The sequence below is a fragment of the Rhodoferax sp. GW821-FHT07G04 genome, from assembly GCF_059418585.1.
In genome coordinates, this window is the sequence record NZ_JBWKQD010000001.1 from 575,368 (window position 1) to 802,420 (window position 227,053).

At 62.8% G+C, this 227,053-nt stretch carries 210 protein-coding genes, 1 tRNA gene and 1 riboswitch (1 of these 212 cut by a window edge); of the genes, 112 read left to right on the plus strand and 99 right to left on the minus strand.

Annotated elements, in window-relative coordinates:
* Positions 1-79: 79 nt before the first annotated feature.
* Entirely contained in the window at positions 80-970 is an 891-nt protein-coding gene (locus AC07OO_RS02610) for an EamA family transporter (protein ID WP_495080493.1), read from the plus strand.
* Here the strand turns inward: AC07OO_RS02610 and argP are convergent.
* A complete protein-coding gene (gene argP, locus AC07OO_RS02615; RefSeq protein WP_495080494.1) occupies positions 959-1,870 on the minus strand; it encodes an HTH-type transcriptional regulator ArgP in 912 nt (303 codons plus the stop codon). The genes AC07OO_RS02610 and argP overlap by 12 nt on opposite strands.
* Positions 1,871-1,989: 119 nt before the next feature.
* Between argP and AC07OO_RS02620 the strand changes: the two genes are divergently transcribed.
* Positions 1,990-2,658: a LysE/ArgO family amino acid transporter gene (locus tag AC07OO_RS02620; RefSeq protein ID WP_495080495.1), complete on the plus strand. Its 669-nt coding sequence runs from the start codon at positions 1,990-1,992 to the stop codon at positions 2,656-2,658.
* Positions 2,659-2,663: 5 nt separating this feature from the next.
* Here the strand turns inward: AC07OO_RS02620 and AC07OO_RS02625 are convergent, their stop codons facing one another.
* The gene (locus AC07OO_RS02625) at positions 2,664-3,347 is read right to left on the minus strand and encodes a TetR/AcrR family transcriptional regulator (RefSeq protein WP_495080496.1); all 684 of its coding nucleotides are present in this window, start codon (positions 3,345-3,347) and stop codon (positions 2,664-2,666) included.
* A gap of 94 nt (positions 3,348-3,441) precedes the next feature.
* Here AC07OO_RS02625 and AC07OO_RS02630 point away from each other — a divergent pair, with 94 nt between their 5' ends.
* Positions 3,442-3,801, plus strand: coding sequence for a DUF1304 domain-containing protein (locus AC07OO_RS02630; RefSeq protein WP_495080497.1), 360 nt, complete (start codon positions 3,442-3,444; stop codon positions 3,799-3,801).
* 19 nt (positions 3,802-3,820) lie between these two features.
* Here the strand turns inward: AC07OO_RS02630 and AC07OO_RS02635 are convergent, their stop codons facing one another.
* Together AC07OO_RS02635 and AC07OO_RS02640 are read right to left on the minus strand one after the other, a co-directional pair.
* Positions 3,821-4,552, minus strand: coding sequence for a substrate-binding periplasmic protein (locus tag AC07OO_RS02635; RefSeq protein ID WP_495080498.1), 732 nt, complete (start codon positions 4,550-4,552; stop codon positions 3,821-3,823).
* An 88-nt stretch (positions 4,553-4,640) separates the two neighbouring features.
* On the minus strand, positions 4,641-5,504 hold the full coding sequence (locus tag AC07OO_RS02640) for a LysR family transcriptional regulator (protein WP_495080499.1): 864 nt from the start codon (positions 5,502-5,504) through the stop codon (positions 4,641-4,643).
* A gap of 101 nt (positions 5,505-5,605) precedes the next feature.
* Between AC07OO_RS02640 and bla the strand changes: the two genes are divergently transcribed.
* From bla to AC07OO_RS02655, 3 genes are read left to right on the plus strand one after another with little or no spacing between them, the layout of a single operon-like run.
* Positions 5,606-6,541 (plus strand): class A beta-lactamase, encoded by a 936-nt coding sequence (bla, locus tag AC07OO_RS02645; protein WP_495080500.1) that lies wholly within the window; start codon positions 5,606-5,608, stop codon positions 6,539-6,541.
* Between the two features lie 58 nt (positions 6,542-6,599).
* Entirely contained in the window at positions 6,600-7,013 is a 414-nt protein-coding gene (locus tag AC07OO_RS02650; protein WP_495080501.1) for a MerR family DNA-binding transcriptional regulator, read from the plus strand.
* A complete protein-coding gene (locus tag AC07OO_RS02655; RefSeq protein ID WP_495080502.1) occupies positions 7,010-7,456 on the plus strand; it encodes a PaaI family thioesterase in 447 nt (148 codons plus the stop codon). Before AC07OO_RS02650 ends, AC07OO_RS02655 begins: the two co-directional genes overlap by 4 nt.
* Before the next feature lie 82 nt (positions 7,457-7,538).
* Here AC07OO_RS02655 and AC07OO_RS02660 read toward each other — a convergent pair whose 3' ends face one another.
* Both AC07OO_RS02660 and AC07OO_RS02665 read right to left on the minus strand, forming a co-directional pair.
* Positions 7,539-9,005: a DUF3999 family protein gene (locus tag AC07OO_RS02660; protein ID WP_495080503.1), complete on the minus strand. Its 1,467-nt coding sequence runs from the start codon at positions 9,003-9,005 to the stop codon at positions 7,539-7,541.
* Positions 9,002-11,950, minus strand: a complete 2,949-nt coding sequence (locus AC07OO_RS02665) for a DUF2339 domain-containing protein (RefSeq protein WP_495080504.1) — start codon at positions 11,948-11,950, stop codon at positions 9,002-9,004. Before AC07OO_RS02665 ends, AC07OO_RS02660 begins: the two co-directional genes overlap by 4 nt.
* 151 nt (positions 11,951-12,101) lie before the next feature.
* Here AC07OO_RS02665 and AC07OO_RS02670 point away from each other — a divergent pair, with 151 nt between their 5' ends.
* The 8 genes from AC07OO_RS02670 to AC07OO_RS02705 all read left to right on the plus strand — a co-directional run bounded on the left by AC07OO_RS02670 (position 12,102) and on the right by AC07OO_RS02705 (position 20,825).
* The gene (locus tag AC07OO_RS02670) at positions 12,102-13,256 is read left to right on the plus strand and encodes an alpha-hydroxy acid oxidase (RefSeq protein WP_495080505.1); all 1,155 of its coding nucleotides are present in this window, start codon (positions 12,102-12,104) and stop codon (positions 13,254-13,256) included.
* Positions 13,257-13,364: 108 nt separating this feature from the next.
* Positions 13,365-14,297: an exopolyphosphatase gene (locus AC07OO_RS02675; protein WP_495080506.1), complete on the plus strand. Its 933-nt coding sequence runs from the start codon at positions 13,365-13,367 to the stop codon at positions 14,295-14,297.
* Positions 14,297-15,604 carry a DNA polymerase IV gene (dinB, locus tag AC07OO_RS02680; RefSeq protein ID WP_495080507.1) on the plus strand — a complete coding sequence of 436 codons (1,308 nt, stop codon included), beginning with the start codon at positions 14,297-14,299 and terminating at the stop codon, positions 15,602-15,604. The genes AC07OO_RS02675 and dinB overlap by 1 nt, the downstream gene beginning before the upstream one ends.
* A gap of 388 nt (positions 15,605-15,992) precedes the next feature.
* Positions 15,993-16,268, plus strand: a complete 276-nt coding sequence (locus AC07OO_RS02685) for a hypothetical protein (RefSeq protein WP_495080508.1) — start codon at positions 15,993-15,995, stop codon at positions 16,266-16,268.
* Positions 16,269-16,355: 87 nt separating this feature from the next.
* Positions 16,356-17,216, plus strand: coding sequence for an enoyl-CoA hydratase-related protein (locus AC07OO_RS02690; protein WP_495080509.1), 861 nt, complete (start codon positions 16,356-16,358; stop codon positions 17,214-17,216).
* Between the two features lie 117 nt (positions 17,217-17,333).
* Positions 17,334-19,190 (plus strand): putative bifunctional diguanylate cyclase/phosphodiesterase, encoded by a 1,857-nt coding sequence (locus AC07OO_RS02695; protein ID WP_495080510.1) that lies wholly within the window; start codon positions 17,334-17,336, stop codon positions 19,188-19,190.
* A gap of 6 nt (positions 19,191-19,196) precedes the next feature.
* Positions 19,197-19,934, plus strand: a complete 738-nt coding sequence (locus AC07OO_RS02700; RefSeq protein WP_495080511.1) for a hypothetical protein — start codon at positions 19,197-19,199, stop codon at positions 19,932-19,934.
* Between the two features lie 204 nt (positions 19,935-20,138).
* Complete coding sequence (locus AC07OO_RS02705) at positions 20,139-20,825, plus strand: substrate-binding periplasmic protein (RefSeq protein WP_495080512.1); 687 nt, start codon at positions 20,139-20,141, stop codon at positions 20,823-20,825.
* Between the two features lie 29 nt (positions 20,826-20,854).
* Here AC07OO_RS02705 and queF read toward each other — a convergent pair whose 3' ends face one another.
* From queF to yaaA, 3 genes are read right to left on the minus strand one after another with little or no spacing between them, the layout of a single operon-like run.
* Positions 20,855-21,739, minus strand: coding sequence for an NADPH-dependent 7-cyano-7-deazaguanine reductase QueF (gene queF / locus AC07OO_RS02710; protein ID WP_495080513.1), 885 nt, complete (start codon positions 21,737-21,739; stop codon positions 20,855-20,857).
* Entirely contained in the window at positions 21,736-22,680 is a 945-nt protein-coding gene (locus AC07OO_RS02715; protein WP_495080514.1) for an alpha/beta fold hydrolase, read from the minus strand. Before AC07OO_RS02715 ends, queF begins: the two co-directional genes overlap by 4 nt.
* Before the next feature lie 38 nt (positions 22,681-22,718).
* Positions 22,719-23,498: a peroxide stress protein YaaA gene (gene yaaA, locus AC07OO_RS02720; RefSeq protein WP_495080515.1), complete on the minus strand. Its 780-nt coding sequence runs from the start codon at positions 23,496-23,498 to the stop codon at positions 22,719-22,721.
* A 182-nt stretch (positions 23,499-23,680) separates the two neighbouring features.
* Here yaaA and AC07OO_RS02725 point away from each other — a divergent pair, with 182 nt between their 5' ends.
* Together AC07OO_RS02725 and AC07OO_RS02730 are read left to right on the plus strand one after the other, a co-directional pair.
* Positions 23,681-23,887 (plus strand): KOW motif-containing protein, encoded by a 207-nt coding sequence (locus AC07OO_RS02725; RefSeq protein ID WP_495080516.1) that lies wholly within the window; start codon positions 23,681-23,683, stop codon positions 23,885-23,887.
* Between the two features lie 9 nt (positions 23,888-23,896).
* Positions 23,897-24,148, plus strand: coding sequence for a hypothetical protein (locus tag AC07OO_RS02730; protein ID WP_495080517.1), 252 nt, complete (start codon positions 23,897-23,899; stop codon positions 24,146-24,148).
* Positions 24,149-24,654: 506 nt separating this feature from the next.
* Here the strand turns inward: AC07OO_RS02730 and AC07OO_RS02735 are convergent.
* Positions 24,655-25,233, minus strand: coding sequence for a VTT domain-containing protein (locus AC07OO_RS02735; RefSeq protein WP_495080518.1), 579 nt, complete (start codon positions 25,231-25,233; stop codon positions 24,655-24,657).
* A 141-nt stretch (positions 25,234-25,374) separates the two neighbouring features.
* Between AC07OO_RS02735 and AC07OO_RS02740 the strand changes: the two genes are divergently transcribed.
* The 5 genes from AC07OO_RS02740 (at position 25,375) to AC07OO_RS02760 (ending at position 30,042) form a co-directional block, all read left to right on the plus strand.
* Positions 25,375-25,758, plus strand: coding sequence for a thioredoxin family protein (locus AC07OO_RS02740; RefSeq protein WP_495080519.1), 384 nt, complete (start codon positions 25,375-25,377; stop codon positions 25,756-25,758).
* Between the two features lie 19 nt (positions 25,759-25,777).
* A complete protein-coding gene (locus tag AC07OO_RS02745) occupies positions 25,778-26,503 on the plus strand; it encodes a cytochrome c biogenesis CcdA family protein (protein ID WP_495080520.1) in 726 nt (241 codons plus the stop codon).
* A 204-nt stretch (positions 26,504-26,707) separates the two neighbouring features.
* A complete protein-coding gene (locus AC07OO_RS02750) occupies positions 26,708-27,070 on the plus strand; it encodes a BON domain-containing protein (RefSeq protein ID WP_495080521.1) in 363 nt (120 codons plus the stop codon).
* 49 nt (positions 27,071-27,119) lie between these two features.
* Positions 27,120-28,478 (plus strand): class I SAM-dependent methyltransferase, encoded by a 1,359-nt coding sequence (locus AC07OO_RS02755; RefSeq protein ID WP_495080522.1) that lies wholly within the window; start codon positions 27,120-27,122, stop codon positions 28,476-28,478.
* 400 nt (positions 28,479-28,878) lie between these two features.
* Entirely contained in the window at positions 28,879-30,042 is a 1,164-nt protein-coding gene (locus AC07OO_RS02760) for a zinc-binding metallopeptidase family protein (RefSeq protein WP_495081763.1), read from the plus strand.
* Positions 30,043-30,136: 94 nt separating this feature from the next.
* On the opposite strand, the gene AC07OO_RS02765 is transcribed toward AC07OO_RS02760, so the two are convergent.
* Together AC07OO_RS02765 and AC07OO_RS02770 are read right to left on the minus strand one after the other, a co-directional pair.
* Complete coding sequence (locus tag AC07OO_RS02765; protein ID WP_495080523.1) at positions 30,137-30,859, minus strand: hypothetical protein; 723 nt, start codon at positions 30,857-30,859, stop codon at positions 30,137-30,139.
* 166 nt (positions 30,860-31,025) lie between these two features.
* Positions 31,026-32,228, minus strand: coding sequence for an ABC transporter substrate-binding protein (locus tag AC07OO_RS02770; protein WP_495080524.1), 1,203 nt, complete (start codon positions 32,226-32,228; stop codon positions 31,026-31,028).
* A gap of 218 nt (positions 32,229-32,446) precedes the next feature.
* Here AC07OO_RS02770 and AC07OO_RS02775 point away from each other — a divergent pair, with 218 nt between their 5' ends.
* Complete coding sequence (locus AC07OO_RS02775) at positions 32,447-34,402, plus strand: methyl-accepting chemotaxis protein (RefSeq protein WP_495080525.1); 1,956 nt, start codon at positions 32,447-32,449, stop codon at positions 34,400-34,402.
* A gap of 81 nt (positions 34,403-34,483) precedes the next feature.
* On the opposite strand, the gene AC07OO_RS02780 is transcribed toward AC07OO_RS02775, so the two are convergent.
* Positions 34,484-35,542, minus strand: a complete 1,059-nt coding sequence (locus tag AC07OO_RS02780; protein WP_495080526.1) for a 3-deoxy-7-phosphoheptulonate synthase — start codon at positions 35,540-35,542, stop codon at positions 34,484-34,486.
* A 188-nt stretch (positions 35,543-35,730) separates the two neighbouring features.
* Between AC07OO_RS02780 and AC07OO_RS02785 the strand changes: the two genes are divergently transcribed.
* Complete coding sequence (locus AC07OO_RS02785; RefSeq protein ID WP_495080527.1) at positions 35,731-37,041, plus strand: hypothetical protein; 1,311 nt, start codon at positions 35,731-35,733, stop codon at positions 37,039-37,041.
* A gap of 73 nt (positions 37,042-37,114) precedes the next feature.
* Here AC07OO_RS02785 and AC07OO_RS02790 read toward each other — a convergent pair whose 3' ends face one another.
* The 4 genes from AC07OO_RS02790 to AC07OO_RS02805 form a co-directional block, all read right to left on the minus strand.
* Positions 37,115-39,364: a type IV pilus assembly protein FimV gene (locus tag AC07OO_RS02790; RefSeq protein WP_495080528.1), complete on the minus strand. Its 2,250-nt coding sequence runs from the start codon at positions 39,362-39,364 to the stop codon at positions 37,115-37,117.
* 153 nt (positions 39,365-39,517) lie between these two features.
* Positions 39,518-41,572: an elongation factor G gene (gene fusA / locus AC07OO_RS02795; RefSeq protein ID WP_495080529.1), complete on the minus strand. Its 2,055-nt coding sequence runs from the start codon at positions 41,570-41,572 to the stop codon at positions 39,518-39,520.
* A gap of 133 nt (positions 41,573-41,705) precedes the next feature.
* Positions 41,706-42,260, minus strand: a complete 555-nt coding sequence (msrA, locus tag AC07OO_RS02800; protein ID WP_495080530.1) for a peptide-methionine (S)-S-oxide reductase MsrA — start codon at positions 42,258-42,260, stop codon at positions 41,706-41,708.
* A gap of 93 nt (positions 42,261-42,353) precedes the next feature.
* On the minus strand, positions 42,354-44,549 hold the full coding sequence (locus AC07OO_RS02805) for a hypothetical protein (protein ID WP_495080531.1): 2,196 nt from the start codon (positions 44,547-44,549) through the stop codon (positions 42,354-42,356).
* 200 nt (positions 44,550-44,749) lie between these two features.
* Between AC07OO_RS02805 and AC07OO_RS02810 the strand changes: the two genes are divergently transcribed.
* Positions 44,750-45,070 (plus strand): hypothetical protein, encoded by a 321-nt coding sequence (locus AC07OO_RS02810; RefSeq protein WP_495080532.1) that lies wholly within the window; start codon positions 44,750-44,752, stop codon positions 45,068-45,070.
* 11 nt (positions 45,071-45,081) lie between these two features.
* On the opposite strand, the gene trhA is transcribed toward AC07OO_RS02810, so the two are convergent.
* A complete protein-coding gene (gene trhA / locus AC07OO_RS02815; protein WP_495080533.1) occupies positions 45,082-45,699 on the minus strand; it encodes a PAQR family membrane homeostasis protein TrhA in 618 nt (205 codons plus the stop codon).
* Positions 45,700-45,936: 237 nt separating this feature from the next.
* On the opposite strand from trhA, the gene AC07OO_RS02820 reads away from it, so the two are divergent.
* Genes AC07OO_RS02820 through AC07OO_RS02835 form a run of 4 tightly spaced genes read left to right on the plus strand, consistent with a single transcriptional unit; the run spans position 45,937 to position 49,115 of the window.
* Positions 45,937-46,647, plus strand: a complete 711-nt coding sequence (locus AC07OO_RS02820) for a TetR/AcrR family transcriptional regulator (RefSeq protein ID WP_495080534.1) — start codon at positions 45,937-45,939, stop codon at positions 46,645-46,647.
* A 42-nt stretch (positions 46,648-46,689) separates the two neighbouring features.
* Complete coding sequence (locus AC07OO_RS02825) at positions 46,690-47,367, plus strand: protein-L-isoaspartate O-methyltransferase family protein (RefSeq protein WP_495080535.1); 678 nt, start codon at positions 46,690-46,692, stop codon at positions 47,365-47,367.
* 17 nt (positions 47,368-47,384) lie between these two features.
* Entirely contained in the window at positions 47,385-47,726 is a 342-nt protein-coding gene (locus AC07OO_RS02830) for a rhodanese-like domain-containing protein (protein ID WP_495080536.1), read from the plus strand.
* Positions 47,727-47,762: 36 nt separating this feature from the next.
* Positions 47,763-49,115, plus strand: a complete 1,353-nt coding sequence (locus AC07OO_RS02835) for a TolC family outer membrane protein (protein ID WP_495080537.1) — start codon at positions 47,763-47,765, stop codon at positions 49,113-49,115.
* Here the strand turns inward: AC07OO_RS02835 and AC07OO_RS02840 are convergent.
* The 5 genes from AC07OO_RS02840 to AC07OO_RS02860 form a co-directional block, all read right to left on the minus strand.
* Positions 49,104-50,414: a 3-deoxy-D-manno-octulosonic acid transferase gene (locus AC07OO_RS02840; protein WP_495080538.1), complete on the minus strand. Its 1,311-nt coding sequence runs from the start codon at positions 50,412-50,414 to the stop codon at positions 49,104-49,106. The genes AC07OO_RS02835 and AC07OO_RS02840 overlap by 12 nt on opposite strands.
* A 9-nt stretch (positions 50,415-50,423) precedes the next feature.
* On the minus strand, positions 50,424-51,470 hold the full coding sequence (waaC, locus tag AC07OO_RS02845; protein WP_495080539.1) for a lipopolysaccharide heptosyltransferase I: 1,047 nt from the start codon (positions 51,468-51,470) through the stop codon (positions 50,424-50,426).
* Positions 51,467-52,849: a phosphomannomutase/phosphoglucomutase gene (locus AC07OO_RS02850; protein WP_495080540.1), complete on the minus strand. Its 1,383-nt coding sequence runs from the start codon at positions 52,847-52,849 to the stop codon at positions 51,467-51,469. The genes waaC and AC07OO_RS02850 overlap by 4 nt, the downstream gene beginning before the upstream one ends.
* A gap of 217 nt (positions 52,850-53,066) precedes the next feature.
* Complete coding sequence (locus AC07OO_RS02855; RefSeq protein ID WP_495080541.1) at positions 53,067-53,393, minus strand: hypothetical protein; 327 nt, start codon at positions 53,391-53,393, stop codon at positions 53,067-53,069.
* A 57-nt stretch (positions 53,394-53,450) separates the two neighbouring features.
* Positions 53,451-53,945 carry a hypothetical protein gene (locus AC07OO_RS02860; RefSeq protein WP_495080542.1) on the minus strand — a complete coding sequence of 165 codons (495 nt, stop codon included), beginning with the start codon at positions 53,943-53,945 and terminating at the stop codon, positions 53,451-53,453.
* Between the two features lie 155 nt (positions 53,946-54,100).
* Here AC07OO_RS02860 and AC07OO_RS02865 point away from each other — a divergent pair, with 155 nt between their 5' ends.
* The 3 genes from AC07OO_RS02865 to AC07OO_RS02875 all read left to right on the plus strand — a co-directional run bounded on the left by AC07OO_RS02865 (position 54,101) and on the right by AC07OO_RS02875 (position 57,206).
* A complete protein-coding gene (locus tag AC07OO_RS02865; RefSeq protein WP_495080543.1) occupies positions 54,101-55,693 on the plus strand; it encodes a DNA-3-methyladenine glycosylase 2 family protein in 1,593 nt (530 codons plus the stop codon).
* Between the two features lie 68 nt (positions 55,694-55,761).
* The gene (locus AC07OO_RS02870; protein WP_495080544.1) at positions 55,762-56,256 is read left to right on the plus strand and encodes a methylated-DNA--[protein]-cysteine S-methyltransferase; all 495 of its coding nucleotides are present in this window, start codon (positions 55,762-55,764) and stop codon (positions 56,254-56,256) included.
* Positions 56,253-57,206 (plus strand): DMT family transporter, encoded by a 954-nt coding sequence (locus AC07OO_RS02875; protein WP_495080545.1) that lies wholly within the window; start codon positions 56,253-56,255, stop codon positions 57,204-57,206. Before AC07OO_RS02870 ends, AC07OO_RS02875 begins: the two co-directional genes overlap by 4 nt.
* A gap of 3 nt (positions 57,207-57,209) precedes the next feature.
* Here the strand turns inward: AC07OO_RS02875 and AC07OO_RS02880 are convergent, their stop codons facing one another.
* Positions 57,210-57,869 carry a DUF1345 domain-containing protein gene (locus tag AC07OO_RS02880; RefSeq protein ID WP_495080546.1) on the minus strand — a complete coding sequence of 220 codons (660 nt, stop codon included), beginning with the start codon at positions 57,867-57,869 and terminating at the stop codon, positions 57,210-57,212.
* 109 nt (positions 57,870-57,978) lie between these two features.
* Here AC07OO_RS02880 and AC07OO_RS02885 point away from each other — a divergent pair, with 109 nt between their 5' ends.
* A complete protein-coding gene (locus tag AC07OO_RS02885; RefSeq protein ID WP_495080547.1) occupies positions 57,979-59,703 on the plus strand; it encodes an ABC transporter substrate-binding protein in 1,725 nt (574 codons plus the stop codon).
* The gene (locus tag AC07OO_RS02890; protein ID WP_495080548.1) at positions 59,700-61,982 is read left to right on the plus strand and encodes an ATP-binding protein; all 2,283 of its coding nucleotides are present in this window, start codon (positions 59,700-59,702) and stop codon (positions 61,980-61,982) included. Before AC07OO_RS02885 ends, AC07OO_RS02890 begins: the two co-directional genes overlap by 4 nt.
* A 27-nt stretch (positions 61,983-62,009) precedes the next feature.
* Here AC07OO_RS02890 and lolA read toward each other — a convergent pair whose 3' ends face one another.
* The 3 genes from lolA to AC07OO_RS02905 form a co-directional block, all read right to left on the minus strand.
* Positions 62,010-62,648, minus strand: coding sequence for an outer membrane lipoprotein periplasmic chaperone LolA (gene lolA, locus AC07OO_RS02895; protein WP_495080549.1), 639 nt, complete (start codon positions 62,646-62,648; stop codon positions 62,010-62,012).
* Between the two features lie 19 nt (positions 62,649-62,667).
* A complete protein-coding gene (locus AC07OO_RS02900) occupies positions 62,668-64,986 on the minus strand; it encodes a DNA translocase FtsK (RefSeq protein ID WP_495080550.1) in 2,319 nt (772 codons plus the stop codon).
* Positions 64,987-65,071: 85 nt separating this feature from the next.
* Positions 65,072-65,746 carry a Crp/Fnr family transcriptional regulator gene (locus AC07OO_RS02905; protein WP_495080551.1) on the minus strand — a complete coding sequence of 225 codons (675 nt, stop codon included), beginning with the start codon at positions 65,744-65,746 and terminating at the stop codon, positions 65,072-65,074.
* Positions 65,747-65,871: 125 nt separating this feature from the next.
* Between AC07OO_RS02905 and trxB the strand changes: the two genes are divergently transcribed.
* The 3 genes from trxB (at position 65,872) to rpmG (ending at position 67,466) form a co-directional block, all read left to right on the plus strand.
* The gene (gene trxB / locus AC07OO_RS02910) at positions 65,872-66,822 is read left to right on the plus strand and encodes a thioredoxin-disulfide reductase (RefSeq protein WP_495080552.1); all 951 of its coding nucleotides are present in this window, start codon (positions 65,872-65,874) and stop codon (positions 66,820-66,822) included.
* A gap of 228 nt (positions 66,823-67,050) precedes the next feature.
* Positions 67,051-67,284: a 50S ribosomal protein L28 gene (gene rpmB / locus AC07OO_RS02915; RefSeq protein ID WP_087496789.1), complete on the plus strand. Its 234-nt coding sequence runs from the start codon at positions 67,051-67,053 to the stop codon at positions 67,282-67,284.
* A gap of 11 nt (positions 67,285-67,295) precedes the next feature.
* The gene (gene rpmG / locus AC07OO_RS02920; RefSeq protein ID WP_313869141.1) at positions 67,296-67,466 is read left to right on the plus strand and encodes a 50S ribosomal protein L33; all 171 of its coding nucleotides are present in this window, start codon (positions 67,296-67,298) and stop codon (positions 67,464-67,466) included.
* A gap of 261 nt (positions 67,467-67,727) precedes the next feature.
* Here rpmG and AC07OO_RS02925 read toward each other — a convergent pair whose 3' ends face one another.
* Positions 67,728-68,942, minus strand: coding sequence for a DesA family fatty acid desaturase (locus AC07OO_RS02925; RefSeq protein WP_495080553.1), 1,215 nt, complete (start codon positions 68,940-68,942; stop codon positions 67,728-67,730).
* Positions 68,943-69,042: 100 nt separating this feature from the next.
* Positions 69,043-70,314 carry an RsmB/NOP family class I SAM-dependent RNA methyltransferase gene (locus AC07OO_RS02930; RefSeq protein WP_495080554.1) on the minus strand — a complete coding sequence of 424 codons (1,272 nt, stop codon included), beginning with the start codon at positions 70,312-70,314 and terminating at the stop codon, positions 69,043-69,045.
* 16 nt (positions 70,315-70,330) lie between these two features.
* On the opposite strand from AC07OO_RS02930, the gene AC07OO_RS02935 reads away from it, so the two are divergent.
* Together AC07OO_RS02935 and AC07OO_RS02940 are read left to right on the plus strand one after the other, a co-directional pair.
* On the plus strand, positions 70,331-70,582 hold the full coding sequence (locus tag AC07OO_RS02935) for a DUF1653 domain-containing protein (RefSeq protein ID WP_495080555.1): 252 nt from the start codon (positions 70,331-70,333) through the stop codon (positions 70,580-70,582).
* A 118-nt stretch (positions 70,583-70,700) separates the two neighbouring features.
* On the plus strand, positions 70,701-71,270 hold the full coding sequence (locus AC07OO_RS02940) for a Spy/CpxP family protein refolding chaperone (protein WP_495080556.1): 570 nt from the start codon (positions 70,701-70,703) through the stop codon (positions 71,268-71,270).
* Between the two features lie 18 nt (positions 71,271-71,288).
* Here the strand turns inward: AC07OO_RS02940 and AC07OO_RS02945 are convergent, their stop codons facing one another.
* Both AC07OO_RS02945 and AC07OO_RS02950 read right to left on the minus strand, forming a co-directional pair.
* Entirely contained in the window at positions 71,289-72,332 is a 1,044-nt protein-coding gene (locus tag AC07OO_RS02945) for an ATP-binding protein (RefSeq protein ID WP_495080557.1), read from the minus strand.
* The gene (locus tag AC07OO_RS02950) at positions 72,320-73,069 is read right to left on the minus strand and encodes a response regulator (RefSeq protein WP_495080558.1); all 750 of its coding nucleotides are present in this window, start codon (positions 73,067-73,069) and stop codon (positions 72,320-72,322) included. Before AC07OO_RS02950 ends, AC07OO_RS02945 begins: the two co-directional genes overlap by 13 nt.
* Before the next feature lie 224 nt (positions 73,070-73,293).
* Here AC07OO_RS02950 and xopAW point away from each other — a divergent pair, with 224 nt between their 5' ends.
* The 3 genes from xopAW to AC07OO_RS02965 all read left to right on the plus strand — a co-directional run bounded on the left by xopAW (position 73,294) and on the right by AC07OO_RS02965 (position 74,911).
* A complete protein-coding gene (gene xopAW, locus AC07OO_RS02955; RefSeq protein ID WP_495080559.1) occupies positions 73,294-74,019 on the plus strand; it encodes a XopAW family type III secretion system calcium-binding effector in 726 nt (241 codons plus the stop codon).
* A 91-nt stretch (positions 74,020-74,110) separates the two neighbouring features.
* Positions 74,111-74,473 carry a response regulator gene (locus AC07OO_RS02960; RefSeq protein WP_495080560.1) on the plus strand — a complete coding sequence of 121 codons (363 nt, stop codon included), beginning with the start codon at positions 74,111-74,113 and terminating at the stop codon, positions 74,471-74,473.
* A 168-nt stretch (positions 74,474-74,641) separates the two neighbouring features.
* A complete protein-coding gene (locus AC07OO_RS02965) occupies positions 74,642-74,911 on the plus strand; it encodes a hypothetical protein (RefSeq protein ID WP_495080561.1) in 270 nt (89 codons plus the stop codon).
* On the opposite strand, the gene AC07OO_RS02970 is transcribed toward AC07OO_RS02965, so the two are convergent.
* Positions 74,884-75,618, minus strand: a complete 735-nt coding sequence (locus AC07OO_RS02970; protein WP_495080562.1) for a response regulator — start codon at positions 75,616-75,618, stop codon at positions 74,884-74,886. The two genes, AC07OO_RS02965 and AC07OO_RS02970, sit on opposite strands and share 28 nt — an antisense overlap.
* A 120-nt stretch (positions 75,619-75,738) precedes the next feature.
* On the opposite strand from AC07OO_RS02970, the gene AC07OO_RS02975 reads away from it, so the two are divergent.
* On the plus strand, positions 75,739-76,134 hold the full coding sequence (locus AC07OO_RS02975) for an Hpt domain-containing protein (protein ID WP_495080563.1): 396 nt from the start codon (positions 75,739-75,741) through the stop codon (positions 76,132-76,134).
* Between the two features lie 30 nt (positions 76,135-76,164).
* Positions 76,165-76,971 (plus strand): DUF2145 domain-containing protein, encoded by an 807-nt coding sequence (locus AC07OO_RS02980; protein ID WP_495080564.1) that lies wholly within the window; start codon positions 76,165-76,167, stop codon positions 76,969-76,971.
* Positions 76,972-77,103: 132 nt separating this feature from the next.
* Here AC07OO_RS02980 and purN read toward each other — a convergent pair whose 3' ends face one another.
* Positions 77,104-77,697 carry a phosphoribosylglycinamide formyltransferase gene (purN, locus tag AC07OO_RS02985; RefSeq protein WP_495080565.1) on the minus strand — a complete coding sequence of 198 codons (594 nt, stop codon included), beginning with the start codon at positions 77,695-77,697 and terminating at the stop codon, positions 77,104-77,106.
* A gap of 144 nt (positions 77,698-77,841) precedes the next feature.
* Between purN and AC07OO_RS02990 the strand changes: the two genes are divergently transcribed.
* The 3 genes from AC07OO_RS02990 (at position 77,842) to AC07OO_RS03000 (ending at position 79,490) form a co-directional block, all read left to right on the plus strand.
* Positions 77,842-78,426, plus strand: a complete 585-nt coding sequence (locus tag AC07OO_RS02990) for a lipid-binding SYLF domain-containing protein (protein WP_495080566.1) — start codon at positions 77,842-77,844, stop codon at positions 78,424-78,426.
* A gap of 77 nt (positions 78,427-78,503) precedes the next feature.
* Complete coding sequence (locus tag AC07OO_RS02995; protein WP_495080567.1) at positions 78,504-79,208, plus strand: YceH family protein; 705 nt, start codon at positions 78,504-78,506, stop codon at positions 79,206-79,208.
* Between the two features lie 33 nt (positions 79,209-79,241).
* Positions 79,242-79,490, plus strand: coding sequence for a DUF3297 family protein (locus AC07OO_RS03000; protein ID WP_495080568.1), 249 nt, complete (start codon positions 79,242-79,244; stop codon positions 79,488-79,490).
* Positions 79,491-79,524: 34 nt separating this feature from the next.
* On the opposite strand, the gene AC07OO_RS03005 is transcribed toward AC07OO_RS03000, so the two are convergent.
* Positions 79,525-80,805 carry an MFS transporter gene (locus AC07OO_RS03005; RefSeq protein ID WP_495080569.1) on the minus strand — a complete coding sequence of 427 codons (1,281 nt, stop codon included), beginning with the start codon at positions 80,803-80,805 and terminating at the stop codon, positions 79,525-79,527.
* A 100-nt stretch (positions 80,806-80,905) separates the two neighbouring features.
* On the opposite strand from AC07OO_RS03005, the gene AC07OO_RS03010 reads away from it, so the two are divergent.
* The 3 genes from AC07OO_RS03010 to AC07OO_RS03020 all read left to right on the plus strand — a co-directional run bounded on the left by AC07OO_RS03010 (position 80,906) and on the right by AC07OO_RS03020 (position 83,870).
* Positions 80,906-82,087, plus strand: a complete 1,182-nt coding sequence (locus AC07OO_RS03010; RefSeq protein ID WP_495080570.1) for an acyl-CoA dehydrogenase family protein — start codon at positions 80,906-80,908, stop codon at positions 82,085-82,087.
* Between the two features lie 26 nt (positions 82,088-82,113).
* Positions 82,114-83,229, plus strand: coding sequence for an acyl-CoA dehydrogenase family protein (locus AC07OO_RS03015; RefSeq protein ID WP_495080571.1), 1,116 nt, complete (start codon positions 82,114-82,116; stop codon positions 83,227-83,229).
* Positions 83,230-83,312: 83 nt separating this feature from the next.
* Positions 83,313-83,870: a YdeI/OmpD-associated family protein gene (locus AC07OO_RS03020; RefSeq protein WP_495080572.1), complete on the plus strand. Its 558-nt coding sequence runs from the start codon at positions 83,313-83,315 to the stop codon at positions 83,868-83,870.
* Positions 83,871-83,879: 9 nt separating this feature from the next.
* On the opposite strand, the gene AC07OO_RS03025 is transcribed toward AC07OO_RS03020, so the two are convergent.
* The 6 genes from AC07OO_RS03025 to AC07OO_RS03050 all read right to left on the minus strand — a co-directional run bounded on the left by AC07OO_RS03025 (position 83,880) and on the right by AC07OO_RS03050 (position 92,774).
* The gene (locus tag AC07OO_RS03025; protein ID WP_495080573.1) at positions 83,880-86,516 is read right to left on the minus strand and encodes a M1 family metallopeptidase; all 2,637 of its coding nucleotides are present in this window, start codon (positions 86,514-86,516) and stop codon (positions 83,880-83,882) included.
* Positions 86,517-86,704: 188 nt separating this feature from the next.
* Positions 86,705-87,136, minus strand: coding sequence for a collagen-like protein (locus tag AC07OO_RS03030; RefSeq protein ID WP_495080574.1), 432 nt, complete (start codon positions 87,134-87,136; stop codon positions 86,705-86,707).
* Positions 87,137-87,250: 114 nt separating this feature from the next.
* Entirely contained in the window at positions 87,251-87,484 is a 234-nt protein-coding gene (locus AC07OO_RS03035) for a hypothetical protein (RefSeq protein ID WP_495080575.1), read from the minus strand.
* A 226-nt stretch (positions 87,485-87,710) separates the two neighbouring features.
* Positions 87,711-88,862, minus strand: a complete 1,152-nt coding sequence (locus AC07OO_RS03040; RefSeq protein ID WP_495080576.1) for a serine hydrolase domain-containing protein — start codon at positions 88,860-88,862, stop codon at positions 87,711-87,713.
* A gap of 49 nt (positions 88,863-88,911) precedes the next feature.
* The gene (locus tag AC07OO_RS03045) at positions 88,912-91,161 is read right to left on the minus strand and encodes a TonB-dependent receptor (protein ID WP_495080577.1); all 2,250 of its coding nucleotides are present in this window, start codon (positions 91,159-91,161) and stop codon (positions 88,912-88,914) included.
* 602 nt (positions 91,162-91,763) lie between these two features.
* Positions 91,764-92,774 carry an AraC family transcriptional regulator gene (locus tag AC07OO_RS03050; RefSeq protein WP_495080578.1) on the minus strand — a complete coding sequence of 337 codons (1,011 nt, stop codon included), beginning with the start codon at positions 92,772-92,774 and terminating at the stop codon, positions 91,764-91,766.
* Positions 92,775-92,936: 162 nt separating this feature from the next.
* Here AC07OO_RS03050 and AC07OO_RS03055 point away from each other — a divergent pair, with 162 nt between their 5' ends.
* The 3 genes from AC07OO_RS03055 (at position 92,937) to AC07OO_RS03065 (ending at position 95,612) form a co-directional block, all read left to right on the plus strand.
* Positions 92,937-93,845 carry a hypothetical protein gene (locus AC07OO_RS03055; protein WP_495080579.1) on the plus strand — a complete coding sequence of 303 codons (909 nt, stop codon included), beginning with the start codon at positions 92,937-92,939 and terminating at the stop codon, positions 93,843-93,845.
* 103 nt (positions 93,846-93,948) lie between these two features.
* Positions 93,949-94,551, plus strand: coding sequence for a sigma-70 family RNA polymerase sigma factor (locus tag AC07OO_RS03060; RefSeq protein ID WP_495080580.1), 603 nt, complete (start codon positions 93,949-93,951; stop codon positions 94,549-94,551).
* Entirely contained in the window at positions 94,548-95,612 is a 1,065-nt protein-coding gene (locus tag AC07OO_RS03065; RefSeq protein ID WP_495080581.1) for an ankyrin repeat domain-containing protein, read from the plus strand. Before AC07OO_RS03060 ends, AC07OO_RS03065 begins: the two co-directional genes overlap by 4 nt.
* 59 nt (positions 95,613-95,671) lie before the next feature.
* On the opposite strand, the gene AC07OO_RS03070 is transcribed toward AC07OO_RS03065, so the two are convergent.
* Positions 95,672-96,436 carry a substrate-binding periplasmic protein gene (locus AC07OO_RS03070; RefSeq protein WP_495080582.1) on the minus strand — a complete coding sequence of 255 codons (765 nt, stop codon included), beginning with the start codon at positions 96,434-96,436 and terminating at the stop codon, positions 95,672-95,674.
* 147 nt (positions 96,437-96,583) lie between these two features.
* Between AC07OO_RS03070 and AC07OO_RS03075 the strand changes: the two genes are divergently transcribed.
* Positions 96,584-97,801, plus strand: coding sequence for a 6-phosphofructokinase (locus AC07OO_RS03075; protein WP_495080583.1), 1,218 nt, complete (start codon positions 96,584-96,586; stop codon positions 97,799-97,801).
* A gap of 79 nt (positions 97,802-97,880) precedes the next feature.
* Here AC07OO_RS03075 and AC07OO_RS03080 read toward each other — a convergent pair whose 3' ends face one another.
* Positions 97,881-100,208, minus strand: a complete 2,328-nt coding sequence (locus tag AC07OO_RS03080) for a DUF1631 family protein (protein ID WP_495080584.1) — start codon at positions 100,206-100,208, stop codon at positions 97,881-97,883.
* A 279-nt stretch (positions 100,209-100,487) separates the two neighbouring features.
* A complete protein-coding gene (locus tag AC07OO_RS03085) occupies positions 100,488-101,045 on the minus strand; it encodes an HNH endonuclease (protein ID WP_495080585.1) in 558 nt (185 codons plus the stop codon).
* A 175-nt stretch (positions 101,046-101,220) separates the two neighbouring features.
* On the opposite strand from AC07OO_RS03085, the gene AC07OO_RS03090 reads away from it, so the two are divergent.
* The 3 genes from AC07OO_RS03090 to lspA all read left to right on the plus strand — a co-directional run bounded on the left by AC07OO_RS03090 (position 101,221) and on the right by lspA (position 105,773).
* A complete protein-coding gene (locus tag AC07OO_RS03090) occupies positions 101,221-102,195 on the plus strand; it encodes a bifunctional riboflavin kinase/FAD synthetase (RefSeq protein WP_495080586.1) in 975 nt (324 codons plus the stop codon).
* Positions 102,196-102,345: 150 nt separating this feature from the next.
* Positions 102,346-105,246 carry an isoleucine--tRNA ligase gene (gene ileS, locus AC07OO_RS03095; RefSeq protein WP_495080587.1) on the plus strand — a complete coding sequence of 967 codons (2,901 nt, stop codon included), beginning with the start codon at positions 102,346-102,348 and terminating at the stop codon, positions 105,244-105,246.
* The gene (gene lspA / locus AC07OO_RS03100; RefSeq protein ID WP_495080588.1) at positions 105,246-105,773 is read left to right on the plus strand and encodes a signal peptidase II; all 528 of its coding nucleotides are present in this window, start codon (positions 105,246-105,248) and stop codon (positions 105,771-105,773) included. Before ileS ends, lspA begins: the two co-directional genes overlap by 1 nt.
* A gap of 174 nt (positions 105,774-105,947) precedes the next feature.
* On the opposite strand, the gene AC07OO_RS03105 is transcribed toward lspA, so the two are convergent.
* Together AC07OO_RS03105 and AC07OO_RS03110 are read right to left on the minus strand one after the other, a co-directional pair.
* Positions 105,948-106,874, minus strand: a complete 927-nt coding sequence (locus AC07OO_RS03105) for a hypothetical protein (RefSeq protein ID WP_495080589.1) — start codon at positions 106,872-106,874, stop codon at positions 105,948-105,950.
* 52 nt (positions 106,875-106,926) lie between these two features.
* The gene (locus tag AC07OO_RS03110) at positions 106,927-107,925 is read right to left on the minus strand and encodes a quinone oxidoreductase family protein (RefSeq protein WP_495080590.1); all 999 of its coding nucleotides are present in this window, start codon (positions 107,923-107,925) and stop codon (positions 106,927-106,929) included.
* A gap of 124 nt (positions 107,926-108,049) precedes the next feature.
* On the opposite strand from AC07OO_RS03110, the gene AC07OO_RS03115 reads away from it, so the two are divergent.
* Positions 108,050-108,952 (plus strand): DMT family transporter, encoded by a 903-nt coding sequence (locus AC07OO_RS03115; RefSeq protein ID WP_495080591.1) that lies wholly within the window; start codon positions 108,050-108,052, stop codon positions 108,950-108,952.
* Here the strand turns inward: AC07OO_RS03115 and AC07OO_RS03120 are convergent.
* Together AC07OO_RS03120 and AC07OO_RS03125 are read right to left on the minus strand one after the other, a co-directional pair.
* A complete protein-coding gene (locus AC07OO_RS03120) occupies positions 108,941-111,586 on the minus strand; it encodes a bifunctional diguanylate cyclase/phosphodiesterase (RefSeq protein WP_495080592.1) in 2,646 nt (881 codons plus the stop codon). The genes AC07OO_RS03115 and AC07OO_RS03120 overlap by 12 nt on opposite strands.
* On the minus strand, positions 111,583-112,680 hold the full coding sequence (locus AC07OO_RS03125) for a TRAP transporter substrate-binding protein (RefSeq protein ID WP_495080593.1): 1,098 nt from the start codon (positions 112,678-112,680) through the stop codon (positions 111,583-111,585). Before AC07OO_RS03125 ends, AC07OO_RS03120 begins: the two co-directional genes overlap by 4 nt.
* Positions 112,681-112,932: 252 nt before the next feature.
* Here AC07OO_RS03125 and AC07OO_RS03130 point away from each other — a divergent pair, with 252 nt between their 5' ends.
* Positions 112,933-113,823 carry an amino acid ABC transporter substrate-binding protein gene (locus AC07OO_RS03130; protein ID WP_495081764.1) on the plus strand — a complete coding sequence of 297 codons (891 nt, stop codon included), beginning with the start codon at positions 112,933-112,935 and terminating at the stop codon, positions 113,821-113,823.
* 12 nt (positions 113,824-113,835) lie between these two features.
* On the opposite strand, the gene AC07OO_RS03135 is transcribed toward AC07OO_RS03130, so the two are convergent.
* Complete coding sequence (locus tag AC07OO_RS03135) at positions 113,836-114,630, minus strand: SDR family oxidoreductase (protein WP_495080594.1); 795 nt, start codon at positions 114,628-114,630, stop codon at positions 113,836-113,838.
* Positions 114,631-114,690: 60 nt separating this feature from the next.
* Between AC07OO_RS03135 and AC07OO_RS03140 the strand changes: the two genes are divergently transcribed.
* Together AC07OO_RS03140 and AC07OO_RS03145 are read left to right on the plus strand one after the other, a co-directional pair.
* Complete coding sequence (locus tag AC07OO_RS03140) at positions 114,691-116,559, plus strand: GNAT family N-acetyltransferase (protein WP_495080595.1); 1,869 nt, start codon at positions 114,691-114,693, stop codon at positions 116,557-116,559.
* A 221-nt stretch (positions 116,560-116,780) separates the two neighbouring features.
* Complete coding sequence (locus AC07OO_RS03145; RefSeq protein ID WP_495080596.1) at positions 116,781-117,248, plus strand: phosphohydrolase; 468 nt, start codon at positions 116,781-116,783, stop codon at positions 117,246-117,248.
* A 10-nt stretch (positions 117,249-117,258) separates the two neighbouring features.
* On the opposite strand, the gene AC07OO_RS03150 is transcribed toward AC07OO_RS03145, so the two are convergent.
* Entirely contained in the window at positions 117,259-117,585 is a 327-nt protein-coding gene (locus tag AC07OO_RS03150) for a thioredoxin family protein (protein ID WP_495080597.1), read from the minus strand.
* Between the two features lie 86 nt (positions 117,586-117,671).
* Between AC07OO_RS03150 and AC07OO_RS03155 the strand changes: the two genes are divergently transcribed.
* From AC07OO_RS03155 to AC07OO_RS03165, 3 genes are all read left to right on the plus strand, one after another.
* Positions 117,672-118,175 carry a cupin domain-containing protein gene (locus tag AC07OO_RS03155; protein WP_495080598.1) on the plus strand — a complete coding sequence of 168 codons (504 nt, stop codon included), beginning with the start codon at positions 117,672-117,674 and terminating at the stop codon, positions 118,173-118,175.
* 178 nt (positions 118,176-118,353) lie between these two features.
* Positions 118,354-119,142 (plus strand): hypothetical protein, encoded by a 789-nt coding sequence (locus tag AC07OO_RS03160; protein ID WP_495080599.1) that lies wholly within the window; start codon positions 118,354-118,356, stop codon positions 119,140-119,142.
* Between the two features lie 24 nt (positions 119,143-119,166).
* Complete coding sequence (locus tag AC07OO_RS03165) at positions 119,167-119,625, plus strand: DUF2214 family protein (protein ID WP_495080600.1); 459 nt, start codon at positions 119,167-119,169, stop codon at positions 119,623-119,625.
* An 11-nt stretch (positions 119,626-119,636) separates the two neighbouring features.
* On the opposite strand, the gene AC07OO_RS03170 is transcribed toward AC07OO_RS03165, so the two are convergent.
* Together AC07OO_RS03170 and AC07OO_RS03175 are read right to left on the minus strand one after the other, a co-directional pair.
* Positions 119,637-120,593 carry a LysR family transcriptional regulator gene (locus tag AC07OO_RS03170; protein ID WP_495080601.1) on the minus strand — a complete coding sequence of 319 codons (957 nt, stop codon included), beginning with the start codon at positions 120,591-120,593 and terminating at the stop codon, positions 119,637-119,639.
* A 70-nt stretch (positions 120,594-120,663) separates the two neighbouring features.
* Positions 120,664-121,575, minus strand: coding sequence for a LysR family transcriptional regulator (locus AC07OO_RS03175; RefSeq protein WP_495080602.1), 912 nt, complete (start codon positions 121,573-121,575; stop codon positions 120,664-120,666).
* A 140-nt stretch (positions 121,576-121,715) separates the two neighbouring features.
* Here AC07OO_RS03175 and AC07OO_RS03180 point away from each other — a divergent pair, with 140 nt between their 5' ends.
* Together AC07OO_RS03180 and AC07OO_RS03185 are read left to right on the plus strand one after the other, a co-directional pair.
* The gene (locus AC07OO_RS03180) at positions 121,716-123,173 is read left to right on the plus strand and encodes an MFS transporter (protein WP_495080603.1); all 1,458 of its coding nucleotides are present in this window, start codon (positions 121,716-121,718) and stop codon (positions 123,171-123,173) included.
* Complete coding sequence (locus tag AC07OO_RS03185; RefSeq protein WP_495080604.1) at positions 123,170-124,684, plus strand: alginate export family protein; 1,515 nt, start codon at positions 123,170-123,172, stop codon at positions 124,682-124,684. Before AC07OO_RS03180 ends, AC07OO_RS03185 begins: the two co-directional genes overlap by 4 nt.
* 10 nt (positions 124,685-124,694) lie before the next feature.
* Here AC07OO_RS03185 and AC07OO_RS03190 read toward each other — a convergent pair whose 3' ends face one another.
* On the minus strand, positions 124,695-125,501 hold the full coding sequence (locus AC07OO_RS03190) for an HDOD domain-containing protein (RefSeq protein WP_495080605.1): 807 nt from the start codon (positions 125,499-125,501) through the stop codon (positions 124,695-124,697).
* Positions 125,502-125,570: 69 nt separating this feature from the next.
* Positions 125,571-126,506, minus strand: a complete 936-nt coding sequence (locus AC07OO_RS03195) for a DMT family transporter (RefSeq protein ID WP_495080606.1) — start codon at positions 126,504-126,506, stop codon at positions 125,571-125,573.
* A gap of 143 nt (positions 126,507-126,649) precedes the next feature.
* Here AC07OO_RS03195 and AC07OO_RS03200 point away from each other — a divergent pair, with 143 nt between their 5' ends.
* Positions 126,650-129,151 (plus strand): sensor domain-containing protein, encoded by a 2,502-nt coding sequence (locus AC07OO_RS03200; RefSeq protein WP_495080607.1) that lies wholly within the window; start codon positions 126,650-126,652, stop codon positions 129,149-129,151.
* Positions 129,148-129,375, plus strand: coding sequence for a hypothetical protein (locus AC07OO_RS03205; protein WP_495080608.1), 228 nt, complete (start codon positions 129,148-129,150; stop codon positions 129,373-129,375). Before AC07OO_RS03200 ends, AC07OO_RS03205 begins: the two co-directional genes overlap by 4 nt.
* Here AC07OO_RS03205 and AC07OO_RS03210 read toward each other — a convergent pair.
* Positions 129,365-130,330 carry a DUF808 domain-containing protein gene (locus tag AC07OO_RS03210; RefSeq protein WP_495080609.1) on the minus strand — a complete coding sequence of 322 codons (966 nt, stop codon included), beginning with the start codon at positions 130,328-130,330 and terminating at the stop codon, positions 129,365-129,367. The two genes, AC07OO_RS03205 and AC07OO_RS03210, sit on opposite strands and share 11 nt — an antisense overlap.
* Positions 130,331-130,401: 71 nt before the next feature.
* On the opposite strand from AC07OO_RS03210, the gene AC07OO_RS03215 reads away from it, so the two are divergent.
* Positions 130,402-130,920, plus strand: coding sequence for a hypothetical protein (locus tag AC07OO_RS03215; protein ID WP_495080610.1), 519 nt, complete (start codon positions 130,402-130,404; stop codon positions 130,918-130,920).
* A gap of 172 nt (positions 130,921-131,092) precedes the next feature.
* On the opposite strand, the gene AC07OO_RS03220 is transcribed toward AC07OO_RS03215, so the two are convergent.
* Positions 131,093-131,338, minus strand: a complete 246-nt coding sequence (locus AC07OO_RS03220; protein WP_495080611.1) for a hypothetical protein — start codon at positions 131,336-131,338, stop codon at positions 131,093-131,095.
* Positions 131,339-131,452: 114 nt separating this feature from the next.
* On the opposite strand from AC07OO_RS03220, the gene AC07OO_RS03225 reads away from it, so the two are divergent.
* From AC07OO_RS03225 to AC07OO_RS03235, 3 genes are all read left to right on the plus strand, one after another.
* Complete coding sequence (locus AC07OO_RS03225; RefSeq protein ID WP_495080612.1) at positions 131,453-132,415, plus strand: bifunctional helix-turn-helix transcriptional regulator/GNAT family N-acetyltransferase; 963 nt, start codon at positions 131,453-131,455, stop codon at positions 132,413-132,415.
* A gap of 150 nt (positions 132,416-132,565) precedes the next feature.
* Positions 132,566-132,994 carry a cupin domain-containing protein gene (locus tag AC07OO_RS03230; RefSeq protein ID WP_495080613.1) on the plus strand — a complete coding sequence of 143 codons (429 nt, stop codon included), beginning with the start codon at positions 132,566-132,568 and terminating at the stop codon, positions 132,992-132,994.
* Between the two features lie 157 nt (positions 132,995-133,151).
* On the plus strand, positions 133,152-134,015 hold the full coding sequence (locus AC07OO_RS03235; protein WP_495080614.1) for an ATP-binding protein: 864 nt from the start codon (positions 133,152-133,154) through the stop codon (positions 134,013-134,015).
* Between the two features lie 18 nt (positions 134,016-134,033).
* Here the strand turns inward: AC07OO_RS03235 and AC07OO_RS03240 are convergent, their stop codons facing one another.
* From AC07OO_RS03240 to ahr, 3 genes are all read right to left on the minus strand, one after another.
* Positions 134,034-134,558 carry a hypothetical protein gene (locus tag AC07OO_RS03240; protein ID WP_495080615.1) on the minus strand — a complete coding sequence of 175 codons (525 nt, stop codon included), beginning with the start codon at positions 134,556-134,558 and terminating at the stop codon, positions 134,034-134,036.
* 2 nt (positions 134,559-134,560) lie between these two features.
* Entirely contained in the window at positions 134,561-135,031 is a 471-nt protein-coding gene (locus AC07OO_RS03245) for a hypothetical protein (RefSeq protein ID WP_495080616.1), read from the minus strand.
* A 92-nt stretch (positions 135,032-135,123) separates the two neighbouring features.
* Positions 135,124-136,152 carry an NADPH-dependent aldehyde reductase Ahr gene (ahr, locus tag AC07OO_RS03250; RefSeq protein WP_495080617.1) on the minus strand — a complete coding sequence of 343 codons (1,029 nt, stop codon included), beginning with the start codon at positions 136,150-136,152 and terminating at the stop codon, positions 135,124-135,126.
* 171 nt (positions 136,153-136,323) lie between these two features.
* Here ahr and AC07OO_RS03255 point away from each other — a divergent pair, with 171 nt between their 5' ends.
* A complete protein-coding gene (locus AC07OO_RS03255; protein WP_495080618.1) occupies positions 136,324-137,442 on the plus strand; it encodes a beta-ketoacyl-ACP synthase III in 1,119 nt (372 codons plus the stop codon).
* Here AC07OO_RS03255 and AC07OO_RS03260 read toward each other — a convergent pair.
* Positions 137,429-138,253, minus strand: a complete 825-nt coding sequence (locus AC07OO_RS03260) for an enoyl-CoA hydratase/isomerase family protein (protein WP_495080619.1) — start codon at positions 138,251-138,253, stop codon at positions 137,429-137,431. The two genes, AC07OO_RS03255 and AC07OO_RS03260, sit on opposite strands and share 14 nt — an antisense overlap.
* Before the next feature lie 21 nt (positions 138,254-138,274).
* Positions 138,275-138,835 carry a tautomerase family protein gene (locus AC07OO_RS03265; RefSeq protein ID WP_495080620.1) on the minus strand — a complete coding sequence of 187 codons (561 nt, stop codon included), beginning with the start codon at positions 138,833-138,835 and terminating at the stop codon, positions 138,275-138,277.
* 99 nt (positions 138,836-138,934) lie between these two features.
* On the opposite strand from AC07OO_RS03265, the gene AC07OO_RS03270 reads away from it, so the two are divergent.
* Entirely contained in the window at positions 138,935-139,462 is a 528-nt protein-coding gene (locus AC07OO_RS03270) for a winged helix-turn-helix transcriptional regulator (RefSeq protein ID WP_495080621.1), read from the plus strand.
* Between the two features lie 3 nt (positions 139,463-139,465).
* Here the strand turns inward: AC07OO_RS03270 and AC07OO_RS03275 are convergent, their stop codons facing one another.
* On the minus strand, positions 139,466-139,993 hold the full coding sequence (locus tag AC07OO_RS03275; RefSeq protein WP_495080622.1) for a GNAT family N-acetyltransferase: 528 nt from the start codon (positions 139,991-139,993) through the stop codon (positions 139,466-139,468).
* Between the two features lie 235 nt (positions 139,994-140,228).
* Between AC07OO_RS03275 and AC07OO_RS03280 the strand changes: the two genes are divergently transcribed.
* Entirely contained in the window at positions 140,229-141,917 is a 1,689-nt protein-coding gene (locus tag AC07OO_RS03280) for an AMP-binding protein (RefSeq protein ID WP_495080623.1), read from the plus strand.
* A 30-nt stretch (positions 141,918-141,947) separates the two neighbouring features.
* Here AC07OO_RS03280 and AC07OO_RS03285 read toward each other — a convergent pair whose 3' ends face one another.
* Positions 141,948-142,778: an alpha/beta hydrolase gene (locus AC07OO_RS03285; protein WP_495080624.1), complete on the minus strand. Its 831-nt coding sequence runs from the start codon at positions 142,776-142,778 to the stop codon at positions 141,948-141,950.
* 292 nt (positions 142,779-143,070) lie between these two features.
* Between AC07OO_RS03285 and AC07OO_RS03290 the strand changes: the two genes are divergently transcribed.
* The 3 genes from AC07OO_RS03290 to AC07OO_RS03300 all read left to right on the plus strand — a co-directional run bounded on the left by AC07OO_RS03290 (position 143,071) and on the right by AC07OO_RS03300 (position 146,537).
* Positions 143,071-144,735 (plus strand): phospholipase D family protein, encoded by a 1,665-nt coding sequence (locus AC07OO_RS03290; RefSeq protein ID WP_495080625.1) that lies wholly within the window; start codon positions 143,071-143,073, stop codon positions 144,733-144,735.
* 62 nt (positions 144,736-144,797) lie between these two features.
* A complete protein-coding gene (locus tag AC07OO_RS03295; RefSeq protein ID WP_495080626.1) occupies positions 144,798-145,625 on the plus strand; it encodes a substrate-binding periplasmic protein in 828 nt (275 codons plus the stop codon).
* Positions 145,626-145,688: 63 nt separating this feature from the next.
* Positions 145,689-146,537, plus strand: a complete 849-nt coding sequence (locus AC07OO_RS03300) for an alpha/beta hydrolase (RefSeq protein ID WP_495080627.1) — start codon at positions 145,689-145,691, stop codon at positions 146,535-146,537.
* Between the two features lie 15 nt (positions 146,538-146,552).
* On the opposite strand, the gene AC07OO_RS03305 is transcribed toward AC07OO_RS03300, so the two are convergent.
* Positions 146,553-146,951, minus strand: a complete 399-nt coding sequence (locus AC07OO_RS03305) for a hypothetical protein (protein WP_495080628.1) — start codon at positions 146,949-146,951, stop codon at positions 146,553-146,555.
* A 198-nt stretch (positions 146,952-147,149) separates the two neighbouring features.
* Between AC07OO_RS03305 and AC07OO_RS03310 the strand changes: the two genes are divergently transcribed.
* The 8 genes from AC07OO_RS03310 (at position 147,150) to AC07OO_RS03345 (ending at position 154,271) form a co-directional block, all read left to right on the plus strand.
* Complete coding sequence (locus tag AC07OO_RS03310) at positions 147,150-147,518, plus strand: DUF6463 family protein (protein WP_495080629.1); 369 nt, start codon at positions 147,150-147,152, stop codon at positions 147,516-147,518.
* Positions 147,519-147,550: 32 nt separating this feature from the next.
* The gene (locus AC07OO_RS03315; RefSeq protein WP_495080630.1) at positions 147,551-147,937 is read left to right on the plus strand and encodes a hypothetical protein; all 387 of its coding nucleotides are present in this window, start codon (positions 147,551-147,553) and stop codon (positions 147,935-147,937) included.
* 12 nt (positions 147,938-147,949) lie between these two features.
* Positions 147,950-148,693, plus strand: a complete 744-nt coding sequence (locus tag AC07OO_RS03320; RefSeq protein ID WP_495080631.1) for a TetR/AcrR family transcriptional regulator — start codon at positions 147,950-147,952, stop codon at positions 148,691-148,693.
* A complete protein-coding gene (locus AC07OO_RS03325; protein WP_495080632.1) occupies positions 148,690-149,205 on the plus strand; it encodes a DUF2867 domain-containing protein in 516 nt (171 codons plus the stop codon). Before AC07OO_RS03320 ends, AC07OO_RS03325 begins: the two co-directional genes overlap by 4 nt.
* Positions 149,198-150,550, plus strand: a complete 1,353-nt coding sequence (locus AC07OO_RS03330; protein WP_495080633.1) for an ABC1 kinase family protein — start codon at positions 149,198-149,200, stop codon at positions 150,548-150,550. The genes AC07OO_RS03325 and AC07OO_RS03330 overlap by 8 nt, the downstream gene beginning before the upstream one ends.
* A gap of 30 nt (positions 150,551-150,580) precedes the next feature.
* On the plus strand, positions 150,581-150,958 hold the full coding sequence (locus AC07OO_RS03335) for a DUF6463 family protein (protein WP_495080634.1): 378 nt from the start codon (positions 150,581-150,583) through the stop codon (positions 150,956-150,958).
* Between the two features lie 405 nt (positions 150,959-151,363).
* Complete coding sequence (locus AC07OO_RS03340) at positions 151,364-152,974, plus strand: methyl-accepting chemotaxis protein (RefSeq protein WP_495080635.1); 1,611 nt, start codon at positions 151,364-151,366, stop codon at positions 152,972-152,974.
* 178 nt (positions 152,975-153,152) lie between these two features.
* On the plus strand, positions 153,153-154,271 hold the full coding sequence (locus AC07OO_RS03345; RefSeq protein ID WP_495080636.1) for a hypothetical protein: 1,119 nt from the start codon (positions 153,153-153,155) through the stop codon (positions 154,269-154,271).
* Positions 154,272-154,288: 17 nt separating this feature from the next.
* On the opposite strand, the gene AC07OO_RS03350 is transcribed toward AC07OO_RS03345, so the two are convergent.
* Positions 154,289-154,711 carry a hypothetical protein gene (locus AC07OO_RS03350; RefSeq protein ID WP_495080637.1) on the minus strand — a complete coding sequence of 141 codons (423 nt, stop codon included), beginning with the start codon at positions 154,709-154,711 and terminating at the stop codon, positions 154,289-154,291.
* 139 nt (positions 154,712-154,850) lie between these two features.
* On the opposite strand from AC07OO_RS03350, the gene ushA reads away from it, so the two are divergent.
* The 8 genes from ushA to AC07OO_RS03390 all read left to right on the plus strand — a co-directional run bounded on the left by ushA (position 154,851) and on the right by AC07OO_RS03390 (position 163,391).
* Positions 154,851-156,461, plus strand: coding sequence for a bifunctional UDP-sugar hydrolase/5'-nucleotidase UshA (gene ushA / locus AC07OO_RS03355; protein WP_495080638.1), 1,611 nt, complete (start codon positions 154,851-154,853; stop codon positions 156,459-156,461).
* 145 nt (positions 156,462-156,606) lie between these two features.
* A complete protein-coding gene (locus AC07OO_RS03360; protein WP_495081765.1) occupies positions 156,607-158,700 on the plus strand; it encodes a hybrid sensor histidine kinase/response regulator in 2,094 nt (697 codons plus the stop codon).
* The gene (locus AC07OO_RS03365) at positions 158,690-159,361 is read left to right on the plus strand and encodes a pseudouridine synthase (RefSeq protein ID WP_495080639.1); all 672 of its coding nucleotides are present in this window, start codon (positions 158,690-158,692) and stop codon (positions 159,359-159,361) included. The genes AC07OO_RS03360 and AC07OO_RS03365 overlap by 11 nt, the downstream gene beginning before the upstream one ends.
* Positions 159,362-159,370: 9 nt before the next feature.
* Entirely contained in the window at positions 159,371-160,225 is an 855-nt protein-coding gene (locus AC07OO_RS03370) for a 3',5'-nucleoside bisphosphate phosphatase (protein ID WP_495080640.1), read from the plus strand.
* A gap of 12 nt (positions 160,226-160,237) precedes the next feature.
* Positions 160,238-160,861: an L-threonylcarbamoyladenylate synthase gene (locus tag AC07OO_RS03375; protein WP_495080641.1), complete on the plus strand. Its 624-nt coding sequence runs from the start codon at positions 160,238-160,240 to the stop codon at positions 160,859-160,861.
* Positions 160,862-160,887: 26 nt separating this feature from the next.
* Positions 160,888-161,556, plus strand: coding sequence for a site-2 protease family protein (locus tag AC07OO_RS03380; RefSeq protein WP_495080642.1), 669 nt, complete (start codon positions 160,888-160,890; stop codon positions 161,554-161,556).
* A 37-nt stretch (positions 161,557-161,593) separates the two neighbouring features.
* Positions 161,594-162,895 (plus strand): tryptophan--tRNA ligase, encoded by a 1,302-nt coding sequence (locus AC07OO_RS03385; RefSeq protein ID WP_495080643.1) that lies wholly within the window; start codon positions 161,594-161,596, stop codon positions 162,893-162,895.
* A gap of 79 nt (positions 162,896-162,974) precedes the next feature.
* Positions 162,975-163,391 (plus strand): FKBP-type peptidyl-prolyl cis-trans isomerase, encoded by a 417-nt coding sequence (locus AC07OO_RS03390; RefSeq protein ID WP_495080644.1) that lies wholly within the window; start codon positions 162,975-162,977, stop codon positions 163,389-163,391.
* 49 nt (positions 163,392-163,440) lie between these two features.
* Here the strand turns inward: AC07OO_RS03390 and AC07OO_RS03395 are convergent, their stop codons facing one another.
* Entirely contained in the window at positions 163,441-163,815 is a 375-nt protein-coding gene (locus AC07OO_RS03395) for a hypothetical protein (protein WP_495080645.1), read from the minus strand.
* 63 nt (positions 163,816-163,878) lie between these two features.
* A riboswitch (cyclic di-GMP riboswitch) is annotated at positions 163,879-163,965 on the minus strand.
* Between AC07OO_RS03395 and AC07OO_RS03400 the strand changes: the two genes are divergently transcribed.
* From AC07OO_RS03400 to AC07OO_RS03410, 3 genes are all read left to right on the plus strand, one after another.
* Entirely contained in the window at positions 163,935-164,090 is a 156-nt protein-coding gene (locus tag AC07OO_RS03400; RefSeq protein WP_495080646.1) for a hypothetical protein, read from the plus strand. (Overlaps the previous riboswitch by 31 nt.)
* Before the next feature lie 129 nt (positions 164,091-164,219).
* Complete coding sequence (locus tag AC07OO_RS03405; RefSeq protein WP_495080647.1) at positions 164,220-165,089, plus strand: matrixin family metalloprotease; 870 nt, start codon at positions 164,220-164,222, stop codon at positions 165,087-165,089.
* Between the two features lie 39 nt (positions 165,090-165,128).
* Positions 165,129-166,505: a M48 family metalloprotease gene (locus AC07OO_RS03410; RefSeq protein WP_495080648.1), complete on the plus strand. Its 1,377-nt coding sequence runs from the start codon at positions 165,129-165,131 to the stop codon at positions 166,503-166,505.
* Between the two features lie 69 nt (positions 166,506-166,574).
* Here AC07OO_RS03410 and AC07OO_RS03415 read toward each other — a convergent pair.
* The 4 genes from AC07OO_RS03415 to AC07OO_RS03430 all read right to left on the minus strand — a co-directional run bounded on the left by AC07OO_RS03415 (position 166,575) and on the right by AC07OO_RS03430 (position 169,551).
* Positions 166,575-166,662: transfer RNA gene (locus AC07OO_RS03415), tRNA-Ser, on the minus strand.
* 36 nt (positions 166,663-166,698) lie between these two features.
* Entirely contained in the window at positions 166,699-168,015 is a 1,317-nt protein-coding gene (gene serS, locus AC07OO_RS03420; RefSeq protein ID WP_495080649.1) for a serine--tRNA ligase, read from the minus strand.
* A gap of 82 nt (positions 168,016-168,097) precedes the next feature.
* Positions 168,098-169,096: a 4-hydroxy-3-methylbut-2-enyl diphosphate reductase gene (gene ispH, locus AC07OO_RS03425; RefSeq protein WP_495080650.1), complete on the minus strand. Its 999-nt coding sequence runs from the start codon at positions 169,094-169,096 to the stop codon at positions 168,098-168,100.
* On the minus strand, positions 169,093-169,551 hold the full coding sequence (locus tag AC07OO_RS03430) for an FKBP-type peptidyl-prolyl cis-trans isomerase (RefSeq protein ID WP_495080651.1): 459 nt from the start codon (positions 169,549-169,551) through the stop codon (positions 169,093-169,095). Before AC07OO_RS03430 ends, ispH begins: the two co-directional genes overlap by 4 nt.
* Before the next feature lie 121 nt (positions 169,552-169,672).
* Here AC07OO_RS03430 and radC point away from each other — a divergent pair, with 121 nt between their 5' ends.
* Positions 169,673-170,383 (plus strand): RadC family protein, encoded by a 711-nt coding sequence (radC, locus tag AC07OO_RS03435; protein ID WP_495080652.1) that lies wholly within the window; start codon positions 169,673-169,675, stop codon positions 170,381-170,383.
* Entirely contained in the window at positions 170,380-171,063 is a 684-nt protein-coding gene (locus AC07OO_RS03440; protein WP_495080653.1) for a Smr/MutS family protein, read from the plus strand. The genes radC and AC07OO_RS03440 overlap by 4 nt, the downstream gene beginning before the upstream one ends.
* A gap of 6 nt (positions 171,064-171,069) precedes the next feature.
* Here the strand turns inward: AC07OO_RS03440 and AC07OO_RS03445 are convergent, their stop codons facing one another.
* The 5 genes from AC07OO_RS03445 to AC07OO_RS03465 form a co-directional block, all read right to left on the minus strand.
* On the minus strand, positions 171,070-171,543 hold the full coding sequence (locus tag AC07OO_RS03445; RefSeq protein WP_495080654.1) for a CopD family protein: 474 nt from the start codon (positions 171,541-171,543) through the stop codon (positions 171,070-171,072).
* A gap of 99 nt (positions 171,544-171,642) precedes the next feature.
* Positions 171,643-172,929: a hypothetical protein gene (locus tag AC07OO_RS03450; protein WP_495080655.1), complete on the minus strand. Its 1,287-nt coding sequence runs from the start codon at positions 172,927-172,929 to the stop codon at positions 171,643-171,645.
* Positions 172,926-173,720: an outer membrane lipoprotein-sorting protein gene (locus AC07OO_RS03455; RefSeq protein ID WP_495080656.1), complete on the minus strand. Its 795-nt coding sequence runs from the start codon at positions 173,718-173,720 to the stop codon at positions 172,926-172,928. The genes AC07OO_RS03450 and AC07OO_RS03455 overlap by 4 nt, the downstream gene beginning before the upstream one ends.
* 10 nt (positions 173,721-173,730) lie before the next feature.
* Positions 173,731-175,125, minus strand: coding sequence for an ABC transporter permease (locus AC07OO_RS03460; RefSeq protein ID WP_495080657.1), 1,395 nt, complete (start codon positions 175,123-175,125; stop codon positions 173,731-173,733).
* Complete coding sequence (locus AC07OO_RS03465; RefSeq protein ID WP_495080658.1) at positions 175,122-175,829, minus strand: ABC transporter ATP-binding protein; 708 nt, start codon at positions 175,827-175,829, stop codon at positions 175,122-175,124. The genes AC07OO_RS03460 and AC07OO_RS03465 overlap by 4 nt, the downstream gene beginning before the upstream one ends.
* Before the next feature lie 102 nt (positions 175,830-175,931).
* Between AC07OO_RS03465 and AC07OO_RS03470 the strand changes: the two genes are divergently transcribed.
* Positions 175,932-176,858, plus strand: a complete 927-nt coding sequence (locus tag AC07OO_RS03470; protein ID WP_495080659.1) for a helix-turn-helix domain-containing protein — start codon at positions 175,932-175,934, stop codon at positions 176,856-176,858.
* 126 nt (positions 176,859-176,984) lie between these two features.
* Here AC07OO_RS03470 and AC07OO_RS03475 read toward each other — a convergent pair whose 3' ends face one another.
* The 5 genes from AC07OO_RS03475 to AC07OO_RS03495 all read right to left on the minus strand — a co-directional run bounded on the left by AC07OO_RS03475 (position 176,985) and on the right by AC07OO_RS03495 (position 182,623).
* Positions 176,985-179,207 (minus strand): glycoside hydrolase 64/thaumatin family protein, encoded by a 2,223-nt coding sequence (locus AC07OO_RS03475; protein WP_495080660.1) that lies wholly within the window; start codon positions 179,205-179,207, stop codon positions 176,985-176,987.
* A 33-nt stretch (positions 179,208-179,240) separates the two neighbouring features.
* A complete protein-coding gene (locus AC07OO_RS03480) occupies positions 179,241-179,870 on the minus strand; it encodes a glycoside hydrolase family 25 protein (protein ID WP_495080661.1) in 630 nt (209 codons plus the stop codon).
* 4 nt (positions 179,871-179,874) lie between these two features.
* A complete protein-coding gene (locus AC07OO_RS03485; protein WP_495080662.1) occupies positions 179,875-180,546 on the minus strand; it encodes a hypothetical protein in 672 nt (223 codons plus the stop codon).
* A gap of 110 nt (positions 180,547-180,656) precedes the next feature.
* On the minus strand, positions 180,657-181,415 hold the full coding sequence (locus AC07OO_RS03490; RefSeq protein WP_495080663.1) for a 2OG-Fe dioxygenase family protein: 759 nt from the start codon (positions 181,413-181,415) through the stop codon (positions 180,657-180,659).
* Positions 181,412-182,623, minus strand: coding sequence for an argininosuccinate synthase-related protein (locus AC07OO_RS03495; RefSeq protein WP_495080664.1), 1,212 nt, complete (start codon positions 182,621-182,623; stop codon positions 181,412-181,414). Before AC07OO_RS03495 ends, AC07OO_RS03490 begins: the two co-directional genes overlap by 4 nt.
* A gap of 243 nt (positions 182,624-182,866) precedes the next feature.
* On the opposite strand from AC07OO_RS03495, the gene AC07OO_RS03500 reads away from it, so the two are divergent.
* From AC07OO_RS03500 to AC07OO_RS03510, 3 genes are all read left to right on the plus strand, one after another.
* Positions 182,867-183,787, plus strand: coding sequence for a LysR family transcriptional regulator (locus tag AC07OO_RS03500; RefSeq protein ID WP_495080665.1), 921 nt, complete (start codon positions 182,867-182,869; stop codon positions 183,785-183,787).
* Positions 183,788-183,979: 192 nt separating this feature from the next.
* On the plus strand, positions 183,980-184,918 hold the full coding sequence (locus AC07OO_RS03505) for an FHA domain-containing protein (protein WP_495081766.1): 939 nt from the start codon (positions 183,980-183,982) through the stop codon (positions 184,916-184,918).
* A gap of 17 nt (positions 184,919-184,935) precedes the next feature.
* A complete protein-coding gene (locus AC07OO_RS03510; protein ID WP_495080666.1) occupies positions 184,936-186,435 on the plus strand; it encodes a protein kinase domain-containing protein in 1,500 nt (499 codons plus the stop codon).
* Between the two features lie 19 nt (positions 186,436-186,454).
* On the opposite strand, the gene AC07OO_RS03515 is transcribed toward AC07OO_RS03510, so the two are convergent.
* The 8 genes from AC07OO_RS03515 to AC07OO_RS03550 all read right to left on the minus strand — a co-directional run bounded on the left by AC07OO_RS03515 (position 186,455) and on the right by AC07OO_RS03550 (position 198,152).
* Positions 186,455-188,695 carry a glycosyltransferase gene (locus AC07OO_RS03515; protein ID WP_495080667.1) on the minus strand — a complete coding sequence of 747 codons (2,241 nt, stop codon included), beginning with the start codon at positions 188,693-188,695 and terminating at the stop codon, positions 186,455-186,457.
* Positions 188,696-189,553 carry an FkbM family methyltransferase gene (locus AC07OO_RS03520; RefSeq protein ID WP_495080668.1) on the minus strand — a complete coding sequence of 286 codons (858 nt, stop codon included), beginning with the start codon at positions 189,551-189,553 and terminating at the stop codon, positions 188,696-188,698.
* 19 nt (positions 189,554-189,572) lie between these two features.
* The gene (locus tag AC07OO_RS03525; RefSeq protein ID WP_495080669.1) at positions 189,573-190,949 is read right to left on the minus strand and encodes a hypothetical protein; all 1,377 of its coding nucleotides are present in this window, start codon (positions 190,947-190,949) and stop codon (positions 189,573-189,575) included.
* A gap of 40 nt (positions 190,950-190,989) precedes the next feature.
* Positions 190,990-191,634 (minus strand): tail fiber protein, encoded by a 645-nt coding sequence (locus AC07OO_RS03530; protein ID WP_495080670.1) that lies wholly within the window; start codon positions 191,632-191,634, stop codon positions 190,990-190,992.
* Positions 191,631-194,549: a hypothetical protein gene (locus tag AC07OO_RS03535; RefSeq protein ID WP_495081767.1), complete on the minus strand. Its 2,919-nt coding sequence runs from the start codon at positions 194,547-194,549 to the stop codon at positions 191,631-191,633. Before AC07OO_RS03535 ends, AC07OO_RS03530 begins: the two co-directional genes overlap by 4 nt.
* 89 nt (positions 194,550-194,638) lie before the next feature.
* The gene (locus AC07OO_RS03540) at positions 194,639-195,256 is read right to left on the minus strand and encodes a hypothetical protein (RefSeq protein WP_495080671.1); all 618 of its coding nucleotides are present in this window, start codon (positions 195,254-195,256) and stop codon (positions 194,639-194,641) included.
* 113 nt (positions 195,257-195,369) lie between these two features.
* Positions 195,370-195,990: a RhiA family protein gene (locus AC07OO_RS03545; protein WP_495080672.1), complete on the minus strand. Its 621-nt coding sequence runs from the start codon at positions 195,988-195,990 to the stop codon at positions 195,370-195,372.
* A gap of 194 nt (positions 195,991-196,184) precedes the next feature.
* Complete coding sequence (locus AC07OO_RS03550; protein WP_495080673.1) at positions 196,185-198,152, minus strand: TOL_0244 family TonB-dependent receptor; 1,968 nt, start codon at positions 198,150-198,152, stop codon at positions 196,185-196,187.
* Between the two features lie 478 nt (positions 198,153-198,630).
* On the opposite strand from AC07OO_RS03550, the gene AC07OO_RS03555 reads away from it, so the two are divergent.
* Both AC07OO_RS03555 and AC07OO_RS03560 read left to right on the plus strand, forming a co-directional pair.
* Positions 198,631-199,191 carry a TOL_0243 family YfiR-like periplasmic protein gene (locus tag AC07OO_RS03555; protein WP_495080674.1) on the plus strand — a complete coding sequence of 187 codons (561 nt, stop codon included), beginning with the start codon at positions 198,631-198,633 and terminating at the stop codon, positions 199,189-199,191.
* Positions 199,188-202,007: a sensor histidine kinase, YfiR-like protein-associated gene (locus AC07OO_RS03560; protein ID WP_495080675.1), complete on the plus strand. Its 2,820-nt coding sequence runs from the start codon at positions 199,188-199,190 to the stop codon at positions 202,005-202,007. The genes AC07OO_RS03555 and AC07OO_RS03560 overlap by 4 nt, the downstream gene beginning before the upstream one ends.
* A gap of 90 nt (positions 202,008-202,097) precedes the next feature.
* Here the strand turns inward: AC07OO_RS03560 and adh are convergent, their stop codons facing one another.
* Positions 202,098-203,618, minus strand: coding sequence for an aldehyde dehydrogenase (gene adh, locus AC07OO_RS03565; protein WP_495080676.1), 1,521 nt, complete (start codon positions 203,616-203,618; stop codon positions 202,098-202,100).
* 350 nt (positions 203,619-203,968) lie between these two features.
* Between adh and AC07OO_RS03570 the strand changes: the two genes are divergently transcribed.
* A complete protein-coding gene (locus AC07OO_RS03570; RefSeq protein WP_495080677.1) occupies positions 203,969-205,933 on the plus strand; it encodes a sigma-54-dependent Fis family transcriptional regulator in 1,965 nt (654 codons plus the stop codon).
* A 17-nt stretch (positions 205,934-205,950) separates the two neighbouring features.
* Here AC07OO_RS03570 and AC07OO_RS03575 read toward each other — a convergent pair whose 3' ends face one another.
* Positions 205,951-206,808 (minus strand): NAD(P)-dependent oxidoreductase, encoded by an 858-nt coding sequence (locus AC07OO_RS03575; RefSeq protein ID WP_495080678.1) that lies wholly within the window; start codon positions 206,806-206,808, stop codon positions 205,951-205,953.
* 147 nt (positions 206,809-206,955) lie between these two features.
* Between AC07OO_RS03575 and AC07OO_RS03580 the strand changes: the two genes are divergently transcribed.
* Positions 206,956-209,058: a TonB-dependent receptor plug domain-containing protein gene (locus AC07OO_RS03580; protein ID WP_495080679.1), complete on the plus strand. Its 2,103-nt coding sequence runs from the start codon at positions 206,956-206,958 to the stop codon at positions 209,056-209,058.
* Between the two features lie 120 nt (positions 209,059-209,178).
* The gene (locus tag AC07OO_RS03585; RefSeq protein ID WP_495080680.1) at positions 209,179-210,801 is read left to right on the plus strand and encodes an ATP-binding protein; all 1,623 of its coding nucleotides are present in this window, start codon (positions 209,179-209,181) and stop codon (positions 210,799-210,801) included.
* Between the two features lie 17 nt (positions 210,802-210,818).
* Here AC07OO_RS03585 and AC07OO_RS03590 read toward each other — a convergent pair whose 3' ends face one another.
* The 3 genes from AC07OO_RS03590 to AC07OO_RS03600 form a co-directional block, all read right to left on the minus strand.
* Complete coding sequence (locus AC07OO_RS03590; RefSeq protein ID WP_495080681.1) at positions 210,819-212,033, minus strand: ABC transporter substrate-binding protein; 1,215 nt, start codon at positions 212,031-212,033, stop codon at positions 210,819-210,821.
* A 93-nt stretch (positions 212,034-212,126) separates the two neighbouring features.
* Positions 212,127-213,785, minus strand: coding sequence for a diguanylate cyclase domain-containing protein (locus AC07OO_RS03595; protein ID WP_495080682.1), 1,659 nt, complete (start codon positions 213,783-213,785; stop codon positions 212,127-212,129).
* Positions 213,786-214,000: 215 nt separating this feature from the next.
* Entirely contained in the window at positions 214,001-216,529 is a 2,529-nt protein-coding gene (locus AC07OO_RS03600; RefSeq protein ID WP_495080683.1) for an ABC transporter permease, read from the minus strand.
* A 134-nt stretch (positions 216,530-216,663) separates the two neighbouring features.
* Between AC07OO_RS03600 and AC07OO_RS03605 the strand changes: the two genes are divergently transcribed.
* Complete coding sequence (locus tag AC07OO_RS03605) at positions 216,664-217,188, plus strand: nuclear transport factor 2 family protein (protein ID WP_495080684.1); 525 nt, start codon at positions 216,664-216,666, stop codon at positions 217,186-217,188.
* A 15-nt stretch (positions 217,189-217,203) separates the two neighbouring features.
* Here AC07OO_RS03605 and AC07OO_RS03610 read toward each other — a convergent pair whose 3' ends face one another.
* Positions 217,204-218,364, minus strand: coding sequence for a M23 family metallopeptidase (locus AC07OO_RS03610; RefSeq protein WP_495080685.1), 1,161 nt, complete (start codon positions 218,362-218,364; stop codon positions 217,204-217,206).
* A 177-nt stretch (positions 218,365-218,541) separates the two neighbouring features.
* Between AC07OO_RS03610 and AC07OO_RS03615 the strand changes: the two genes are divergently transcribed.
* Together AC07OO_RS03615 and AC07OO_RS03620 are read left to right on the plus strand one after the other, a co-directional pair.
* Positions 218,542-219,147, plus strand: a complete 606-nt coding sequence (locus AC07OO_RS03615) for a VOC family protein (protein ID WP_495080686.1) — start codon at positions 218,542-218,544, stop codon at positions 219,145-219,147.
* Positions 219,148-219,173: 26 nt separating this feature from the next.
* Positions 219,174-219,791 (plus strand): hypothetical protein, encoded by a 618-nt coding sequence (locus AC07OO_RS03620; RefSeq protein WP_495080687.1) that lies wholly within the window; start codon positions 219,174-219,176, stop codon positions 219,789-219,791.
* 31 nt (positions 219,792-219,822) lie between these two features.
* Here AC07OO_RS03620 and AC07OO_RS03625 read toward each other — a convergent pair whose 3' ends face one another.
* The 6 genes from AC07OO_RS03625 to apbC all read right to left on the minus strand — a co-directional run bounded on the left by AC07OO_RS03625 (position 219,823) and on the right by apbC (position 224,731).
* A complete protein-coding gene (locus AC07OO_RS03625; protein WP_495080688.1) occupies positions 219,823-220,113 on the minus strand; it encodes a KTSC domain-containing protein in 291 nt (96 codons plus the stop codon).
* Positions 220,114-220,345: 232 nt separating this feature from the next.
* Positions 220,346-220,663 (minus strand): hypothetical protein, encoded by a 318-nt coding sequence (locus AC07OO_RS03630; protein ID WP_495080689.1) that lies wholly within the window; start codon positions 220,661-220,663, stop codon positions 220,346-220,348.
* A gap of 194 nt (positions 220,664-220,857) precedes the next feature.
* Positions 220,858-221,721, minus strand: a complete 864-nt coding sequence (locus AC07OO_RS03635) for a hypothetical protein (RefSeq protein ID WP_495080690.1) — start codon at positions 221,719-221,721, stop codon at positions 220,858-220,860.
* 553 nt (positions 221,722-222,274) lie between these two features.
* The gene (locus tag AC07OO_RS03640) at positions 222,275-222,538 is read right to left on the minus strand and encodes a hypothetical protein (RefSeq protein ID WP_495080691.1); all 264 of its coding nucleotides are present in this window, start codon (positions 222,536-222,538) and stop codon (positions 222,275-222,277) included.
* A gap of 102 nt (positions 222,539-222,640) precedes the next feature.
* The gene (locus tag AC07OO_RS03645; protein ID WP_495080692.1) at positions 222,641-222,958 is read right to left on the minus strand and encodes a hypothetical protein; all 318 of its coding nucleotides are present in this window, start codon (positions 222,956-222,958) and stop codon (positions 222,641-222,643) included.
* Between the two features lie 675 nt (positions 222,959-223,633).
* On the minus strand, positions 223,634-224,731 hold the full coding sequence (apbC, locus tag AC07OO_RS03650) for an iron-sulfur cluster carrier protein ApbC (RefSeq protein ID WP_495080693.1): 1,098 nt from the start codon (positions 224,729-224,731) through the stop codon (positions 223,634-223,636).
* A 174-nt stretch (positions 224,732-224,905) separates the two neighbouring features.
* Between apbC and AC07OO_RS03655 the strand changes: the two genes are divergently transcribed.
* On the plus strand, positions 224,906-226,207 hold the full coding sequence (locus tag AC07OO_RS03655; protein ID WP_495080694.1) for a patatin-like phospholipase family protein: 1,302 nt from the start codon (positions 224,906-224,908) through the stop codon (positions 226,205-226,207).
* A 169-nt stretch (positions 226,208-226,376) separates the two neighbouring features.
* Positions 226,377-227,053 carry the 5' end (the start) of a methionine--tRNA ligase gene (gene metG / locus AC07OO_RS03660; protein WP_495080695.1) on the plus strand. It continues 1,408 nt past the right edge of the window, so the window shows 677 of its 2,085 coding nt (coding positions 1-677); its start codon is at positions 226,377-226,379; its stop codon lies off the right edge, out of view.

Genomic DNA, 227,053 nt, shown 5'->3' on the forward strand with positions numbered 1-227,053 from the left:
ACTTCCATCCATTCTGATTTCAAACATATGAATATTTTGCAATTTATAGAAGGCCAAACAAATACCCGTGGGGCGCACCATGCGCGCCATTGATGCAGGCCTGGCGCTGTTGATCACGGCCATCTGGGGGATCAACTTCTCCATCATCAAGTTGGGCCTGGCAACGTTGGACCCTTATTTGCTGGCCGCCATACGTTTTGCGCTGTGCGCGTTGCCAGCCATCTTTTTCATACCCCGCCCGGACGGGGATTGGCGCCACTGGGTGCTCTATGGCCTGCTGTTTGGCGTGGTGCAATGGGGCGCGGTATATGCCGGTATTTACTGCGGCTTGTCAGCAGGCCTGGCCTCGCTGGTGTTGCAGACGGCGGTGTTCTTCACGATGGCGGGCGGTGTGGTCTTCTTCCGGGAGCGGGTGAGCGCGTCTATGCTGGTGGGCACGGCCATCGCCTTTGCGGGCGTGGCCATCGTCTTCTTACGTGCCGATGGCCAGGCCACGCTGTTGGGTTTGGGCTTGGTAGTGGCTGGTGCGCTGGCTTGGGCCGCGGCCAATCTGGTCATCAAGCGTGCCCAACCCCGTCGCATGTTTGGCTTCATGGTGTGGTCCAGCCTGGTGGCACCTCTGCCCTTGCTGGTGTTGTCCTACGTCTTTGCCGGCCCCGATCGCATGGTGCAATCTCTGCGCGGCATCGATGGCATGGCCGTGTTTTCCATTCTGTTCCAGGTCTATCCTACAACCCTGTTGGGCTATGCGGTATGGAACAGCCTGTTGCGCCGCTACCCCGTCTCAAGCGTGGCGCCCATGACCTTGTTTGTTCCGGTGTTCGGCATGCTGGGCTCGGTGCTGATATTTGCAGAGCCGCTGCCTGGCTACAAGTGGTTGGCCATCGCCTGCATATTGGCCGGCCTGCTGATCCACCGCTTTGGCCATGCAGGGTGGCGTTGTCTTGTGCGCAAGCCCTTACGCACCTGACGGCGCGCGCAAAGGCCGGGCCGCAAGCTTGACGGCCTGCGTGAGACGCTGCGCCGAAGCCGGTTCATGCAACCAGTGGTGCCAGTACAGCGGCACATCTACCGCACTACCCGGTAGCATCTCCACTAGCGCTGGGCGACCGCTGCGGGCAACCAGGTGCAGGTCCGACACCATGCCCCAGCCCATGCCGCTGGCCAGTGCGCACTCAAAGGCATCGACAGCCGGTACGAAGTGGCGCGGGTACTGCGGCGCCTGCAAGCCAAAGTGTTGGCGCAAGAAGAGGTCTTGCAAACCGTCCTTGCGGTTGAAGATCACGGCCGGTGTGGCCAGCAGTCGGTGGGGCGACACCGCGCCGGCCTTGGTCTGGCATTTGCGCACCAGGGCCGGTGCGCCCACGCAGCGGTAGCGCATCACACCCAGGGGCTCGGCGACACAGCCACGCATGGCAGTCGCCTGGGTGCTGACACAGGCCACCACGTCACCGCTCTTCAAGGCCTCGTGCGTGTGCTCCTGGTCGTCTATCACCACGTCCAGCAACAGACGGTGGCGTGCCAGTGCAGCCGCCAAGCCAGGCAGCAACCAGCTCGACAACGAATCGGCGTTGACTGCCACGCTGAGGCGTTGCCATGACTCTTTGCCACCCTGCAACGCAACGCTGTCGGACAGCAAATCCGCCTCCATCAGGCGCAGTTGCTTGGTATGGGCCAACACCGCCTGACCGGCCACCGTGGCACGCACCGTCTTGCCGCGCACCAGCAGGCGCCGGCCCAGCGCGGTCTCCAGACCCTTGATGCGCAGGGAGATGGCGCCCAACGTCAGGTTCAGCGCGCTGGCAGCGGGTGCAAAGCCGCCGTGCTCCAGTACGGCAGCCAAGGCCTCCAGTTGTTTGCCGTCAAGCATGGGATTTACTGCTTTGATTAAATATTTTTAAACCAATATCAGTTTAATTTAATAACATTTTCAATAAACAGCAAGGCAGCCATAGTCGAGGCATCAACACGTCTCACGCTACGGCTTCTATGACCGCCTTCGCAACCCTCAGCCCTTTGGCACCCGCCTTCAACGCCGGCCTGGCCTTGTGCTTGTCCCTGATCATGGCCCTGGGTGCACAAAACACGCACGTGATACGCATGGGGCTGCAGGGCCAGCATGTGCTGTTGACCGTGGTGCTGTGCATTGCGTCCGACATGGTTTTGATCGCGCTGGGGGTCTTTGGTGTAGCCCAGCTCGGCGGCCTATCGGCCACGCTGAAGGCGGCGCTGATCGGTGGTGGCGCGGTGTTTCTGTTGGTCTACGGGGCACAGGCCTTTGCGCGCTTTCGCAAACCGGTTGCAGGCGCCGGCTCACTGGGCACAGCGGCCGGAGGTGCCGCAGGCGCACTGCCCATGAGCCGACGCCAGGCCATAGGGGCGGCGCTGGCCTTCGCCTGGCTCAATCCCCATGCGTGGCTGGACACGGCCGTGCTGATAGGCTCCGCATCCCTGGCTTGGGGCACGCCCGGCAACGCGGCTTTTGGAGCCGGCGCCGCGACAGGGTCGGTTATCTGGTTCGGCGGCCTGGGCTTGGCCGTTTTCTGGCTGGGTCAGCGCCTGGGCAAACCATCAATCTGGCGGGCATTGGATGGCCTGGTGGCACTCATGATGTGGGGCACCGCGCTGGTGTTGTTGTGGGGGCTGGCCTCTCCCTAACTAGGCTAGGCGGCGATGTTGGCCCGCATGCCGCCCAGCATCGCATGCACCAGTTCGCGCGTCTCGCCCAGTGCGACCTGCCCCTCATCCTCGGGCTGGTGGGCCAGGGCTTCGACGGCGCCATAGAGCAGACCCAGGATCAGCCGCGCGCGCAGGCGCACATCGCCTGCCGGCAAAAAGCCCAGCGATTGCAGCGTGCGCACGGTTTGCACCATGGCGCCCAGGCCGTGGCGTTCGCGTATCTCCAGCCAGGCTTGTGCGCCCAACACTGCCGGCGCGTCGGTCAGGCCGATGCGGCGCCCCTCGGGGTTCAGGCCGGCCTGCAGGAACACGTCAATCGCCGCCATGAAGGCCTGCCAGGCATCAGCGCCACCGGCCAGGGCCTTGACTCGGGCAGCGGCCGTCAGTTGGACCAGACCCTCGTCCAACTCTTCGGCCACTGCAGCAAACAGGCCTTTCTTGTCGCCGAAATGGTGGTACAGCGCGCCGGTGGTGACGCCGGCCTCGGCGCAGATGGTGCTCAGCGCAGTGGCCTCATAGCCCTGCTGGCCGAACAAGCGGCGACCCACGGCACGCAATGTGGCCTGGGTGGTTGCGGCGTTGACCTTGCGGCCGTCTGCCGTGCCGACGGTGGCTGCCAGCGGAGTCTCAGGCGCTTTTGACGAGACAGGCCGAGTAGAACGATTCATGTTCTGTCGCATAGGTGACTTTTAAACATAACGTAATTATGTATTCTTCAGGTTTCGCAAATCGTACTCCACTTTTCAACCAAGGACCACCACCATGTTGCTCGCCGCCCAAGTACTCACCGGCCTCGTATTCCTCATCCATGTCTACATCGTGCTGCTGGAGACCGTGCTGTTTGAGACCCGCGGCCGCAAAGTGTTTGGGCTGACGCAGGAAAAGGCCGACATCGTGCGCCCCGCCATGTCCAACCAGGGCTGCTACAACGGTTTCCTGGCTGCGGCGCTGGCCCTGGGCTTTCTGTTGCCCGATGCAGCCACCGGTCGCGCCTTCACGATCTACGGCCTGGCCTGTGTGGCGGTAGCCGGCATCTGGGGTGCGGCCACGGTGCAGATCCGCATTTTGTTTGTGCAAACGGTGCCAGCCGTGCTGGCCCTGGCCGCACTATTCCTGGCTTGACCAGCCGACGCTCAACGCATCAAAGACTCACCCCGTACTTGGCATAGATACGGGTGATGGCGCCCGAGCGCTTCATGGCGACGATGGCATCGTCGAGCTTGGGTAGCAAGGCTTTCTTGCTGGGGTGTACACGCATGGACACGTCGAACGAGCCCAGCACGTCGCCCAGGACAAGGTCGCTGTACTTGGGCGTGTCGCGGATCGTGTACTGGGCGACCGCCTTGTTGATCAGTATCTGGTCTATGCGCCCGCCGGCCAACATGGCCAAAAGCTGGATTTCGTTGATGGCGTCGGCCCGGTGCACGGTTCCGTTGTCAAACATCTCGCGCAGATCCGGATAGGCATAGCCCCGCACCAGGCCTATCGTCTTGCCGCTCAAATCTCGGGGCGCGCTCACCGGCACATGCTTGCCCGGGGCGAACACCAGCACATCCACCACCTTGCCAAACGGCACGGAAAACAGGCCCGGCACTTTTTGCTTGTTCACCCAACCGGGAAATACCCCGGGCTCCATGTCAATTTCGCCGATGTCAAACTGTCTGGCAAGCCGCGGGTAGGGAAAGTAGAGGATTTGAAAGCGATGCCCGGTGGCCTTGCTCAACTCGTCGAGGATGTCCTGGTAGATACCGGACTGTTCGCTCTCGATCATCATCGGCGGGTAGTTGTAGAAACCGACCTTGAATGTGTCGGCGTGCGCGTTGGCGAACCATCCGGCAAGCACACAGCACGCCGCGAAAACAAGCTTTTTCATCTAAGCCCCCAATGCCATGGGTTGACTCTGCAACTATTGTTCAGCGGCCTGCCAAAGTCAACCACCTCAACCAGGCTTTGGAGCCTGGCTACACCACCGCCAGCAACCAGGTCCGAAACGCCAGCATGGCGGGCGTAGGCTCCTTGGACAACAGCCGCGTAAGCCAGTAACCACCCACATCCACGGCCAGATCAAAGGGCTGGGTCAGGCGGCCCTGCTGCAGCTCCCGCGCAAACATGCAGGGCGGCGCCAGCGCAACGCCTTCGCCAAACATGGCTGCCTGCACCATGATGGCCGAGGCATCGAACAGCGGGCCGCGCGGCGTGACGCCTTTGACGCCTGCCGCGCGCAGCCAGGCCAGCCAATCCTGGCTGCGGTAAGAGCGCAGCAGGCGCAGGCTGCGCAGGTCGTCGGGCTGGCGCAACTGGTCCAGCAAATCGGGGGCACACAGCGGCGACAAGGGCGCCGCCATGATGGGATCGGCCTGCACGCTGCGCCAGGCGCCATCGCCAAACTGGATCGCATAGTCCAGGCCTTCGGCCGACAAGTCCACCTTGTTGTTGTGGGTCATCAGGCGCAGCTCGATGCGCGGATGCGCGGCCCGAAAGCGCCCCAGCCGCTCCAACAGAAACCCCAGCGCAAAGGTGCCCACCACGCCCACAGTCAGCACCTCCATCGGCCCACCCTGCTTGCAGGCATCCAGTTGGCGCTCAATGCGGGCAAAGCTGTCAGCCACCGTGGGCATCAAGGCCACGCCTTCGTCGGTCAACACCAGGCCGCGCGCCGTGCGGCGAAACAGGGGTCGGCCAATATGGTCTTCCAAGGCCTTGACCTGGTGGCTGACCGCCGCCTGGGTCACGCACAGTTCGTCGGCGGCGCGGGTGAAGTTCAGATGCCGTGCAGCCGCATCAAAGGCCCGCAAGGTGTTCAGTGACAAGTTGCCCAATGCCATTTAGATCCCCAATAAAAGTATGGACTCATGCCAAAAATCATAGCTTGTACAAATGCTGCAAGTCGGAAGAATGCGGGTCTTCTTCACCAGGAGTCCATACTATGCATATCAACCCAAACATCACCCGGCGCCACGCCCTGCAATGGGCCGCATCGGCCACCGGACTGTGGGCCGCAGGCACCACGTGCGCACAAGCCATGCAAATGCGGCCATCCACGGCCGATACCGCCCAGGCGCTGGCCAAGCTGGAGCGCAGGTCGGGGGGGCGCCTGGGTGTGGCCATCTTCGACACCGCCAGCGGCCAACTCGTGGGCCATCGCCTGGGCGAGCGCTTTGCCATGTGTTCCACCTTCAAGCTCCCGCTGGCGGGTGCCATCCTGCGTGAAATCGACCAGGGTCGGCTGCAAGGTGACCAGTGGGTGGCCTATGGCCCGGCCGACATGGTGTCACACGCACCCGTCACGTCGCAGCACCTGGCGCAAGGCGGCATGACCGTGGCAGCGTTGGCAGAGGCTGCCCAAACCACCAGCGATAACCCCGCCGCCAACTTGTTGCTCAAACTGATCGGTGGCCCGGCCGGCTTCACCGCCATCTTGCGCACAGCCGGCGACACCACTACGCGGCTAGACCGCTTCGAGCCGGAGCTCAACCTCGTCACCGGACAGGATGTGCGCGACACGACAACCCCTGCTGCGATGGCCCGCACCACGGCCCACATGCTGACCAGCGATTGGCTGTCCGGAACGTCACGCGAGACGCTGATAGCCTGGATGGTGGCCACAACCACCGGCAAACGGCGCCTGCGTGCCGGCTTGCCTGCAGACTGGCGCACGGGCGACAAGACGGGCACCGCGATGGCACCCGGCATGCGCGACAAGTACAACGATGTGGCGATCGCCTGGCCGCCGGGTAAGTCGCCGTTGGTTGTCACTGCATTCCTGGAAACCCGCAATTCGCACGCAGACATACGCAACGAAGACCAGGCCGTGCTGGCCGAAGTAGGCCGCATTGCAGCCCGTTGGAGCCACGAGCTGTAACCGGTGCGACAGGCCGCAAACCTTAGTGCAGCACCAGGCTTGCTAGTCTTGTGGCCTTATGCAGATATCCGAACTTGCCGAGCGCTGCGGCGTCACCACCCACGCGTTGCGCCACTACGAACGCCTGGGTCTGCTGCGCCCACTGCGCCACGCCAACGGTTACCGCGACTACAGCGAAGCCATGCGCCGCGAAGTGGTTTTCATCGCGATGTCGCGCAAAGTGGGCATCTCGTTGCCCGCGATTGCCGAGCAACTGCCCGCCTACCGCGCGGGGCGCCTGACCATTGCCGACATGGTGGATGCGCTGCGGGACCGCGTGAAAGACATAGACCGGCAGAAGGCCGAACTGGAGGCCCAGCGTGCAGAGGTCGTGTCCCACATCGCCTGGCTGCAAGCACAGCAAACCCAACAGAAGACACCGGCATCCCGCAAACCCTTCCCCAACCCCAACCGCAAAAGGAATACGCCATGAACACTGTCACCACCCCCTCCACGTTTGACGCGCTGGAACGCATGGTGCTGTCCATGCCCATGGCGCGCACGCTGGGTTTGCGCTTCATCCGCAATGCGCCTGGCGAGGTGGAATTGGAAATCCCGGTGCAGGAGGCCTTCACCTTCCGGCCCGGTCAGCTGCAAGCCACGCCCGTTTTTGCGATTGCCGACTTTGCCGCGGTAGCCGCGGCCGGCACCCTGTTGCCGCCGGGCTGGATCAACGCCACCGTGGACGCCACGCTCAAACTCGTGGCGCCGGCCAAGGGCCGGGCGCTGCGGGCACGGGGTCGCGTCGTGGATGCAGGCAAGCTGCTGACGGTGTGTGCCGCGAACGTCTATGCAGTGGCTGAGTCCGGGCAAGAGACGCTGTGCGCAACGCTGCTGGGCACGGCGCGCAACATCGACATGAATGCAAAATCGTGACGGTCAGCCGCGAATCGCTACCAAATCAGGAGCGGCATACGCATATTTGACGAGGGCTAGCGGCATATTTTCCAAATGTCGACTAACGCTGGGCACCTGCTTGGCGCATCAACACATACGCCACACGGCCCAACGCAAGCACCCCCACGCCCAGCACCAGCCACAGCAGTAGGGTGCGCAAAGAAACCCCCTCGGGCAGCCACGAAGCCGCTCCGCGGTTCAACCTGCCATTGGTCTGCGTCTGCACCACCGCGTTGGACACAGTAGCCAGCGGCAGCTCGGCCAGCTTGGCCGGCGTCACCGACCCCAACAAAGAGGCATCCACCGCCGCTGCGGCTGTGTGCGGCCGGCCCACTGCCAACGTAAACGGCCCGGCACCCGATGCCAAAAAGGCCACTTGCAGTGGTGCGAATTCCACCGTTGCCTGCAAGCCACCGTCGGGCAGCGTCAGCCCCTTGCCGGCCTCCACCCGCAGGCTGTAGAGCGATGCACCCCGCAGGGCCGTGGCTGGGTTGCTGCCGCTTTGCCCTACACCGTCCAGGCGGTACACCACGCTGGACGCCAAATTGCGCCAGGGCTGTGCGGCCTCGGCACGCCCCAGTATGCGCACCGGCACCAGGCTGTTGTTTTGCACGGCCTGCAGATGCAGGGCGGCGATAGGGGTTGCAAAAGGCAGCGTCCACTGCAAGGCATTGCTGCCGTCGGGCGCGCCCGGCGGCAAGGCAGCATGCAGAGACGCCGCGGCTGTTTGCGACGCGGCGACCGTGCCTATCAAAGCCCGCAGCTTCACGCCGGCTTGCCCCGGCCAGGCCAGGCGCAGATAACGCCCCTGTACCGACAGCGGTTGCAGCAGCTCCAGCGTGGTGTTGGCCGGTGCATCGGCACCGTCAAACTGAAACAGCGGCCCCTTGGTGGCCACCGGTGTCCATTCCTGCAGATCGGTGCTGGTCGCCAGGTTCATGTGCACCAAAGCGTTGTGCGGCATGTCGACCACCAGCTCCAGGGCGGACAGGTTTTGCTTCTCGGCCCGCAGATCGAACAAGGCGGCTTGCAGGGGCTGTGCGGCCGCATCGGCTGCGCTGGTTTTCATATCGGCGCGGTCCCAGCGCACCCAGGCACTGCTGCGCTGGCCGGCCGTGTCCACCTGCACCTCGACCGTACCGCGGGCAGGCTTGCCATCCGTACCGGTGGCAAACAGGGGATAGGCCTTGTAGCTGTTGGTTTGTGCCAAAGGCGCGGCGCGGTTCAGGTCCGCACCGCCCAGCAGGGCAAAGGGCACGACGGCGCCCGCGGCGTTGAACACCCGCACATCGTTGGCAGCACCACTTTGCATGTTCAACAAGGCCTGCACCGGCACATCGACCCGGGCCAGGCTGACACCCGCTGGCAGCGCCAGGTTGGCACGCCAGGCAAAGTCGCTGGCCTGTGGCGCGTCGGCCGCTTGGGCCTCTACTACGACAAAGCCACCGGCCAACACCAAAGCACAAGCAGCGACAGTCCAAACCCGCCGACGCCCCATCGCCACCACCGTCGATACCCCACCTCTCATGCTGTCTCCTGTTTGCTGTTGTTCTCTTCATCACCAGCCGCAGCCACTGCCACTGGTGGAATCGGCGCGAAGTAGCCGACCACGAGCATCAGCACGCCCACCGCAATGAAGGCCACGATGCGCTCCGAGCCGCCCCGGTTGGACAAGTCCACCAGGAAGAGCTTGGCCACGGTCAGCCCCAACAACGCAGCGCCCCCGGTCCACAGCGGCCGTGCGTGGCGGCGGTGCGCCACCAGCATCAACGCCATGGCCAACAGTGTCCACAAAATGGAATAGCCCGTCTGCACCAGGAAGGATGCAAACAGGCGGTCCGCATCCCATGGCACACCGGCCCAATGGTGCACGGCGCGCAGCCATACGGTGTTGACGGCAATGAAACCCAGACCCGCCAGCACCAAGGTCCAGCGCGGGCTCTGCATGCCCGCCGGCACGGCAAGGGCGCCAATACCACCGCCGCGCACCCGCGTCAGCCACAGTGCGCAGCCGCCCAAGGCCAGTGCCACGGTGATGTCCGTGGGATTGAGCAAAGGCACATAGGGCAAGGGCCTGGCATTGCCATCAGAATGCACGGCCACCAGCAGCGCACCCAGTGCCACCAGTGCGGCCAAGGGCGCGGCCGCGCGCCACAGGTAGGCATGGGCAAAGCGGTCCAGCGGCCAGCGGGTGCGCAGCGGCCCTTGTGGCGCATAGAAGGCGGGTTGGGCCAAGCCCAGCAGCACCAGCACACTGGCCACCAGGAAGATCACACTGGCCCAGGCCGTGCCTTGCAATTGGGCCTGTTGCACGGCCCACACCAGCAGATTGCCCACCAGCAACACCACCAGCCAGACGCCGCCGGTGTGCACCCACGACCACCAGCGCTGCGGTGCCAGGCTGTCCAAGTGCTTGAGCGTGGCGAAGTGCAGGCCCAAGGCCAGCGGCCACACCAGCCATCCCCAGGATTCCAGCACGTGGTGCAGCGTCATCACACCCTGCAAGGCCACCACCAGCATGACGGGCAGTGAGAACCAAGCCGGAGTAGCCGCAATGGTCCAGGGCCGAGGACGGCTGGGCAGTGCCCAGCGGTGGGCCAGCCAGGCAGCGCCCAACCATGCCAACATCTCCAGGTAGAACTGCAGGCTGTTGCCGAACACCGGTTCCCACATCCCGCTCGCATTGAGCGCACCGCGTTCGATCTCGTGGCCCAGTGCAAACTGCGCCCACAAAAAACCCACCCAAAACAGCACCGGTGACAAGCCATGCTCCAGCGCCACAAAGGGCGTGACCGCCGGCATGTCCGGCGCCACATCCCCCGAACGCGACCAATAGGCGATGGCCAAGGCCGACAACGACAACAACACCGCACCGATGAAGGCCGGGTTGGCAAGGGGCCACGGCGAGGCCTGCACCACCTCAAACGATTTCATGAAACTCAGGGCCGCGAACAACTGCAGGGCTAAGCCGGCTAGGCGTGCCAGCCAGCGGTCTTGGCGCTGGCCCATCCAATACACGGCGGCCCCCTCGGCGGCCCACACGGCCGATGTCCATCGGGCATCCAGCGCCAAGGGCACGGCCAGCGTGACAAAGCCCATGCCCAAAGCGACGAAACACTCGGCCAGCCATTGGCCCACACCGGTGTCCTTACGCTTCAGCGCCCAGGCGCCTAGCGCCAGGTAGATGCCACCCATTGCCAGTGATGAAAACGCAGTGGCGTACTCCACATCGTGCACCAAGCGGGCCTGCAATCCAAAGGCCACCAGCGGCAGGCCAAAGATCAGCGTGGCGTCAACCGCCTGTTTGGGCTGCAGCCCATGGCGCGTGGCGTACAGCAGACTGGCCACGAGGTAGAGCACAAAGAAAGCGATCAGAAACGGCTCCGTACTGGCCAGTTGCTCCGGCTGGTACTTCAGCACACCCCAGACCGTGGCCACGCCAAAGGTCGCAAAAAAACCCAGCAGGTTCAGCGCGCGCCAGGCCTTGAGCCAGGCCACGGCAGCAATGGCCCCACCCAGCAGCAGGTAGTAGCTGAACAGGCCGACATGGTCACCCTGGCCGGTGGAAAGCAAGATGGGCGCGGCAAAGGCGCCAGCAAAACCGATGAAGGCCATGGCCATGGCGTTCTGCAGCAGCGCAATCACCGTGGAGAAGACGCACACCAAGGCCAGCACCGCAAAGGCCGCGCCCGCAGGCAAGAACTGGTACAGCCGGAAGGCCGCAAACACCGTCAGGTATAGCACCCCAACGCCTGCGCCCTGCAGGCTCAGCGCATAGGCCAGGCGGTCGGGCTGGCGGACCCGTAACTTCCAGCCAAAGACAAACAGGCCAATGCCGGCAGCGGCGATGGTGGCCAGGCGCAACTCGGGCGGCAGCATGGCGTTGTCGATCGCGTATTTGGCCAAGAAGGCCAAACCCACAAACAGCACCAGTATCCCCATGCGCACGATGGTGTTGCCGCCCAGCAGCCAGCCCCGTGCCGCCTCGAAAGCGCGGCTCAGGTAGTCGGGTGCCAGCACTGCGGGGAAATCGGGTTCCGCTTCGGGTTTGTTGGCGTCGGTCGGCAAGGCGCCGGGGTGCGTCTGGTGGAAGTCCGAATGCACACTGGACAACTCGGCCGGCACGTCCTTGGCCACCTTGATCGGCAGGTCCACACTCCAGTCGGTTTGCGAGACGGGATGTGCCGCGGCAACAGCAGCCGGGCTTGCTGCGACAGCAGCTGCAGCGGCAGCCGCCACCGGCTCCACCACCCGCTCGGGAGGCGCGGGGGCAACGGGGGTCTGCAGCACAGTCGCCTGGTGCTCGGCCATCACATCCAGCGTGGCCTGGCGGGCCACGGTGCGCACCGCGCGGCGCAGCGTCATGCCGGCCACGGCGCCGAACACCGCGCCCAGGAACAGGCCAAAACCTTCGTCGTGCCGGTCCATGCATAGGCCCAGAATGGCGCCCCAGACTGCACCCCATAAGACCATGAGCCTGCTCCTGTGATTGAGTTTGATCGAACCTGTTGGCCCGGCGCAGTCTAGCCCATGTTGTCAAATAATTTCAAACCCGTCACGCCGGATTTCACGCCGCGGCCTACGGGAGCGGGCTACCATCTTTCCCCATACCAGGAGACCCGCCATGCCCACCATCACCAACATCGAAGACCTGCGTCAACTCGCCCAGAAACGGGTGCCCCGCATGTTCTACGACTATGCCGATTCCGGCTCCTGGACCGAGGGCACCTACCGGGCCAATGAGTCGGATTTCCAGAAAATCAAGTTCCGCCAACGCGTGGCCGTCAATGTGGACAACCGCAGTACCACCAGCACCATGGTCGGCCAGCCGGTAGCCATGCCGGTAGCGCTGGCGCCCGTGGGCCTGACCGGCATGCAGTGTGCCGATGGCGAAATCAAGGCCGCCAATGCGGCCAAGAAATTTGGCGTGCCCTTCACGCTGTCCACGATGAGCATCTGCTCAATTGAAGACGTGGCCGCCGGCACCGGCAACCACCCCTTCTGGTTCCAAGTCTATGTCACGCGCGACCGTGGCTTCATCGAACGCCTGATCGACCGAGCCAAGGCGGCCAAATGCTCGGCCCTGGTGCTGACGCTGGATCTGCAGATCCTGGGCCAGCGCCACAAGGACATCCGCAACGGCCTCTCCGCTCCGCCCAAGCTGACGCTGAAGAACATTGCCAACATCATGACCAAGCCGCAGTGGGCGCTGGGCATGCTGGGCACGCAGCGCCGCGGTTTTGGCAACATCATCGGCCACGTCAGCGGTGTGGACGACATGGGTTCGCTGTCCGAATGGACGTCCAAGCAGTTCGACCCCACGCTGAACTGGGCCGACGTGGCCTGGATCAAGGAGCGCTGGGGCGGCAAGCTGATCCTCAAGGGCATACAGGACGTGGAAGATGCGCGCCTGGCGGTGGCCACCGGTGCCGATGCCATCATCGTCTCCAACCACGGCGGGCGCCAGCTGGACGGCGCCGAGTCATCGATACAGGCCCTGCCCGCCATCGTGGACGCGGTGGGCAGCCAGATCGAAGTGCACATGGATGGCGGCATCCGCAGCGGCCAGGATGTGTTGAAGGCCGTGGCCCTGGGCGCCAAGGGCGTCTATATCGGCCGCTCCTTCATCTACGGCCTGGGCGCCATGGGTGAGGCCGGCGTCACCAAGGCGCTGGAGATCATCCACAAGGAAATGGACGTCAGCATGGCGCTGTGCGGCAAATCCAGCATCGCGCAGGTGGACAAAAGCATGCTGCTGCCGGGCAGCTACCCTGGCTGACGCAACGGGCGCGCAGATCGCAGGGGAATACCCATTTGGTCTTTTTTTTGCGTTAGGATGAACTGTTTTTCATCCACCTGAACTGCCAGCCAAGCAAAGGACCTTTCCATGACCGCAAGCAAATTCCGTCTGGTGACCCGCAGCGACTTTGATGGCCTGGTCTGCGCGGTATTGCTCAACGAGCTGGACCTGATAGACGACATCAAATTTGTCCACCCCAAGGACATGCAGGACGGCAAGATCGACATCACCAGCCGCGACATCACGACCAACCTGCCCTATGTGGCGTCGGCCCATTTGTCCTTTGACCACCACGAGTCGGAAACCATCCGCAACACCGGCGATCGGCCCAACCACATCATCTCGCCCCACGCCCCGTCGGCCGCGCGCGTGGTGTATGACTACTACGGCGGCGCCAAGGCCTTCCCCAATATCAGCCTGGACATGATGGCCGCGGTGGACAAGGCCGACTCGGCCCAGTTCACGCACGACGAAATCCTGGAACCCACCGACTGGGTGCTGCTGAACTACCTGATGGACTCGCGTACCGGCCTGGGCCGCTTCCGCGATTTCCGCGTCAGCAACTACCAGCTGATGATGGACCTGATCCAATACTGCCGCAACCACGGCATCGACGAAATCCTGCAACTGCCCGATGTCATTGAGCGCATCGACCTGTACTTCGACCACACGGCCCGCGCCCGAGAGCAGATGGAGCGTTGCGCCACCGTGCACAAGAACCTGGTGGTGCTGGACCTGCGCAACGAAGAGACCATCTTCGCTACCAACCGCTTCATGATCTACGCGATGTACCCGCAGTGCAATATCTCCATCCACGTGCTGTGGGGTGTGCAAAAGCAGAACACCGTGTTCGCCACCGGCAAGTCCATTCTGGACCGCAGCAGCAAGACCCATATCGGCGAGCTGATGCTGCAATACGGCGGCGGCGGCCACAATGCAGCCGGCACCTGCCAGGTCGATAACGAGCAGGCGGACGACGTGTTGGGCGCCTTGATCAACCAGATCAATTCCGATGGTTGATGAAGTCGGTGCGGCGCATTGCCCACCTGGACATGGACGCGTTCTACGCGTCGGTGGAGTTGTTGCGCTACCCGCAGCTCAAAGACCAGCCGGTCGTCATCGCCGCGGGGCGCAAGGCGATACAGGATGCGCTGGAGGTCTTGCGTGCGCAAGACCTGGCCAACGCAGACCCGTCGGAGCCTGAGCCCCCCTGGGACGAAGCCGCGCAACGCGCGGCGCTGAAACGCATTCCCCTGGAAGCCTTTGCCCGGCTGCACAGCTACACCGGGCGCGGCGTCATCACCACCGCCACCTACCCGGCGCGCCAGTTTGGCATAGGCTCTGCCATGGGCCTGATGAAGGCCGCCAAGCTGTGCCCACAGGCGATTCTGCTGCCGGTGGATTTTGACGAATACCGCAAGTACTCCCGCACCTTCAAACGCATCATCACCGACATCGCACCGCTGATGGAAGACCGCGGCGTGGATGAGGTGTATATCGACTTCACCGACGTGCCCGGTGGCCAGCGCGAGGGTGGCCGGGTGCTGGCCCGGTTGATCCAGAAAAGCATCTTCGAGGCCACAGGCCTGACCTGCTCGGTGGGTGTAGCGCCCAACAAGCTATTGGCCAAGATGGCCAGCGAATTCAACAAACCCAATGGCATTGCCATCGTCTACGAAAGCGATATCGAGACACAGATCTGGCCCCTGGCCTGCCGCAAGATCAACGGCATTGGCCCCAAGGCCGATGAGAAGCTGAAGAGCCACGGCATAGAGACCATAGGCCAACTGGCCGCCAAGGATCTGCAATGGCTGATGGACACCTTTGGCCAGCGCACCGGCGCGTGGATGCATGCGGCATCCCACGGCCGCGACGACCGGCCCATCGTGCTGGAGAGCGAGCCGGTCAGCATCAGCCGCGAAACGTCTTTCGAACGCGACCTGCACGCCGTGCGCGACAAGGCCGAGCTGGGAGCCATCTTCACCCGCCTGTGTGAACAGTTGGCCGCCGACCTGCAGCGCAAGGGTTATGTGGGCAAGACCATTGGCATCAAGATCAAGTTCGAGGACTTCACCGCCGTCACGCGCGACATCACGATAGAACACCACATCAACGATGCCAAGGAGATACGCCGCGTGGCGGGCCAGTGCCTTAAGCGTGCGCCGTTACAGAAGCGGCTGCGGTTGCTGGGTGTTCGGATGGGTGCATTGCTGGGTGCCGAGGAGGCTATGGCACTTAAGGAAAAACAGCCGGTAGCCCTTGTTGATACTGATAATTCAGCTATTGAATTGAGAGCATCCGAGGATACGACGGGGTGGCTTTTTTAGTTGCTTTCATCTGTACTTCTGGACCCGCGTGAGGCAGGCATAGGCCTTTTGCTACGTGTCCCCCGCCCGCTGCGCGGGCTCCTCCTTAACCTCCGCAAAAGGCCTATGCCTGCCTCCCGCTGCGAACACGGTGGTTGACATGCACACGTTGCATAAACACACCTCCTGAGGGTCAGGGTGGGTGGGTGTTTTGCGCAGGTTAAGGAGGAGCCCGCGCAGCGGGCGGGGGACACGGAGCAAAACATCCGCCCACCCTGATCCGACGCGACAGGGAGCCTACCAACACCCAAATGCCATTGCCAGGATCAAACGACGGATCAACACGCTTTCAAGCCCTTGACTTTAACTTACGCAAAACTTACAGTAATTTCTCAACCGGGAGATTGCCATGTTTGCACCCGCAGTACCCTTCTCCGAACTCCAACGCATACGGCAGTGGCACGTGGACCATGCCCAGGACCACCCCGTGGAATACCAGTTGTGGGACGCGGTGCTGACGCTGTGGTTCATGGGCTGGGTGGGGTGGCTGCCCACCTTTGTGCTGGACGCCTGGTGGGGCGGACCGCTGTGCCTTTTGGGCATGCTGGCGCCGCGCATGTACATCAGCTGGCGCGCCCGTGCGCAGACGCAGAACCGGGTGCGCTGTGATTGGCTGGAACACTGAATCCCCCGTATAGCGACTACACCGCCACCACGCCAAGGCCGCAAATCGGTGACAGTTGCAGCTGACAAACTGCCGTACAGTTTGCCCATGACTACCTCCTCGACTCCCCCTACCCTCTCCTGCTTCTCGCTGACCACCAGCAACCACGTCGCCCACCTTGTGCTGAACAAGCCCGAGGCGATGAACACCATGCACCCCACGTTCTGGCGCGAGCTGGACGCGGTGCTGACCCACCTGCACCAGGACGGTAGCGCGCGCGCCCTGGTCATCAGCAGCACCGGCAAGCACTTCAGCGCCGGCATGGCGCTGGAGACCTTTGCCGGTGCCATCCAGATGGATGACAAAAGCCCCGAAGGCCGCGCCGCCGTCTTCGACATGTTGGGCGACATGCAGGCTACCTTCACCAAGCTGGAAACCTTGCGCATACCGGTGATCGCGGCCATACAGGGCGGCTGCATTGGCGGTGCGGTGGACATGGTCACCGCCTGCTGCATCCGCTACGCCACGCCGCAGACCTTCTTCTGCATCCAGGAAATCAACATCGGCATGGTGGCCGACGTGGGCACGCTGCAGCGCCTGCCCAAGCTGATCCCACTGGCCGTGGTCAAGGAACTGGCCTACACCGGCCGGCGCTTGGGTGCCGACCGCGCGCTGCAGTACGGTCTGGTCAATGCCATCTTTGAGTCCGAAGAAGCCATGCTGGCCGCCGCGCTGCAGTGCGCCGCCGAGATCGCGTCCAAGCCCCCGGTCGCCATCTGGGGCACCAAGCAGGCCATCCACTACGCACGCGACCATTCCGTGGACGATGCGCTCAAACAAATGGGCTGGCTGCAGGGTGCCATCTGGAGCAACCGCCACGTGATGGAGTCCGTGAAAGCCATGAAGACCAAGGGCACCGGCGACTTCCCGGCACTGACCCCGCTGACCCGTTTTGCAGATTTGGGCTAAATAGTTTTTTCCTAAGCATTCGCCTGTCCCCCCACATCTCGGGGCCTGTACAAATCCCCCGAATCGTGGTTTCATGCGCGATGGTCCCGGGTACGCAACCCGGCGGGGGATACTTGCATGCAAAAAAATCCGGCCAAGCCGCCGCCGGGGCAGCAACACCTGCCCGCGTTGGCGCACGGCCTGCCTACTTTCTGCTTTGCCAAAGATGCGCAAAGCCGCTGCCTGATGCTGCACAAGGTGTGCGGCTGCGCCACCGCCGAAGCGCAAAACGCCTGCCATGCCGACCACGCTTCACTCCAGGAAGCCGCCTTGCATACGCTGAGCATTCTGGACAATATGCTGGACGGCGTGCTGACCATCGACAAGCGCGGCCAGATCGAATCCGTGAACAAGGCGGCCATCAAGCTCTTTGGCTACACCGCTGATGAGTTGCTGGGCCACAGCGTGGCCATGCTGCTGCCCGAGCCCTACAGCGGCGAGCACGACCAGCAGATGCAGCTGTTCAAAAAGACCGGCTCCAACTATCTCGTCGGCGCGCCGCGCGACATACTCGGCAAGCGCAAGGACGGTAGCCTCTTCCCCATCAGCCTGTCGGTCTCCAAGATCGCCCGGCCCGGCCGCCCCACCTTTGTCGGCGTGATACGCGACATCACACAGCGCCGCCAGCAAGAGGAAGAAATCCAGCGTCTGGCCTTTTACGACCCGCTCACCCAACTGCCCAACCGGCGCCTGCTGCTGGACCGGCTGAAGCAGGCGCTGAAGACCTCGGCCCGCTCCGGCCAGCGCGGCGCGCTGATGTTTCTGGACCTGGACCACTTCAAGCTGCTCAACGACACGCTGGGCCATGACCTGGGCGATGCCCTGCTCAAGCAGGTGGCCACGCGCCTGAAGACCTGCGTGCGCGAAGGCGACACCGTGGCCCGCCTGGGCGGGGATGAGTTCGTCGTGCTGCTCGAAGGCTTGAACCCGGCCGCTGCCGAGAGCGCCACCGATGCCGAGGTAGTGGCCAACAAAATCCTGGCCGCGTTGACCCAGCCCTATGCGCTGCGCTGGCACCACCATGAGAGCACGCCCAGCATCGGCATCGTGGTCTTCAAGGGCGACCAGGAAAGCACCGACGACCTACTGAAAAAAGCCGACCTGGCCATGTACCAGGCCAAGTCGGCCGGCCGTAACACCGCCCGCTTCTTTGACCCGGCCATGCAGGCCAGCGTCAGCGCGCACGCGCTGTTGGAACAAGACATGCGCCGCGGCCTGGCCCGCCAGGAGTTCATGCTGCTCTACCAGTTCCAGGTGGATGCACAGGGTACCGCCATCGGCGCCGAGGCTTTGCTACGCTGGAACCACAGCACGCGCGGCCTGGTGCCGCCGGCGCAGTTCATCCCCCTGGCCGAGCAAAGCAGCATGGGCCAACTGCTAGGCCAGTGGGTGCTGGAAACTGCCTGCCACCAATTGGGTCTGTGGGCCCAGCAGCCTGCCACCGCACATTGGACGTTGGCCATCAACATCGGCCCCAGCCAGTTTGGTGACGAGGGCTTTGTGACCCAGATCGCGCACACACTGCAACGCACCGGCGCCAACCCGCAACGCCTGAAGCTGGAGCTGACCGAGAGCATGCTGATGAACGACAGCGCCGAAACCCGTGAACGCATGCACGCCATCAAGGCCCTGGGCGTGGGTTTCTCGCTGGATGACTTCGGCACCGGCTATTCATCGCTGTTGCACCTGCAGCGCCTGCCACTGGACCAATTGAAGATCGACAAGTCCTTTGTGCACGACCTGCTGACCCAGCCGGGCGATGCCACCGTGGCCCGCTCGGTCGTGGCCCTGGGCCACAGCCTGGGAATGACGGTCATTGCCGAAGGCGTAGAAACCGCCGCACAGCGCAACCGCTTGGCCGAACTGGGCTGCGATGCCTTCCAGGGTTACTTCTTCGGCCACCCGGCGCCAGCCGCCGAGCTGGTGCAGATATAGTCAATCATGCTCTGGAAACTTTCGAAGATTTGTCGTCGTGCATTCATAGGGGCCGCTCTTTTGGGTGCAAGCTCTGCCATGCTGGCGCAGACGGTGGCTTTGCATTACAACTCGCGACCGCCCTATCTGATCGTGCAGGAAGGCCATTTGTCTGGGCTGACGGGGTCTCCGGCCTTTGCGGCTTTCAAAGCGGGCGGCGTACCCTTTGTGCTCAAAGAGACTCCGGCTGCGCGACAGCTCAAAGTACTAAGGGACAACGATGGTTTGGACTGTGCCATCGGCTGGTTTAAAAACGCCGAGCGTGAGGCTTTTGCGAAGTTCACCAAACCGATATACCAGGACGAACCTCAAATCGTTTTGATGGCAATCGAGAACACCAAGATCAAGGCGACGGACACCATTGAAGCGGTGTTGGCAAACAGGGAGCTCAACCTGCTCGTTAAGAACGCCTATTCCTACGGTAAGGGACTCGACGCCCTGATCCAAAAATTGGAGCCCACGCGCCAGACGGTCAGTATTGAAAACATCCAGATGTTCAAAATGGTTCAGGCGCAAAGGGCCGACTACATGTTTACCGCTCCGGAAGAAGCCTCGGTCACCATTCCACTGGCTGGCCTGCAGCCAAGCCAATTCAACCAGATCAGACTGGCAAACATGCCCAAGGGCGAGTACCGCTACATCCTGTGCAGCCACCGGGTGCCGGATGAGACCATTGCCAAGCTCAACGCTGCGATCAAGCCGTAAAGCGCCTGGTGCAGAGGCGAGTGGCCACCAGGTGAAGCAACTCCAGGGTGAAGCCGGCGTGTCTCCGTGAAACTACCGAGTGTTTATTTTTCTGGTCCGCGCCTATAGTGTGTTGCGCGTCTCAATGCTCCTAGTTCTTAACTCAAAGGGGAAACAATGCCATCACACTCCATGCGAAGCAGCTTGTCGCTGCGGATTTTCTTGATGTCGGGCCTGCTGGCCCCAGCGCTTGCATCCGCGCAGATCACACTGCATTACAACGAGCGACCGCCCTATCTGGTGGGCAAAGATGGGCAACTGTCAGGTCTGACAGGCTCACCGGCGGTTGCTGCGTTCAAGGCGGCTGGCGTGCCGTTCACGCTCCAGTCCTCCTCTTCGGCTCGGCAGTTGGCATTGATCAAAGAAAACAAAGGCACAGACTGCGGCATCGGTTGGTTCAAAAATGAAGAGCGGGAGGGCTTCGGAAAATTCACCAAGCCGATTTACCAGGACAAGGCGCAGATCGCCATGACCGCAGCAAAAAATACCAAAGTGAAGGACGGCGCAACCGTGGAGTCCGTTCTGGAAGACAAGGGCATTACGCTGCTGGTCAAACAGGGCTATTCATACGGAAAAACACTGGATGCCATGATTGCAAAACTGCAACCCAAGACCACAGCTGTTACCGTCGAAAACGTGCAGATGCTGCAAATGATCCAAGCGGCACGGGCCGACTACATGTTTGTCGCCCCCGAAGAAGCAGATGGCCTGATCACAGCAGCGGGCATCAGCCCGGCAGAGTTTCGCAAAGCCAATTTTTCCAACGCACCCAATGGGGAAAATCGCTACATCCTTTGCAGCAAGAGCGTCACTGACGAGACCATTGCCAAACTCAACAGCGCGATCAAATAGGTTTCGACCCAATCCCGCTCTGCAAACTGCTACTGCCGTGCCGTACGCACACTGCGCGGCAGCGCCTGCGGATGGCTGGTGCGAAACGGGTTGATGTCCAGCCCGCCGCGGCGGGTATAGCGCGCGTAGACAGTCAGCTGCGTGGGTTTGCAGCGCGTCCAGATGTCCATGAAGATGCGCTCCACACACTGCTCGTGGAATTCGTTATGGTTGCGAAAGCTCACGATGTACTGCAGCAGGCCGCCCTGCTCGATCTGGTCGCCGCTGTAGCGGATCTGCACGCTGCCCCAGTCGGGCTGGCCAGTCACCAGGCAATTGCTTTTGAGCAGGTTGCTGACAAACACTTCCGACACCGGCTGCTCATTGGGCGTGACCTTCAGCAGTTCGGGTGCGGGCGTGTACTGCGTGCATTCGATGTCCAGCCGGTCCAGGTTCAGGCCATCCAGCTCATGCACGGGCTCGCGGTCAAACAGGTCGGTGCCCACCAGGGTGACGCCAATCGTCGCAGGCGCGCGCACCGGCTCACCGGCCGTGCTGCGCCACACCGCCTCGGTGATGTCGGCACGCAGACGCGCCTTGACCGCATCGGCGTCGGCGAAGCGGGTGTTGTTGAAGCTATTGAGGTAAAGCTTGAAGGACTTGCTCTCGATGATATTCAGCGACTCACACGGGATGGTGAAATGCGCCAGCGCCACCTGGGGCTTGCCACGCTGGTTGAGCCAGCTCAACTCAAAGGCCGTCCACATGTCCGCGCCAAAGAAAGGCGCGGCACCGGCAATGCCAATCTCCGCGCGCTTGGCCAGGCGGGGAATGGGGAACAGCAGCGAAGCGTCGTACTGGTCGATATAGGCCGAGCTTTTGCCCAACTGAGACTGCTCGGGAGTGTTGCCGTTGCTATTGGGGGATGTGCTCATGCTGCGACCTTGGTGGCGAGGTAGGGTGCGGGGGGCTCGGCGGCTTGCAGGTGCGGCACCAGTTCGTCCAGCATCAGAGCCACGGGCTCGGGTGGCAGGTCGTGGCCCATGCCGTCAAATCCGACCAGACGCGCGCCAGGAATGCGGGCCGCCGTGTCTTCGCCATTGGCAAAGGGCACCAGCGGGTCGGCGCGGCCGTGCAGCACCAGCGTGGGGCTGGTGATGCTGGTCAGCTGCGCGGCGCGCTTGGTATCCGCCACGATGGCCAGCATCTGGCGCAGCGTGCCCTCGGGGTGGAAGCTGCGCTCCACGCCGCGCAGGATGCGCTCGCGCATATCGGGCTCGGGCACCGGGTAGCCAGGGCTGCCAATGGCCTTGAACAGGCGAACATAGTGGTCCACCACGGCCTCGGGCGCATTGCTTTCGGGGCGCTTGAGCAGCACGCGGGTCACCTCGGGCCGGGCCTGTGGCAGGCCCTTGGCGCCGCTGCTGCTCATGATGCTGGTCAGGCTCAGCACCCGCTGGGGTGCGGCAATGGCCACGCGCTGTGCGATCATGCCACCCATGCTGACGCCCACCACGTGGGCACGGCCCACGCCCAGCGCATCCAGCACACCCAGCGCGTCCTGTGCCATGTCTTCCAGCGAGTACGGTGAGCGCACCTTGCAGCCCAGTTTGTATTTCAGACCGGCCCATACGATGTTGGGCTTGCCCATGTGGTCAAAGTGTTGGCTCAGACCGATGTCGCGGTTGTCCATGCGGATGACGCGGTAGCCGGCATCCACCAGGGCTTCGATCATCTGCGGCGGCCAGGCCACCAGCTGCATGCCCAGGCCCATGATCAGCAGCACGGCCGGGCGGGTGTAGGCGTCGGTGTCCTGGGGGTTGATCTCGGCGGTGTCTTCGACTTCGATGTCGATGCCGTTTGCTTTAATTTTCATAGCAGGTTACGCAGTATTGACGAGGGCTACAGGCCAGTTTAACTAAGTGCCTTGCGGCGGAAGACCATGCGTTCGGGTGTGGACTGGGCTGCGCTCCAGGCATAGCCATCCACATCGAAGGCGCGCAACTGCTCGGGCGTGACCAGTTGGTGGGTGATGGCATAGCGGGCCATCAGCCCGCGTGCGCGCTTGGCAAAGAAGCTGATGATCTTGTACTGGCCGTTCTTCTCATCTTCAAACACGCACTCCACGACGCGGGCCTTCAAGGCCTTGGTATCCACCGCCTTGAAATACTCCTGCGACGCCAGGTTGATGACCACGGGGCTGATGTCGCTGCGCAAGCGGGTGTTGAGGTACTGCGCGATCTGCGCGCCCCAGAAATGGTAGAGGTGGTCCCCTTTGGCATTAGTCAGGCGCGTGCCCATCTCCAGACGGTAAGGCTGCATCAGGTCCAGCGGGCGCAGCACGCCATAGAGTCCGCTCAGGATGCACACATGCGCCTGCGCCCAGGCCAGATCGTCACCACCCAGGCTGCGCGCATCCAGGCCGCCATACACGTCGCCATCGAAAGCCAGCACGGCCTGCCGCGCATTCTTGACCGTGGCCCGCGACGACCAGGCCTGGTAGCGCGCCCCATTCAGCGCCGACAGCGTGTCGCTGAGCGACATCAGCTCGCCAATCTGCAGAGGCGAATACGTGCGCAACAGCGCTATCAGTTCCTTGGATTGCTTGACAAACAGCGGGGCCGTGTGGGGCTGTGGGGGATCGATGGGGGTTTCATAGTCCAGAGACTTGGCGGGCGAGAGCAAAAACAGCATACGGTGGGGATTCGATCAAACAGTCTTCAGGCAGGAGCAGGCTCCATTATCGTGAAAGTGGGGGGCCGGCTTTGGCACGGCGCGATTTACGCGACAGCTGGCACAACCCGCGGCGCCACGTCACAATCAGGGAAGAGATCTATTACTTTTTCGCCCCTTAGCTACTACCGGGAGGCTCCACCATGAACCAGCTAGCATCCGGCCCACCCCAAGACGGTGACCAGTGCACGGTCACTGCCGGCACACACACCGGCAAATCGGGCACCGTAAGGGACATCAACACCAGCAAGACGGGCCACATGACCATCACGATAGTGCAGGCCAACGGGGAGCGATTCAAGACGCTGGCCAAGAATGTGCTCGTGCAAGCTACCCACCCACGCCAATAAGGAGGCACCATGGCACACGCCGAACAAAAGTACTGGTTCCCCGCCAAGCGCTACGGTTGGGGATGGGGCATACCCAGCACATGGCAAGGCTGGGCGGTGTTGGTCGCATTTGGCGTGCTATTGGCCTTGGGCACCTTTATCTTTCCGCCCTACGCAAACGCCGCATCTTTTCTCGTCTACACCACAGGCCTGAGCGCCGTGCTGATCGCTGTGTGCTACCTCAAAGGTGAGCCGCCAAGTTGGCGCTGGGGCAAAGATTGAGGCAATGGGCACGACCTGCCTCTGCCAAATTCATATTTGCCATTTTGGCCGCTAGCCCTCGTTGAACATACGTAGTCAGCTACTAAATATATAGCAACCCATCAGACAAAAACATTCAGTAAACCGCCCGTGCGCTGAGCCGCTGCTGTGACCTGATTGGAAGGCTGATTGGACCCGGGCGCGGCACCAGCTGCATCGTCAGCACGTGCAGGTTCGGCCACCTTGTCGCTGCTCGCCATTCGGGCTTCCAAACTCCCTATCCTCGCCCGCAGGTTTTCGATGATCTTGCGGCCCTCCGGGCTTTTGCTGGACGCGCAGGCCTCCCAGTCGCCCAACTGGCGCTTGCCAGCGGGTCAGCTGGGCCTGCAGCGCGACGGAGCCGGCCTCGTCGCCCGCACTGCGGTCATAGGCCTGGGAGATTCGGCTGGATGGAATCGGCGCAACCATGGTGAAGTTTGGTCGCTGCGCCGGGCCGATTCTTACAGCGCCCCCCCAAAAAAACCCGGCTAGCCAATATTCAACCACTGCCGCAGTGTGTCAAAGAACACGCAGTACACCGCAATCGGCAGCGGCAGCCCCAGCAGCGTGGCCAGCATGTAGTGCCGGAAGGGAATGCCCGACAGGGCCAGGGTGTAGTTCAGCGCCGGCAGGGTCTGGAACAGCGTGCGCAGCAGCACCATGACGCGAATGGGGTTGGCATGCAACCCCTTCATCAAGCGCACGGCCAAGCGGTTGTTCAACTGGCGCACGGCATCACCACCCACCCAGCGCACCGCCACAAAGGTGAACGCGCACGAGGTGCTGGCCGCCACATAGGTCACCACCGCACCGCCTAGCCGCCCCAGAATCAGTACGGCGGCAGCCAGGAACAGCCAGCCCGGTATCTGCACCAGGTTGCCCACCACAAACAACAGCACAAAGACGACCAAACCTACCCACTGCTGGTCGGCCAATTCATGGCGCAGGAACGCCAGGCTGAAGTCCTCTTGCAAAGAAGTCCAATGCACCACGGCAAACAGCGTTGCCAACAGCAGTATCACCGCCAGTAAGCGGCGGTAGCGGAACCAGACCTTGGAGAGTTTCACGTGCAGGAGTACATTGCGTTGGGGGACGGCGTTGCGGCAGGGGTGTAAGAAATTGCACTGCACGGCGACCAATGCGCAACAGCAAGCGCAGCAACACACCGGCTGCGCCCTCACGGTTCACCGAATAGAAAGAGACTCTACATGAAACACACGACTTCCTGGGCGCTTGGCGTCACTCTGTTACTGGCCACGTCCTGGGCCCAGGCCCTGACAGTTGCACCCTACAGCGCCGATGCGCTGCGCAAGTTGCAAGCGGCGGGACAGCCCGTGGCCCTGCACTTCCACGCCAGTTGGTGCCCGACCTGCCGCGCGCAGGTCAAGGCGCTGGAGACGCTGAAGGAGGATACGGCGCTCGACGTCGCCGTGTTGTCAGTGGACTACGACAACTCGGCCGAGGTGCGCAAGCAGCACAAGGTCTTGGGGCAGTCGACGTTTGTGATCTACCGGGGCAAGGTCGAGAAAAAGCGCCTGATCGGCGAGACCTCGCCCGACGGCATACGCACGGCGCTGCGCGCTGCGCTGTAGTGGGCCACGGGGACGGGCCATGCTGCCGCTGACTGAACTGGGCTTGAGCGTGGTGGCAGGTAGCCTGACCACGCTGTCGCCCTGCGTATTTCCGCTGTTGCCGCTGGTCCTGGGCGGGGCCGTGCAGCGCCACCGGCTGGCGCCGTTGGCCATGGGTGTTGGCATGGCCGTTTCGTTCGCAGCCCTGGGGGTTTTGCTGGGCACGCTAAGCGCGGCGCTGGATCTGGGCCCCGATACCGTGCGCCATGGCGCGGCCTTACTGCTGGTCGCCTTTGGCTTGGCCATGCTGGTACCGGCCTTGGACAGGCGCCTGACCCAATGGATGGCACCGCTGGCCAGTGGCGCCAACCAGGCCTCCGGTGCGCTCGACCAAGGTTCGCTGAAGGGTGCGTTTTTGCTGGGCGGCTTGCTGGGGCTCGTCTGGAGCCCGTGCGCCGGCCCGCTGCTGGGGTCCGCACTAACCCTGGTCGCCACCGAAGGGGGAGCGGCCCACGGTGCGCTGGTACTGGGTTTGTTTGGCTTGGGTGCGGCCACGCCCCTGGTCGCGGCAGCCTACCTGTCGCGCGCCGCCTTTGGGCGCGTGCGCCAATGGGTATTGGCCTATGGCAGCCAGGCCAAGAAATTCTTTGGGGCGATCTTGCTGCTGGTGGGTGTGGCGATCCTGACCGGACTGGACCGTTGGATAGAAATCCAAGTAGATGACATCTTGCCTGACGCCTGGCTGGCGTTGACGATGCGCTTTTAGGCCCACCACGCGCCACGCACCGCGCGGCACACGCGGCCGCGGGGGGCGCGTACAGCCCCGCATCCAGGGCTGATCACAAATGTGTGTGACACCGTACGGACGGTCTGCCCCCGTGCAGGCATTCTGCAGGCTCGTACTTGGCGGGCATGCCCTTACAGCGCATCCTGGCAAGTGTTCTCATACTTTTTATTGAAAGCGATCCGTATGAAATACACCAGCAAACTTCTTCACAAGACAGGTCTCGTTTCGGCCACGCTCGTAGCCGCCGCTCTATTGGGCGGTGCGGTTTCCGCCTATGCGGAGGACGAAACATCCATGCCCGCCAACAGCACCGCCGACAAGGCTGAGCGTGCCGTGAGCGATAGCTGGATCACGACCAAAGTGAAGTCGGAAATACTGGCCAACAGCATCTCCAAGGCCTTCAAGGTCGGCGTTACCACCAAGCAGGGCGTCGTGGCGTTGGACGGCAAGCTGCCCAACCAGGATGCCATCGATCTGGTGAAGACGATTGCCGAGAAGGTCAAGGGCGTGCGGGGCGTGGATACCACTGCCCTGGTCATCGGCTGAAGAGACCTGCCGCTCTCGTAGTCGGCTTGCATCGCGCAACGAGCAAACCATGGCTTTGACCTATGGCGCAGGTATGGAGGAGTCGGGGCCCGCTGAAACAGCAGCGGACCCCATCCTCCGAATAGTCAAACGCCTCTTCCAGGGGTTTGGCAAAAGCGCCATGTTGCAGCTATGGAATGAACACCGCGTGCAACTCAACAGCGGCGCACCCGAGTTCACGCTGATCCTGCGTGACCCGCGTGTGCTGCAGAAATTCATTGCCAACGCCAGCCCTGTGGCCTTGGCCGATGCCTATTTTTGCGGCCAGTTGGATGTGGAGGGCGACCTCTACAGCGCGCTGTCGCTGAAAGAACACTTTGAGGGCATCGTGCTGTCGTGGCGGGAGAAGGCCGCCATGTTGCGCGATGCCTGGATGCTGGCATCGGCCAAGAACCGCCAGCCCCAGGACAAGCCCGATTTTCTGAGCCGCCTGGCGACCCATGCTGCGAACGGCTTCACCCATGGGCATACGCGTGATTCCGACCAGGCAGCCATCCGCTTCCACTACGACGTATCCAACGATTTCTACGGTCTCTGGCTGGACGCAGAACGCGTTTACTCCTGCGCCTATTTCGAGACACCGGACGATTCGCTGGACCAGGCCCAAAGACAAAAGCTGGAACACATCTGTCGCAAGCTGCGCCTGCGCCCCGGCGAGCGTTTGCTGGACATTGGCTGCGGCTGGGGCGCCCTGGTGTGCTGGGCTGCACAGCACCATGGTGTGCACGCGCATGGCATCACGCTGAGCCAGCGCCAACTCGACTACGCCCAAGCGCGTATCGCAGCCCAAGGCTTGCAAGACCGGGTCACCGTGGAATGGAGAGACTACCGCGACCTGGAAGGTGAGGCGGTGTACGACAAGGTATCCAGCGTCGGCATGTTCGAGCACGTGGGTCTGGCCAATATGCCCAGCTACCTCGGTACGGTGCACCGCGTGCTACGCCCCAACGGCCTGTTTCTGAACCACGGCATCACCCACGACGAAGAAGGGTGGAACCAGACCGTGGCAAGCGAATTCATCAACCAGTTTGTCTTCCCGGATGGTGAACTGGACTGTGTCAGCAATATCCAGCTGGGTATGGAGCGTGCCGGTTTTGAGATCCAGGATGTCGAAGCCCTGCGCCGCCACTACGCGCTGACGCTGCGGCACTGGGTCCAACGTTTGGAACAGCAACGCGCTGCCGCGCTGCGCGAGGTCGATGAACAAACCTACCGCGTATGGCGCCTGTACATGGCGGCATGCGCCCGCGAATTTGAAGCCGGGGGGACCGGCATCTACCAAATCCTGGCCAGCCACCGGGGCGCAAGCACTGCACTCCCGCTGACCCGTGCGGACCTGTATTCAACCCCTTGTTCCAGCTACGCCTAGGAGGTCACTATGCTGCCAATGCTGTTGTTCTTGTTGGGTGTTCCCCTTCCTATTCTGATTTTGATAGGACTGCTGACCCTGGTTGCGTCCACGTAGGAGCTTGTGATGGAAGACACCAAACTCTGCTCCTCATCAGTCGGCGCCTCCCATCTCGCAGCGAGCGCTTGCGTGCGTCCGCCGCCGCGGCTGTGTATGGCCTGGGAAGTAGCGAATGTCGCGCCCCCTCCACCTGTGCCCGAGGTCCCCGAGAAACCCACGCCGCTGCCGCCCGAGATGCCCGTTGCACCGAATCCTATGCAAGACCCGCCTCCGATGGAGAACCCAGTCCCCGTGCGGGAGCCGCCGGCCACACGTCCACCCGAGTCTGCGCGTGCCCTCGCCTAACGCGCCTACCCACTTGGTGCAGCCCAAACGCCGCGCACGTCCCGATGCCCTGCCACGGATACAGCGCACCGGGGTCTGCCGTTGCGGCTATCCCATTTTCTTTCGCAACCACCTGTGCCTGCATTGCGGCAGGGCCCTGGGATACGAACCCGACAGGGCCCGCATGGTGTCCCTGGACCCAGCCGATGGTGATGCCACCGATGCGCAGCAACCCACGACGACATGGCGTCTGGCAGACCGCCCACCGGCCGAGGGGCTGTACCTGCGGTGCGCCAACTTCGGTGCGGCGCCCCAGTGCAATTGGTTGCTGACGCAGGCTGAAAGCCGGCACCACACCCTGTGCCGCTGCTGCCGCCTCAACCGCCTGGTGCCCGACACAGGCATCGCCACACATGCGGCACTGTGGCACAAGGTAGAGCTGGCCAAACGCCGCTTGGTCTCTTCACTGATTGCACTGGGTTTGCCGGTGGCATCACGGGTCAGCGAGGACCCGGAGCATGGTTTGGCCTTTGATCTGGTTACCGACACAAGCTCCGAGCAGGTATCCGTTGGCCATAGCGGCGGCATCATCACACTCGATCTCAATGAGGCGGATGATGCCGCCCGCGAAGCCATTCGCACGGCCTTGCATGAACCCTACCGCACGGTCTTAGGGCACGTGCGGCACGAATCCGGGCACTACTACTGGAGTCGCCTGCTGCAAGCCAGCAACTGGCTTGCGCCCTTCCGTACCCTGTTTGGCGATGAGCGGCAAGATTACGCAGAAGCCCTGGAGCGGTACTACCAGCAGGGGCCAGCGCAGGATTGGGCAAGCACCTGTGTCAGCGCCTACGCCAGCGCCCACCCCTGGGAGGATTGGGCCGAAACCTGGGCCCACTACCTGCACATGGTGGACACGCTGGACACCGCCCGGGGTTTTGCCATGGTGAACTTGCAGTTGGGCCTGGTGAAAGACCCGTTCACCCACGAAGACCTCTATGGGCCGGACGATACACCTGACGCCGCACACGACCCCGAGTTCCTGGCACTGGTCAACACCTGGGCCGGGCTGACCAATGTGCTCAACGAATTCTCGCTGGGCATGGGACTGCCCGACTTCTACCCCTTTGTGCTGAGCAGCTCGGCGGTTGCCAAGCTGCACTTTGTGCACCGCTTCATCAAGGCGCAGCAAGCGCGATGAGCACCCCGGCGCATGCCGGTTCTTGCCAGCACGGTGCTTCCGGCACTGTGGGCAGACATTGCGTCGGGGTGCTCGATCCTATGTGCTTACTTGCCTACTTGCTTTTGGCACTGCTGCCGTGGCTGCTGCCCGACGCAGATTCCGTATCACCCGCGTCGCGTGAACCGGCGCTTTGCGACTTCTCCTTGCGGTTCTTGCGCCATTCACCAAACTCGTTGGAGAAGTGGTTGTAGCGCTCTTCGCGCCAGGCCCTGTAGTCATTGTCCAAGCCGCGGATCTTCTCCGCGCGCCATTGCCAGTAATCGGGATCGTGGGGATGGTAGCCACCACCCAAGTTGGCTTCGTGGCCAACCGGGTCATAGCCGCTGCGCTGCATATCATCCACATGGCCCATCTGGCCGCGGTAGCTTTGCGAGTGGCCATAGCCACGTGGACCGCGGCTGTTCTCGCGCAGCCAGTGGTCGGTCGCGTTTTGTTCGTATGCGTTGAAGTTCTGCTCACCGTGCATCTGGCTACTGAAATTCGGGTTGTCGCTCAGGGCGTCAATCGTGTTGTCACTGCCCGCACGACCGCTGTAGTGGTCCCCATACCCCCTGTAGCTGCCTTGTGGCTCGTAGTTGCCAAACTGCGGCGGGCCTTGGTAGTTGGTGTCTGCGCCGTAGTTGCCGCCATACTGTCCATGGTTGGCTTGGTAGGCCGACTGCTGGCCATAGCCACCACCCTGGCCTGCGCCGCCCATTTGGTTGCCGGAAGGATAGGTATTGCGACCCTGGTAGTGTTGTGGGCCACCGCGCTGTTGCTGATTCCTGTTTGCCATGTTCATTCCTCTGAGATGTGGATGTCGGTTGCAAAGGGGCCTGAACAAATGGGCGCCTGAGAGGCTGTGTTCAGACCGGATGCAACGATAGGTACCCGAGGAAAATGAATCTGTGCGATGTCCAACGTAAGCTGAACAAGACCTGCATGCGGCAGGCCTGGAGCCTTCAGCGTATGAAACGTCCGTTGCTGGACACCATGGTCAGCTCCACAAAGCGTGAGGCGTTTTGCGCCGTCTCGCTGAAGTTCACCGTGAAACCGCCCAGGTCCAGGTTCTTGGTGCTCCAGGTGCTGTCGATGAAGCCGCTGCGCGTGGGGTTGCGCCCGGCGCGGCGCAGGGCCTCGGCAAACACACGGGCGTTGATATAGCCCTCCAGCGCCAGGTGCGAGGGCTCCAGCTCCACGTGGGCGGCCTTCCATGCCGTCTGAAAATCGCGCACCAGGGGCCGCGACATATTGCTGGGCAGGGGTACGATCTGTGAGATCGTCATGCCGGTGGCGTCGGCCCCCAGCGTGCGTATCGTGGCCGCGGCCCCCATGATGGACAGCGCATACAACTGCAAGCCCTTGCGCTCCTGGCGCACGGCTTTCACAAACGCAATCGTGGGCTTGCCAGCCAGACCCACCAGCACGGCCTCGGGCGCCGCTGCCGCAATCTTCTTGGCGGCCGACTCGGCGTCGGATGCGTCGTTCTCCACCGTCACCGTGGTCAGGGCCTCCAGCTTGTAGTGGGTCATGGCCTGCTGCGTGGCGGTGAACACCTCTTTACCGAACGAGTTGTTCTGGTAGACGATGGCGATGCGCTTGATGCCCACCGTGGCCAGGTGTTGCACCAGTTGCTCGGCCTCGTCGGCATAGCTGGCGCGGATGTTGAACACATTGCGCGTGTTCTTGGGCCGGATCGACAGCGCCCCAGAGAACGGCGCGAAGAACGGCATGCCCGACTCCACGACCTTGGGCAGCATGGCCTCGATCATTGGTGTGCCCATGCAGTTGAACAGCGCGAAGTTGCTGTGGTCCTCCATGAACCCGGTGACATTGGCCAATGCTCGCTTGACGTCGTAGCCATCATCGGCCGCGTTCAATTCGATGGGCCGGCCATTGACACCACCCTTGGCATTGATGGCGGCAAAGCAGACTTTGGCGCCCTGGTGTATGGCCTGACCCAGCTCACCCAACGGGCCGGTCAGTGCGATGGATTGGGCGATCTTGATGGGGCTGGTGTCATCGGCACGGGCACTCAGGCCAGTAGCCGCCAAAGGCAGGGCTACCAACCCGCCCAGTACGCGGCGGCGGGACAGCCTGGGTTTGATCGGTGTGCAGGATTCGGTGGTGATGGATTCGGGAACAGAAGCGAATGGTTTTTTCATAGGGCTGGCACAACGACAGGGAGGTCAATGCTACGCCCCCGAAAGACGGTCAAATGTCTTTGGGACGACAATTTGCCGGGCGTTTTGCTCGGTACATTCCCTAGGCTTTGGACCCGGTGCGCGGGGCATTTTCTCGACTGAAAGCACCGGCCACTGCGCGGTGCCGCGCTGTTTTATCGCGTCTTGACGCTACCAGCCCCTGCGGCAATAGTGCGCCCATGGACGACTACAAAAACAAGATCGTTGGAACCCAATCGGTCGCACGCAAACTGACCCTGCTCGCCATGGGCATCATCGCCACCATCCTGGTGCTCTTGGCGCTGGCCATCAGCCTGGTGGCGGGGCGCAATGCGCGCCAGCAGGTGCAAGACTCGGTGGCAGACAAGGTGGAGGTCATTGCCCGGGCCATGGACGCCGCGGACGACTCCCAGCGCGACCTGGTGCAGCGCGCCGCCAAGACGTTGCAACAGTCCTTTGAAGCCACGATGTCCCAGGACGAGGCCACGGGCGAGATCAAGAGCTATGGCGCCGCCGTCAACAACAACTTTGGCGATGTGGACACCTTCACCGGCAACACCGGCAACCTGGGCACCGTGTTTGCCAAGAAAGGCGATGACTTTGTGCGCATCACCACCTCGCTCAAAAAAGCGGACGGCGAACGCGTGCTGGCCCCACCGCTGGAGCGCAGCCACCCGGCCTACAAGGCCGTGTTGGCTGGCCAGGCCCACACCGGGCGCGAGGTGCTGTTCGGCAAGCCCTATATGGCCCACTACGAGCCGCTGAAGAATGCCGAGGGCAAGCTGATCGGCATCCTGTCGGCCTCGCGCGATCTGACGCCGCTGCAGGCCGAGCTGAACCAGCAGGTAGCCCATGCCAAGTTCTTTGACACCGGTGGTGTCTACGTCATCGCCCCGGGTCGCACAGCGGGCGATGCCGTCTTCCTGGTCCACCCCACGGCCAACGGTAAAAAGCTCAGTGACGTATCACCCCAGGCCGCTGCGTTTCTGGACGCATTGGCAGTGGCGAACGATGGGCGTGTGGACGCAGCGGTCCCGCTGTTGCAAACCCAGGACACCAACCGTTGGGCCCTGATGCGCAAGGTCAAGAGCGGCGCCGCATGGGTGGTTGCCGAGGTCTCACAAAGCGAATCCACGCAAAAGCACTGGACGAATATGCTGATGATCTGGGCGCTGATGGCCGTTGCCACGGTGCTGCTGGCGGCCGCCATTTTTGTTGCGGTCCGCCGCACCGTGAGCCAGCCGCTGAGTGAGCTGACCACCGTGGTCCAAACCGTGGCCGACGGTGACCTGCGCTATGCCACTGCGTCCACGCGCAACGACGAGATCGGCGCCCTGGTGCGCGAGGTGGAGGGCATGCGCCAGCGCTACCAGACAGCCTTGTCACAGGTGCGCGCGGCGGTCGACAGCATCGCCACGGCCGGCGCCGAAATCGCCAGCGGCAACCAGGACCTGAGCGTGCGCACCGAGCAGGCCGCCAGCAACCTGCAGCGCACGGCATCGAGCATGGAGGAATTGACGGCCACCGTGCGCCAGTCGGCAGAATCCGCCCGCCAGGCCAACCAGTTGGCCGCATCGGCGGCCCAGGTGGCGGCACGCGGCGGTGCCGTGGTGGGCCAGGTGGTCAGCACCATGGAAGACATCAACCAGAGCGCCCGCAAGATCGCCGACATCATCAGCGTCATCGACGGTATTGCCTTCCAGACGAATATCCTGGCGCTGAACGCCGCGGTGGAAGCCGCCCGCGCCGGTGAGCAGGGCCGTGGTTTTGCGGTGGTGGCCAGCGAGGTGCGGTCTCTGGCGGGGCGCAGCGCCGAGGCGGCCAAGGAGATCAAGGCGCTGATTGGCGCGTCGGTGGACAAGGTCACATCGGGTACGGCACTGGTGCAAAACGCCGGCACCACCATGGACGAAATCGTGGGTTCGGTGCAACGCGTCAGCGACACCATTGGCGAGATCACATCCGCCGCGTCCGAGCAGTCCGACGGCATCGGCGAGGTCAACACCGCCGTCAACCAGCTCGACCAGATGACGCAGCAGAACGCGGCATTGGTGGAGCAATCCGCCGCTGCGGCCACCAGCCTGCAGGAGCAGGCGCAGCGGCTGGCGCAGGCCGTGTCGGTGTTCCGCCTGGGGGACGACCACCCGGGCCGTTGAAGGCCTTTCGGCGGCAACCGCTTAAGACAAACTGGGCTCTAGCCCTCGTCAGATATACATATACCGCTACCAAATTGGTAGCTATCGCGATCTGCGGCTGCGCACCGCCTGGGCCAACTCCTCCAGCACCGGCAGCGTGTCGTCAAAGGCCAGGCAGCCGTCGGTGATGCTTTGGCCATAGGTCAGCGGCTGGCCGGGCACCACGGCCTGCGTGCCCGCCACCAGGTGGCTCTCCAGCATGACGCCGATGATGGCGCGCTGGCCAGCGGCCACCTGCCCCGCCACATCGCGCGCGACCTCGGGTTGGCGGTCGAAGCGTTTGCTGCTGTTGGCGTGGCTGCAGTCCACGAGGATGCCCGTGGGTGCCCCAGCCTTCTGCAGCAAAGCAGTAGCCTCGGCAATATGGGCGGCGTCGAAATTGGGGCCGCTGCGGCTGCCGCCGCGCAGCACCAGGTGGGTGTGTTCGTTGCCCGAGGTCGTCAACACGGCCGGCGCGCCCTCGTGGGTCAGCGACGGGAAGCAATGGGGGTGGCGCGCCGACAGAATCGCGTCCACCGCCACCTGCAGGTCACCATCGGTGCGGTTCTTGAAGCCTACGGGCATCGACAGGCCGGAGGCCAGCTCGCGGTGGATCTGGCTCTCGGTGGTGCGCGCGCCAATGGCGCCCCAGGAGATCAGGTCGGCGTAGTACTGGCCCAGCGTGGTGTCCAGGAATTCGGTGGCAATGGGCAGGCCGATGTCGGTCACGTCCAGCAGCAGCTTGCGTGCCAGGCGCAAGCCGCGGTTGATCTGGAAGCTGCCGTCCAGGCCCGGATCGTTGATCAGGCCTTTCCAGCCCACCACGGTGCGGGGTTTTTCAAAGTACACCCGCATCACGACCAGCAGGTCTTGCGCCAGGCGTTGGGCCAGGGGCGCGAGCTTGCGGGCGTAGTCCAGCGCCGAGGCCGGGTCATGCACGGAGCAAGGCCCCACCAACACTAGCAGGCGGTCATCCTGCCCGGTGATCACCTTGGCGATGTCACGGCGCGCCTGGTGGATGGCCGCAGCACCAGCATCCCCCAGCGGGAGTTCGTCCTCCAAAATGGCCGGTGAAATCAGGGGGCGCACGCTGCGGATGCGGATGTCTGCGGTAGATGGCATGGCGGAATGAGCGGAATAGGCGAAATGGGCAGGGTGGTCGCTGCGCCGTGGGCAGGGCCCCGGCACGGAAAGACCGCCATTGTCCCCCCAATTCCGCCAGCCCCCCGTGGCCCATGCACTATCATTCGCCGCAGCATGGAGAGCCGCGCGCGCGTAGGACGGCCCGCTCTTCGCACGGTGAGACCAATTTGCCTTCCTCTTCGACACTGCCGGAATCCAGCACCCCGCCCCAGAACCCACCTGCGGCCGGGGGGACGCGCTTGGACCGCATGGAGACCGAGGTCAAGGCCCTGCAGCAGCAGGCTCTGGCTACGCAACAGTCCATCAAGAAGCTGCAGACCCGCGAATCCGTAGACCCTGTGACGGCCATCACGTCCGACCTGCCGGGCATGGCCTGGGTGGATGGCACGCTATTGGGCGTGGCCTCGTTTCTGTTGCTGGCTGCTGTCGTGGTCTGGTGGTATGTGTGGCATCGCCCCCGCACCCGCTGGATTGACGCGCCGCCGGCCCGCAAGACCGCGCGGGTGGTCACCCCCCCGCAGTCGGCCCCCGCTTCGGACCATGGTAGTGCCATCCTGCACGCGCCCGGCACGACACAGCCACCCAGCGTGGCCCTGCACGATGACGCTCTGGCCTGGGATCCGCATACGGTGTCTGGCGGTGACACCACGCAACCCCACGAATCGGGCCACAGCCCCTTTGCCCGCAGCGAACCCAATATGGAGTTCGATCCCGAGGCCGCTGCCAGCGAGGTGACCCGCGTACGCAAGTCGTTGGCTGAAAAGCGCGAGGCCCGTGCGCAAATACTGGAGCGCGAAGACGGCACCGCAGGCCTGGTGGAGTTGGACCTGGATCTGAGCGCGCCCTACGTAGCGCAGCCAGCGCCGCAGCCCACGGAACCCCCTCCCAGTGCGCGCGGTTGGTTGGACAGCGCACCTGCCGGCATCCACGATGCACCGTTGGCCCCACTGTCCCCCACCGCCAAGGCGCCGAACACGGTGACCTCGGACCTGGAGCTGGATCTGGACTTAGGCCCCTGGCAAGTGCCAGAGGTGGCGCAACAGCAGCCTTCGCACGCGCCGGCCGTGGATGAAGAAGCAGCTGTCAGCGCCGACGAAGGCATCAGTTTCTCGCTGGCCGAAGACACACCTGCCTCGGCACCCGAGCCCACTTCGTCCGAGCTGCCGTTCGATCCCGGAGAGTGGGAGGTGCCCGAGCCAGAAGCCGCCCTAGACGCCGACCAGGGCCTGGCTACGGCGGACGAAGACCACCACCACGACCCGGCCGCCACCAAGGACTACGACTTCACGATCACGCTGGCACTGGCCCAGGAATCGGCCGCACTGGAACTGTGGAGCGAGGCCCGCGAACTGGCCAGTGAAGTGCTGGAGTCCCAAGACCCCAAGCTGGTGTCCGAGGCGCTGGCCTTGCTGGACCAACTCAACAAATTGGAGCTGGACGCCCCGAAGGACATACCGCCCTGGAGCAATACCCGCTAAGCCGAGTGCGTGTCCAAAGCGCCGCGATGCAGCCGTCGCGCGCGGCCGGCGTTATGGCCCGATGCGCAGCGCCTTAGCGAAGGCTCAGAAAATCAAAATCCGTCGTCGGGCCCTTGCTCTCACTATCGTCCCCGGGATCCAGCGATATGGCATTCGGATCGTGCACAACCACGGGAGCAGGCGGCAAGCGCATAGGGCTCAGCGGTGCGCCCCGGGTTTCCACATCGGCCTCGGGGTCCGGCCCCTGAGAAGGCGATGGCCTGACCGGCGGCGTACGCTTCCAGGCGCCGCGGTGCTGCGGACCGGCCCGGTGGGTCACCAGGTCTGCAACCTGGGGGGCCACCGGTGCGCCAGAGGGCGCGCGCGCGGCCATGCGCACCAGACCACCGGCCTGGCTGTCGGTGTGGTCATTCGACAAGCGCACGATCTGCTTGGCAACGCCGTGCAGCAACAGCAGTTCGCGGTAGGCCAGCAGGTCGAAGTCGGGCTCGTAAACGTCGGTGGAATGGTGGTAGATGCAGTTCTCGATGTACTCCAGCACCCGGGGGTCGGGCCATAGCGCGACGATCTGGTCTATGACCTTGGGGTACTTCTCCAGCGAACGGCCTTCGTTGCCAAAGTCGTCGATGACGGGCACGCGCCCGGTGAACCAGTTGTTGAACTCCTGGCGCATGAATTCGTATTCAGACTCGCGACCCAACTTGTGGTAAATCTTCAGCAGGTCCAGACAGACCAGGGGGCTGGACTCGCCCACCTGTGCGATGCGGGTGGTCAGCACGTCGATGGCCTTTTGGTACTCACCCAGCGCCACGAAGAAATCAGCCTGCTTGCGCACATCCAGCAATTCGGCCGAATCGATGGCCCGCAGGCCGCCCGACACACTGACCGAGAAGTCGCGCCCGCCGGCGTGGGCGGCGGCCACCGGCGATGGGCGTGCGGTCGGTGCTGCCGGTTCTGGCGCGTGGGGCACAGGCATGACCTCGCCCGGCTGCGTGGGCTGCGACAGGGGCTCAAAGGCACCCAGATCCAGGTCCAGCTCCATCAACGACAAATCATCGGGTGCGACCGGCGCCGGGCCGACTGGCACGGTCGCCTTGGGTTTGGGTGCGGGCGCTTCAGCGGGCACCGGGGCTGCAACGGCCGGTTCCGGCCGAGGCGGCAAAGGCCGGCTTTCGGGTGGCGAGCGCACCAATTCGGCCATCAGGCTGTCTTGGGCCTCTATGCCCTGCATCCAGCTACCAGGGCGCGCGGTACGGCGCACATGGAGCCAGACCCAGGCCAGCCCCACCAGCAACAGCGCGCAGAGGGCCGCCAGTGTGTAGACCAATCCGTTGGCGTAGCGCTCGGACTCGGCCCGCTGCACCTTGGCCACCAAGTCCATCAAGCCCTTCTGGTTTTCCGCGGTGACGGTGTACAAGGCCTTCAGGTCTTTCTCAAAGGCCTTGGTCTTGGCCTCTTCCAGCAGGCGCTCCTCGGGTGTGGCGTTCAGTGAGCGCCACAAAGCAGCCGCCTCGGCGCGCACGGCCGCATTCTCTTGCGGCAGGCTCAATAACTCGGGCGTGGACTGCAACACCGGATCGCGCTCGATTTGCAGGTCCAACGGGTCGAGCTTGAGGCGGGACTTGCCGCTGGTCTTGGCCGCCGGTTTGGCACGGGCCACGGGTGGGTTGACGGGGGCTACTGGCGGCGGGGGCGGGGCCAGCTTGGCAGCCGGTTCGCGGGCCGCGGGCTTGCTCGCAGGCGCTGATTCGCTGGCGGGGGCCGTTGGGGGTCGGGTCTTCCTGGCAGGGCGTTCGGTTGCTGCAGGAGATGTCTTGGGCTCGGCCACCGGCGTGCTGGACCGGGCCGCCGCCGGTGGTGGGGTCACCGCCGGCAGGGTCACGTCCGGCAGTGCCCGCCGGGGTGCAGGTCGGGTGGCGGGCTCCACCACATTGGTGCTCACTTCGGGGAACAGCGTGTAGCGCTTGACAGACTTCTGCTGGCAGCCCACCCGAAAGCTCACGGTGACGATAGGCTCGTCAATCAGCACCGGGGAGGTGATGCGCACGCTAGGCCCGCCGGCCGCGCCGCCTTCGGCTGCATCGATGCTGACCGACACCCGGGTGGGGTCGACCAGGGTTTCGCCGTACAAAACTTCGGCGCCAATGCAAGCTGCCTGCAGCTCCTCGCTGGCATCGGCCTGCACTTGCACGCGCAGATCCAGCGGTTTGCCGACAAAAACGCCGCCCTGGATGCGGCCCAGTGTCAAAGCGGATGACCCCAGGGTGGTGCACAACAGAAGCACCCCACTGACGTAAGCCTTGACCCGGTTCGCCGCTTTCATATGCATCGATTCTCGCACAGGGCTTCTCGGGCCAACGGCCCAAAAGCACAGAACCGACGCGGCCGCACGACCAACGTGTCATTCACCCAACAAATGCCCAGCCCTCGCCGTATCTGCGTGGGTGGCTCTCAAATTCATAGCGGATTAGAAAATCTACTCGTCGTCCAGATTGACCGATTTGTGTGCCGCCATCAGTTGCGTTTGGGTCTGGCTGGGCACCTGGGCATAGTGCGAAAACGCGATGCTGTAGCTGCCCTTGCCGGCAGTCAGGGACTTAAGCCGGCCCTGGTAATCATCCAGTTCGGCCAAGGGAATCTGGCCGTGAATGGCAGCCGTGGCGGCCAGCCGGGGTTGGGTGCCGGTCACATGGCCGCGCTTGGCTGAAAGGTCTCCGGTCAGGTCGCCAATGGCAGTCTCGGGGGCCAGTACCTCGATGGTGACCAGTGGCTCCAGTACGATAGGACCGGCCTTGCGCACGGCCTCAATGGTGGCCTTGCGCCCGGCCAGCGTGAAGGCGATGTCTTTGCCATCCACCGCATGGGTCTTGCCGTCGAACACCGTCACACGCAAGTCGTGCACCGGGAAACCGGCCACGACGCCATCGGCCAGGGCCTGGCGCACGCCCTTCTCCACCGCGGCCATGAAGACACCGGGTATGGCGCCGCCCTTGACCACGTCGACAAACTCAAAGCCCGTGCCGCGCTCCAAGGGCTCTATGCGTAGCATGACCTCACCAAACTGACCGGCACCGCCGCTCTGCTTCTTGTGGCGGCAGTGCCCTTCGGCGCCCTGGGTGATGGTTTCGCGGTAGGCGATCTGCGGCGGCTTGGTGTCCAGCTCCAGCTTGTACTGCTGCTGCATGCGGGCCATTTTGGTACGCAGGTGCATGTCGCCCAGGCCGCGGATCACGGTCTCGTTGGTGCTGGGGTGGCGCTCCACCTTGAAACAGGGGTCTTCCAGTTCCAGCTTGTGCAGGATGTCGAACAGGCGGTGTTCGTCGCTCTTGCGCTTGGTCTGCACCGCCAGGCCCTGCATGGGCAACGGGAACTGCAAGGGCTTGAGGCGGATGTGGTCCTCGTCGTGCGAGTCGTGCAGCACGCAGTCGAATTCGATCTCATCGACCTTGGTCACGGCACCGATGTCGCCGGGCAGCAGGCTGGGCACCTCAATGTAGTCTTTGCCCTGCAACCGGTACAGGTGGGCCACCTTGAAAGCCCGCTTGCCGGAGCCCACGAACAATTGCATGTCCTTGGTGACCGTGCCTTGGTGCACGCGAAAAATCCCCATCTTGCCGATGAAGGGGTCCACGACCACCTTGAACACATGGGCCAGCACATGCAGGGCGTCATCGGCTTGCGCGGCAAAAGCTGGGGCCGGTGCACCGGCCTCGCCCCGATAGAAAGGCGGTGGATTGCCTTCGGCCGGATTGGGTGCGAGCTTGGCCAGCACATCCAGCAGCTGGGGCACGCCCGCGCCCGTCTTGGCCGAGACAAACAGGATGGGAATCAGATGGCCGGCACGCAGCGCAGCTTCAAACGGCGCATGCAGTTCACTGGGGCTGGGGTCTACGCCATCCTCCAGGTAGCGGGCCATCAGGCTGTCGTCTTCTTCGACGATCTGGTCGATCAGGGCACGGTGCGCGGCTGCCACCGAGGCGAAATCGCTATCGCCGTCGGCATGCCCCAGCAGCTCGACCACATCCTGGTTGTGGTGGGCCGGCAAGTCCAGCAGCAGGCACTCCTTGCCAAAGCGCTCACGGATTTGGGCCACCAGGCCCGGCAGGTCGGTGTTGTCGGCGTCGATCTTGTTGATGACGAGCATGCGGCACAGACCCCGTTCACCTGCCAAGTGGAACATGCGCTCGGTGGAGAGTTCAATACCCGTTTGCGCATTGACGACGACCAGGGCCGTGTCCACACCGGCCAACGCCGCGATGGCCGGGCCGGCAAAGTCCGGGTAGCCGGGTGTGTCGATCAGGTGGATGCGGGCGCCGCCCCAGGCAAAGCTGACCAGGCTGCTCTGCAGCGAGTGGCCAAACTCTTTCTCCAGGGGGTCGAAGTCACAGGTGGTGCTGCCCTTCTCTACCGCGCCGCGGCTGGTGATGGCGCCTGTGGCCGCCAGCAAGCTTTCGGCCAGCGTGGTCTTGCCAGAAGCCCCATGGCCGACCAGCGCAAGCGTACGGATATGGGAACTGGGTTCCTGGCTCATGGATGAAGACCTCCCGCAGCAAAGTGGCCGAGGGGCAATGCATGCCAAAGCGGCAGGCACTTACCGGCGGGGCCATGCGACCCATCTTACCTGCGACGCTGGGGTCTGTGTAGTCCCCGCTGGCGGAGCGAGATCAGGGCTTTTGCAGGCGTGCAAAGGTCTTGCGGAACTTGGCCACCTTGGGTGCGGCGACCGCCATGCAATAGCCCTGCGTGGGATTGCGTGCGAAGTAGTCCTGGTGGTAGTCCTCGGCGGGCCAGTAGTTGTCTACCGCCACCACCTCGGTGACGATGGGGCGGCTATAGGTGCCGTTGGCCGCCATCTCGGCGATGATTTCTTGCGCCACCACCTGCTGTTCGGCATTGGAGAAGTAGATGCCGCTGCGGTACTGTGTGCCGGTGTCGTTGCCCTGGCGGTTTAGCGTGGTGGGGTCGTGGATGACGAAGAAGATTTCCAGCACCTCGCGCGTGCTGATCTGTGTCGTGTCGTAAACCAGTTTCACAACCTCGTTGTGTCCGGTGCGGCCGGTGCAGACCTGTTCGTAGCTGGGGCTGTGCAACAGGCCATTGCTGTATCCGGACTCCACATCCACGACGCCCTTGACCTGCACGTAAACAGCCTCTGTGCACCAGAAGCAGCCGCCGCCCAGGGTGATGGTTTGCAGGGAGTTGCTGGATGGGGCTGTCATGGCGGTGTTCTCCGTTCAAAGAGCGTTGGTCGGATGCAAGTGGAGAATCTTACGCGGGGTGGTGAAGCTCTGTTGCGTCAGATCGCCATCGCCTCAAGGGATCACGTCCTTGGCCAGCATCAGCATCGGCTGGTTGGCCAGCGTCAGGTACAGGTCGCGGCCTTTGGGAATCATGTCGACGATGGAGTCCCCGGCGATGCCGGAGCTGGCCAGCGTGAACAGGGTTCGCACCGTACCCGCCTCATCCACCAGGCGCACGGCATTGGCGTCGAGCACGAGCAGGCGGTTGTCTGCCAGGTTGCGGATGCGGCTGATGCCAGCGAATGCCGCGGCGCTACCCTTGCCATCCTTGGCCTGCGCGGGGCTGTCATGGTTGCCCGCGACGAACACCAAGTCACCGCTGCTGGTCAGGCGATTGATGACATAGCCGCTGCCCACGTATCCTTCACTGCCAGCCACCCAGAAGCCCCCGTCATTGCGCTTCTGCACGAAACTGGCTTCACCACTTAACAGGGGGGATCGCTTGCCGGGGAACACCGCCTGCAGGGTGCCGCTGGCCACATCGAATCGGTGCAGGGTCGGCACATAAACATAGTTCCAGCTTGTGGCCTCTGGGGGCGGGCAGCCTCCATCCGAAACAAGGAAGTAGGGGAAATCAGGCTGACGACTGGCGAACAAGCTTGTGGACTGGTAAGCCCTCCCTGTCGCATCACGGCAGGTGGTGGAAGGCGCGCTGGCTACCGCCACGGGGCCAGTAGCGTCCAAGCGATAGATCTTGTCGGAAAGCGCGTACAAGGTGTCGCTGACAACGTCCAAGCCCGCAAGACGGATACCCAGACCGCTCCACAGGTTGTAGTTGGTGCAATAGCGGCTGAAGATGTTTCGCCCGCCAAAGCAACCGTCATCTGTTGTCGCTTGAAGGCTACCAACCGCGTCGAGGGCGGCCAACCGATTGCTCGCCAGCTCGTAGCTGAGCTTCGTGGGGCTCGGCACCGTGTGAATGTCACGGGGATAGGCATTGGCCCCTTCATGCACACCGATCAATGCGTTGTGGCTATCAAACTCCAGCCTGGCCCCGGCAAAGTGGGGGCGAATGCTGTAGCTGGGGCCGGAGACCGTTGTCAGAGTTCTATTGTTCAGTTTGCGTAGCTGGCAGGTTTCTGCGTCATAGAACAGCAGATCACCCTGGGAGCCGGACGTCAGTCCATACGCCGACAAAAAAGTGGCCTTGGACAAATCACCGTCCTGCCCCACTGCGGTGGCGCTGATGTCGCCCGGCCGCGCGAGCACGGACCAGCTACCATCCTCCCCCATTCTGTACAGCGTGGCATTGCCGCCGCCGCCCCAAACGATATTGCCATCGTCTCCCAAGATCGCACTATCAAGCTGCAGGCTCGTGCCTCCGGAAAAGGCTTGGCTGGAACTGGTGCTCGTCTGGTAGGCCACCTCCTGCCAAGTGTTGTTTGCCTTCCATTGCCAATAGCTGATGCGGTTGGATGCCGTGTAAGCGTAAGGGTAGGTACCATTCGTAACCGTGCGGCGGGTCACAGACAAGGCCAGTTGCCCGACACGATTGGTAAGAACCGTAACACCGTCTTCCGACTGCACCACATTGGTAGGCACGGCGATCGTACTGGACTGCCAGCTTGCATCGGCATTTCGGGTCATGCGGCGAACAAAATACTGGGTCCCCGCATCATTCGCAACCAGCAGGAACACCGCCCCAGGGGTTGCGGCAAACCCCCGAACTTCTCCCAACGCCAGTCCGCTGGACAGACCGTCGGATGGTGCCGTGCCAAAGCCTGCTGTGCTGCCAATGCGCTCGTCCTGGCCATTGGGCTGCAGCGCCCCGCGCCACAGCAGCTTGTCGGCACTGACCCACCAGACCTGGCCCTCGGTGTCGACCCGCACATCGTCCAGCATGCGGGCGGTGTATTTGGTGCGGCGTCCTGTCTGGTCAACCCAGAAGTAGGTGTCCACATAGGGCTGGATGAAGCCGCCTCGTGCGCGCCCCAACAGACCCCCGTCTGGCAGGGCCGCGAACTTGATGCTGGCTTCCGATGGCATGGGATACCGTGCACGCGTCTTGTCACCGTCGCTGTTGCCGCAGGCAAAGTTAACCGGGTCGGTATCTTGCGGCCCGACCAGACTGAACGAGGCTTGGGGCGCTGACGGTGTCGACCCGGGTGTGCTTGCAGAGTTGCCGCCGCCACCTCCACCGCAAGCTGCGATTACTGCGACTAGCAGGCTTGCTGCCAGCACATTGGCCCATTGAACGCTCGGACGCATGTTTTTTCCTTCCCTGATCTCTTTATTTAGTGGACGATAGTAACTGAGTGCCAACCTGCAGGGACCAGCATTCGAGGTAACTAGAGAAGGGAAGAAGGGCTATTCGAACGCGCCCAGCGTCTCCATTCTTTCTCCACATTTGCAACCCACAATGCCATCATCGGTCGGCAAGTGTCGTCCGTACTTTTAGGAGCCATGCCATGCAATCCATCACCCTCTCCATCGCACGCGCCACGCTGTTCTCGGCGCTGGCGCTTTCAGCCGGCGCACTGTTCGCACAACCCAGCGGCGCACCGCCGGCCGATGGTCAAAAGCAGCAACACCGCGGACCACCCCAGGAGGCGCTGGACGCCTGCAAATCGCTGAAAGCGGGACAAGACTGCAACTTCACGTCACCGCACGGCGCAGTCAAGGGCAGTTGCTTTGCACCCGAAGGCCGGCCGCTGGCCTGCCGTCCCAAAGATGCACCCAAGGATGGCGGCGGCCAGAAGGACGGCCCACCACCAGCACCTAAGAAGTAGGTAAAACCGCTTCAGGCCACGAAGGCCAGCACGGTGTAGAAGTGGCAGATGCTGCCGCCCAACACAAACAGGTGCCACAGGCCATGGCCATGGCGTATGCGGCTATCGGCCACGTAGAAGTAAATGCCGGCGGTATAGAAAACGCCGCCGGCCGCCAGCCATAGAAAGCCACCCGGAGTCAGAGCATTCCACAGCGGCACCACGGCCACCAGGGCGAGCCAGCCCATCAGCAGGTAGATCACCAGCGACAGCACGCGCGCACCCTTGGCAAACCAGATCTCCTGGATGATGCCCACCAGGGCCAGCGTCCAGATGCCGCCCAAGAGCCACCAGCCCAGCACACCGCGCAGCGACACCAGTGCAAACGGCGTGTAGCTGCCGGCAATCAACAGATAGATGGAGCAGTGGTCGAACTTTTGCAGCACCGCCTTGGCCCGCCCGCGCACGCTGTGGTAGAGCGTGCTGAACACATACAAGGCCACCAACATGGTGCCGTAGATGCTGAAGCTGACGATCTTCCATGGGTCGCCCTGCTGCGCTGCCACTACGATCAAGACTATGGCACCCAGCAACGCCATACTGGCGCCGACCAGATGGCTGATACTGTTGAAGCGTTCGCCGTGGTACATGCCGCCTAGTCTCGCCGCGTGGACTGTTGATGCGCTGCAAGCCCTAAGAGACGGTTGTTAAAGAAACCCGGCCGGGGCATTGGCAAGTGGCGGTGATTCGTTGGCATCATGTAACCCGCATTCTCGCCTGTCGTGCGTTTTCAGGCTTTCGTCGCACGCTTTCGGTCGTCTGTCGCCCCAACCTTGACCTGGCAAGGGCCATACGATACACTAATAACCAATTAGTCATTAACTCACATGTCCTCGCCTTCCTGCCCTATTTGCGACATCGCCGCCACGGTGCGGGCCAAGCGCGAGCGTCGCAAAGACGCCCGCCCAGGCGAGTTGCTGGCGGCCGCGTTAGACCTTTTCGTGGAAAAGGGCTTTGCCGGCACCCGGGCAGAAGAAGTAGCCAAGCGCGCCGGGGTGTCCAAGGGTACGCTGTTTCTATATTTCTCCAGTAAAGAAGAGCTGTTCAAGGCCGTGGTACGGGAGAACATCTCCGGCCGCTTCGGCGAGTGGAACGAAGAGTTCAACAATTTCCAAGGCAGCAGCGCCGACATGCTGCGCTACTGCGTCAAGGCCTGGTGGGAGCGCATTGGCTCCACCAAAGCGGCCGGCATCATCAAGCTGATGATGAGCGAGGCTGGCAATTTCCCCGAACTGGCCGCTTTTTACAACGCCGAGGTCATCCAACCCGGCCACGAGTTGCTGCAGCGGGTGCTGCAGCGCGGTGTGGACCGCGGCGAGTTTCGCGCCATTGACCAGAAATACGGCGTCTACACCGTGCTGGCGCCCATGCTGTTCCTTGCCACGTGGAAGAACTGTTGGGGCGCCTGCCACGAAGTGGGCATGCAGATCGACCCGGAGCAATACATGGCGGTCCAGCTCGAAACCATTTTGTACGGGCTCAGCACGCGCACCGCGGCGGACGCATCACCCATCCAGGCAGCAACCAGCGCCAAGTAAAATTGACGCAAACCGCCAACCTATGCCCTGGAGTACAGAAAAATGAACATCGAGCAAGCCCGTTTCAACATGATTGAGCAGCAGATTCGGCCCTGGCATGTGTCAGAGCCGGCCGTGCTGGAGCTGCTGTCCCTCGTCAAGCGCGAAGACTTCGTGCCTGCCGCACACAAGGGCCTGGCCTTTGCCGACCTGGAAATTCCGTTACTGGGCGCAAGCGAAGAGTCCGTGGCCAGTGGCCAATGCATGCTGCAGCCCCGCCAAGAGGCCCGCCTGCTGCAAGACCTGGCCCTGCGCCCCACCGACACCGTGCTGGAGATCGGCGCCGGCTCCGGCTACATGGCCGCGCTGCTGGCCAAGATGGCCCAACGCGTCACCACGGTGGAGATCAACACCCAATTGGTCGCCATGGCCCGCGACAACCTGCGCAACGCCGGCATCCAGAACGTGGAAGTCCGCCACGCGGACGGTGCGAAGTTGACGCCCACCGACGGCAGCTTTGATGTCGTCGTGCTGAGTGGTTCGGTTGCCGAAGTGCCAGAGAACCTGCTGGCCCTGCTGAAAGTGGGTGGCCGTCTGGGCACCATCGTGGGTGAAGACCCCATCATGCGCGCCACCATCGTGACCCGCACCAGCGCGACCACCTTCAACACCGTGCAAAGCTGGGACACGCTGGCGCCACGCCTGCAAAACTTCCCCGAGCCTTCGCGCTTCAAGCTGTAAAGGCCGTCAGTACACCCATGATTGCGCAAGTACGCCCCCAAGATCTGGCCCAGTGGTTGAACAGCGTACGCGCAATCGGTGAACCGGTGGTGCTGGACGTGCGCGAACCCCACGAATTGCAGACCGCCAGCGTGACCGCCGATGGCTTCACACTGCTGACCATCCCCATGAACAGCATTCCGGCGCGCCTGGCCGAGCTGGACCCAGAGCAGCCCATTGCCTGCCTGTGCCACCACGGCGGACGCAGCATGCAAGTGGCCCACTATCTGGCCGGCCATGGCTTCGCGCATCTGGCCAATATCGCCGGAGGCATACACGCCTGGTCTGCCGAGCTGGACCCCAGCATTCCGCGCTACTGATTGACTCCCCTTTTTACAAGCCTGAGAAGAACCACTATGACCCGTCACACCGCTTCGTCGTCGCGTTTCCGCTTTCTCCCCCTGGTGTTGGCACTGGGTGCCAGCCTGTCTGTGTCTGCCCAAGCCCAGAGCCTGGTGGAGCTGTACACCGCGGCCCAGGCCTATGACGCCACCTTCCAGTCGGCCAAGTCGCAATACGACGCTTCCCTGGCCAAGGCCGACCAGGCCAAGGCCCTCTTGCTGCCCACCGCCGGCCTGGCCTTGAGCACCACACAGACCAACCAGGACACCAAGGCACCTGCCGCCGTGGCCGCTAACTACACCTATCAGACAGATACCGGCGCCATTTCCGTGTCGCAACCCCTGTACCGCCCTGCCAACTGGGCCAACTACGAGCAAGGCAAAAAGCAGGTGGACCTGGCCCAGGCCCAATTGCTGGCCGCCGACCAGGACCTGATCGTGCGCGTCAGCCAAGCCTATTTCGATGTGCTGGCCGCCACCGACAGCCTGGCGTTTGTGAAGAGCCAGAAGACCGCCGTGGGCGAACAACTGGCCTCCGCCAAGCGCAATTTCGAAGTGGGCACCTCCACCATCACCGATTCGCGCGAAGCCCAAGCCCGCTACGACTTGGTGATTGCCCAAGAACTGGCCGCTGAAAACGACTTGCTGGTCAAGTCCTTGGCCCTGAACCAGCTGGTCGGCAAATCCGTCAGCCCCAAGCCCGTCAAAGCCCCTGTGGTACTCGGGCCCGTGGAACCAGCCGATGTGAACCAATGGGTGCAGCAATCTGAAGCCAACAACCCCGGCATCAAACAGCAGCAGATCGCATTGGATGTGGCCCAGCTGGAAACCGAAAAAGCCAAGGCCGGCCACAAGCCCACGCTGGACCTGACCGGCAACTACACCTCGGTGTCCAACCGCAATGGCTCCAGCGCTGGCCCCGGCATTGAAAGCCGGTTCAACGTCGGCACCATAGGCCTGAGCCTCAACGTACCGCTGTTTGCGGGTTTTTCCACACAAAACCGCATCAAGGAAACCCTGTCGCTGGAAGACAAGGCCCGCTCCGACCTGGAAGGGACCAAGCGCACCGTGGCCCAGGGTACCCGCACCGCCTACTATGGCGTGCAATCCGGCCAGGCCCAGGTGCTGGCCCTGCAAGCCGCCGAAGCCTCCAGCCAAAGCGCGCTGGACGCCAACAAGCTGGGTTACCAAGTGGGCGTGCGCATCAACATCGACGTGCTGAACTCGCAAAGCCAGTTGTTCGACACCAAGGCCAAGCTGGCCAAGGCGCGTTATGACGTGCTGGTGGGTGGATTGAAGCTGCGCCAGGCGGCGGGCACCTTGAAGGCCGACGACCTGCAGCCCATCAACGCCCAGCTAGCGCAATAACTCCTGCACCGCCAAAGCGGTGCGTTTGGCGGCCCCGCCATGCTCCAAGCCCAGCGCCTGACCGGCGGCCTGGGCTTTTTTCAATTCGGGCACCGACTGCACCAGGGCCATGGCCATGGCAATCGCCTGCGGCATATCGGGCTCTGCAAATGCAGCGCCTGCCTCCAGCGCCAATTCAGCGGCTTGCGCAAAGTTGAAGGTGTGCGGCCCCACCACCACCGGGCAACCGCAGGCCGTTGCTTCAATCAGGTTGTGCCCTCCCAGCGGTGCAAAGCTGCCGCCCAGCAGGGCCACATCGGACAACGCGTAGTACAGCGCCATCTCGCCCATGGAGTCGCCCAACCAGATGTCGGCGGGTTCGGGGCCGTCCACCCACTGGCTGCGGCGCGACACGCTAAAGCCTTCGGCCTCGCACAGCGCTGCAATGGCATCAAACCGCTGCGGGTGGCGGGGCACCAGCATCCATTGGATTCTGGTGTCTGCTATGTTTTCAGTAGCTACTTGTTTAGCATTGACGAGGGCTAGCGCCCTATTTCTCTTAAGCGACTCCAGGAAAACGGCCTCTTCACCATCCCGCGTGTTGGCAAAGACGATGACGGGCTGGGCCTGCGCGCTACGCCACGCCCGACCTTGACTGAGTTGTGCGGTGTCTGGTGCAGCGTCGAACTTGAAATTGCCGAACACACCCAGCACGGCGGCGCCCAGCTCGGTGAACCGTGCAGCATCCGGCGCAGCCTGTGCCCACACGGCGCGCAGACCGGCATAGGCGGGGCGCGCAAGCCAAGCCAGCCGCAGCGATTGCTTCAGCGACTTGGCGCTCATACGCGCATTGACCAGGCACAGCGGCAGCTGGCGCGCCTTGCACGCAGCCACCATGTTGGGCCAGACTTCGGTCTCCACCAACAAGCCCACCCGGGGCTTGAAATGGTCCAGGAAGCGGCGAACGGCACCCGGGGTATCCCAGGGCTGCCAGACCTGCACATCGCCCGCCTGCAGCAGCGCGCGGCCCTGCACGCGGCCGGTGGCCGTGCCGTGGGTCAGCAAGAGGTGCATGCCGGGCAAGGTGTTGCGCAGTTCGGCAATCAGCTCGCCTGCGGCCCGGGTCTCGCCGAGCGACACGGCATGCACCCACACAAAAAACCGGCCATCGCCCAACGGGGTTTCCAACGCGGGGTAGACACCAAAGCGCTCCTCCACATGCTGACCATACTCAGGCTCCTGCACCGCGCGCCGACGCAGTTTGGAACGCACAAAAGGCTGCAGCAGCCACATCAGCAGGGAGTACAGGGCGCGCAACATGCGGATGGGCTATCGACAAAACACCGGCGTGTCCAGGCCTTCCCAGGCCTGCCAGACCGCATCTACATCGGGGCAAGGGCTGGCGTAGACGCTGACCTGCGGAGGGCATTTGGGATCGGCATCCGCAGGGCCGGTGCGCCAGGCAGTGTCGAAATTGTAGATCTGTACATGGGGCAGCCCCAGGGCCACGGCGATATGGCTCAGGCCGCTGTCCACGCCGATGACACCGGCGCACTGCGCCATGGTGTCGGTCACAGCGTCCAGGCCCATCGGTGGCCAGACCCAGGCGTCGTCCAGCTCGGCAGCTATAGCCTCGCTGGTCGCCTTCTCGGCCGCATTGCCATGCGCCAACGCCACGGCAAACCCGCTGTGGTTCAGGCGTTGACCCAATGCAACCCAGTGGGCCGTGGGCCACTGCTTGTCGGCCCGCGAGCTGCCATGCACCAGGGCCACACAGGCCTTGCGCGGCACGAAGGAGTTGCCGGGGCCACCAGTAGGGTCCCAGGGCAGCGCCACATGCTCGCCCGGCTTCAGCCCAAAGTGCGCCGGGCCTTCGACCGTGTAGCCCAAGGCCTGCGCACACAATAGGCGCGCGCGCTGCACGGCATGCACATGGGGTTCCAGGCGAATGGCCACATCGGCCACCCAGCGGGTCGGTGCCTCATAGCCCGAACCATCGGTCTGGTTGGCCATCGCGATGCGGCGGCCGTCTGGCGTGGTGCGCGCCAGCCAGGCCACCAGCGCGGATTTGCTCAGGCCCTGCAGGTCGATCACCGCGTCGTACTGCTCGGCCTGCAGCCGGTTTTTGAAAGCCCGCCATTCGGCGCGTGTTTTTTGCGCAAACGGCTTCTTGCGCCACTTACGCAGTTCGCAAGGGATAACTTTCTGCACGCCTTCACAGCGCGTCACCAGCGGCGCAAAGGCTCGCTCAACCACCCAGTCGATTTCAACGGCCGGAAAGGCGCGTCGCAAGTCCTGCACCGCCGGCATGGCATGCACCACGTCGCCCAGCGAAGACAGCTTGACGATGAGGACCTTGCGAGGCGCTGATTTCAATGCGCAGCCTCGGCAAAGCTCGCGTCGGGCTTGACCGAACGCAACAGTGTGAGCATGTCATCCTGAATGCGGTGCAGGGCCTCGGGCGTGCGGCCCTCAAAACGCAGCACCAACACGGGTGTGGTGTTGGATGCGCGGATCAAACCAAAGCCATCCGGCCAATCCACGCGCACGCCGTCGATGGTGTTGATGGTGGCTGGGGCCGCAAATGCTGCCTTGGCAATCAGCTGCTCCACCAGCGCGTGGGGTTCACCTTCTGCACACTTCACGTTCAGCTCAGGTGTGGAGAAACTGGTGGGCAGGCCATTGAGCAAGGCACCCGCGTCGGCCACGCGACTGACAATCTCCAGCAGGCGGCAACCGGCGTAGGTGCCATCGTCAAAACCATACCAGCGCTCCTTGAAGAAGATGTGGCCGCTCATCTCACCACCCAGCGGCGAATCAATCTCGCGCATCTTGGCCTTGATCAGCGAATGGCCGGTCTTGAACATCAGCGGCACGCCACCGGCGGTGGTGATGGCGGGTGCCAGGCGCTGCGAGCACTTCACGTCGTAGACGATGGTGCCGCCGGGCACGCGGCTCAGCACATCCTGCGCGAACAGCATCATCTGGCGGTCCGGGAATATATTGTTGCCGTCCTTGGTAACGATACCCAGGCGGTCTCCATCGCCGTCAAAGGCCAGCCCCAGCTCGGCGTCACCGGCTTGCAGCGCGGCGATCAGGTCCTTCAAATTCTCGGGCTTGCTGGGGTCCGGGTGGTGGTTGGGGAAATTGCCATCCACTTCGCTGAACAACTCAGTCACCTCGCAGCCAATGGCGCGCAGGATGGCGGGGGCCGAGGCTCCGGCCACGCCATTGCCGCAGTCCACAACAATCTTGATCGGCCGCGTCAGCTTGATGTCGCCAACGATGCGGCTGCGGTAGGCCTCCAGCACATCGGCCGTCTGGCGCGCGCCACCGGCCTTGAGCGCCCAACTCTCGGTCTCCATGAGCTTGCGCAGGTTCTGGATGTCGTCACCATAAATGGCGCGACCGCCCAGCACCATCTTGAAACCGTTGTAGTCCTTGGGGTTGTGGCTGCCGGTGACCTGGATGCCCGAGGCACACAGCGTGCTGGCCGCAAAGTACAGCATAGGCGTGGTCACCATGCCGATGTCAATGACAGTGATGCCTGCGTCTTGCAAGCCGTTCATCAAGGCCTCGGCCAACGCCGGCCCGCTCAGGCGACCATCGCGGCCCACGGCCACCGTGGTCTGGCCCTGGGCCATCGCAACCGTGCCAAAGGCGCGGCCAATGCCACGCGCCACCTCTTCGTTGATGGTGGTCGGCACGATGCCGCGGATGTCATAGGCTTTGAAGATGCTGGCTGAGAGATTCATTGGGTTCTTTTCCCTGTGCGAGTAGTCGGTTGGCAGCAGCGCAATGTTGGCGCCTAGCCTGAGCCAGGGATTGTAGGTGGGTGAAATGGACTGTCGATAGTCCAAGATATATGGCAATTGCCAACTCAGCTTGCCCAGTGACTCCGACGAGATCGCCATAGGCGACCTCCCGAATATGTCAGTGGACCATCTCGCACCGACAACCAGCGTAAATCAGCTACCGTCCAAATCGGCCTTCGCATGCAACAGCGGCAACAACCAGTGCCCAGTTCACTAAGTGGAAAACTGGCATCGGAATGTTCACATCGCGTGTGGCCCCCGCCCTTCTTGCAATTTGACTTACAACCAACTGGGCCAAAAAAGCCGAGAGATGGCAGGCCAGCCATACCCTGTGAAATACGACACTCCACCACGGGCCATAGTCCATGAAGTTGATGGGCGCTTCATCGCTGACTTTCCGCACGTGCCGCTGGGCAAAGGTCAGCAAGACATACAGAAGCATCTCAAAGGCAGCAAAATCCAGTGCAATCGTCATGAAATTCATAGGTCAATATTAGTTCTATCGCTCCACAATAAAACGCCGTCATTTCCACCGCACACATCAAAGAACCGTATGTATTGACCGCAACACCGCCTCCACGCGTTGTTCACTGCCAGGCTGGTACGGCCAATGCGACACATGCAGGTCCATGCACAGCCCATTTTTGACAAAGTAAGCATGGCCATTCGCCGTCTTCTGCTGCTTGCCCTGGTACACCAGTTCGGTCAGATGCGTGGCCATCAACGCGCTGTCGGTGCCCCACCGACTGACGTCGGTTTTGGTCGTTGGGCTGGTCAGACTTTTGGACCAGTAGGTCTCGCGGCATTCGGCATTGCTCGCCGCGCCCTCGGTCTCGGAATGCAGGCTGAGCGTGATGCCCGTTTCCACGCTGCTCGTCTGGAAACTGTAGCGCCGCCCCTCAGCACTTGCACGGGTACTGGTCATGGCAGGCGTGTCCAGCTTCAACGTCCAGCCTTCACCGGGGACGGTGATGTACAGGGGGTCGGCAGATGCAATGCCTGTAACGCAAAGGATTGCGGCTAACGGCCACTTCATAGGGAGTCCTTGGTAGTTGCTGTGCGCCTGAAAGCAGTGCGGCCAGGCAATGGATGTGGCCCGCAATATAGCCCATCGCACCAATGCACGAGCCCTTCTACCCACATGTCCGAAAACGGCCATTTTCATCCGCCGCCCTGCGTATCATTCCTCCTATGCAAGCCGCAAAAGCCCCCATCAGCACCAACACCCCAGCCGAGGACGACGCCTGCTACCTGGCGCTCAAGGCGCGGGATGCGCGCTTTGACGGGCGCTTCTTCACCGCCGTCAGCTCCACCGGCGTCTACTGCCGGCCTGTCTGCCGAGTGCGCACACCCAAGCGGGAGAACTGCCGTTTCTTTGCGCTCGCGGCCCAGGCCGAATCCGCCGGCTACCGCCCTTGCCTGCGCTGCCGGCCGGAGCTGGCACCGGGTGCCACGCCGCTCAATGGTGCGGCGCTGGGCAACCTGCAGAACTGGTCGACACAAGACGCCTCCGCCATCCTGGCCCAGCAGGCCGCGCGCCTGCTGGACGAGCCGGCGCTGTGGAGTGCGGATGGCATGCCATCCATGGCCGATCTGGCCCACCGACTGGGCGTCAGCGAGCGCCATGTACGCCGCATTTTTGAAACGCATTGGGGCGTGTCACCGCTGCAATATCTGCAGACCCGCCGTCTGCTGATGGCCAAGCGCCTGCTGACCGATACCCAGCTGCCGGTGACACAGGTGGCTGCGCTCAGCGGCTTTGGCAGCCTGCGCCGTTTTAATGCCAGTTTTGTCGAACACTACCGGCTGCAGCCGCGCCAGTTGCGCAAGGACCGTGAACCGGTCGACGGCGCCATCGCACCCAACACCACCGGTTTTGTGCTCAAGACCGCCTACCGCCCGCCCTACGATGTGGCCGCGATGCTGGGCTTCTTCGCCACGCGCCAGATTGCCGGCATGGAGATGGTGGACGTGGAGCGGTTGACGCTGGCACGCACACTGTCACTCACGGTGGCCAAGCACACCTACAGTGGCTGGGTGCAGGCGCGCTTTGAGCCTGAGCGCTGCACCGTGGTCTTTGACATCTGCAACAGCCTGGGCGACGCCTTGCCCCAGGTGCTGGCCCGCCTGCGTGCCATGCTGGACCTGGACGCCGAGCCCTGGGCCATCAACCCCTGCATGCAGGATGACTTCCCCGGTGCGGACGGACTGCGTGTGCCCGGCTGCGCCGACGGTTTCGAGCTGGGCGTGCGCGCCATCCTGGGCCAGCAGGTCACCGTGCAGGCCGCACGCACGCTGGGTGCGCGGCTGGTGGAGCGTTGGGGCGGCGAAGTGCCCAAGGCACCGCCGGGCGTGCACCGGCTCTTCCCCACGCCGCAGGCGCTGGTACAGGCCAGTGGGGACGAACTGGGCCAGATGGGCATAGTCCGGCAGCGCCAGCGCGCCATCCAGGCACTGGCCCAGGCTGTGATCAACGGCGATGTGGTACTGCAGCCCGGCGTAGACATACCTGCCACGCTGGCCGCGCTGCAGGCCCTGCCAGGCATAGGGCCTTGGACGGCACAGTACATTGCGATGCGTGCGCTACGTTGGCCTGATGCCTTTGTAGCCGGGGACGTGGCCTTGCACAACGCGCTGAGCGTGCGCGGTGCGCCTAATCCGCAACAGGCGGCCGAGGCCGCTTCACAACGCTGGAAGCCCTGGCGCAGTTATGCGGTGGTGCGTGCCTGGGCCAGCTTGGCCAAGGCGCACCCACCCGCGACGGTGGACGCGCACCCGGATTGAGCTTTCAGATCACTATCGTTTTCATAGCATCACACGTATATTTCACGAGGGCTATCGCCTTATTTACCATGAACACATCCCGTAAAACCGTTCGCTGCGGATTTGACAGCCCCTGGGGGCCCATGACCCTGGTCGCCCACGATGAAGCCCTGGTCTGGGTGGGCTTTGATGGCCAGAAGCACGCGCCAGACTTCAAGCAATGGCCCGTGTCCAACGACCACCCCATACTGCGCCAGGCCATCGCCCAACTGCGGGAATACTGTGCCGGTGAACGCAGCCAGTTTGACCTACCGGTGGACCTGAGCCGCGGCACGCCGTTCCAGCAAAGTGTGTGGACCGCGCTGCGCGACATTGCGCCCGGTGCGACCGTCAGCTATGGCGCCATCAGCCAAGGCCTGGGCAAGGCCAGCGCGGTGCGCGCCGTGGGTGGCGCCGTGGGGCGCAACCCTATCACCATCATCGTGCCCTGCCACCGCGTGGTGGGCGCAAATGGGGCCATGACCGGCTATGCCGGTGGCGTGCCCCGCAAAGTCGCATTACTGGAATTGGAGAGCCATCTGTGAGCACCGCTACAACCACCACCATCGCCAAAGGCGCGCCGGCAGCCACCGCGGCGCCCGCGGCCACACCCGCCAAAGCCTGGCTGCTGGATTTCGTACTGCTGGCGGCCATCTGGGGCGCATCGTTCTTGTTCATGCGCTTTGGCGCCAAGGAGTTGGGCGTGTTCGCCACCTCGGGCCTGCGGGTCGCGATTGCCTCGCTGTTTCTGCTGCCCATCGTGCTGCTGCGCGGCCATGGCCCCAGCCTGCGCCAGCATTGGAAGCTGAGCTTTGTGGTCGGCATTTTGAATTCGGCCATTCCCTTTGCCTGCTTCAGCTTTGCGCTGCTGTCGATCACGACCGGGCTGTCGTCGATATTGAACGCCACCACGCCGCTGTTTGGCGCCGTCATTGCTTGGCTGTGGCTCAAAGACAAGCCCACGGGCTCGCGAGCCGTGGGTCTGCTGATCGGTTTTGCCGGCGTGGCCCTGCTGGCCTGGGACAAGGCCAGCTTCAAGCCCGATGCCAGCGGCAATGCCACCGGCTGGGCCGTGCTAGCCTGTCTGACCGCCACGCTGTGCTACGGCATCGCGGCCAGCTTTACCAAGCGCTACCTGTCCGGCCTGCCCTCGTTGGTCACGGCCACCGGCAGCCAGTTGGGCGCATCCATTGGCCTGGTTCCGCTGGCCGTGTGGTTCTGGCCTGCGCAGCCGGTGTCGTTGAATGCCTGGCTGACCGTCATTGCGCTGGGCGTGCTGTGCACGGGTGTGGCCTACATCCTGTACTTCCGCCTGATCGAGCGGGCCGGCCCTGCTCGCGCGCTGTCGGTCACCTTTGCGATACCGGTGTTTGCCGTGCTCTATGGCGTTGTGCTGCTCGGTGAAGAAGTGACCTCGTGGATGCTAATGTGCGGCCTGGTCATCATTGCGGGCACCAGCCTGTCGACCGGTTTGGTGAAGTTCAGCCGGAAGTAGTTCCTACTGGATTGCACCCGCCACCACGTTGATGCTTAGCGCCAGCACTAACATGTTGAATGCAAAGGCCGCCACGCTGTGCAGCAGCGTCAGGCGGCGCATGTGGCGCGCGGTGACCACCACGTCGGATACCTGGGATGTCATGCCCACCACGTGGGCGTAGTACAAGAAGTCGAAGTAATCCGGCGCCTGCTTGCCGGGGAACTCCAGCCCCGCGCCCACCGCATGGCTGCGCGACTCGCACTGGTAGTACAGGTGGGCATAGTGGAAGGCAAAGATGGTCTGCATCAACAGCCACGATGCGCCCAGCGCCAGCATGGACAGCGCCAGGTGCGCCAGGCGCTCTGCCGCGGCCAGGTCCTTCACATGCTGCAACATCAAGGCGATGGCGCCTGCACTGGCAAAGACTGACAGCAGCAGCAGGCTGGACAGCATCCACCCCGACTGGTCCTGCGCCAGGGCCCGCTCCCGGGTGCGCCGGGCGTCAAAGCGCACCGCCAACCACCAGGCCAGCACCAAGAAGGTGAAGCAGCCAGCGCACCAACTCATCAATAGTTGGGTGAACCCGTCTGTGGGTAGCGGCAGCAGCGCCACGGCCCCACCCACTGCCAAGCCATACAGCAGGCGTCGGCGGCCCGTGGTTTCAGAAAAATGACGGTGCATGGTTTATTGTCCCGCTTAATTTTGGTGCAATACTGCGCATACCGTGGTGTGGAGCGGCTTTTGAGGTCCACGCAACAGACTAGTGAACCCCTCATAGGCATTGCACGACATGCGCATTTCTCGTTGGATAGCTTACCTGACGCTGCTGGCGCCGCTGGCGTGCCGGGCCGACAGCGCTGCCGCCACGCGCTGGTTGGACCAGGAATTCAAGCCCTCCACACTGACGCGCGAACAGCAGCAGCAAGAGCTGCAGTGGTTCATGCAGGCGGCCGACCGACTCAAGCGCCAGGGCACCACCTCCATCCATGTGGTGTCTGAAAAGATCGACACGCACGAGTACGAATCGCGCACGCTGACCAAAGCCTTTGAAGAGATCACCGGCATCGCCGTGCAGCACGACACCATCCCCGAAGGCGACTTGGTAGACAAACTGTATGCTGCCATCAAGAGCGGCCAATCCGAATACGACGGCTGGATATCGGATTCGGACCTGATCGGCACCCACTACCGCTATGGCTCGGTCGTGCCCCTGTCTGACTTCATGCATGGGGCGGGTAAAGACTTCACCAACCCGGGGCTAGATCTGGCGGACTTCATCGGCACCTCTTTCACCACGGCGCCGGACGGCAAGATCTACCAACTGCCCGACCAGCAGTTTGCCAATCTGTATTGGTTTCGCGCCGACTGGTTTGCCCGCAAGGATTTGAAGGACGCCTTTCGCACCAAGTATGGCTACGAACTGGGCGTGCCACTGAACTGGTCGGCCTACGAAGACATTGCCAATTTCTTCAGCAACGACGTCAAAGTGCTGGACGGTAAAAAGGTGTTCGGCCACATGGACTACGGCAAGCGCGACCCATCCCTGGGCTGGCGTTTTACCGATGCCTGGTTATCGATGGCAGGTGCCGCCGACAAGGGCATACCCAATGGCCTGCCAGTAGACGAATGGGGCATACGCGTGGCCACCGACCAGTGCACGCCGGTAGGTGCATCGGTAGAGCGCGGCGGTGCCACCAACTCGCCGGCCGCTGTGTTCGCGTTGACCAAGTATGTGCAATGGCTCAAGCAGTACGCACCGCCCGAGGCCCTGAACATGACCTTCAGCGACGCCGGGCCGGTTCCCGCGCAGGGGCAGATTGCACAACAAATTTTTTGGTACACCGCCTTCACGGCCCCATTAACCGAACCCGGCATTGCCGCCGTCAACAAGGATGGCAGTCCCAAGTGGCGCATGGCGCCCTCGCCCCACGGCCCGTATTGGAAAACGGGCATGCAAAATGGCTACCAGGACGTGGGTTCGTGGACCTTTCTGAAATCCACACCCCTGCCCCGCATGACTGCGGCCTGGCTGTATGCGCAGTTTGTGACGTCCAAGACGGTGTCGCTGCGCAAGTCCATCGTGGGGCTGACCTTTATCCGCGAGTCCGACATCAAGCACGACTACTTCACGCGCAATGCCGGCCGCTATGGCGGGCTGATCGAGTTCTACCGCAGCCCGGCCCGCGTGGCCTGGACACCCACTGGCACCAATGTGCCCGACTACCCGCGCATGGCCCGACTGTGGTGGACCAATGTGGCCACCGCCATCAACGGCGAGAAAACCCCGCAGGCCGCGATGGACAGCCTGGCCCTGGCCATGGACCAGGTGCTGGCGGATTTGCAAAGCACCGGCATGCAGCATTGCACGCCCAAGCTCAATGCCCGGCGTGACGCCAGCAAACGCCTATCCAACAAGGGCGCGCCCTGGCAGCAACTGGCCAATGAAAAGCCCCAGGGCGAGACCATTGCGTATGAGCATCTGCTGCAAGCCTGGAAAGAGGGCCGTGTGCAATGAGCACAGCGCTGCAAGACCACTCCACGCGTGCGTTGTCGCGCACGCGCATGGCCCTGCTGCTGTTTGCGCTGGTCACCACGCTGACCATTGCCGGCCAGACCTGGTGGGCCATCGCGCAGGACAAACAGCAAACGCTGGCCTCGGAAACGAATAACGGCCTGGTGGCCGTGCGCCTGCTGGAGGAACACGCCAGCCAGACGCTGCAAGACGCCGTGCATGCACTGGACCGCGTAAGCCGGGCCGTGCGTGGTGGCGACCGGCACGAGAGCCCGGAGCTGATACGCAGCATCGTCGCCAGCCACGACATTGGGCACAGCCGCCACCTCAAAGCCGTGCAATACGTCACGCCCCAGGGCATGAGCTGGATCAGTTCGCCGGACTACCCCACGCACGCAACCGAAGCATCCCAGCGCAGCCACATCCAATACCTGCTGAAGAACCCCGGCCACCACGGCGCCGTAGTCGGCCACCCCTATGCCAGCGCATACGACAGCCAATGGGTCATCCCCGTAGCCCGCACGCTGTACAACCAGAGCGACCAGGCGGTGGGCGTGGTCAGCGTCGATATCCGTCTGAACTACTTCGGCACGCTGTATGCGCGGGTGGCCAAGGAGAACAATGCCAGCGTCACGCTGCTGTCCGACGAGGGTTTCATACTGGCGCGGTCGCCGTTTGAGGCGCGGTACGTGGACCGTGATGTGACCGACGCGCCGCTGCTGGCCACGCTGCGCGGCAATACGGTGGAAGGCTCGTTCGACGATGAGACTTTCCTGGACGACGACGACGGCCCCAAGCTCTACACCTTTCGCAAGCTGGCGGGCTTTCCCGTCACCATGGTCTACGCGCGGGACTATGCCAATGTGCTGGCCTCGTGGGAGCGGCGCACCTATGAGCGCTTGGCGCTGGCGGTGTTCAGCATCGCGCTGGTGGCAGCGCTGACCTTCACGCTGCGCATCTACATCGGCCGGCTGCAGCGTACCCAGTTCTCGCTGCGTGAGAGCGAGGCCAAGTTCTTTGGCCTGTTCCGCCAGTCGCCCGTGCCCCACACGCTGGTACGCAATCTGGATGGGCATTTTGTCGAGGCCAACGATGCCTGGCTGCAGCAGTATGGCTACCAGTTGCAGGACGTGATTGGCCGCAGCGCCCGCGATCTGAGCATTTGGGTAGACCCGTCACAGCGGGAACACCTGGTGGCCGCGCTGGTGCCTAATGGCATCGTCGACCGCTTTGAGGTGGTGCACCGGCACCGCGACGGGCACCACATCACGATGCTGATGTCGGGTCGCACCTTTGCCGTGGGCGAGGAGAAACTCATTCTGTTCACACTGATGGATGTCACCCGCCAGCGCGAGGCCGAGCGCGAGATCCGCCAGATGAACCTGGAGTTGGAACTGCGCGTGCAGGCACGCACCGAAAAGCTGGAGATTGCCAACCAGGAACTCAGCGTGGCACTGGAGTCGGTGCGGGCCATGCAGACCGAACTGGTGCGCTCCGAAAAGCTGGCGGCACTGGGCTCGCTGGTGGCCGGGGTGGCCCATGAACTCAACACACCCATTGGAAACAGCGTGACCGTGGGCAGCACGCTGCAGCACCAGGTGCACGATCTGGCCGACGCCTTCGACAAGGGCGAGCTGCGCCGCTCTACGCTCACCGCATTCATGGACAACGCCAAGCGCGGCACCGACATCCTGATGCGCGCTCTGCACCGGGCCAGCGAACTGATTGGCAGCTTCAAGCGGGTAGCGGTGGACCAGTCCAGCGACCAGCGCCGCCGCTTCGACCTGCAGACCACGCTGCGCGAGGTCTGCCTGACGCTGGAACCCATGTACAAGAGCACGCCCTTCACTCTGACGCTGGCCCTGCCGGACACGGTGGAAATGGACAGCTTCCCCGGTGCACTGGGACAGTTGATCACCAACTTCGTCAGCAACGCCTTGCAGCATGGTTTTGAGGGCCGGGAGCGTGGGCAAATGCATGTGCGTGCCGTCGCCCTGGGCACCGATCAGGTGGAGCTGCAATTCAGCGACGATGGCGTGGGTATGACCGAAGATACGCGCAACCGGGTGTTCGACCCCTTCTTCACGACCAAGCTCGGCCAGGGTGGCTCTGGCCTGGGCATGAATATCGTCTACAACATCGTGCACGAGGTCTTGGGCGGCGGCATCGACGTCGCCTCCAGCCCCGATGCGGGTACCTTGATTACCGTACGCATGCCACGGTGTGCGCCGCAAACGGCCAGCCATGCCGAAGCGCCGCACAACCCCTATTTCGGAAGCTGAGGCACCTGCATTGCGCGGTGCAGCAGGCTATTGGCGGATGACGTCCGCGCCCGCAGGTGGTTTGAACTGGAAGGCCGCGGGCTCCAGCGCCGCATTCGCTTTGAAGGTGTTGAAGCGCAGACTGGACTTCTGACCAAAGCTGTCGACGATTTCCAGCACGGCCAGTTCACCAGCCTTGCTGAAACCCACACGCACGTTTTGCAAGGCGGTGTCCTTGCCCTTGGGTGTGGCCAACACCCATTCCAGGTTTTCGCTGTCGGCGTCGGCCTTGAGTGCAAAGTCGGCCTGCAAGGCCTTGAGGTCGGCCGCCGACGCGATCAGCGCGGCCGGCGTAGAGCCCAGGGCCTGGGTCTGCGCGCGGGCGGTCACCTGGTTCAGGTCCACGTCGTACAGCCACAGGGTCTGGCCGTCGGCGACGATGGTTTGCTCAAACGGCTTCTTGTAGACAAAGCGGAAACGCCCGGGGCGGGCAAACTCGAACACGCCGCTGGAGGTCTTGGAGCGCGCGGCCTGGCCTTCCTTGGCCGGCACTGTGACCACCTGGGTGAAGTCGGCGTGCCCGGTTTTGACCGTCTTGACGAAGGCCTCCAAGCTTTCAAGGCCTGTAGCCCTCGCGGATGCTGCGTGTGCAGCTATTAAAACAGTAGCAATCAGGAATTTATTCATTGCACGATCTTTGTTGTCATCACTCGGCACGCGCCGGCACCAGGATGTCGCGCTGGCCACTGGTGCTCATGCTGCTCACCAGGCCGGCCTTTTCCATGTCTTCCACCAGGCGGGCGGCGCGGTTGTAGCCGATCTTCAGGTGGCGCTGCACCAGCGAAATGCTGGCCTTGCGGTTCTTCAGCACCACCTCGACCGCCTGGTCGTACATGGGGTCTTTCTCGCCGCTGGGACCACCGTCGGCACCAGCGCCGTCTTCGCCATCGACCGTGCCGCCTTCGAGCACGCCCTCGATGTAGTTGGGTTCGCCCTGGCTCTTCAGGTATTCGACCACGCGGTGCACCTCTTCGTCACTGACAAAGGCACCGTGCACGCGCACCGGGAAGCCCGTGCCGCTGGCCATGTACAGCATGTCGCCCATGCCCAGCAGGGCTTCGGCGCCCATCTGGTCCAGGATGGTGCGGCTGTCGATCTTGGAGCCCACCGAGAAGGCGATGCGGGTCGGGATGTTGGCCTTGATCAGGCCGGTGATCACGTCCACGCTGGGGCGTTGCGTGGCCAGTATCAGGTGGATGCCGGCGGCGCGCGCCTTTTGCGCCAGGCGGGCGATCAGCTCTTCGATCTTCTTGCCGACCACCATCATCAGGTCGGCCAACTCGTCGATGACGACGACGATGTGCGGCAGGCGGTCCAGCGGCTCGGGTGTTTCGGGCGTCAGGCTGAAGGGGTTGTAGATGAACTCGCCGCGGGCCTTGGCTTCGTCCATCTTGTGGTTGTAGCCGGCCAGGTTGCGCACGCCCATCTTGCTCATCAGCTTGTAGCGCCGCTCCATCTCGGCCACGCACCAAGTCAGGCCATGGGCGGCCTGCTTCATGTCGGTGACCACAGGGGCGATCAGGTGCGGTATGCCTTCGTAGACTGACATTTCCAGCATCTTGGGGTCTATCATCAGCAGGCGTACATCGCGCGCCTCGGCCTTGTACAACAGCGACAGGATCATCGCGTTGATACCCACCGACTTGCCCGAACCGGTGGTACCCGCCACCAGCACATGGGGCATCTTGGCCAGGTCGGCGACGATGGGGTTGCCGACGATGTCCTTGCCCAGGCCCATGGTCAGCATGGACTTGCTGTCGTTATAGACCTGCGAGCCCAAAATTTCGGACAGTCGAATCGATTGGCGCTTGGCGTTAGGCAGTTCCAGCGCCATGTAATTCTTGCCGGGAATGGTCTCGACCACGCGGATGGAAACCAGGCTGAGGCTGCGTGCCAAGTCCTTGGCCAGACCCACGATCTGCGAGCCTTTGACGCCCGTCGCGGGTTCGATCTCGTAGCGGGTGATGACTGGGCCGGGCTGGGCCAGTACCACGCGCACCTCCACGCCAAAGTCCTTCAACTTCTTTTCGATCATGCGGCTGGTCATCTCCAGCGTCTCGGGGGCTACGGTCTCCTGGCGCAGCAAGGCACCGTCCAGCAAATCCACCTGCGGCAGCTTGCTGTCGGGCATCTCGGTGAACAGGGGTTTTTGCCGCTCTTTGGCCACACGTTCGCTGCGCGGCGGCTCCATGATGACCGGCTCCACGATGACCATGGGCTGCGGGTGGTGCTCCACTGTTTCTTCGCGCTCTTCCAACAAGATTTCTTCACGCTCACGCATGGCCTGCTGGCCCAGCACGCGGTCCTCGGCGCGTTCGCGCTCCTGTTTGCGCGACTGCACCAACGAATCCACCCAGGCGCCAATGCGCTCAGCCACATGCATCCACGAAAAACCGAATACCAGTGCCGCACCGATAACGCCCAGCGCAATCGACACCAGGCCGGAGCCGGCAAAGCCCAGCCATTTCACACTGAGCGGGCCCAAGAGATAGCCCAATGCGCCGCCGCTGTGGTCGGGTAAGCGGGACTCCAGGCTGTAGAGCCGTGCCCATTCCAGCGAGGTGCTGGCGTACAGCAGCAAAGCCAGGCCCAGCCAGAACACCCACTTGCGGGGAATCGCATGGCTGGCGGTATCGCCGCGCAGGCGGTTGGCCAACAGGGCCAGCCATAGGCGCACACCCACCGCCACGCACCACCAGGCCGAAAAGCCCAGCATGAAATAGCTGACATCGGCCACCCAGGCACCCAGACGCCCCACGCGGTTTGCAATCGGCAGGCCAGCGCCCGAGGTAGACCAGGCGGCGTCCTGTGGGGAATAGCTCAACAAGGCGACCAGCCACAGCACCATGACGACAAAACCGCCGATCAGCGCAATTTCGTTCGCGAAGCGACCCATGCCGGTGGGCGCGGGGGGGCTGGCAGTGGTGGTAGAGGAAGAGTGAAGGGTGTGCAGGGAATAAGTCATGTCAAAACGGGCCGTCGGGCCAAGCTTAACGCACGCAAGCCCCCTTTTCTAACGCAGCAAGCCGCCCAGCCGACGACTGCGCCCCTCAACGCGGGTGTGAGCGCCGCTCGATAACACGCACCATGCCGGAGTCCAGAAGCTCGATAAATCCCTGCTCTTCGAAGTCTTTCATGACACGGCTGACCATTTCACGCGAGGCGCCGACCATCTTGGCCAGATCCTGGCGCGACACTTTCTCCCGTATCAACAGGGCGCCACCGGCGTCGGGCGAGGCAGACTCCAGCAACACCTTGGCCACGCGTCCATAGACGCCCACCAGGGCCAGGGAGCTGATGTTTTCGCTGGCCTTGCGCAGGCGCTGCACCAGCACCCGCATGACGCTGTGCGCCATTTCCATGTTTTCACCCAGGCAGCGCAAGAAGCTGTCGCGGCCCAGCACCAGCACATCGACCTGCTGGTCTGCCACAACAGTGGCCGAATGGGGTTCGTTGTCGATCAGGCTCATTTCGCCCACATAGTCGCCGGATTTGAGCGTGGCCAGAATCACCTCGCGGCCCTTGCTGTCCGTCATCAGCACGCGGGTACGGCCGGTCAGCACAATGAACAAAGCGTCGCTCTTCCTGCCCTGTTCGACCAAGATCTCTCCGCGCTTGAAGCGCTTCTTCGACACGGTGGCCGCCAGTGCCTCGGCCTGTTCGGGCGTGAGCATGGTGAACAGGGACACCCTGCGTATCAAATCCAGGTTACTGAGCATTGTCATCAAAATCGCTCCGGGACAGTCGCGCCAGCACTTCTTACAATCCGGGTTGCATTGAAAAGGCCTGCATTGCCCCGAAATGTACACGGCCCCGCTCTCGATTCCCGCAACAAAAGGTTATCCACTCCATGTCCGCTCCCAAACACGCCAAGGTCCTGATCCTGGGCTCAGGCCCTGCCGGCTATACGGCTGCCGTCTACGCCGCACGCGCCAACCTCAACCCGGTGCTGGTCACCGGCATGGCCCAGGGCGGCCAGTTGATGACCACCACCGAGGTCGACAACTGGCCGGCGGATGTGCACGGCGTGCAAGGCCCCGAGCTGATGCAGCGCTTTCTGGAGCACGCCGAGCGCTTCAAGACCGAAATCGTGTTCGACCACATCAGTTCCGTCGATCTGGCCAAGCGCCCGTTCACGCTGACCGGCGATAGCGGTACTTACACCTGCGATTCGCTGATCATCGCCACTGGCGCATCGGCCAAGTACCTCGGCCTGCCCAGTGAAACCGCGTTCATGGGCCGCGGCGTCTCCGGCTGCGCCACCTGCGATGGCTTCTTCTACCGCGACCAGGTCTGCTGCGTGGTCGGCGGTGGCAATACCGCCGTGGAAGAGGCGCTGTATTTGTCCAATATCGCCAGCAAGGTCTACCTGGTGCACCGCCGCGACAAGTTCAAGGCCGAGCCCATCCTGGTGGACAAGCTGATGGAAAAGGTTGCGGCCGGCAAGATTGAGCTGAAGACTTTCAAGACGCTGGACGAAGTGCTGGGCGATGCATCCGGCGTGACCGGCATCCGCGTGCGCAGCACCAAGGACGACAGCACCGAAGACATCAAGCTCACCGGTTGCTTCATCGCCATCGGCCACTCGCCGAATACCGACATCTTCCAGGGCCAGTTGGAAATGGCGGGCGGCTACATCATCACCCAAGGCGGCTTGAAGGGCTTTGCCACGCAGACGTCCATCCCCGGTGTGTTTGCCGCAGGCGACGTGCAGGACCATGTCTACCGCCAGGCCATTACCAGCGCTGGCACGGGTTGCATGGCGGCCTTGGACGCCCAACGCTTCCTTGAACAGGACTGAATTGGCATCTTTGGCGGAATTGGTTATAATCCGAGGCTTTGCTGAATTCTGCCCGTGAGGGTCAGGGTTTGATAGCAATCACCGCCAAGCGTTTGAAGAAGCGATTGGCGGGGGGTTACCGCCACCCTTTTTCATTGGCGAGGTGAGGCTAGAGCGAGATCGGACCGGCTGGATTTCCAGGCAGTTTGATCGCCAGTGATAGCCGTTTTACTGTATCGGAGTGTCCTCATGGCACGCGTATGTGAAGTTACGGGCAAAGGCCCCATGGTCGGAAACAATGTTTCCCACGCCAACAACAAAACCAAGCGCCGGTTCCTGCCGAACCTGCAATACCGCCGTTTCTGGGTCGAGAGCGAAAACCGCTGGGTGCGTCTGCGCATTTCCAACGCCGGTCTGCGTTTGATCGACAAGAACGGTATTGATTCTGTGCTCGCAGACCTGCGCGCACGTGGCCAAGCTTAAGGAGAACCACCATGGCAGCCAAAGGCGGACGCGAAAAAATCAAGCTGGAATCCACAGCCGGCACCGGTCACTTCTACACGACCGACAAGAACAAGAAAACCATGCCCGAGAAGATGCTGATCAAGAAATTTGATCCCGTTGCTCGCAAGCATGTGGACTACAAAGAAATCAAGCTGAAGTAATTCAGGCTCTCTTTGTACAAAAAGGCCCGCCCAGTGCGGGCTTTTTTGCGTCCATCATTTTTAGCAGTCGCTTCTCTCGCGACGCATCAGGCCGGGCTTAGGCATGCCGCAAGATTGGTCAGGCTATGGGTTTTGCGTAGGTAAAGGAGGAGCCCGAAGGGCGGGGGACACGGAGCAAAATCCATAGCCCGATCAATCTGGAGCAGGCACAAAAAAGCCCGCGATAAGCGGGCTTTCGTAACGGCAAAGACTGATCTCAATTCAAGCCCGAGCCATACGCAGCTTCATCGAAAACTCTCGCAGCGCCGCAATCCCGCTCTCTTCCGCACGCTGGCACCAGGCCTGCAGTTCAGTAGCCAATTGCTCGCGCGACACCGACGTGTTCAACCACATCTGGCGCAACTCTTCACGCATAGTGACCATCTTGTCCAGCATCGGGGACGCGGCGCGGGCCTTGGCCAGCTCGGACACCGCCGAAGCCGGGACCTTCTCCACATCGCGGTGCATCCAGCGCTTGGCGGCCTTGATGACGGCCACATCGGCACTGCGGGCACGCATGGCCTCGAGTTCAGCGCGGGCGGCCTTGCGCATGCCCTTGGCATAGCCTGCCATCAGCTCGTAACGGTTGGCGATCAGGGCTTCCAGCGTGTTCTCGTCAGCCACAGGGCGGATAGCACCAAAGGCAGCCTTGGGTGGAGTCTTCTTGACGCGGGCCAGGCCCATGCGCTGCAGCATGCGGATGTAGGCCCAGCCGATGTCAAACTCATAGGGTTTGACCGACAGCTTGGCCGATGTGGGGTAGGTATGGTGGTTGTTGTGCAACTCTTCGCCGGCGATCAAGATGCCCCAGGGAGAAATGTTGTTGCTGGCATCCGGTGCCTCGAAATTGCGGTAGCCCCAGTAGTGGGCCGCACCATTGATGATGCCGGCGGCCATGACGGGCGTCCACGCCATTTGCACCGCCCACACCACCAGGCCAACGGCACCGAACAAACCGATGTCGATAGCGGCCATCAAGACCAGGCCCAGCCAGGACAGGCCGGAATACACACGGCGTTCCATCCAGTCATTGGGCGTGCCGTGGCCATAGCGGGACAAAGTATCCTTGTTGCCAGCCTCGGCCCGGTACAGCTCGTAGCCTTGCAACAGCACGGTCTTGATGCCATAGACGTGGGGGCTGTGCGGGTCTTCCGGCTGTTCGCATTTGGCATGGTGCTTACGGTGGATGGCCGCCCATTCCTTGGTCACCTGGCCTGTGGTCAACCACAGCCAAAAGCGGAAAAAATGCGACGCGATGGGGTGCAGATCCAAGGCGCGGTGCGCCTGGTGGCGGTGTAGAAAAATGGTCACGCTGATCATCGTGACATGGGTCAGCGCCAGCGTGAACAACACGATCTGCCACCAGTGCAAATCCCAAATGCCATAGGCAAGCCAGTCGATGGCGGAATTCAACACAGCCCAATCGGGTAACAACATAGTCGGGTCTCTTTGTACAACGAGAAATAGTTCTTATGGAGTGGCCGGAGCAGACCCGGTAATGCCCCCAATTTTAGGGGACGGCGCCCCATTTATCGGCTTATTTTTTCTGCCACACCGCAGCAAAGAAACCGTCGGTTGCGTGCCGGTGGGGCCATAGGCGCAGATACAACTGCCCCTGCTCACCACCGCTGCACAGCGTGGCAGCGTTTTCCACCTTCAGCTCGGCCAAGACCTCGCCAGCCGACAGGGATACGAAATCGGGGTTGGCGGCTGAAAAGGCATCGGCGATGGCTTCATTTTCCTGCGGCAGGATGCTGCAAGTGGCGTACACTAGGCGGCCACCCGACTTGAGCATGCGCGCCGCGCTTTGCAGGATAGCGGCCTGCTTGACCGCCATCTCTTCCACGGCCTGCAGGTTTTGGCGCCACTTCAGATCGGGATTGCGGCGCAGCGTGCCCATGCCGGTACAGGGCGCGTCCACCAGCACGCGGTCCATCTTGCCGGTCAGGCGTTTGACGCGGTCGTCCCGCTCGTGGGCAATGGCCGCAGGATGCACGTTGGACAGGCCGCTTCGCTTGAGGCGTGACTTGAAGGCATCCAGACGGTGCGCCGAGGTGTCGAACGCATACAGGCGCCCGGTGCTGCGCATGGCTGCGCCAATGGCCAGCGTCTTGCCGCCAGCACCGGCGCAGAAGTCAACCACCATTTCGCCCCGCTTGGCGTCCAGCAGCAAGGACAACAGCTGCGAGCCTTCGTCTTGCACCTCGAACTCGCCGCGCACAAAGGCCTCGTTCTTGTTCAGCGCGGGTTTACCGGCGATGCGCAGGCCCCAAGGCGAAAACGGGGTATTGACGGTCTTGATGCCGGCCTTGGTCAGCTCTTTTTGCACATCGGCACGCTTGGCCTTGAACGTGTTGACACGCAGGTCCAGGCCAGCGCCCTGGTTCAGGCTCTCGGCCAGTGGCCAGAATTCATCGCCCAATTGGGCCTTCAACGGCTCGACCAACCACTCCGGCAGGTTGTGGCGGTGGCGCTCCATTAAATCTTGGGGGCTGACTTTTTCACATTGGTCCAGCCACTTGGTTTCCTGCTCGGTCAGCGCACTGCGCAGGAAGTCGCCAGGGCCATAAAAACCCAGAATGGCGAGGCGACGTTCCTTGGGGCCGCTGCCCGAGGGTGCCAGGTGGTCAAACAGCAGCTTCTTGCGCAGCACGGTGTACACGGTCTCAGCCATCGTGGCCCGTTCACGCGGCCCCAGGCCCCGGTTGTCGCGGAAGAAGCGCGACACGATGGCGTCCGCGGGATGGTCGAATTTGAGAGTCAGCCGGACCAGTTCGGCGCAGGCGTCTAGGAGAGCTTTTGGATGCATAGGATAGGATTGTCCCATGACAGGTGAAAAGCTCCCCCCGTTGATCGTGACCTCGCCCGGGCTGTACCGCCACTACAAGGGTAATTTGTACGAGGTCGTGGACACCGTGCGCCACAGTGAAACGCTGGAGCCGCTGACGCTGTACCGGGCGCTATACGGCGAGCGCGGCCTATGGGTGCGCCCAGCCGCCATGTTCCAGGAAGAAGTGGTCATCGCCGGCGTTCGGCAACCCCGCTTTGCCAAGGTGCCTGACGACACCCAGCCCTAGACCCCGGCGAAGCCAGGGCACGCAGACCGTTTTACCGCAGGTTTACAGGGCGTATACCTGCTCGACATGCCAGATGGCGATAGTGGGCACCTTACCCACTCGCGCTTTGCCATCCAGCATGAAACCCTATACCTCCGCACTCGCCATCTGCCTCGCTTTATCGTCCGCGCTGCTGGTGCCTGACGTCTACGCCCAGTTCAGCGGTGGCGGTATGGGTGGCGGTGGTATGGGCGGTGGTGGCCGCCACGGTTCGGGCGAGCGCCCCAAGGGCTGCGACAACGGCGATAAGGCAGATGCCGCCAAGGGCCCTCCGGGTGCGATGGGCGGCCCACAAACCCCCATGAGCCGCGAACAACTGGAATACCACTTGGGCACGCTGCAGGTCGATCTGCATTTGACGCCGGAGCAAACCGCCGCCTGGCAGACCTTCTCCGACCGCATACTGGCCCTGCAAGCCGACATGGAACGCCAACGCGGCCGCAATGCCAGCGCAGTCTCAGCCAGCGCGGCTTCCACTGGCGGCATCAAGCCGATTGCCAATGCCGTAGACACGGCACGCAATCGCCTGACCGCTCTGGAAGACATCGAATCAACCGGCCGTGCGCTGTACCTGACCCTACAGCCCGAGCAAAAGGCGCTGGCCGACCTGCGCATGGCCAGCTTTGTCACGCCGTTGCTGAAGGGCTAAGCGAAGAGCTGAGACGTGTCAGGCGCGCGGCAAAGTAACACTGACCACCAAGCCACCCGCCACTCCATTGCGCAAACTCAAACGGCCCCGCAACCGCTGTGCAATGTCGTGCGCAATCGACAGCCCCAGGCCCACGCCGCCACTGCTGCGGTTACGTGAACCCTCCACGCGGTAAAACGGCTGCAGCACCCGGTCCAGCTCTGCTTCGGCAATGCCGGGCCCCGGGTCGCTGACCTCGATACATACCTGGTCGGGCATATCAGTACAGCGCACACTGGCGCTCCCTCCGTAGCGCAGTGCGTTGTCCACCAGGTTGCTGATGCAGCGCTTTAGCGCCGATGCCTGGGTGCGCAGCGGCGCGCAAGTTGCGCCCGTTGCTGGCGCGGGCTCAAAGCACACCGCATGCCCCGTATCCTGGTAATCGTCTACCCAACTGTGCAGCGCGGACTCCACATCCAGCAGCACGCAGGGTTCGGGTTCGGCCGCGCCACGCAGATAGTCCAGCGTGGCGCAGATCATGGTGTTCATCTCGGCAATGTCGCGGGCGAACTGTTGGCGCTGTTCGGTGTCCACAAGGGACTCGGTGCGCAGCGCCAAGCGGGTCAGTGGTGTGCGCAGATCGTGCGACACGGCAGCCACGAAACGGTCGCGCTCATCCAGTTGGCGGCAGATTTGTGCCTGCATCTGGTTGAAGACGCGGGTCGCCGCGCGGCATTCGTCCGAGCCCTCCTCCACCAACGGCGCACGGCGGATGTCGCGCCCCAGGGCGCTCGCGGCTTGGGCCAGGCGCAGCACCGGCTGCGACAACCAGCGTGCCCCGATCCACGCGGTCAGCATCAGGGCCATCAGGCGAACACCGATGTCCAGCCACAAGCCCAGCTGCATATGCGGCGGTGGTCCACCGGGCGGTGGGCCTGCAAAGCCCGGCCCCGGACCGTGCCCCGGTGGGGCGCCCATCAACTCAAACATCATCGTCAGCACCAGCGCATGGCTGGCCATGACGGCCACTAGTAGCAACAGGGCCAGGCGACCAAACAGGGTGCGCGGTATCAGGCGCGCCATGCCGTACGCCCCTGTACCGATTGCACATTGAACATGTAACCGGCACCCCGCACGGTCTTGATCATGCTGGTGGCATCGTCTGCACGCGCCAGCTTTTGGCGCAGGCGCGAGACCAGCAGGTCGATGCTGCGCTCAAACGCATCCATAGAGCGCCCCCGCGCCTGCTCCACCAACTGGTCGCGGCTGAACAGGCGCCGCGGCGTCTGCAAAAAGGTACAGAGCAGCCGAAATTCGGCATTGGACAGCGGCACGACCACGCCATCAGGCGACTGCAAACTGCGCGCCTCGCGGTGCAGCTCCCAACCATCAAAGCAGATGACATCGTTGCGCGGGCTGACCGGCGCACCCTCATGGGCACCGGCCACGCGGCGCAACACCGTCTGGATGCGGGCCACCAGCTCGCGCGGCTCAAAGGGTTTGCTGACATAGTCGTCGGCACCGTTCTCCAACCCGATGACGCGGTCATACGGCTCGGAGCGCGCTGTCAGCATGATGACGGGGATGCCCGACCGCTGGCGCACCTCGCGCGCCAGTGCCAGGCCGTGCACGCCGGGCAGCATCACGTCCATGACCACCAGCTCAATGGGATGCAAACCCAACTGACGCCGCATGGCCTCGCCGTCACCGGCAGTGTGCACTGCGAAGCCAAAGCGGGCCAGGTAGTCCCGCAGCAGATTGGTGATATCCACATCGTCGTCGACGATCAGTAACTGGGTCTGGGCGCTGGCGCTGCTCATGGTGCCTTTGAGTGTAGGTAGGGGTCTCGACTTTTAAAGGGACGAACTGAACCGCTTTTCACCCGCACATCGCAGGCTTCAGCACCTCTGTGTACCAGGCTCGGTACAAAGTAGACATGCCTGCTTAACCGGCGTTTTCAACAATGCAAGCGTCACCTTTTGCCGCGGTCTTTGGGTGGCAGACAACCCTTCTACCTTTGAAACATGCACAGAAAGGAACGACTATGAGCACCATCAGCGGGGTCAGTGGCTCGGGCAATGCCTGGGCCAGCGCCTCCACCCAACGCACCCACAACCACCAGGCCAAGATGTTCGCCAAGGTCGACAGCAATGGCGACGGCAGCGTGGACCAGGCCGAGTTGGGCGCCATGCTCGACAAGGTCAGCCAGAAGATCGGCGCCAGCTTCGGTGACACGGCCAAGGTGTTTGCCTCCATGGACAGCGATGGAGACGGCAAGCTGTCGTCTGACGAGCTGGGCAAGGGCATGAAGAGCATCATGCCCCCGCCGCCGTCCACGGTGGACTTCGCGCAGGCCCACCAGGGCGGGCCCGGTGGCCCCGGTGGCTGCGAGGGCCCACCGCCAGGTGCGGATGGTGGCGCAAGTACGGCGGGCGCAAGCTCCAGCACCTCCTACGACCCGCTGGACACCAACCAGGATGGCACCGTGTCCGAAGCCGAGCGACTGGCTGGCGCCAGCAAGACTGACGCGGTGCAAGCCCTGTTCAAGGCGATTGACACCGATGGTGACGGCCAGATCAGCCAGACCGAGTCGGACGACTTCAGCAAAAAGCTATCCGACATGGTGACGCAGGCGGGCAGCAACAGCACTACGGCCAGCCAGACGGCGACCGGTTTTGACATCCATAAGCTGGCCCAAATGCTGTACGACCAGGTGGCCGGGGGCCTGTCGCAGGCGGCCAGCAGCAGTTCCCTGAGCGCCGTCGCCTGAACGGTGGCCCACCAAGCCCCGCCGCTGCCAAGCGTTTGGTGCTTGGTGCCTGGCAGCCGTCAGGCAGCGGCACGCAGGGCACAATCCGGGCATGACCCGCGTCTTGATCGTCGATGACGAACCCAGCATCCGCCAACTCGTTGCCACCCTGCTCACGCTAGAGGGTTTTGATGTGGCCATGGCGTGCGACGGCCGCGACGCGCTGGAGCAAGTGAACGCGGGGGCGCCCGATATCGTGGTCTCCGACGTGCGCATGCCCCACCTCAATGGCTACGAACTCCTGGCCGCCCTGCGTGCTCAGCCAGCCTTGCATACGCTGAAGTTTGTGCTGCTGACCAATGTGGCCGACACTGACCCGGCGGCCGACCAGGCCATCGCCCAAGCCGATGCCTGCCTGACCAAGCCATTCACCCGCGAACGGCTGCTCGATACATTGCACCGGCTCCGCGGCTGAGCCGCGATACAAACGATACAAAGCACCGCCCGCATGACACGGGGGTGATACGCAGGGTCCGCATACTTCCCACACCCCAGCCGATAGCGGTGTGTGTAGTGCGCGCTGAGCAGAAGCCGGGGCAAAAAAACCAACCAGACTTTTCACACACACACAGAGCCCAAGAATATGAGCAGTGCTTTTTTTGTAGTCCCCGTAGGAGGGGGAGACCACGTGTTTGCATCCAACATCTTGTCGGAATGCATAGAAATTGCCCGCTATTTCACCCGCGTCGAAATTGTGGACATGTTTGGCGAGGTCTGGAGGGCGGCCGAGTCAGGCGACCGCCGCACCCTGGTGGACCCCAGGGCCAATATTCCGGCCGCAACGCTGATGCAGTGCATCGAGACGGCGTCCAACCAGTCGCAGTTTCAGGGTCTTTCCAAGACCAGCATATAGCCCACACCCCGCACGGTGCGCAGTGTTTGTGGCTTATCGGCATCTATCTCGATCTTGCGTCGCAGCCGCGTCACACGCAGGTCAATGCTGCGGTCGCTGCCATCGTAGTCCCGCTGGCTGGTGGTTTCCAACAACCACTCACGGGTCAGCGGGCGGTTGGGGTGCTGGCAGAACAGGTCCAGCAGGTCGAATTCCGTTGCAGTTAATTGCTCATGCAAGCCGTCGGGCGTCAGCAGCACACGGCGGCCCCGGTCAAAACTACATCGCCCCAGCGGTATGGGCGGCACCTCATTGGCCGCGGCGGCTGGGGCAGCCCGTTGGGCGGCAATGGCCTGGGTGCGCCGCAGCACGCTCTTGATACGGGCCAGCAGCTCACGCGGGTCATAGGGTTTGGTGACGTAATCATCGGCACCGGTTTCCAGCCCGACGATGCGGTCCACTTGGTCTGACGCGCTGGTGACCATGATGATGCCCAGACCCGGGTGGCGCTCCCGCAACCAGCGGGCCAGCGCAAAACCATCTTCGCCGGGCAGGCCCACGTCCAACAGCAGCAACTGCGGCATTTCCGCCACCAAGGCTTCACGCATCAACCGGCCATCGGGCACGGCGGCCACCCGCAGACCTTGGCGCGAGAGGTACTCGGTCAGGATCTGGCGCTGTGTGGGCTCGTCCTCTACGACCAGCAGATAGGGAATGTCTGGATTCATGGGCTTGGGGGTTGCTGCATTTGTGTGCAGATCGCGATTATGGCGTTGATTTCTGCTGCCACCCCCGATCTGCGCCTCAGCTTCTACGGCTAAACTGAATCGCAACATCCCGCACAGCCCGTGAACCAGCCCGCCAACACCGCCCCCAACACCCCACCCGTCGAGCATCCTGTGCTGGACGCCAGCGTTTTGGGCGCCATGTTTGGCAACGAATCGGCGTTGATTGCCAGCGTGTTGCAAACTTTTGCAGACAGTACGCGCAGCAGCCTGTCAGCCCTGGCGCAGGCCGCTTCCGCCCAGCCCGAAGACTTGGGCAGCATCCAATCCCTGGCCCACCGCATCACCGGCGCCAGCCGCTTGAGCGGCGCCATGGCCCTGGGCGAGGCCGCCTACCAGGTCGAGCAAGCCGCCAAGCAGGGCAACACCACCGCCGTCCGGCAGGGTCTGCTGGCGCTGGACGCGCAGTGGCAGTTATTTGAAGCCGCCTTGCGCGCGTTGACCGCGCCGCCCGCGTAGGTAGCAGTCCCCGCTATTCAGGAACAGCCCATGACCCCAACCAAGCCCACTCCCCTGCTCCTCACCGTTGCGCTGTTGCTGACCCTGCACAGTGCGCCGGCGCTGGCCGGCCGCTCCTGCGAGGCCAGCAAACCTACGCCGCAGATGTTCGAACGTGGCCTGAACCTGGCTGAGCAGACCCTGCATGCGCTGGATGCCGAATACGCCCGGTCCGGCGCCAAGCTCGTGGTGCTGACCCGCATGGGCCAGGACCTCAGCAAATACGGCCTGCGCTACTCGCACCTGGGCTTTGCCTACCGCCAGCCTAGCGGCCAATGGCTGGTGGCGCACAAACTCAATACCTGCGCCACGGCCGAAGCCGCCGTCTACCGCCAGGGTTTGGGCGAGTTCTTTCTGGACGACCTGTACCGCTTTGAAGGCGCCTGGGTGCTGCCCACGCCCGAGGTGCAGGAGCGGCTGCACGCCGTGCTGAGCGACGACACCCGCATCGCAACTCTGCACACCAAGCCCTACAGCATCGTCAGCTACGCCTGGGCCCAGAAATACCAGCAGTCCAACCAATGGGCACTGGAAACGCTGGCCTATGCCATGGAGCCCTCCGCCGACAACCGCGCACGCGCCCAAGCCTGGCTGCAATTCAAGGGCTATGAGCCCAGCACCCTGAAGATCGGCGCGCTGACCCGCCTGGGCGGACGCATGACGGCCGCCAACGTGGCCTTTGACGACCACCCCAATGAAAAGCGCTTTTCCGACCGCATCGAGACAGTAACGGTGGACTCGGTCTTCAAGTGGCTGCAGAAGGCCGGCCTCGGCGGCGCGCCGGCGGTCTTGCGCTAGCGACGTGGGCAGTCGACTGCTTCAAAAGGCCGTCAAAATGGCCTAAAAACCCCAAAACGGGTTTATTGACTGGTGCAAAGCCGAATTATTGACAAAATCGGCCCCTAGCCCTCGTCAGCGGGTCATTTCTCGCTATTGTTTTTGCAGCAACCCGGCAATCGCCCGGGGATAGATCAGGTGTTCCTGGGTCAGCACGCGGGCGGCCAGCGTGTCGGCGGTGTCCGTAGGCAGCACCGGTACCACGGCCTGGGCCAGTATCTCACCCTCATCCAGCACGCTGGTGACCTGGTGCACGGTGACGCCTGCGAACTTGCAGCCCGCGTCGATGGCGCGCTGGTGGGTGTGCAGGCCGGTGAAGGCTGGCAGCAGCGACGGGTGGATGTTGACCAGACGCCCGGTGTAGCGGTCTACAAACTCCGGCGTCAGTATGCGCATGAAGCCCGCCAGCACCACCAGCGCCGGGGCATCCGGCTGGTCGTAGCGGTCGATCAGCGCTGCCAACGCAGTGTCAAAGGCTTCGCGCGAGGCGAAGGCCTTGTGGTCCAGCACCTCGGTGGCAATGCCCTGCTCCTTCGCAAAGACCAAGCCCTTTGCATCAGCCTTGTTGCTGATGATGGCGGCGACCTGGGCACCCAGGCGCTTGGCCCAGTCTTCGCGTTGCGCCGTCTTGACGATGGCCGCCATATTGGAGCCGCCGCCAGAAATCAAAATAACGATGTTCTTCATGTGGAGGGGAATTATCGCTGGGGTGAAAGCCTCCGTGCGCCAACGCACGGTGCCGCATCGCGGTATCGCCTATCGTGCAGCCCAGGCCCTGAGAGCCTGCTTATGACCGTGTTTCAACAACACCTGCTTGAGAGGACTACCACCATGAACAACAATAACAACCACAACGCCACACGCCGCAACTTCCACCGTGTGATGCTGACCACCGCCGTGCTGCTGTCTCTGGCCGCAGTCAACCTGCCCTCACAGGCCGCTACGGCCGAAGATCTGAACCAGGACGCCAACCGCGCGCTGCAAACCCTGTACCGTTCCCACCCTGAAACCGAGAAGCTGGGCAAGGCCGCCAAGGCCGTGCTGGTGTTTCCCAAGATCATCAAGGCGGGCCTGGTGTTTGGCGGCAGCTATGGCGAGGGCGTCATGACCAAGAACGGCGCCTTCTCCGGCTACTACAACTCGGTCTCGGCCTCCTGGGGCTGGCAAGCGGGTGCCGAGTCCTACGGTTATGTGGTCTTCCTGATGAACGACAAATCGGTGGACTACCTGGCTAAGACCAAGGGCTGGGAAGTGGGCGTGGGGCCCAACGTCGTCATGGTCAACGAGGGCATGGCCAAGAACCTGTCCACGTCCACGCTCAAAGACGACGCCTATGCCTACATCTTTGACCAGCAGGGCCTCATGGTCAGCCTGAGCATCGAGGGCACCAAGATCTCGCCGATCCAGAAGCGCTGACAAAACCCGGGGCGGGCTGGCTAGCCCCGATAATTGCGGTTGCACCATCTTCCGCAATTGAATCGACCAGCCTGCCCATGACGCTCCCCAGTTCCGATACGCCAGCCGCTGCCACCTCTATCACGCTTTCCACCATCGAGGCGCGCGTACTGGCCACGCTGATGGAGAAGGCCCGCACCGTGCCCGACAGCTACCCGCTGTCGCTGAATACGCTGCTGCTGGGCTGCAACCAGAAGAGCAGCCGCGACCCGGTGATGGAACTCAGCGAAGCCGAGATCGCCACCGCGCTGGACACCCTGCTGCCGCTAAACCTGGTGCGCACCGTCAGTGGCAGCCGCGTCGCCCGCTACGAGCACAACTTCCAACGCGGCATCGGCGTGCCCGAACAATCCGCCGTGCTGCTGGGCCTGCTGATCCTGCGCGGCCCGCAGACCGCCGGTGAATTGCGGCTGAACGCCGAGCGCTGGTACCGCTTCGCCGACATCTCGTCGGTCGAAGGTTTCTTGGAAGAGATGCAAGACCGCTCTACCGAGAAAGGTGGTCCGTTGGTCGTCAAGCTGCCGCGTGCCAGCGGCGCCCGCGAGCAGCGCTGGGCCCACCTGCTGTGCGGGCCGGTAGATACCACTACCGCCGCTGCCGTGTCATCTGCATCGGGCCACCTCGGTAGCAACACCGCCGATCGCATTGAACGCCTGGAGGCCGAAGTGGCCAGCCTGCGCCGCACCGTGCAAAGGCTGTGCGCCGAGCTGGGCGTATCGCCCTCCGAAGAAGAATCCCAATAACCCCCCACTACAACAAACCAAACGATCACCGCCATGACCGAAGCCACCGAACGCCCCACCCTGCCCGACCATTTGTCCACCGACGCGCGCAGCCCGCACTTCAATGCCGCCGTGTTCGAGCACGACATCGGCATCCGCTTCAACGGCAAGGAACGCAATGACGTGGCCGAATACTGCATCAGCGAAGGCTGGGTCAAGGTCCCCTCCGGCAAGACCGTGGACCGCAAGGGCAACCCCGTGTTGATCAAGCTCAAGGGCGCAGTCGAGGCGTTCTACCGCTGAATGTGAATGGCCCTGCGCCTCTTGGCGCTGCAGGTCATTGCGCATCCAGACTCTCCCGCCGCATGGCTCGCCATAGCGTCAGGTCATAAGCGATTTTCAGCACGCCGCACGCCACCAGCGGCAGCGCAATCCAGCCTGCTGCGAACAGGGCACCACTCAACGTGGGACTGAGCGCCGCGGCCAGGCTGCGCGGCACCGCCGTGAAGCTGGCGGCCGCACTGCGCTCAGCCGGTGTGACCACGGCCATCACATAGGCGGTGCGGGTGGGCACGTCCATGCTGGACAAGGCGCTGCGCACCAGCAGCAGAGCCAGTGCCACGTAGAGGTTGGGCGCCAAGGCCGCCAGTACCAGACATACATTGGCCGGCAGGTGCGTGAAGACCATGGTGTTGAGCAGCCCTATGCGCTGCGCCACCCAGGGTGCTGCCAATTGCGATGCGGCGCCCAACAGACCGGTGCAGAAAAAGAACACACCGGCCTGCGCCAGCGAGAACCCAAACCGCTGCAGCAGCCACAACGACATCAGCGCATTGACGACCAGGCCACCCGCAAAAGCGTCCACGCTGAACAGCGCGGCCAACCGCAGCACCACGCCGCGCGACGGGCCCAGTGGCGCGGGTTGCACCGGCTCGCCCTGTACACCACCGGCCGTTGGCAAACGCCGGTACAACACAAACACCGCCAACCCCAGCACGGCGTAGACCCCAAACATCGCACGCAGGGCGTCCAGGCGCTGCAGGCCCGCGTGCCCCACCATCCAATCCGGCACACCTGCCGCCAGCGCGCCCAATGCCGCACACAGTGCGCCCAACAGGCTGTAGCGCGCAAACAATGCGGTGCGCGCATGGCCTTGCGCCGCTTCGGCCAGGCGGGCATGTTCCAGCGGCAGGAAGACACTGACATCGCCCGAGCTGGGGTTCAGCGTACCAACGACGGCGACGACGAGCAAGGGCCAGAACGACGCAAAACTGGCAAAGCACAGACCGGTGGCCACCATCAGCAGGGCCGCGCCGCGCAACAGGCGCCGTCCGGCAAAGCGGTGGCCCCAGGCCCCCACCGCCAGCGTCGCCGCGGCAGACCCCAGCATCGTGGCGGTACTGACAATGCCCACCTCCAGCGTCCCCAAGCCCAGGGCCAACAGATAGGCGGGCAGCAGCACGGCCATGAAGCCATCGCCCACGGCGCGCAGTGCCCGCGCGCAGAGCAATGTCAGCGCCGTGCGGTCCACCCCATGCGGCAACAGCAGTCGATGCAGCAAGCCTGCGCGCAGACCTTGCGGCGGTGGTGGTGTGGCGTGGGTTTCAGCGGTTGCCATGGTGGAGCCCGTCAGAGGGTAGCGCCATCCTGTCACAACTTTGACAGAACGAATCGAACGACCGTGCTAAAAATCGGATTGTCTACTTGGAGATTAATCGATGGACTTGGCATTTACCCCTGAAGAGCAGCAATTCCGCGAAGACATTCGCACCTGGGTGAGGGCCAATCTGCCCGCTGAAATCGCCCACAAAGTACATAACGCACTGGAGCTGACCCGCGACGATCTACAGCGCTGGGCCAAGATCCTGGGCCGCAAAGGCTGGCTGGGCCACGCCTGGCCCAAGGAGTTTGGCGGCCCCGGTTGGAACGCGGTGCAGAAGCATTTGTTTGAAGAAGAGTGCGCACTGGCCGGCGCGCCGCGCGTGGTGCCCTTTGGCCCTGTGATGGTCGCGCCCGTCATCATGGCATTTGGCAACGCCGAACAACAAAAGCGTTTCCTGCCCGGCATCGCCAGTGGTGAAGTCTGGTGGAGCCAGGGCTACAGCGAACCCGGCTCGGGCTCGGACCTGGCGTCCGTCAAGACCCGCGCCGAACGCAAGGGCGACAAGTACCTCGTCAACGGCCAGAAGACCTGGACCACGCTGGGCCAATACGGCGAATGGATCTTCTGCCTGGTGCGCACCAGCACCGAAGGCAAACCGCAGACCGGCATCTCCTTCCTGCTGATCGACATGAAGAGCCCCGGCGTCACCGTGCGCCCCATCATCATGCTGGACGGCGGCCACGAGGTGAACGAGGTGTTCTTCGACAACGTCGAAGTGCCCGCCGAGAACCTGATCGGCGAAGAGAACAAGGGCTGGACCTATGCCAAGCACCTGCTCTCCCATGAGCGCACCAATATCGCCGACGTGAACCGCGCCAAGCGCGAGCTGGAGCGCCTCAAGCGCATCGCCAAGCGCGAAGGCGTGTGGACCGACACCCGCTTCCGCGACGAAATCGCCAAGCTGGAAGTGGACGTGGTCGCGCTGGAAATGCTGGTGCTGCGCGTGCTGGCCGCCGAAAAGTCCGGCAAGAACCCGCTGGACATCGCCGGCCTGCTGAAGATACGCGGCAGCGAGATCCAGCAACGTTACTCCGAGCTGATGATGCTGGCCGCCGGCCCCTTCGCCGTACCCCTGATCCGCGAGGCCATGGCCGCCGGCTGGCAAGGCGACTTCCCCGGTGGCGAAGTGGCCAACGCGCCGCTGGCATCGACCTTCTTCAACATGCGCAAGACCACCATTTACGGCGGATCGAACGAAGTGCAACGCAATATCGTCTCGCAAGTCGTGCTCGGCTAAGACATCTTCCCCAAGAGGTAACAAAAATGGATTTCGACTTTTCTGACGACCAGGTACAACTCGGCGATGCCGTGCGCAAATGGGTGGACAAGGGCTACACCTTTGAGCGCCGCCGCGCGATCGAAAAGGCCGGTGGCTTTGACCGCGCTGCTTGGAACGAACTGGCCGAACTGGGCCTGGCCGGTCTGTATGTGCCCGAAGACGATGGCGGCCTGGGCATGGGCCCGGTCGAAGGCATGGTGGTCATGGAAGAGCTGGGCCGCGGCATCGTGCTCGAACCCCTGGCCCAATCCCTGATCGCCGGTGGCGTGTTGGCCGGTTATGCCGACGCCGCTACCAAGGCCGCGTGGTTGCCGAAAGTCGCCAGCGGCGAAGCTATCGTGGTGCTGGCCTACCAAGAGCGTGCAGCCCGCTACAAGCTCGACGTGTGCGAGGCAAAAGCCACGCAAGCCCCCGGTGGCTATGTATTGAATGCTACAAAAAGCGTAGTGCCCGTGGGTGACCAGGCCGACGCCTTCATCGTGCCCGCCAAGATCAACAGCCAGTTGGCGCTGTTCCTGGTCGAACGCCAATCGGCCGGCGTAACCACACGCGGCTATGGCACGCAGGACGGCAGCCGCGCCGCTGAGCTGGTGCTGAAGAACGCGCCCGCCACGCTGATCACCACTGACGGCCTGGCCGCACTGGAACATGCCGTGGACATTGGCATCGCCGCCAGCTGTGCCGAGGCCGTGGGCGTCATGGACAAGACCGTGGCCATCACCGCCGAATACCTGAACACCCGCAAGCAGTTCGGCGTCGTCATCAGCAGCTTCCAGGCCCTGCGCCACCGCGCGGCCGACATGAAGATGCAACTGGAACTGGCCCGCTCCATGAGCTACTACGCCAGCCTGAAGCTCAACGCACCGGCCCCCGAGCGCCGCGCCGCGATGGCCCGTGCCAAGTACCAGCTGGGCCAGAGCATGCGCTTCATCGCCGCGCAATCGGTGCAACTGCACGGCGGTATTGGCGTGACAGATGAGTACATCGTCAGCCACTACTTCAAGAAGCTCACGCAACTGGAAATGACCTTTGGCGACAGCATGCACCACCTGGGTGAGGTGTCGGCGCGTATGCAGGATACGGCAGGGGTGTTTGCCTGATACAGCCAATTCACGCCGCAACAAGAGCCCTCCGCCGGAGGGCTTTTTTTTTGGTAACACGCCTGTAGCGATACATTTCAGTGATGCCCACCTTCTTCGCAACCCCCGCACACTTCCGCGCCTGGTTTGCCCAACACGCAGCGACCGAAGCCGAGTTGATCGTCGGCTTCTACAAGCGCGACACGGGCAAGCCCAGCATCACCTGGCCCGAGTCGGTGGACGAGGCGCTGTGCGCAGGCTGGATCGATGGGGTGCGCAAGCGCATCGATGACGAGGCTTACATGATCCGCTTCACACCGCGCAAGCCCACCTCCACCTGGAGCGCCATCAACATCGAGCGCGTGCGGGTATTGACCGAAGAGGGCCGCATGACGGAAGCCGGTTTGAAGGCCTTTGCGCTGCGCCGCGAGGCCAAGTCCAAAATCTACGCATATGAACAGGCAGAGACCGCGGTGTTGGCACCGTTAGAAGAAAAGCTGTTCCGCAAGAACAAGGCCGCCTGGAAGTTCTTTGAAGCCCAGCCGCCGGGCTACCGCCACCAGATGCTCTGGCGCATTGTCAGCGCCAAGCGCGAAGCCACGCGCGAAAGCCGGTTGGCCAAGCTGATGGAGGCTTCGCAGAACGGCCTGCGCCTGGATTAAGTAACGGCTTTACCCCTGCAGCTGCAACCACTGGGCCAACTGCGGCAACAGTCGCGCCTTGCGCTCTGCGCGCAGGCGTATGCCTTCGGCACCGCGCGCGGCCTGCACCTGGGCCTCTAGCGGCTGGTGGGCTTTGGCATAGGCCTGCAGGGCGTCGGCTTCCGTGGCATCGCTGCTGTTGCGCAGCAGCTTGGTCAGGTATTCGGTGCGTTCGTAGTCAGGCTGCATGTGCAGCAGGGCTTCGGTGTTCTGAAGGGCAAAGGCCCAAACCAAGGCTGTGTGTTCGCGCGATAGATCCACCAGCACATTGCTGGCGATCAAGGGGGGCAGGTCTTTGGACAAAGCCAGAGGAAGAGCCTGAGGCGCCAATTGCGGATCGGCTACGGACAGAGCCGCCGTGTAGAGCCGGTTTTTTTCTTCCGTACCCTCGGCCTTGCGGGCCAGGCTCAACAACTGGTCAAACATAGCTTGGTCCGCAGCACGCCCCACCGCCTGCGTAACGACGGCCACCATGGTGGGCGCCATGCTGTGTGGCTCTGTCAGGTAGCGGGCGAAGCGGTTGCGGGCTTCCTGCACGGTGGCGTCGTCGCCCATGGTGGCCAAGAACTGCAGCAGGGCGGCACGCGTCTGCATCTGGTCGACCGACTCGCCGGCAACGCCATCCCAACCCAGCCGCTGGAATGCGGGCTTGACTGCCGCAATAGCAAAGCGGCGCAGCGCTTGGCGCGTGGCTGCATCGCCGCGGGCCATGTCGTCCAGGCTGGTGATGCGGTCCAGCACCAGCCGCCAGATGGCCACGCGGGGCTCGTCGGCCAAGGCCTTGACGATGTCGAAGAAGGCTGCAACGGGCAGCCGGCCTTCGCTGAACAAGATGCTGGCATCGGTCACGACTTTGACGCGGGCGCTATCGGGCAACTGCTGCAGGCCGGGTATCAGTTCGGCCAGCAGCTCCGGTGCATACTGCACGCGGTAGTAGCCCACGCTCTGGGGATCAACCACCAGCGGGCCGGTGCAACCGGGGCGCGTGAAGGTTTGGCTGCGTTTCTCCAGCAACACGTAGTCGGGCTTGCCATCCACCGTGCCGACCTGCACCGGGATGCTCCACACACGCTCGCTCTTGGCGCTGCGGTCCAACAAGAACTGTTGTTGGCGCAGCGTGATGGTGCGCTGGCCGTTGTCGCACACCGCATCTACGCTGACCAGCGGAAAGCCGGCGCGCAGTGTCCAGTCGCGGGCCAACTTGTCCACTGGCTTGCCCGAGGCCTGGGCCAACTCGGTCCACAGATCGGCGCTGGTGGTGTTGGAGTATTGGTGCTTGGCGATGTAGGCGCGTATGCCATTGCGAAAGGCCTCTTCGCCCAGGTAGGCTTCGAGCATGCGCAAAAAGGCCTGGCCTTTTTCGTAGGTGATGTTGTCGAAGGCGTCGTTGGCCTGGTTCTCGTTGGTGACCGGCTGGTAGATGGGGTGGGCGCTCTTCAGTGCGTCCTGCGCCATGGCCGTCTCGCGGCTTGCGTTGGCACTGAGGGCGACATGCCATTCGGGGTTGAAGTGGTCGGTTGCCTTGCTCTCCATCCACGATGCAAAGGCTTCGTTGAGCCACAGGTTGTCCCACCAGGCCATGGTCACCAGGTTGCCAAACCACTGGTGCGCCGTCTCATGGGCCACGACGCGGAAGACATTCTGTTGCGTGCTGAGCGGGCTTTTGGCCGGGTCGTACAGCATCGTGGTTTCGTTGTAGATGACGCCACCCCAGTTTTCCATGGCACCACCGAAACCACCGGGCACGGCAATCTGGTCCAGCTTGGGCAATGGGTAGCGCACGCCGAAATAGTCGTTGTAGTAGCGCAGCAGGTCTTGGCTGATCTTGAGCGCATAGCTTGCCGCGGGCAGTTTGCCCATGGTGGTGACCACGCCGATCTCGGTGCCATCCTGCACGGCGCTGCTGCGCTCCAGCTCGCCCGCGGCCAGCACCATCAAATAGGTGGACATCTTGGGCGTCATTGCAAAGCGCACGCGCTTGCTGCCATTGGGCAAGGTCTGCTCCTGCTGCACCGGCATATTGGAGATGGCGGTGAAAGTGGCAGGCACATCGGCCGTCATCTGGAAGCGGGCACGGAAGACCGGCTCGTCCCACGACGGGAAGAAGCTGCGCGCGTCGGTGGCCTCCAGGTTGCTGCCGATCATGATCTTCTCGGCAGCACCCACCTGGTAGCGGTCGTAGTACAGGCCCTGGGCCGTACGGTTGATGACGCCGCGGTAGCGCAGCGCCAGCGTGTAGCGCCCCTTGGCCAGAGATTTGGGCAGTGCGAAGCTCAGCGTTTGCTGCGCTTTGTCGAGCAGGGGTTGCAGACTCTGCTGGGGCATGCCTTGCCCGCTGAGTGTGGCCGCGTCGATGCTGAGCTGGTTGGCATTGAGCACGATCTTGCGCGTGGTGCTGCGCACATCCAGCGTGATGTCTTCGGTGCCGCTGAAAGTGAATGCCGTGAGGTCTGGAACGATGTGGATCTGGTACTCCAGGGGCACCACGTCCTTGGGCAGCTTGCCTGGTGTACGGTCAAAGCTGAATTTGGATTCGGCCTGGGCCGTGAGCGACAGAATGGCGAGCGCGATGGCGCTGGCGCCCTTGAACAACAGTGGTGCTTGCATGCAATGGTTTTCTCGGCGAGAAAAAGGCCGTGGACGCACAGCGTTTTGCCGGACGCGGCAAGGCCTTTTCTACCGAGAAAATTGTATTGACAAATTCCATGGCCCAAACGCAGCGGACTTTTAATTTCCACGCGCTGGGACCGCGGCGCCGGGCGCACACGCACTGCGCATCCCGGCGGTGCCGTGCCTTACTTGGTCGGTGGGACGACCACAATCGTGGCGCCGCCCGATGTTCCGGTGTTGCCGGTGTTGCCGGTGTTGCCTTTGGATCCGGTAGCACCCGTGTTACCCGTAGAGCCTGTGGCTCCAGTAGCACCGGTATAGCCGGTGTTGCCCTGGTTGCCGGTGGCCCCGGTATCGCCAGTGGCCCCGGTCGAACCCGTGGAACCGGTCGCGCCGGTATAGCCGGTGTTACCCGTGTTGCCTTGCGTACCGGTAGCACCGGTTGCACCGGTGTAGCCTGTACTGCCCTGGCGGCCTGTATTGCCTGTGTTCCCAGTATTGCCCTGGTTACCAGTTGCGCCTGTGTCTCCGGTGGCTCCGGGCGGGCCCATGGGCCCAGTGCAGGCACTCAGGCCCAAGACGGAGATCAACAAAACAGATGGAATTAAGAATTTCATGGCAGATCCTCTTGTGGTTGTACGCAGTCAACGTGGCTGCATATCTCCACTTTGAGGGCCCGTCCGCCTGGTGTCTGTCCGCCAGCTCGCTTAGAGGAAAACCTTTACCCGACTTCAGCGCCGCAAACTGGGCGACATAGCGTCCGGCCGTTCACGCTCCTTGCGCAGGGCTTCGGCGCGGGTGCGCCTGCTCATCTCGAAGATGTCCTGGCTGTGGTCAACACCAAAGCGGCCTTGCGAGCCGTGGCTGTGCCCGCGCTGCTCAAAGTGTCGGGCGATCAATGCGACCACCAGCAAGGCCAACAGACTGCCAATGATGAGTATTTGGGGGGTGACTGCTACATCCATTTGAAAAAACCTCCGCAAAAGATACGTGCGTACAACGGCGTACGAAAGAGACTTCGGCCACCATGGCTGCAAGCCCCAAATCTGCGACACCTCACTCGGTACACAAACTCAAGTGCAATGCTAGGCAGCCCGTATTTTTCGTCTGTATGGCAGCGCACGGTCAACACAACCGCTATGCATTTGCTAGCGGTATACGCTTGTTGCACGGGAGCTACAGGCTCATTTTTCAAATGACCAATCGGTAGACCTGCTCCACCAAAGCCGCACTGATAGGCCCACCCACCAGCCCAGGCGCCATCTTGTTCATCATGTAGGCAATCGTCATGCGCCGTTCGGTGTCCACAATGACCATGGAGCCGCCCCAACCGCCCCAGAAGCAGATGCGGCCCTCGGGGATGAAGGGCAGCACCTGCGGCAGCGGCAGGCCATAGCCCATGCCCAACTTCAGCGGTATGCCCAGCACCAGATCCGGCCCAACCGACTGCACCTGGAAAATCTTGTCTATGGTCGCAGGCGACAACAGGCGCACACCATCCACCGCGCCGCCGCAGGCCACCAGCGACTGGATGCGCGCCACCGAACGCGCATTGCCATGGCCATTGGCCGCACCGATGTCGGCCTGGCGCCAGGCGCGGGTCCAGCTCACCTCGGCCTGCGGGGCCGGGCCGGTGAAGGTCTTGAACATGGCGCCATTGGGGTCCAGCATGGCCAGGTCCAGTTGCAGCGGCGGCGGCGGCACCACATTGGCCACGCGGTGGAACTCCGACTCCGCCAGGCCGATGTGGAAGTCGGCCTTCAAGGGGCGGGCAATCTCATCGGAAAAGAATTGGCCTAGTTGTTTGCCGGTGATGCGGCGCACCACCTCGCCCACCAAGTGCCCATAGTTCAGCGCGTGGTAGCCCGAGGCCGTGCCCGGCTGCCACCACGGCGCCTGGCGCGCCAGCATGGCGGTGGACTTTTCCCAGTCGTAGATATCGTCCACCGTCACCGGTTGGTCCCAGCCCGACACGCCCGAGCTGTGGCCCAGCAGGTGGCGCACTTCGACCGCACCCTTGCCGTTGGCGCCAAAGGCCGGCCAGTATTTGGCCACCGGCGCATGCAGGTCCAGCTCGCCCCGCTCAACCAGCAGCAAGGCCGCCAGCGAGGTCATGGTCTTGGTCGTGGACCAGACGTTGGTGATGGTGTCCTTGCGCCACGGCAGGGTGCGCTGCGTGTCGGCCCAGCCGCCCCACAGATCGACGACGTTTTCGCCGTCGATGTTGACGACCAGGGACGCGCCCAGGTCTTCGCCGGAGTTGATGTTGGCGGCAAACAGTTCGCTCAAGGGGTCGAAGCGCTGTTCGGCACGGCCGCCCAGCAGCATGGTGTTCGCATTCATAGGTGTGCGTCCCTGAAGAAGTAGTAAGTGGATGGCGGTGGTGCTTGGCTTAGAAGTCGTAGGTCACGCCCACGCCCACATAGCGCGGCGGCGCGTAGTTGACGGTACGTGCCGCGCCCAGCACCGGCGAGCTGATGCTCATGCTGGACAACGCGGTGACATTGGTCGCGTTCTTCACAAAGGCGATGAACTTCCATGGGCCTTGCTTGAACGCGGTGGACAGGTTCAGCACACCTACGTCCTCTTGCATGGCGTCCGCGGTGTTGAACTCGGTGAAGAAGAACCTGCTGCGCCACAGGTAGTCGGCATGCCAGGTGGTGCGGTAGCTGCCCAAGGTCTGCACAAAGTCCACCCCCAGGCTGGCCTGGGCGCGGGACACATTCGCCAACTGGTTGCCGGACACATTGATGGCCGGCCCCATGGGGCTGTGGCGCTGGTCCACGTTGATGAAGTCGGTGTACTTGGGGTCCATCAGGCCCAGGCTGGCGTTCAGCGTCACGTTGGCGGCGGGCTTGTAGGTGGTCTCCAGCTCCAGGCCGCTGATCTGGGCGCCGGCGGCATTGGCCAATACGGGCGAGGCCTGGCCGATCTGCACCACCTGCATGTCCTTGTAGTCGCTCTTGAACAGCGCCGCGCTGACCGTGCCTGCGCGTTTGGCAAAGCTGGATTTGAACCCCAGCTCATAGCTGGTTACGGTCTCAGGCCTCACCGGTTCTCCCTGAACTGCTCCCAAGTTGATAGCGCCTGACTTGAAGCCGCGGGCGATCTTGGCATAGGTCAAAGTCTCGGGGCTGATCTGGTATTCCAGGCCCAGCGAGCCCGGCGTGCTGGACCAGCTGGCGCTGGGCGTGCCGGTGGCGTTCAGGCCAAAGGCGGCGATGTTCAGGTACTCGTCCGCCGTCTTGCTTTCATTGGCCCAGCGCATGCCGCCCAGCAGGGCCAGGCTGGGGGTCAGCGCATAGCGCACGTCGGCGTACAGCGCGCTGGCTCGGGCATGCACATTGCCGCCCAGCAAAAAGTTCAGGCCACCGGGCAGCGGCACGGTCAAGGGCGCGCCCGGCACCAGAAAGCCCAGCGGCACTTGCGCGGACACGTCCACGTCCTGCGTCTGGTCAAACTGCACGTGGTTGACGCCCACCAGCCATTGCAGCGCCTGGCCCTCGGCGGATGCCAGATGCGCATCCAGGCTGACATCGCGGCTGCTGGTCTTGAAGTGGGTGGTGGCCATCAGCGCCTCGGTCTGGTCGCCATCCCACAGCGCGTCGGATGCGCTTTTGCGGTAGCTGGCCACCACGCTCAGTGTGTTGTTGTCACCCACGGGCTGTTCGTAGATCGCCTGCAATGTGCTGACGTCAATGGCGTTGGATCCGGCCTGGCTTTTGACCGAACGCGGATTGCCCGTTTGCGAGGCGCCATACAACAGTTGGGTGATCGTGGGGGTGGCCTCGGGCAACACGGCATTGCTGGCGCCGTTGTCGCGCTGGCGGTAGTAGCCGGCTATCAGGCGCAGGTTGCCGCCGCCACCAAAGTCGGTGCTGGTCTGCAGGCGCAGGGCTTGCGAACCCAGGTCATCCACGGCCTTGGGCGCGCTGGTGCCCTCCTTGCCCGCCAGCACCGGGCCAAAGGACTGGCCGGCCAACTGGTTGCTGGCAAAGCCGTCGGTGGCTTTGATCTGGTAGGACAGCCGGGCCTTGGTGCTCTCGGACAGCGGGCCGGAGAAAAAGCCCTCGCTCTCGCGGCGGCCGTAGTCGCCGACCACGGCGCCAATCTGCGCCGCAAAGCGGTCGGTCGGCCGCGCCGAGATGAAATTGAGCGCGCCGCCGGTGGCATTGCGGCCATACAGCGCACCCTGTGGGCCACGCAAGGCCTCCACGCGGTACACATCAAACAGGCTGACGTTGGAGCTGGTCTGGTCCGACACATAGGCTCCATCGGCATACAAGGCCACACCGGGGTCGCCACCGGCGGTCAGGAACACATTGCCAATGCCACGCATGTACAACTGCGATGAACCCAGATTGCTGGTGAAGGTGGTGTTGGGTATCAGGTTGACCAGGTCGGCCAGCGTGGACGTACCCTGGTCCTTGAGCTTGGCGCCGGCCAGCACGGTAATGGCGTCGGGCGTCATCTCCAGCACGGTCTGGCGTTTTTCGGCGGTGATGGTGACGCGGTCCAGCGTCTCGGTCTCGGCTTGCTGCTGCGCCAGGGCGTAGGTGCTGGCGCTGAGGACTAAGCTGCCCAACACAGCCTGGGTGATGGCGTTCCTGCGACCGGGGAAGGTCCTTCTGTTCGTCTGCATGTTGTTGTCTCCTGTTTTTGTGTGCTAACTGACTCGCTGACTGACGAATCGATTCTGGAGACGGGGCCTGTTAGCGTCTATCCAGTTTGGGAACTGGAGTAGCTGGAAAAGGAACTCTTTGGCTTTTTGAGGTGATGTTGCGGGTTTGAACTACCAGGCAGCCAAATAGCCGGACTCCCCACTCTCCCCCCGCCCTCTCGCCCCCGTCGGGCGAGAGGGGGCCTTTAACAGCCGATTGGGTTACGTCGCGCCGACTACGGCGCTACTGGCGGTGCGGCGCGGTACTTACTGGTACACCACGGCCATGGCGCTGCGGTTGGAGTAGACGGCCGCCGCGTGGGTGCTCCCACACTGGCCGCTGCGCGTGCCAGCGGCTCCGCGCCACCGTACACGAGGTCTCTAGGACAGTTGTTCAAAGCCTTAGTACGCCAACCCGCAACGCAACCTCACTGCAGTAATGACATAGCCGGAGCACAGAAGCAAGATCGGCTGTTAAAGGCCCCCTCTCGCCCGACGGGGGCGAGAGGGCGGGGGGAGAGTGGGGAGTCCGGCTGTTGGGATTCCGGCTATTCAGCCGCTCAAAAAAAGAAATTCACGAAGCGCTACCGAGCCTTCCGCAAAGTCTCACTAGGCAACTCCCCAAACCGCTCCCGATACCGCGCCGCAAACAAACTCAAATGCAAGAAACCCCACTTGACAGCCACCTCGGTCACAGAGGCTCCATTACGCCGCTGCAGCAACTCATCCCGCGCCCTATCCAACCGATGCAGCAACATGTAGCGCATCGGCGAAGTATTGAGGTGCTTCTCAAAGCCGCGCGACAGCGCACGCACCCCCACATGGCAAGCCCGAGCAATGTCCTCCACGCTGGGCAATTCCGCTGCATGGGCGTGGATGTAGTCGCGGGCGCGCTGCGTGGATTGCGGTAGCGCCGGCTGGTCGCTCAAATGCGTGGTGTAGCTATTGGGCCAGGCCAGCAGTAGCTCCAGCAGGGCCGCGCTTTTGAGGTTGCGCTCCAGTTGGCGACCGGCGGCGTGGGGGTATAGCGGCATGGCGGCAAAGCGGTCGATCAATCGCATCAGCATCGTGGCCTGTGCGGTGCCCGCCGGGGCGTCGGTGGCAAACCGCAAGGGGTGCGACAGGTCCGAACCCAGCATGGCGCGGCATGCGCCTTGCATGTCGGCATCCAGAACCCGCAAGTTGACCAGTTCCATGTCGCCCGACATCTGCACGGGGCGCATGTCGTCAGGCGCGTTGACACCCGCATCACCAGCCCGGGCTATAGTGCCGCCGCCGTCACGGGTCACGGTGCCGCTGTGCAAATAGGAGAACACCCAGACCGGGCGCTGTGTGTCCAGCGCGGCTATGGCCGGCGCGCCATAGCGGATCACGCCCACATGCAAACCGTCGAAGTCGAATCCGCGCATGCGCAAGTCCACGCCTTCGCGGTGCGGCACCTGCAGCGCATGCTGTCCGTACAGGCCGGCCAGGAATTCGGTTGCCTCTTCCGGCTTTTGGGTGTGGATCAGCGTTTTGACACGCACTCCCTCGGTGTGCGCCGGCTCTGCGCCAGCGGCACCCACAAGATCCACCAGGCCCGAAGGGGTATGCATGGGCGGATTCTAGGCAGGTTTGGCCCTGACCACCAAGGCCGGGGTGTCACACGGGTTCACCAGGGGTTTGTCAGAGCGGTTAAAAAATTTGCCGGACTTTTAACCCCATACCGCGACCCCGCTCGTTTCAGTCCACACCGCAACCAAACTTCTGGAGTCAATATGCTTACCAATCTGAGCCGTATGGGCGTGGCCGTGGTCCTGGTCTGCAGCGGCCTGCAAGCGCAGGCGATCGGGCGCCTGGCCGATGTCACCGTCATCGACCGCAACACCGGGGCCACACTGCCGCTGTACTACAACAAGGGCGAATACTGGGTGGCCGGCGCACCTGGCGCACGCTACGCCATCGCCATCCGCAACAAGCTGGGTGAGCGCGTAATGGCCGTCACCTCGGTGGACGGCATCAACGTCGTCAACGGTGCCACCGCCGCCTGGGGGCAGACTGGCTACGTGTTTGGTGCCTACACCAACTACCAGATCACCGGCTGGCGCAAGAGCAATGCCGAAGTAGCCGCCTTTGAATTTTCCGCCGCTGCCGATTCGTACGCCGAACGCACAGGCCGCCCCAACCAGGTGGGCGTGATCGGTGTGGCTCTGTTCAAGGAGCGCATGCCCGAGCCCGTAGCCCTGCCCAGCCCAGCCCCTTACCGCCCGGAGCGGGATTTCAGGGAGTCATCGCGTGCGGATAGCAGCAGCAATGCCGCGCCACCCCCACCACCCGCCGCTGCCGCCGCACAAAAGAGCCTGGGAGCCGCCGCACCTGCTGAAGCGATGGCCGACCACAGCCGCTCGGCCGATGCCAACACCGCCCAGTCTTACGCCCGCCCAACCATGCCCGCTCCCAAGCTGGGTACAGCCCACGGCCAGCGCGAAGACTCGTACGTGTCGCAGACCAGCTTTGAGCGCGCCCAGTCGCAGCCCCATGAAGTCATCACGATTCGCTATGACAGCCGCGAGAACCTGATCGCCGCGGGTGTGATCTACGAGCGCCCCAACCGCACCACGCCCAACCCCTTTCCCAACTCGGAGAGCCTGTCCTACGTCCCCGATCCTCCGGCACGCCGCTATTGACGCTGTGCCCCACGCTTGTCGCTTCGCGTACTGCGCTGCCCCCGAGGGGCCCTCACCGTCTTGGGGCGGCCCTGCGACGGCGGAGTCCGCGTGGAGCCCGATAATGCTGGCCATGGCCAGCGCTACCGACCTCCGCACAGAGACTGATGAGTCATTGATGCTGCGCTATGCCTCCGGTGATTTGGCCGCATTCAATCTGCTCTATGACCGGCACGAAATGGGTGTGTGGCGCTATGTTTTCAGGAGTGTACGGGTGCAGGCGGTGGCCGATGACCTGCTGCAGGACGTGTGGTTCGCGCTGGCCCGCCATGCCCCCCAATACCAGCCCACGGCCAAATTCAAGACCTGGTTGTTCACGCTGGCCCACAACCGTCTGATCGACCATTTCCGCACCGCAAAGCAGCATGTGAGCCTGGATGACGACGGCGATGAGGATTCCGACAGCGTCGCCCTGGTGCAGACCCTGGCCGCCAATTCAGGTTTTGGGCCACTCAGGCGCCTGGAATCCAAGGAACAGGCCAACGCCCTGCTGGAGGCCATCGAAGCACTGCCCTTCGCCCAGCGGGAGGCCTTCATGCTGCAGGCCGAAGCGGGCATGGATGTGCAAGACATTGCCAACACCACCGGAGTGAGTTTTGAGACAGCCAAAAGCCGCCTGCGCTATGCGCGCAGCCGCCTGAAAGAACTGCTGCAGGAGTACGCATGACCGAGTCGCCTGACAAGCAACCTGATGAACTACTGGAGCGCTACGCAGAGGCGGTGGCGCAAGACCCGCGGCGCCCCTCCGAGCGGGTGCGCAATGCCGCGCGTGCGCACGCGCAAATGCTGCGCGACCAAGCCGCGGCGCTGCAGCGCGTGGATGGCGCCACCCCCCCCAAACCAGCCGCCAACCAACCCCGCTGGAGTGTGTCCATGGTCGCAAGCCTGGCCGTGGTGGCGCTGGCGGGTTTGCTGTATGTGCAGATCGACCGCGGTGCGCCCGAGAACCGCGAAGCAGCCCTGGGCACCGCCATGCGCGACGAAGCGCCCGCGGCAACCCGCCCGGCACTCACTGCGGCGCCCGCCGCACTGCCCACCCCAGCCCCAACACCGGCACCCGTGACAGCGCCCGCGCAAGGGCCTGCGGCCCAAGCGCGTGAAAGCTCGCGCAAGGAGGCTTTGGCAAACGCACCGCCGCCCCGGGCCAAGGTCGCTGCCGCCGCGCCGCCAGAGGAACGCCAGCCCTACAGCGCCGCAGCACCCGTCGCCCAGGAGTCCGCAGCCCCGGAGGCCCTGGCCTCGGCGAAGAGCGTCGAGAACTATGCAACCACCCCCTATGCCGCCGAAGCCGACAGGCCCGCCCGATCGATGAACAGACCCGCCGCCGGGCTCGCCAGTTCAGGCGCCGTCATGCGTGACAACAAAGCCGAGCCTCGCAGTGCCGATGCCAACACATCGCGAATGGCTGCCCCGCCCGCGCCGGCGTCTCCCACCGCGCCTGTCGTGGCGGCCCCTGCTGCAGCGCACTGGCTGGAAGCCGCACGGAGCGGCCATACCGACACGCTGCAAAAGCTGCTGGCGCAGGGTATGGCAATCAACAGCCGGGATGGCAGTGGCAACACCGCACTGATGCTGGCCGTACGCCACCACCACACCGGCACGGTGCGCAAACTGCTGGAATGGGGGGCCGACGCCGGCCTGGTCAACCACCAAGGGCAGACTGCGCAGCAGATCGCTCAGCAGTTGGGTCTGGTCGACATGGTGCAACTGCTGCAAGCCATCCGCTGAGTGATAAATGGGGCACTCGCTCGCCCACATAGACTTGGCGAGTTGCCTCGCACATGGCGTCAGATGCTGGCCGCTTCAGCTCCGGCTACCAGGCTCTGGTTCCAGGCGGGGTCGCTCATTACCGATTTCTGAATAGCTTCAATGGTCTTGTCCTTTTGCATCTGCTGCAGGACCGTGGTCAGCTTGGGCACCAAGCTCGCGTGCTTCTTGTTCAGGTAGTGGAACACCGGGAAGGTCGCCAAGGCGGGCTGCAGCACTTTCACATCGGTCAGATTGAGTTCCTTGACAACTGCCAAGCCAGAGGTCCGGTTGGCCACAACGATATCGGAACGTCCCAAGGTCATCTTCAAGAAGGCTTGGCGCAACGTAGCCGCCACTTCCACCCGCATGCCCTGGGTGTTTTGCTCGACGATCTTGATGCTTTTGACATGGCCAATGGTGTAGGGGCGCAGACTCTCCCAGCCGCTGACGACAAAGGTAGTGCCCAAGGTGAAGATGACGATCTCGTAGGTCAGCAAGGCTACCGGCACGATCACCAGATTGGGGTATTCGCGGTCCATGCCCAGCTTGCGATAGAGCTCGCCGTCCATGTCGCCATTGTTTGCACTGCGAAGCGAGCGCTCGCCCGGAATCTTGTGCACCACCATTTGCATGCCCAGCCGGTGGTAGGCCTCTGTCATCACCTGCTCGGCAATGCTGGTGGCCGGGTCCACCTCCAGCAGCGTGGATATCTGCATGGGTTTGTGGTTGTCATCCTGGCCCCAGGCGGGCAGGACACCAAGACCGGGAAAAGCGCTGAGTGCAAGCAAGGTGCGGCGTTGCATGGTGGTGTACCCCTTTTTCAGCGGAGATGCGTATCCAGCATACTCTTTTGAGACGCAGATGCAAGGTTTTGAAAGCTCCCTGAAACCGGCGCTTGCGACGATAATTTCCAGCGATCGGCCACCACCACTTCAGAGGACGCACGTAACATGGCATCTGGAAAAATTCTTGTCGCCCAGGGCGGCGGTCCAACAGCCGTCATCAACCAGTCGATGGTGGGCGTGGCGCTGGAGGCGCGGCGCTTTCCCGGTATCGCCCATGTCTATGGCGCACGCCACGGTGTGCGGGGCATCGTCAACGAAGATTTCGTCCACCTGACGCAAGAGACCAGCCACAACCTGGAGATGGTGGCCAACACGCCCTCCAGCGCCTTGGGCTCCACGCGCGACAAGCCCGACGCCAAGTATTGCCACGAGATCTTCAAGGTGCTGCAGGCCCACGAGATTGGGCACTTCTTCTACATTGGCGGCAACGACTCGTCGGACACCGTGCGCATCGTCAGCGAAGAGGCGCGTAAGGCCAACTACGCGCTGCGCTGCATCCATATTCCCAAGACGATTGACAACGACCTGGTCGGCAATGACCACACGCCGGGTTTCCCGTCGGCGGCACGTTTCGTGGCCCAAGCCTTTGCCGGTGCCAACCTGGACAACGCGGCCCTGCCAGGCGTGTACGTGGCAGTCGTCATGGGGCGCCATGCCGGCTTTCTGACTGCCGCCTCGGCGCTGGGCAAGAAATTCCCAGACGATGGCCCCCACCTGATCTACCTGCCCGAGCGCACTTTCAGCCTGGAGCAATTCCTGGCCGATGTCAAAGCCACGCATGACCGGCTGGGACGCTGCGTGGTCGCGGTTTCCGAGGGCATACACGATGCATCGGGCCAATCGATTGCGGCACAACTGGCCAAGGACCTGGAGCACGACGCACACGGCAATGTGCAGCTCTCCGGCAGCGGTGCGCTGGCTGATCTGCTGTGCGAAGAGATCAAGGGCAAGCTGGGCATCAAGCGCGTGCGCGGTGACACCTTTGGCTACCTGCAGCGCTCCTTCATCGGCTGCGTGTCGGATGTGGACCAGCGCGAGGCGCGCGAGGTCGGCGAGAAGGCCGTGCAGTTTGCGATGTGGGGCAATCGGGATGGCTCGGTGGCCATCAAGCGCACCGGTTTCTACTCGGTCGACTACGAGCTGCTGCCGCTGGATGCCGTGGCCGGCAAGACGCGCGTCATGGAAGACGCCTTCATCACGCCCAATGGCACGGATGTGACCGACGCATTCCGGCTCTACCTACGTCCGCTTCTGGGTTCGGGCATGCCGGATGCCTTCAGGCTGCGCACCAATCCAGTGGCCAAGGTGCTGCGCCCAGGCTGACGGCCTTTCAGAGAACTAGGCTGTAGCCCTCGTCAGATGGCCGTATTGCGCTTCTGAATTAATAGCAAACTGGCAGAGCTCACGCAGCCAGTTGCAGGTCGCCGCCGACCATGATCTTGTCCAGCGCGCGGCCGACGATGGCCTCGTTGTCCAGCACACGCATGCGGCCCATGCGCAGCATGGCCGAGACTTCACGCTCGGAGCGCACAAAGGCGTCGAAGCCCTCGCGGTTGGTGAACAACAGCCGCGTGCGCATGGGGCTGACCCAGCTCAGACGGCAGCGAATATGGGTACCTTGCTCAATGGACACATCGAACCACATGCCGCGCTTGAACGACTGGGCTTGGGCGTCAAAGTTGTCGAGTTGGTTGAACTGGCGCGCCGCGCGGCGTTCATCCAATTGCTGCATGGCCACCTGGCCTTCACGGTCTTCCAGTGCAGCCGAGCCTGTGTCCAAGGGCATGGACTGCGTCAGGCGTATGGCCATGGTGTGGGTGCTGATCAGGCGCCGAGTGAAGGTGGCACGCGGCTTGCCATTCCACTCAATCGAGTCCAGCCCCAGGTTCAGCTGGCGCACCATCTCGGGCAAGATGGCAACCAGTTCGCGGCGCTCTTCGGCCGAGGTCTTGGGCTGTATGGACCAGATCAGCTGTTCCATGGTCTTGGTGGCCAGCGCATAGTTCTGGGCACGCGTAGCCTCGTCCATCCAGGCGCGGGCCATGACCTCGCGCCACTGATTGGTCAGGAAAGGCAGCAGGAAAGGGGCCACCGATTGCTCGGCCGACATGGCCTGGATGCGCTCGTGGATCAGCTCGTCGGCCTGCTCCAGGGCCTGGTCCCACGACTCGCCGGTGCGCTCCTGCTGAGCCACCGGCTCCACACGGACCTGGGCCTGCTGCTCGGTCTCGAACAGGAATTCGGTAAATTCGCGCAGCAGGTCGACAAACAGCGCGAGGTCGTCTTCAAACTCGGTCAGCACACGCTGCACCGTGTGCTCGATGCGCACGTACAGCGGGTCTTGCTCGCCTTTCTCCGGCGCCCAGGCGACCGAGGCACCGGCCAGCGTATCGACCAGGCGGCGCGCCGGGTGCTGGTCCGACAGGAAGAAGTCGCGGTCGATCATGGCCGCCTTCAGTACCGGAATCTGCAGACGGCCGATGATGAACTTCATCTGGATCGGGATGGCCTGGTCGGCAAATACGAAGTCAAACACCTCGGCCAATGCGTCCACCGTGCCACGGTCCAATTCGGGCGCGTGGCGAATCTCGTCGCGGTCGCGCATCTGGCGCAGCACATTGTGCTCGGCCAGCGCCTCCTCGTCGTACTGTTGGTGGTGGTAGTTGAAGGACGCGGCATGGGCGCTGGCCCCAGCCTGCAGATCCCCCAGATAGCCCATCAGCGCCGGACTGGCGGCTGCGAAATTGGGGCGGGTTTGGATTTCGCTGTCGGCGTCACCGCCGGCCTGGCCGGAGCCTGCGTGGACGCCACCGCCGTGTGCGCCACCGGCCTGCTGCGCACCAAAACCCAGGCGCTGCAAGAACTGGCGGGCATGGGCGGCTACGGTGCGGCCGGCATTGTCCAGCGACGCCCAGGTGGACGAGCGCGCCGGCACGCCGCCTGCGCCAAAGCCCGTGTTCCCGCCCGACCCGCCGCCATCCATGGGTGCAAAGCCCGAACGGCCAGTCTCCGGTCCGCCCAGCGGCACCGGCTGCGATGTGAGTGGCATATTGCCGGAACGGGGACCGAGCGGCGCATGGGCGCTGTTGCCGTGCTTGATGCGCAAAGCCCGCTGGTTCGACACACCGGCGCGCACCAATGTGTCATTGAGCTCCTTGTACAGAGGCGCCAGGTCCAGCCAGAAGTTAGGGTCCAGCGATTGCACCAAGTCTTCACTGGCCTGGGGGTCAAGCTCGCACTTGTCCCAGGCGCTGGCAAAGGCCTTGAGCAGCACCATCGGCTGAAATGGGTTGTCGTGAATGGAGCTTTTGTCGTGGCCGAACAGCACGCTCAGGCGCTGTGTCAACGGCTCCAGCACCGCGTCATAGCGGGTTGTGAAGCGTTGTGCAATGCGGTCCAGCAGCAAGACACGCTCGACCTCTCCCACATCGAGCAGGCTCAGGCTCATGCCATTGAGCGCTTCGTCGGCCGCACCGCTGGGGCGCCCGGCCAGCGCGTGCTGCGGCAATATTCCACTCAGCTCTTCACTGAGGCAATCGGCCAGGGTTTGCTGGAATCCGCGGTTGAATTGCTGCGCGTATTTGCCCAGCAGCAAATGGGCAGACCGCAGGTTTTGGCCTTGGCCCAGCGATGGCTTGTCGTCCACCAATTCCATCAGGCGGTTGCGCACCAGATTCAGGTTTTTGGTCTCGTGCTCGGCGAAATAGGCCAAGGTTTGCGCAATCAGCATGCGCGCCAGTCGAACCGCCGGATTAGGGGGCTCGGTACCAGTGCGTCTAACGGAAGAATTCGATTGCTCGCGGTTCACAGAAAAAGCGGCCTGTCAGGGGTCAAAAAAAGTGCCCGCGCGGGCGGACTTTCAAAAAAGGAAACGGGATACCTGAAGATTGTGGTTCATTTCTCTTTCGAGTCGAACCACGGGCCAGGCCGGCGCTGCGATTAAGCGGAGAATGGCCTGCAAAAAACGTAACGAGTTGTTACGATTCCACTCCCAAACAACAGTCCATGCTCACACCAGCAGCCGTGAGGACTTGGGCACGTGGGCCATCAAGAATTCCATTTGGTCAGCCAGTATGCGCCGGTTGCGCAGAATGAAATCTTCCCACAGGCTGGGCACATAGGGTGTGTACAGCAGCGGCATATGGGCCTGCTCGGGCGTGCGGTGGCTCTTGCGGTGGTTGCAGGGCCGGCAGGCGGTGACCACGTTCATCCAGGTGTCCACGCCCTTCTGGGCAAAGGGGATGATGTGTTCGCGGGTCAGGTCGTGTTCGTGGAAACGCTCGCCACAGTAGGCGCAGACATTACGGTCGCGGTTGAACAATTTGCTATTGGTCAGGCCGGGGCGCAGGAGGAAGGGGTTGATATTGGGCACACCGCGGGTGCCGATGATGCTGTTGACGCGGATGATGGATTGCAGGCCCGTGATTGCGTTGTGGCCACCGTGGAAGACGGCAACCTCACCACCGGACTCCCAGCGCACCTCATCCGACGCGTAGTGGATGACCGCCTGTTCCAGCGAAATCCACGATTGGGGCAGCCCCTGGGCCGACAATTTCAAGACTTTCAAAACACGCCTCCTGCAACGGTTAAATCAACCACACACCGGAAATGCACATCTCTGCAGCCCTGCGCCATTAGTGCTTGGCACGCTGCTACGTCACAATATACCCTCATTCTGTGACAAATTGGCTTCAGGCGCTAGAACCCCTTGCGCCATCTGCTATCAAAAAGATAACAAATTCATGAAGGTCTTTCGCGGTTTTCACCACCCTGGCGTAGCGTCGGCCTGTGCGCTGACCATAGGCAATTTCGACGGCGTGCACCGGGGCCACCAAGCCATGCTGGCGCTCTTGCGCGGCGAGGCCCAGCAGCGCGGCGTGCCCAGCTGCGTACTGACGTTTGAGCCGCATCCGCGCGATTTCTTTGCCGCGAAGTTTAAAAAGCCGGAGCTTGCCCCCGCCCGGGTAGGCACACTGCGCGACAAGCTGGGCGACCTGGCCATCTGCGGCGTGGACCAGACCATCGTGCTGCCCTTTGACGCCAAGCTGGCCGGCCAATCGCCCCAGACCTTTGTCGACACGGTGCTGGTGCAGGGCCTGGGAGCCCGCTACGTGCTGGTGGGCGACGATTTCCGCTTTGGCGCCCAGCGCGCAGGCGACTACGCCTTTTTAGACGCTGCGGGCGATACCCAGGGCTTCGATGTGGCCCGCATGAATTCCTACGAAGTGCATGGGCTGCGCGTCTCCAGCTCGGCCGTGCGCGAGGCCCTGGGCCAGGGCGATATGGCCGCTGCGGCGCGCCTGCTGGGCCGGCCCTACTGCATCTCCGGCCACGTGGTGCATGGACGCAAGCTGGGCCGCACACTAGGTTTCAAGACCCTGAATCTGCGCTTTGCCCACTGGAAACCCGCCGCCAGCGGCATCTTTGCGGTGCTGGTCCATGGCCTAGCCGACAAGCCGGTGCAGGGCGTGGCCAACCTGGGCGTGCGCCCTTCGCTGGACCCCAATGACGTGAACGGCGGGCGTGTGCTGCTGGAGACGCATTGCCTGGATTGGCCTGCCGAACTGGGGTCGGAAGGGGCCTACGGTAAAATCATCCGTGTGGAACTGCTGCACAAACTACATGACGAGCTGAAGTACGACAGCCTGGACGCCCTCACAAAGGGCATACGCCAGGACTGCGACGATGCCCGCGCCTGGTTCTCCAAGCGAATTTGAAAGGGCTGGGAGCCCCACAAGCCTCCCGCTGCGTACCTTGCCCCGCGCGCATTTGCCTCCCTTCTATTGCCGCTGCGCGAGACCGTGCAGCACGTATTCCCAGCCCAGGTTGTCTCCATGGAAGCCTGAGCCCCCGTCTTGAGAAAAGCCATGACCGATTCAAAAAGCTCCAGCCCCAAGGCCGAAACCAGTGTGTATCGCGACACGCTGAACATGCCAGACACCCCGTTCCCCATGCGCGGCGACCTGCCCAAGCGCGAACCCGCCTGGGTCAAGGCCTGGAACGAGGAAGGTTTGTACAAGCGCCTGCGGGACGCCCGCGTGGGTGCGCCACTGTTTGTGCTGCACGACGGCCCGCCCTATGCCAACGGCAAGCTGCACATCGGCCACGCGCTGAACAAGGTCCTGAAGGACATGATCGTCAAGAGCAAGCAGCTCGCCGGCTTTGACGCGCAGTACATCCCCGGCTGGGACTGCCATGGCCTGCCCATCGAAAACGCCATCGAAAAACTGCACGGCCGCAACCTCTCCCGTGACGACATGCAGGCCAAGAGCCGTGCCTACGCCACCGAGCAAATCGACCAGCAGCGCGAGGACTTCAAACGCCTGGGCGTGCTGGGTGACTGGGAGCGCCCCTACCGCACCATGGACCCGGCCAACGAGGGCGGCCAGATCCGCGCGTTCAAGCGCGTCATCGAGCGCGGCTTTGTCTACCGTGGCCTCAAGCCCGTGTACTGGTGCTTTGACTGTGGCTCCAGCTTGGCCGAATTCGAAATCGAATATGCGGACAAGAAGAGCGACACGCTGGACGTGGCCTTTGAGACCGACGACGCCGGCAAACTGGCAGCGGCCTTCGGCCTCTCCGCCCTGCCCGCAGGCCAAACCGCCTTTGCCGTGATCTGGACGACAACCGCGTGGACCATCCCCGCCAACCAGGCGCTGAACGCCCACCCCGAATTGACCTACGCTCTGGTGCAAACCGAAAAGGGTTGCCTGGTGCTGGCCGAGTCGCTGGTCGACAAGTGCCTGGAACGTTTTGGCCTGACCGGCACCGTGCTGGCCACCACCAAGGGCGAGAAGCTGGGCGGCCTGAACTTCCGCCACCCGCTGTTTGATGTGGATGCGGGCTACCGCCGCCTGTCGCCCGTCTACCTGGCCGACTATGTCAGCGATGGCGACGGCACCGGCATCGTGCACTCATCCCCAGCCTATGGCGTGGATGACTTCAACTCCTGCGTGGCCAATGGCCTGAAGTACGACGACATCCTGAACCCCGTGCAAGGCAACGGCACCTATGCGGCCGATTTCCCGCTGTTTGGAGGCCTGCACATCTGGAAGGCCGTACCTGTCATCCTGGACGCGCTCAAGGTCGCCGGCCGGCTGATGGCGACCGTGGGTATCACCCACAGCTATCCCCACTGCTGGCGCCACAAGACGCCGGTCATCTACCGCGCCGCAGCCCAGTGGTTTGTGCGCATGGACGAAGGCCCCGGCGTCTTCACCAAAGACAAGGCGCCCAAGACCCTGCGCCAGTTGGCGCTGGATGCCATCGACCAGACCAACTTCTACCCCGAGAACGGCCGTGCACGTCTGCGCGACATGATCGCCAACCGGCCCGACTGGTGCATCAGCCGCCAGCGCAGTTGGGGCGTGCCCGTGCCCTTCTTCCTGCACAAGGACAGCGGTGAATTGCACCCGCGCACCATGGATATCCTGGACCAGGCGGCCGACATCGTCGAAAAGGGCGGCATCGAGGCCTGGAGCCGCGTCACCGTCGAAGAGATCCTGGGCGCTGCCGATGCACCGAGCTACACCAAGAGCACCGACATCCTGGAAGTGTGGTTTGACTCCGGCTCCACGTTCCAACACGTGCTGCGCGGCAGCCACAAGGACGCCTATGCCCGCCCACCGTTCCACGCGGAAGGCCCCGAGGCCGATCTGTACCTGGAGGGCCACGACCAGCACCGCGGTTGGTTTCACAGCTCGCTACTGCTGGGTTGCGCACTATACGACCGCGCGCCCTACCGCGGCCTGCTGACCCACGGCTTTGCCACCGACGGCCAAGGCCGCAAGATGAGCAAGTCGCTGGGCAACACCGTGGAGCCACAAAGCGTGACCAGCAAGCTGGGCGCCGAGATCGCACGTCTGTGGGTTGCGTCCACCGACTACTCGGGCGACCTCAACATCGATGACAAGATCCTGGCCCGCGTCGTGGACACCTACCGCCGCGTGCGCAACACGCTGAAGTTCTTGCTGGCCAATGTCAGCGACTTCGACCCGGCCAAGGACGCCGTGCCGCTGGAGCAGATGCTGGAAATCGACCGCTACGCACTAAGCCGCGCGGCGCAGTTGCAAGCTGACATCCTGGCGCACTACAAGGTCTACGAATTCCACCCCGTGGTTTCCAAACTGCAGATCTATTGCAGCGAAGACCTGGGCGCCTTCTACCTCGACGTGCTGAAGGACCGCCTGTACACCACCGGTGCCAACAGCCTGGCTCGCCGCTCGGCGCAGACCGCGCTGTGGCAGATCACCCAGGCCATGCTGCGCTGGATGGCGCCGTTCCTGAGCTTCACCGCGGAAGAGGCTTGGGCCGTGCTGGGTGCCGAGGGCAAGACGCCCGCAGCCACCAAGCTGTCCATCTTCCTGGACGGGTATGTGGACTTTGCCGCACCCGACGCCGCCCTGCTGGCCAAGTGGAGCCGCATCCGCGAGATCCGCGAAGCGGTGAACAAGGAGATTGAAACGCTGCGTGCCGAGGGCAAGGTTGGCTCGTCCCTGCAAGCCAACATAACTCTTGGATTACCGGCCGAAGATTTATCGCAGCTGGCGTCACTTGGCGACGACTTGAAGTTTGTCTTCATCACGTCGGTCGTGGAACTATTCGCCGAAAGCCAAGTGACTGTTCAGGTTAACCCCTCGACAGATCAGAAGTGCGAGCGTTGCTGGCATTACCGCCACGATGTAGGGGGAGACGCCGCCCACCCCACCCTATGCGGTCGCTGCACCAGCAACCTCTATGGCGCCGGCGAAAAACGGGTGTTTGCCTAATGGCCCGCGGTGGTAAATCATCCGGCGGCGGCGCGAGTAGCGGTCTGCTGCTATGGCTGGGCTTGGCCTTCATCGTCGTGTTGGCCGACCAGTTCACCAAGGTCCTGATCACTGGCTACTACCAGTACGGTGATAGCACCACGGTGACCAGCTTCTTCAACATCGTGCGGGCGCACAACACCGGCGCGGCCTTCTCGTTCCTGCACGATGCCTCGGGCTGGCAGCGCTGGCTGTTCACCGGTCTGGGTTGCGTGGCGGCGGGGGTCATCATCTGGATGCTGAAATCACACCCTGGACAAAAGCTGTTCAGCTTTGCGATGGCCTGTATCCTGGGTGGCGCCATCGGCAACGTCATCGACCGCGTGGTGCACGGCTATGTGGTCGATTTCCTGGACTTCCACTGGAGCTGGCTGGCTCCCGTGTTTGCGGGCGGGCACTTCCCTGCCTTTAACGTGGCCGACAGCGCCATCAGCATAGGCGCTGCGTGCCTGATACTGGACGAGCTGCTGCGGGTCAGAAAGAGTTAGACGGCACCACAACGGAGTGGAAACGCAGCAACTGGAGGCTCGGGTTGCCTGGGCGTTCTGCGCAGGTAAAGGAGGAGCCCGCGTAGCGGGCGGGGGACACGGAGCAGAGCGCCCAGGCAGCCCGAGTCTCTGGTTGCGGGGCGCACCCGCCAAGCCCCCCGAACGAAGCGAAGCCTAGAACAAAAAGCCAGCAGAGAACACCTGCTCACTCATCCAGATATTCTGGTCCGCCACGCCCTTGTAAACCGGCACATTCTTCAGCGCGCCATACGCAAACTTTTGCGTCAGCTCCACATACACCGTCTTGTAGACCCGGTAACGCAAACCCACTTCCACGCCGGCCGTCCAGCCGTTGATCTGCCACCAGTCCTTGCTGGAGGTGCAGCACACGTTTTCATTCTTAGGCCCTACCTCGTTGGCATTGCCCAGGATGGTGTTGTCGGCGTGCGGCAGCAAGATGCCGGCACCTGCGCGGCTGATCAATTGCAAGTCACCGGGCTGTTGCTCGGGTCCATGCAAATGCTGCAGCCACACGCCGTTGATCATGATGTGGTTCAAACCGTTGTGCAGCGTGTAGTTGAAGTTCTGCGCATTCAGAACCATGTCGCCGTTGTAGGGCTTGTTGTTGATGGTGCCGCTGACGTTGGCCGTCTGGTTCAGGTCGGTGTTGTACTTGCTGTGGTCCAGCGAGAACTCGATCGCGAAGGTCTTCTCCGGGTTCATGAACCGGCCCACCCGCACATTTTCTTGTGGGTTGGTCAGGTCCAGCTTGAACAAGGAACTGAACGTGTCCGCAAAGCTGGACGGAAAGTCGCTGGCCGTAGCCTTGTTCACCGTGAAATCATTGCCCAGGCTGGGCTGGGACACATGGATGTCCGACGGTGCGTACTGCTGGCGGCTATAGCCCCACGAGAAATACCAGTTGCCGTCTTCCTTCAGCGCGCGGTCGATCTTGGCGCGCTCCACGCTTTGGGGCGAAGCGGCATTCGCTGTGCTTGCAGCAGGCGCGGCCGGCGCTTGCGCTTGCGCCAAGGCCAGGGAATAGGGCAATACGGAAAGGATCGCGGCGGAGAGAAGGCGCTGGGTGAATCGTGTGTTCATGGGTGGTATGCAGGGAATACGCCAATTGTATTGGCCCTGCCTATTGACCGGCTTAGAGTGTCAGTACCGAACATCCGGTTGTTTGACGTGCCTCAAGGTCTTGGTGCGCCTGTTGCACGTCTTCCAACGCATAGCGCTGGCCGATATGAACCTTGACCTGGCCGCTTTGCACCACCGCAAACAGGTCATCGGCCATGGCCTGGGTGCTCTCGCGCGTGGCAATGTGCGTGAACAGCGTCTGACGCGTCAGGTACAACGAACCCTTGGGGCCCAAGATACCGGGCGCCATGGGGGCCACCGGGCCGGAGGCATTGCCAAAGCTGGCCATCAATCCAAAGGGTGCCAGGCAGTCCAGCGATTTGTCCCAGGTATCCTTGCCCACCGAGTCGTAAACCACCTTCACACCCTTGCCGCCGGTGATCTCCTTAACCCGCGCCGCAAAGTCTTCTGCTGCGTAATTAATAGCAAACTCCGCACCATTGGCGAGGGCTAGCGCACATTTTTCCTTAGAGCCTGCCGTTCCGATCAGGCGCAGGCCCAAGGCCTTTGCCCACTGGCAGGCGATCAGGCCCACACCACCCGCGGCGGCATGGAACAGCACAAAGTCGCCCGCGCTCAGCCCGCCCTGGGGCAGGGTCTTCTTCAGCAGGTATTGGGCCGTCAGGCCCTTGAGCATCATCGCCGCAGCGGTTTCAAACGAGATGGCGTCCGGCAGCTTGCATACGCACTTGGCGGGCATCACGCGCAGGTCGCAATAAGCCCCGGGCGGTTGGCTGGCATAGGCTGCGCGGTCACCCACTTGCAGATGGGTCACGCCCTCACCCACTGCCTCCACAACACCGGCGGCCTCCATGCCCAATTGCAGCGGCATGGGGTTGGGGTACAAGCCGCTGCGTTGGTAGACGTCGATGAAGTTCAGGCCTACGGCCTTGTGGCGGATGCGGATTTCGCCCGGACCGGGCTCGCCCACTTCGACCTGCACCAGTTTGAGCTGTTCTGGGCCGCCGTGTTGGTCAATGCGAATGGCTCGGGACTGTTTGCTGTGGCTCACGGTGCGGTCTCCTGCGGTAGATGGTGGCATGCCCAACACGGGCGTAGTCACCATAGTGCCACGAAACGTATACCCCTCAGGCATCGCCAGCAATGTGCAAGCCTTGGCCTAGTACAGTCCCGGCATGACCCAACGCCTGACACCTACCGCCGCTCTGCTGCTGACCATACCGCCCATGCTGTGGGCGGGCAATGCGGTCGTGGGGCGGGTGGTCAGCCCGTTGATCTCGCCCATGGCACTGAATCTGCTGCGCTGGACCTTTGCCTTTGTGCTGCTGTTGCCGCTGGCCGGCAGCGTGCTGCGACGCGACAGCGCGTTGTGGCCGCAGTGGCGCCGCTTTGTGGCACTGGCACTGCTGAGCACCAGCGGCTACAACGCACTGCTGTACCTGGCTCTGACCACCTCGACGCCGATCAATGTCACGCTGGTGGGGGCCAGCACGCCGGTGTGGATGCTGCTGATCGGCCGCTTCTTCTTTGGCACACCGGCATCGGGCCGGCAGATGCTGGGGGCCGTGCTGTCGATTGCCGGCGTGGTGTTGGTGCTGTGCCGCGGCCAATGGGAGCTGCTGCTGGGCCTGCACTTGGTGGCCGGTGACCTGTGCATGCTGTTGGCCAGCATGGCCTGGGCCTACTACAGCTGGATGCTGGCACACCCCACACCGGAGTCCGCCTCTATCCGTGCGGATTGGGCGGCGTTCTTGCTGAGCCAGGTGGTGTTCGGTCTGGGCTGGTCCCTGCTGTTTGCCGGAGGGGAATGGATGCTGGGTGCCGCCCGTCTGCACGTGGGTTGGCCATTACTGGGCGCACTGTTGTTCATCGCTGCAGGGCCCGCCGTGGTGGCGTATGCGACCTGGGGTGCGGGCGTGTCCCGCGCGGGACCGGCGGTGGCAGGCTTTTTTATCAACCTCACTCCCTTGTTCACCGCGCTGTTGTCCGCCGCGTTTTTGGGCGATGCGCCGCAACTGTTTCACGCGCTGGCGTTTGTGTTAATCGTGTCGGGCATTCTGCTGTCCTCACGGCGATAGCAGTGCCTGCAACTGCTCCACCGGCGCCGGCCGGGCGAACAGATAGCCTTGGTACAGCTCGCAGCCGTATTGGGCCAACAAATCCTTCTGGGCTTGGGTCTCCACGCCTTCTGCCATGACCTCCAGGCCCAGGCTGCGCGCCATGCCCACAATGGTTTGCACGATCAGCCCGTCGCTATGGCGCACACCCAGGTTGTGCACAAAGGACTGGTCGATCTTCAGCTGGCACAGCGGCAGGCGCGTCAGGTAGGCCAGTGACGAATAGCCGGTGCCGAAATCATCCAGCGAGAAGCGTATGCCGTGCTCCTGGAGCTGGCCCATCTTGGCGATGCAGTCATCCACCTTGTCCAGCATCAGAGACTCGGTCAGCTCCAGCTTCAACAGGTGGGGCGCAATACCGGAGACCTGCACAATGTCGGCCACCGTGGAGACGAAGTCGGCCTGGCGGAATTGGCGCGCACTGACATTGACCGAAAGCTGCAGCGCCCCCAGCCGAGGATCGCCCTGCCACCCCGCCAATTGCTGGCAGGCCGTGTGCAACACCCAGGCACCCATGGGCAGTATCAGTTCGCTCTCTTCGGCCACCTCGATAAAGGCACCCGGTGCCAGCAGACCGCGTTGAGGATGGCGCCAGCGCAGCAAGGCCTCGGCGCCAACCACCTGGCCTTGCAGCGAAAACTGCGGTTGGTAGTGCAGCTCAAATTCATCGCGCGCCAGCGCCGCACGCAAATCCACCTCCAACTGTGCACGGTCGCTGATGGCAGCCTGCATTTCGGGGTCAAAAAAGCACAGCGCATTACCGCGCTGGGCCTTGACCTGGTACATGGCAATGTCGGCCTGCTTCAGCAATTCGGCCGCGTTGTGCTCTTCGGTCGCCCCAAACAGCGTCGCGCCCAGGCTGCAGGTGCTGCGATAGGGGTGCTCGCCCAGCTGGTAGGGCTGGTCCAGCGTCAGCAGCATCTCTTCACCGATGTGCTGGGCCACTTTGGCGGCCTGGGTCTTGTCGGTGGACAAATCCTTGAGCATGACGACGAACTCGTCGCCCCCCAGCCGGGCCACGGTATCGGCATCGCGCACGCTGGACTTCAGGCGGTGAGCCACCTGTTGCAGCAAGAGGTCACCCACCTCGTGGCCCATGGTGTCGTTGACCAGTTTGAAGTGGTCCAGATCCAAAAACAGCAGTGCGCCCCATTGACCCGAGCGGCCAGCCGCCGCGGTGGCCTGCGCCAGCCGGTCCAGCAACAAGCGGCGGTTGGGTAGGCCAGTCAGCGCATCGTAGAAGGCCAGTGTCTCGATCTCGGCGTTGGCACGGCGCATGGCCGTGACGTCGTGGTAGGTGATGACCATGCCGCCCTCGGGCGTGACCCGTTCGGTGATCTCGATGTGCTGGCCATTCGGCAGTATCTGCTCGTGCGGTATCGAACTGGTCAACTGCGCATACAGGCGCTGCTCCACCCACTGGGCGTGCTCGGCCTCAGAGGCACCCGGCAGGTGGTGCTGGGACGCCATCTCCAGCACGCGCCTGAAAGGCAGCAGCGCGGCCATGCTGCCGCGCATCCAGGGGAATATTTCCTCAAAACGGCGGTTCCACTGCACCACCCGCTGCTCGGCGTCGAGCAGCACAAAGCCGCTGACCATGGATTCCAGCGCCTGGTCCAGCGTAACCTTGGACTGTGCAATGGCCAACCGCGCGGCCGCTATGCGGTTCAGGTAATCGACAACAAAAGCGCCTATGGCCAGCACCAATACAACAAAGAGCAGTGCTGCCGCCGACAGCACATTGCGGTCAAAGCGCCATTTGGCCAACGCCGCATCGATGGGGATGCTGGCCGATATCCACAGATCCCGGTACAGCAGGGGCCGGGACACGACCAGCGCGGGCACATCGCTAAGGCGCGCATGGGTCAACGCCCCAGCACCTCCGGCTGCAGGCGTGTTCAGGCCAGGGCTCAGTGGCTCCGGCTTGCGGGCGTCCTGGTTGGGCACGCCCAACAGCAGTTGCCCGTTGCCCCGCTCCAGCGTAATCTCCAATCCGACAATGTCGGTGCCCTGCATCAGCACAGTGGTCAGCATCGCCGTGGGCACCTCGGCCACTGCCAACAGATTGCTGCCGTCCGCCATACGGATGTAGCGGCCGAAATACAGCACACGCTCCAGGCTGGCCGCACTGTCCACCGGTCCGCTGAGCACCAGTGTGGACATGGGCTGCGCCAGGGCCTCATTGATAAAGCTCTGCGGCAATTCACGTGGCATGTTGCCACCCGCCGGCTCAGACGACGCGAAAACGCGACCCTTGTCGTCCACCAGGGCCACATAACGCACAGTCAGGTTCTGGCTGGCCGCGTTGCGCAGCAGATGGCTGGCGGCGTCAGCGTCCACCCATTGCGGCACGGTATTGGAAAGTCCTAAAAACTCGTCGGTACCGGCCAGCAGCACGTCAATGCCCAGTAGCGAGCGGTTGAATGCAGCCTCGGCGCCGGCCATGAAACGGGTGGCCTGGGCGCGGCTGTCGGCCAGTGCCCGTTGGCGCGCATTCCAAATCTGGTAGCTGGCGCCCGCGGCGGTCACCGACAGCAATGTGGCAACCAGACTCCAGACTGTGAAACGGATACGCGCCGGGGTGGCAACTATCATGGGCTGGCGGTAAGGGCGATATTGCGCGCAGGGCCAATGGTCTGGCCCCAGATTTCACCGCAACGTGGGCCGCAGCGCTTCAGCCAGCGCGGCAGCACCGAGGTAGTGAAGATCTCCTGGCGCCGACGCTCGTCCTGCGCCGATGGCGGCACCAGCACCATGGAGCCCTTGCGCCCCGCCGTGCAGGCACCCTGGCCGGTATTGCAAGCAATGCCTTCGGCGGTGTCACGTTCAGACTCTTGCCAGATCGAGGCCTCCAGCTTGGGCAGTTCGCGCCGCAGCAGGGCCCGCAGGTCGGGTGGCAGCGCCTCCCACGCGGCGCGGTTGGCGGCAAAAATGGCCAGTCCCCAGTTCAGCGGCATCGCGTACAAATGGCTGGTCAAGGTCTGCAGGCCCAAGGCATTGCCCGACATCGTGCCGGTGATGGCGCACTCCACGTTGCCGTTCTGCAAATTGCCCACCAATTCGCTGAACACCACGTTGACCGGCACAGCGCCCACCGCACCGACGAAGTCCGCCTGCCCCACCGAAGAGACGCGCACCCGGCGTCCGGCTAGTTCAGCCAGCGTCGTCAGCGGCTTCTTGCAAAACACCACCTGGGCCGGATAGGTGTAGATGGCCAGCACTTCAATGCCCTGCTGCTCCCGCATGGTCTTTTCCAGATAGGGCCTGAAAGCCGCCACACTGGCTTTCAGGCTCGCGATATCGGGGTTCAACCCGGCCAGATCGGGCGCGGTGTATTGCAAGTATTGCGCGGCCAGGGAACTGAGCAAGGTCGTGCCAAACGGCACCACACCCAGTTGCAGCAGGTGCAGCATTTCGGCGGCCGGCACGCCGGCACGGTCAAAAGGGAGGATGTCTGCGCTGAATTTGCCACCGCTCAGCCGGGCCAGTTCAGTGGCCCAGAACGGCTCTTCCCAGCGGGTGAACTGGCTGACACCGGCCAGGCCGCCCACCACGCGCAGCTTGTACGGGGCCGCGGCGGCTGCCGTAGCCGATCCCTGCGCCAAGGCCGGTGCCACACCCAGCAGGAGTGCGCAACTGCTCAGCAGGCAAGAGAACAACCAACGTCGAATTTGGCACGGTGTTTGCATGTACGGCCGCTTCTGAGTCCGGTTTACCCGCGTCGCCGACGCAGGATGGGGATTGCGGCATCATTATTGACCAGTTCAATCCATGCCGTGGCCCGAATACACTTTAGGCATTGATCCATACCCGGATTGAATTTGACGGTTGTCCCCATCACCGGGATACTTAAGCCACGCGGCGTTGGACGGCGCGACCGCAGGTACCCCAAACACTACACCAAGAAGGCCACCATGCTCAAATCCATTTTTGTCTCTGCCATGCGGCGTCCTGCGCCGCTGGCCATTTGCGGTTCGCTGATGTGCTTGGCGTCCATGGCACATGCAGGCGCCACCTTGGACCACATCCGCGCCACCGGGAAAATTGTGCTGGGCCACCGCGAGTCGTCGGTCCCGTTTTCTTATGTGGATGCGGACAAACACCCCGTCGGCTACGCGCTGGACCTATGCCAGCGGCTGGCCGAGGCCGTACGCAAAAAGGCCGATATGAAATCCATCAACATTGAGTATGTGATGGTGAGCCCCAGCAACCGCATCAGCATGGTTGAAGAGGGCAAGGTGGACATGGAGTGCGGCTCCACGACGAATAACGCCGAGCGGCGCAACAAGGTGGCCTTCACCGTGCCGCACTACATCACCGGCGCCCGTTACATGGTGCGCGCCGACGAACCCGCGACCGACATCGTGGGTCTGGAAGGCAAGCGCGTCGTGTCAACCAAGGGCACGACTCCATTGAAAGCGGTGGAGCGCGCCAACCGCGAGCGCGTGTTGAACCTGGTGCTGCAAGAGGCGCCCGATCACGCCAAGGCCGTGGAGATGGTCGAGAAGAAGGAATCCGACGCCTTCGTGATGGACGACGTGCTGCTCTTCGGCCTGATCGCCAGCCGCCCCCAGCCCGAGAAACTCAAAGTCATCGGCAAGTTCCTGACCGTGGAGCCCCTGGCCATCATGCTGCCCAAGGGTGACCCTGAATTCAAAGCCATCCTGGACAACGAGATGAAACGCATGATCGTGTCCAAAGAAGCCCAGGCCATTTACGACCGCTGGTTCATGAAGCCTATCCCGCCGAAAAACACGCCGTTGAATTTGCCGATGAACTATTTGCTGCGGGACTTCTGGAAATACCCCACCGACCAGGTTCCGGGCGTGTGACCCCGGTTATTGTCAGTACGTTCCCGGGTACGCCCCACCATCGGTCAGCACATTCTGGCCATTGATGTAGCCGGCCTGCTGGCTGCATAAAAATGCGCAGATCGCACCAAACTCCTCAGGCGTGCCAAAGCGGCGGGCCGGGATATTCTGGCGCCGCGCATCGGCCAAGGCCTCTACCGATTGGCCTGTCTTCTTGGAATTGGCGGCCAGCATGGTCTTGATGCGGTCGGTGTCAAACACACCGGGCAGCAGGTTGTTGATGGTCACGCCCTTGGCCGCCAGGCCACTGCGCGCCACACCGGCCACAAAGCCCGTCAAACCACTGCGCGCGCCGTTGGACAGGCCCAGCACATCGATCGGCGCTTTCACCGAGCTGGAGGTGATGTTGACGATGCGACCAAAGCCACGCTCAGCCATACCGTCCACGGTGGCCTTGATCAGCTCAATGGGGGTCAGCATATTGGCGTCCACGGCCTTGATCCAGTCCTCGCGGTCCCAGTCGCGGAAATCTCCGGGTGGTGGCCCGCCCGCGTTGGTGACGACGATGTCAAACTCGGAGCGCATAGCAAACACAGCGGCCCGACCCGCCTGCGTTGTAATGTCCTGTGCGCAAAACAGCACGCTAGCCCTCGTGGAATGGGTATAGTTCGCTACTAATTTCGCAGCAGACGCGGCGAGTTGCTCTTCTCCGCGCGCAACGATCAACACGTTGACGCCCTCTTGCACCAGAGCCTGCGCGCACCCCAGACCCAGGCCCTTGCTGGCACCACAGACCAGCGCCCACTTACCGGCGATTCCCAAATCCATATTGATTCTCCTGCGATGGTGTTGCCAAACTGCGGCGATAGGGCTGATGATACGCAGGCCATGGCACGCAAACCTCCACTGCCCCCCTCCCTCAAGCCGTTTGCGGCCAAAGTGAGCACGCCCGAGTTGGCGTTGGGCCATATCCGCAACGGCGACCACGTATTCATCGGCACGGGCTGTGCCGCGCCGCGCGGCCTGGTGCAGGCGCTGGAGCAGATGCGCAGCCCGCCGGCCGACTTGGAGTTGCTGCACTTCTTCACGGTCAACGCCTTTGGCCACGACGCAGAGGGCCACAGTACCACGCATTTCCGGCACCGCGTGTTCTTTGTCGGTAACGACATGCGCGCCGCCATCAAACAGGGCCTGGTGGACTACGTGCCCATGTCTGTGGCTCGCGTGCCCGAGATGATCGCGCTGGGCCGCATACCGGTGGACGTGGCGCTGGTGCAAGTGTCCACGCCCGACGCCTTTGGCTATGTCAGCCTGGGTGTGTCGGTGGACATCATTCCCGCGGCTATGGCCCGCGCCCGTGTCGTCATTGCCGAGGTCAACCCGGCCATGCCCCGTTCCATGGGCGACTCCACCGTGCACATCAGCCGCATCCACCACCTGGTGCCGGTCAACACACCGGTCACCGAGTTTCAGCGCATTCCGGTGCAGACGGAAGACGTGCAGCGCATTGCGCGCTACATCGCCGGCATCATCGACGACGGCTCCACGCTACAGATCGGCCTGGGTGAGGTGGCGCACGAGGCGCTGCAGTACCTGACCGACCGCAAGGACCTGGGCGTGCACTCGGACCTGATATCGGATGCCATCCTGCCACTGCTGCGCAACGGCAACCTCACTGGTGCCCGCAAGACCGACAAGCCCTTCAAGATTGTGGCCAGCATGGCCATTGGCTCGCGGGCCTTGTATGACCTGATTGACGGCAACCCGCTGTTCAGCATGGAACCGGTGGACGCAGTGTGCAGCCCCGCCGTCATCGCAGCCCAGTACAAGATGGTGGCGATTGCGCAGGCCTTCTCCGTGGACCTGACCGGCCAGGTCTGCATAGACCAGTTTGGCGGAGAGTTCTACAGTGGCATTGGCAGCCAGGGCGAGTTCTTGCGCGGTGCCTCGCGCTCGCCGGGCGGTAAACCCATCGTGTGCATGAACTCCACCACCGAGGACGGCACGCAGTCGCGCATACGCCCCTCGCTCTTGGCGGGCGAATCGGCCACCATCGCGCGCACCGATGTGCACTACGTGGTCACCGAATACGGCATCGCCTACCTGTTTGGCAAATCGATACGCGAGCGGGCCACGGCGCTGATCGAGCTGGCGCACCCGCAGTTCCGCCCCGAGCTGTTTGCCCAGGCCCAGGCGCTGGGGTACCTGAGCGCGGACCAGACGCTGCAAAACCTGCGTGCCTACCCGGTGGAAGAAGAAATCACGATCCCGCTCAAAGACGGCCGCACGGTGATGCTGCGCCCCGCCCTGTCCAGCGACGCCCAGGGCATACGCGATCTGTTCCACCACCTGAGCGAGGCCGATGTCTACACGCGGTTCTTCCGCCATGTGCGTGGCCTGTCGAACGCCGAGGTGCAGCGCCTGTGCAACGTGAACTACGAGAGCGAGGTGGCTTTTGTCGCCACGGCGGGCTCGCGTGAAGAGTCGCTGATCGTCGGCCAGTCCTGCTATTTCGTCGACCCCACGGCCAACCTGGCCGACACCGCCTTCATGGTGCACCCCGAGTGGCAAGGCTGTGGCCTGGGCACGGCACTGCAGGCCTGCATGGTGCGCCACGCCAAGAAGCGTGGCCTGCGGGGCTTTGTCGCCGATGTGCTGCCGGGCAATGCCCGCATGCTGCGCCTGGCGCGCAGCGGGCCATCGACCGTGCAGGTCGAAAAGCACGAGGACTCGGTGCACCTGACGCAGTGGTTTTAACCGCCCGCAGGCTCCAGGCGCATTGCGACGCATGCAAAATGTTGCGTATGAGAAAGTCCGTTCAAAAGAGTGGAAACGCCCTGCGAGCCTGGGTGCGGCTACCCTCGGGACGGCGAATTGATCTGCGGGATCCGACTTTCGCCGATGTGGATGACACGGACCTCTCGCTAGGTCTGGCCCGTACGTTTCGGTGGGGTGGTCATTCTGTGTGGCCACTCCCCATGTCGGTTGCGCAGCACTCCTTGTTGGTTCTGCAGATACGCCGATCACAGAGCCATCTTGATCCCGATGCCGAGTTGCGCGAGCTACTGCACGATGCCGAGGAGGGGTTGCTGGGCTTTGATCCTATTTCTCCGCTCAAGCCCATTCTGGGCGACGGATTTCTAGCCCTGCTGGATCAAATGCAACGCGTGCTTTTTGCAAGGTACGGTGTGTCCTGGTGGACCAAGGAAGAGAAGGTAAAGCACAAGAAGGCCGATGTCCTGGCCGCTGCCAGTGAGGCGATTCACGTGGCGGGATGGAGCCGTGAAGAAGTTCAAACGGTTTTGAATATTCAGGAGACACCTCTGGTGGACGACCCTTTGATTGCTGTGTTCGGGGGAGTGCCCTGGGAACCGTGGAGCACCGAGGTTGCGAACACCCGTTTCCTGAAGGAACTACACAAGATACTGATGTCCCGACAGGACTAGGCGTGAAGTGTCATGTGTCTTTCATGGCAGCTGAGATTGCGGAGGCTTGCGTGGGGCGCACCATGCGCGCTACCTCCTGCCCATCGCGCAGTACCACAACCGTGGGCCAGAGCTTGACACGGTAGCTACGGCCAAGAGCCCGTCCTGGGCCGTCTTCAATCTTGACGTGACGCCAATGTGGATGCTGTGCGAGGACCTCGGCCAACGCAGGATCGGCAGCGCGGCAGTGGCCGCACCAATCGGTACCGAATTCGAGAAGAACCAGGCCCCGCGATGCCTCGACCTCCGCCCGGGTCGGTGCTTCAGTTTCACCAAGGTATGGTTTGGATGCGCGCATGCCCTGATTGTGGCGCAGGCAGTCCGCCCGCGTGAGAGTGGCAAAATTCCACTGGAATAACCTTCGTTGCTTTGTAGGAATCAGCCATGTCCGTACGCCCGCCGTTCATCCGCAGCGCCTCGCAAGTACAAGAAAACACGCACGTTTATCCGCAGAGCACGGAGCGCTTGGGCCCCGTCCGACGTCTTGGCAAGGAAGCTGGGCTCGAGCGAATTGGAATCAATATTCAGCGCCTGCCCCCGGGGACGCGTTCCTCATGGCCGCATGCAGAAGAAAATGAGGAGGAGTTTGTCTATGTCATTGAAGGCGAGGTAGACGCGTGGATCGACGGCGATGTCTACCCGATGCAGCCTGGTGATCTAGCGGCATTTCCTGCAGGCACTGGCATTTCGCACTGCTTCATCAACAACAGCGAAAGAGAGGCTCTATTGCTTGTTGGAGGAGAGGCTCCGAAGCAGGGCAGTAGAATTTTCTACCCCTTGAATCCATCGCGCCGCTCGGACATGAGCGAATCGAACTGGTGGACCGATGTTCCTGAACGCAAATTAGGCCCACACGACGGTCTACCAGATGGCACCCGCAGTGCCTAATTCCAACGTCCGCCTTCTACCCGGAGGCTAGCAACTCAGCTCCCGACGCGTTGAATGTCCGTTTGATTGTTCGCAATCCAGCAAGGATCTCTTTGCAGATTGCCCCTTTTTCCCGTGTGGCTGGCGGCCTACAGTCCTGGTACTGATTGCACTCGCTTCCTTACCCAGGGACCCACACATGAACTCTCTCGCCTTTCGCCCCATGCATATTGTCTGGTTGGCCATATGCCTAGGGACAGCGGCCCAGGCAGGCCCAGCAACCTTCACCAAGCTGGAGGCCTTGCAAGGGTCTGCAGAGACTGCGGGGGCCCTGGTGTACCGCGGTGACACGTACACCCAGGGCACGCCTGCGGGAGCCCCGCTCTTTCGCTACGAGCGCCGCGTGCTGGCCCATCCCAGCGGATTGGCTGCAAGCCACATCACCCGCGATCCAGCTGGGCGCGTGATCATCGTCGAGTGGGCACAGGTCTCGCCCAGCTACGAGACCCAGCGGTTTGAGGCCACCAACCAGCAATTCGGGTATTCCGGATCGGTCCAGATCAGCAATGGCGGTCGCCATCTGGAATACGAACTGAACGACAGCGGCAAGCTCAGCACGGCGTCTGAAGACGTTTCCGACCCGGTCGTCTGCGGGCCCTCCTTGTTTGGTTTCATCCTGAAAAACTGGGATCCACTCATGGCTGGCGCAACACTGCCCGTGCGCATGCTGGTGCTCAAAGACAAGACCAGCTATGGCTTCGATCTGAAGTTTGAAAAGCTGGCCGATAAGAAGGCCTCGTTCACCGTCACTCCCAGCAGCTTTTTGATTCGTATGGCGATAGCGCCACTACGGGTCGTTTTTGACGCCAGCACCAGGACGGTGGTTCGATACGAAGGTCGGGTGCCCCCAATGGAAAACGTCTCCGGCAAGCTCAAAGACTTGGATGCCCGCGTGGAATACACGTCCATATCCCCGGTCTACCGTTGATAGCCGTCACCAGAGTCTGAAGCCATGAGCACACTCTTCGCCGCCCTGCACCATGCTGCTGTACTGATACTGTTGGTCTGTGCGCTGGTCTGCATCCACCAACTCAGGCACCAACTCACTTGGCCGAGTGCTCGCCTCTTGCGTAGGATTGACATCATCAATGGAACCGCAGCCACGCTGGTACTGGTGGTCGGACTGGTGCGGGTCTTCTACCTGGAGAAGGGTTCGGCCTACTACTTCAGCAACGGCCCTTTCCTGGGCAAGCTCGCTTTCTACGGGCTTGCCAGCGTACTGTCTTTGGTACCAACTCTTGAAATGCGGCGTTGGCAGATTCCGCTCAAGAGTGGGCAACTGCCAATCGTGAGCAAGCAAAAACTGATCACACTGCGCGCCGTGGCCTATTTGCAGTTGGCCTGCCTTGCAGCAATGGCCATGTGTGCAAACCTGGCCGCGCGGGACACCGAGGTGCATTTCGGGTTTTGACTTCAGGTACCCTACTGCTGTTGCTTGATGGCTGCGAGCCAAGGGTCGTTCTGGTTTCCACCAAATGTTTCCACCAAAAAATCCAGAAAGGCCCGTGTGCGGGCCGGCACATGCTTGCGGGTAGGCATGGCCGCATACAGCTGCAAACTGCCACCGTGCCAGTCCGGCAGTACACGCACCAGGCGACCGTCTCGCAACGCGTCGGCCGCCACAAACGTTGGCAGCCCGGCTATCCCCATACCGGCCAATGCCGCTGCGTAAAGGACCTCCAGCTGACCGGTGGATATGACGGGTGCACGCAGGCCCACTCGGAGCATCCGCCGCGGTGCGCTGTGCGCACCACGCGTTGCGCGGAACAGCGTCAGCTCGCGCCGAACCGCAGCCACATCCGGAAGCAATCCGTCATGCTGGTGCAAGTCCTCCGGTTGCAGCGGTTGCCCGCACCGCTGCAGATACGCTGGAGCCGCACAGACGACAAAGGTTGACGCCGCGAGCGGCCGAACCACGAAGTCCCCCTGCAGGGCTTGCTGTCCTATCGACAGGATGGAAATGTCGAAGTTCTCATGGACAGTTTCAACCGGCCCAGACGCCGACAGCTCCAGCTGAATGGCAGGGAAGCGTTGTCGAAAAATCGGAAGGTGCTGGACCAGCTGATGGGTTGCAAACGCGGGTGGACACAGGACGCGCAAGGTACCACTCGGCGCGCTATTGTGGACGCTTGCTACGGCATCCGCATCGTCCAGCTCAGCCAATACGCGCTTGACGCGCGCAAGATAGTCTTCGCCGGCTTCGGTCAACGCGAGTTTTCGGGTTGTGCGATTCAGGAGTCTCGCCCCCAAATGGTCTTCAAGGTCGGACACAGCGCGGGTAACCACCGCAGGGGCAAGATCCAATACCCTGGAAGCCCCCGCAAAGCTGCCTTCGGCGATGACTTGGGCAAATACACGAAGGGCGCGGAGTTGGTCCATGCGACCATTTTTCCACATCCACCTGGAGCGGGAGCACGTCCTTTCCGAGTCATCACCCCATCGCAGCCATTCACCGGGAATCAGGGACGCGTTGCTCCGCACACACGTCGCGCACACAGCCACGCAGCCATTGGTGCGCAGGGTCGGCCTGCAGGCGTGGATGCCACAGCAAAGACACCGTGAATTCGGGCGTGGCAACCGGCAACGCGAAGCTGTGCATACCATCACGCAGATTGCCGGTGTGGCGTTCGGGCACGGTGGCAACCAGGTCGGAGGTCCGTGCCAGCGCAAGCGCGGCCGCGAAGCCACCCACCACCGTGGTGATCTGCCGCTCCAGCCCCAACAAACCCAGGGCATCATCCAACTGACCCTTGCCCAGGCCGCGCCGCGACACGGAGATGTGCGGACCGGCCGCATAACGCTGCGGCGTGATAGCGCCATGGCCGAGCGCGTGCCCCAGCCGCACCACACCGATGAATCGGTCGCGGAACAGGGCTTGCGTGCGCAACTCGGGGCCTTGTGAATCCCCCACCACGCCGGTCTCCATGTCGACCGTTCCATCACGCAGCGGCGCGCTGTCCTTGTCCAGTTTCTGTACAAAACACAGCCGCACGCCAGGCGCTTCACGGCCCACGCGGGCCAGCAAGGCCGCACCAAAATTCTCGACAAAGCCCTCGCGCGTACGCAGCGTAAAGGTCCGCTGCAGTTGCAGCAGGTTGATGGTCTCGGCCGGGCGCAGCACGGTGGTGGCGTCTTGCACCAGTTGGGCCACCCGCTCGCGCAGCTCCACGGCCCGGGGCGTGGGCACCAGGCCGCGCCCGGCCCGTACCAGCAGCGGGTCACCGGTGGTCTCGCGCAGGCGCGCCAGCGCGCGGCTCATGGCCGAAGGGCTGAGCCGCAGGCGCCGCGCGGCGCCGGCCACGCTGCCTTCGGCCAACAGCACGTCCAGCGTGACCAGCAGGTTGAAATCAGGGATAGACATGGGGTAACCATAGCGCAATTTGGCAATGACATGGCGTCAAACGCACGAATAAAGTGTAAATCGTGCGTCTTCCGCTTTGTATACCAAAGGCCTACGCTTCCGACAGCTCCATTGGGGGAGCCGAAAGAAACGAGGAATCCATGTTGAAAACACGCATTGCGGGCGCAGCCGCCGTAGCCGGTGGAAGCGCCGTCGCTTCGCCAAGCAGGCCCGCCATCCGCTGGGCGTTGGCCAGTCTTTCGCTGTCCATGCTGCTGTCCTCGCTGGGCACCAGCATTGCGAATGTGGGCCTGCCCACACTGGCGCGGGCGTTTGGCGCATCCTTCCAGCAAGTCCAGTGGGTGGTGCTGGCCTACCTGCTGGCCATCACCACGCTGATCGTCAGCGTGGGGCGGCTGGGTGACCTGGTGGGGCGCCGCCGGCTGCTCTTGGCGGGCATAGCGCTGTTCACGCTGGCGTCGCTGCTGTGCAGCCTGGCGCCCACGCTGTGGCTGCTGGTAGCCGCGCGGGCGGCACAGGGCCTGGGCGCGGCCACGATGATGGCGCTGACCATGGCCTTTGTCGCAGAGACCGTACCCAAGGACAAAACCGGCAGCGCCATGGGCCTGCTGGGCACCATGTCCGCCGTGGGTACCGCGCTCGGGCCGTCATTGGGCGGCGTGTTGATCGCCGGGCTAGGTTGGCAAGCGTTGTTCCTTGTCAATGTGCCGCTGGGCATGGTGGCTTTGTTGTTGGCCTCCCGTTACCTGCCAGCTGACCGCAACAAGGGTGGCAGCATCCGTTTTGACGCCATCGGTACGCTGTTGTTGGCATTGACCTTGGCGGCCTATGCGCTGGCCATGACCATCGGCCGCGGCCATTTCGGTGTACTCAACTCGGCGCTGCTACTGGTGGCCGTCGTAGGAGGCGGGTTGTTCGTTGTCGCCGAGGCAAGGGTGGCATCGCCCTTGATACGCTTGGCCGCGTTTCGCGACGCCGTTCTGAGCAGCAGCCTGGCCATGAATGTGTTTGTCGCCACGGTGATGATGGCCACGCTGGTGGTAGGCCCGTTTTATCTGTCCCGCGCACTGGGTCTCGACGCGGCCATGGTGGGCCTTGTGCTGTCGATCGGCCCCGCACTCTCGGCACTGAGTGGCGTCGTGGCGGGTCGTATGGTCGACCGCTGGGGCGCACCCGCGATGGTCGGCCTGGGACTGGTCGCCATGGTGGCCGGCTGCATTGCCCTCTCCGTGCTGCCGGGTCTGTTCGGCCTTGCGGGCTATGTAGCGGCCATCGCCGTACTGACGCCGGGTTACCAGCTGTTCCAGGCCGCCAACAACACGGCCGTCATGGTGGATGTGCCCGCGGACCAGCGGGGCGTCATTTCCGGTATGCTGAACCTGTCGCGCAACCTGGGATTGGTCACCGGCGCATCCGCCATGGGGGCCGTGTTCGCGTTCGCCACCCGGGCCGCCGACATCACGACGGCGTCGCCAGGAGCCGTGGCGCGTGGCATGCAGATCACGTTTGCTGCTGCCGCCGCGCTTGTCATCATGGCCCTCGCCGCGTCGGTCTTTGGCCGGGCGCGCGGCCAACGTGCAGAGCACTCGACACCATGAGCAAACGCAAGATGTCTACAAGCGCCTGCAAGTTCTGCACGGTCAGCGCCTGTGTACTCAGCCTGTGGGTCAGCGGCGGGTTGATTCCTGCACACGCTGGGCCGCCAGCCCCAGCGGCACCCAGCCAATGCGAAGGCACGCAGGGGCCGGGCGAGGAGGCACCGACACCCTTCGATCCCTATCCACTCAATGCCGCCGGTTGGGGGCCAGAGGTAGGCAACGGCCTGCAAGTCAGCCGCTGGGCTGAGGACTGGGCGGGTATGCGCGCGGCTGGCCATGCCCCACCGTTCAAGGCCAGGCCATTGGGCAATGCGGCGTCACTGACCCTCAGTGCCGAGGCCCGCCTGCGCTACGACGCCTACGCCAACGGGCAATTGACCGGCGGCAACGATTACCAGCAAGGCCTGTTGCGCGGCATAGTTGGCGCGGATCTGCGCGTCAACACCAGCCTGCGCGTCTATGGCGAGATCGCCACCGGCCAGGTCGATGGTCGGCGCAGCGCCGCCACCGCCAACTTCCAGAACGATGCGTCCTTGCAACAGCTGTTCATCGACGCCCGCAGGACCGTTGGCTCGGTGCTGGTGGGCGCGATGCTGGGACGCCAGGAGTTTGCCGATGGCCCCAAGCAGTTGGTGAGCCTCAGCGATGGCCCCAACCTGCACCGCAGTTGGAATGGCCTGCGGCTCTATGCCCATGGTGAAAAGCTGCGCGTGGGCGCCTTCGACCTGCGCGCGACACGGCTGGGAAGTGGATCCTTCGATGAAGAACTCAACCAGGCTGAGCGGCTGCAGGGTGTCAACGCCAGTGTGGTGGTGTTCAGCGGCGATGGGCCCAACACCTATTGGGACCCGTTCTGGATGCATAGTGAAAACCCCAGCTACCGCCTCGGAAACCGCATCGGCCTCGACACGCGCGACACCGTCGGCATGCGCCTATGGGGGCGGCGAGGCGATATGCGATTCGATTGGACGGCGGCCCACCAAAGCGGCCAAACCCTGGGCCGCGAAGTCGATGCCTGGGGCCTGTTCACCGTGCACAGCATGGCCCTTTCCAAAGAAGGCTGGAAGCCGCGCTTGACAGCACACATCGACATCGCGTCCGGCGGTGGCACCTATGGCACGGGAACAGCCAACGGCTTCAACCCGCTGTATGCCAGCTCCAATTACCTGGGCGAAGGACAGTTCCTCGGACTCAGCAACCTGTTGATGCTTGCACCGGGCCTCTCCGTATCGCCCACGCTGGGGAGCAATCTGGCCATCGAATACGGTCTTGCGCGGCGCTTCAACACGAACGACGCGGCCTATGCTGGCGGCCCGCGGGCGTATGCGGGCACGCAGAACGTGCCTGGTCAGGAGATTGGGGGCCTGCTGCGCATCAGCGCGAGCTGGTCCGCTACAAAGCACTGGACGCTGTTTGCCAACTACGAGCGCCTCACTGCAGGCGAAATGCTGCAGCGCGCCGGGCTGCCGTCTGGCCAGTACACCTATGTCGGTGCGACCTTCCGGTACTGAAAAAGTGGAACTACAGGCTTGTTACGTCGATAAAGCTCTCAGCGCGCGGGAAGCGGCCCACCATCCAGTGGCGGTCCAACTCCAACGCGGTGATCACAGGCAATGGCAGCTCGCTGATCAGATCGGGGGTGGGGTTGGCATGGTCGGCCAGCAGCGCCGCCAGGTGCACCACGCCCGCCAGTTTGTCGAAGGGGTCTGCCGTCATCGGCGCACTGGCGCTTTGCAACCCGTTGACGATCTCTTCTGGGAAATTCCAGTGCCGGGCCAGCACGGCAGTCACCTGCACCTCGTCAAAGCCCAGCAGGCGCTGTTCACGCTCCCAGCGGGTCATCGCATAGGCCGGTGCGGCCTCTATCTCGACCAGGCTATCGGGCGAGCGCTGACCAATCAGCAACTCCCCCAGCCGCATCATCATGCCGGACAGCCAGGCCTGCTGCGGGTCCAGCCCCGCACCGCCGGCCAGCCACTGCGCATAGCCGGCACAGGCCATGCTGAAGGTCCAGAACGCCTTGCGGTCCAGCCCCGGTATTGTGGGGAAAGCGGTGCTGATGCTGGTGGAAAGCGCCAGCGAGCGGATGCGCGACATGCCCAGCATCGTGATCGCATGGTTCAGCGACAGCACCTGGCGGCTCAGGCCAAACTGCGCGCTATTGGCCATGCGCAGCAGATTGGCAGTCAGTGCCGGGTCTTTGGAAATGATGGCCTCGATCTGTGCGGCGCCGGCATCGGGGTCGTTCAGGGTGCGCACCAGCGAGTGGGCTACCTCATTCATGATGGGCAGCCTGGCAGTCTCAAAAAAGGCGGCTAATTCAGACATGAAAACTCCAAATCAAAAACTGGTAGCAGTATAGAAAATTGCCGTGCGAACGCCAAACCGCGCATCTGCTCAGTTCCGGGCCCTGCTGCAGACATAGACACCGGCAATCACCAGCGCCGTGCCACCCACCAGCCAGGCGGTAAACGGCTCGCCCAGCAGCAGCACACCCATCAGCATCGTGGACATGGGCCCCACCATGCCGACCTGGGCCGCCAGGCCTGAACCTATGCGCTCAATGGCCATCATCACCATCATGACCGGTACCACGGTGCACAGTGTGGCATTGAGCACAGACAACCAGACCACCTCGGGCGCCACCTGAAAAGCTGACTCCAGCGGACGCAGCACCACAAACTGCGCAATGCACAGCACGCAGGCCACCGATGTGGCCAGGCCCACCAGGCGCAGCGAGCCCAGGCGCTGCACCACCTCGCCGCTGTAGAACAGGTACAGCGCATAGCTGACCGCACTGAGCAACACCAGCACGGCACCCAAGGCCACATGGCTGCCCTGCAGGCTGACCTCGTGGCCAAACACCAGCAGCACACCGCCATAGCTGATGGCCATACCCATGGCCTGCGACCGTGCGATACGCCGCCCAGCAAACACCACGCCCAACAACAGCACCAGCGTGGGGTTCAGGTACAGGATCAGCCGTTCCAGCGACGCGGTGATGTACTGCAGCCCGGCGAAGTCCAGAAAGCTCGCCAGGTAGTAACCGGTGATACCCAACCACACCACACCCAGCCAGTCTTTGCGGGTCAGCGGCGGCGGGGTGTAGGTTGCTGTGGCACGGCTGGCCCACCAGCTCATGGCCAGGAAGAAGGGCAGCGCAAACAGCATGCGCAGCATGATCAGCGTGACCGCATCCACGCCATGGCGGTAGGCCAGCTTGACGATGATGGCCTTACCGCTGAACGCCACCGCACCCAGCGTGGCCAGCATCAAACCAAATGCTACGGATTTAGGAGCTGCTTGGGCTTGTTGTACGGGGGCTACAGCCATATTTCAAAAAAGTACTCTAGGGTGGACGGGCCATGGTGTGCGCGTCGGGGCTTGCACCACTGTACAGGACGCGGGGAATGGCGTAAGGTCTAAAATCCGCTGCAACCGGCACCCGGCTGGCTGCAGCCCGCACACAATAGGCAATGACCCCAGAATCAGCCCCCTCGTTGGACTCCGAGCTGCACCGCCTCAAGCGCTGGATGCAGCTGTTTGAAGGCTGGAGCGAGTGCCAACGCAGTGCCCATACCGCACACGACCTGGCGCGGGGCCTGTGCCAGTTGCTGGTCGAACATGCCGACTATGTCCATGCCGAAATCAGTCTGACCCGGCCCGACGGCTCCCATGTGCACAGCGAATCCGGCCTGCTGCCAAAAGACCCCGCCCACCTGCACCAGTTCAGCTTTCCCATCCAGCATGGCAGCCTGACCCAGGGCGCGCTGCAGGTCCATGCCCACTTTGACACCGCGAGCCGCCCCGAAGACCACGGCTTTGTAGCCCGCATGGCCGAAGAGCTGGCCCATGGCATTGCCGGCCTGCACAGCGCGCAGGCCCACGCCCAGTCGCTCAGCCGCACCGAACTGCTGGCCCAGGCCATTGAACAAAGCCCGTTTGGCATCATCGTCATGGACCTTAATGGCCAGGTCGAATACTGCAACCGCGGTTTCCTGAAGCTATCGGGCTTTTCGTCGGACGAAGTGATCGGCGTCACACCCCACCCCTGGAACCCGGACGAAAACACCGACGCCATCTACCGCAGCCTGCTGACCTCGCAGCACATCGACGACCGCTGGAATGGCGATGTGCAAAGCATGCGCAAGGATGGCAGCGTCTACTGGGAGCGCCAGGTAGTGTCCACGCTGCGCGACGCGGCTGGCCACCACACGCACCTGGTCGTCGTTAAAGAAGACGTCAGCGATCGCAAATTACGCCGCGCCGACTATGCACAAACCCGCCATCTGCACGAAAAGGCCCTGGCCTCCAGCAGCAACGGCATCATGATCACCCGCAGCGACGAGGATGACCACTCCATCGTCTATGTGAACCCGGCATTTGAGCGCATCACCGGCTACCGCGCCGAAGAGGTGATCGGTCTGGAGGGCCGCTTCCTCGTGCGCGATGACCTGGCCCAGCCCGACCTGGAACACATACGCTCGGCGCTGCGCGAAAAACGCGAAGGCTCGGCCACGCTGCGCAACTACCGCAAGGACGGCTCGCTGTTCTGGAACGAACTGCACATCGCCCCGGTGCGAGACCTCACCGGCGGCGCCACCACGCATTTCGTCAGTGTCATCAACGACATCAGCGAGCGTGTGCGCTACCAGCACGCACTGGAGTACCAGGCCAACCACGACAGCCTGACGGGTCTTGCCAACCGCAACCTGCTGAACGACCGCATCGAACAGGCCATCGCCTGGGCCAAACGCAACGGCCATGTGATGGGCGTGATGCTGCTGGATCTGGACCATTTCAAGCTGATCAACGATGCGTCGGGCCATACGGCCGGCGACGCTCTGCTGAAAGAGGTGGCCCACCGCCTGACAGCTTGCGTGCGCGAGACCGACACAGTGGCCCGGCTGGGTGGTGACGAATTCGTCATCATCCTCACCGATCTGCCGCAGCCCGACGATGTGGACCAGATCGCCGAGAAGATCTTGTCCACGCTGTCCCGCCCCACCGAGGTGGCCGGGCGCGATGTTTTCGTCACCGCCAGCATCGGCGTGTCGCTGTACCCACGCGATGGCGACCATGGCGAGATCCTGCTGCGTTATGCCGACATGGCCATGTACCGCGTCAAGGAGCATGGACGCAACAGCGTGCGCCAGTTCGTGCCCGAGATGGGCTCCACCGCCATCAGCCGGCTCGACATGGAGGGCGCCATGCGCCGCGGCCTGGAGCGTGGCGAATTTGTGCTGCACTACCAGCCCAAGATCGATCTGGCCAGCCAAAGCGTGGTGGGTGCCGAGGCGCTGATACGCTGGCAGCATCCGCAGATCGGCCTCGTCCACCCCATCGAATTCATACGCCTGGCCGAAGAGACCGGCCTGATTCTGCCGCTGGGTGAATGGGTGCTGCACGAAGCCTGCAAGCAGCAGGTGTTGTGGCAGCAACAAGGGCTGCAGCCGCTGAAAATCGCCATCAATATGTCGGCCCGCCAGTTCCGCCAGGACGAGCTGTCAGACCGCATCGCAGCCGTGTTTGCCAGCACCGGTGCCGACCCCGCTCACGTGATACTGGAGTTGACCGAAAGCATGGTCATGCACGATGTGGACAGCACGCTAGCGGCGCTACGCGCGCTGAAGAAATTGGGCGTGTCGCTGTCGCTGGACGACTTTGGCACGGGCTACTCCAGCCTGTCTTATCTGCGCCGCTTCCCGATCGATGAGCTAAAGATCGACCGCTCCTTCATCAACGACATCCACACCAACCCCGACGATGCAGCCATCGCCGGCGCCATCATCGCCATGGCGCGCAGCTTGGGTTTGTCAGTCGTTGCCGAGGGCGTGGAGAACAAGGAGCAGGCTGATCTGCTGACCACGCTGGGCTGCAACCAGGTGCAGGGCTACTACTACGCCCGGCCATTGACGGTGGCCGCCTTTGCCAACCGCCTGCGCGAGCAGCAGGCTCTACAGGGTCGAGCGCTATGAACCGGCTCACCTGGCGCACCGTACCCGCGGCAGAGCTGGCTTTGCTGCTCAAAAAGGCCAAGCTGGATGACTCGCGGGCCGTGGGTGCGTCCACCGTCTACCAGCTCAAGATCGAGGGCCGCGATGTGCTGGCCGTCTCCTTGCCCGATGGCGAGGCCGTGGTCGTGGATGTGGTGGCACCGGTGCACACCATGCGCCGGCGCGTGGACCCCACTAAGTTGTAGGGTCCACCTTATTGCCGCTGCCGCGCAAGCGTTCCACGGCAGCCACACCCACGAACACCAGGGCACCGGCCAATACTCCGGTCAACGCGTCCACTGACACCGGCAGCAGCATACGTGCCACACCCGCCAAGGCGCTATCCGACCCCAACTGCTCCAGCACCGATTGCACCGCATGGTGCAGCGGCCCCAGGCCGTGCACCAGTATGCCGCCACCCACCAGGAACATGGCCGCCGTACCTACTACGGCCAGAACCTTCATCATGCGCGGCGCGGCCACCAGCAGGCCCCGGCCCACGGCCTGCTGCGCGCGGCGTGAAGCCCCCCCATTGGGCAGGCGGCTCAGGTACAGGCCCAGGTCGTCCATCTTCACGATGCCGGCCACAAAGCCATAGACGCCAAAGGTCATCAGAACCGCAATGCCGGCCAGCACCGCCAACTGCGTCATCCACGGGCTGGTCTGCACCGTGCCCAACGTGATGGCAATGATCTCGGCCGACAGCACGAAGTCGGTGCGAATGGCCCCCTTGACCTTGTCACGCTCCAGCGCCATCAGGTCCACAGCGGGGTCGCTCAGGGCCTTGAGCAGCTCGGCCTCATGGGCCTGCTCTTGTGCATCGTCGCTGTGCATGAAGTGGTGGGCCAGCTTCTCAAAACCTTCGAAGCACAAGTAGGCACCGCCCACCATCAGCAGGGGCGTCACGGCCCAGGGTATGAAGACACTGATCAGCAGCGCCGCCGGCACCAGGATCAGCTTGTTGACCAGCGAGCCCTTGCACACGGCCCAGACCACGGGCAACTCGCGCTCGGCCGACACGCCGGCCACCTGCTGGGCATTGAGGGCCAGGTCATCGCCCAGCACACCAGCCGTCTTTTGGGCGGCCACTTTGGAAAGCAAGGCCACGTCATCCAGGATGACGGCGATATCGTCTATGAGGGCGAGCAGGCTACTGGACATAGAAAGGTGCGTGAAGTTTTGAGCGGGAAAATACCCATTGTCGCAGCCAGACCCGAGAGCACAATGCCTCCATGCCCCACCGCGCCGAAGACAGCCCTGCGCCCACGGTATTGGACGTGGAGGCCTCGGGCTTTGGGCGCAACAGCTACCCCATAGAAATCGGTTTTGTGCTGCCCGACGGCCACGCCTACTGCACGCTGGTGCGCCCCGAAGCCCATTGGACGCACTGGGACCAGCAGGCCGAGGCCACCCACCACATTCCCCGCGCACTGATACTGGAGCGCGGCGCGCCGGTACAGCAAGTGGCCCGCACCATCAACGCCAAGCTGGCTGGCCAGACCGTCTACACCGATGGCTGGGTCAACGACTTCAGCTGGATAGGCACCCTGTTCGACGCCGCCGATATGAATCCGGCCTTCAAGCTGGAAAACCTGCGCGCCCTGCTCGACGACCACGAGGCCGACCTGTGGCACACCGTCAAGGCGCAGATCAGCAGCGAACGCGGCATGCAGCGCCACCGGGCCAGCGCCGATGCCCGCCTGCTGCAACTGACGCTGCTGCGGCTGCGGCATTGGCCGGCGGAGAAATAGCGCGAGCCGTTGCAGTCCCTCTGCAACACCTGTGCACAGAGCCTGGTTCGGTTAAAAACCCCTTTTTAGGTATTTTGCGTCGCATTTTCCGAAGTTCAGAGACAAATTAGCCTATAGCCCTCGTCAGGTATGCCTTGAGCGCTATCAAAATCGAAGCAACCACTTGACCCTGTCAGGTGATCTTGAAGACTGTCCGTATGGTCTTGGACCCGGCCTTCTCTTCAAACACCGCCCACTGCTTGATGCCCTTCACCAGGACGGCGTTGCTGACGTCCTTGACCGGCTTCTTGGCCTTGAGTTTGGCAGTCACCCAGTCTTGCACATGGGGAAAGTATTGGCCTTCTTTCCCAGTGGGGACCAGCAGCTCCTTACCGGCGACGCTGCCCATGGAAGTGACGATGAGTTCGGTGGCTGGCATTTGCTTTTCTCTCGGTGTTCTGATCGGAGTTTGGATGGCCGCAAGCTTAGCGCCACTTGGCATGCTTGCAACAGCCCCGCCAGATACTTGCCTCCGTCAACCAATTGTATGACAATGGCATCTATGAACCCAGCACCACCCACCCCCGCTGCCGACGACGAAACCCACATCCAGGCCATTCGCGGCTTCAACCGCTTCTACACACGGCGCATCGGTGTGCTGGACCCGTACCTGGGCAGCGAGTTGTCGCTGACCGAGGTGCGCGTGCTGTACGAGCTGGCGCACCGCGACCAGCCCACCGCCACCGAGCTGGCGCAAGACCTGGCGCTGGACGCCGGCTACCTGAGCCGCATCCTGCGTCGCTTTGAAAGCAAGCACTGGCTGGCCCGCGTGCCCTCCCCCGCCGACGCCCGCCAAAGCCTGCTGGCGCTGACACCTGCAGGCCACAAGGCTTTCGCGCCGCTGCAGCAAAAATCGCGCGACGAGGCGGCGGCCCTGCTGGCCCCGCTGAGCGACGGCAGCCGCCACCAATTGATAGCGGCCATGGACCGTGTGCAACGCCTGCTGGCCCCGGCCACCACCACACCCGGCAAGCCGCCGGTCGCGCTGCTGCGCGACCCCCAGCCCGGCGACATGGGCTGGGTCGTGCAGCAGCATGGCGAGGTCTATGCCCGCGAATACGGCTGGAACGCCGAATTCGAAGCCCTGGTGGCCGACATCGTGGCCCAGTACATCCGCAACTGCCAACCCGAGTGGGAGCGCTGCTGGATGGCCGAGCTGGACGGCGAACGCGTGGGCTCCGTGTTCGTAGTGCGCAAGTCCAAGACCGTGGCCCAATTACGCATGCTGATCCTCACCCCCCAGGCACGCGGCCTGGGCCTGGGCGCGCGCCTGACCGACGAGTGCATCGCCTTTGCGCGCAGCAAGGGTTATAAGAAGATGGTGCTATGGACTAATAGCTGCCTGGGCGCGGCGCGCGACATCTACGCCAAGCGGGGGTTTCAGTTGGTCAAGAGCGAGGCCTATGACGGCTTTGGGCAGAGCTTGGTGGGGGAGACATGGGAGTTGAAGCTGTAGGCAAATGCAGCCTTCCTGGTTGAACACCTCGTGGGCTATAGTGGCGGCGCAGCTGTCACTGCCACCAAGATGGATCGGGCAAGCGAGTTGGCACACTGCAGCCAACAGTAGGCCTTGATCTCCCCAGGCTACCAGGAAGGAGGCTCCGCCATGAATTCTCCCCACGCAACCGCGCGCAAGCCCGTTGTGCTGATGCCCGGCCAAGGCCGCGCTTACCCCATGGGGCGCATCAGTGCAGTCTTCAAAGCGGACGAGGCTGAAACAGCATCCAAATACTCCGTCTCCGAATGGTGGCTGAACGCCCATACGCAAGGGCCAGGCATTCACTCCCATGAGGAAGACGATCTGTTCTACGTGATCGAAGGCACCATGAGCGTCTTCGTGGGCGCCGAATGGATGGACGCGCCCAAGGGCTCATTCGTTCTCATTCCCGGTGGCATGCGACACGACTTCGAAAACCGAAGCGACGCCCGCGCAGGCGTACTCAACTTCTCTGCACCCGGACCGTTTGAACCTGCCATGCCGGGGATTGCGGAGTGGTTTGCAAGCAACCCACCTGGCGACGCTCCGAGCGCCTAGCGCAGAATGGCGTGTGCAAAGGTTGCCCCCATGGGATCCATCGCCCTGCCACAGGCACCGTCCACTAGCGCCCCTGCTCGGCCTCGCCCATAAGGCTCTTGTACATGGCCCATCCCTGCTCGTATCGGTGGCACAGGTGCTTCTTGAATGCCAAAACATGGTCGAACCCCAAGCAGACAGCCGGAGTGTCGCCGTCCATTTCCCGGCAATCAGTGGCTCCGTACTGGTGGTCGCCGATCCGATCCGGTTGACCCAAGTGGTGGTGAATTTGCTATCCAACGCCATCAAATACAACCGCCCTCAGGGAAGCGTTCACGTTGCAGTAGGTTCCAGCACCGCATCCACACTGCGCATAGAGGTCAAGGACACTGGAGAAGGCCTGCCAGCAGAGAAGTTGTCGCAATTGTTTCAACCGTTCAACCGGCTTGGACAAGAAAGCAGCGCGACCGAAGGCACGGGAATTGGCTTGGTTGTGACCAAGCGGTTGACCGAACTGATGGGAGGAACGATTGGGGTACGCAGCACGGTCGGTGTGGGCAGCGTGTTCTGGGTTGAGCTTCAGTTAGCCAGCACAACTTCTGCCAAAGCAGTGATGGGGGGCTCGCTTGATGACAAACGCCCCGCACACGATGAGCCGCACCTCTCTGCGAGCACGATTTTGTATGTCGAAGACAACCTGGCGAATGTTGAGTTGGTCGAACAAATCCTTGAAGGGCGCCCCAATCTGCGACTCATCAGGGCCCAAAACGGGGCACAAGGCATTGAGATGGCACGCAACCATTCTCCACAGATCATTTTGATGGACATCAACCTGCCTGGCATGAGTGGACTGGAGGCATTGAAAATCCTGCGGTTGGACCCAATCACCCGACACATTCCTGTGCTGGCTATCACGGCCAACGCCCTTCCCATAGACGCTGCCAAAGGCATGTCCGCCGGCTTCTTCCAGTATCTGACAAAGCCCTTCAAGATCAACGAATTCCTGCAAACCATCGATCTGGCCTTGCAGGCTTCAGATTGAAATGCAAGTCGTGGCCTACTATTCGCGCCAGGCTTTCTCTACCAGTTGACCTATCTCCAGAGGCTTGCCGCCCTGCTTCACCCTCTTCCACTCGATGGGTGAAGGCGCTACGCGTTTGGACTCCTTGCCATCCCAGGTAGCCACCTTCAAGGCAAACACGACGGGCCCCTCGGTCACTTCAAAAGGCTTGATGGCCTTCACGCTGTCGGTAATCTGCTTGCGCATTTCCAAGTCCACCAGCGCATCAAAATCCAGCCACACCCGCGACTGCTGACCCGGCTTCACGGCCAGCACGATGAAACCGCCCACGGCTTGCGTCACGCCGCTGGCAACCACGGCGTCGCGCGAAGCTGCCTCCACGGCTTTGATGTAGTCCGCCATGGCGTCCACATCGGGGACGCGCTTTTCCATGACGGCACCGGGCTGCAGTAGCACGACATTGAAATTGGTGAGAGGCTGTGCTGCATGCGCGCTGGTGGCCGCGGCAACCAGCAACAACGAGACAAGGCCAACGGCGCGAAAGACGAATAGAGAGAGTTTCATTTCTATTTGGCAGAGGATGAGGATGTGCGCTTTTTCTTGCCCGCCTCCGACGCCACGCGTTCGGGTTGGCGGGTCAGCGATGGAATGTACTCGGCCCGACGAAAGCGCAGCGCCGACCAGTCGGCGTCAATCGCCACCATGCGCACCTTCTCGTACCCGGCCTGGGCCAACACGTCCCAACCGGTATCGCGGTGGAATTCGCAGCGGTAGTTCTTGGATGACTGCTTGGGATAGGCAAACCACAACAGCGCGTCGCCCGTGGCCTTGGCCGCGAGTGCAGCGGACAGCGTGTCCAACTCGGCCTGCTGGGTAACAAAAGCCAAAGCGAAGGCCACGCTCTTGGCCTGCGCCAGCTTGCGGTGGATGGTAATGCCTGTCAGCAGCGCCAGCTCCGGCTCAAAGCTTGCAGGGGCATTGAGCACCGCAATCTCGGTGGCAGCCTTCAGGTTGAGTTTGGCAAAGAGTGGGGACATGGCAACTGCGCTCCGTAAGCCCCTCAATTTACTACGAAATCAATAGCGGCTCATTCTTATTTTACGAGGGCTAGCGCCAGGTTCCTCAAAAGTCATCCGGCGAAATCCGCATCCAGCACCACCCGGTAGCGCGCCTTGCCCGAACGCAGGTGGTCCAGCGCGTCATTGACCTTGCCCATGGGGAAATGCTCCACCTGCGGCGCAATACCGTGGCGGGCGCAGAACTCCATCATCTTGGTCAGCACCACGGGTGATGGCGTGGGCGATGCCGAGATGCTGCGCTGCCAAGACAGCAGGCCGCCGGTCTTCACTTTCATGGCCTCAGTCACCACCCCCACCAGGTGCAGACGTCCTTTGGGAGCCAGTGTGCCGATCAGCGCATCCCACTCCAGGCTGGCGCCTACGGTGACCAGCAAGAAGTCCAGCGTGCCGGCTATCGCCTTCAGCTCTTTGACGTCCACGCTGCTGACCGTCTTGTGTGCGCCCAGCAACAGCGCCTCTTCGCGCTTGGAGGGCGAGGAGGTAAAGGCGGTCACCTCGCAGCCCCAAGCGTGCGCAAACTTGACGGCCAGGTGACCCAGGCCGCCAATGCCGACCACGCCGACCTTGTCGGTCGGTTTGATGCCGTGGATCACAAAGGGCAAGAAGGCCGTGCCGCCGCCGCACATCAGCGGGCCGGCGCTGGCGGGGTCCACGCCCTCGGGTATCGGCAGGGCCCAGCCCCAGTGCGCACGCACCTTGTCGGCAAAGCCGCCGTGGCGGCCAATGATGGTGGGCTGGCGTTTGGTGCACAGGTTTTGCTCACCGCCCATGCAGAAGTTGCAGTGGCAGCAGCTCTTGCTATGCCAGCCTATGCCCACGCGCTGGCCCACGCTGCGGCCCTTGGCCTGCGCGCCTACGGCAGTGATGGTGCCGATGATCTCGTGGCCGGGCACCAGCGGGTAGGTGGCGGGAAACCATTCGCTGTCGACCATGGCCAAGTCGGAATGGCAGACGCCACAGTATTCAACGGCGATCTCCACGTCTTCGGGGTGCAGTTCACCGGGGTCGTAATCCAGCCGCTCCAGGGGGCTGCCGGCGCTGGTGGCGGCCCAGGCACGAAACGTTGTTGTTGGGGCCATGGCGAGAGTCTCCTTAGCGTAAATCAGGTGAGCTTAGTACATTCTCGCCCGGGTTTCCCCTGGGTTTGTAACCGTGGCGACTGGGCAATCTCTAGAGAAACCCGGCGCATAATCAGCGCGGCATCGGATGTGCCGATACAAATCCCCCCTCTCACAGAAGTTCTTTTTACTATGCACCGCGTCGCCATCAGCAGCACAGGCATTTTTACGCCACCCGAAGTCATTACCAATGAGGAGTTGGTAGCCGCCTTCAACGCCTACGCCGCACTCGAAAACGAAAAGTACGCGGACGAGATTGCCGCCGGCACCCGCACCGCCCTCACCGACTCCAACGTCGAGTTCATTGAAAAAGCCTCGGGCATCAAGCGCCGCTACGTGATGGAAAAGTCCGGCGTGCTGGACCCACGCCGCATGCGCCCGGCATTCAAGGCCCGCCCCGATACCGAGTTGTCCATGATGGCCGAGATCGCCGTCAAGGCCGCACAAGACGCGCTGGCCAACGCAGGCAAGACGGCTGCGGACGTGGACGGCGTCTACTGCGCCGCCGCCAACATGCAGCGCGCCTACCCCGCGATGGGTGTGGAAATCCAGACCGCACTGGGCATTGAAGGCTATGCGTTCGACATGAACGTGGCCTGCTCTTCCGCCACGTTTGCGCTGGAGATGGCCTACAACGCGGTGCGCACCGGCTCGGCCCGCGCCATTCTGGTGGTCAACCCCGAAATCACCTCCTGCCACTTGGCGTGGATGGACCGCGACTGCCACTTCATCTTTGGTGATGTGTGCACCGCCATCCTGGTGGAGCGCATGGATCTGGCGCCCGCCGGCGCTTTCGAGATTCTGGGTACGCGCTTGCAGACCACATTCTCCAACGCCATCCGCAACAACGCCGGCTTCATGTCGCGCGCCGAAGACCGCGACCCCGAAGACCGCGACCAACTCTTCCGCCAGGAAGGCCGTAAGGTGTTCAAGGAAGTCTGCCCCATGGCGGCCGAGCACATTGCCAACCATCTGACCTCGCACCAGATGGCGCCCACCGACGTGCGCCGCTTCTGGCTGCACCAGGCCAACTTGTCGATGAACCAGTTCATCACCCGCAAACTGCTGGGCCGTGACGTGAGCCCAGAAGAAGCGCCGATCATTCTGGACGAGTTTGCCAACACCGCGTCGGCAGGCTCCATCATCGCCTTCCACCGCCACAAGGCGGATTTCAAGGCCGGTGAAGTGGGCGTGATCTGCTCGTTTGGTGCGGGCTACTCGATTGGCAGCGCCATCGTCAAGAAGCACTGACCGGCATCAAGGCCAGAAACCTACCAAAGTCGCGTTCCAATTCGCCCGCAGTCTGCGCGCCGTTGGCAAACAGCCACTTGACGCGCTCCACCGTATGCGGATCGCGCAGCGCCTGCACAAAGCGCTCCGTCTCTTGCGCCAGCAGCGCATCGGGCGGCAGCGTTGCCAGGTTGACCATCTCCTTGGTATTGCGGATGCCCCGTGCGGGGAAAGAGGCGATGCGAAGAGCCAGCGCGTCGACAAAAGCGGTGAGCTCCGCATCCGGCAACGCCCGGTTGATCCAACCGTAGCGCTCTGCGGTCCGGGCATCGTAGTCATCGCCCGACAGCATGATCTCCAGCGCCCGGCCCCGGCCGACGAGGCTGGGCAAGCGCTGGCTGCCGCCCGCGCCCGGGTGCAGACCAACGCCAACCTCGGGCTGACCCAGCACTGCCTTCTCCAGTGAGGCGAATCGCATGTCCAACGCCAGCGCAAATTCACTGCCTGCGCCACGCGTACGGCCGCGGATTTCGCCCATCGTGACTTGCGGCAAACGGGCGATGCGCCGAAACAGTGCCGGCACATGGGCACCGGGTGGCAAGTCGGATGAGCGGCCAGAAATGTCGTAGTGGTTCACAAAGAAGTCGGGGCTTGCACTGCGAAAGACCACGACCTTGATGGTCTCGTCTTTTTCCAGATCATCAACCAATTGCCCCAACGCCAATATCAGCGTGCGATCCAGCAGGTTGATAGGCGGGTTGTCCACGACGACGGTGGCTATGGCGCCGCTGTCGGTGCGGCGTAAAACAGCGGGGGTTTGCGTGTTGTGCATGGTGGTGTGCCTTGGGTTGGGTCAGACGCCAGTGCTGGGCTTGTACAAACCCGACGTATCCGCCGGAAAGCCCGCTTTACCGTACAACATGCCCTTGGCCGCGAAGTAGCCCTGCACAAACTGGCGGCGCAATGGGTCTGGCGGCACAGCGGCGTGCTTGGCAATGCGCTCCAGCGTATAGGTCTGCCCATTGGCACCCCAGCTCCCTTCAGGCATTTCGCGGACCATAACCCAGGCACTTATGCCGTCCTGCGGGCTCTTCCAACCCAGCACCTCGGCCAGTACGGCATTGACTTCTCTGTGAATCTGCTCCTTGAACGATTGCGTGGTCGATGCCTCCGGAATGGTGAGGTTGATGATGAACTTGCCACCCGGCGCCACATACTGCGGCCCCGTGGAGCCACCCACGTACCAATCGTCGGCGGGCACTTCGCGAAACAACACATACGACAGCTCACGCCCGCCGTGGGTGTCCGCCCCGCCTTCGATCAGCAGCAACAGATGGGTCAGCTTCTCGGCCAAGGCGGACTTTTGCTGGGTATTCAGGCTGCCGCTGGGGTATTCAACTTGGAACAAAGGCATGTCAGTTTCTCCGTGAAATCAGTCAGTAGCGAATTGCTACTCGCAAAGCTTAACATAGGTAAGTAGTTATTTGCTACTCACAACTGTTAAACTGGTGACATGAGCCGTCCGCCCAAACCCGAACCCCAGTTGTGCTCGATCGCGCGCGCCAGCGATGCCATTGCAGACCCCTGGGCATTGTTGATCTTGAGAGATGCATTCCGCGGTGCGGTGCGCTTTGAGGACTTCTTGTCGCTATCGCCGGTGTCACGCACGGTGCTGGCGGACCGGCTCAAGCACTTGGTCAGCCACGGCCTGATGGAGCGCCATGCCTACAGCCAACGCCCACCACGTTTCGAATACCGGCTCACCGCGCTGGGCGCGGATGCCTTGCCACTGCTGCTGGAATTCATGCGATGGGGCGATACGCACCGCGACCACACCGGTGGCCCGCCGGTACTGGTGCGCCATTTGGTGTGCCGCAAGATCATGCCGGCCGGCGCCTATTGCAGCCATTGCGGCGTGCCGGTGGATGCCAAATCGGTAAGTTTCGAGGCGGGTCCGGGTGCCAAGGGTGCGGAGGCCAAGGCCGTTGCCAAGGCCTTGAAGGACATTCGGGAGCGTGCCACGGCGCTCCCTGCAGACTGAGGCTTAGCTCAGCGCCCGCTTGAGGCGGATTTCTTCGACACGCGCCGTACCAATGGGCACGGTCTTGGCGCTGCTGGGCTCGCGCTTGAAGCCGGCCAGTTCGTGGAAACGCAGCGCGCGGTCATTGGCGATCGCAATCCATACGGTGACGTGGGTGCAACCCTCTTCCATCAAGCCCTCGCGGGCGGCGTCCCACAGTGCCAGGCCCACGCCGCGGCCGATATGGCTGGAGGCGACATAGATGGACCAGATCTCGCCCATGGTCTGGGGCGTTCCCTTGTCGCGCGAGCGGTCAAAGCCGACGAAACCGACGATGGTGTCCCCGTCCAGCGCCACTTGCACCTGGGGTTCCGCGTATTCGATGGCTTCGCGCCAATAGGCCTGGCTCTTCTCCAAGGCGGCCACGGGCACGGGCGCATTGGGAGTGGCGGACTTGAAAGCCTCGCACACACTGGCGTTGTGGAGTTCGGTGATGCTCTTCGCATCGCGCAGGGTGGCGGGTCGAACCGTGAAAGTAGTCGTAGCGGACATGGTGTCTAAGCGTAAGCCTGAAGCAAAACAATTAATTGAGAAATTAGGGGCTGCATTGTCGCTGCAAACTTGGCACAGGGTTTTTGCGCCGCCGGTCACCCAGGTGACTATTGGGGGAAACACCGCGTATGCGGCTTGCGTCACCTAGGGTGAACACCATTGCCAGCACCTGGAGGGCCTCACAGAATGATCTTGCCTTGCTCACTTTTTTTGCATTTTTCTTTCAGGACTTTTCATGACCGAACCCGTGACCGTCTCCAACAGCGACCTGCCCTTGCAATGCCTTTACCGTTGGGAGAAAGAGCGCGGCGACCAGATTTTCATGACCCAGCCCATGGGGGCCGGCCAGGTGTTGGATATCACCTGGCGCGAGGCCGCCGACCAGGCCCGGCGCATCGCCACCTGGCTCAAGGCCCAGGGCTGGCCCGAGGGCAGCCGCGTCGCCATCATCGGCAAGAACAGCGCGCACTGGATACTGGCCGACGTGGCCATTCTGATGGCCGGTTATGTGTCGGTTCCCATCTACCCCACCTTCAATGGTGAAGCCCTGGCTTATATCCTCGCGCACAGCGAGGCCAAGGCCTGCTTTGTCGGCAAGATGGATGAGACAGACAATCTGCAAACGGGTGTGCCCGCCGACATTCCGCTGATCTCCATGCCACTGGCACCCGTGCTTGATGCCCTGCTGTGGACCGATCTGCTGACCAAGAATGCCCCAATCGCCGGCAACCCCGCGCCGCCCATGGATGCCATGTGCACCATCATCTACACCTCGGGCACCACTGGCAAACCCAAGGGTGTGGTGCAGACCTTCCGTGCCATGGCCTGGGGCCTGAACACTGCCACAAGGCGCGTGAAAATGGCTGACCAGGAGCGCTACATCTCCTACCTGCCGCTGGCCCACGTGGCCGAGCGCATGCTGATCGAACAGGGTGCGCTGCGGTTTGGCGGCCACATCTTCTTTGCGGAGTCGCTGGACACCTTTGTTCAGGACTTGCAACGCGCTCGCCCCACGGTCTTCTTTTCGGTACCGCGCCTGTGGGTCAAGTTCCAGCAAGGCGTGTTCTCCAAGATGCCGGCAGAAAAACTCAAGCGTCTGATGCGCATCCCGGTCATACGCGGACTGGTGCGGCGCAAGATCCTCAAAGGCCTGGGCCTGGACCAATGCCGCCTGGCCGCGGGCGGCGCGGCGCCCATGCCGGCCGATGTGCTGCAGTGGTACCGCGACCTGGGCCTGGACCTGATCGAGGTCTACGGCATGACCGAAAACTGCGGCGTCTCGCACGCCACGCTGCCGGGCTCGCGCCTGATCGGATCGGTTGGACTGCCCTATGACGGCATCGAAAGCCGCATAGACCCCGAAACCGGTGAGATCCAGATGCGCAGTGGCTCGCTGATGCAGGGCTACTACAAAGACACCCAGGCCACCTCCGACGCCATGACCAGCGACGGCTGGCTGCGCACCGGGGACAAGGGCAAGATCGACGCCCAGGGCTACCTGAGCATCACCGGCCGCGTCAAGGACATTTTCAAAACCAGCAAGGGCAAATACGTGGCGCCGGCACCCATCGAAGACCTGCTGGTGCTGCACCCCGACATCGAAGCCTGTGCCGTCACCGGGGCCAATTTCTCGCAGCCCCTGGGTTTAGTCATGCTGTCGCAAGATGCGGTAGCGCGCAGCGCGTCGGCGGATGCACGGGCCGCATTGACCGAGTCGCTGGCCCAGCATTTGGCCACTGTCAATGCCAAGCTGGAGCCGCACGAAAAGCTGGACTGCCTGGCCGCCATCAGCACGGCCTGGACGCCCGAGAACGGTTTTGTGACCCCTACACTCAAGGTCAAGCGCATGCGCGTGGAGGAGGCCTATGCCAGCCAGTACGAGGCCTGGCTGGGCCAACGCAAGCCCGTGATCTGGGCCGCGTAGACGTTACGTTGCACCTTCCTGCGCGTTCCCCTAGGGGTATACGACGCGCAGGGAGTCGGTCAACGAGTCGGAGAACATGCCGCCGTGGGACTGGTTGTATTCCATCAGCTTCAAATTCAGGCCTAGGTAATTGCGGGCCTTGAGTTTGTCGTTCAAACCACGGCTCATCAAGAAATACTGCTGTAGCGAATCGGACAGCACAACGGTCACCGGCATTTGCCCGCCACTGGCATCAAACACCTGCTGCTCCAACTGCGCAATGGTGGCCGTGGTGGTGGCATCAATGTCGTAGGTGCCTTCCTGCGCGATGAAGTTGTTGAAGTAACGGCCCCCCTTGCGGTCCAGGAAGAGCGCAATACCCACCATCATGCCGCCAAAGGAATGGCCTTCCAGTGTGCGCTTGTCCGCCGCCACCTTGTACTGGGCCTCAATGTAGGGGATCAGGTCCAGCGTCAGGAACTTGTAGTAGTTGTAGGCGCCGGGCAGGTTGTAGTCGCGTGTGCGCAAGTCACCGCGACCTACGGCCACGACGATGGCCTTGACCTTCAGGGCGTCCATCTGTGCGGCAATGGTCGTGTAGTTGGTGTCGCCATCCAGCGCGTACATGATGGGGTAAGCCTTGGTGGCATCGTAGCCGCCGGGCAGGTAGATGCGCAGGTTGTAGGTGGTGTCGGTCTGCACCGATTTGATGGAGTCCGTTCGCGTTTCGCCTGCCTGGCCGGCGGCCACCGGTTGCGTGACCGGCACCTCGATACGGCTGCTGCCGCCACCACCGCCCCCGCCGCAGCCCTGCAATGCCAGCAGCATCGCAAGGCCAAGGCCCAGGGTTGTCCTCGTACAAGAATGGAAAAAGCTCGTCATCGAATATGCCTCGCTCCAATGAATTGAATGGATAGATGTTTTAGAAAAAGAAGAGGCCTGTACCCGCGCTGGGCGGCGCAGCAGGCCTGTGCTTTTGAGGCTTGCAGTATCTACCGGAAAGCCAATGACCGTGCGCACGCCAGCTTGGTAGAAACCCTGGCACACTCGCGTCATTTCGCGCCGCCCAACGGCATTTTCCACCGGCTGCCGGTTGCTTGGTCGCAGCCAGCTTGTTCGCATGCCGGGGCGCGGCCATAGTCACGCCAAGCCATACACACTGCTATACGCCGCCATGTCGACCGCCGCTGCTTCCACCCACTCAACGCCGTCCCACGCGACCGCCACCACCCGCTGGTGGCGGCGTGGCCTGGTGGTGGGCCTGCTGTTAGCACTGACCGCCTGCGCCAGCCTGCCCACACCCGCACCACGCGAGCCCAGCCACGCGATTGCCGCAACGGCACAGACCGCACTGGGAACCCTGGCTTTGCAGGCCGCGGCGCAACAGGCCACGACCGCACCCGCCGATGCCACTGGCAAACCCACCGCCGCACCCTCCGGCCTGCGGCCCATGCCCGAAGCCGCCGTGGCACTGGACGCCCGCTTAACGTTGATACGCCAAGCCCAGTCGTCGCTAGACCTGCAGTACTACCTGGTTGGCGATGACGAGATCGGCCACCTGCTACTGCGCGAACTGCGCGACGCGGCCCAGCGTGGCGTGCGTGTGCGCCTGCTGGTGGATGACTTCTACACCCAGGGCACCGACACCCTGCTGCTGGGCCTGGCCGCCCACCCCAATGCCGAGGTGCGCTTGTTCAACCCCTTTGGTGGCGGGCGCAGCACGTCGGTGGGGCGCCTGATGGGCCTAGCAACGGACTTCAAACGCCTCAACCACCGCATGCACAACAAGCTGTTCCTGGCCGATGGCGCCATGGCCATTGTGGGCGGCCGCAACATGGCCGACGGCTATTTCCTGCGTGGCTCCGACAACTTCATCGACTTCGACGCGCTGGCGGTAGGCCCGGTGGTGCCACAGTTGCAGACGATATTCGACAGCTACTGGAACAGCCCCCACGTGTTCCCCATCGCGGAGATCGTTCGCCCCGCCGAATCCCCTGCGGAACTGCGCGCGCTGTTCGACCAAGCCGTTGCGGCCTATGGCAATGAGACGGCGCCGTCCAAGGCCACCCTCGACGCCTATGGCGTACCCCTGCTATCGGCCGATCTGGCAGGCGGCCTGCAACAACTGGTGTGGGCCGAGACCAGCGCCTTTGCCGACGACCCCGACAAGGTGTTGCGCGGCACCTCACCCACCGAAATGTCAAAGACGGTCGTCTACCACACGCTGGCTTCCTTCCACGATGCCCGCTCCGAGCTGATGCTGTTCTCGCCCTACTTCGTTCCGGGAACCGTGGGCATGGAAGGGCTGAAGACCGCACGTTCCTACAACATTCCGGTGCGGGTGATCACCAACTCCATGGCCACGACTGATGAGCCCCTGGCCAGCCTGGCCTATGAGCGCTACCGCATCCCCATGCTCAAGATGGGCATAGAGTTGTACGAATTGAGTCCCTTGGCGGGCACCGGCGACACGCGCAACGGCCCCGGTGCATCGCGCTCACGCTGGCACGCGAAGATGGCCTTCATCGACCGCAAGACCACGATTTTGGGCTCGATGAATCTGGATCAACGCTCGGCCACCACCAATACTGAAGTGATACTGAAGATCCAAAGCCCCGAATTCGCGGCCCGTGTGCTGCGCTTCTTCAATGCCGCACGCCCCGAAGACGTGAACCATGTCCACCGCGTCATGCTCAAGCCCGACGGCGCCAGCCTGCGTTGGATCGCATTGAAGGGCGAGGGCCGCACCGAGGTGCTGGACGACGAACCCGACATGGACTACTTGCTGCGCTTCAAGCTCTGGCTGCTGTCGCCCTTCGTGTCCGAAAGCTTGTTGTAGACGGGGCGGCGCCACTATAGTCGGGGGGGCCGAGCCGCGCGCACCGCGGCCCGCCCAACGCCATGCCCTTCGCACAAACAAACCATTTGAAGATGCGCCGCACCTTGGTAGTCGGCCTGGCTGTTCTGTGGGCCTGCTGCGCCGGGCCAGCGCAGGCCGAGCAACCCCAGCCGCTGAACCTGGCGGTCTACGCCGATACCTTTGCACCGCTGCAATACCTGTCGGAGCAGAACGAGCCCACTGGCTACGTCTATGCCTTCACGCAAGAGCTACTGGCCCAGGTGCAGCAACGCATCCCTTTGCAGGTGCGCCCGCTCGAGTTTGTGCCGCTCAAGCGGGGCCTGATCATCGCGGAGCGCCAGCCCAATGTCTTGCTGTTGAGCGCCGCACGCACGCCCGAGCGCGAGGACAAGTACATCTGGCTGACCCAGGTGTCCCCCTACCAGCTATGGCTGTACCACGCCAAGGACCACCCGTTACCGCAGCTGAAAAGTCTGGCGGACCTGAAGGGCCACGGTCTGCGCTTTGGTGTGCAGAACGGGTCGAATTTCCACGAATGGCTCCGTACCCAAGGGGTGGGCCAGGACGGCGACAACAGCACGATTGACACCGTGCCGCAAAACATCCTGAACTTCCGCATGGCGTTGGCGGGGCGCATCGATGTGTTCGCGCACCCCGACATCAGCTTTGCCTACCGCGTGCAGCAGGCCGGGCTGAACCTGGGAGATTTCGAGGCCCTGCTGCCCATACAGCCCTTGAGCAACCCCTTGTGGCTGCTGGTCAGCGCGCAAAGCGATCCGCGCCTGGTGGCGGCCTTGCGCAGCACCATCAAAAGCCTCAAAGCCTCCGGGCGCTTTCCGTTGGTGGGCACTCCACCCGCTGCCAAATAGCGCCAGGTCTGAAGTGGCTACACTGCGCCCCAGTGAATACCACCCTTGCACGATGATGCCGCTATGTCCCCTCTTGCTACACGCCGCCCCCTGGGTATGAGCCTGTTCATCTACGCCGCACGCCTGGCCGTCCTGTGCTGTGTGCTCTATGGGCTGGTGCTGACTTGGCTGTGGTTCCGCCAAGAGAAGCTGCTGTTTGCGCCCGATGTGCTGGCTGCCAACCACCCCTTGGCCAAGGCGCCCGATATCCAGGAGCTGTCCATTGACGTGCCGGGGGCCAAGCTGTCGGCCCTGCACCTGCGCCTGCCCAACCCCAAGGGCGTAGTGTTCTTTTTGCATGGCAATGGCGGCAGTCTGGAGAGCTGGTTCGTCAACCCCGACTACTACCGCCGTGCCAACTACGACCTGTTCATGTTCGACTACCGCGGCTATGGCAAGAGCACCGGCAAGATCGAGAGCGAAGAGCAATTGCGGGCCGACGTGCGCGCCGCTTGGGCCACGGTGGCACCCCAGTATGCGGGCAAGAAGCTGGTGGTCTACGGCCGCTCGTTGGGCTCGGGCCTTGCTGCTGGCCTGTCGGCCGAACTGGCCAATGCCCATGCACCCGATCTGACCGTCATGGTCTCGCCCTATAGCAGCATGGCAGCCGTGGCTGCGGAACATTACTCTTGGGTGCCCCAGGCCGTGCTGCGCTACCCCTTGCGCACGGACCAGGTGGTGGCGCAGATCCGCAACCCGCTATTGCTGCTGCACGGCGAGAAAGACACCCTGATCGCACCGCGCCACAGCGAAGCGCTGAAGGCCTTGGCGCCCAAGGCCACGCTGGTGTTCATACCCGGCGCAGCGCACAACGATCTGCAGAACTTCAACGACTACCTGGGCGCTTACGCCCGCGCGCTGGCGGACCTTTAGCGCGGCAAGCCGCGGCTACTGCTTCTTGGGTGCCGGCAGATTGAACTGGGCGCGGCAAGACTGCCGCATCGCAAACTCTTCCTTGTTCTGCTGTTCCAGCGAAGGCGGCGGCGTGCCGGGGTTGGCCTTCATCGCGCGCGCCAAAAACTTCTCGCCAAAGCACTTGCAATAGTCGGGCAGCTTGGCATTGCCCTTGAGGTCCGCCTCGCCGTAGGGATCAGGAATGCCCACGGCCTGCATGCAGACTGCCGCATAGCTGTCTGCCGGGTTCATGCTCTTGGGCATGGCTTTGCCGGCGGGCGACGGCTCCGCCGCGTGTACGGAAACCAGTCCACCCATCACAACAAGCGCTGCTGCGAAGAGCGCGCTGCGGTTGCGAAACAGGGCCTGCGGTGTCTTGGCAATAAATTTCAACTATGTCTCCTGATGGGTTGATCATTTCCAGTATCGCACCCCGAAAGCTGTGGCCGTCAAAAGCATATGTAAGCAATCGATCGCTTTTTAAGAAAATTTACTATCGTTTAATTTGTAAATTTTTCAGTTTAATGTATAGTAAACAATATTCAACAACGACCATCTTTCCACCCGAGGGAACGGCAAGGAGTATCGAAAATGGCAAACGCAGCGGCATGGTTCATGTTCATCCTGGGCATTGCCCATATCATTTTTGGTCTGGTGCGCTTCAGGGGGCCGGTGGTGGACGCCGTGTCGGACGGTTTCGTCGGCAAATTCGCCGTGCCTGAGGCGCGCCGCACGGCGTTCTGGTTCTTGATCTTCGGGCCATTGCTGATGCTGGCCGGCCAGGTGGGCATCCACGCCGTGGCGCAGGGGGATCTGGCACTGCTGCGCCTTCTGGGCATCTACGCCTGCATCACCGCGGTGGTGGGCGTAGCGGCCTTTCCCAAATCGCCCTTCTGGGCACCCCTGGTGGTGGCACCGGTGCTCGTCGGGGTGGGCTATGGCTGGTTGCCACTCGCCTAGGCATGGCCAGACCAGAACATTCAAGACCACCCATGAACATCTACTTCGTCGCCGCCGCCATCACCCTCTTTGTGGTCGGCCTGGTACACACCGTGCTGGGTGAAAAACTGATCTTTCAACGGTTGCGCCGCACCGGTCGCCTGGTGCCCAGCCATGGCGGCCCTGTGCTGGGCGGGGCGCATGTACGCATCCTGTGGGCCAGTTGGCATACCGTGACCGTGCTGGGATGGGGCATGGGTGCGGTGTTGCTGAACCTGTCCGAGCCCGCTGCATCCAACCGCTCCGCCGGGTTTGTTCCCGGGGCATTTGCGCTCTCTGCGCTGGCCGCCGCCCTGCTGGTGTTGGGCAGCACACGGGCCCGCCATCCCGGTTGGGTGGGTCTGTTGGCCGCAGCCGTGTTCATATGGCTCGGAATGTGAGGAGAAAAAAACATGCGCACCACCAAAGCACAACAAGCCAAAAACCACCGCCTCATCATCCAGACCGCGGTCGACCTGATGACCCAGCACGGGTTTGAGGGCACGACGATGAAGCAGATCGCGCGCGCTGCCGATGTGGGCGACGCCACCATCTACAAATACTTCCCTACCAAAGAGAAGCTGGTCACCGCCTACTTTGAACAGGCCATTGCAGACGCGCTGACCCAGGCGGACAAGACACCGGGGCTCAAAGACTTTTCACTGCAAGAGCGCTTGCAACTGCTGATCGACAGCCTGCTGGAGATTCTGCTGGCCGACCGCGAATTTGTCGGCCTGGCCCGCGGCCTGATCGAGCGAGCGCCCATGCTGCTGCTGGGCGAACAACTGCCCGGCAAGCCCCTGCTGCAAGCCGCTTTCATCCAGATGCTGGAGCAGGCGGAGTCCAGTCAAGAGATCACGCCTTGCGGCTTCAAACCCAGCCTGGCCGCGCTCTTGGCCGACTATGTGTATGGCGTCATCGCCTACTGGCTGCGTGATGAATCCGAGCAGTTTGCCAACACCACGCAGATGGTGGACCTGAGCCTGGGCGTGCTGGTGCTGGCGCTGCAGAGCGGCCTGGTGGACAAGCTGCTGGAGCTGGGCGGCTTTGTGCTGCGCAGCCAGATGGCGCGCCTGCTGCACAGCGGTGGCGGTGGTGGCCTGCTGGACCTGCTGCAACTGGCACGTCGCGGCATGGTGGGAGGTGCCCGCCCATGAAACCCCAACTCTGCGCACTGCCCGCTGACAGCCAAATTGCCAAGGCTCTGCCCCGGTCCGACTTTGCCGACTGCTACTGCTTCGAGGATCTGTGGCCCGAGCAGAGCGCCCTGGAGACCTATGTAAAGCTGGTCGCCCGCACCCCCGGCTGGATGAATGCGCTGATGACGCTGCGCAACACCGTCGTGCGCTGGGTGGGGCTCAAGCACCTGGGCCATTTGTCCACGGCGGTCGGCCAGAAGCCCGCGAGCGCCTACCGCGTGGGCGACCGGGTGGGCATATTCACACTGAAGCACCTGCAGGCGGATGAGGTTGTGCTGTTCGACGACGACAAGCACCTGGTGGTGCAGTTATCGCTGGTCAAGTACCGCAACGCGGACGGCAAACCCATGCTGGCGCTGGGCACCGTGGTGCACATCCATAACCGGCTGGGGCGGGTGTACATGGCCGTGGTAGGGCCTGTGCACAGCCTCATCGTGCCACGCATGCTGGCCCAGGTCGCCCATGCCTGAGCGCGACAACTCGGATCGCGACAGGGCCACCGCGCAGCAGCCCCGCACGGGCCGCCTGTCGCGCGGTGCCATTGCCGGCGTGGCGGTTGCCCGGGCTGGCCTGGCGCACCTGGGCCACAAGGCGCAGTCGCTGGCGCTGGATGCCGAGGCGCAGGCCCAGGCCCGCACGGCGCACGAGGCCGAGCTAGGCCGCATTCTGTTTGCCGCGCTGAACCAGCTCAAGGGCACGGCCCTGAAGGCGTCGCAACTGCTCAGTATGGAACTGGGCTTCTTGCCCGAGGGCATGCGGCAAGAGCTGGCCCGCGCCCACTACCAGGTCACGCCGCTGAACCGCGCGCTGGTCGTCAAGCTGATGCGCCAGGAGTTTGGCCAAGACCCGCAGGCCCTGTTCCACCATTTTGAACCGCAGGCTTTCGCCGCGGCCAGTCTGGGCCAGGTGCATGCAGCCACCTTGGATGGCGGTGAGGCCGTGGCCGTCAAAGTGCAATACCCCGGCATGGCAGCCTCCATCGCCAGCGACATGCGCATGCTGCGCAGCCTGTTGCAGGCCTTTGGTGCCCGCTCTGACCTGCTGCCCCGGGCCGACATCATTGAGCGCGTCATGGACGATGTGCAGTCCAAACTGGCCGAAGAGCTGGACTACCTGCATGAGGCCCAGGCCCTGCAGTGGTTTGGTGCAAACCTATCCCTGCCCGGCCTGCGCATACCGCAGCCCATCGCACACCGCAGCACACAGCGCATACTGACCATGCAGCGCCTGCCTGGCTTGCACCTGGCCGAATGGCTGCAAACCCAGCCGAGCCAGGACGCGCGCGACCGCTATGGCCAGTTGCTGTTCGACAGCTTCCTTCACTGCGTCTTTGTGCTGCACCGCCTGCAGGCCGACCCCCACCCCGGCAACTACCTGTTCATGCCCGATGGGCAATTGGGCCTGCTGGATTTCGGCTGCACCCGCGCGCTGGACGTGGGCTTTTGCCAGGCCCTGGCCACGGTCTGGTCCGCGCAACTGCGCCAGCCCATGGACACCGCCTGCATGCAACATGCCTATTGCGCGCTGGGGCTGATAGACCCCACCCTCAGCACGCACGACTTTGCCACCCAATTGCTGCCCGCCCTGGCCGACATGCAGCACTGGCAACGCCTGCCCTTTGCCAGCGCGGTATACGACTTCGCGCAGCACCCACCCCAGCCCATGCCCAGCCCCGAACACCGGCGCCAGGCCATGCAGTTCTTGCAAGCCGTGCCGCCAGACCTGCCCTACTTCGACCGGGCCTACCTGGGCCTGACCCAGTTGCTCAAAGCCTTGGGTGCACGCGTACGCACGGGCAACCCGTGGATTCACTGACAACCCGACAAAGAAAGAGAGGTGTTACCAATGCTGGCATGGGACTTCCTACCCCGCCACTGGATCGGCCATTGGCTGATGCTGGTGGCCACCATCCACACGGCTTTTGGCCTGTTTGTGTTCCACGCCGATCTGTTGGCCATGGCCCACCAGGGGTTCTTCGACACGGTCGGGCAGGACCCTCGGCGCGCGGCCGTGGCGTTCTTCATGCTGTTTGGCTTCGTGCTGGCCGTGCTGGCCCACGCAACCACCACACTGGAACGCAATGGCCAGCAGGCCGTGCTACGCCAAATGGGCTGGTGCCTGCTGCTGTTGTGCGCCGTGGCCGTACTGTTGATGCCAGCCTCCGGCTTCTGGCTGGCCAGTCCGGCGCTGTGGGCATTGCTGCGCAAACCGGATGCGTGGTGAGATGCGCTGCCCCTGCGTCCAGGCCTCAGCGCCGTAAGCTATTAAATGGATAGCTGAAGGTGCTTATTTGGCGAGGGCTGGCGGCAATTTTTACTAGTATGCTGCCGTCAAAAAACCTTCAACATACCCAATTGAGGTTTATTGGTGCTTGTTGACTGCCGCCTACAGGAAAATCGGCCTCCAGCCCTCGACAAACAAGCCATATACGCTCCTAAATTAGGAGCATTTGTGTTTGCAGTCCCCTTTCGGCCACACACAGGCCTGGACGCCAACTAGGTAGAAACCCTGGCTCGCTTATTGCATAGCCCCTCCGTACCACTGCGGCAGGCACCTCAGGCCCGCAAACCGGGCGTCTGGCACAGCGGGCGACAGCCTTCTCGATTCAGGAACAAAGGGAGCTTCACCATGGACACCCATACGCTGAAAACCGGAACCCGCCTGAGCCTGGCCTTTGCCGCCATGGTGTTGGCCGCAGCCGCCATGGCGGCGCTGGGCATCTGGCACCTGCAGGAGCTGCGCCAAAACAACCAGCAGATCGCCACCGTGCACGTGCACCGCAACAGCTTGGCGGTGCGTTGGTCTGGTGCGATCCGGCTCAACCTGGTGCGTGTGCAGGCACTGCTCAAGGCGCAGGACAAGGCCCATATCGCATCCCTTCAATCCGACATGGCCGATACCGTGGTCACGGTCAACGCCATCCAAAAGGAGTTGGACAGCCTGATCCATGAGCCAACTGGCGACGCACTGGTCGACCGGGTGGCTGCGGCGCGCCAGGCCTATGTCAGCATGCGGACGGAGTTGACCCGCAAAAAACTGGCCGGTGAAGACGTGAGCGCCCAGGTGGACCGCGACTTGCAGCCACTGGTCACTACCTACCTGCAAGGCGTCGATGCACTGCAGGCCTATGTGCAAGACAGCTTGACCACATCCCAGCGGGATGCCGACACCCTTGCGGAGTCCAGTCAAATTTTCTTGGCACTGATCGCCGGTGCGGCCAGTGTGCTGGGCGTCCTGCTGGCCGTTTGGGTGACGCGTTCGGTAACCCGCCCGTTGGGTGGAGAACCCCACGAGGCAGCCAGTTTGGCGCGCCGCGTGGCGGCTGGCGACCTTAGCGTGGCCATTGCACTCAAAGACGGTGATACCTCCAGCTTGATGGCCCAGCTCAAGGAGATGCAAAAGAGCCTGGCCACGATGGTGGCCCATGTGCGCCACGCGTCAGAGGGTGTGGCCGCCGCCAGCGTGCAGATTGCGATGGGCAACCAGGACCTGTGCGCCCGAACCGAGAGCCAGGCCAGCGCGCTGCAGCAGACCGCTGCATCCATGGAGCAACTGGGCGCCGCCGTACACCAGAACGCCGACGCCGCAGCCCAGGCCAACCAGCTGGCCCGGCAGGCCACGCAGGTGGCTGTGCAGGGCGGTGACGTGGTAGCCCAGGTCGTGGGCACCATGCAGGGCATCCATGACAGCTCACACCGGATTGCGGACATCATCAGCGTCATTGACGGTATCGCGTTCCAGACCAATATCCTGGCCCTCAATGCAGCGGTGGAGGCGGCACGCGCCGGAGAACAGGGCCGCGGCTTTGCGGTGGTGGCGTCGGAAGTGCGGGCGCTTGCCGCACGCTCAAGCGAGGCAGCCAAGGAGATCAAGGCCCTGATCGGCAACAGTGTGCAGCGGGTCGCGCAGGGCAGTGCGCTGGTCCAACAGGCCGGTGCCACCATGGCCGATGTGGTGGGGGCGATTCAACGTGTGACCGACCTGATGGAAGACATCAGCGCTGCCAGCGCCGAACAGTCCGCCGGTGTGGCACAGGTGGGAGAAGCGGTCATGCAGATGGACCAAGCCACCCAACAGAATGCAGCGCTGGTGGAGGAGATGGCCGCCGCGGCATCCAGCCTGAAGGCGCAAGCCCAGGAACTCGTGGGCGGTATGGCGGTGTTTCAACTTGCGCCGCGCGTAAGCTCGGCACTGGGGCAATACTTCGGCAAGAAGGACCTGAACCTCTTGCCCGGGTGATGCCTTAGCCGGGCTCTGCGCACCGGCATGGCCTCCGGGCTGGCCGCATGCGCAATCCACCAGATGAAAGCCGGTTACACAGGTGCAACGAGATTGCGGACCGGGGCCTTCGGCGGTGCTGCGCTGGCGTTCTTTGTGCCAATAATCCGGCGGTCGCAAACTTCCGCCCAGCCCCGCAATGACCAGCCCATCCCACGAGTCCGCCAGCACCCAGGCTGCCCCTACCCGCCTGCCCGCGCTGGATGCGCTGCGGGGTTTCGACATGTTCTGGCTGATCGGCGGTGAACTCTTGCCCGCAGCCCTGTTTGCTTGGACCGGCCTGCCGCTGTGGCAGATGCTGGCCCAGCAGTTCGAGCACAGCGCCTGGCATGGCTTCACGTTCTACGACCTGATCTTTCCGCTGTTCATCTTCATCTCGGGCGTCAGCCTGGGTTTGCAAAACCTGACGCTGTCACACCGCCCCATGACAGAGCGCAAGCCCTACTACATGCGGGCGGTGAAGCGGCTCTTCTGGCTGCTGCTCCTGGGCGTGGTCTACAACCACGGCTGGGGCACGGGCCTGCCAGCCGACCCGGCCCAGGTGCGCTATGCCAGCGTGCTGGGGCGCATCGGCATCGCCTGGTTCGTGGCGGCCATGCTGGTCTGGCATCTGCGCACCCAAACCGTGGCCTGGGTGGCAGCGGCCACGCTGCTGGCCTACTCTGCGCTGCAGATGCAGTGGCCGCTGACCGAGGCCGGCTCGCTGAACGCCCTGCTGGACCAGGCCTGGCTGCCCGGCATCACCTACCGCAACACACCCTACGACCCCGAAGGCCTGTACTCCCAAGTGGGCGCCATCTGCAACTGCCTGGCCGGCGTCTTTGTGGGTGTGCTGTGGCGCAAAGAGGTGTCGGCCCGCCGACGCAGGCTGGTACTGGGTGGTGCAGCCCTGGCCGCGGTGGCACTGGCCGTACTGGCGCATCCGCTCTACCCGCTGAACAAGTCCCTGTGGACGGGCTCGTTTGTGCTCTTGACCGGCGGGCTGAGCTTGCTGCTGTTGCTGGCTTTTGACAGCCTGCTGGGCAACGGAGAGCCCCGGCTATCCGTCCCCTTGCATTGGATAGGCCAGAACGCCATCCTGATCTATCTGGGCACGGCCTTGGTGGCTTGGAAGTACAGCGTCAACAGCCTATTTGGCGGCTGGATACTGGCCAGCCCCGCCAGCCTGCATCTGCTGCTAGAGGCTCTGGGCTTGCTGCTATTGCAATTGCTGTTGCTGCGTTGGCTGTACCAGCGCAAGCTATTCTTACGGCTGTGAACTGGTATCCGTGACCGTCAGTTACACATGGAGTATTCGCGGCCGTCCGATTTGAGTATCAGGTAGCCATTGGAGTTGCGCGTGGCCGTCACCTCCAGATCCTGAAAGCCGGTGCCGTCCATCGGGTCGGCATAAACGCGCTGCTGGTAGACCTTCCAGCGCGCGACCTGGCGGGAGCTGGATTGACCCGACACCGCGCCATTGCGGCCCGAGCTGTACGTCTCACCGCCCCCGGTGGTGACCACGGTGCCGTCGGCGTTGAAAACAACCCGGCGGGTATGCGACGCGCCACTGATCTTGTTGTAACTGAAGGAGCACCAGGCATTGGCCATCAGCACCTGGCGAATCTGCGCGTCTTGCGCATTGCCGCCACTTTGCGCGCCGGCACTGCCTGCCAAGCCCAACCCAAGCACGAGCGTGAGACACGGTAGTTTCAACATGCTGTCCTCACAAACGGAAGAAGGAGCGAATGCGCACCACAGAGCACCTGGGCCGCAGTATGGCGCCGCTCTTTGCCGCTGCGCAAGCGGTTTTTGCACCCCATGGCGCGGCGGATTGGGCGTCCGCTAATATGCGGCCATGCGCACCCTCACGCCCCTACTCACCGCCGGCCTGGTACTGACATTGGCCGCCTGCACCAGCCTGCAGCCCGCAGGCCCTGTCAAGGACAAGACCTACGCCATCACCGTCATGCACACCAACGACCACCACGGTCGCTTTTGGCAGAGCGCTGACGGCGAGTACGGCATGGCCGCACACAAGACGGTTGTGGATGCGATCCGCGCCGAAGTGGCCGCCGCCGGTGGCTACACGCTGTTGCTGGACGGGGGTGACGTCAACACCGGCGTGCCCGAGTCCGACATGCAAGATGCCGTGCCCGACTTCAAGGGCATGAACCTGCTGGGCTATGACGCCATGGCCCTGGGCAACCACGAGTTCGACAAGCGCCCCGCGGTGTTGGCCATGCAGCGCAAACTGGCAAACTTTCCGCTGCTGTCGGCCAATATCTACCGCAATGGCGAGCGCCTGTTCGATGCCTACAAGGTGTTCAACCTGGGCGGTGTACGGGTGGCTGTGATGGGCCTGACCACGGACGACACACGCCGGCTGGGCAACCCCGCCCATATGCAGGGCATGGACTTCCGCAGCCCGATACAAGAGGCCGCCAAGCTGGTGCCCGAGCTGCGCAAGCAGGCCGACCTGGTGTTCGCCACCACGCACATGGGCCACTACGAAGACGGCCGCCACGGCATGCAGTCTCCCGGCGATGTGGAAATGGCCCGCACCGTCAACGGCCTGGACCTGGTCGTGGGCGGCCATTCGCACGACCCCGTGTGCATGCAGGCCGAGAACAAGGTGGAGACCGAACATGTGCCCGGCGCCCCCTGCCAGCCCGACCGGCAAAACGGCACCTGGATCGTGCAAGCCAATGAATGGGGCAAGTACCTGGGCCGCGCCGATTTCCAATACCGCAATGGCACCTTCACCCTCGTCAAATACACGCTGATCCCCATCAACCTGAAGAACACGCCCCGCATCGCCGAAAACCCCGAGATGCTGGCCCTGCTCAAGCCCTACCAGGAGTTTGGCCAGCGCACGCTGAACGTGGCCGTGGGCAGCAGTGATGGAAAGCTGGAGGCCGACCGCCTGACCGTGCGCCTGGCCGCCACCAATATGGGCATGCTGATCGGCCAGGCCATGCTGCAAAAGACCCACTCCGACTTTGCTGTCGTCAACTCGGGCGGTCTGCGCGATTCGCTACCGGCCGGCACCATCACCTACAAAGACATACTCAAGGTGCAGCCTTTTGGCAATACCCTGGCCACGCTGAAGCTCACGGGTGCCGAGGTGCAGAGCTACCTCAATGCCGCCGCCAGCATGACGCAGGGCGCCGGCGGCTTCCCGCATTTGTCGGGGGTGGATACCGTCATCACCGCGGGCAAGGCCACCCAGGTGCGCATACAGGGCCAGCCGCTGGACCCGGCCAAGACCTACCAGATGGTCATCAACAATTTTGTGGCCGTGGGTGGCGACGGCTACCCCAATATGACGGGCCATGCGAGCTATATAGACACCGGCTGGGTGGACGCCGAGGTGCTGCGCGACTTCATTGCCGCCAACAGCCCCTTGCAGACCGCCCGCTTTGCGCCGGGCACGCACGTCGTGTACACCAAGGCCACTCCCCAATGAACCAATCGCCACTGATGGGTACTGGTGCATGACCACACCCTCTCGCCGTAAGAAGTTCCGCGTCGTTACCCGCCCCATGCAGCGCGCCGAGGATGCGTTGCGGTCCGAACAGGGCCTGATCGTCGAAGGCTACGCGCCCTCACAGATGATCGAGGACCTGCGCAAATACCAGGCCGAACTGGAGGTGCAAAACAAGGCTCTGCGCTACAGCCAGCAGGAGGCCGAAGGCGCGTCGGAGCGATTTGCCACACTGTTCTCCAACGTGCCGCTGGCACTGATGGTGGTGGACGAAGAGGGCTTGGTCATGGCCAGCAATGCCATGGCCCTGCGCCTGTTCCAGCCATTGGAGAGCGATCCGCCGCTGAATTTCCTGCTGCCCTTTGTCGGCCCGCAGCACACCGACGAAGTGGCCGTTGCCTTCTTGAACGCCAAGGCCAGCGGCACCAGCGAGGTCAGCGAGGTGGTGTTTTTGGCCGGCTCGCAAGGCACGTTCACTGGCGACCTGCACATGGCGCGCATCGAGAACCCGCAGGGCGATCTGGCGCACTTCATCTGCGCCATCATCGACCAGGGTCCGCTGCTGGCACAGCGATATGCCTTGCAGAAAAGCGCTTCCGTCTTGCAGCAGCGCAACGAAGATCTGCTGCTCAGCGAAAACCGCATGGCAGCCATCATCAACTCCTCGCTGGATGCCATTTTGTGCATTGACGAAGAGCGGCGCATCACGGTGTTCAACCCCGCTGCCACGGCGCTGTTCCAGTGCCCGGCCGACCAGGCCCTGGGCAGCAAGCTGGGCCGCTTTCTGCCGCAGGTGGAAGCAACCTTGGCCAGTGGCGGCGTATCGACGCAGGCCACGCTGGGCGAATTCGCCGCCACCACCTTGCTGGGGCGCGAGATTTTTGTGGAGATCAGCGTGTCACTGGAGCGGCGCCTGACCCCCCGCCTGCCTTCGGACAAAACGCTGCCCGAGTTGATTGCCCGGCGCGGCATGCAGGCCCCGCATGGCGAGGTGACGACGATTTTTGCGCGCGACCTGACGGCTGCCAAGCTGGCCGAGGCCCGCCGTGTCACGCTGGAAACCCAGTTGCGCGAGTCGCAAAAAATGCAGGCCATGGGTACGATGGCTGGGGGCATCGCGCACGACTTCAACAACATCCTCTCCGCCATCCTGGGCAATGTGGACCTGGCCAAGCAGGACACTGCACCCAACTCACCGGCCTTGACCAGCCTGCAGGAGATCGAAAAGGCCGGTCGCCGCGCCCGCGATCTGGTACGCCAAATTTTGACCTTCAGCCGCAACGAAGTGCCCAAGCGTCTGCCGATCGCGATGGACGACGTGGTGCGCGAGGCCGCCCGCCTGGTGCGAGTGGCACTACCGCCCTTGGTGGAGTTGCAGGTCCGCGTGGCGCCTGGCACCGCCGCGGTGTTGGCCGACACCACGCAGGTCGAGCAAGCCTTGCTCAACCTGTGCACCAATGCGTTGTTGGCGATCGGCAGCAAGAAGGGCTTCTTGACCATTGAGCTGGCCAGCACCCGCCTTGCACAACCCCTCAGTGGTCGCCTGGGGCTGGCCAACGGCAGCTATGTGACCGTGTCGGTACGGGACACTGGCGCCGGTATGACGCCCGAGACACTGGCCCGCATCTTCGAGCCGTTTTTCACCACGCGCGAAGTGGGCCAAGGCACGGGCCTGGGGCTGTCCGTGGTGCACGGCATCATGCAGGCGCACCAGGGCGCTATCGACGTGCAGAGCGTGCCGGGCGCGGGCAGTGTGTTCACGCTGTACTTTCCACCCACCCAGCAGACCGCCGTGGTGCCCGCCGCGGAAGAGGTGGCAGCGCCAGAACCCATTGTGGGCAAGGGTCGCCATGTGATGTACGTGGACGACGACCAGGCCCTGGTGTTCCTGATTGCGCGGGTGCTCAAGCGCAAGGGCTTTACCGTAACCACCTTCACCGACCCCCACGAGGCCCAGGCCATGCTGCGGGCCGACGCACAGGCCTTCGACATCCTGGTGACCGACTACAACATGCCCGGCTACAGCGGCCTGGACCTGCTGCGCCATGCCAAGCTGATACGCCCCGATCTGCCCGTGGCCCTCGCCTCGGGCTATGTGACGCCTGAGCTGGAGGAAAGCGCCATCCGCGAAGGCGCCGACGCCCTGATCTACAAGCCCAACGACGTCAGCGAGTTCTGCGAAACCGTGCAGCGTCTGATTGCGGGCAACGATGCCAACTGAGTCCGCGCCCGCCGAGCCGGCGATCACGGTGGTCTATGCCGATGAGGCCCTCATCGTGCTGGACAAGCCCCCCGGGCTGCTGTCGGTGCCCGGCCGCGGACCCGACAAGCAGGATTGCCTCAGCACCCGGGCGCAGACCCGGTTTGCCGACGCCCTGGTCGTGCACCGGCTGGACATGGCCACCTCGGGCCTGATCGCCATGGCGCGCGGCCCAGCCGTGCAGCGCGCACTGAGCGAGGCCTTTGCCAACCGCCAGGTGCACAAGCGCTACGAGGCCGTGGTCCATGGCGCGATTGCCCCTGCAGATGGCACGTGGCGCGTCATAGACTTGCCCATCGCCGTGGACTGGCCCAACCGCCCCTTGCGCGTAATCAATACCGAGCTGGGCAAGCCCAGCATCACGCGGTTGCAGCTACTCCACTACGACGCTCAGCGCAATGCCAGCCATGTGCTGCTGGAGCCTGTAACCGGCCGCACCCACCAGTTGCGCCTGCATTTGCAGGCCATAGGCCACCCCATTCTGGGTGATGCGCTGTATGCGCCGCCCGATGTGCAGGCCCTGTCGCCACGGTTGCTGCTGCACGCCTGCAACCTGGGCTTTACCCACCCCGTCAGCGGTGTTGCCTTGGAATTCAGCCGCCCCGCATGGTCCAAGGCCTAAAATGCGTGGGTGACCCCTATCCAAAACGCCGATCTCCACTGCCATTCCACGGTTTCGGATGGCACGCTAACGCCCGAGGCCGTGGCTGCGCGCGCCAGCGCCAACGGCGTGGAATTATGGGCACTGACCGACCACGACGAGGTCGGCGGCCAAACACGGGCCGTAGAGGCAGCCAAGGCCCATGGCATGGGCTACCTGACCGGCACCGAAATTTCCATCACCTTCATTGGCAAGACGGTCCACATCGTCGGCCTGGGTTTTGATGCCGACAATGCGGACCTGGTCGCTGGCCTGCGACAAACCCGCGGCGGCCGCGATGCACGGGCCATGGAGATGTCGGACGGCCTGGCCAAGGTCGGCATCCACGGGGCTTACGAGGGTGCACTCAAGTTCGTCGGCAACCCGGAACTGATTTCGCGCACGCATTTCGCCCGCTTTCTGATCGAGTCCGGCGTCTGCCGCGACACCAACGAGGTGTTCCGCAAGTTCCTGATCGAAGGCAAGCCCGGCTTTGTGCCGCACCGTTGGGCCACGCTGAAGGACGCGGTGACCTGGATCACCAACGCCGGCGGCATGGCCATCATCGCGCACCCAGCCCGCTACAAGTTCACACCGAATGAAGAGTTCGCGCTATTCACCGAGTTCAAGGCCCTTGGCGGCCAGGGCGTGGAGGTCGTGACCGGCAGCCACTCCGTACCCGAATACAGCATCTACGCCGACACCGCCCGCGAGTTCGGCCTGGCCGCCTCGCGCGGCAGCGATTTCCACAGCCCGGATGAAAGCCATACCGAACTCGGCACCCTGCCCTTCTTGCCAGCCAACCTGACCCCCGTGTGGGAGTTGTTGGCATCGCGCATCCAATAGGGCGGTTCTGGTATGGCGCAGTATTTCGAAGTCCATCCGGACAACCCCCAAGCGCGGCTCTTGAAACAGGCAGCCACGCTGCTGGAAAAGGGCGGCATCCTGGCCGTGCCCACGGATTCCAGCTACGCCCTGGTCTGCCACCTGGACGACAAGGCGGCCGTCGACAATCTGCGCCGCATCCGCGGTGTAGACGACAAACACCACCTGACGCTGCTGTGCCGCGACCTGAGCGAGCTGGCCAGCTACGCCCGTGTGGACAATGCCCAGTACCGCCTGCTGAAGTCCGCCACACCCGGCCCCTATACCTTCATCCTGGAAGCCAGCAAGGAAGTGCCACGGCGCGTGAGCCACCCCTCGCGCAAGACCATAGGCCTGCGCGTACCCGAGCACACGGTGCTACAAGAGCTGCTAGCCCTCCACGGATCTGCATTGTTAGCTACCACTTTGATAGCACCCGGAGAGACCGACCCGATGAACGACGCCGGTGACATCCGCGAGCGCTTTGAAAAAGTCATCGCCGGCGTCATAGATGCCGGTGCCTGCGCCCTGGAGCCCACCACCGTCATTGATTTGACGGCGGCAGAACCCCAACTGATTCGCCAGGGCCGTGGTGATCTGGCCCGACTGGGCCTGTAAGAACAACAAACTGGAATATTCGTCCTGTGGATATTGGAAACCTCATTCAAACGGTAGCTCTCTACGCCATACCGGTACTTTTCGCCATCACTTTGCACGAGGCCGCACACGGCTACGCCGCGCGATATTTCGGTGATGACACAGCCTGGAAAATGGGGCGTATATCCCTGAACCCCATGCGCCACATCGATCCCATGGGTACGGTGCTGATGCCATTGCTGCTGTATTTCGCAACTTCAGGAGCGTTTCTGTTCGGCTATGCCAAGCCCGTTCCAGTGCGCTTCGGCAATTTGCGCAATCCCAAACGCGACATGATCTGGGTCGCACTGGCTGGCCCCGGGGCCAACTTCCTGATGGCCCTGCTCTGGGGCATTGGACTCTACATGCTGCAGGGTGCTGGTGTCAGCGAACTGTTCTTCCTCAAGATGTGCCAAGGCGGTGTGCTGGTGAACATCGTCATGTTCGCGTTTAACCTGTTCCCACTGCCACCACTGGACGGCGGCCGCATTCTGGTCGGACTGCTCCCATACCGGCAAGCTGAACTGGTGTCGCGCATCGAGCCTTGGGGGTTCTTCATTGTCATGGGGTTGGTCATCATGAATGTGCTCAGCACCTTGTGGATGCAACCAGTCATGGGATTAACCTACTGGCTGCTCAATGTCCTGCTCTACCCATTTGCAGCACTGGTGTCATAAGGCACCCCATATTCACCCTTTTTGATACAGACGCTCCATGGCTACCACCCGTTTCCTTACCGGCATCACCACCTCCGGCACGCCCCATCTGGGCAATTACGTGGGCTCCATCCGTCCTTCGGTGCGGGCCAGCCTCGCAGCTAATGTGGAGAGCTACTACTTCCTGGCCGACTACCACGCGCTGATCAAGATCGATGAGCCGGCCCGCATCCAGCGCTCCACGCTGGAGATCGCCGCCAGTTGGCTGGCCTGCGGCCTGAACCCCGAGCGCGTAACCTTTTACCGCCAGTCCGACATCCCCGAGATCCCGGAGCTGACCTGGTTTTTGACCTGCGTCACCGGCAAGGGCGTACTCAACCGCGCACACGCCTACAAGGCAGCCGTGGACAAGAACACCGCCGCCGGCCAGGACCCGGATGCGGATGTGACCGCCGGCTTGTTCATGTACCCGGTGCTGATGGGCGCCGATATCTTGATGTTCAACGCCCACAAGGTGCCGGTGGGGCGCGACCAGATCCAGCACATCGAGATGGCGCGTGATATGGCCAACAGCTTCAACCACCGCTATGGCGAGCACTTTGTGCCGCCCCAGGCCGAGATTGAAGAGTCGGTGGCAACTTTGCCCGGCCTGGATGGCCGCAAGATGAGCAAGAGCTATGACAACACCATTCCGCTGTTTGCCACACGCGAGCAACTCAAGAAACTGATTGCCGGCATCGTCACCGATTCGCGTATGCCCGGTGAGCCCAAGGACACCGAGGGCTCGGCCCTGTTCCAGATCTACCAGGCCTTTGCCAGCGAAGAAGAGACCCAGGCCCTGCGCAAGGCCTATGCCGACGGCATTGCCTGGGGCGATGCCAAGCAACTGCTGCTGGAACGCATAGACCGCGAAATCGCACCCATGCGCGCAACCTACGAAGACCTGATGCGCAACCCGGCCAAGATCGAAACCATCCTGCTAGCAGGCGCCGAGAAGGCCCGCAAGCAGGCCACGTCCTTCATGGCCGCGCTGCGCCATGCCGTAGGCCTGCGCAAGCTGGGCGACCAGGCGCAAGCTACTACGCAAAAGGCGGCCAAGGCAGCGTTGCCCAGCTTCAAGCAATACCGCGAGGCCGACGGCCAGTTCCGCTTCAAGTTTGTCGATGCCCAGGGCCGTTTGTTGCTACAAAGCCTGGGCTTTGCATCACCCAAGGACGCGGGCCAGGCCATTGCCAGCCTGCAGCGCGACGGTGCTGCAGCCTTGGCAGCACTGGCCAGCCAGTTGGAGCCGCTGGCCGTGGATGCCTCTGCGGTAGGCGCTGCGCTGGATGCGCTGGCCGCCGCCGCAGCGGGAACTTAAACCTGCTGGGCTGATTCAGAGGAGCGCGCTCTGCAAAGCAGGCTCGCTTCTGGCCTTTCACCTCAACGCATTTTTTGACATGACACCACGTTCCCTGTTGATCCCCGCTCTTCTATCCTTCGCCGCCTATGGTGCGCAGGCCTTTGCCGCCACCGAGACCATCGAGACCCTGACCTCTGGCGTCACCATCAACCACACCATCGTCGGCACCGGCGACAGGCCCCATGCAACGGACCGCGTCAAGGTGCACTACCGTGGGACTTTGCTGGATGGAACGGAGTTTGACAGCTCCTACGCACGCAACCAGCCAGCCGTTTTTCCGCTGAACATGGTCGTGCCCTGCTGGACGCAGGCCCTGCAGAAAATGCACGTGGGTGGCAAGGCCAAGCTGACATGCCCCAGCGCCACTGCCTATGGTGAGCGCGGAGCGGGCCGCATGGTGCCACCCAATGCGACACTGAACTTCGACGTCGAATTGCTCGCCATCGAAAAGTAACAGCGCGCCCAGGGACAGGCCCGGCGGCGAAACCTGTCCTATGCGCGGCTCAGTTTTTCAACGACGCTTGGCCGCCCATGGCCGCCGCCCATGAGAACACGCTATTGGCGCACACGTTGAAAGCCTTGCCTTGCTGGCTTTGCGTGCGTATGCCGGCGCAATCCTTGCCGTATTGCGTGATCACATAGTGCGTGCAGGTAACCTGCTTGCCGGGGCCTAGTGTGGCTGCGGCGCGCAGAGCGCGCACCGTGCCCTGGGCCTCGAGCTTGGCCAGGCGGTTACGGGTGGAAATTTCGGGTGCACTGACGTAGTGCGCAACGTCCTTGATCGGAATGGGCTCCGTCAGCGTTGCCAGGTGACGCAAAATCTCCAGGGATTCGGGCCACTGCTCGACAGGGATGTTTCGGTTGGAGTGTTTGGTCATACAGCCGCCTTTAGTTTGAGTCAACAAATAAAGGGCGACGCAACATCGAAAATAGCCACTTTCGATGGCAACCCCGCTGGCGTATGACCGTGGTCATGTAGCCCGGAAGCTTTGCGTCCTTGACTTTCATCAAGTTTGCCCTTGCCAGATTTGCTCTTTCGAGCCGCCTCGCTGGCTGCGAGAAGCAACACTCCATCTCTGAAGGCATTGCTGCTAACTTGAATATTAGCTGCGGCAAAGCATATTTGCAAGCAGATGTTACAAATGCCCTGTAAACGACCTGGAAATGCCCCCAGACGCCCCGCCCGGCCCCCTGGCGCCAGGATGTGCCCGCTAAACTGGCACCCCGGCTTGGCCACCCGCCGGGCCTGCCACCCCGTCTTATTGCTCCCTTGATCTCTGCGATGAAGAACACATTACTTTTGTCTGTGGCCACGCTGTTGGCCATGTCGTCGGTACAGGCGCAGGACTTTTCCCGCAATGCCATGCCAAACACGAAGGAGACGGCCGCCTATGTGCTGGGCTCGGTGCAGGAGCGTTGGCGGGGCGGCCAAATCGACTGGTACTACAACCCCGCGAACCAGCCCGCCAACCTGGCCACAGCCGACATCATCAATGCCATCAAGACAGCGGCCTCCCGCTGGAGCGGCATGTGCAACCTGAGCTTCAACTACATAGGGCTCACCACGGTCCCGCCCAATGTACGCAGCACCTTCTCCACCGTGGACCAGATGAACGTATTCGGCTGGGGCCAGCTCACCAATGAGTTGGCCCAATATGGCGCCTACACGCAGTGGTGGTATGACGGTAGCCACTTCATGATCGATGCCGATGTGGTGATCAACACAGCGTACCGCTGGACGGTGCAGGACGTGGAAACCGTCATGACCCATGAACTGGGCCACGCCATGGGCCTGAACCACTCCAACCTGCAGGCCTCGGTGATGTTTGCCAGCCCCTACAACAGCTACGAGTACCAACGCACACTGCGGGGTGATGACGCCAACGCCTGCGCCGCGCTGTACACGGCATCCAGCAATGCGGAGTCCAACCGCGCCCTCAACTGGGCCGAACAGACCTTTACGCAATTGCTGGCGCCCCACCCCGCACCGTCGGGCACGTTTGACGGCTACTACTACCGCTATTACTCGGCCACCGACACCTATGTGGGCACCAAAAATGGCCGCGCCTACCTGATGGGTGCCGACAAGGTAATACGCGACCAGGGTCTGGTGGGTGACTTTACGAACCAGGTCCGCGCCGCGGGGTTTTGAGCTTTTCAACAATTCATTTTTTGTAAAGGGTGAGTGGGAATGCAGGGAGTGATAAAGAAGAAATGGCACCGCTGGCTGGGATTCACCGCGCTGGTAGGTGCATTGGGGCTGCCAATGGCCGCCTGGGCAGACGGTTTGGTGGATGTGGTCAAGGCCGCGGCGTCCACCAAGGACGCTTCGGAAAAGGCCTTTTACCAGGACCTGGCTGACATGCACACCAAGCTGGCCACGGCCAGCGGACTGAAGTTGCGCCTCTTGGTGTCAGACGATGACGACGTCAACGCCTACGCCACCGAGCAAAAAGGCGAGCGCTGGGTGGTGCTGAACTGGGGCCTGATCGAGGCCCTGCAGCAAGACCGCGACGCCATCGCTGCCGTGCTGGCGCACGAATACGCCCACCACGGCAAGGAGCACATCAGCAAGAGCAAATCCACCGATGGCGTGCTGGGTGTGCTGGGCGCGATTGCCGGTGCGGCCATCAATTACAAACTGGGCACTTCGCAACTGGGCCACACCGTGGGGCGCACCGGGGCCAAGCTGCTATCCAGCTCCTTCTCACGCGACCAGGAGCGCGAGGCCGACTCCCAGGGTCTGCAATGGGTCATCGCCGCCGGCTACAACCCCCAGGGCGCCGTGCGCCTGCAGAAGAAGCTGCTGGAACTGGCCGGCAACGACGACAACTTCTCGCTGTTCCGCACCCACCCGCCGTCCAAGGACCGCGCCGCCGAGCTGGAGGCCCTGATCGCCAAGAGCGACCAAGCCAAGCCCTTGTTGGGCCAGCCTCTGGTCGCACTGAATATGCCGCAGGACAGCGATGACGACGAGGAAGAAGGCAATAGCAAAGCCGAAGCGTCGGGCAACGCCGGCAAGATGGCCCTGGCGCCTCCCAGCGCCGCGTCATTGGCCCCCATTCAGGGTTTCAGCCTGGAGCGCTACGCCAGCTACGTGAACGAGTTGGCCGCAGCGCCCGAGAGCCAGCACGCCAAGGTCTATGCCAAGTACAAGCTGACCGAAGCCACGGCCGGCAAACTCAGTGAAGCCTGGGTGCAGCGCATGCAGGCAGATAGCGCCCTGGCCGTGGAATATGGCGTCGTCTACCTGGAGACCGCCACAGGCCCGTTTGCCCGCCACGCCAAGGCTGCTGCCGAGGCCCAGCGCACGGGCAAGGCCATTGCGGGGGAGGCGCCCATTCCGCAAGCGGATTGGATCGCACTGACCAAGAGCCAAAGCGCCGCCTACACCAACAACAAGGACTACAAAGTGGCGAATGAAGAGTTCGCCAAGGCGACCCGCGCCAAGGGCTACAGCCCCTACGACTTCCACATTGCCAGCAGTTGGTGGTTTGCGTTGGCCCGCCAAAAGGCCAGTGCCGGCGATACCAGCTTGTTGCAGCAGCTCAGCGGCGGCAACGGCTAGGGCCGCAGCCGCAGTAATAGCGGCCCAGAAACCAAAAAGCCCATGCAGAGACTGCACGGGCTTTTTTTATGGCGGAGCGGGTGGGATTCGAACCCACGGTACCTTGCGGTACGCTTGATTTCGAGTCAAGTACATTCGACCACTCTGCCACCGCTCCTAAATCGCTGCATCGTTGGACGAAGGCAGCATTCTATCAGGCTCTGAGGGTCTCCATCCCGCCCAGGTACGGGCGCAGGGCTTGCGGCACGGTCACCGAACCATCGGCGTTCTGATAGTTCTCCAAAACAGCCACCAGCGTGCGGCCAACGGCCAGGCCGGAGCCGTTCAGCGTGTGGACCAGTTCGTTCTTGCCCTGGGCGTTCTTGTAGCGGGCCTGCAGGCGGCGCGACTGGAAGGCTTCGCAATTGGAGACCGAGCTGATTTCACGGTAGGTGTTCTGCGCAGGCAGCCACACTTCCAGGTCAAAGGTCTTGCTGGCACCAAAGCCCATGTCGCCGGTGCACAGGCTCATCACACGGTACGGCAAGCCCAGCTTCTGCAACACGGCTTCAGCGTGCGTGACCATGGCGTCTAGCGCCTCGTAGCTCTTCTCGGGGTGCACGATCTGCACCATTTCCACCTTGTCGAACTGGTGCTGGCGGATCAGGCCGCGGGTGTCACGTCCGGCGCTGCCAGCCTCCGATCGGAAGCAAGGGGTGTGGGCAGTCAGCTTGATCGGCAAATCAGCTTCTGGCATGACCACATCGCGCACGAAATTGGTCAGCGACACCTCACTGGTGGGGATCAGGTACAGCGCCGTGTGGTCGGGCTGCTCTTCGCCCTCCTGGCCGCCCTTTTTGGCGGCGAACAGATCGCCCTCGAATTTGGGCAACTGGCCGGTGCCGCGCAGGGTGTCACCGTTGACGATGTAGGGGGTGTAGCACTCGGTGTAGCCGTGCTCCTGGGTTTGCACGTCCAGCATGAACTGGGCCAGCGCGCGGTGCAGGCGGGCGATCGGTCCCTTCATGACCGTGAAGCGCGAGCCCGTCAGCTTGACGCCCATCTCGAAGTCCAGGCCCATCGGCGTGCCGATGTCCACATGGTCCTTGATCTCGAAGGCCATGGCGGCCGGCGTGCCCCAGCGGCGCACTTCCACATTGCCGTGTTCGTCGGCACCCACGGGCACGCTCTCGTGCGGCAGGTTGGGCACGGCCAGCAACAGGGTCTGCATGTCAGCCTGGATGATGTCCAGGCGCGCGGCGGAGGTTTCCAGCTCGGTCTTCAAGCCGGCCACTTCGGCCATCACCGCATCCACCTCGGCCGGTGTGCCCTTGGCCTTCAGCATGCCGATCTGCTTGGACAGCGTGTTGCGCTTGCTTTGCAGTTCTTCGGTGCGCATCTGGATGGTCTTGCGTTCGGCCTCCAGCGCCTTGAAGGCGTCTACGTCGAGGAAGGCCTGGGGGTTCTTGCGTGTTTGCAGGCGTGCGACGACTGCATCCAGGTCTTTGCGCAGCAGGGTGATGTCTAACATGGTTCTACCAACTCTCTTTAAATCAAATGGGGCTCTAGCCCTCTAGTTTATTGCTTATGCAGCTACCAAATAAATAGCGCCTTCAGGCATCGATCCGCAGCCCCTTGGGCAGCGGGAACTTGACGGTTTCTTCAATACCGTCCATCTTGCGCACAGCCACGGCGCCCAAGGCGCGGATGCGGTCAATGACCTCGCGCACCAGGATCTCCGGTGCCGACGCACCGGCAGTCAGGCCCACGCGGCTCTTGCCGATGAACCAGTCCGTCTGCAGTTCCGCGGCACTGTCCACCATATAGCTTTCGACGCCCAGCTTGCGCGCCAGTTCGGCCAGGCGGTTGCTGTTGGAGCTGGTGGGGCTGCCCACGACGATGACGATATCCACCTGCGGGCTCATGACCTTGATGGCGTCCTGGCGGTTTTGGGTGGCGTAGCAGATGTCCTGCTGCTTGGGCTTGCGCACCTGGGGAAAGCGCGCCACCACGGCGGCCGAAATCTCGGCAGCATCGTCCACGCTCAACGTGGTCTGCGTCACCACGGCCAGGCGTTCGGTCTGGCTGGGCTGGATGCGGCCCACATCTTCCACATCCTCCACCAGGTGGATGCCGCTGTCGAGCTGGCCCATGGTGCCCTCCACCTCGGGGTGGCCCTTGTGACCGATCATGATGAACTCATAGCCCTCTTTGTGCAGCTTGGCCACTTCCACATGCACCTTGGTGACCAGCGGGCAGGTCGCATCAAAGATCTGGAAGCCACGGCGCTCAGCTTCTTTCTGAATGGCCTGGCTCACGCCGTGGGCCGAGAACACCAGCGTGGCGCCGGGCGGCACCTCGTCCAGCTCCTCGATGAAGATGGCGCCGCGCGCCTTCAGGTCGTTGACGACATAGGTGTTGTGCACGATCTCGTGGCGCACGTAGATGGGTCGGCCGAACTTGGCCAGCGCCTTTTCGACGATCTCGATGGCGCGGTCTACTCCGGCGCAAAAGCCGCGTGGCTCGGCCAGCAGGATTTCCTGGGGTTGCTGCGCCGACAGGCCGCCCTTAGGCGCAGCGACAAGCGTGGGGGCGTGAGTCGTGTTGTTCATAGAACCCCAATCACTTGCACTTCAAACGTCACCGGCTGGCCAGCCAGCGGGTGGTTGAAGTCGAACTGCACGCCCTTGCCCTCCAGCACCTGCAGCACCACACCGGCGAACTGGCCCTGGCCATCCGGCGTGGGGAATTGCACCACATCACCCGGGGCGTATTGCTCGTTGGGGTCACCCAGGGAATTGAGCTCCTTGCGCGCCAGCCACTGCTGCATGTCGGGGTTGCGCTCGCCAAAGGCGGCCCCCGCGGGCAGCTCGAAGGTGCGGCGTGTGCCCTCCTCCAGGCCGATCAGACAGGCCTCCACCGCGGGGGACAGTTCACCGGTGCCCAACGTCAATGTGGCGGGTTTGCCGTCAAAGGTGTTGATCACGTCCCCGGCCGGGCCGCTCAAGCGGTAATGCAGGGTGAGGAAGGAGCTTGGGCTTACACAGGACGTTGTCGTAGCGGTCATAAGGGTCTCAAAAAACGCTGCCAGGCCACAGCGGGGCGGAAATTTCCGTAGCGAGGCAAGCATTAAACTGGCCTCTATTGTAGAAACCCGGCCGAAACCCCTGGCCGCGCCCTCCCATACCATGCCCCTGAAAGACCTGCCCCCCGACGCCCGACCGCGCGAAAAGCTGCTGGCGCGCGGCCCCGGTGCGCTCAGCGACGCCGAATTGCTGGCCCTGCTGCTGCGCACGGGCATCCAGGGCAAGGGCGTGCTCCAGATGGCCAACGAACTGCTGCACATCAAAAAAGATAGCGGATCAGGCAATGGCGACGAGGGCTTCGACGGTATTTCGGGTTTACTGCATGCCACAGCAGACGATTTGAAGCGGGTCAAGGGCCTGGGACCGGCCAAACGCGCCGAGCTGGTGGCCGTGCTGGAGCTGGCGCGCCGAGCCATGGCCCAGCAGCTGCGCGAGCGCGAAGTCTTCGCCAGCCCCGACACCATCAAGCACTATTTGAAGCTGCATCTGGCAGCCAAGGGCCACGAAGTCTTTGCCGTGCTGTTCCTGGATGCCCAGAACCGCCTGCTGGCCATGGAAGAGCTGTTTCGCGGCACCCTCACACAAACATCGGTCTACCCGCGCGAGGTGGCCGTGCGCGCCCTGCACCACCAGGCCAGCGCCGTGGTGCTGGCGCACAACCACCCCAGCGGCACGGTGCAGCCCTCCCGCGCCGACGAGGCGCTGACGCAGACGCTCAAATCCGCGCTGGCGCTGTTGGATGTGCGGGTGCTGGACCACATCATCGTTGGACCCGGCCAAGCCCTGTCCATGGCTGAAAAAGGCCTGCTGTGACTTCCGCTGCAAAGCCATCTGTTGCCAGCAAGACCAAGCCGTTCAAGGTGGGTTCGCTGGCCGACCTGAAACAGGTGAAAAAAGAGATTGCCGCCCAAGCCGAGCGCGAGGCCCAGGCCGCCGCGCAGCGCGCGCTGGAGGCCAAACGAGCCCGCGAGCAGCGCAGCCTGTTCCAGGCGGCCGTGGGCAAGGTCCAGCGCCTGCCCGAACCACGAGTCGCCCTGCTCAAACCCGCGCCACCGCCGCCCACGCCCATGCAACACCTGCTGGACGAGGCGGCCGCATTCACCGAATCCATCAGCGACGTGGTCGACATCAGCAGCCTGCTGGACACCGACGAACGGCTGAGCTTCCGCCGCCCCGGCGTCGGCCCGGACGTGACCCAGAAACTGCGCCGCGGCAAGTGGAGCATCCAGCGCCAGATCGACCTGCACGGCCTGCGCACCGACGACGCACGCGAGGCCCTGGGCGCCTTCATCCGCGAGGCGCACAAGCAGGGCATACGCTGCGTGCGTGTGGTCACCGGCAAGGGCCTGGGCTCGCCGGGCAAGGCGCCAGTGTTGAAGGACAAAACCTACCGCTGGCTGGTTCAGCGCGCCGAAGTGGTGGCCTTTGTACAGGCACCGCCGGCACAGGGTGGTGCCGGGGCATTGGTCGTACTGTTGCAGCCTGTGCGCTAAGCCTTTTCAGTGCACCAGACGCACAGCAGCCATCGCCAGCCACCCCAATACAAAATTGGTGATAACCAGGCGGTTGATTTGCGCGGCAGCCTGGGCTGCAACCGGCCACTGTTCGGCGGCGAGTGCGCGCTTGAATTTACCAAACCCTGCAAAGTAGATGTGGCCAAAGAGCAGGATCATGACGACACCCATGCCCAGCATCAGGCTCCACCCCACGGGCACGCCAGCCGCACCGGCCGTTGACGGTGACGCAGCCCTGTATGCACCCATGTACATATGGCCGCCGCTCAGCAACAGGACAGCAATGGCAACCCACACCACGCTGAAAAAGCGGCGCCACACTGCAGCCATCAACCGTGCTCGCACTTGCGGCTCCAACACCTCCAGCGCCGCAGGGCGCAGAGCCACCAGCATGAAAGTCATGCCGCCCATCCACACAATGGCGGCGATCAGGTGAAGGAGTTTGATGCTGTTGTACATGGAAGAGTACTTTCTGCACAAGCGGTGCGGTAAAACCGCGATTGTGCAGTCGGTTGAGCCCGATTCAGCCCCGATCGCTGATTCAGCACCCTAAGCGGGTCAATAGAAGTAGCGCAGCAACAACTGCAATACACGCTCCTGCTGCAAAGCTCCGAACTCGGTAGCCAAGCCACCCCGGTTGTGCTGCCACTGCAGCGCCCAATCGGCACGGCCCCAGTGGTAGCGCGCTTCCAGCCACGCCAACTGGCTGCGGTCGTCGACGTTGTGGCGCAGCATGGCATTGATGTCGAACTGGCTGATGGCAAACGCATCCTGCCAACTGGCGTAGACAAATACCGATTGCTGTGTGGGCAGATCGAACGCCCTCTGCGCCCAGGCACGGTATTGCGCATAGGCCAGCGGCGCGCGCTGGCCCAAGGCCTCCCACGCATCGGGAGCCAAGGCAGCGCCGTTGAAGTCGTACTCCACCGTGAAGGACAGCTTGTTGGTCGTGGTGTAGGTCAGGCCGGTCGCCAGCCGGGAGCGAAAGGCCGTGTCGTCCCCCGTGCCCAGCGCCTGGGCCTGCTGCGAGGCGCTGCGCCCGCCCGACCACTCCAGGTAGGCCACCGTGGCCTGACCCAGCAGGCCGGTCAGGTTCAGGCCGATCTGCGGTGGCTGCTGGTCTTCGCCGTATAGCAACCATTGGGGGTTGAGGCCTTCGGAGAGCTGGTGGCTCAAAGCCACCAGCCAGCGGTCTTGCCGGTTGGTGGCGCCCAGGTCCATGCTGAAGGATGCGTCCGTGGGCTGGTCCGCCAGTTTGGGCGAGGCCATGGCCGTCAGCGATCCGCCGTCCCACAGGGCCTGGCCGCGCAGCATCACGCTGCCTTGGCGGTTCTTCTTCAGGCTGGTGGGGTCGATCGCGGTGATGGAGCGGTTGGCGCCGGCACGGAAGTAGTCGGTCGGGTTGTAGCCTGAGGCCACGCCGTAGCGTGCATTGATGCGCCCGGCATCCAGCACGCGCTCAGGGCTGGCCTGCCAGCTCAGATAGGCCTCTTTCAGCGTATTGGTCGTGGAGCTGGCATCGTCCCAACTGCGGGCCCAGCGCCGATCCCATTGGTCCGAGAACACGGCGCGCCAGTGGTCCGACAGTTTAGTGTCCACCTGCAAGTCCAACGACAGGCGTTGCGTGGGCACCGTACCCAGGCCGTAGCGCTGGCGCGTCTCACCTAGGGCGAACTCGGTGGCCCATTGCCAGTCACGGGCAGTCTCCTTGGCTGCGGGGGCCTGGTCCGCCAGCAGCAGTGCGGCGGAGTCGTCGGCATCCGTTTTGGGCTGCGCCCATGTTGGAGCCGCCGCCAGACCCAGCAGCACGGCACACAGGCCAACAGCGCCGGCGTGCGTCATCATTCGGGTTTGAAGCGCGGCAGGTAGTCGCGCTGCAGCCAGGCATCGGGCACCTCGCGCCAGGCCCAGTCGGTGTAGCGCATCACGGTGACCCAGCTGGGGTCCAGGCCGTCGATGATGACGGTCTCGGTGGGCCTGTCCGCACCCAATTGCTTCTCCACCTTGCGGTAGTAGGCTGTCTTCAGCAGGCGGTCGCTCTCGGAGTAGTACTTGCCCTTGACCGGCTGGTTGGTGGTGGTGTCGATCCACAGCTCGATGCGGTGGTAGGTCACATCCGGCGAGCTGGCAGCCAGGGCCAGCTTGTAGCAGTGCCGTTGCTTGCGGTCGCCGTCTTGTATGTCTTCTTCGGCCGCCAGCTTGGCCTGGTAGTCCAGCGACAAGTTGACGGTGACCACGTCGCCATTCGCAGCCTGCCCCAGCAGGCGCTGCTGCGGCGACATGCGGATGCTGGCCTTGCTGGAGGGATCGTAAAACCACAGGTCGTTGCCACTCTTGAGCATCAGCTTGTTGGCGTCGCGCGCCGGCGCCACAAAGCGCACCAGGTTGCGGAACTGGCCGCCACTGGCCTCGGCCTTGGCGTAGATGGCCAGACTCATATTGGCGCTCTCCTTGCCGTTGCGGTACTCCACCAACTGTGTCGTCAGGCCAAAGGGTTTGGCAGGGTTGCGCACGGCGTCGCTGGCGGCCAGTATGTCCTGCGCACTGGGTGGAGCTGCGAATGCAGCCAGGGGTGCCAGCGCAACCAGCAACAGGCCACAGGCCCCGCTCTTGAGATCGTTCCAATGTTGTTTCATGTTCACTGCCTCAGACATGCCGCAAGGCATCCACGACCGCCAATTTGGACGCACGGTTGGCGGGCCACCAGGCCGACACCATGGCCACCACCACCAAACCGATGGCGCTGCCCACCATGAGCGGCGGGTTGCCCCAGATCCGCACCTTGACCGGGTAAGCGTACACATAGCCGGGTGGCGTCCACGTGAAGCCGCTGTGGTTGATCAGGCTGGCCAACCCCAGGGCCACACACAGACCCAGCACCGCACCCATGCAGCCCAGCAGAACACCCTCCACCAGGAACAGGCGGCGGATACCGCCCTGGCGCAGGCCTATGGCCCGCAGTGTGCCGATCTCCACCGTGCGCTCCACCACGGCCATGCTCATGGTGTTGCCCACGGTGAACAGCACGATGACACCGATCAAGGTGGCGATGAAGCCGAACACCGAGTCGAAGAACTGAATGGTCTGGCCGTAGATGGGCGTCAGGGTCTCAAAGTCCTGCACCTCCAATTGGGCGTCTTTCCACTGGTTGGCCAACAGTTCCTTGAGCCGCGCCTTGGCGGCCGGTATCTGGTCGGTGTGCTGCAGTTGCAGCTGGATGGCGGTGACCTGCGGCGCCACGCCGCCAAAGATCAGCTTCTGGGCCTGGGCCAGGTGCATCTCCATGAACACGTCATCCAGTTCCTTGAGGCCGTAGTTCTCGGCCTTCACCACGCTCAGCCCCGCCACATTGGGTACGCCATGGTCGTTGGCGGCGAGGATTTCGATCTGCGTGGCGCTGGTGGCGGTGGGAGCCGGTGTCTCCAGCGCAGACAGGGCGGCAATGTCCGCGGGTGCGCTCTTGGCATCTGCCATGCTTTCGGTCTTGGCCGGCGGCGTGCGGCAGTTGGAGACCTTGAGCGGGCCGCACAGTTGCAGCAGGCGGGCTACACCGGTGCCGATGACCACGGACTCGGGCGCCGTGCCGGTCAGCGCCAAGGGGCGTGAATAGCTCAGGCTGCCATAGTCGTTCCATTCGCGCATGCGGTTCTGCTCATCCACCACCACGCCCTGGGCCAGCACGGTTTTGGACACACCCGCAGCAAAGTTGCCGGCAATGCCGCCCAGGTTCAGCTTGGGCGTGACCACGGTCAGCATGGGTTGCAGCACCGGGTCGGCCTTCACCTGGTCCATGATGCGCTGGTAGTTGGCAATGCCATAGGCGGCGGGGTTGCCGCTGCCATACAAAAAGTAGTCCTGGCGCTGTATCTGCAAATGCCCGACCACCTGCACATAGCCGGTCTGCATGGCCAGGATGGAGCTGCTGCTGTAGCCGCCAAACACCAGCGTGGCGGTCAGGCCTATGACCATGGCCAAGAGCGTGGTCAGTGAACGGCGGCGGTTGCGCAGCAGGTTGCGCAGGGCAAGCATCAACGTCCTCATGCCGCCACCCCCGCTTGCACCATGCCACGCTCCACGCCGGTGATGCGGCCGTCGCGCAGGTAGACGGCGTCATCGGCCTCGGCATGCACCATGGGATCGTGCGACGAGAACACAAAGGCCACGTTCTGCTCACGCTGCATCTTGCGCATCAGCGCAATGATGGCGGCGCCGGTCTGGCTGTCCAGGTTGGCCGTGGGCTCGTCGGCCAGCACCAGCTTGGGGGACGTTGCCAGGGCGCGCGCCACGGCCACGCGCTGGCGCTGGCCGCCCGACAGCTGGCCCGGCCGGTTGCGGGCCTTGTCGGCCAGGCCCACTGCGTCCAGCAAGGCCAGCACGCGCTGGCGCCGCGGCGCGTCGGCCATGCCGGTCAAGAGCAGCGGGTACTCCACGTTCTCGTAGGCGGTGAGCACCGGCAGCAGGTTGAAATTCTGGAAGATGAACCCGAGGTGGCGGGCCCGGAAGTCGGACAGTGCGTCATCCGACATCTGCTGCGCGGGCTGGCCGGCCACGATCAGCTCGCCCTGGTCGGGCCGGTCTATGCAACCGATCAGGTTCAGCAGCGTGGTCTTGCCGCTACCCGAGGGGCCGGAGATCACGGTGAAACAGTTGTCGCGGATTTCAAGGTTGATGTCACTGAGGGCCGGAACCCCGACGGAATCAAGCTGGTAGATTTTGTGGACGTTTTTGAGAATCACTGGGTGCATGGTGGCTGCAGTGTCGCAGCCCCATCAAAATGGGTATTGAACGATTACGACATTGCATGGACTCTGACCAGACCCAGCGAACTGGCGCGTTAAACTTTGGCCATGTTCGCTTCACCGTTGACCGCGGAGCCTCCACACACACCCGCTGCGCCACCGCCGCAGCAACAGATTGCGCCATCCACCCATGCCGCACTGCTGCCCCCCCGGCTGGCGCTGGCGTCGTGCGTGCGGGCCTACCTGACGCGCAATACGCTGGGTACACAGCTCTCGCACGCCCAGCGGCACAACCATTTTCCGGCTTCGCCCTATTGCAGCATCATGTGGCTGCTGGAGGGTGAGTCCACCTGCATTCTGCGCGGCGGTACACCCGCCCACCAGGTGCTGCCCACGTTGTCCTTCATCGGCCCGCACACCGGGCCTAGCATCAGTGTCAACCCGGGGCCTGTGCATGTCTTCATGGCCATACTGCTGCCACAGGCCATGCAGGCATTGGCGGGCGTGGATCTCGCATCCCTGGTCAACCGCGTGGTACCGCTGGAGAGCGTGCTGGATGCATCCTGGCTGGCCATGGCGCAAGCCGTGCAGCAGGCCGCGGATGACCGCACCCGCGCCCAGTTGGTCGACGCCTTTCTGGAGCCCCGCTGGCAAGCGGTATGCCAGGACGCCATGCCCCGGGCCGAGCGCCACCGCTACTGGGTCGAGGGCCTGGCCCTGCGGGCAGCCACATCGGGCATGGGCCGCAGCCTGCGGCAGATGGAGCGCCGCATCAAGGACTGGGCGGGCCTGCCGCTGCGCGACCTGCGGCGCCTGGCGCGTTCGGAGGAGTCCTTCGTCGAAACCCGCGACACGTTTCTGTCCGACCCCGACAGCCGCGCACCCAACTGGGCCGACATCGCCGCCTGCGGCGGCTATTCGGACCAATCCCACCTGTGCCGCGAAACCCGGCGCGTCACCGGTGTCAGCCCCAACGAACTCAAGCGCGCGGTGGTGGAGGACGAGAGTTTCTGGGCCTACCGGGTCTGGGGATAGTGCACAACTACGCGCTATCCATTTGGTAGCAATATCACTATATTCCACGAGGGCTACTGACCACTTTTAACAAACACTTCCTCGAAAAAACCTAAAATGGGGTTTTTAAGGGCATGCCAGGGTGCACTACCAGATGGTGCGGGGTGGCGCACCGCCGTACAGGGCACTGAATTCAAAGGCATTGCCCTCGAACGTGAAGCCCGGCACATCGATGCTGCACCACACCGCGCCGCTGTAGGTGCCAGCGGTCACCGCTACCACCTGCATGCTGATGGTCTCGACTGGCGATGCACCCGCCGGCGTCTGCAGCGCGACCGGCAAGCCGTAGGTCTGGCCGTTGAAGCTGCTGGATGCGGCGACGATCTGCACACTGGTCGCAGCATAGGCGCCACTGGCGCTGTAGGTCAGCACAAACACAAAGCTGTAGCCATCGCTGGCAGGCCAGGTGAGCGTAACCGTCTGCTCACCAACAACCGCAGGTTGCGGCTGCCCGCCCGCCGGTGCCCAAGGACCCAGCGTGATGCTGACGCTGGCCGGGTTGGCCACCGAGGTGGCGGCGTTCAGGTCTGAGCTGAAACCGCCCTGGTCGTCAAAGGGCAGCGCATAAGCCCGCCCATCGATGGTGACATCGGGCTGGTGCAGAAACTGCGCAAACGCGCTCCAGGTCCCGCCAGCGGGGTAGAACTGCGCGAAGGTCAACAGGTCTGAAATGGTCGGCAGGATATCCAGCGGGGAACTGACCGTGAAGCTCGATACCGGTGCACCCGCCGGGATGGCCGCGGCCATCGGTATATTGGAAATCTGGAACGAGGCCATGTCGAGTGTCCCCTCCAGCCCGACCGTGGTCGTCCCTGCATCCAGCGTGACGGTGCCCGTGGTGGCCGGGCTACCGGGCGTGATGCTGCCCTTCAGGAACTGCCAGGTCGTCGCATAGCCGCGCGCCAGCGCTGTGGCGATGGCGTTTTCGATGGCGCCCAGCACCGCCGCGCTGTTGTTGGCCGCATAGGGGGGTTGCTGGATGTTGTCCGCAAACACGCCGCTGGCACCGAACACCATCAACGACGGCGGCGCGTAGTACATCAGGCTGGGGGCCGGAGGCAGCTGCGGCGCCCACCAGGCGGGCGGCGCTGGCACGACGCTGCCAAAGGGCGTGGTCTTGCCCGCGGGCGCGTTGGTGCGGAAGAACGGGTAGTAGAGGTTGTAGACCTCGCTGTTGCCTCCGGTGAACTGCAGCACGGTGTAGGTATTGCTATTGCCATCGATATCGGTGATGCCGCTGATCTGCACCACATTGCCGGTGTAGGTATGGTCGCCATTGTTGTTCTGCTCCACCAGCAAGGTGTTGGGATTCTTCAGAACCCAGGCAAAGAAGCTGTCGATTGCCGCGTCGAAGTATGTGGCCAGCGCCGTGGTGGGCGGCGTCACAAAGAACAACTGCACAGTCTGGCTACTGGCGACAAAGGGATTGGCCGATGCCGTGCTGGCCATCACCACGCTGTTCCCGCTGGGATAACCCGGCAGGCTGCTGACCACGGTGCCTGCGGGAATCAGCGGGCCGCAGACCGGCATGCCCACATACAAGCCGCCGTTGGTGGGCACCGTGGTGCCCGGGCCTGTGATCGTGAACGTGGCCTGCCAGGCACCCGGGCTGCCCGCGGTGGTGATGCTGCCCTGCAAGCCCGCAGCCAGCAATTGGCTGCCGATCACATCGCTGGGGTTCAGCAAGCGATAGGCGGTGGACGCGCTGCTGCCCGGTGGGTACACGCAATCGGCAAACGGCGCCAGCGCACCCACGGCCATGGCCTGGTAATTGCTGATCAAAGACTGGCGGTCCAGTGTGGCGACGATGCCGGAGCCGGCGCCGAAGTTGGGGTCTTGCGGAGTGACCTGCAGTGTGATCGGTATGCCCAGTTGGTCCACCTGGGTGGTGTCGACATTGAGGTTGTTGGGTGCACTACCGGCCGGCGCGCCGGGCGTGGTGCAGGTCAGCGCGAACTCCACGAAGTCGTAGAAGAACTCGGCGGTGCCCGCCGTGGGGCCGCTGACGGCACCAGCCGACAGACCCACGGCATTGGCATTGCTGCTGATATACAGGCGCGCAGAGGGCACCTGCACGCTGGCGTCGAACTGCAGGCTGCCTCCGGCCGCCACGAGGTCGGCCAGGGTGAAGGTCGGCGCCAGTGTGCCCGCAGGAAGCGCCGTGGCAATGCCCGTCCCGGTGTCGATGCTCCACGCGGTGTTGAGGGCTTCCTGTGTGACAAACAGGTACAGCGCGTCATCGGCCAGGCTGGCCGCGCCGCCGTTCTGCTGCGTGTTGTTGGTAATGGTGAAGGAGAAGTAGCTAGTCATGCGGTCCTCGGCAGTTCTCTACATAAAAGTGGACTAGCGCAGTGCGGCCAGCTGCGCAGGGTCTCCGGCAAACCAATCCAGGTCGACCTTGCCGTTCACACCGGCGACCTCCCCCTCATCGCTGTGCTGCCAGAAGGTCCAGTTGGACCACGGTTGGGGCACTTCGGGCTGGGCTGCATACCGGGCCAGCCACAGTGGGCGATTGGCCATGGCTTGCCATTGCGGCCCCTCCGGCAACGACAGCCAGGTTGCGGGGTTGGTGTAGAGGATGGTTGTGCGCCCGAACAGCGCATCGGCCGCGTTCAGAAAAGTGGTGGCCCATTGCAAGACGACCTCAGGGGTTTGACCATCCAGCGTTTCCAGGTCCAGGGCCGGCGGCAGGTCGATGGATCCCTGCGGGCCCGCGCCAGTAACCGTGTCATAGAAGAACTGGGCTTGCGTACTGGCATCGGTATTTGGGTGCGCATAGTGGTAGGCACCCCGGTACAACCTTGCGGCGAGGCTGCCAGTCCAGTTGGTTGGGAACTTGCCGTCCGCGACGGTGCGGCCTTCGGTCGCCTTGATGAAGCAAAAGGCCACGCCACTGCTCGCAACGGTCCCCCAATCAATCGCCCCCTGATAGTGGCTAACGTCTATACCCGGAGTGTTGGTAGTGGTCGCCACGGCGTCACACCACGCGGTTGAGCATCGTGACCTGGGTCTGCAGCAGGCCATTGAGGCGTATCGTCGTGGTCAGCGGCTGGCCCTCATCCCACATCACGCCGCAGTTGTACTTCAGCGGTCGGGGAGCGGCCACGCTGCCATTGACCTTCTGCTGGTAGGTGGTGACACCGCCACCCACACCCTGAATACCTATGCCCCAATGGCACCAACCATACCAACTTGGCGACTTCATGACCATGGTGTAGGTGGCAGCGCCATCATCCGGCAAGACCGTGTGGCCGTTGAGTTCGGCGGTGAGCTTCATCAAGGCGACACGGCAGGCGTCTTGCGCTCCGACCACGCCCCGCAATGCGTTATCGATGTTGTTCGTCAACACCGTGTGGTACGGAATCGTTTGCGGAAAGATGGCGTCGGTGGTGGCGAAGAAATCCGCGTTCAGCCCCGTGGGCACCTGTTGGGCATTGAGTACGAAGGCGCCCGCATTGGAGGTGTAGATGGTTGTGGCCGCATAGGGATCATTGGCGTTCACATACTCACCATTCAGTGCCCAGCCCCAGCACGCCGCGGTAACGAATGGGGCCTGGTCGGAAGTAGGCACAGTGGCACCGTTGCGAGGATGGTCTCCAACGGCAGGGGCCAGCAGATTGCGTTGGGCATCAGTCAAGTAGTAAGGCATACGATCCTCCTGCAAAGAAAAAGCAAAATGGGTGCGGCTTGCGCTACGCACCCATTCTCAAGTTCACCGCCGGGGCTGGCGATTACAGCCCATTACACAGTCCGCGGCCTTCACGCATGGAGCAGCTTTTCAAAGGCAATCACCAGCACGTCGCGGTAGGCCGGAGTTGAGGGATCACGCGGCACCACGGGCGTGACAGCGTGCAGGGTGTGCGCATCGTTCAGTACCAGCATGTGCATGGGCTCCGTCAGGGTCACCTGCCCCAACGGGTTGGCTTGGGCATCCGTCATGGAGCTCTCCCCGCCACACACGTTGTGTCGCTTGACCATCATGGACACCACATAGTCCACACCATCGCGGTGCAATCCCTCGGGCGTAGGCTGGCCTGCAGCATCCGTTGAAGCCAGTATGCGGTAGGGGTGCAGCTTGATGTTCCATGCGCAAACACCGCCCTCCAGATCATTGACGATGCGGGTCAACACATCGATCACGCCGTGCAACACCGGGTGCCGTGCGAATCCTGGCTCCAGCGGGTCGAATGTGCGTGCAATGCCTCCGTTGAGCCGGTTGATATGGCTGGCCTGCTCGTAGGCGGTATGCGGCAACTGGCGCAATGTGCCGTCGGAATCGGTTTCAAACTGGCCGTAGCGGCGCAAGCGGTAGGTACCACCATCGCCCATGAAGCGATCCAGCGTCAAGCGGTTCCAATACTCCGCGAAGTTCAGCCACTGTTCGTGCACCACACCCGCCCACTCGGCCAAAGCATCACCCTTCACAATGGCGCAGTGGGTAGCGCGCAAATCGTCGGCTGCCGCAAGCCAGGGCTTGGCTTGTACCACCAATAGTTCAGAATCTTCGACGGTATTCATACGGCCACCATGTGCTGTTGATGTTGGGGTTCGCGCAGCACCATGCGGCTGCGTTCCTGGGCCACCGCCTTCTCCCAGGCGTCGCGGTCCGTCAGGTACAGCGGCGCCTTGGCGCGGATGGAGCAGACGTCGGCCACGCCGGGGCGCAGCTTGTAGCGCACAACGCCGCTGACGTGCTGGGCCGTGGCCGCGATGAACTGCTCGGCCGACTCGCGCATGCGACCGAACCAGCGGCCCTCTATCGCCTCGCGCACCCACAACTGCTCCTGGTGGGACTTTTCGCGCAATACCTCGTAATCCAGGCTCGCTGTCTCCAGATGCCGGTAGGCATCCATCAGCAGGGTCGCCGCTGGCGCCTCCCGCACTTCCAACACTTTTTCCCCCTGGTCCAGATGCTCCAGGCCACAATAGCGCCCAATGCCAAAGGCACCGGCCTGCCGGTTCAGCAGCGCGATGAGCTGCATGGCCCCCAAGGAAACGCCATTGAGTGCAATGGGGACGCCGGACTCGAAAGTGATCGTCACATCATCGCCCAGTACTGCGTCGCTGGGTGCAGTCCACTCGAACAGCGAATCGGGCACCCAAAAAGCCTCCGGGTTGTCCAGAGAGCCCGATTCAAACTCACGGACCCACAGGTTGGCGTCACCGCTGATGCCGCGCGCCTGGAAGCGCTGCAAGCCCACCGCGCGCAACGACTCGATCTTCTCCTCGCGGCTCATGGCGGAGAACTCATAGGGCGTGCCATACCAGCCCGCGAATCCCAATTGGGCAATGGCACCGTTGAGGCGTCGCAGGCTGTTCTGCGATTGGTTGGCCGTGTGGATCAGCGCATCACATCCCAGGCGCTGGGCCACGCGCACCGCCGTCTGCGCCAGCACGGGGCGCGACAGCGATGAGCTGATGGGGTAGATACCCAGGTACTTGGCTTGGGCCCGCACGGCGGGCAGCACGGCCTCCTGGACAAAGTCTTCGCGCGCATCAACGATTTCCAGGCCCGCTCCGAACTTGTCCGCAATCGCACGCAGGTCCGCCTGGTGGGCACCTTCTCCCACATCGACCGCCAAGGCCGTGACGCGGCAGTGGCGGTCTGCCAGTTCCTTGAGCACATAGCTGCTGTCCAAGCCTCCGCTGAACAGCGTCAACACATGCTTGGCATGCCGCGCTATGACATCCAGATCGGCAAAACTTCTGATCCGTTTCGATTCCATTTCTTTCTCCAGTTCTAGGTGACGACAGACGGCTGAATCGTCACCCGTAGACCGGAAAAAAGTAAGCCTGTCCAGTGGAACAGGTCATATGCAAGAGGGGAAAGAGAATGGTCTTGACTTCAGAGGAAGTTTGATGCTGGGGCCACCCATTCAGGTAGCTTGGGGGGTCTATTCCCTGCCCAAAAATCTTCTCACCATTTCTGGCGCAAAATTGGCCGTAACAGCGAACAGTACATTTGCACCATGGGAATGAATGATTTTTTGGAGGTGCTACCGGAAATGGTCACTTTCGCGCGGGTGGCCGAACGCGGTAGCTTTTCAGCCGCCGCCATCGAATTGCAGATCACGCCTTCGGCAGCCAGCCGCCATGTGTCGCGCCTGGAAAAGGTCTTGGGGCTGCAGCTCATACGCAGGACCACACGCCAGTTCCGCCTCACGGATGCGGGCAAGGAGGCCTTCGAGAAATGCAGCGAACTGGTAGCCGCTGCACAGGGCACCATGCAGGTCGCTCAGCGCTTCATGGAGAAGCCGCAGGGCCTCATCCAGGTGAGCGCGCCCAAGGCCTTTGCCAAGCACATTCTGCACCCCTTGATACTGGAATTCCTGCAGCGGTACCCGGCAGTGGACGTCAAGCTCCTGGTCACCGACAAGAAGGTGGACCCCATCCACGAAGGCGTGGACCTCATCGTGCAACTGACCAAGCACCCGCCGGAGAATCTGGCCTCCCGCCGGTTGATGCAGGTGCAGCACATCGTGCTGGCGTCCCCGGCATTCCTGGCCAAGACCCATCCCATCCAGCATCCCAGCGACCTGATCGGCTTGAGCTGCATGTACCTGGGCGAAAAGGAGAAGGACAACTGGTGGCGCTTTTGCCGGGGCAAGGAGGTCGAAGACGTTCTGGTCAAGGGGCGCTATGTCGCCAACCACAGCGAGATCCGGCTGGATGCCATCGTTGCCGGCATCGGCGTGGGCTGTGTGCCCGACTTTGTCGCGCAACACGCGCTGGAACAGGGGCTTGTGAAACGCATCCTGCCGGATTGGGAACTGGAGGCCAACTACCACGGCACCGCCCACATCCTGTACCCGCCCAACCGATTCCTGGCGCCCAAATGCCGGGTCTTCATTGACTTCCTGGCCGAGAGAATGCAGGCGCTGCCCAAATAGGCCCTAACAGTCGGCGTCCAGCGCTCTGTGCGGCGGCGCACATGCATTTCAATTGTTCCGCAGCCGCAACAATCAAACGGCACTTGAGGCTCAAAATGACACCCAGGTCACGCGCAAGGAAAAGGGAGCCGGTTAGTGGCAATTTTGAAGAATCGCGCCACAGAGCGCAAAATATTCCTGAGAGCGCACCACGTGTTCGGGCGTGGGCGTTCTTCGGATACCTTGCTTGAGAATCTGGATGCTTCACACCTGCATGCGTCGGTACGCTGGAACGGAAGAAGCTGGGAATTGCGCGATCACAGCCGCAACGGCACGCTGCTCGACGGTGTGCTGCAATCCCACGCCAAAGGCCAGGAATTGCGGATGGGCAGCTCGATCCGATTCGCAGAAGACGATACCTGCGAGTGGCTGGTAGAGGATCTGTCCGCACCCACAAACTTGCTGTGGCCCCTGGGGCACGACAGCCAACCTATCGCGCTGGGACTTTCCAACCTGCTGCCGCAAGGGCAGGACGCCGAGGTTTCCATCCATTGCAGCGCACAAGGCCAGTGGATCAGCACCACTCCACAGGGCAGTTGGGTGCTGGAGGATGGCGACCAAGTCAGCTTTGGCAACCACAATTGGTGCTTCATCCGGATGGCCGAGATTGCCTCCACACTGGATGCTGTGGCCGGCACCAACATCCCCCGCCCGTCCCGTCCCACATTGCATTTCAATGTGAGCCTCGACGAAGAGCATGTTCGATTGCACGTGGACGATGCAGGCATCCAACTCGATCTGGGTGAACGCTCCCACCACTATGCACTGCTGATACTGGCGCGCCTGCGGCTGCAGGATGCACAGCGGCACCCCGACGGCCATGCCCATGGCTGGGTCGAACTGGAGCGACTGGCAAAAATGTTGGGCCTGGACCCGAGTCATCTGAACATCCAGATATTCAGAATGCGCAAGCAATTGGCCTTGGCATTGCCGCGGGGCGCCCATGTGCCCGAGTTGATCGAACGCCGCCGCGGCTCGCTGCGCTTTGGTGGCTTGCGCTTTCGCATCACACGAGGCTCCCGATTGGAAAGCGGTTTTGACCCCCTGACCCTAGACATGCACACACACGCTGAAGAACCGCTCGTGGCCTGAGTCCATGTCCCATTGAGATGACACGGGCGCCCACGCACGGCTTCCCCGTAGGCGTGCCAGGCTACCAATCGTTGGGACTACTAGGGCAAGGCGCGTCGGGTCAGGTCTTCAAAGCCAGGCAGCGCAGCACGGGGCAGTTTGTGGCCATCAAGATACCCAGCACGCCCCATGGACACGACCCGGCCGCCAAACGGCGCGTCCACCAGCGCCTGCACCAGGAGACCCGCGTATTGGCCATGCTGCAACACGCCCACGTCGTACGCCTGATCGACAAAGGCCTGGCCACCGGTGGCCTGCTGTTCGCCGTGATGGAGTTCATTCCCGGCGAGACACTGCGCGACTTTCTGCAGCACAGCGGTAGGCTACCCCTGCTGGACACTCTGGCTTTGATGGTGCAGCTACTGGACGCCCTGGCCTTTCTACATGGGAACCGCATCGTGCACCGTGACCTGAAGCCGGAAAACGTGATGGTGGTTCCCACGGGCACGGCCCTGCATGCGAAAGTACTGGATTTCGGGCTGGCCAGCCACAACGGGGAGCCGGCCTTTCAGGTGGTGAGCGCTGCTGGCACGCCGGCCTATTGCGCACCTGAGCAACTGCGCGGAGAGCGCTGCGTCCCGGCAACCGACATCTATGCCTGGGCCTTGATGTTTGTCGAATGCCTGAACGCCAGGCCCTGCGTGCAAGGAGCCAACGTGAACGAGGTCTTGCACAACCAGTTGAGCAGCGCCGAGATCGCCCTGCCTGAAGAGCTGCTGGGGCAACCATTGACCCAATTGCTGCAGCGCGCACTGCAAAAAGACGTGCGTGCACGGGCTGCGGACGCTGCCCACTTGTACACGGAGTTGATGCACCATCTCGCGCAATTGCGCAGCACCGGTGCCAGCGCAGGTCTGCCCACGCAGCGCCGTTCACGTGCCCTGGCTCTTGGGCAAACGACCCAGGACGCGCTGACCCCCAGGCCTATCGCCGGTACGGGAACGGTCGCCCGTGCCGTTTTGTGCCTGACCCTGCACCTGCAACCAGCCCGCGATGCGTCGGTCGCGCTGTCAGATCTGCAGGACATGCGTGAACAGCACATAGGCTGGTGCGCCAACCTGGTACGGACACAGCAAGGGCGGGCCATGGGCACGCTGGGTGACCACATGCTGTTCCATTTTGACGCAGGCCCGGATCAACCACACCCGGCACAACAGGCCGCCGCGCTGGCGCTGGATTTGACCACCCAGGTGCAACGCAAGAGCCGCGTGCTGGAAGTCCAACATGGTGTGCGCCTGGAAATGTCGGGCGCATTGCATACCGTAACGCTTGCAACCCACAGCGATGCGCGGAGCAGCAACCGCGCAACCAACGCAGTGCTGCGCATGGGTGGCATGGTGGAGCGGGGTGTTGTGCTTGCCAGCACGGAGGCACAACGTGAATTGGCCGGTAGCGGCATACAGACGGAGGCCTATGCACCGGCAAAGCTTCAGTACGCGGAGCTGGTGTACCGCTTGGTGGCAATCGCCGACGCATGAAGCCCATGCAAGCTCGGCCTCATTGCATCAGGCGCTCGACTTGCTCGACAGGGCAACTGCGCCAACGGCGGTTCAGGATGTCCTTGGGGCTGGTGTTGCGCGCATGTACACGCGCAACATACAGGTGTTGATCGGGGTTGGTTGCGATGCGTTTGTCCAATGGTGCCCAAACAAAGGCGTTGTCCTCGCCCACATTGACGTCGGCAAACGGTGCACTGCGCCAATAGTCTCGCCGGTAGCACAGGGTTCCGCCGCAGACCCACGGCGTGCGGCCATCGTAGACGTATTGCCAGGCACGCCGTGCCTCGGGCGCATAGAAATACACCCTGTCCAGGCCGCAGATGTCTGCACCATGGTCCTGCAGCGCCTTGACTTGCGAACTCAACCAGCTGGGCGCCATCCAGTCGTCATCGTCCCAATGCGCAATCACTTCACCGCGTGCCAGCTCGCAGGCAATATTGCGCTTCGCTCCTATTGTTGATTTACGGTCCAGGCGCACGTACCGAATGATGTCGTGCGGTGGAATGAGGTCGGCCACGCTGTCACGCCCATCATCCAGCACGATCAACTCACGCCGAGCATAGTCTTGCGCCAGAAAGTTCCGGATGGCCTGGGGCACGAACTCCCGCCGATCCGAGGTTGGCATGATGCAGCTCACCAGTGGAGGTGCCACCACCAAAGGCTCCGTTGGCGCAGCGGGAAAGTAGAAATTCAAATCCTGCTGCAGGCAATCCGGTGGCGGCACCAGGGCCCATTCGGCCTGCTGCAAGTAGTGGCCTTCCTTGAACTTCCAGGTGTTGCCATGATGGCGCACATAGACACACAGGTCGCGCCCGGATACACGGCACAGGCGGGCACCGCCAGCCAGGGTCTTTTGCAGGAAGTCGGCGTCTTCGCGCAATGAGGTGTTGGGGTACTGGCCATGGCGCTCCCACAGGCTGCGCCGGAACACCAGCGTTCCGCCACTGACGTTTTCGACGAACATGCGGCGGAACAAGGCCCGGCTGGCAGCCCAGAACTCCCCCTGGGGGCGTGCCATGAACAGCATGTCGTTGAGCCCTGTGATGTCCGCCACGCCGTGCAATAGCGGCGCGGCCTGCCGGCTCAGTCGCTGCGCACCGTACCAGTCGTCGTCGTCCCAATGGGCAATCAACGTACCGTGGGCCTGGCGCAATGCCTCATTGCGCTTGGCACCTATGCTGGTCCTGGCGGGTACGCGTATGCAGCGTATGCGCCCATCGTCGATACCGCTGGGCAGGTCGGCATCGTCCTCGTACACGATGAGCAGCTCCAATGCGGGGTAATCCTGGCGTTGGAAATAGCGAATGGATTGCGCCACAAACGCCGGCCGGCCCTTGGTGGGCATGACGCAACTCATCAGCGGCGACTCCGGGGCTTGCGTCCACGCTGGCGGCAACACCGGCATCGGGTGCAGGGGTCTGTGGATGCGCGTGCGCTCCGGCACAGCAAAGTGGCGGCATGACTCCCCTGCGCAATGGTCATGGTAGGGGAGATTCTGCGGCTGGACCTCCGCACGCCATGCGCAAAACCGATCCTGGTAAAGGTGCTTGTTGATTTCGAGCAGGCTGTCATGGATGCTGGACTGCACCGGGCACTGTGGAGCGCGGTGCACAAAGGCGGCCTGGGCCCAGACGCCACGAAAGCCGGCCCGCGCCGCCCGTATGTTGTAGTCCATCTCCCAACAGGGTCCTTGGCTGTAGGCCGTGTCAGCGGCCCCTATGGCTGCAACCACCTCATTCGTCACCACGTAGCAAAAGTCCGCCAGGCTGTGTAGTGGCTCCAGCGGCATACAGGCATCACCAAAACGCAGCAGCAACGCGTCCGCCTGGTCCCACAATGCCTCCTGTGCACTGCTGCAGGCGGGTGCCACGGCCTGCTCATTCCAGCCGCGGTTGGTGGATGGTCCGACCAGTCCGTGGCTGGCCTCTTTGTCCAACGCCGCCAATAGCAACTCCAGCCAGCCAGGGCAGACCCGTGCGCCATTTTCCAAAAACACGTAGACGTCAGCCGGCTCCGCAATCAGTTGGTTGAAGCACGCGGCAGCACCGGCTTGCGGCGGCCGAGGCAACTGCGGGATGCCCGGATAGGCCGGAACCGTCTGGTCCACATCGATCAGAACGCGCAATGCAAAGGGCAGCGGCGTATTCTCAAAAATACTGGTCAGGGTGGTGGACAGAGCCTGCACATGCCCCGCCACGTGCACGCCAATCACAATCTGGCGGTGGTGTACGGCCGCCATTCACCACTCCTCGTTGGTGGCCACCAGGCCACTGCCGAGCAGAGCTTCCAGCCGACGCCAGGGGCTGCCGGGGCTCTCGTCACCCCAGTCCTGCACAGCCGCAACAGCCTGCGCCAGCGGCACAGCCTGCGCGCCAGCTGCGCTGTAAAAGCGCGGATAGCACAGCAGCAGCTCATCGACGCAAGCGCGTATCAAGGATTCACGCCGGGTCAGCTCGGGGGCATGGAAGGAGACATACAAGGTAGGAAACCCGAAGCGGTGCAGGCGGTTCCATAGCCCCGGTATGACCGCATATTCGCCGCCCTCGATGTCCATCTTGATGAAATTGCAATCGCCAATGGCGTGCAAATCCATAAAGCCCTCCAGGTCCATGCCGTGCACCTCGCGTGACGGCTGGTTGGGCGCATCGGTCGCGGCAAACATGCCGGACATGCTGTCGCCGAACTGGCTCTGATGCCCAAAATAGAAACCACCGGCATAGAGTTGCAACGGCCCCGTCTGCGCGCCTATACCGCAAGGGTGCAGTCGGACCTTGCTCCGCAATGCTGGGTTGGCGGCAATATTGCCACCCAACTCGGCGAACGCCACCGGATCGGGCTCCAGTGCGTACACGCAGCTCGACAGCGTTGCACCATACAGCACCGTGGGGCCGATCCAGGCCCCCAGGTCGATGTAGGAGGCATCGGGTCGCAAGAACCGCTCAAACACTTCAAAGGTTTGGGGCTCCCACAAACCGGTACCGACACGCTCCCAGAAGGCACGCCGCGCCTCATTCGCCATCACACGGTAAGCCCGCCGGTGCACATACACACTCAGCGGATGCGACTCGGAGGCTGTCCGAAGTGCGTCGGGTTTCATGCTGGTTGCCGTCCCACGCTTACCAAATGGTGAAGGGGGCCAGGCCACCATAGGTCGCGCTGAACTCAAAGGCGTTACCCTCGAAGATGAAGCCCGGCACCTGGATCTTGCACCACACAGCGCCGGCATAGGGGCTGCTGCCCGGCACCATGTTCATCTGGATATGCACATCCTGCTTCGCAGAATCCAGCGTCTGCAGGTTCAGCGGCAGGAAGTAGTTGTTGCCGTAGAAGTTGGTCTTCTTGCTGCGGATCTCGCACATGAGGGTCACGAAATTCCCGGTGCTGCTGTACACCAGTTGGAAGATGAATTGGTAGTCCGCACTGGCGGGCCAGTTCAAGGTCATCGTGTTCCCGGGAACAGTTTGCTGCGCGGGTATGGCCGATGCTGGATAGATGTTGACCACCCCCGGGCCACGGGCGTACAGCGAGCTGATGGGAACATCCAATACCGGCGAGCTGCTTTGCAGCGCAATCGGTTCACCACTGACCGGCGTGCTGCTGGAATACACCACATTCATCAGCGGTGGGATTTGCTGTGCCAGGCTGGAGTGGCTGGTGGCGCCGTAGCCGTCGCAATTGAATACGTAGCCGCCAGCCTGCGTGATCACGCTGGGGGCCTGGATACCCATGCCGCAGGACGGTACGACCTGCAACTGGATCAAATTCTCGCCCGGCAATTGCGGTGATTTTTGCAACCGACGCACCGTGCTGCTGTGGTCCAGACAGACCTCCAACCCCCAGGTGATGCCGGCCAACTCGAACACGCCCGCACCGTCGTAATTGACTTCCTGCTGCTCACGCCCCAGGCCACTGGTATTCGACGCAGCCAAGTGCTCCACATCCGCGAGCAACAAGCCACCGGGATTAGCGACCGCCGCGATGAAGTCCACCCCGGACATCAGCTCCTTCATCACCACGCGGGCACCAGTGTCCCCTTGGGCGGCCAAGCCGCCCAACTGCACAGGTGCGAAGTTGTAGACCTCCTTGGTGGCCAGGGGGTCGATGTCGTAGGGCGGGGTTGCGTACGTGGGGGATGAAACGCCCAGAACGGTACCAAAGATGAACACCCAGTCATCCCATTGCGCGTCGGCAGCCATGCGTTGCAGGGTGGCAATCGCCAATTGCACGTCATCCATCTGGTATGCACCCAGCGAGCCACGGAAGAAGAACTCGGGCGCCATGAAGACCTTCAGCGTAGTGCCCGCGGGCTCCGGTGGAGACTGCTGCGGAAGGGCGTCGCGCGCGGTCTGCATGGCGCGCAGCATCAGCGCACAGCGGGCCTCGATGTCGAGCTGTGGATTGTTCAAACCCAGGTAGGTCTGCGATCCATCGGGGTTGGTCTGCGGCGCGGTGTCGAGCACGTAGCCTATGAATTGGACGTTGGTGTATGCCATGCGTGTTCTCCTGTGATGGGGTTCTGGGGCCTATTGCGGGTCATCTCACCAACGGGGCCAAGCCGTAGGTGAACTTGATGAGGTAGTTGACGTACACGTTGATCGGTCGGGTCTCATACTGGCTGACCAGCACCTGGCTCGTCTGCCCCGTGCCCGGCACGGGGCCACCGGTCGTCAAGGTGCTGGTCACGCTGGGGGCGCCCGCAGCGGTACCGCTGGGCGAAGTAGCCGAAGGCGCAGGCGCACTGCTATAAGTGTGCTCATGGGTCTCCAGCGCGAACGACTGTATGGAGCCCACCCCACTGCTTTGGCCCTGACCACCAGGCGGTACAGTACGCGTGGCGATATCAGGATCGTTCTGTGTGCCGGTTCCGATACCGCGCAAGAAGTAGCCCCGGTAATCGGGAATGCTGAACTGATTGCCGCTGCCCCCATACACATAGCCCAGTACGGCAAACAACTCCGGGTAGTCCTGGCTGGACAATGACCGCCCGTCACACGCCATCCAACCCCAGGCTTCTATTGGATTGGTCGTGTAGTTGGCAGGCGTCACAGCAGCGGGCGGGCTGGAACTATCCGGCGCGCCGATTGCACCGGCAAACGCGGTCACCGAGCCGACCGGTAATTCGCCGAAGCCGGGTGGGCGCACCCGCAAAGGATTGTGCATGCCGGGCAGTTCCATCATGGTGAGGCACTCCCCATCTCAAAGGTGCTCGGGCAGGCACCGCTGCCCGACTCATCAAGCACCTGCATGGCAGTGGGCACCAACACCTCCCAGCAAGGGCCTACCTTGCGCACCGGTTGGCGCTCGGGCTCGGCGTGCTTGAGGTCGTTCACCAAGGCCAGATCCGCCGGATTGACGGGAGCCGTGCGGTCCGGCCCCGCCCAGATCATGCCGGCCGAGTAGAAGTACAGGAATGCCATCACATGGGCCGGCTGCACGGGTAGCAGCACGCGCGCCTGGTCCGCCTGCAAGAAGCTGGCAAACAAGGCATCATCGTTTGCCGCCAGGCTACCCAACTCCACCACGGTGCCGGCAGCACCCAGGGTTGGGCTGGCATAGAAGCTGTACACCATCTCACTCCACTCCAGCACCTCTTCAAAGAACTGCAGGTAGCGTGGTTCGTTCACCGCGAATTCCGACGGAGGGGAGAACGCCGTAGTACTTTGATCCATGCCGGTCAGCGCCAGCAACCGCTGCAGCAACAGGCGCAGACAGGCGTTCTTCAACTCCCGCTGCTCAATCTGCCGATTGGCCAATGGCGAGCGGGTAGGCATGCCTACCTGGGCACCACCGTCGGCACGTGCGCCGTAGGCCGTCAGCCGCTCCTGGTAGGCCCGCATGATGCTGGCGTATATGCGGATGCGCCACTGGTCCATGCAGCGCGAAGAGGGGGTGCATGCGACTTCCACATTGACTTGCACCTGGTTGTCGCTGGGCGGTGACAGTGTGGGCAGATAGTCCAGCACCGACACGGGCACGCTATCGTCCTCCCCATTCAGCGCTACCGCACTGGCTGGCGTGCTGGGGCTGATGCTTTGCCGCCCCACCAACACAACCGGTGTTGGCAGACCCGAAGGCGTGCTGACATAGCTGACAAACGCCGTCGTGGCGCAGTAGCCCGCCGGAATGGCGATCTGCTTTTCCTCCCCATTGCGCAATGTGGCCGATGCCGAGCGCTGCGCGAGCGGCGGCGGCTCCAGATCCAGCACACCGTAATACGCACCCAGACGGGCGTAGTTGCGCGGCGTGACGTCTTCAAAGGTGGCGACTCCCAGGTGCAGCGGCGGCATGGGTTTGGCATAGTCCTGCCCCATCAAGGTTTGCTCTTGGAGTATGAACCCGGCGGCTGGTTTGCACACCATGAACTCCATCATCAAACGCTGGCCGTAGTTGACGACGCAGGCCTCGTATACCTTGTTCAGCCAGCGGAACACGGCACGCATGCTCTGGGTGCCGGCGGTGTTGTCGACCAGGCTGACCACCGAGTCTTCGGTCTGGCTCATCGTGCTGCTGGAGCGTGTCTGGCTGACGCTACGGCTGATGCGGTTGACCGTCTTATTCAGGATGTCGCGTGCAAAGCGGGTGGTGTCGTCCACGCCGGGGTTGGTGCCTTGCTGCACCGCCTTGCTCCACGAGCCATCCAGCGTGGCCTGCGTGGGCGGGCCATAGCTGCTGGTGAACTTGTTGTACTGGTTGGTCTCGGTGGCCTCGGCCACCGTCTTGCGCGACTCCTCCTGCAGATTGCTACGTTCGTCCGCTGCATCGTTCTGCAAAGTCTGCATCTCGGCCGTGGTCTGTTTTTGCTCATCCAGTTGGCGATGGGTGCGCTTGTGCGTGACCTCGCGGCGTTCACCCCGCATCACGTTTTCAATGCGCGCAATTTCACCGCTTTGGTAGCGCAGCAAACGCTGGCGCACCATTTGCAGATCGCCTATGGCATAGGGCTCAATCCAGCCCAGCGACGCCGGCGGCGGCGATGCATCCGCCATTGCCGCGGGCGGCAAAGGGAATACCTGCGCGGGCAAGATGATGGTGGCCTTGCGCAGCGCCGCAATCTGCGCCACGCTCACAGCAGCCGGTGCCGGAAGTACCGGTGCGAGGTCGGAAGCAGCCGGCGCACCGGCGGTCTCCCCTTGGGCTTGCAAGGCCACGGTGATCAGGTGTGCCATGCGCAGTGTGCGGGTCAGCGCATCCAACAAGGCGGTGTCATAGCCCAGGATGATGACCAATGCAAAATAGCTCTGCCAAACCCGGTCCAAGGCCTGCGCATAAGGGGCGGATGCAAAGTAAGCCCACGTCAAGCCATAGCCCGCCAGCAAATGGCTGACGTCCGTGCAGGCCTTGGCTATCCATTCCTGCGCGCTGCCGGCTGGCCTGGGCAATTGCGCCAGCAGGCGGGGAAACTGTGCCACCGGTCCCGCAAGCAGATCCATATTGCCAATGAAGGCGCCCTGGTAGGGCGCATCACCATCGATGAATTGCAAGGCAAGTGTCTGCGCAGCTGCGCGGCTTTGCTTGCGTGCGGCGACAAGGTCTTCGAAGAAGGTGCTGGATGGCGGACTGGCGCTGGTGTAGGGTATGAAGCCATACAACAGGTCGTCCGCTGATATCTTGGGCCAACGCCGCACATACACGTACGGGAACAGCTCGTCCGGGTGTGTGGTGACGATGGGCAGTGGCTCCACAGGGTCCACGGGGCGATCTGGCTCTATGGGCTTGGGGTGCGGTGGCCATGGCGGCACGGGCGGTATTTCACCCCGCGTGGGACATGCGACCATGATGCCCTCAAAGTGGTGCTCGTCGCTCTGCCCCTTCATGCCGTAGAAGATATCGGCAAAGATGGCCGTATTGGTGACACCATCAATGTGCACTGGCGTCTTTTGTTGCAGGTAACCCCGCACATAGCAGCCAGAGCGAAATTTGAAATCAAAGGCCTGGGTTGGCCACTGCTTGGTTATCGTGACCATCTGGCTTTCCGATGGGCCCGATTTGCAGGACACTTCGGCGCAGGACGGCATGTCGTCGAGCGGCTCGCGATTGATGGTGACGTTGAAGACCAGGCAGCCGTCCAGGGCTGTCCATCTTCTTTTGACCATTTCGTTCACGGCTTGCGTCCTGGGTGAGAGGTGTGGAAGTCACGGCATCGGTGCAGGACCATGAAGCGGCCCTGCACCGATGGGCCGCGTTAGCACATCTGGATGTTTTCGAGGTTGAAGGCAAATGGGGTGGAGTTGGGGCCTGGGCCACCACCGGTCATCACAATGTCAGCACTCGCGATGCCCAGCAAAGACAGCTCGGTGTTGATGTTGGAAATGATGGCGGAGTTCATGACCTGACCCTGCACGATTTGCGAGGCCACACCAATCCAGATCGTGGGCTTGAACTCGAACACCGCCTTTTGCTGGGGTGCAATCGAGGTCTTGACCGCGAGCAGTTTGCCGGCCTTGTAGATGCTGGCGTTGATGGCACCCTTGGGCAGGTTGTTCAGAACCTGCACTTCTTTGGAGCTGGTACCGCTGCCCGCCGACACCAGGCGGTCACCCGAGGTCGTCAAGGCCATTTCGAACAGCTGGCCGTTTTTGGCATTGAGCTGTGGCGTGAAATTGCCATGGCTATCACTGGCACCGACCTGCATGCCCATAGGGAACTCGAAGGGGTGGTTGTCACCCTGGCCGCAGTAGCGGATGACCTGCCAGGCCACGGCCAGCTCGTCGAAGTTGGTCGCAACATTCTTTTGGAATATCACGATCTCCGAGTTGTTCGTGTCGTTCGAGTTGTTGATGAAGTTGAGTTGAACGCCCATAAGTTTCTCCTGTTGGTGGATGTGATGGCAACACACCATGCGTTGCCTGTTTGCCCTCGCGGCCCTGCTGCCCCGCTGGCGAACTCTGTGTGCCCGGATCTGCCCCTTTGCCGTCAGATCTGGACGATGTTCTCGAGGTTGAATTGGTAGGCGGTCGAGCCGTCACCCGGCCCGCCACCCGTCATCACAATGTCTGCGCTCGCAATGCCGATCAAGGAAAGTTCGGTGCTGACATTGCTCATCACTGCCGAGCTGATGGCCGCACCTTGAACCACCTGGGAGGCCACAGTGATCCACAGGGCCGGCTGGTACTGGAAGACGGCCTTTTGCCCCGGGGTCACCGTGGTCTTGATGCCGACGATGCGCCCATCCTTGAAGACACATACATCGACAGCGCCTTGGCCCATGTCATTGAGCACATCCAGTTCATTGGCCGCGCTGGCGGGGCCGGCACGTAGCAAGCGGCGCGTGCCTGTGGGCGTGGAAGTCAGCTTCAACAGTTGGCCGTTTTGTGCCGCCATGCGAGGTGAGAAATTGCCGTACCCGTCTGCGATCGCCACTTCATACCCATCCGGGTACACGAAGGGGTGGTAGCAGTCTCGCCCGCAGAATCGAATCACCTTCCAAGCCACCGCCAGCGACGCCATCGAGGTCAGCAGGTTCTTCTGGTAGATCACTACCTCGGACTTGTTTCCGTCACTGGAGTGGTTGACAAATCGCAGTTTGATATCCATGGTGGCTCCCTACCTGGTTCCCTGCCGCTGGGTTAATTGGTCTCGCTCTTCAAGCGGCAGTGATGCAACTGTAGGGACGACCCTCAGGCAAAGCGATTACAGGCAATTACAGAGAGCAAAGGGAGATGGACAACGGCCGGCTCAGGTCCGGCGCGGGTGCGCTTTAACGGTGCGCAGGGGCACCACGCGAACTCTTACATGCGCCAGGTAAGCTGGGCAAAAATATTGCGTTGGAAGACGCTGCGGGAGGCGGGAGAACCAAACTCGGCGTGGTCATTGGTGTCGAACAAGTTTTGTGCGATGAGCGCAATGTCCACATCCCGGCGCACACGCCAGTTGAAGCGACCATCGACCGCTGTGTAGGCCGGAACGACAGGAGAAGGCAGGGCACTGACATGGCGCACGGTCAGGTCCAACTGGTGGCGGTCCGTGATGTTCCATAGGGAGCGTACTTGCCATGTGTGCTCCGGGTCATTGCCCAGCGCGCTGGGACCTGTGGGGTCCAGGCTGCCGGGCTTGATGCGCAGGTTCTGACGCAAGCCCGACATGCCCAGGCTCAGCCGCCAATCCGGTGTGGGTTGGTAATTGGCCCAGGCCTCCAAGCCATGGGTCGACCCCTCCATCATGTTCTGCACGAAGGCCGGTGGCGGCTGCCCGCTGCGCAGCTTGTCGTATACGCTGTAGAAGGCGGTGACCGAATACGATACGGTGTTGCCAATCTGGCCACGGTAGCCCAGTTCCGCCACATCCGCGGTCTCGGATTGGAAGTCTGGCCCACCCTTGATGACGGGCATCAGCGGCCGCCCCGGCAAGGACAGGTACACATAGAAATCGCGGTCCAACCGCGCGGGCGCGCGCACGGCACGCGACAGTGCACCCCACAGCAATTGGTCGTCCTCGAGCTTCCATGCAAAGCGTGCGCTGGGCAGGTATTCCACACCGGTATAGACATTGCGCTCGGCTTTGATGCCCAGCGTCACATTAAAGGCCGGACTGAGTGCAATTTCATCCTGGATAAACAGGTTGCCCCACTCCAATCTGCGGTCCGCAGGCATGAAGAACTGGGGCAGCGGATTGAGTGCATTGAGGTGCGTCTGCGTACTACCCTGCGCAGCCCGATAGCCGCCACCCCATAGCAATCGCTGGGTGCCGCTCAGCCGCAGACCGTGCTGAAACTGCAGATCCAGGGTCGCGGCCTGATCGCGGTAGGTCATGGGGTCATCGCGTTCTGTCTGGTCGTAGTACGACTGCAATTCAAAGGTCGAACCATCGCCGAGCTGACGCGTCCAGCGCACCAGCACATTCGTACCCAGCAACAGGGGTGAGCCCAAAGGCCCCGTGTCGGCATTGGCACGGTAGGTGTCGCCCTGCACGGTCAACCCATGCCCCCAATCCGCGCGAAAACCCAGCTGGGCGCTTTGCCACCCATCGACCACATCGTTGCCATTGCCAAGCCGGCTGTTCTTCTGGTTCAACCGCTGGGCGTAGAGGCGGTAGCCACCGTCCTCACCCAAAGCCCCGCCATGGCGAACAAAGGCCGTCGATTCACGGTTGCCCCCACCCGCACCAACGACGTCGCCTTGCGTGTCTTGGGCACTGCGGGTGATGACGTTGATGACGCCATTGACTGCATTCGCGCCCCATAGGGTTGCACCAGGCCCGCTGATCACTTCGATGCGCGCCACGTCTTCCAGCATCACGAACTGCGAATCCCAGTTGACGGTGGAAAACAAGGGGGTGTAGACCGTGCGCCCGTCAATCAGTACCAGCAGTTTGTTGCCGATGCCGTTGTTGAAACCGCGCGCGCTGATGGCATAGGGCCCGGCGCCCACACGGGCCACCTCCAGATTGGGCGCCATACGCAAAGCCTCTGGCAGGGTCAGTGCGCCAGAGCGGCGAATGTCCTCACCGGTGATCACATAAATGGACGCGGCCGCGTCCGACAGCCGCTCGGCACGCCGTGACACCGAGGTGATCTTGATGTTGCTCAACTCCTCTATGCTCAGACCGCTCAAATACAGCGCCGTCTGCACATCGGCGGCCCAGACGGAGGGCGCAAGAAGACAGGCAACCAACCCGGCAAGGGCCGACGGCACATAGCGGGCCAGCGAACGGCGCCCTCGTTCCGCCAGGCTAAACACACTCTCGCCCCTGTTTGGCATTGGGTGACCCCTCCCATTCGCTAGCGCGTGCATGCGAAATTTCGCCAGCCCTCCCACACCGGAAGTAGGACAACTGTTTATTCATTGAACCATAAATAGTGCCGCCGTGCACCCCCTATTTTTGGCTGTATTGGCACATGCAACATCCATATGGATGGGTCCGGGCCATCGCCTTGCGGGCTCAGGGCAGTTGTATTAAGCTTAAGCATTGTCTTTGGAAGCAATACCAGTTTCACCAGGCGCGCGCGAAGGCCCAACAAGAGGCATGCCTGACGCCCTGACTTCTATGCTACGGGAGGCTGTCTTGAACCCCAAGTTTTCCCGCTATGAACCACCACCGCGCCCTGCCGACGGGGCCTGGGTATGAAACAGCTGCGCGAGCCCCTCAACAGGGTTATCTTGCCGGCCAAGAGGGCGGTGCTGCTGCCTGGGCTTGCCGTCGCTGCGCCACAGCCAATGGTCATTGCGGAACACAATGGTGCCTAAGCCCACCCACCTGCATTGGTCGCACCGGGGTCTGGCTTGCCTGGCGTTGCTGGCATATTCGTTGGGTGTCTGGGCCGCGGACCTGGAGCAGCAAATCAAGGCCGCCTATCTGTACAAGTTTGCGTCCTATGTGGATTGGCCGGAAGCCAGCTTCGCACAAGCCGACACCCCCGTCACCATAGGGGTACTCGGCGCCGACGAGATCGCCGCCGAGCTCAGCCACATCAACAACAACGCGCGCCCAGCCGGGGGACGCAGCATCGAGGTCAAACGCCTCAAACCGGGAGAACCCACCAGCGGCGTCCAGATGCTCTTCATCGGCAAAGAGGAAAGTGTCAAACTCAAGCGGCTGCAAGACGGCCTGCCATCACGCCCGGTGCTGACGGTTACCGACGCGGTGGGCGCCTTGGGCGCGGGCAGCGTCATCAACTTTGTCACCGTGGAAGACCGGGTTCGCTTCGAGGTGTCGGTGGCGCAGGCCGAACTCAGTGGCCTCAAAATCAGCGCCCGCCTGCTGGGTGTGGCGCAAAAAATTGAAACCCGCAAGCCATGATTACCCCTCTGCGCCTACGCTCGGTCCGTCACAAACTGTTGTTGATGGTACTGGTCGCCAACTTAGTGACGCTGCTGGCGGCCGGCGGGGCGCTGCTCTACCACGACCTGATGGAGCAACGCAGCAAGGCCGCCGCCGAGTTGACAACGCTGGCCGGCATTCTGGGCCAAGGCAGCGTGGCCGCACTGGAGTTTGACGATGCCAAGGTCGCCAATGAAAACCTGGCCCAATTGCGAGCCAATCCCAATATCGTGGCGGCCGCCATCTACACCACCCAGGGTGCGCTGTTCGCGCGCTATGTGCTCGATCCCAAACAGGGCCAGCAATTGCCCCCCGTGCCGCAGGCAGACAGCGTGCAGCTCGATGGCGGCGAGCTCGCCGTCTTCAAGCGCATTGCCGGCCGCGACGATGCCGTGGGTACCATCTACCTGAAGGAACGCTACGACACCAGCGCCTGGCTGTTGAATTACCTGGCCATATTGGGCGGTGTGCTGCTGGCCAGTCTGGTACTTGGCGTGGGGATTTCCACGCTGCTGCAGCGCTGGATATCGGTTCCTATCCAGGCGGTCAGCCGCGTGGCGCAGCGCGTGGTGGAGCAGCGCAACTACCGCTTGCGGGCCACCAAAAGCACCGAAGATGAGATCGGCCATCTGGCCGACGCCTTCAACGGCATGTTGGATACGCTGGAACACGAGATTGCCGAGCGCACAGGGGCCGAGCAATCGGTGCGCACCTTGAATGCCGAGTTGGAGCAAAGGGTCCTGGACCGCACCGCCGAATTGCAAGTGGCCAACCGCACGCTGGAGACACGCACCGAGGAGGCCGAAACCGCCAACCGCGCCAAGGCCAATTTCCTGGCCAATATGAGCCACGAAATACGCACGCCGATGAACGCCATTTTGGGCCTGGCTTACCTGCTGCAGCAAAGCCCGCTGGACGCCGATGCGCTGGATCTGATCGGCAAGATCCGCAATGCCGGGCGCTCGCTGCAATCCATCATCAACGATATTCTGGACATCTCCAAGATCGAAGCCGGCCGCCTGGAGATGGAGCATGCACAGTTCCGTTTGGGGGATGTGCTGGAGAACCTGGCCAGCATCATGGCGGCCAACGTCGGCGACAAACGCCTGGAACTGGCGATTGCGCCATCGCCAGATATCGGTGGCCACTTGATTGGTGATGCACTGCGGCTGGAACAGGTGCTGATCAACCTCAGCGGCAATGCGATCAAATTCACCCAAAAGGGTTTTGTCGCGGTGTCGATCACCCTGCTGGCGCAGGATTCCAAAACAACCACGCTGCGCTTCGCAGTGCGGGACACCGGCCTTGGCATTCCCGCAGACAAACAGGACCAGATCTTTGCACCCTTCTCCCAGGCCGATGTTTCGACGACGCGGCGCTTTGGCGGCACGGGCCTGGGCCTGACCATCTGCCGCCACCTGGTGCGCGGCATGGGCGGCGAGATTGGAGTGATCAGCACACCCGGCAAGGGCAGCGAGTTCTGGTTCACCGTGCCCTTCGAATGGCTACCCAGCCAGGACTATGCCGTGCCGGAGCTTGCATCCTTGCAGGTGCTGATCACCGACGACAGCGAGATCGCGCGCGAGAACCTTTCCAGCACCGCCCGTTCCATTGGCTGGACGCCAACCCAGGCCGATTCAGGTGAAGAGGCCCTGCAGAAGCTGCGCATTCGCAAAGAGGCACACGGCCGTTTCGATGTACTGCTGGTCGACTGGAAGATGCCCGGCATGGACGGCCTGCAGGCGGCTGCAGCGATACGCCAAACCTTTGGCACCGGTACCGGCCCCATCGTGCTGATGGTCACGGCCTTCGCGCGCGAAGAATTGATGCGCCAACCCTATGCCGGCAGCGTAGATGGCGTGCTCAGCAAACCGGTTACCAGTTCCACGCTGTACAACACAGTAGCCGAGGTCCTGCGGCGCCGTGGCCTGGGTCAGCTACGCCCCGCAAACGCCGCGACGGCTGCCCGTGGCAATCGGCTGCCCGGCGTAAGGATCTTGGTGGTCGACGACAGCGACATCAACCGCGAGGTGGCACAGCGCATTCTGGCGGCTGAAGGTGCCACTGTGCACCTCGCCAACGATGGACTGGCGGCGGTGGACTGGTTGCGTGCGAACGCCAACACCGTCGACATTGTGTTGATGGACGTACAGATGCCAGTGATGGACGGCTACGAGGCCACGCGCCAGTTGCGCAAGCTGAGCCACACCAGCCAATTGCCCGTGATCGCACTGACGGCCGGCGCCTTCAAAGCCCAACAAGAGATAGCCCTGGAATCCGGCATGAATGCCTTTGTGGCCAAGCCTTTCAATGTCGAAGAACTGATCGCGACCATCCAGCAATGGGCACGCCAACCAGGGGGTACTGGCACTCCATCGGAACCACAAGCCACATCGGCACCCGCACCCGCGAACCCTGCCCCATCCACAGAGTCTGTGGTGGCCGCACCCGCATGGCCCGGCCTGGATGTCGACAAGGGGCTGGGCATTTGGCAAGACCCCAAGGGCTACCGCGAGTTTCTGCTGAAGTTCGCGGTCATGTACGCCGATTGCAGCCGCCAACTGGGTGACGCCTATGGAGCGAACGACCGCGTGGCCGCGCGCGCACAACTGCACAAGCTGCGCGGCGCCGCCGGTACCATGGCCCTGGACGATGTGGCCCGCTATGCCGGGGCACTGGAGACGCTGGACGATACCGCCGACGCCCGCGCTGCGCTACAGACCTTGCAGGCGGCACTGGAGACGGCGTTCGTGTCGATTGCCGCCTATGCCGCCAGCACGGCGTCTCTGGCGTAAGCTACTAATTTGATAGCTTCACATTTAGCATTTACGGGGGCTAGCGCCATTTTTTCCAAGTGGCGATAGCCCACCGGAGCAGTTTACGCGTCAGAAGAAGCCCAGCTTGCTTTCGCTGTAGCTCACCAGCAGGTTTTTGGTTTGCTGGTAGTGGTCCAGCATCACTTTGTGGGTCTCGCGGCCGATACCCGATTCCTTGTAGCCGCCAAACGCTGCATGTGCTGGGTAGGCGTGGTAGCAGTTGGTCCACACGCGGCCGGCCTTGATGGCACGGCCCATGCGGTAGGCCACGTTGCCATTGCGGCTCCACACACCGGCACCCAGGCCGTAGAGCGTGTCGTTGGCAATTTCCAGCGCCTCGGCCTCGTCCTTGAAGGTCGTCACGGCCAGCACGGGGCCGAAGATTTCTTCTTGGAAGATGCGCATCTTGTTGTGGCCTTTGAACAGCGTGGGCTGCACGTAATAGCCATTGGCCAAGTCGCCGCCCAAATGGGCCTGGGCGCCGCCGATCAGCACCTCGGCGCCTTCCTGCTTGCCCAGGTCCAGATACGACAGGATCTTGTTCAACTGCTCCTTGGAGGCCTGTGCGCCCAGCATCGTGTCGGTGTCCAGCGGGCTGCCCTGTTGAATAGCGGCCACGCGCTTCAGGGCCTTGGCCATGAACTTGTCGTAGATGCTCTCCTGGATCAGCGCGCGGCTGGGGCAGGTGCAGACCTCGCCCTGGTTGAAGGCAAACAGCACCAGGCCCTCGATGGCCTTGTCCAGAAAACCATCGTCCTTGTCCATGACATCGGCAAAGAAGATGTTGGGCGACTTGCCACCCAGCTCCAATGTAGCGGGGATCAGGTTGTTGGCCGCGGCCTGCGCAATCACACGGCCGGTGGCGGTGGAACCGGTGAACGCGATCTTGGCGATGCGCTTGCTGGTAGCCAGCGGCATGCCGGCTTCACGGCCGTAGCCGTTGACGATGTTCAGCACACCCGGTGGCAGCAAATCGGCAATCAACTCGGCCACCAGCAGGATGCTGATGGGTGTGGACTCCGCGGGCTTCAGCACCACACAATTGCCAGCACCGAGCGCCGGGGCCAGCTTCCAGGCCGCCATCAAAATAGGGAAGTTCCACGGAATGATCTGTCCCACCACACCCAGCGGCTCATGCAGGTGGTAGGCCACGGTGTTCTCGTCGATGTGGCTCAGCGCCCCCTCTTGCGCGCGCAGGCAGCCGGCAAAGTAGCGGAAGTGGTCCACGGCGAGCGGTATGTCGGCATTCAGGGTTTCGCGTATGGGCTTGCCGTTGTCCACGGTCTCGGCATAGGCCAGGCGCTCCAGGTTGGCTTCAATCCGGTCGGCAATCTTCAACAGGATGTTGGAGCGCTCGGCCGGCGATGTCTTGCCCCAGGCATCCGCCGCGGCGTGGGCCGCGTCCAGCGCCAGTTCGATGTCGGCGGCCGTGGAGCGCGCCGCGCGGGTATAGGGCTTGCCGGTGACCGGGGTGATCACCTCGAAGTATTCGCCCTTGACCGGTGGCACAAACTTGCCGCCGATGAAGTTGTCGTAATGCACCTGGAATTGCTGGGGTGCGTCGGGCGATCCGGGTTTTGCGTACAGCATGTCGTATGTCTCCTGGTTATATCGGTAGTAGTAACGCCCAGCCGGAAGTGCCTTGGCTTCCACGGCTTTGCACATGACTATTTGCATGCGGCGTGCCAGGCTCCGGTTTCAACCCGAAGCGGAGGAAATTGCCTTGTTCGCCTGACACAACAACCTGGTAGCCTGCGGTACAGACACCACCGCTGTGCCAATGCGGCACACCCACTGTGTCAAAACGGAACACCGCCTGCGCCAATCGGGTTGAAATGGCATTTGGCACTGGCGCACAATGGCATGCATGCGGCACAGGCTCAGCCGCAAAGCCGGAGGTAGCACACCCACCCCGCTGATCCATTCAGGAGACAAGGCCCATGCCCACACCCGCGTTGCAAGAACGTTCGGTACCCAGCCAACTGCGCGAAGCCCGCCGCCAGTTGGTCAGCCACGGCCGGCTGCCTGCCGACCTGATCCAGGGGGATCTGGCCCGCTCCTGGCTGCGCTGCTGGCAGTTGGGTTTGCAGCCGATAGGCCGCGCGCCAGGCGCACCCAATGCATCGGGCGCGCAATTGGCACGGGCGCTGGAGCGCCAGCGCGAACTGGTGGCCCATGCCCGGCCCGTCATGGAATTCCTGCACGAGCAGACCCGTGGCACCGACAGCATGAGCATCTTGGCAGGGCCAGACGGCATGTTGCTGCACACCCTGGGTGACCCGCAGTTCATAGGCCGTGCCGAGCGTGTGGCGCTACGCTTGGGCGCCACCTGGCATGAGCAGTTTCGCGGCACCAATGCCATTGGCACGGCACTGGCCGAAGAGCACGCCGTCGTCGTCCATGCGGCCGAGCACTACTTGGAGCGCAATGGATTTTTGACTTGCGCCGCCGTGCCGATACATGACCCCAAGGGCCGCATTCTGGGTGTGCTGGATGTCTCGGGTGACCACAGGGGCTACCACCGCCACACGCTGGGCCTGGTGCGCTCGGCCGCCCGCATGATCGAGCACCGGCTGTTTGACACACGCCACGACACCCGCCAATGGTGCGGACTGCGCCTGCGCTTTCACATGCAGGCCGAGGGCATTGGCACCGTAGCCGAGGGCCTGTTGGCAGTTACACCAGAGGGCCACTTGGCGGGTGCCAACGCAGCGGCTCTGGACCTGTTGGGACTGGACTGGGCTCGGCTATCCCACACACCACTGGAAGCCGTGCTGGCCGAGCGCCTTGAACAGTTGCTGGACTGGGGCCAGCGCGCATCGTCCACGCCCCACGTGGTGCACACCACGGCGGGCCGGGCCGTCTGGGTACGCGTAGAGGCGGCGCGTCCCAGTTACCTGGCACGCCAACCCGCACCGCCCAGCCAACGCATGCCGGTGACCGACCTGAACCCCACCGACGCGCTCGCCGCACTGGACACCGGAGACAGCGTTCTGTGTACCGCCATTGCCCGCGCCCGCAAACTGCTGGGTAAGCCCATCGCCGTGCTGCTGCAAGGAGAATCCGGCGTGGGCAAGGAGGTGTTTGCCCGCGCTGCCCACCAGAGCGGCCCACGGCGAGATCAACCGTTTGTCGCCGTCAACTGTGCCGCCCTACCCGAGAACCTGATCGAAGCCGAACTGTTCGGTTACCAGAGCGGCGCCTTCACTGGCGCGCGGCGTGAAGGTGCGCCGGGTCGTATACGCGAGGCCCATGGTGGCACGCTGTTTCTGGATGAGATTGGCGACATGCCACTGCCACTGCAAGCCCGCCTGTTGCGCGTGCTGCAAGAGCGCATGGTGGTGCCACTGGGCGGTGGCAAGCCGGTCGCCGTGGACTTCTGCCTGGTCTGCGCCACCCACCGCGACCTGCCCACGGAAATGCAGGCCGGGCGCTTTCGCGAAGACCTGTACTACCGCCTCAATGGCCTGACGTTGCGCCTGCCACCGCTGCGTGAGCGCGGCGACTTGCAGCACCTGCTGCAGCGGGAACTAAAGGCTTTGGTACCCGAACGCAACATCCACATCGCGCCCGATTTGCTACAGGCCCTGCAGGCCTACCGCTGGCCCGGCAATCTGCGCCAGTTGTTCAATGTGCTGCGCACCGCCTGCGCCTTGTTGGATCCCGAAGACGACACCATCACCTGGGACCATCTGCCGGACGATGTGCTACAGGCCCTGCGCCCACTTCAGCAGGTCGCTCCCAACACCTTGGACACAACGCAGTACGCTGAAACACAGGGAGACCTGCGCACCCAGTCACGCCAGACCATGGAGCGCACCGTGGCCCAGTGCGCCGGCAACATCTCAGAGGCGGCGCGTCTGCTGGGTGTCAGCCGCAACACCCTATACCGCCGGCTACGCTGATAGTTCAGCGTTGTCACTCAGGCGCGGGCATTCACCGCATCGATGCCCAATACGCAAGCATCCTTGGCGCCATGGCCAGCGGCAATCAGTTGGTCCATACGGCTGGCAATGGCAGGCAGTGCGGCCAGGGGACGCGGGCCCGTGGTCTCCTGCATCAGGCGCACGTCCTTGCGCGCCATGTCCAACTCAAAGCTAGCAGCAAAGTTGCCCTTGGCCATATTGGCGCCGCGCCCGGCCACCATGCCATTGAGGTCCAGCAGGCCCAAGAGCTTGACCGCGTCTTGCGGGTCCACATCACTGGCCTGGGCCAGCGTCAGGATATCGGCCATGATCGCGGACACGCCAATGATCATCGCATTGCCGAACAGCTTGTTGGCGGCGGCCAGGTCGCTGCGCTCGCCCATGTATTCCAGGCGCGAGGTCATGGCCGCCAAGGCGGTCTGCACCCGCTCAAACAAGGCCTTGGGTCCAGCCACCATCATGGAGCCCTGGGCATTGCGTGCGGCCGGCGGCCCCATGAATACGGGGCAGTGCAGGTAGGCGACACCCTGCGCCGCCAGGCGCTTGGCGCGTGCCGCAGTGAGCGCTGGCAGCGTGGTCGTGTGATCTACGATCACCGCATTGGTAGCCAGGCCCGACAGGGCCGCAGCAATGACCTCATCCACCACCGCGTCGTCCTTGAGCACCAGGTGCACGCGCTCGGCCCCCCGCACGGCGTCCAACGGTGTTGCTGCGGCACGCACACCGAATTGCGCCAGCGCCTGCACCTTGCTGGCCGAGCGGTTCCATGCGGTCACGGTGTCGCCGCGTTTGGCTGCTGCCTCGGCGAATGCAGCGCCCAAAAGTCCTGTACCCAGAAATGCAATGTTTGCCATGGTATGAAGTAGTTTCGGTTGAGGAAAAACAGAAGCTGCGTATTGTGGAGTGGATGCCATACAACCCGCTTGCCAAAGGTGATTTGACAGCCGCAAAGCGCGCAGGGATACTTTGTCGTCACAGCAGCCAGCAAAGGACCGTTCGCCATGCGACTACTGACCACCTTCCTGTGTGTGCTTTTGGTCGTTGCAACTGCGGGCAACGCCGCCGCCGCACCCGGCGAAACCGATGACGAAGATCTGGCCATGGTGTATGGGGGCACGCCCACCGTGACACTGGCCACGGGCAGCAAACAGACGGTACGACGAGCACCCGCTGTGGCCACCGTCATCACGGCCGAAGACATCGCGGCCATGGGTGCCACCGACCTGGACCAGGTACTGGAAACCGTGCCGGGCATGCATGTCACACGCAACCCCATTGGCTACACGCCCACCTATCTGATCCGCGGCATTGGCGCCGGTGGCCCCACCAACCCGCAGGTGCTGGTCTTGCAAAATGGCATTCCCATGACCCTTGGCTACCCTGGCGACGGTGGCCAGGCGCGCGGTGGCTGGTTTCTGGAAAACGTGGCGCGCATTGAAATCATCCGTGGACCGGGATCGGCCCTGTACGGCGCCGAGGCCTTTGCCGGCGTGATCAACATCATCACCCGCAACGCGGCCGACATACAAGGCACCACCGTCTCCGCCGGTGGCGGCTCTTTCAACACATGGAACACCTCGCTCAGCCATGGCGGCAAGTGGGGCCCTGTGGACATAGCCGCCTATCTACGTGTGGGTAGCACCGAAGGCCAGAAGGAAATCATTACGGCCGACGCGCAGACCTTCAACGACAGCCGGTTTGGCACACGTGTCAGCCTGGCACCGGGGCCGGTCAGCACCGGCTATGACGCGCTCGACGCCAACCTGGACCTGGCCTATGGCGCCTGGCGCTGGCGCAGCAGCTTGAAGCGGCGCGAAAACGTGCATGTGGGTGCGGGCGTCAATTCTGCACTGGACCCCACCAGCACCGGAACCAGCGACCGGCTCACCTCCGACCTGTCCTGGACCGAAGCCCAACTGGCAAAGGATTGGGGCGCGGGCCTGCTGCTGAGCTATATGCATTACCAAGAGCTGTACCCCAAGCTCATCTTGTTTCCTGCGGGCACCCGCTTGGGCGCCAACTTCTTCCCCGACGGCATGATCGGCGGGCCTTCGCGCTGGGATCGGCAATACCGGCTATCAGCATATGCCAGCTATACCGGATTCGAAGGCCACAGCCTGCGACTGGGTGCAGGGCATGACGATATCGATTTGTACCGGGTGCTCACGTTCAAGAATTTTTTGCTGCCGCCTGTGGGTGCTCCGATACCGACCGGCCCCCAGATGGACTACGGCAACATCCAGCCGCACATTGCGCCCAGCCGGCGTTTCGTTGACTATGTGTACGCACAGGACGAGTGGCAATTGGCCCGCGACTGGACCCTGACCGCAGGCTTGCGCCACGACCGCATCTCGGACGTTGGCAACACCACCAACCCGCGCATCGCCTTGGTCTGGGACGCATCCCTGGACCTGACCGCCAAGCTCTTGTACGGCGAGGCCTTTCGCGCACCCGCTTTCAACGAGCTGTACACCACCAACCCGGTGACCAATGGCAACCCCAATCTGCGCCCCGAGACGATACGCACGCTGGAAGCTGCGGTGTCGTGGCAGGCGCGCAAAGACCTGCAACTCAACCTGAACGTGTTCCAGTACGACATCAAGGACATCATCCGGCCCCTGCCCAATCCCGCCCCCGCCCCTGGGTCCACCTTCTTCAATGTTGGCACCCAAAGAGGCCAAGGATTGGAGCTGGATGTGGTGTGGGATGCCAGCCCCAGCGTGCGCGTGTCGGGCAACTATGCCAACCAGCGTGGTGTGGACCGCGCGACCGACACCGACGCTGGTTACGCCCCGCACCACCACCTCTATGGCCGCGTGGACTGGCGCCTGGGCGGTACTATGGTGCTCGATGCGCAACTCAACCGAGTGGCGGACCGCGCCCGGGCACTGGGCGATACGCGGCCGGAAGTGCCCAATTACACCAGTGTGGATCTGTCGCTGCACACGGACAGCCGCAAGCGGGGTTGGTCGTTCAGCGGTTCGGTGCGCAACCTGTTCAATGCGGACATCCGCGAGCCGACGCTGGCGCCGGGCACCGCCATCCCCAACGATTTACCCATGGCCGGGCGCTCCCTGTACGTGCAGGCCAGCTACCGCATGTAGGCAAAACCGGGTATGGCTGACCAGGGCCCGCACAGCGTCCCGCCGGCCCTGGACTGCGCCGCGGCCAACCCTACCGGTCAGGGGCAAGGGCCGGCTGTTGCGCAACTGCATAATCCGGCCATGCCTTTCAGCACCCTGCGCAGCATGCGCTTTAGCCGACAGCTGACCCTTGTCTTCAGCGCCGCCATCCTGGGGCTGGCCCTGTTTTCTTCGCTGGCCACCTCGTATGAGGCCAGCCAGCGCATGAAGACCTATCTGATCGAACAGGGCCAGCAGGTGGCCCAGAACCTGGCCCGCCAAAGCACCCTGGCCCTGCTGTACAACTCGGCCGACAACGCCGAGGTGGCGCTGAAGTCCACACTGGCGTTTCCCGATGTGCTGCAGGTCCGCATCCTGGACGCCGCGGGCAAGACACTGGCTTCGCAGTCCAAGCCCGACGCCATGCCACTGGCCGATGCGTTCCCGGCGGGCAACCCGGCCTTGCAAACGGCTCTCCAGGGTGAGAGCGCAGACGCCCTTTACTTCGCAGTGCCTGTGCTCAGCGAGGTCGCACAGAACTCGCCATTCGAGGCCGAAGAGCGCAAGCAGATGCTGCTGGGCCGCGTGCAAGTGGTGGTTGGCAAGGGCAGTCTGAACCGCCTGGTCTTTTCGCTGTTCGTGGGCAATATTCTGGTGACGCTGGCGCTGGCCGGCGTCCTGCTGTGGTTGATCCAGCGGGTGACGCAGCACATGATGCGCCCCCTGGTCGACCTGTCATTGTTGATGCGCCGCGCCGAAAAAGGCGAGTCCAACATGCGGGCCAGACCCGAGGGGCCGCAAGACATTGCCGAGATGGGTGTTGCCTTCAACAAGATGATGGACGTGCTGGAAGAGCGTGAATTCCAGTTGGAACAACGCGTGCAGCAGCGCACGCTGCGCTTGGAGCAGGCCAATCAGGAACTGGGCACCAACCTGGCAACCATCAAGAGCATGCAAACCGAGCTGCACCGCTCCGAAAAGATGGCAGCGCTGGGCTCTTTGGTGGCCGGTGTGGCGCACGAGCTCAATACCCCGATCGGCAATTGCGTGACCGTGGCCAGTGCCATGAAAGACCAGGCCGAATTGCTACTGAAGGAGATGGAGCAAGGCACCATGCGCCGCTCCACGCTGGAACGCACGCTGGCCGACAACGCAGAAGGCGCCGAGATGCTGGTGCGCAATCTGGACAGGGCTTCTGAGCTGATTGGCAGCTTCAAGCGCGTGGCGGTGGATCGCTCCAGCAACCAGCGCCGCAGCTTCGACCTGAGCCAGAATTTGTCGGAGATTCTGTTCACGCTGGAGCCCATGTACAAGAAAACGCCCTACGCCATGCAGGTGGCGCTGGCCGACGGCATCACGATGGACAGCTACCCCGGCCCTCTGGGTCAGGTCGTCACCAACTTCATCAGCAACGCGCTGGCCCACGGCTTTGACGGCCGCGACAGCGGCACCATGCACCTGCGCTGCCGCGCGCTGGATGAACAGCACGTGGAGATCAGCTTCAGCGATGACGGCATCGGCATCGCCGAGCACCACCAGGCCCGTGTGTTTGACCCCTTCTTCACGACCAAGCTGGGCCAAGGCGGTTCGGGCCTGGGCATGAACATCGTCTACAACATCGTTACCGGCATCATGGGGGGCAAGATCGAGTTGACCAGTTCCCATGAGACCGGTACCACGTTCACCTTGACCCTGCCGCGCATCGCACCGCAGATGGAGAGCTGATCGTCAGGCCCTGGGGCTCATTGCTCTGGAAACACCGAGTGGAAGCTGCGCTGCTGCTGGGACGCAATCGAGATGCCCACATGCGAAGCGGTGCGCAGATTGACCGCCACATTCACCGCCTGCAATAGCGAGAAGCCGCGCTTGTCGGGCTCGGTGCCCAGCGCGCCCAACGCCATCGAGGCCAGGTCGCGCCCCAGTTCGACATTGTTGGGGTACAGCGCAAACAAGGCACCCTTTTTGACATGGGCAAAGTTGCTGGAAAAAATCGGCACACCGCGGGTCCAGGATTCTTGCAGCACCAGCGGCAGGATGGTGTTTTCATCCACGGTAGTGCTGTCATTGGGTAGCCATACGGCGTCGCGGCCCGATTGGGCCTCCGCAAAGATGCTGGCGTAAAGTTTGGCCGCGCTGGACAAATCAGTGGCCTCGTGGGCAATCAGCTCCAGGCCATGGCTGCGCGCCGCTTCCCGGGCCAGCTTGATCAACCAGGCATTGGCCTGGGCGCTGTAGACCACGTGCACCCGCTTGACACTGGATTGCAAGGACTTGAGCCGTGCAAACAACTGGGCCGGGTCTGGCGTCAGGCTGATACCCATCAGGCTGCGGTTGCCTGCATCGGGCATGCGCAATACGCAGCCTACGACCACCGCAATGTCCTTGTCCAGATTGGCGACGGCCTTCCAGCCCTGCTGGCCCAAGGCGATGACGACCTTGGCGCCCGATTGCCGAAGTTGGCCATTGAGCTCCACGGTATCGGCATTGGGCGCGATGGCAATGCTGCGCACCTTGGTCTTGGCGGCGTCTTCAATGCCCTCGATGATGTGGGTGAACACCGTGCGGTACGGCTCGCCAATATCCGGGTAGATGACGACCAGTGAACCGAGGCCGAGTGCCGCGCCTTGGGAACCCCGTGCCTTCAGTACCTCTTTGACCTGGGCTAACAGCACGGGCGCGGGTGGATTCCAGACCTCGGTCGGCGCCCGCAACGGCCCCATGCCGGGGCGGGTGAAGTCGGGGGCTGACAGTTCAGCGGCCGAGGGGAAGGCAGGCATAGGGTTGTGCGCCTCAATCTCTTTGGCCTGCGCAAGGCCCCATGCCAATAGCAGCGACACCGCCAGTGCCAGCCAGGCCACCCGACAGTACAGACGCCGCAGGTGCAGCGGCGGCGGCCTTTGCCCCCGCGCCGCCGGGGCATCAACTCGGATTCCTGGCGATACCACCCAAGATTTCATGCGCATGCCATTGGTTGAAACGCCACAGGCACTGCCTGTGGGACAGTGCATTGTAGGCAATGCCCCCGGTTTTCCAACCGGCCGGCCACAACTTCAGGCCGAGCCCTGTGCGAAGCGGATCGTATTGCCACCGGCCTTCTTGGCTTCGTACATGGCCGCATCCGCTGCCTTCAGCAGTTCGGCTTGGCCGCTGCGCTGGCCAACAAACAGGACGATGCCTATGCTGGCGCTGCAGTGGTGCTCTACCAGGGTCTCGGCCTGGCCCGCCTGTTGCAGTGTCAGCAAATAGGGGGCCGCCAGCAGAGCGCGGATTTTCTCCGCAATCGCCCCGGTCTGCGCCATCGAGATGGCCCGGTCGGTGTGCAGATCGCCCAGGATGACGACAAACTCGTCGCCGCCGAAGCGGGCCACCGTATCCATCTGGCGCACGCAACTGGCCAGCCGCGTGGCCACCTCGACCAACAAGCAGTCGCCCACCTCGTGGCCCTGGGTGTCGTTCAGCGGCTTGAAGTTGTCCAGGTCCAGAAACATCATCGCGCAGTAAAAGCCGCTGCGTTCGGACGCGGCCATGGCCTGGCCCACGCGGTCGTTGAGCAGCGGGCGATTGGGCAGGTGGGTCAGCGCATCGTGGAAGGCCATGTCCCGCACCTGCTCTTCCATCTGCTTGCGTTCGGCAATTTCCGCCTCCAGCGTGCGGGCCGATGCCTGCAGGCCGTCGGTCATGGCATTGAAGGCATGGGCCACCTCGGCCACCTCGCTGGGGCCGCCCGCGGCGGCCCGGGCCATGCGGTCACCGCCCTGAACCGCCCGCGCGGTCTGTGCCAGCTTGACGATGGGCTCGCTGATACGCCGCGCCATGGCCAAGGCCAGCAACACCAGCGCGGCCAAGGCCAGCAGTGCCACTGCGGCGGTGGCGACGGCGCGTTGCTTGGCTGCGGCATAGACCTCGCTGGCGGGCACGCCAACAAAGGCCACCCACCCCACCGACGGCATAGGCACCACCGAGAAATAGCGCGTGACGCCGTCGATGGCCAGGCTTTCAAACTCGCCATCCCGCAGCTCCACGATGCGACGTGCGGCCTCCGCATTGGGTCGGGTGCCGATGACGCCTTCGGGGTCAAGGTTGCGCCAGACCATGATGCCATCGTCCTGGAAGAAGCCAAAGCGGCTACCCTGGGGCAGATCGTCGGACGGGATCTTGGGGTCAAAGGCCTTGAGGTCGAACGGCAGTTGCACCGAGCCCACCATTTCATGCTGCGCATTCCAGATCGGGGCGACCAGCACCGACACCCACTTGCCGGTGATGGGCCCAAAGAAGGGCTCGCCCACCGTGAAGCGGCGGTTCTGCAAAAACTTCTTGAACCAGGGCGTATTGCCGATGTTGATCAGCTTGCCGCCCGGTTGGGGCACGGCCGAGCAGACGACAAGACCGTCGAGGTTGGTGTAGACCGCATTGGCGTAATCGGAGTTGAGATGCACCAGATCGGCCAGGATGGGATCGCAATGATCAGGGTCCACCGCCTGCACCAGGGGGCGCAGCGCCAAGCGCTCCAGCGTCTGGCTGGCGCTGGCGATCTTGCCGCCGGTATTGGTGACCATGGTCTTGGCCAGCGTACGTAACGCAGTCTTGGTGTGGGCGACGGCCTGCTGCATCTGCCCGACGATCTCCAGCCCAATGGCCACCACCAGCGGCACGGCCAGGGCCAATACCAGCAACAGCAAATGCGAGCGTATCGACGCAGCCTTTTTCATAGCCCAATGCCTGTGGCCGGTCCTCTGTGGTAGTTCGTCCAGGAACAGCATACCCCAGCGGGGTCGTTTGCGCCATCACGCAAAGGGCATTGGAGCTAAAAATACCCAAATCAGGGTTTTAAGGGCACCTCAACTAGCCATTAGAAGAAAAAGTGCCTCTAGCCCTCGTCAAATATGTCTCATTAGCTATCAAAACAATAGCATGTCAAGCTACTTCAGGTCGCCGCCCGGCGCAGCGTCTCCACCACAGGGCGGGTCAGCACCTCGCGCAGGCCCCACCAGCCGGCTGCGAGGGCCAGCACCGCGCCGGCCAGCCCCCCCAGCAGGGGCACCCAAGGGGACACGGTCCATTCGAACTCGAACACAAAGCGGGCCAGCGCCCAACCCACGGCAGCGGCCACGGCAGATGCCAGCACGCCAGCCAGCAGGCCCACGCCGGCCAGCTCGGCCCGCTGCACCTGGCGCAGCAGGCTGCCTTTGGCGCCCACGGCGCGCATGATGGCGTATTCGCGGGCACGCTCCTCCCGCGTGGCGGTCACGGCGGCGAACAGCACCACCAGACCGGCCGCCAGCGTGAAGCCGAACAAGAATTCCACCGCGCGTATCACCTGGTCCAGCACGCGCTGAATCTGGGCAATGGTGCTGGTCATGTCCACATTGGTCACATTGGGGAATTGGCGCACCAGGGCGTTGTCAAAGCCCTTGGTGGCCGGGGCCTTGAAGGCGCCCATGTAGGTGGCAGGCACGTTCTCCAACTGGCTGACCGGGTAGATGGCGAAGAAGTTGGCCCGCATGGAGCCCCAGTCCACCTTGCGCAGGGATGTGACCTTGGACTCGGTCTGCATCCCCCCCATGTCGAAGCGCAGCACATCGCCCAGCTTGAGCCTCAGTTGCGTGGCAATGCCCTCCTCCATGCTGATGGTGCCCGCCTCCTCAGGCGTCCATTTGCCCGCCAATACGAGGTTCTTGGCCGGCAGGTTGGCATTGAAGGAGAGGTTGAATTCGCGGTCCACCAGCCGCTTGGCACGATCTTCTTCGTAGTCGTCGGGCGTCACGGCGCGACCGTTGATGGCGATCAGGCGGCCGCGGACCATGGGATACCAGTCAAAGCGGCTGACCCCCGCGTCCTTGAGCATCTTCTGGAAGCTTTCAGACTGGTCCGGCATCACGTTGATGACAAAGCGGTTGGGCGCATCCGGGGGTGTGGCCTTGCGCCAGCTACCGATCAGGTCGGTGCGCAGCAGCACCAGCAGCACCAGCGCCAGCAGGCCCACGGCCAGCGCGCTGACCTGCACCACGGTATAGGCCGGGCGGGCCGACACCTGGCGCGTGGCCAGCACCAGCCAGCGCGGGGCCGTGGTCTCGTTGACACTGCGGCGCAGCACCTTGACCGCCAACCAGCTCAGTACCGCAAACACGGCCACGGCGCCGCCAAAGCCACCCACGGCGATCAGGCCCAGCTTGAGGTCGCTGCTGGCGGCCAGCAGCAGGCCGGCAAAGCCCAGCACACCCAGCGCCAGCACGCCCACCGAAGCGGGCCGCAGGTTGCCCACGTCGCGGCGTATCACGCGCAGTGGCGGCACCTGGGCCAACTGCAACACCGGCGGCAGGCCAAAGGCAAACAACAGTGTCATGCCCATGCCCATGCCCAGCAGTGCGGGCCACAGCGTTGCGGCGGGCAGCGCCGCGTCCACCAGGCCGGCCAGCAGCAGCACGAACAGGTAGTGCACGCCATAGCCCAGCAACACGCCCAAGGCGCTGGCAAACAGGCCGACCAGCGCGAACTCCAGCGCATAGGCCGCCGCGATGCTGCGCTGGGGCAGACCCAGCACGCGCAGCATGGCACAGTCGTCCAGGTGGTTGGCCGCAAAAGCGCGGGCCGACAAAGCCACGGCCACGGCGCTGAGCAGGGCGGCCAGCAGGGCCACCAGGCTCAGAAACTTGTCGGCACGGTCCAGCGTCTGGCTCATTTCGGGGCGACCACCTTGCAGCGACTCGACCCGCACACCACGCAGGCCGTTGGCGCTGGCCTGCTTGACCTCGGCATCGGCCCAGGCCACAAAGTTCTGCACCGGCTTGTCGTCGCCGGCCACGGCCATGCGGTAGGTCAGGCGGCTGGCCGGCTGCACCAGCTTGGTAGCGGCCAGGTCTTGTTGGTTGATCATGACCCGGGGCGCGAAGTTCATGAAGCCGGCGCCACGGTCGGGCTCCACGACGATCAGGGTGTGGATGGTCAAGCGCGTATCGCCCAGCAGCAGCACATCGCCCATCTTGAGGCCCAGGGCCTCCAGCAGCGAGGCCTCCACCCAGGCCTGGCCGGGTGCCGGCACGTCACGCGTGGCATCGTCGGTCGCCTCAGGCGTTTTAGCCACGCGCAGCGATCCGCGCAACGGGTAGCCCGGCTCCACCACCTTGAGCGCCACCAACTTGGCGGCACCACCCTGGGCGTCGGTGGCGCGGGCCATGGTGGGGAAGGTGGTGGTCGACACCAGGCTCAAGCCCAGCGCGCGGGCCTTGGCCACAAAATGGGCCGGCGTGGGGTTGTCGCTGGAAATGACGGCATCGCCCCCCAGCAACTGGCGGGCATCGCGCTGCAAGCCGCCCTTGAGCCGGTCGGCAAAGAAGCCCACTGCGGTCAACGCAGCCACGGCCAGCGTCACCGCCACGATCAACAGGCGCAATTCGCCCGAGCGCAGGTCTCGCCACAGGGTGCGCCAACCCAGTGTCCAAAATGAAATCGTCATGGCGCTACCTTAGCGCATATCCAGCCCCGGCGCCCCGCCTGGGGGATTGCGCCATGGGGGTAACCCGCGCTTGTGGCCAACCGCGTGCCAAGGCTATGCTCACGCCCTTGTCAAAAACCAATCTTCTTCAAGCCATGATGAACACCGCCCTGACATCCTTTGCTTCTCGCACTACAAGCGCCTGGCTGCGCCGCGCCTGCCACGGCATCGCCACGCTGGCGGTGCTGGCCTGCGCCACGGCCTGCAGCGTGACCGTGACCTCCACCCAGGACGCACAAGCCCGCGACATCGCGCTGCTAACCCGCCAGGCCGATGCCTGGGACAAGGCCATCGTGCGCAAGGACAAGCCTGCCATTGAAGCGAATATGGCGGAGGACTTTCGCCAGATCGACGGCGATGGCGACATCGAGACCAAGGCCTCGTTCGTCACCGGCCTGGTTTCACCCAAGCTGACCATCCACCCCTATACGGTCGAAGATTTTGATGTGCGCCTCTATGGCGATGTGGCCTTGTTAAGTGGGCGCACGCAGATGACGGGTAGCTACGACGGCAAACCATTTGCGGCGCATTACCGCTACATCGACATCTACGTGCGGTCCAACGGGGTGTGGAAGATCGCCAGCGTGCAGATCACCAAGATGCCCAAGTCAGCCGGCTGATCTTCCCCTGCATCCTCACGGCATCTCTAGCAGGTCGCCAGTGTCCACCGGGCCTGCCTCCACATCCAATACCTTGCTGCCCAGGTGGCGGCGGTAGCCCACAAAACGGGCCGGCAGGCCATCGGCCTTCAGGTCCTTGCCGGTGCGCAGCTCATAGTGCACATGGGGGTTGTTGGAGCTGCCGGAGTTGCCCATGCGCGCCACCAGTTGGCCGCGCTTGACCACATCGCCCACCTTGACCGACAGGCTTCCCTTCTGCACATGGCCCAGCAGGCTGTATTCGCCGTTGCCATGGTCTATGACCACATAGTTACCGTAGAAGTGCATGGGGTTTGACTTGACCTGGTCGGGCTTGAAAAAGCTCTCGCCACCGCGCATGTTGTCGGGCGTTGCATCCGCGGCATCCACCACGGTGCCATCGCCAGTGGCATAGAGCGGCTGGCCCCAGGCGTACCAGTCTTCGTTCTTGGCCCCGGTGCTCTTGAAGGCATCGAAGTGATCGTTGCTGGGGTTGATGTCCAGGCTGTAACGCATGAAGTTCTGGCCCAGGCCCAGGTCTTTGGCGGCGGGGTGCTCGGTATTCAGGCGGCGGTGGTGGGCATAGAAGTCGTGGCCATCGTGAATCATGAAACGCCCCCGCACGGGCAAGGACAACACCGTCTTGCTCTGGTAGACCTGGGGTTCCACGGTGACCGTGGCATGCACCTCGGGCGCCTCTTGCGGAATGCTGAGACCGAATTGGTAGGTCAGGCGGTGCAGGTCCATATCGGGCCGGAAGCTGTGAAAGGGGTTGAACACCAGCAGCTTGGCACCGGGGGCGATGCTGGTGCGCCCCGGCACGGTGTCTATGCCGGGCGCAAAGCCATTGCTGTCGACGAAGCGGCGTAGCACCGGCTTGCCCGCGCCGTCCGCCACACTGAGCTCTATGCTGTCTATGCCTAGCGGCGTGGTGCCCAGGTTTTCCACGACAAAATCAAAGTTCAATGATTGCTGGGTGTCTCCGGCTTCGATCCACAGGGTTTGCGGCTGCGCCGTGATGCGGATGGGGCCGGCCATCTTGGGCACGAATTTTTGCCAGGCCAGGTAGCCGCCATACAGCGCCGCGGCGCCGGCCAGCAGGGCTACGAGGGGCAGCCAGGGCTTGGCGCGGCGGCTTCGGGGGGCAGGGGTTGTCATGTATACAGCGGGTCTAAAAGCGAACGAGACCGCACTCTATCCCGGCCCTACCAAAAACAGTAGTTGTCTGCGATGGACTGCAAAAAACGATCATTGGATTGCGGTAGAACCCTAGAATCAGCACAACAGCCCAGCCTTCATCCATCCACCACCTTTTGATGAGGAAGCCCGATCCCTATGATTGAAGCCCTGCGATCGGTGCGCTACGGTGTAGGGGACCTGGACCAAGCCAGCCAGTGGTACAGCCAGTTGCTGGATACACAGCCCCTGCCCTCCACAGACGCCGTGCTGCGCTATAGCGTGGACGGCTCCTGGCTGGAACTGGTAGAGGCCGACATCAACATGGACGCCCCCTCCAGCGTGCTGGTGTATTGGGGCGTAGACAGCCTCTCGCAAGAGTTGCAGCGCCTGCAAGCCGCCGGCATCAAACCGTTGGCACCACCCGCCCTGCTGGACGCCAGCACCCGCACCGCCATTTTTATAGACCCCTTTGGCAACTCCGTCGGCCTGATGGAGGTGGACGATCCCAACCTGCGCCGCGCCCGTGAACACCGTGCCGCCGAGAAGATAGCACTGCGCAATGTGCGCTCCACACTGGACGAGCTGGGCGCCGAAGACCGCCAGCAACGCAGGGCCAACAGGCTGGTCCTCACCCTTTTTGGGTTGGTCATCGTGCTGGGCTTTCTGGTGCTGCAGGTCATGCTGCGCAACAGGCCGCCGGTGGATCAGAAGCTGGAGCAGAAAATTGTGATTCCCCTTATGAAGGAAAAAGCGGTACCCTAGGGCGGGTCAACGGAGGAAGAACACGGATGTTCAAATTTTTCAAGCACGGCAGCACCACGGCGCACGGCGCCCTCGACTCGCGCCCTGCCCCACCCCCCTCGGTGTCGCCCCACAGCACCGACAGCGTCCAACCGCACGCCGATATCCAGCGTGAACTGGTGCGCGCGGTGCTCAAAGACACCCTGCGCCGCCATGGCGTGCCGTTTGAGTGGCTGTCTTGCGAGGTCGTAACCCTGGTGCATGGCGGTAGCGCGGCCAAAGAAGAACTGCATATCCAACTGACCATGCTGCAGTGGCATGAACTCTTTCTGCGCTACGCCCCTGCGCTGGAGTACCAGTTGCTGCGCGGGCTGGACCGCTACGAACCCGCAGTGGACCACTCCCACTACACCGTCTCATGGCGCTTCGCGCCAGATTGCGGCTGCCCCTTCCACGTGCTGCCACCGCCCGTGGTCTGGGCGCACGACCCGGCGCCGCAGGCGGCTGAGGCAGAAGAACCCCCATCGGTGCTGGACCGGCGCCAGACCAAACGCCCACCCAAGTCCGCAGCACCCGCCAAAGCCCCGTCGCGTAGGGGCGGCGATGATGACGAAGATGGCGGCGGCAACAATTACGAGCGCACGGAACTGTCCCCACTGCGGTAAGCCACCATCCGCTTACGCGCGGCAGCGACGCTCAATCGCCGCCGCCACCGCCAAACAAATCGCTCAACTTCTTCTTGGCACCGTCGCCGGCATCCGCGCCCGGCTTGGGCATCACGGGCACGGCCTTAGGGTATTCCTCGGCAATGCGGTCTTCCCAATAGGTGGCCGCATTGGGCGCACTGCTCAGCCGCCTGAACACCTCAGCGGGCACATGCTTGTAGGCGAGGATGGTTTTGTTGTCGAACAGCAGGTCCAGCTGTTGCGACGCGGGGTTGTAGTCGGCTTGGCGGATGCGGCCGCCGGGGAAGGATTTGGTGGGCATGGTGGTGGGGCTCCCTTCTTTGGACTGGGCTTAGTCTACGGGAGGGATGGGGGAATTGGAGATGTCCTCATATGACGCAAAGCGGCTAGCGTTGCGTATGTGCCTCTAGCCGCAGTATCAGCGAATGAATGGGGCAAACCCAATGCATAGGCGCTTCTGCGCATGCATGGTGGCACTTAGTTGACCGCATGCTGATGCCCTAGAACTTTGATTGCTCTTTAGCTTCTCGAGACTAGTCTTGCTTAGGTTGCAAAGCTTTGATTTGCGCCTTGAACTCACATCTTTGAGTCCACCAGGCCGTCGCGTCGTTTCCGTGGACGACCACGTCCTCAACAAAAAGCATTGCGTCATGGAGTTCCACTTTCGCAGCACCATGAAGAAGGTAGCGAACGTACACGATGCATGCTAACCTGTCATTGCTGGCAATCAAACGAAACTCCTCCATCTGCAGGGCAGAGAAGTCCAGAAGTGACTGTACGGTGCCGCATTCCTCTGGCGTGACGATTCTTCCGACTGGCCGCTCAATTCGATGCCTGACGTCGGCGTCCAACTCACGCTGCGATGGAGCGTCGGATTGGTCGTGTTGACGCGGAATTGAATAGATCACTTGACAAGCCTTGCTCAGCGTTGAATCATTGAATGCCCTGTACGGACGCGTACGCGGGGTGTATGAAAAACGCCGAACGTTTGACATGAGAGGCGACCGACGGGCGTAGCCCGTTGGACGTCCTCTCGGTGGAAGGGTTAGACCTCAAGCTTCCCCAGCAATTGAGTGACAGATTCATCTAGCTTGGCAACCAGTGCTTCCATCAGATGTTGGTACTCGGTTGGGGCGGTGCCGAGCGTCTTGGCTACTGTCTGGAGTTTTTCATCTCCCATAGAATGATCCGCCCACAGGCGAAGGTCATACAAGTAGAAGAAAGGAGCGATCAGATTCTGGTCATCCCCGAGAACCCGTTCGTAGAGGGCTTGAAGAAGCTTGTTGCCTTTGGTTCCTTTTTCAATCGGGATGCTCTTCTCCGCGAGCAGTCGCCGAATTTCGGCGTTGTTTGTATTCTCGACAATGACTTCATTGAACTCGCTGATGAATCTTTTGAAGTCATCGAGGTTATTGAGTAGAAGTCTCTTGTAGCGTCGAGTCTCCTCAATCCGTTCTTCTATCGATCTATCGTGATAGAGATGTACGCCAAACTTTGCGTGAAACTTCTTGTTGAACTCTTCCAGTTTGTTTAGGCATTGGATGACAGCCGGTGGTGGCGTGAACTTGACTTCTATCTGCGCATCGTAGAACTCAGAGGCGACTTCATGCTCGGAGGGCTTGTTTTCAACTAGCCAGTAGTAACGCTCACGGATTGGAATGTTGTCTTGAATGTCACCAAGCCAAGCAATCACAGTCCCGTTCTTGTTCAGCCCGAACGACAGAGTGAAGTCATCCCCGTAGATCGTTCCATAGGTCTCACTTGCAAACTCGCAACGAAACCTTGAATCGTAGAGATAGCGCGTGAGAACCTGCCGGTTGAAATACAGAGGAGTCAAGAACGAACTTCCGTGCACGGCTTCGCTCGGGTCGACTTCAAAGCGCAATGTTTCGGTCTTTACTGATGGCATTCTTGAGGTCTAACGTTGGCGCTGTACGGCGCGCAGCCCGTGCCGCGAAGCGGCAACCCGTGGCTGCGTGTCCGCGACGAGCAACATGTTAGACCGTAACAGCTCAGAGGTGTTCATCGATCCATGCCTTAAGCAATTCCTTGCGCTTCGGCCCCGCTTCAGTTTCGACCATCAAGCACGCCTCTGTGTCTGAAACACGCTCACGTCCCGTAACACCCGTCGAAACGCAAAACACAGTGAACCAATGCGCACCGCAGTTCCTGCACGTGGCGTGCATGAACTCAAACGAATGAGCGTGGCCGAAGTCTTCTGGAGAGCCCAACCAAGGCCACCAGCAGCAGCTCCGCGACTCGCGATACGCAGCACCGGCAGAGCGAGCCGAGTCGAGAAGCTTCGATAGCAATCTTGACAAAAAAGACATAGCTTGCGATCTAACGTTGGCGCTGTCCGGCAGGCAGCATTCGCCGCGAAGCGGCAACCTGCTGCTGCGCGTCCGTGACGAGCAACCTGTTAGCCGTCTGCCGGTAGATTGACGTATCGACTGATTGGCGATTCATTTTGGTCCTGCCCAGCCTTCAACCCAGACCTGTTCATCTGGGTGATGCTCCTTGATCGTTTCCACGGCGCCCGCAATCGCCTCATGATCGTTGTGATCAATGGTGTAGTTGAAGTCTGACACGTTAGCGCCTTCGGCTCTTAGTGCTCGCAACTCTTCTTCAGTGAGAACACCGGCGGAAAGCCACAGTTCGCCCGCTGCCTTGCCCCCGAGAGCCATGAAACTCAAGTATCCGTGCCGTGAAATCGCGAGGAAGACCATACTGACGGCTAACGCTGGCGATGATTGAACGACAACGGCGCACTGTTGGCCGAAGAATGGCGAGGGCGTAGGTCGCCGTTGGTGGTCCAATCGATCAACCTGTTATTCATGATGCCCCTCCGAATATTTCGCGTGAAGCTGTTGAACTTCGCGCTGCTCACTTCGCCGCTGAAACCACCCAACTATTGCCGCCGCTAAAACCACGACGGTGGTCACGACGACAAAGACAAGAAAGCCGATCCAATTGTCCTCAACCATCCGCTTGGTTCGATAAGTTTCGAGGCCTTGCCCAGCACTGATCTTGTCGATGGCAATAAGGAACATCGCGACCAAGCAGCCTACAGAAGCGATTCCGCCAACCCAAGCGCCGACCAACATCAATCGTGACGCCGGAGTTGAAGATGCGTTGCGCTTGGTCATGAATAACGTAATGTATAGAGCAAAACCTGCTCTATAAGTTGGGGGCTGCTCCATAAACTGGACATCAAATTCTCCGAAGAATGGCTCGCAGCCTTGCTTGCAACGGTTTTTCCTGAAATCTATACGGGTATAAAAATTTCGACAAATGCCGCAGCTTGCGATTGCCAGATTCTAGGTGCTTAAGCGCTGAAAACATGCAATTGGACCGGCCTGGCGAACGATCGCTTCCGTCGCCAATCCGGGCCGATGGCTTGTCCTCTCGGGTGAGGGCCGCTGGAGTCTCTCGTCTTCTAGAAAGCGATACTGACCGAAGACCGCTATTGGCCGTCAACGAAGCTCAGACTGACACGTCTGCCTCGCAGAGACACGTGTTGATCCGAGGGTCGCCACGACGCAGGCGATGACGGCACGGAGGCGACCTCGTAGCCGAGCGGCAAAGGAATGGTGCTTCAAAGCGTCGGGGCCTGCTTCGTTGAGAGGTTAGATATGAGCAAAAGCTATACGGCCTCGCTCCAGCCCACTCCAAAGTCAATCTGCAGATGACTGCAGACACTACTAAAACAATAGCTGTATCGCTATATTTGGCGAGGGCTAGTGGCTGAAACTGCTAAAAATCGCCTCTACGTCACGCCATAAACCCTGAATTGGGTATTTTTTACCCCAATCAAGAGAATATCAAGTCGTCTTGCTAATCGTGATCGACGGAAACTTAGCCGAGAAATCCTTGTTCCGCGCCGCAATCGACACCGCCACCTGCCGCGCCACCGCCTTGTAGATGCCGGCGATCTCGCCGTCCGGGTCGGCCACCACCGTGGGCTGGCCGCTATCCGCCTGCACGCGGATCTGCAGGGCCAGTGGCAAGGCGCCCAGGTAGTCCATGTTGTACTCAGCCGCCATCTTCTTGCCGCCATCGGCGCCAAAGATATGCTCCACGTGACCGCAGTTGCTGCACACGTGCACGGCCATGTTTTCGACAATGCCCAGAATCGGCACGCCCACTTTTTCGAACATCTTGATGCCCTTCTTCGCATCCAAGAGCGCAATGTCTTGCGGCGTGGTGACGATGACGGCACCGGTCATGGGTACGCGCTGGCTCAGCGTGAGCTGGATGTCGCCGGTGCCGGGTGGCAGGTCGACGATGAGGTAGTCCAGGTCTTTCCAGTTGGTCTGGCGCAGCAGTTGCTCCAGCGCCTGGGTGGCCATGGGGCCGCGCCAGATCATGGCCTGGTCGCCATCCACCAGAAAGCCGATGGACATGACCTGCACGCCGTGGTTCTCCAGCGGCTCCATGGTCTTGCCGTCGGCCGATTCGGGGCGGCCTTGCACGCCCATCATCATCGGCAGGCTGGGGCCGTAGATGTCGGCGTCCAGCAGGCCCACGGTCGCGCCCTCGGCGGCCAGGGCCAGCGCCAGGTTGACGGCGGTGGTGCTCTTGCCCACGCCGCCCTTGCCCGAGGCCACCGCCACAATGTTCTTGACGCCGGGCAGCAATTGCACGCCGCGTTGCACGGCATGGGCCACGATGTGGGATGTGACATTGGCCGACACATTGCCCACGCCGGCCACGCCCTTGGCAGCGGCGATCAGGGCCGCGCGCAGGCTAGCGATCTGGCTCTTGGCGGGGTAGCCCAGTTCCACGTCAAAGGCCACATCGCCGCCGCCGGACACCGTGAGGTTCTTCACGGCCTTGGTGGATACGAAATCCTTGCCGGTGTTGGGATCGATCACGCTCTTGATCGCATCCTGAATCGCTTGCACTGTCACGCTGGTCATTCAATTTCTCCAAAAGATGGGGCTAGTCTATCCAAGCCGGTCTGCACCACCCTGAAGCCCGTGCGATGGCCTTGACCAAGAGGGGTTGAGTCGGTTAAATCGGGGTTAACCCCCGTTTCTTCCGCGCCTATGGGGCATTTACAAGCACGCACCACATCCCATAATGGTTGCCATATGCCCGAACCCCTTGCCAACGTCACCCACGACCGCCCTGCGGGGCTGCTATTGACCGGGGGCGGCGCCCGCGCGGCCTACCAGGTGGGGGTGCTGGAAGCCATTGCCGACATACGCCTGGCCTGTGGCGCGGGCAACGAGCCCAACCCTTTTCCCATCATCACTGGCACGTCGGCCGGCGCCATCAATGCGTCGGCCCTGGCCTGCGGTTCGGACAATTTCGATGCCACGGTGCGCCTGATTGCCCAGACCTGGCGCGGCTTCCACGCCGACCAGGTCTACCGCACGGGCCACCTGGCCATGCTGCGGTCTGGCGCCACGTGGATGACGCTGCTGTCGCTGGGCTGGATATTGGCCAAGTGGCGCCGCGTCAAACCCCGCTCTTTGCTGGACAACGCGCCGCTGGCCGATCTGCTGACCCGCCTGGTGCCACTGGACCGCCTGCCCGATTTGATCGCCCAGGGCCATATGCAGGCGCTGGCCGTGACCGCGTCGAGCTACAGCACCGGCGAGCACGTCACCTTTTACGAGGGCGACAAGCACCTCAAACCCTGGATACGCAGCCAGCGCCTGGCCGTGCAAGACAAGATCACCCACGCCCACTTGCTGGCGTCCAGCGCGATTCCGTTTGTGTTCCCGGCGACCGAGTTGCACATCAACGACCACATGGAGTACTTTGGCGACGGCTCCATGCGCCAGTCGGCCCCTTGCTCACCAGCCATCCACCTGGGAGCGGACCGCATTCTGGTGGTGGGGGCCGGCCGCATGCACGAGCCCAAGGAGAACGCCTCAACCCGGCCCAAGCACACGTATCCCTCTATCGCGCAGATTGCCGGCCATGCCCTGTCCAACATCTTTCTGGACGCCCTGGCCGTGGACGTGGAGCGGGCCCAGCGCATCAACCAGACCATCAAGCTGGTGCCCGAAGCCGCCCGCCAGGCCAGCGCGCTGCGGCCGCTGGAGCTGCTGGTGATCTCGCCCAGTGAGCGGCTGGACATGGTGGCCAGCAAGCACATTGACACCCTGCCCCACGCGGTGCGCACCATGCTGGGCGGTGTAGGGGTGTCGTCGCGCCAGGCGGACGTGAAGGGCTCGGCCTTGGCCAGCTATCTATTGTTTGAGTCGGGCTACACCAGCGAGCTGATGGCCCTGGGCTATGCCGATGCGCAGCGCCAACGGCTGGAGATTTGCGGTTTCTTCAACTGGACCGATCCTGAGGCGGTGTGCATGCTGGATGACAACAACTCCGCCCGCTTGCCTACGGGTATAGACCGGCGACGGGATCCGTTGCGGTTGCGCTAGGGCCTGCTTTCCCCGCCGGATCAGGCGCCTTGGCCGCTCTGCTCCGTGTCCCCCGGGCCTAAAGGCCCTCCTCCTTTACCTGCGCAGAACAGCCAAGGCGCCTGATACGGCTCCGGGGTTGGCGTCGGGCGACTAAAATTACCGGTTCCTCTGTGAAAGCCTTTTCTTCATGCCACGCCAACTCTTCGTAACCACCGCCCTCCCTTACGCCAACGCTGGATTCCACATTGGCCACATGATGGAGTACATCCAGGCCGACACCTGGGTGCGGTTTCAGCGCATGCGGGGCGTGAACGTGGACTTTGTGTGCGCGGACGACACCCATGGCGCGCCCATCATGATCTCGGCCGAAAAGGCCGGCAAAACACCACAGGAGTTTGTGGCCGGCATCGCCGCTGGGCGCAAACAGTACCTGGACGGTTTCCACATCAGTTTTGACCACTGGCACAGCACCGATGCGCCTGAGAACCACGAACTGGCCCGCCAGATCTACCTGGACCTGAAAAAGACCGGCCTGATCGAGGTGCGCACCATCGAGCAGTTCTTCGACCCCGAGAAGAACATGTTCCTGCCCGACCGCTACATCAAGGGCGAGTGCCCCAAATGCCACGCCAAAGACCAGTACGGTGATAACTGCGAGGTCTGCGGCTCGGTCTACGCGCCCACCGATTTGATCAACCCCTACTCGGCCCTTTCGGGCGCCAAGCCGCAACTGAAGCAGTCCGAACATTTCTTCTTCAAGCTCTCCGACCCGCGCTGCGTGGAGTTTCTGGAGCAGTGGACGCAGGACGGCAAGCTGCAGCCCGAGGTGGCCAACAAGATCAAGGAATGGTTCACGGTCCGCAC

Coding starts and splice junctions, on each gene's coding strand:
- yaaA (WP_495080515.1), bottom strand. CDS start 23,498: ATGCTGTTTTTGCTCTCGCCCGCCAAGTCTCTGGACTATGAAACCCCC.
- AC07OO_RS03005 (WP_495080569.1), bottom strand. CDS start 80,805: ATGGCAACCGCTGAAACCCACGCCACACCACCACCGCCGCAAGGTCTG.
- AC07OO_RS03500 (WP_495080665.1), top strand. CDS start 182,867: ATGGGAATGAATGATTTTTTGGAGGTGCTACCGGAAATGGTCACTTTC.
- AC07OO_RS03445 (WP_495080654.1), bottom strand. CDS start 171,543: ATGTACAACAGCATCAAACTCCTTCACCTGATCGCCGCCATTGTGTGG.
- AC07OO_RS03390 (WP_495080644.1), top strand. CDS start 162,975: ATGACACCACGTTCCCTGTTGATCCCCGCTCTTCTATCCTTCGCCGCC.
- AC07OO_RS03530 (WP_495080670.1), bottom strand. CDS start 191,634: ATGATGGAACTGCCCGGCATGCACAATCCTTTGCGGGTGCGCCCACCC.
- AC07OO_RS03335 (WP_495080634.1), top strand. CDS start 150,581: ATGCTGGCATGGGACTTCCTACCCCGCCACTGGATCGGCCATTGGCTG.
- AC07OO_RS02965 (WP_495080561.1), top strand. CDS start 74,642: ATGAGCAGTGCTTTTTTTGTAGTCCCCGTAGGAGGGGGAGACCACGTG.
- AC07OO_RS03285 (WP_495080624.1), bottom strand. CDS start 142,778: ATGACGAGCTTTTTCCATTCTTGTACGAGGACAACCCTGGGCCTTGGC.
- AC07OO_RS03465 (WP_495080658.1), bottom strand. CDS start 175,829: ATGCACCCAGTGATTCTCAAAAACGTCCACAAAATCTACCAGCTTGAT.
- AC07OO_RS03145 (WP_495080596.1), top strand. CDS start 116,781: ATGTCGGTTGCGCAGCACTCCTTGTTGGTTCTGCAGATACGCCGATCA.
- adh (WP_495080676.1), bottom strand. CDS start 203,618: ATGCTGTACGCAAAACCCGGATCGCCCGACGCACCCCAGCAATTCCAG.
- AC07OO_RS03150 (WP_495080597.1), bottom strand. CDS start 117,585: ATGCGCGCATCCAAACCATACCTTGGTGAAACTGAAGCACCGACCCGG.
- dinB (WP_495080507.1), top strand. CDS start 14,297: ATGAAGTCGGTGCGGCGCATTGCCCACCTGGACATGGACGCGTTCTAC.
- radC (WP_495080652.1), top strand. CDS start 169,673: ATGCCCCTGAAAGACCTGCCCCCCGACGCCCGACCGCGCGAAAAGCTG.
- AC07OO_RS02980 (WP_495080564.1), top strand. CDS start 76,165: ATGACCCCAACCAAGCCCACTCCCCTGCTCCTCACCGTTGCGCTGTTG.
- AC07OO_RS02655 (WP_495080502.1), top strand. CDS start 7,010: ATGAACACTGTCACCACCCCCTCCACGTTTGACGCGCTGGAACGCATG.
- AC07OO_RS02705 (WP_495080512.1), top strand. CDS start 20,139: ATGTCGGGCCTGCTGGCCCCAGCGCTTGCATCCGCGCAGATCACACTG.
- AC07OO_RS03090 (WP_495080586.1), top strand. CDS start 101,221: ATGAAGGTCTTTCGCGGTTTTCACCACCCTGGCGTAGCGTCGGCCTGT.
- AC07OO_RS03165 (WP_495080600.1), top strand. CDS start 119,167: ATGAGCACACTCTTCGCCGCCCTGCACCATGCTGCTGTACTGATACTG.
- AC07OO_RS02930 (WP_495080554.1), bottom strand. CDS start 70,314: ATGCATCCAAAAGCTCTCCTAGACGCCTGCGCCGAACTGGTCCGGCTG.
- AC07OO_RS03075 (WP_495080583.1), top strand. CDS start 96,584: ATGGCATCTGGAAAAATTCTTGTCGCCCAGGGCGGCGGTCCAACAGCC.
- AC07OO_RS03515 (WP_495080667.1), bottom strand. CDS start 188,695: ATGGCGGCCGTACACCACCGCCAGATTGTGATTGGCGTGCACGTGGCG.
- xopAW (WP_495080559.1), top strand. CDS start 73,294: ATGAGCACCATCAGCGGGGTCAGTGGCTCGGGCAATGCCTGGGCCAGC.
- ahr (WP_495080617.1), bottom strand. CDS start 136,152: ATGGCCCCAACAACAACGTTTCGTGCCTGGGCCGCCACCAGCGCCGGC.
- AC07OO_RS03000 (WP_495080568.1), top strand. CDS start 79,242: ATGACCGAAGCCACCGAACGCCCCACCCTGCCCGACCATTTGTCCACC.
- AC07OO_RS03210 (WP_495080609.1), bottom strand. CDS start 130,330: ATGTCCAGTAGCCTGCTCGCCCTCATAGACGATATCGCCGTCATCCTG.
- AC07OO_RS03450 (WP_495080655.1), bottom strand. CDS start 172,929: ATGATGACGCACGCCGGCGCTGTTGGCCTGTGTGCCGTGCTGCTGGGT.
- AC07OO_RS02765 (WP_495080523.1), bottom strand. CDS start 30,859: ATGGCAAACAGGAATCAGCAACAGCGCGGTGGCCCACAACACTACCAG.
- AC07OO_RS03655 (WP_495080694.1), top strand. CDS start 224,906: ATGCCCGAACCCCTTGCCAACGTCACCCACGACCGCCCTGCGGGGCTG.
- AC07OO_RS03625 (WP_495080688.1), bottom strand. CDS start 220,113: ATGCCCACCAAATCCTTCCCCGGCGGCCGCATCCGCCAAGCCGACTAC.
- AC07OO_RS02730 (WP_495080517.1), top strand. CDS start 23,897: ATGGCACACGCCGAACAAAAGTACTGGTTCCCCGCCAAGCGCTACGGT.
- AC07OO_RS03255 (WP_495080618.1), top strand. CDS start 136,324: ATGCACCGCGTCGCCATCAGCAGCACAGGCATTTTTACGCCACCCGAA.
- AC07OO_RS03115 (WP_495080591.1), top strand. CDS start 108,050: ATGACCCAACGCCTGACACCTACCGCCGCTCTGCTGCTGACCATACCG.
- AC07OO_RS03205 (WP_495080608.1), top strand. CDS start 129,148: ATGAACCGGCTCACCTGGCGCACCGTACCCGCGGCAGAGCTGGCTTTG.
- AC07OO_RS03540 (WP_495080671.1), bottom strand. CDS start 195,256: ATGGGCGTTCAACTCAACTTCATCAACAACTCGAACGACACGAACAAC.
- AC07OO_RS02810 (WP_495080532.1), top strand. CDS start 44,750: ATGCAATCCATCACCCTCTCCATCGCACGCGCCACGCTGTTCTCGGCG.
- AC07OO_RS03615 (WP_495080686.1), top strand. CDS start 218,542: ATGATTGAAGCCCTGCGATCGGTGCGCTACGGTGTAGGGGACCTGGAC.
- AC07OO_RS02775 (WP_495080525.1), top strand. CDS start 32,447: ATGGACGACTACAAAAACAAGATCGTTGGAACCCAATCGGTCGCACGC.
- AC07OO_RS03125 (WP_495080593.1), bottom strand. CDS start 112,680: ATGCAAACACCGTGCCAAATTCGACGTTGGTTGTTCTCTTGCCTGCTG.
- AC07OO_RS02995 (WP_495080567.1), top strand. CDS start 78,504: ATGACGCTCCCCAGTTCCGATACGCCAGCCGCTGCCACCTCTATCACG.
- AC07OO_RS03620 (WP_495080687.1), top strand. CDS start 219,174: ATGTTCAAATTTTTCAAGCACGGCAGCACCACGGCGCACGGCGCCCTC.
- AC07OO_RS03455 (WP_495080656.1), bottom strand. CDS start 173,720: ATGAAACAACATTGGAACGATCTCAAGAGCGGGGCCTGTGGCCTGTTG.
- AC07OO_RS02715 (WP_495080514.1), bottom strand. CDS start 22,680: ATGAAAATTAAAGCAAACGGCATCGACATCGAAGTCGAAGACACCGCC.
- queF (WP_495080513.1), bottom strand. CDS start 21,739: ATGAGCACATCCCCCAATAGCAACGGCAACACTCCCGAGCAGTCTCAG.
- AC07OO_RS03295 (WP_495080626.1), top strand. CDS start 144,798: ATGCCCTTCGCACAAACAAACCATTTGAAGATGCGCCGCACCTTGGTA.
- AC07OO_RS02790 (WP_495080528.1), bottom strand. CDS start 39,364: ATGAAAGCGGCGAACCGGGTCAAGGCTTACGTCAGTGGGGTGCTTCTG.
- AC07OO_RS03010 (WP_495080570.1), top strand. CDS start 80,906: ATGGACTTGGCATTTACCCCTGAAGAGCAGCAATTCCGCGAAGACATT.
- AC07OO_RS03640 (WP_495080691.1), bottom strand. CDS start 222,538: ATGGTCTTCCTCGCGATTTCACGGCACGGATACTTGAGTTTCATGGCT.
- AC07OO_RS03045 (WP_495080577.1), bottom strand. CDS start 91,161: ATGCAGACGAACAGAAGGACCTTCCCCGGTCGCAGGAACGCCATCACC.
- AC07OO_RS03025 (WP_495080573.1), bottom strand. CDS start 86,516: ATGCAAGCACCACTGTTGTTCAAGGGCGCCAGCGCCATCGCGCTCGCC.
- AC07OO_RS03055 (WP_495080579.1), top strand. CDS start 92,937: ATGCTTACCAATCTGAGCCGTATGGGCGTGGCCGTGGTCCTGGTCTGC.
- AC07OO_RS03315 (WP_495080630.1), top strand. CDS start 147,551: ATGAACATCTACTTCGTCGCCGCCGCCATCACCCTCTTTGTGGTCGGC.
- AC07OO_RS03510 (WP_495080666.1), top strand. CDS start 184,936: ATGACACGGGCGCCCACGCACGGCTTCCCCGTAGGCGTGCCAGGCTAC.
- AC07OO_RS02835 (WP_495080537.1), top strand. CDS start 47,763: ATGACCCGTCACACCGCTTCGTCGTCGCGTTTCCGCTTTCTCCCCCTG.
- AC07OO_RS03600 (WP_495080683.1), bottom strand. CDS start 216,529: ATGACGATTTCATTTTGGACACTGGGTTGGCGCACCCTGTGGCGAGAC.
- AC07OO_RS02625 (WP_495080496.1), bottom strand. CDS start 3,347: ATGAATCGTTCTACTCGGCCTGTCTCGTCAAAAGCGCCTGAGACTCCG.
- AC07OO_RS02885 (WP_495080547.1), top strand. CDS start 57,979: ATGCGCATTTCTCGTTGGATAGCTTACCTGACGCTGCTGGCGCCGCTG.
- AC07OO_RS02970 (WP_495080562.1), bottom strand. CDS start 75,618: ATGAATCCAGACATTCCCTATCTGCTGGTCGTAGAGGACGAGCCCACA.
- AC07OO_RS03235 (WP_495080614.1), top strand. CDS start 133,152: ATGGTCGAACCCCAAGCAGACAGCCGGAGTGTCGCCGTCCATTTCCCG.
- AC07OO_RS03015 (WP_495080571.1), top strand. CDS start 82,114: ATGGATTTCGACTTTTCTGACGACCAGGTACAACTCGGCGATGCCGTG.
- AC07OO_RS03495 (WP_495080664.1), bottom strand. CDS start 182,623: ATGGAATCGAAACGGATCAGAAGTTTTGCCGATCTGGATGTCATAGCG.
- AC07OO_RS03470 (WP_495080659.1), top strand. CDS start 175,932: ATGTTCGCTTCACCGTTGACCGCGGAGCCTCCACACACACCCGCTGCG.
- AC07OO_RS03180 (WP_495080603.1), top strand. CDS start 121,716: ATGTTGAAAACACGCATTGCGGGCGCAGCCGCCGTAGCCGGTGGAAGC.
- AC07OO_RS02700 (WP_495080511.1), top strand. CDS start 19,197: ATGCTCTGGAAACTTTCGAAGATTTGTCGTCGTGCATTCATAGGGGCC.
- AC07OO_RS02860 (WP_495080542.1), bottom strand. CDS start 53,945: ATGAAGTGGCCGTTAGCCGCAATCCTTTGCGTTACAGGCATTGCATCT.
- AC07OO_RS02755 (WP_495080522.1), top strand. CDS start 27,120: ATGGCTTTGACCTATGGCGCAGGTATGGAGGAGTCGGGGCCCGCTGAA.
- AC07OO_RS02820 (WP_495080534.1), top strand. CDS start 45,937: ATGTCCTCGCCTTCCTGCCCTATTTGCGACATCGCCGCCACGGTGCGG.
- AC07OO_RS02890 (WP_495080548.1), top strand. CDS start 59,700: ATGAGCACAGCGCTGCAAGACCACTCCACGCGTGCGTTGTCGCGCACG.
- AC07OO_RS02675 (WP_495080506.1), top strand. CDS start 13,365: ATGACCGCAAGCAAATTCCGTCTGGTGACCCGCAGCGACTTTGATGGC.
- AC07OO_RS02900 (WP_495080550.1), bottom strand. CDS start 64,986: ATGACTTATTCCCTGCACACCCTTCACTCTTCCTCTACCACCACTGCC.
- AC07OO_RS03525 (WP_495080669.1), bottom strand. CDS start 190,949: ATGGCATACACCAACGTCCAATTCATAGGCTACGTGCTCGACACCGCG.
- AC07OO_RS03520 (WP_495080668.1), bottom strand. CDS start 189,553: ATGAAACCCGACGCACTTCGGACAGCCTCCGAGTCGCATCCGCTGAGT.
- AC07OO_RS02870 (WP_495080544.1), top strand. CDS start 55,762: ATGAACACATCCCGTAAAACCGTTCGCTGCGGATTTGACAGCCCCTGG.
- AC07OO_RS02940 (WP_495080556.1), top strand. CDS start 70,701: ATGAAACCCTATACCTCCGCACTCGCCATCTGCCTCGCTTTATCGTCC.
- AC07OO_RS02750 (WP_495080521.1), top strand. CDS start 26,708: ATGAAATACACCAGCAAACTTCTTCACAAGACAGGTCTCGTTTCGGCC.
- AC07OO_RS03395 (WP_495080645.1), bottom strand. CDS start 163,815: ATGACCAAACACTCCAACCGAAACATCCCTGTCGAGCAGTGGCCCGAA.
- AC07OO_RS03050 (WP_495080578.1), bottom strand. CDS start 92,774: ATGCATACCCCTTCGGGCCTGGTGGATCTTGTGGGTGCCGCTGGCGCA.
- AC07OO_RS03265 (WP_495080620.1), bottom strand. CDS start 138,835: ATGCCTTTGTTCCAAGTTGAATACCCCAGCGGCAGCCTGAATACCCAG.
- AC07OO_RS02840 (WP_495080538.1), bottom strand. CDS start 50,414: ATGTTGCGCGCCCTGTACTCCCTGCTGATGTGGCTGCTGCAGCCTTTT.
- AC07OO_RS03535 (WP_495081767.1), bottom strand. CDS start 194,549: ATGGTCAAAAGAAGATGGACAGCCCTGGACGGCTGCCTGGTCTTCAAC.
- AC07OO_RS03020 (WP_495080572.1), top strand. CDS start 83,313: ATGCCCACCTTCTTCGCAACCCCCGCACACTTCCGCGCCTGGTTTGCC.
- AC07OO_RS02725 (WP_495080516.1), top strand. CDS start 23,681: ATGAACCAGCTAGCATCCGGCCCACCCCAAGACGGTGACCAGTGCACG.
- AC07OO_RS03035 (WP_495080575.1), bottom strand. CDS start 87,484: ATGGATGTAGCAGTCACCCCCCAAATACTCATCATTGGCAGTCTGTTG.
- AC07OO_RS03595 (WP_495080682.1), bottom strand. CDS start 213,785: ATGAAAAAGGCTGCGTCGATACGCTCGCATTTGCTGTTGCTGGTATTG.
- AC07OO_RS03185 (WP_495080604.1), top strand. CDS start 123,170: ATGAGCAAACGCAAGATGTCTACAAGCGCCTGCAAGTTCTGCACGGTC.
- AC07OO_RS03405 (WP_495080647.1), top strand. CDS start 164,220: ATGAAGAACACATTACTTTTGTCTGTGGCCACGCTGTTGGCCATGTCG.
- AC07OO_RS03360 (WP_495081765.1), top strand. CDS start 156,607: ATGATCGAGGACCTGCGCAAATACCAGGCCGAACTGGAGGTGCAAAAC.
- AC07OO_RS03065 (WP_495080581.1), top strand. CDS start 94,548: ATGACCGAGTCGCCTGACAAGCAACCTGATGAACTACTGGAGCGCTAC.
- AC07OO_RS02670 (WP_495080505.1), top strand. CDS start 12,102: ATGCCCACCATCACCAACATCGAAGACCTGCGTCAACTCGCCCAGAAA.
- AC07OO_RS03275 (WP_495080622.1), bottom strand. CDS start 139,993: ATGTCCGCTACGACTACTTTCACGGTTCGACCCGCCACCCTGCGCGAT.
- AC07OO_RS03545 (WP_495080672.1), bottom strand. CDS start 195,990: ATGGATATCAAACTGCGATTTGTCAACCACTCCAGTGACGGAAACAAG.
- AC07OO_RS02880 (WP_495080546.1), bottom strand. CDS start 57,869: ATGCACCGTCATTTTTCTGAAACCACGGGCCGCCGACGCCTGCTGTAT.
- AC07OO_RS03190 (WP_495080605.1), bottom strand. CDS start 125,501: ATGTCTGAATTAGCCGCCTTTTTTGAGACTGCCAGGCTGCCCATCATG.
- AC07OO_RS03260 (WP_495080619.1), bottom strand. CDS start 138,253: ATGCACAACACGCAAACCCCCGCTGTTTTACGCCGCACCGACAGCGGC.
- AC07OO_RS03430 (WP_495080651.1), bottom strand. CDS start 169,551: ATGACCGCTACGACAACGTCCTGTGTAAGCCCAAGCTCCTTCCTCACC.
- AC07OO_RS03070 (WP_495080582.1), bottom strand. CDS start 96,436: ATGCAACGCCGCACCTTGCTTGCACTCAGCGCTTTTCCCGGTCTTGGT.
- ispH (WP_495080650.1), bottom strand. CDS start 169,096: ATGAACAACACGACTCACGCCCCCACGCTTGTCGCTGCGCCTAAGGGC.
- AC07OO_RS03635 (WP_495080690.1), bottom strand. CDS start 221,721: ATGCCATCAGTAAAGACCGAAACATTGCGCTTTGAAGTCGACCCGAGC.
- serS (WP_495080649.1), bottom strand. CDS start 168,015: ATGTTAGACATCACCCTGCTGCGCAAAGACCTGGATGCAGTCGTCGCA.
- AC07OO_RS03080 (WP_495080584.1), bottom strand. CDS start 100,208: ATGCTGATTGCGCAAACCTTGGCCTATTTCGCCGAGCACGAGACCAAA.
- AC07OO_RS03570 (WP_495080677.1), top strand. CDS start 203,969: ATGCCCACACCCGCGTTGCAAGAACGTTCGGTACCCAGCCAACTGCGC.
- ileS (WP_495080587.1), top strand. CDS start 102,346: ATGACCGATTCAAAAAGCTCCAGCCCCAAGGCCGAAACCAGTGTGTAT.
- AC07OO_RS02685 (WP_495080508.1), top strand. CDS start 15,993: ATGTTTGCACCCGCAGTACCCTTCTCCGAACTCCAACGCATACGGCAG.
- AC07OO_RS03350 (WP_495080637.1), bottom strand. CDS start 154,711: ATGTTGAAACTACCGTGTCTCACGCTCGTGCTTGGGTTGGGCTTGGCA.
- AC07OO_RS03240 (WP_495080615.1), bottom strand. CDS start 134,558: ATGAAACTCTCTCTATTCGTCTTTCGCGCCGTTGGCCTTGTCTCGTTG.
- AC07OO_RS03245 (WP_495080616.1), bottom strand. CDS start 135,031: ATGTCCCCACTCTTTGCCAAACTCAACCTGAAGGCTGCCACCGAGATT.
- AC07OO_RS02660 (WP_495080503.1), bottom strand. CDS start 9,005: ATGAGAGGTGGGGTATCGACGGTGGTGGCGATGGGGCGTCGGCGGGTT.
- AC07OO_RS03030 (WP_495080574.1), bottom strand. CDS start 87,136: ATGAAATTCTTAATTCCATCTGTTTTGTTGATCTCCGTCTTGGGCCTG.
- lspA (WP_495080588.1), top strand. CDS start 105,246: ATGGCCCGCGGTGGTAAATCATCCGGCGGCGGCGCGAGTAGCGGTCTG.
- AC07OO_RS02935 (WP_495080555.1), top strand. CDS start 70,331: ATGACAGGTGAAAAGCTCCCCCCGTTGATCGTGACCTCGCCCGGGCTG.
- AC07OO_RS03280 (WP_495080623.1), top strand. CDS start 140,229: ATGACCGAACCCGTGACCGTCTCCAACAGCGACCTGCCCTTGCAATGC.
- AC07OO_RS03140 (WP_495080595.1), top strand. CDS start 114,691: ATGGCACGCAAACCTCCACTGCCCCCCTCCCTCAAGCCGTTTGCGGCC.
- AC07OO_RS03270 (WP_495080621.1), top strand. CDS start 138,935: ATGAGCCGTCCGCCCAAACCCGAACCCCAGTTGTGCTCGATCGCGCGC.
- AC07OO_RS02740 (WP_495080519.1), top strand. CDS start 25,375: ATGAAACACACGACTTCCTGGGCGCTTGGCGTCACTCTGTTACTGGCC.
- AC07OO_RS03585 (WP_495080680.1), top strand. CDS start 209,179: ATGCCTTTCAGCACCCTGCGCAGCATGCGCTTTAGCCGACAGCTGACC.
- AC07OO_RS03310 (WP_495080629.1), top strand. CDS start 147,150: ATGGCAAACGCAGCGGCATGGTTCATGTTCATCCTGGGCATTGCCCAT.
- AC07OO_RS03580 (WP_495080679.1), top strand. CDS start 206,956: ATGCGACTACTGACCACCTTCCTGTGTGTGCTTTTGGTCGTTGCAACT.
- AC07OO_RS02780 (WP_495080526.1), bottom strand. CDS start 35,542: ATGCCATCTACCGCAGACATCCGCATCCGCAGCGTGCGCCCCCTGATT.
- AC07OO_RS03120 (WP_495080592.1), bottom strand. CDS start 111,586: ATGATAGTTGCCACCCCGGCGCGTATCCGTTTCACAGTCTGGAGTCTG.
- AC07OO_RS02865 (WP_495080543.1), top strand. CDS start 54,101: ATGCAAGCCGCAAAAGCCCCCATCAGCACCAACACCCCAGCCGAGGAC.
- AC07OO_RS03330 (WP_495080633.1), top strand. CDS start 149,198: ATGCCTGAGCGCGACAACTCGGATCGCGACAGGGCCACCGCGCAGCAG.
- AC07OO_RS03375 (WP_495080641.1), top strand. CDS start 160,238: ATGGCGCAGTATTTCGAAGTCCATCCGGACAACCCCCAAGCGCGGCTC.
- AC07OO_RS02770 (WP_495080524.1), bottom strand. CDS start 32,228: ATGAAAAAACCATTCGCTTCTGTTCCCGAATCCATCACCACCGAATCC.
- AC07OO_RS03610 (WP_495080685.1), bottom strand. CDS start 218,364: ATGACAACCCCTGCCCCCCGAAGCCGCCGCGCCAAGCCCTGGCTGCCC.
- AC07OO_RS02745 (WP_495080520.1), top strand. CDS start 25,778: ATGCTGCCGCTGACTGAACTGGGCTTGAGCGTGGTGGCAGGTAGCCTG.
- argP (WP_495080494.1), bottom strand. CDS start 1,870: ATGCTTGACGGCAAACAACTGGAGGCCTTGGCTGCCGTACTGGAGCAC.
- AC07OO_RS03290 (WP_495080625.1), top strand. CDS start 143,071: ATGTCGACCGCCGCTGCTTCCACCCACTCAACGCCGTCCCACGCGACC.
- AC07OO_RS03590 (WP_495080681.1), bottom strand. CDS start 212,033: ATGAAATCTTGGGTGGTATCGCCAGGAATCCGAGTTGATGCCCCGGCG.
- AC07OO_RS02620 (WP_495080495.1), top strand. CDS start 1,990: ATGACCGCCTTCGCAACCCTCAGCCCTTTGGCACCCGCCTTCAACGCC.
- AC07OO_RS03605 (WP_495080684.1), top strand. CDS start 216,664: ATGATGAACACCGCCCTGACATCCTTTGCTTCTCGCACTACAAGCGCC.
- AC07OO_RS02950 (WP_495080558.1), bottom strand. CDS start 73,069: ATGAGCAGCGCCAGCGCCCAGACCCAGTTACTGATCGTCGACGACGAT.
- AC07OO_RS03135 (WP_495080594.1), bottom strand. CDS start 114,630: ATGGATTTGGGAATCGCCGGTAAGTGGGCGCTGGTCTGTGGTGCCAGC.
- AC07OO_RS03060 (WP_495080580.1), top strand. CDS start 93,949: ATGCTGGCCATGGCCAGCGCTACCGACCTCCGCACAGAGACTGATGAG.
- AC07OO_RS02610 (WP_495080493.1), top strand. CDS start 80: ATGCGCGCCATTGATGCAGGCCTGGCGCTGTTGATCACGGCCATCTGG.
- AC07OO_RS02855 (WP_495080541.1), bottom strand. CDS start 53,393: ATGAATTTCATGACGATTGCACTGGATTTTGCTGCCTTTGAGATGCTT.
- AC07OO_RS03325 (WP_495080632.1), top strand. CDS start 148,690: ATGAAACCCCAACTCTGCGCACTGCCCGCTGACAGCCAAATTGCCAAG.
- AC07OO_RS03300 (WP_495080627.1), top strand. CDS start 145,689: ATGTCCCCTCTTGCTACACGCCGCCCCCTGGGTATGAGCCTGTTCATC.
- rpmG (WP_313869141.1), top strand. CDS start 67,296: ATGGCAGCCAAAGGCGGACGCGAAAAAATCAAGCTGGAATCCACAGCC.
- AC07OO_RS02825 (WP_495080535.1), top strand. CDS start 46,690: ATGAACATCGAGCAAGCCCGTTTCAACATGATTGAGCAGCAGATTCGG.
- AC07OO_RS02650 (WP_495080501.1), top strand. CDS start 6,600: ATGCAGATATCCGAACTTGCCGAGCGCTGCGGCGTCACCACCCACGCG.
- AC07OO_RS02960 (WP_495080560.1), top strand. CDS start 74,111: ATGACCCGCGTCTTGATCGTCGATGACGAACCCAGCATCCGCCAACTC.
- AC07OO_RS03170 (WP_495080601.1), bottom strand. CDS start 120,593: ATGGACCAACTCCGCGCCCTTCGTGTATTTGCCCAAGTCATCGCCGAA.
- AC07OO_RS02850 (WP_495080540.1), bottom strand. CDS start 52,849: ATGAATCTCTCAGCCAGCATCTTCAAAGCCTATGACATCCGCGGCATC.
- AC07OO_RS02695 (WP_495080510.1), top strand. CDS start 17,334: ATGCAAAAAAATCCGGCCAAGCCGCCGCCGGGGCAGCAACACCTGCCC.
- AC07OO_RS02690 (WP_495080509.1), top strand. CDS start 16,356: ATGACTACCTCCTCGACTCCCCCTACCCTCTCCTGCTTCTCGCTGACC.
- AC07OO_RS03575 (WP_495080678.1), bottom strand. CDS start 206,808: ATGGCAAACATTGCATTTCTGGGTACAGGACTTTTGGGCGCTGCATTC.
- AC07OO_RS03160 (WP_495080599.1), top strand. CDS start 118,354: ATGAACTCTCTCGCCTTTCGCCCCATGCATATTGTCTGGTTGGCCATA.
- AC07OO_RS02905 (WP_495080551.1), bottom strand. CDS start 65,746: ATGACAATGCTCAGTAACCTGGATTTGATACGCAGGGTGTCCCTGTTC.
- ushA (WP_495080638.1), top strand. CDS start 154,851: ATGCGCACCCTCACGCCCCTACTCACCGCCGGCCTGGTACTGACATTG.
- AC07OO_RS02640 (WP_495080499.1), bottom strand. CDS start 5,504: ATGGCATTGGGCAACTTGTCACTGAACACCTTGCGGGCCTTTGATGCG.
- AC07OO_RS03215 (WP_495080610.1), top strand. CDS start 130,402: ATGCCCCACCGCGCCGAAGACAGCCCTGCGCCCACGGTATTGGACGTG.
- AC07OO_RS02665 (WP_495080504.1), bottom strand. CDS start 11,950: ATGGTCTTATGGGGTGCAGTCTGGGGCGCCATTCTGGGCCTATGCATG.
- AC07OO_RS03320 (WP_495080631.1), top strand. CDS start 147,950: ATGCGCACCACCAAAGCACAACAAGCCAAAAACCACCGCCTCATCATC.
- AC07OO_RS03040 (WP_495080576.1), bottom strand. CDS start 88,862: ATGAATGCGAACACCATGCTGCTGGGCGGCCGTGCCGAACAGCGCTTC.
- AC07OO_RS03175 (WP_495080602.1), bottom strand. CDS start 121,575: ATGTCTATCCCTGATTTCAACCTGCTGGTCACGCTGGACGTGCTGTTG.
- AC07OO_RS02630 (WP_495080497.1), top strand. CDS start 3,442: ATGTTGCTCGCCGCCCAAGTACTCACCGGCCTCGTATTCCTCATCCAT.
- trxB (WP_495080552.1), top strand. CDS start 65,872: ATGTCCGCTCCCAAACACGCCAAGGTCCTGATCCTGGGCTCAGGCCCT.
- AC07OO_RS02805 (WP_495080531.1), bottom strand. CDS start 44,549: ATGCGTCCGAGCGTTCAATGGGCCAATGTGCTGGCAGCAAGCCTGCTA.
- AC07OO_RS03485 (WP_495080662.1), bottom strand. CDS start 180,546: ATGCCTTACTACTTGACTGATGCCCAACGCAATCTGCTGGCCCCTGCC.
- AC07OO_RS03230 (WP_495080613.1), top strand. CDS start 132,566: ATGAATTCTCCCCACGCAACCGCGCGCAAGCCCGTTGTGCTGATGCCC.
- AC07OO_RS03105 (WP_495080589.1), bottom strand. CDS start 106,874: ATGAACACACGATTCACCCAGCGCCTTCTCTCCGCCGCGATCCTTTCC.
- trhA (WP_495080533.1), bottom strand. CDS start 45,699: ATGTACCACGGCGAACGCTTCAACAGTATCAGCCATCTGGTCGGCGCC.
- msrA (WP_495080530.1), bottom strand. CDS start 42,260: ATGACAGCCCCATCCAGCAACTCCCTGCAAACCATCACCCTGGGCGGC.
- AC07OO_RS03645 (WP_495080692.1), bottom strand. CDS start 222,958: ATGACCAAGCGCAACGCATCTTCAACTCCGGCGTCACGATTGATGTTG.
- fusA (WP_495080529.1), bottom strand. CDS start 41,572: ATGAGCCAGGAACCCAGTTCCCATATCCGTACGCTTGCGCTGGTCGGC.
- AC07OO_RS03345 (WP_495080636.1), top strand. CDS start 153,153: ATGACCAGCCCATCCCACGAGTCCGCCAGCACCCAGGCTGCCCCTACC.
- AC07OO_RS02925 (WP_495080553.1), bottom strand. CDS start 68,942: ATGTTGTTACCCGATTGGGCTGTGTTGAATTCCGCCATCGACTGGCTT.
- lolA (WP_495080549.1), bottom strand. CDS start 62,648: ATGAATAAATTCCTGATTGCTACTGTTTTAATAGCTGCACACGCAGCA.
- AC07OO_RS03130 (WP_495081764.1), top strand. CDS start 112,933: ATGCGGCGTCCTGCGCCGCTGGCCATTTGCGGTTCGCTGATGTGCTTG.
- AC07OO_RS03460 (WP_495080657.1), bottom strand. CDS start 175,125: ATGAGGACGTTGATGCTTGCCCTGCGCAACCTGCTGCGCAACCGCCGC.
- AC07OO_RS02945 (WP_495080557.1), bottom strand. CDS start 72,332: ATGGCGCGCCTGATACCGCGCACCCTGTTTGGTCGCCTGGCCCTGTTG.
- AC07OO_RS03200 (WP_495080607.1), top strand. CDS start 126,650: ATGACCCCAGAATCAGCCCCCTCGTTGGACTCCGAGCTGCACCGCCTC.
- purN (WP_495080565.1), bottom strand. CDS start 77,697: ATGAAGAACATCGTTATTTTGATTTCTGGCGGCGGCTCCAATATGGCG.
- AC07OO_RS02635 (WP_495080498.1), bottom strand. CDS start 4,552: ATGAAAAAGCTTGTTTTCGCGGCGTGCTGTGTGCTTGCCGGATGGTTC.
- AC07OO_RS03410 (WP_495080648.1), top strand. CDS start 165,129: ATGCAGGGAGTGATAAAGAAGAAATGGCACCGCTGGCTGGGATTCACC.
- AC07OO_RS03195 (WP_495080606.1), bottom strand. CDS start 126,506: ATGGCTGTAGCCCCCGTACAACAAGCCCAAGCAGCTCCTAAATCCGTA.
- AC07OO_RS02990 (WP_495080566.1), top strand. CDS start 77,842: ATGAACAACAATAACAACCACAACGCCACACGCCGCAACTTCCACCGT.
- AC07OO_RS03490 (WP_495080663.1), bottom strand. CDS start 181,415: ATGAATACCGTCGAAGATTCTGAACTATTGGTGGTACAAGCCAAGCCC.
- AC07OO_RS03340 (WP_495080635.1), top strand. CDS start 151,364: ATGGACACCCATACGCTGAAAACCGGAACCCGCCTGAGCCTGGCCTTT.
- AC07OO_RS03225 (WP_495080612.1), top strand. CDS start 131,453: ATGGCATCTATGAACCCAGCACCACCCACCCCCGCTGCCGACGACGAA.
- AC07OO_RS03550 (WP_495080673.1), bottom strand. CDS start 198,152: ATGCCAAACAGGGGCGAGAGTGTGTTTAGCCTGGCGGAACGAGGGCGC.
- AC07OO_RS03155 (WP_495080598.1), top strand. CDS start 117,672: ATGTCCGTACGCCCGCCGTTCATCCGCAGCGCCTCGCAAGTACAAGAA.
- apbC (WP_495080693.1), bottom strand. CDS start 224,731: ATGACCAGCGTGACAGTGCAAGCGATTCAGGATGCGATCAAGAGCGTG.
- AC07OO_RS03220 (WP_495080611.1), bottom strand. CDS start 131,338: ATGCCAGCCACCGAACTCATCGTCACTTCCATGGGCAGCGTCGCCGGT.
- AC07OO_RS03385 (WP_495080643.1), top strand. CDS start 161,594: ATGGCTACCACCCGTTTCCTTACCGGCATCACCACCTCCGGCACGCCC.
- rpmB (WP_087496789.1), top strand. CDS start 67,051: ATGGCACGCGTATGTGAAGTTACGGGCAAAGGCCCCATGGTCGGAAAC.
- AC07OO_RS03475 (WP_495080660.1), bottom strand. CDS start 179,207: ATGACTAGCTACTTCTCCTTCACCATTACCAACAACACGCAGCAGAAC.
- AC07OO_RS03365 (WP_495080639.1), top strand. CDS start 158,690: ATGCCAACTGAGTCCGCGCCCGCCGAGCCGGCGATCACGGTGGTCTAT.
- bla (WP_495080500.1), top strand. CDS start 5,606: ATGCATATCAACCCAAACATCACCCGGCGCCACGCCCTGCAATGGGCC.
- AC07OO_RS03560 (WP_495080675.1), top strand. CDS start 199,188: ATGATTACCCCTCTGCGCCTACGCTCGGTCCGTCACAAACTGTTGTTG.
- AC07OO_RS02830 (WP_495080536.1), top strand. CDS start 47,385: ATGATTGCGCAAGTACGCCCCCAAGATCTGGCCCAGTGGTTGAACAGC.